Below are 230,686 nucleotides of genomic sequence, written 5' to 3'. Positions count from 1 at the left end.
GACCAGCATGAACGCGACGAAGGCGGCGGACGTGACCATCAGTTGACCCCGTCGAGCTCGGAGAGCTGAAAACCCTTCGGCGGCGTGCGCGGGACCAGCTCGAGATCTTCCAGCAGATTGGCGAGGCCGTGCACGGTCATCGACACCGCGAAGATCGGCAGCGTCAGATAGAGCACCCAGGTCGGCCAGTTCAGGGTCTGAGTGTGTTCTGTGTAAAGGAAGTTGAAGGTTTCGGCCGCGAGCTTGCGCCCGTCGAAGCCGGCGAGCGCCAATCCGATCGGGTCCATCCAGAGCACGCAGGTGATAGTCAGGGCAACGCCGAACACGACGACCATGCCGGTCGAGATCACTTTTGCGATCTTCTGGCGCTGCGGCGAAAGCCGCTCCGTCAGCATGGTGACCGCGAAGTCTAGCCGAAGCCGGGTCATCGCGGACGCGCCGATGAAGGTCAGCCAGACCACGCAATAGACTGCGGATTCATCGATCCAGTAGATCGGGAAACGCGCGTAGCGGGTGACGACGTTCACCAGGATCAGGCCGGTGAGCAGGTACATCAGGCCCATCAGCGCCAGACGCTCGAAGGCGAGCAGGGCGCTCGACATCCGCACGACCGTACGTCGGAGGCTGAGCGCGCGAATGGCCGGCATGGTCTGCTCGATCATGAAGAGGCCTCAACCCCCGAAGATTTGTCGTGCGATTGCCAAATGTATAATTTATACATTTTGGGAGTCAAACGGAGATTGCGGTCAATTCGGCGGCAGGGCGCGCTTTTGCTGGGCACCGGCTTTTGCGGAGTCACGGCTTTTGCCGGGCGTCTCAACATGCAAGAGAGGGACCGCCTCGCTCCGACGAGTCGGCAAGCAGGACGGAAGGTCAGATGAAACAGCCTCTGAAGCATCGCACCCTGTCGGCTGCGATCGTCGATCAGCTCCGCCAGGCGATCCTCGACGGCACCTATCCCGCCGGATCGCAGCTGCGTCAGGATGCGCTTGGGGATGCCTATGGCGTCAGCCGCATCCCGGTGCGCGAGGCGTTGTTCCAGCTCGAGGCCGAAGGGCTGGTGCGGATCGTGCCGCAGAAGGGCGCCATCGTCTCCGAGCTGTCACTGGACGAGATCAACGACGTCTTCGACCTGCGGCGCATCCTGGAGCCACGATTGTTGGCGCAGTCGGCCCCGCGTTTCACTGCTGACGATTTCGAGGGGCTCGACGACATCCACAAGAGTTTCGAGAAGGCGATCAAGGCGAGGAACGTCAGCGAATGGGGGCAGCTCAACGCCGACTTCCACATGGCGCTGTACGTGCACGCGCCGCAGCCGCGCACGCGAGCGATCGTGCTGTCGCTGCTGCAGACCAGCGATCGCTACACCCGCCTGCAGCTCTCCAACACCAAGGCGATGGGCACTGCCGAGAAGGAGCACGCCCAGCTGATCGCGCTCTGCCGCGCGCAGAAGGTGGAGGACGCCTGCCGGTTCCTGGAGCGGCACATCGAGGCCGTGCGCAAGGATCTGCTGCAGGTGGTGGCGAACGCGCCGAAGGCGCGCCGTAAGAGCGAGTAGATTTCGTAGGGCGGGTTAGCTCTGCAGATGCGCGAAGCGGATCTGAAGGGCGTAACCCACCACTATGTGTCTCCGCGGAAGCAGAAGAGGTGGGCTACGCCCAGCGACTGCGCTTCGCGCAGCCGCTGGTCTAACCCACCCTACGGCAGTTGTGGTTTTCGCTACCTGCTCCCGTCCGGCCCCATCACGAGGTCCGGCAGCCAGGTCGAGATCCCCGGCACGAAGCACAGCAGCAGCACCGCGAGCATCATCAAGAGCACGAAGGGCAGCGTGCCCCAGATCACCTCGCGCAGGGGGATATCCGGCGCGACGTTGCGGATGACAAAGATGTTGAGGCCGACGGGCGGATGGATCAGGCCCATCTCCATCACGATGGTCATGACGACGCCGAACCAGATGATGTCGAAATTGGCGGCGCGTAAGGGCGGCAGGATGATCGGGGCCGTCATCAGGATGATCGAGACCGGCGGCAGGAAGAAGCCGAGCACGACGACCATGACGAGGATCGCGAACAGCAGCTCCCAGCGCGGCAGGTGCATCGCGACGATGGATTCGGCGACCGATTGCGAGATGTGCAGATAGCTCATCACGTAGGAATAGAGCAGCGACATGCCGATGATCATCATCAGCATGGTCGATTCCCGGATCGTCGACTTCATGATGGGGGCGAGGTCGCTCGGCCGCCACACGCTGTAGATCGCTGCGATCAGCGCCAGTGCCAGGAGGCCGCCAAGGCCCGCCGTCTCCGACGGCGTGGCGTAGCCGCCGTAGAGGGCGATCATGACGCCGGTCAGCAGCAGCACAAACGGGATCACCCGCGGCAGCACGCTGAAGCGTTCGGCGAGCGTGTACTCGTCGCGGGCGAGGATCGCAGCCTCCGGACCGCCGTTCTTGTAGATCGCCTCCGCCGCGGCATATTCCTGGCGGAAGCGGAACACCGCGTAGAAGCCGAACAGGGTGACCAGCAAGAGGCCTGGCCCGATGCCGGCGAGGAACAGCCGTCCGAGCGACTTTTCGGCTGCGACCGCGAACAGGATCATGGTGATGGACGGCGGCAGCAGGATGCCGAGCGTGCCGCCGGCGGCGATGATCCCTGCGGCAAAGCCGCCGGAATAGCCGCGCTTGCGCATCTCGGGGATGCCGGCCGAACCGATCGCCGAGCAGGTCGCCGGCGAGGAGCCTGCCATTGCCGCGAATAGCGCGCAGGCGAACACGTTGGCGACGCCGAGGCCGCCGGGGACGCGATGCAGCCAGGCGTGCAGTGCCGAGTAGAGATCCTGGCCTGCGCGCGACTTGCCGATCGCGGCGCCCTTCAGGATGAAAAGCGGGATCGACAGCAGCGTGATCGAGGCCATTTCCTCGTAGACGTTCTGCGTCACCGTATCGAGCGAGGCCGATGGCATGTAGATGCCCATGAACACGACCGCGACCGCGCCGAGCGCGAACGCGATCGGCATGCCCGAGAACATGATGACCAGCGTCGCGATGCCGTAGGCGAGGCCGATCCCGAAAACGCTCATGGCCGCCGGCCTCCAGCAAAGGGCAGCGCGAGCTGCACGAGAATCTGGACGCAGAGCAGGCTCATGCCGAGCGCCATCAGTGAATAGGGGATGGCGAGCGGCGGCGACCACATCGAGTTCGAGACCTGGCCGTCGACATAGGCCTCATGTGCCAGCGTCCAGGACTTCCAGGTGAAGAAGGCGCAGAACAGGAACGTCGCGGCGTCGACCAGCCAGAGCCTGACCCGGTTCGCCAGCGGCGAGAGCAGGCCGACAAAGGCCTCGATGCCGATATGGCCGCGGTTCTGTTGCACATAGGCCGCCGTCATGAAGGTGGCGCCGACCAGCAGGAACACGGCGGCCTCGTCCTGCCAGTAATTGGCCGCCTTGAACAGCGCGCGGCTGAGCACGCTGTAGCTGAGGATGGCGCAGGCCGCGACCAGCGCGATCGCGGCGAACACGACGATGATGCTGTTGAGGATGGCGAGACCGCGATCGATCGCCGCCGCAGGGCCTGTGTCTGCGGTAGCGGTTGCGTGGTCGTCACGATCCGGAAGCGGACCGTGGCTCATGCCGCGACGTCGGTGGCGAGCTTGAGCAGGTTCGCGGAGGTCGCGGTCTTGGCGCCGTAATCCTTCCACGCGGTGTCGCGGGCGATGTCGCGCCACTTGCCGACGGTCGCGGCATCGAGCGCCGAGACTTTGGCGCCGGCCTTCTCGTAGACCTTGGCGACCTCGACGTCGTCGTCCTGCGCGCCCTTGCGGCCGAAGGCTTCGAGCTCCTGGCCCACGGTGAGCAGCACGTCCTGCTGGTTCTTCGGCAGCTTGTCGAAGATCGCCTTCGACATCATCAAGGGCTCGAGCATGAACCAGTAGGAGGCGCCTGCGCCCGATGTCAGCGACTTCGCGACCTCTTCGAGGCGGAACGAGATCAGGCTGGTGGAGGAGGTGATGCCGGCATCGCACGCGCCGGTCTGCATCGCCGCGTAGATCTCGTTCGACGGCACCGACAGCACCGAGGCGCCGGCTGTCTGCAGCACCATGTCCATCTCGCGCGAGCCGCCACGCACCTTCATGCCCTTGGCATCCTCGGGCGCGACGATCGGCTTGGAGCGGCTGGCGACGCCGCCGGCCTGCCAGACCCAGGTGAGCAGGATGATGCCCTTGTCGGCGAGGAAATCGGTCAGCGCCTTTCCGACCGGTTCCTTCTTCCAGCGCAGGCCCTGGTCGTAGGTGGTGACGAGGCCCGGCATCAGGCCGATATTGGTCTCGGGCAGCTCGCCGCCGGCATAGGGCATCGGATAGAGCGAGATGTCGAGCGCGCCCTTGCGCATCGCGGAGAACTGCGCGTTGGTCTTGATCAGCGAGGAGTTCGGATAGATCTCGGCGGCGATGTCGCCGTTGCTGCGCTTGCTGACTTCAGCGGCGAACATGCGGCAGAGACGGTCGCGGAAATCACCCTTGTCGATGGTGCCTCCAGGGAATTGATGCGAGATCTTCAGCGTGGTGGCGGCATGCGCGGTGCCGGTGCCGAAGCGCAAGATGGCGGGCGCGGCGACGGCGGTCGCGATCAGATGGCGGCGCGTAATCATGGTGTAATCCCCTTGAACGTTTCTGTTCTTGTTGATGTGATTTGGGTCGGGTCTTGTCAGACCGGCTTCAGGCCCATCCTAGCCGGTCTTTGAGGCGATGTTCTCTCATCTGATAGTTCGAGACCGAATGCCGCGGCAAGTGCCGGTCGTGTTGCGCTGCACACTTGCCATCAACCCTCCGAATGGAGGTCGGATATCGCGGACGTGATTGCGGCGAATGCGCGGCTTGGAAAAATTTCGCGGCGAGGCCGTAACAAGCCCGCACCTCGATCCGTCGAGACCAAATAGCGGCGTCCGTCGCTGACAAACACCATCTCGAAGGGAAGATGATCCATGACCATTCGTACCCGTATCGCGCTCGGCGTCTCGGCTGCCGTTCTCTCGCTTGGCCTCGCGCTGTCGCCGGCCGCTTTTGCCCAGGACAAGATGGGCAAGGACGACGGCATGATGAAGAAGGACACGATGTCCAAGGACGGCATGAAGAAAGATGCCATGTCCAAGGACGACGGCATGAAGAAGGATCACATGTCGAAGGACGGGATGAAGAAAGACGACGGGATGATGAAGAAGAACTGATCTTCTGTCGTCGCCGGCGCGCGTGCGAAAGGCAGACGCGCGCTCGGGAGAGTCCGGGGGCGGTCACATGGACCGCCCCGAATAGATGTCTCCGTTCAATTTCAGTTGAACGTGACCTCTGAACGCCACGTCGTGAACGCTACTTCCGCTTGGCCTTGCGGGCTGCGTAGCGGGCGTCACGCTTGGCCTTCTGCTCGGCCTCGAGCGCGGCTTGCCTTTCGGCGGCTTCCTCAGCCTCACGCGCGATCCGTGCGGCTTCGGCGGCCTTGGCTTCCTCCTCGAGGCGCTTCTGCTCGGCCTTGTCCGCCTCGCGCGCTGCCTTTGCCTCGGCGCGCTTGGCCGCGAGGGCCTCGCGTTCGGCGCGGCGAGCCGCTACCGCCGGATCATCGTGTCCCGGCTGCGACTTGAACTTGTTCAAAAGATTTTTGCGGGCGTCCTGCGCCGCCTTTTGCCGGTCTGCAAAACCGGGTTCCCTGAATCCACTCATCGACGAGCCTTGTCTTCCTCGCTTTCAATCCTACATCAGTGCCTGTTGGTACGTCGGCTGGGCATAGCAGGCGCCACGCGACGCAGAAGCGTGTACATCGGCGCGCGTCGCGAAGCCACCCATAATCGCAGCCGATCAGGTAGACGAAAAATCGCTCCCCCGACGATCTCTCGTAGCCCCGAAAAACTGCCGAATTGTGATGTCCCTCATAGTGGGCGTCCTGACGCAACGCCTAGCGTCCGCCCCAATACGAGACGGAGCACGGGCATGACCATCTTCCGGCTGAGCCTCAAGGCGCTCGCGGTCATCCTCGTGGTGGCGGTGCTGGCGGGTGCCGCATTGCTGTTTGCCCGTCCGCAACCGATCGAGAACGCCGTTCTGGGCGCCGACTGGGAGTGCAGCCAGACCGCTTTCGTGCTCACGACCTGCGCCCCGCGGGCTCGCGAGGCGGCCCCCGCTGTCGAGACCTCGCGCAAGGATGCGATCCGCCAGACCCGGGGCTGAGCCGGAAGGTCCGACCGGGATGTGACGCCTCGCCGCAGAGGTGATAAAGCCGGCTCACCCGTGCGATCAGGTTGTCATGTCGAGCCCCGCGTCCAAGCCCGAACCGGGCGAGAAGCCCAAATCCGCGCCAAGGCCTCAACCCGGCGACAACCGCCGCGGCGCCATTGCCGGCCTGATCATCGCGCTTCTGATCCTCGGCATCGGCTGGTGGCTCGCCCGCGATCTCACCGCGGCCAGCAAGATGCAGGACTGCCTGATGTCGGGGCGGAGCAATTGCAACGTCATCGAGCCGGCCCGCTAGCGGCGCTCCGGCGCGGCCCCTTGGGGCCGAAAAATTGCCGTGATCTTAATCATTTGTAACGGGACTTAGCCGATCAAGCAGGTCAGTTACGTCAGCCGGCATCACCCCGGCGCGAGGCGAATCGTCTATCGCGTGCGGGACACGGCAAGCGAGAAAGTAGGGGGTCAAGCACGCATGAGTGCGTCCAGCCGCAAGAAGATCATCATTCCCTTGGTTTCGGCCATGTCTTTGCTCGCGCTTTCGGCGCAGGCGCAGGAGGCCAGGCCGCCCAGGGACGCGAGCCCGCCACCGGCCGGGCAGGGCGCCGGCGCGCCGCCCCAGACCAATCAGAACATGCGCAAGGGCCCTCCGCCGCAGCAGGCGGCCCGGCCCGCGCAACAGCCCGGCGGCCAGCCGCACGCTGGCGGCCCCGGTCCCGGCCCGCACAATGCCGGCGGCCCGCCGCCCGGCCGCAACTACGCGCGTGGCCCCGCGCCGGAGCGCGACTGGGGCGGACACGCCTATCGCGGCAACCGCGCCTGGGATGGCGGGCGCTGGCGCCACGAGGTCCGCAACGGCCGCTCCGGCTGGTGGTGGGACGTCGGCGGCGTCTGGTATTATTATCCGCAGAGGATGGCCGGTCCGCCCGCCTACATCTCGGATGACTATTACGACGACGTGCCGGTCGCCTATGCGCCGGCGCCGCCTCCGGTCGCCTACGAACCGCCGCCTCCGCCGCCGCCGGCCGATCCCGGCGCAAGCGCGCTGGGTGGCGCCATTGTCGGCGGCGTGCTCGGTGGCCTGATCTCGGGCAACGCCTCGGGTGCAGCCGCGGGCGCCGTGATCGGCGGTGCCACCGGCGCGATCGCCGGCGCAACGGCGGCCTCACGCCCCGGCTACTACGTGGCCCAGGGCAATTGCTACTACCGTTATCCGAACGGGCAGTATGTGCAGGCCGATCCGCGCGCGTGCTACTGAGCTTCTGCGTAAGGATCTGAAACCGAAGAGGCGGGCGAAAGGCCCGCCTCTTTTGTTTTGGTGCGGGTCGATCCAGTTGCGCGCGGATGAGGGCCTATCGTCTCGCGCGTCAGGCTACCAGCCAGTTGAAAAATGCCATCGCGCCCCAGACCAGGCCTGCGATCCAGGCCAGCGTCACGAGACCGATCGTCGCAAGACACGCGATGCCGAACAGGTCGGACCGCTGTCGTTGTGTCGGGACCCTGGCTTCGGCGGTTGCTTCCTGTGTCATGACGGGAAAGACCTCCCACGCCGTCTCGCGCTCCCCTTGGAAGCGCTGAGGTGCTGTTTAGCGCGAGACGCCGTGCGCAGGCTGTGACGCAATTCACAGATCGCTTGGAATGAGGCCGGGCCTCTCTTTCGCTTGCGCCGCGGAGCGTTTGAAACCGCGAGTGCAAATCCCTTGGTGCAACAACCAAAGGGTGTTTCAATCTCTTATAACAACGTCGGTCCTCCGCAATCATACGGACGAAATTGCCACGCACTTGTCCAGATCGAGCGGCTAAAATAGGACTCATGTGCAACAAGTACGACCCGCAGCACGAAGCCGAGGCCGCAATGAAGCGCGCCGCAGCGGCCGAAGGCGCCGACCGGCAACGCCTGATCGAGCTCGCCATCGCCTGGCATCAGCTTGCCCGCGAGCGTCGCGACGATGAGCCGACCGAGTAGCGATCGCGCGCGCAATCAGCGCTACGGCAATTCCCTGTTAACATTTGCGCAGCCCTGATTTTCGAGGTCGCGATTCGTGCTTTGCGAACGAAGCGGAGTCGGACCGTGAACAAACATAAGGCTCCGACGGGGCTTTGGTGTTGTTACGCAGCTTCGCTCTTCGGGACCGCGTCGGCATTGACCGAGAGCTTGACGACATCGCCCTCAACCGCGCCGACATATTTCCTGTCGATGTAGTGGTGGTGGTCCTTGTGACCTTCCGGGCTGTCCTTGCGGGTCAGCTTGATGCGGTTGCCCTCGACGCGGTCGACGGTGCCGACATGCGCGCCGTCCTTGCCGATGATTTTCATGTGTTCCCTGATTTCCGACATGATGTCCTCCTTGCGCGGTCTCAACGGCGCAGGCGGATCTTCGTTGCACGGTAGCGCGCCGCAGTTTGGACCCCACAGGCGCGCCGGACGTTGAAGCAGAGTTGCAGCTGACAAGCCTCGTATGGAGACGATCAAGGCCTATCTGGAGCGCAAGCACAGGGAGATCGGGCTGCTGAATGGCTGCCTGACCAGCCCGCGGCACGTGCCGTGTCCGCGCTCGGTGGACGAGGTCATCAGGACGAAATTCCAGCTGACTGCCGCGTTGCGCGCCGAGCACGCACTGCAGGACTGGAAGGCGACGGAGACATCCTGGTCGGCCACGGCGTCTCCGACCAGCGGTCCATTCACCTTCAGCTACGACTACCAGCGGGCGGATCTGAAGGTGAACGGGCCCTCGTTCTATGAGCGCGAGCCCGGCTGCGGCAGCGAGACGATCTATACCGCCTCCGGGATGGCCGCGATCTCGGCGCTGCTGTTGGCCGCCACCCGGATCTTCGCCAAAGCTGACATCCTGGTCCTGCCGGGCTCCTACGGCGAGACGCTGGAGCTGATCGACCGCTTCGTCCCGGATTTGCGGCTCGTCACCTTGAGGCTGCCGCTGGACGGTGCGTTGGCTGGCGCGGGTGCGCCGCGAATTCTCTTGCTGGATTCCTGCGTCGCCGCCGGCGCGTTCGAAGCGGCGCTGCGCTGCGATGGTTCTGGTCTCGACCTCCTGATCTTCGACACGACATGCTTTGCCGGCCGGTCGGGCCGCATCCGGCGTGTCCTGCGTTGGGCAAGGCGAAGCGGAATCCCCGTGGTGATGGCGCGAAGCCACACCAAGCTCGATTCGCTCGGCGCGGAATACGGCCGGCTCGGCTCCGCGGTGTTCGTCAGTTGGAGCGAGGAGGGCGTCGGGCATTCATTGCCCGAACGCCTCGCGGCGGAGATGCGCGATGCCGTGCGCCTTCTCGGCGGCGCGGCGCTGCCGGCGCATTTTCCGCCCTTCGTGGGCATGGCGGATTATTGGATATCAACGAAGCGGCGTGTCGCAGCCATTTTGCGCAATGGCCGCCATGCGGCCCGACTTTTCTCGCGTGAGCTTGCCTCGCTGTCGGCCGAGCTCCACTTCACCCACGGCCTCTACGTCACGCTCCGCAGCAGGCGCCGCCTCGACGAGGCCGGCGCGCGGCAGGCCGCTGACGCGATGAGCCGCGATCTCGGCCGGGATGGCCTCCCGATTCGCCACGCCGGCAGCTTTGGCTTCGACTTCGCCGCGACGGAATGGTTTCACAATGCGACCACGGATGAGTACAGCGTCCGGGTGGCGGTGCCGGATCTGCCGACCGAGCTGTGGAATGATCTGGCGGCAGCAATCGCGAGGTGGTGGAGGGCGCACCAGTAAGCGGACGGGGAATGATGCGCTGGCCGCCGCGCCTTGGATCAATCGATCGCCAGGCATTGCTCCAGGTGTGGCTTCTCCGAGAGCGGCTTGTCGTGTTGGCCGCGCGACCACGCCTGAACGGCGAAGGCGAGCTCATGCTGGCGCGCCACCGCGTCCGTGATGGACGCCCGCGCCGTCTCGACGCGTTTCACGATCGCGCCGGTATTCACGTCGACGCCCGCATCGATTGCCAAAAATGATATTGCGATCACGGCCACCGCAGAGGCGATGGCCATTCTCGTCCACTCGGATGGTGGCATCGAGGTCCTTATCGGGCGCACGTCGCCCGGCGCATAGATAGGATTGATGCGCCCGGTTCAAAGGCCCGGTGCGGGGTTACCCACGCGTTCGTGAAGAGAAGGAGCGAAAGGTTCTGACGCTCAACTTAGCTGGTTGAGGATGGCGCCAACGTCCAACGGCTACCGAGTCGGGAAAAAGTGGCAATCGCCGAATTAACCTTGGTAAGATGCGAGGGACTGCCACGCCGGTGTTGGGCTCCTGCCCAGCGGACAGGATCAACGAGAAGTCATTTTGGAAGAAGTTTTTGAGGGATCTCGGATAGTGGATAACGAAAACCTTGAGACGCGCGTCGCGCATCTTGAAGGGCAGCTTTATCGGTTGTTAGTTGCCCTCTGCTGCGCGCTCAGCACCATTCTCGTGCTCATCTTCTACAACAGGCACCCGTACTTCAGCGAACAGGACCTCGGCGCCTTGGTAACGCGAGTAGTCGGCACTGCTGCATCAGCTTTCGTGGTGGGATGGCCGATCGTTAGATGGGTTGTCGGCAAGAAGTCCGAATAGACTTTGTGGCGCTTGCGAATTCACGCCGAGGGTGGAGATGCGAATGAAGACCTTCTCCTTATTTCGGAGAAGGATCTGCAACGGGTGTGTAGACGCGTCTGATACGGGTTTTGCAAGAGACGAACGTCCATCATCTTGAAAACACTGGCGATCCCGGCAGGACTCGAACCTGCAACCAGCGGAGTAGAAACCTTTTGGATGCTGAGTCTAATCAACGGCTTAGCCCGACGGTGTTCGTTTGGTGTTGCTTCGACGCTCAAGGATAGAAAATAGCTAGCCCAGAACAGACCGCAGACGCGGCCGCCGCTATGGCTGCGTACGCACTCCAAGATGATTGCTTCTTGAGAGTTTCGTGTAAGTCGATCCGCTGCCCCTTCTTGTCGAGTGAAATCAGATAACCACCTATGAGAGCGCCAACCCCGGCCGTGTCCGCAGGGGCAGGCACAGTTACCGTGGCTGACTTCAGCCAAAGAAGCGCGGCGAGAACGGCCAAGCCCGCTGTCAAGCCCGGCCAGAAATGTGGAATCATTGCTTAGCTCCCAAGAAGGCGTGCCTGTAATGTCTCGGCAGCCCTTTGGTCGGCCTCAGCATCAGCAAACAGGTGCCCGTATCCATCGAACGTTACCTCGATCGAGCTGTGCCCCATCAGGCGCTGGATTTGCTTCGGGTTGTACCCGTTCTCTATCCACAGAGAGGCGCAGGCGTGTCGCAACGAGTGCATGCCGTACGTTCCTGCCACAACCGTCTCGGGTGCGCCAGAGGCGTCCAGAACGGGCTTGCCGGCTTGAGCCACCACCGGGCGAACCTCCGCAATGCCGGCCGCGATCAGGATAGGCTCAAGACCGCGTTCGATCAGGTTTGAATGGCTTTCGACCCTGCCTAGAAAGGCGAGATCCAGAGCCATAACGGGCTCGCCGTTCGCATCCTTCTTGCCGGTGTCGCGCTTGGCCCTATGCCTCCACCGAGCTGGAAGACGAGTGCGAAGACGAGGGCGCTCAGTGCGAGGATGAGGGCAGCGAGCACGACGGCCGCGAGCCCGACGTGGACGATGAACCTAGCCTGTGCGGCGTGACGGTCACGCCCGGAGACGGCGGCCGAGACCTGGAGGCGGACTTGGGGTCGCTTGATCGGCAGATCGATCAGCGGCGAGCCCTGTCCGCGCCGTCCATTTGGTGTGCGACGGACGGCGAATGCGCCTGATCCAGCTTCTAGTCTCGCGGGCCCGAATCAGGCTCGCATGCTGGGCGATCAAGGGCAGCCTGTTGCTCGTCAAGCTCTACGGTGCGTTGATGCCGGAGGAGCATCGATGAAACGGAAGGCCCGCTAGCGTGAGCTGCCGGGCCTTTGCTTAAGAAGCCGCTGGCGGGCTCAGTAATAGCGATAATATCGACGCCGGGGGCCGCGATCGTAGTAGTCGTCGCCGTAGTACCCCTGTCGGCCTTGCTGAAACTGCGGGGGGACCGTTCCGTTTGGGTAGCATTGCCCATCTCGGATATCGACGTCGCTGCCGTGGCCGCAGGGCACCGGATATCTACGATAGCCGTAGCCGCCCCCGCGATAATAGTACTGCCGCGCAGCCTGTTCCTGAGGAGGAAGGTACCCGTTCGGATAGCACATGCCGTCACGGGCGCTCACGTCCCAGCCGTGGCCGCACGGTGGAGGGTGTCTGGGCACGCCATACTGGACCTGCTGCATGGGGGGCTGAAAGTCCATGCTCGGCAAAGCCTGACCCGTGAGTAGCGCGGCGGCAAGCCCAATAACAATCATCTGACAACCTCCATAAGGCGCAGCGTGCTTCAGCGGGTATGAACCCCTCGTGAACGGCAGGGTAGGCTGGCGGGCCTTTCGAGATCGCGAATTGCGGTGGCTTGCCACTCTCGAAATCCGGCTTGACCTCAGCTCCGCGGTTGCCGCACCCCTGACACCCGAAGCGCGGCTCGATGTCGGATAGCCGCATCTCGTCGGGCCAGCGAACGGCCCTCAGCGCGACGTGGTGGCCGCAATGGCAGTAGACCAGGACGCCGCGCTGGCCCATCTTGCGCATCTCTCCGAACGTGGATCTTGAGCGGCCGGCCATCGGCATGCGTAGGTGTATGGCGTCGAGCAGGGCGAGGCATGCCGCTATCAAAGCGTCAGCGAAAGTACCTCGCAAATTATCGATCCGTAGCGACCTGTCGCGGATGTGCTGGCTACTCGATTCCGGGATCGTGCTGCTGCGCCTTGATGACGATGGCCAAGAGGCCGAGCACGACAGCCGCGATCAGCAGCAGGAATCCACCGATGATCCCGAGGCAAACCACGACATGCCTCCGGTGAACATAGCGCGCAACACGGTGTTGCCACCGTGTTGCGTGGAGCAGTTTGTAATGCGGGGTAACGCATTGAATTCACTGCTACGGGATTGCAGCGCCGCGCAACACGAAATTGCCTTCGGAACGAAGCCGATACTGCGCCAAGTGGTTGATTTCGAAGTTGAAACACTGGCGATCCCGGCAGGACTCGAACCTGCAACCCGCGGAGTAGAAATCCGCTACTCTATCCAGTTGAGCTACGGGACCGTGTTGGGCCGGGCCGGTTTGGGCGGCTGGCCGTTCATCTAGCATGCCAATATGAAAAATTGGGTGTTTCGCCAAGCCTGAACCGAACCGTTTTCCTCATTGCCGCGACAAAGCGGAACGGTGGGGTGTCAGGGTGCCGGGTTGAGCGGCAGCGGACTGGACGATGGATCACATCGCCGGGAACGCTGAACAGCTTCCGGGACACGGCCGCCGGACGATTGGCTAGGTGTTGCTGCGCCATCAGGACGGCGTGCGCGGCGGTATCTGGACCGGTCTCCTCTGGGCCTGCCTTTGTCATGGCGAATGCGACGTTTTGCAGCTCTGGTTCCATCGCCTTGAGTCCGTCACCTTTCCACGCATTTCATGCGACAAGCGGCGTTCGTCCGCGATTTCCGGGAGTCCATCCATGATCGGTCTTGTTCGCGCCGTCACAATCTGCGCCGCGCTGGCGCTCGGCCTCAACGCGGCGCAGGCCGCCGACAAGGCCTTCAAACGCGACGATCTCGCCGATTCCGCGATCAAGCTGGAGGCGCAGATCAAGAGCGAGGCGGGGTCGGTCGCCAAGACCAACGCGACGCTGCGCACGGATGCCGACGCCGCCTTCAAGCGCAACGATTACCGTACCGGCCTGTCGGTGCTCGGCCAGATTGCGGCCACCACGCCTGAGGATGCCGGCAACTGGCTGCGGCTCGCCAAGGTGATCTTCCAGATCTGGCCGAAGAACTCGAGCGAGCAGACCTTCCTGCTGGAGCGCGCCTCGACCGCGGCCTACATCGCTTACATGCGCGCCGGCAATCCGGGCGAGGAGGCGGACGCGCTCGCCGTGCTCGGCAAGTCGCTGGCCGAACGCAAGCTGTGGCGGCCGGCGCTGGATTCGCTGCGGCTGTCGCTCGACCTGCGCGAGGTCGCCGACGTCCGCGGGCAATATGAGAAGCTGCGCGACGAGCACGGCTTCCGGCTGCTCGACTACACCGTGGACTCGGATTCGGCGAGCCCGCGCGCCTGCTTCCAGTTCTCGGAGGAGCTCGCCAAGCGCACCGACTTCGCGCCGTTCCTGGCCCTCGCAGGGCAGGACAAGCCGGCGCTGTCGGCGGAGGGCAAGCAGCTCTGCGTCGACGGGCTGAGGCATGGCGAACGCTACAACATCAACTTGCGCGCCGGCCTGCCGTCGACAGTGAAGGAGGGGCTGCCGAAATCGGCCGAGTTCAATATCTATGTGCGCGACCGCAAGCCGTTCGTGCGCTTCACCAGCCGCGCCTATGTGCTGCCCAGGACCGGCCAGCGCGGCATTCCCGTGGTCAGCGTCAACACGCCCGCGGTCAACATCAACGTCTTCCGGATCGGCGACCGCAATTTGATCAACACGGTGGTCGACAGCGATTTCCAGAAGACGCTCACCAAATATCAGCTGAGTGATCTCGGCGATGAGCGCGGCGTCAAGGTCTGGTCGGGCGAGCTTTCGACCGCGATGACGCTGAACCAGGACGTCACCACGGCATTCCCGGTCGACCAGGCGCTCGGCGAGCTCCAGCCCGGGGTCTACGTGATGACCGCGGCGGCCAAGGGCCCGGGCTCGGACGACGAGTACCAGCTGGCCACGCAATGGTTCATCGTCTCTGACCTCGGTGTCAGTGCCTATTCGGGCAATGACGGCATCCACGTCTTCGTCAACTCGCTGGCGTCGACCGATCCGGTCGGCAAGGTCGAGGTCCGGCTGGTCGCCCGCAACAACGAGATCCTGGCGACGCGGAAGACCGATGACAGCGGCCACGTGTTGTTCGAGGCAGGCCTTGCGCGCGGCGAGGGCGGCCTGTCACCGGCGATGCTCACGGTCACGGGCGAGAAGGCGGACTATGCCTTCCTGAGCCTGAAGACGTCGGCCTTCGACCTCTCCGACCGCGGCGTTGCGGGGCGCGCCGTGCCCGCCGGCGCCGATGCCTTCGTCTATGCCGAGCGCGGCGTCTACCGCTCCAGCGAGACCGTCTTCCTCACTGCGCTCTTGCGCGACGGGCAGGGCAATGCCGTGACCGGCGGGCCGATGACGCTGGTGGTCGAGCGCCCCGACGGCGTCGAATACCGCCGTGCTGTGCTGTCCGACCAGGGCGCCGGCGGCCGCACGCTGTCCGTGCCGCTCAACTCGGCCGTTCCGACCGGCACCTGGCGCGTGCGCGCCTTCACCGATCCGAAGGGCGCGTCGGTCGGCGAAACCACCTTCATGGTCGAGGATTACGTTCCTGATCGGATCGAATTCGATTTGTCTGCCAAGGACAAGCTGATCAAAGCTAACGCTCCAGTGGAGCTTAAGGCGGACGGTCATTTCCTTTATGGCGCGCCGGCCTCGGGCCTTGCGCTCGAAGGCGACATGCTGGTCGCGCCTGCGGCCGGACGCCCGGGCTTTGCCGGCTATCAGTTCGGCGTCGCCGACGAGGAGACCACCTCGAACGAGCGCACGCCGCTCGAGAACCTTCCCGAGGCCGATGCCAATGGCGTTGCGACCTTCCCGGTGACGCTGGACAAGCAGCCGGCGTCGACGCGTCCGCAGGAGGCGCAGATCTTCGTGCGCATGGTCGAGACCGGCGGCCGCGCCGTCGAGCGCAAGATCGTGCTGCCGGTCGCGCCCACTGCTGCGCAGATCGGCATCAAGCCGCTGTTCGGCGACAAGAACGTCGCCGAGGGCGACAAGGCCGAGTTCGACGTCGTGTTCGTCTCGCCCGAGGGCCAGACCCTTCGCCGCGATGGCCTGCGCTACGAGCTCCTGAAGATGGAGTCGCGCTACCAGTGGTATCGCCAGAACAATTACTGGGAGTACGAGCCGGTCAAGTCGACCTCGCGCGTCGCCGACGGTGACGTCACCATTGCAGCCGACAAGCCGTCGCGCATCTCGCTCAGCCCGCAGCCCGGCCGTTATCGGCTGGACGTGAAGTCCAACGATGCCGACGGCCCGGTGACCTCGGTGCAGTTCGACGTCGGCTGGTACTCCGACGGCAGCGCCGACACGCCGGACCTGCTGGAAACCTCGATCGACAAGCCGCAATACGCCTCCGGCGACACCATGACGGTGTCGGTCAATGTCCGCAGCGCCGGCAAGCTCACCATCAATGTGCTCGGTGACCGCCTGCTGACGACGCAGACCGTCGACGTCAAGGAAGGCACCGCCCAGGTCAAGCTCCCGGTCGGCAAGGACTGGGGCACCGGCGCCTATGTGGTGGCGACGCTGCGCCGTCCGCTCGATGCGGCGGCCCAGCGCATGCCGGGCCGGGCGATCGGCCTGAAATGGTTCGGCATCGACAAGCAGACCCGCACGCTTGCCGTGAAGCTGACGCCGCCGGCGCTGATCCGCCCCAATGCGATGCTGAAGATCCCGGTCAGGCTCGACGGGCTCAATCCGGGCGAGGACGCCAAGGTGGTGATTGCCGCGGTCGATGTCGGCATCCTCAACCTCACCAATTACAAGCCGCCGGCGCCGGATGACTACTATCTCGGCCAGCGCCGCCTGAGCGCGGAGATCCGCGATCTCTACGGGCAGCTCATCGACGGCATGTCGGGCACGCGCGGCCAGATCAAGTCCGGCGGCGACGCCGGTGCCGCGGAGCTGCAGGGCTCGCCGCCCGCGCAGAAGCCGCTGGCGCTCTATTCGGGCATCGTCACGGTCGCCGCTGACGGCACCGCCGAGGTGAGCTTCGATATTCCGGAGTTCGCCGGCACCGCGCGCGTCATGGCGGTGGCGTGGACCGCCACAAAACTCGGCCGCGCCAATACCGATGTCGTGATCCGCGACCCCGTGGTGCTGACCACGACGCTGCCGCGCTTCCTGCTCAACGGCGACCACGGCACGGTCAACCTCGAGATCGACAATGTCGAGGGCCAGGCCGGCGACTACGTCATCAACGTCAAGACCGGCGGCCCGGTGAAGATGACCGGCAATCCCGCAACCACCGTGAAGCTCGCCGCCAAGCAGCGCAACGCGTTCACGCTCGCGCTCGATGCGACCGCGGCGGGGCAGGCGACGCTCGACGTCGACATCAAGGGGCCGAATGGCCTTGCGCTCGCGCGGCACTACGCGTTCGACGTCAAGGCGGCAACGCAGGTGCTGGCACGGCGCTCGATCCGGACACTGGCGAAGGGCGAGAGCCTGACGCTGACCTCGGACATGTTCTCCGATCTCGTGCCTGGCACCGGCAGCGTCTCGGTCTCGGCCAGCCTGTCGACCGCGCTCGACGCGGCGACGATCCTGAAGGCGCTCGACCGCTATCCCTATGGCTGCTCGGAGCAGATCACGAGCCGTGCCATGCCGCTGCTCTATGTCAACGAGCTCGCGGCCGGCGCGCATCTCGCCATGGATACCGAGGTCGACCAGCGCATCCGCGATGCGATCGAGCGTCTCCTGGCCCGCCAGGGCTCGAACGGTTCGTTCGGCCTGTGGTCGGCGGGCGGCGACGATGCCTGGCTCGATGCGTACGTGACGGACTTCCTCACCCGGGCCCGTGAAAAGGGCTTTGCGGTGCCGGATGTGCTGTTCAAGAACGCGCTCGATCGCATCCGCAACTCGGTCGTCAACGGCAACGAGCCGGAGAAGGACGGTGGCCGCGATCTCGCCTACGGCCTCTACGTGCTTGCCCGCAACGGCGCAGCTCCCATCGGCGATCTCCGCTATCTCGCGGACACCAAGCTGAACAACCTCGCGACCCCGATCGCGAAGTCGCAGCTTGCCGCGGCGCTGGCGCTGGTCGGCGACCGCAATCGCGCCGAACGCGTCTATGGCGCGGCGCTCGACAGTCTCGCCCCGAAGCCGGTGCTGGAGTTCGGCCGCACCGACTATGGCTCGCAGCTGCGCGATGCCGCAGCGCTGGTGTCGCTTGCGAGCGAAGGTAATGCGCCGAAGGCGACGCTGACGCAGGCGGTGTCCCGGGTCGAGACCGCCCGCGGTCTGACGCCTTACACCTCCACGCAGGAGAATGCGTGGCTGGTGCTGGCGGCGCGGGCGCTGGCCAGGGAGAACCTGTCGATCGAGGTCGACGGCCAGCCGGTCAAGACCGCGCTCTACCGCAGCTACAAGGCGGACACGGTGAGCGGCAAGCCGCTGAAGATCACCAACACCGGCGATGCGCCGGTGCAGGCGGTGGTCTCGGTGTCGGGCTCGCCGGTGACGCCGGAGCCGGCGGCATCGAACGGCTTCAAGATCGAGCGCAGCTACTACACGCTCGACGGCAAGCCCGCCGACATCAGCAAGGTCAAGCAGAACCAGCGCTTTGCGGTGGTGCTGAAGATCACCGAGGCCAAGCCCGAATACGGCCACATCATGGTGTCCGACTATCTGCCGGCGGGCCTGGAGATCGACAATCCGAAGCTGGTCTCGTCGGGCGACAGCGGCACGCTGGACTGGATCGAGGACGGCGAGGAGCCTGAAGACACCGAGTTCCGCGACGACCGCTTCACCGCGGCCGTCGACCGGGCCTCGGATTCCAAGTCGGTCTTCACCGTCGCCTATGTCGTCCGCGCGGTCTCGCCGGGTAAATACGTGCTGCCGCAGGCCTATGTCGAGGACATGTACAATCCCTCGCGTTATGGCCGGACGGGCACGGGAACTGTCGAGGTGCGGGCTGCGAAGTGAGTGGTGGCGCGATGAGCGAAGGCGATAACGGCTCTCGTCATTCCGGGGCGGTGCGCAGCACCGAACTACGGCGCGCAATTGCGCGCCTGAGAATCTCGAGGTTCCGGGTCTGGTCCTTCGGACCATCCCGGAACGACGGCAGTGGAGTGCGGGGAAGAGGCTATCGCCTCCTCTCCGCAGTCGCCTTCTCGTTCATCCTCGCCATCACCGGCTTCGTCGCCTGGGTCTACTCTCTCGGTCCGCTCCCGCTCGATGAAGCGCGGCAGGTCTCCACTACCATCGTCGATCGCAACGGCAAGCTGCTGCGTGCCTATGCGATGGCGGACGGGCGCTGGCGGCTGCCGGTCGATGCCAAGACCAATGTCGATCCGACCTATCTGAAACTGCTGTTCGCCTATGAAGACCAGCGCTTCCACGCGCACAACGGTCTCGACCCGCTCGCACTTGGCCGCGCCGCCTTGCAGCTTGGAACGCGTGGCCACATCGTCTCCGGCGGCTCGACCATCACCATGCAGCTGGCGCGGCTGATGGAGCCGCGGCGGCAGCGCTCGCTCTACGCAAAACTGCGGCAGATCGTGCGTGCCATCGAGATCGAGCGCAGCATGAGCAAGGAGCAGATCCTCGATCTCTATCTGGCTCTCGCGCCCTATGGTGGCAATCTCGAAGGCATCCGCGCAGCCTCGATCGCCTATCTCGGCAAGGAGCCGAAGCGGCTGTCGCTGGCGGAAGCCGCATTGCTGGTCGCGCTGCCGCAATCGCCGGAGACGCGCCGGCTCGACCGCTATCCCGAGGCGGCGCGCAAGGCGCGCGATCGCGTGCTCGATCGCATGGTCGAGGAGCATGTGGTCAGCGCCGACGACGCGGCGCAAGCCAAGTCCGTGCCGGTACCGACACTGCGCAAGCCGATGCCGATCCTGGCGCCGCACGCCTCCGACACCGCGCTGTCGACCGTGAAAGACAACCCGGTCATCAAGCTGACGCTGGATGCGACCTTGCAGAAGGTGCTGGAGCCCTTAGCGCGCGACCGCGCCATCGCGCTCGGGCCCAACATCTCGGTCGGCATCATCGTGGTCGACAACGAGAGCGGCGACGTGCTCGCGCGCGTCGGCTCGGCGGATTATTTCGACGAGACCCGGGCAGGGCAGGTCGACATGACCCGCGCCATCCGCTCGCCGGGCTCGACGCTGAAGCCCTTCATCTACGGGCTCGCCTTCGAGGACGGCTTTGTCCATCCCGACAGCCTGATCGACGACCGGCCGGTCCGCTTCGGCTCCTACGCGCCGGAAAATTTCGACATGACCTTCCAGGGCACGGTGCCCGTGAGGAAGGCGCTGCAATTATCGCTGAACGTTCCCGCCATCGTGCTGCTCGACCGCGTCGGATCGAGTCGACTGGCCTCGCGGCTGCGGCAGGCCGGTGGCAATCTCATCTTGCCGAAAGACGAGGCGCCGGGCCTTGCCATGGGCCTCGGCGGCGTCGGCGTGACGCTGCAGGATCTCGCGCAGCTCTATGCCGGCTTCGCCCGGCTCGGAACCACCAAGCCGCTGCGCGAGATCGTCACCACCAAGGACGATCGCGAGCCGATGCGGCTGCTGGATCAGGTCGCCGCCTGGCAGGTCGGCAACGTCCTGCTCGGCACGCCGCCGCCGGAGAACGCGGCCCACAACCGGATCGCCTTCAAGACCGGCACCTCCTACGGCTATCGCGATGCCTGGTCGGTCGGCTTCGACGGCCGCATGACCATTGGCGTCTGGGTCGGCCGGCCCGACGGTGCGCCGGTTCCCGGCCTGGTTGGCCGCGTGGCTGCTGCTCCGATCCTGTTCGACGCCTTCGCCCGGAGCGGCAAGACGCTGACCCCGCTGCCCAAGCCGCCCAAGGGAACCCTGGTCGCCAGCAACGCGAAGTTGCCGTTGCCGCTCAAACGGTTCCGCCCGGTCGGGGAGCTCGTGCGGACCGGGGGCGAGCAGGCGCTGCACATCCAGTTCCCGCTGAACGGCTCGCGGATCGACGTCGATCGCTCGGGGGGGCCCGAGAGCGCCGCCATGCCCGTCAAGGTCGCCGGTGGCGTTCTGCCCATGACCGTGATGGTTAATGGAACCTCACTCGGCGAGATCGACGGCCGACGCCAGCGCCTGATCGATCCGCCCGGCCCGGGCTTTGCACGGCTCACCGTGATCGATGCCACGGGCGCCGCGGACACAGTTGTCATTCGAATTCAGTGACCCTGCCTTAAGCGGTTGTGGCGATGGCGGTTTCAGCGTAAGCGGAACCAATGGCCGAGACCTACCCAAGCCCCCGTTTTGGAGCGCCCCGTGAGCCGAAATCGCCCGTGAATCCGGGTAGCCGGCTCGTGACCATGCTCGATATCGCCACGGCCAGCCACGCCCGCGCGGTCGCTTTCCTGCTGCTGTGCGCACTGCTGCTGTTCCTGCCGGGCTTCTTCACCATCCCGCCCGTCGATCGCGACGAGGCGCGGTTCGCGCAGGCGACCAAGCAGATGGTCGAGAGCGGCGACTATGTCGACATCCGCTTCCAGGAGGACGTCCGCTACAAGAAGCCGGTCGGCATCTACTGGTTGCAATCGGCCGCGGTTGAAGCCGCATCTGCACTCAGGCTGCCGAAGGCCGAATTGCGCATCTGGGTCTACCGGCTGCCGTCGCTAATAGGTGCGATCGGCGCGGTGCTGATGACCTATTGGGCCGCGCTCGGCTTCGTCACGCGGCGCGCCGCGGTGCTCGCGGCGCTGCTGCTGTGCGCCTCCGTGCTGCTCGGCGTCGAGGCGCGGCTCGCCAAGACCGACGCGATGCTGCTGTTCTGCGTCACCGCCGCGATGGGCGCGATGGCGCGGGCCTACCTGTCGTGGCAGCGCGCCGAGGACGAGACCCGTCCGCCCTGGAGCTGGCCCGCGATCTTCTGGACCGCGCTCGCGGTCGGCATCCTGATCAAGGGCCCGCTGATCCTGATGTTCGCTGGGCTCACCATCGTCGCGCTCGCGATCCTGGACCGCGATGCCTCCTGGCTGTGGAAGCTGCGCCCGGTCTGGGGCCTGATGTGGATGCTGGTGCTGGTGCTGCCCTGGTTCGTCGCGATCTTCTGGCGCGCGGGCGAGACCTTCTTCGCCGATTCCGTCGGCGGCGACATGCTCAGCAAGTTAGGGGCGCAGGAATCCCATGGCGCACCGCCCGGGATGTACCTGGCGCTGTTCTGGATCACCTTCTGGCCGGGAGCGCCGCTGGCGGCGATGGCGGCACCCGCGGTTTGGCGAGCCCGGCGCGAGCCCGGCGCGCAATTCCTGCTGGCCTGGCTGATCCCGTCCTGGATCGTGTTCGAGGCGGTGCTGACCAAGCTGCCGCACTACGTGCTGCCGCTGTATCCGGCGATCGCGATCCTCACCGTCGGCGCGCTGGAGCGGCGCGTGCTGTCGCGGTCCTGGCTGATGCGCGGCTCGGCCTGGTGGTTCGCGATTCCGGCGGCGGCCTCGATCATCGCGGTGGTCGGCGCGGTCATGCTGACCCGGCAGCCGGCCTTCGTGGCCTGGCCGTTCATCGCGGCCTCGCTGATCTTCGGCCTGTTCGCCTGGTGGCTCTACGACAACAACCGTGCCGAACGCTCGGTGCTCAACGCGCTGGTTGCGGCCCTGATGCTTGCGGTCGTGGTCTACGGCATCGTGCTGCCGTCGCTGACCCCGTTGTTCCCGAGTATCGAGATCGCGCGCGCGCTTCGCAACGTCAGCTGCGTCGGGCCCAAGGCGGCCGCTGCCGGCTACCACGAGCCGAGCCTGGTGTTCCTGACCGGCACGCAGACGCTGCTCACCGACGGCTCGGGCGCGGCGGACTTCCTGCGGCAGGGCAGCTGCCGCTTCGCGCTGATCGAGCAACGCTCGGAGCGCAGCTTCGTGCAGCGCGCCGAGGCGATCGGGCTGCGCTACAAGGTCGGCGCGCGCATCGACGGCTACAATTTCTCGCAAGGGCGCGCGATCTCGATCTCGATCTTCCGTTCGGAAGGCACCGAATAGGATGTCGGCCCCGACCCATAGCGCGCCGCGCCCGGGCTATCCCGCGCAGTTGCTCACCGTGACGGGGCATGCGCTGGGGCAGCTCGTGCGCTCGCCGTCGCATTCGCGCCGCGCCGAGGCCGCACGTAAGCTGGCGCGACATTCGCTCTGGCTCAGCGCTGTGGGCGCGGCCGCGGTCATCGCGCTGATGCTGGCGTTCGACCTGACCGAGATCCAGTTGATGCCGGCGCGCGGCACGCCAAGCCTGTGGCCGATCCGCATCCTCACCGATTTCGGCAAGGATGAGTATGTGCTCTCGGTGCTGGGCGTCGCGCTGGTGATCGTGGCACTGATCGCCGCGGGACTTCACGGCACTCGACGCACGTTGTTGCTGGGCTTGGGCACGCGGCTGCAATTCCTGTTTCTGTCTGTTGCCTTGTCCGTGTTCGTCGGCGAGATCCTGAAATTTCTCATCGGTCGCGGGCGTCCGTTCGTCGGCGGCAACGCCGATCCGTTCAACTTCATCCCGTTCGAGGGCTCGGGAGCCTATGCCAGCCTGCCGTCGGGCCACGCGATCACAGCGTTCGCACTGGCGTTTGCGGTCTCGGCGTTGTGGCCGCGGCTGCGGGTGTTCATGTTCACTTACGCAATCGTGATCCTGCTGACGCGTCTGGTGCTGCTCGCGCATCACCCCAGCGACGTCACCGCCGGGGCCCTGGTCGGCATCGTCGGTGCCATGACCATCCGCTACTGGTTTGCGGCGCGCCGGCTCGCGTTTGCCATCCGTGCCGACGGCACCATCGTGCCGCTTCCGGGGCCGGTCACAGCGCGCCTCAAAAGGGTTGCCCGCGGAGCGTCCGCCCCATAAAAGCGGCTGCCTGCCGGGGTCGCCGGTTCCCCGAGGGGCCGGCCAATTCCAACCACGAGTCTCGATTTGTCGACGTCCCAGCCATCGGTTTCCATCGTCGTTCCCGTGCGCAACGAAGCCGACAACGTCGCGCCCCTGATCGAGGAGATCACGACGGCGCTCGACGGCCGCTGGGATTACGAGATCATCTACGTCAATGACGGTTCGACGGACACGACCGGCGAGCGGCTCAAGGCCATCATGGCGGAGCGGAGCAATCTGCGTCAGCTCCGCCACGCCAGATCAGGCGGCCAGTCGGCTGCGGTGCGCAGCGGCGTGCGCGCCGCGCGCGGGGGGATCGTGGCAACCCTCGACGGCGACGGGCAGAACAATCCAGCCTTCCTGCCGGACCTGATCGCTGCGGTGGAGAAAGGGGCGGGGCGGGTCGGCCTCGCCGCGGGACAGCGCGTCGGGCGCAAGGACACCGGCTTCAAGAAATTCCAGTCGCGCGTGGCCAACAAGGTCCGCAATGCGATCCTTCAGGACGGCACGCGCGACACCGGCTGCGGGCTGAAGGCGTTCCGCCGCGACGTGTTCCTGATGATGCCCTATTTCGATGGGCTACATCGCTTTCTGCCGGCGCTGGTCCGCCGCGAGGGCTACGACATCGCCTATGTCGACGTGATCGACCGGCCGCGCCGTTCCGGCGTGTCCAATTATGGCTTCTTCGACCGGCTATGGATCGGCATCATGGACCTCGCCGGCGTGTGGTGGCTGATCCGCCGCAAGAAGACGACACCAGATGTGACCGAGGTGAACGCATGATCATTCAATACGGTCAGGCGCTGAGCAACTATCTCTACGACGTCTTCGTCGCCAAGTTCGACTTCTGGCTCGCATTCGGCCTGGTCGCACAGCTGTTCTTCACCGCGCGCTTCCTGGTGCAGTGGATCGCGAGCGAGCGCGCCGGCAACAGCGTGGTGCCGATGGCGTTCTGGTTCTGCTCGATGGGCGGCGGGCTGATGACGCTGGTCTATGGCGTCGTCAAGCGCGAGCCGGTGATCATCCTCGGACAGGCGCTCGCGACCATCATCTATGTCCGCAACATCATGCTGATCGTCAAGAACCGCGGCCGCGCCTCGAAGACACTGGAGCGCTGACCAGGGACCGAGGGCGGCAGGGCATCCAGACTTCCCGATTGGCATGCGCAAGTCACCGATAGTTCTGTTCGTATCGGTTGTTCTGATCGGCCTGGTCTTGCTCGGGCTCGGCCTTGTCGAACTCGGCGGCACCATCGCATTTCTCGCGAGGGCCGAGCAGACCGATGCGCGTTTCGCCGGCGCCGTCGCGCGCAGCGGTGGAAATCATGGCGGGACCTTTCTCTATCCGACGTTTCGATTCACGACGCGCGAGGGGCGCGTAGTGACGTTCACGTCCTCATCTGGATCAACCGGGCAGCCCTATGCGGAGGGCGAGCGGGTCAGGATCGCCTACGATCCCGGGCGGCCCAAGGATGCGCGGCTGCTGTCGTTCCTGACATTGTGGATCGTGCCTAGCCTGCTCTGCGGCGCCGGCCTGCTCCTTGTGGGAGGCGCTGTTCTCGTTCGCGCCGCCCTAGCGCGGCAGCGCCGAGGCCGCGCCTGAGGCGGGCAGGGCGGCCGTCTCCGCCTCGTGCCTGCGATAGGGCTCGCCGGCGGCATCCAGCACGGGATAGGCGACCGAGCAGATATGCGAGTGGATGCGGCGCAGGTCGCGCAGCACGTCGAGATGCAGCGAGGTGGTCTCGATGGTCTCGGGCCGGCCCTCGCGCAGGCGGTCGAGATGGCGCTCGACGGCGGCAAGCTCGGTGTTCTTCAGCGTGGTCTTCTCCACCAGCAGCTTGCGCGCCTCGTTGGCATCGCCCGACATGAACACGCCGAAGGCGATCCGCAACGATTCCATGGTGCGCTTGTGGAAGGCGGCGAGCTCCTCGGCGCCCTCGGCCGAGAACTGGAAGCGGCGCTTGATCTTCTTGGTCGCAAGCTCGCTCAGGCTCTTGTCGATGATGTCGCCGATATGCTCGAGGTTGATGGCGAAGGAGACGATTTCCATCGCGCGCCGTCCCTCGCTCTCGTCGAGGCTGCCGCGCATCAGCTTGGTCACGTAGAGCTTGATGGCCTCGTCGAGACCGTCGACGGCATTGTCCATCTTCGAGACCTGGTCGACCAGCCCGCGGTCGCCCGTCATCATCGCGGTCATCACCTTGCGCAGCATGATTTCGACGAGATCACCCATCCGCAGCACCTCGCGGGCGGCGTCGGCCAGCGCCAGCGACGGCGTCTCCAGCGCGCTCTCGTCGAGATAGCGCGGCCGGGCCGGGTCGGTCTCCTGCACGCGATCGGGGAGAAGGCGGGTCAACAGACGCGACATGGTGTCGAGCAGTCCGATGAAGATGATGGCGGTGCCGGCGTTGAAGGCGATGTGGAAGACCGCCGTCATCTTCGCGAGATCCGGCTGCCAGGCATGCATGTGCGCAGCGATCACGCCCAGGAACGGCAGCACGAGCGCGATCCCGATCACGCGGTTGACGAGATTGCCGACCGGCAGGCGATAGCTCGCGGGATCGTCGCGCCTGGCGCCTTCGAACACGGGATTGATGGCGCTGCCGAGATTGGCGCCCAGCACCAGCGCCAGCGCCGCCTCGGGCGAGATGAACTGCGAATAGGCCAGCGACATGATCAAGAGCACGCTGGCGACGCTCGAATGCACCGCCCAGGTGACGAGCGCGGCGATGACGATGCACAGCACGGGATCGCCCGTGAACGCCGACATCACGACGCGCATGCCGGGTGCGTTCTCCGCCGGGGCCAGCGTGTCGAGCAGGATGTGCAGCGACAGCAGCATCAGGCCGAGGCCGATGCAGACGCGGCCGATGTCCTTGATCCGGGAGCGCGGTCCCGAGCGGAAGGCGACGAGGCCGAGCACGAACAGGACGGGCGCGACGGCGGCGATGTTGAACGACAGCACCTGCACGATCAGCGTCGTGCCGACATTGGCCCCCAGCATGATGGCGAGCGCGGCTGCGAGGCTGACGAGGCCCTCGGCCGCGAACGAAGAGGTGATCAGGGCAGTCGCCGTGCTGCTCTGGAGCAGCGCGGTGAGCGAGAGCCCGGCGGCGAACGCGCTGATGCGGTTGCCGAGCGCCTTGCCGAGCAGCCGCCGCAGGTCGGGACCGAACGCGCGCAGGATTCCGCTGTGGACCATGTGCAGGCCCCACAGCAACAGCGCAACGCCGCCCATCAGATCGAGCAGAACCAACGTTCCCATTCTCCGTGTCCGGATTGGAGTCGATTGGTGAGGCTAGCGCCAAATGCTTGAGGATCAAACCATTTGTTGGCGCGTCGGCGTTAACGTTTGCGCCGGTTGCTCGTTCCCGCGGCGCGATGCCTTGTGAGCAGGCTCACATTGCCGCCTTGAGGGCAGCGAAGCCGCGATCGAGATCGGCCTTGAGGTCGTCGACGCTCTCGAGGCCGATGTGGAGTCGCAGCGTCGGCCCGCCGGGCGCCCACTTGGTCGCGGTGCGATAGTCGCTGCAGTCGAAGGGAATCGCGAGGCTCTCGAAGCCGCCCCAGGAAAAGCCCATGCCGAACAGCTTGAGCGTGTTGAGCATGGTGTCGACCGCCTGCTGCGGCGCCGGCTTCAAGACGATGCTGAACAGGCCCGAGGCGCCGGTGAAGTCGCGCTTCCAGATCGCGTGGCCGGGATCGGTCTCCAATCCGGGATGCAGCACGCGCGCAACCTCGGGACGCCCCGCCAGCCAGCGCGCCATGTCGAGCCCGGAGCGATGGTGCTGCGCGAGCCGCACCGACAACGTGCGCAGGCCGCGCAGCGCCAGGAAGACGTCGTCGGGGCCAGCGCAGACGCCGAGCAGGCGGATGCCTTCGGACACCATCGGCCAGGCCTTGGCATTGGCCGAGATGGTGCCGAACATGATGTCGGAGTGACCGCCGATATATTTGGTGGCGGCCTGCATGCTGATGTCGACACCCTGCTCGAGCGAGCGGTGATAGAGCGGCGTCGCCCAGGTGTTGTCGTCGATGACGAGCGCGCCCTTCGCATGCGCGACCTCGGCGATGGCGCGGATGTCGGGCATTTCGAACGACTGCGAGCCCGGCGCCTCCACCAGCACCGCGCGGGTGTTGGGCTTGAACAGCTTGTCGATGCCGGCGCCGATCAGCGGATCGAAATAGGCGGTCTCGACGCCATAGCGGGTCAGCATGCCGTTGCAGAAATTGCGCGAGGGCCGATAGACGTTGTCGACGACCAGAATGTGGTCGCCGGCCTTCAGCACCGAGAGCAGGGTGGTGGAGATCGCCGCGAGCCCCGACGGCACGATGCCGACGCCGGCGCATTGCGGCCCCTCCAGCGCCATCAGCGTGTCCTGGAACGCCCTGGTCGTCGGGGTGCCGTGGCGGCCATAGGTGAACTCGCCGCGATGGGCGTGCAGGTCCTCGGCGGTCGGATAGAGCACGGTCGAGCCGTGGAACACCGGCGGATTGACGAACCCCTTCTGCGCCTTGGTGTCGCGGCCGGAGGTGACCAGCCGGGTCTCGGCCTGCTGCTGGGAGGGGTGCGAGGAATCCATGCGCCTGCTTTCAAAACCGCGTTTCCGCCGGGGCGCCTTGCGCCGTGGGGGCCGGCCGAAAGGCCGCTGTCGTTAATAACAGAACACAGAAGAGTCCCGTCAACCCCTTGACCCGGCTCGCCAGTCGTTCTGTGATGCGCAGGTGCTATTCAGTCGCCGCATGTTGAGGGGCCTGCCGCGACCTTCGATCCATCGTCTGACCGAACCTGGCGCCACGGCCATCATGGCGGGCGCCTGCGGCGGGGATTAAGGTATGGCCTCCCGGGATCGGCGAGTGTTCGGCAAGGTTTCCCAGCATGACTCTTGCAAGGCTATCCCTGGCAGAGACGATCCTGAGACAACATTCCTGACCTTGAGACGACTTTGAAAGGCCTTCAGCCCATGAAACGCGTAACCCTGGCTCTCACTCTCGCTCTCGCCGCCGGCCTGTCTGCCCAGGCCGCCGATGCGCAAACGCTCAAGACCATCAAGGACCGGGGCACGCTGTCCTGCGGCGTCAGCCAGGGCCTGCCGGGTTTCTCCTCGCCCGACGACAAGGGCAACTGGACCGGCCTCGACGTCGACCTCTGCCGCGCGATCGCGGCCGCCATCTTCAACGACCCGACCAAGGTCAAGTACGTGCCGACCTCGGCCAAGGACCGCTTCACCGCGCTGCAATCCGGCGAAATCGACGTTCTCTCGCGCAACACCACCTGGACCATCTCGCGCGACACCTCGCTCGGCGCCAACTTCACCGGCGTGACCTATTATGACGGGCAGGGCTTCATGGTGAAGAAGTCGCTGAAGGTGAATTCGGCGCTCGAGCTCAACAGCGCTTCCGTCTGCGTGCAGACCGGCACCACGACCGAGCAGAATCTGGCCGACTACTTCAAGGCCAACAACATGAAGTACGAGGTGATCGCGTTCGGCACCAACGACGAAACCGTCAAGGCCTATGAAGCCGGCCGCTGCGACGTCTTCACCACCGACCAGTCGGGCCTCTACGCCAATCGCCTCAAGCTCGCCAATCCCAACGACCACATGGTGCTCCCCGAGATCATTTCGAAGGAGCCGCTCGGCCCGATGGTGCGCCACGGCGACGACCAGTGGTTCGACATCGTGAAATGGACGCTGTTCGCGCTCGTCACCGCCGAAGAGCTCGGCATCACCTCCAAGAACGTCGACGAGAAGGCGAAGCTGGAGAGCCCGGAGCTGAAGCGCGTGCTCGGCAGCGACGGTAATTTCGGCGAACAGCTCGGCCTGACCAAGGACTGGGTGGTGCGGATCGTGAAGGCGACCGGCAATTACGGCGAGGTGTTCGATCGCAACGTCGGCGCCGGCTCGCCGCTCGCCATCAATCGCGGCCTCAACAATCTCTGGAACAAGGGCGGTCTCCAATACGCACCGCCGATCCGCTGATCCTGCTTGATCCGCGGCACGCGGCGATGAGCACCGAGGCTCGAAAACCGCCGGCCCAGATCGCGCTGAAGATCAGGCGCATTCTGGGCGGCAAGGCAGGCTGGAACGGCGTCGCCGTCCAGTTTGCCTTCGCCGCGATCCTGGGCTGGATCGGCTACGAGATCGTCTCCAATGCGCGCGCCAATCTCGAGAACCAGCATATCGCCGCCGGCTTCGGCTTCCTCAGGAACAATGCCGGCTTCGACGTCAACCAGACGCTGATCTCCTATACCGGCTCGGACACGTTCCTGCGCGTGTTCGTGGTCGGGCTTCTCAACACGCTCGTCGTCTCGGTGGTCGGTATCTTCTTCGCCACCGTGATCGGCTTCATCATCGCGCTGTGCCGACTGTCGCCCAACTGGCTGCTGTCGCGCGTCGGCGAGATCTATGTCGAGATCATCCGCAACCTGCCGCTGCTGTTCCAGATCCTGTTCTGGTACCTGGCGGTGCTCGCGGCCCTGCCCAATCCGCGGCAGAGCATTTCGCTGCTGGGCATCGCCTTCATCAGCAATCGCGGCCTCGTCATTCCCCGTCCGATCGGCGAGAGCGGGTTCGAGCCGTTCCTGGCGATGCTGGCCCTCGGCATCGTCGTCTCGCTGGGATTGCGCTTCTACGCCAGGCGCGCGCTGTTTGAGCGGGGGCAGGTGATCCGCATCTGGCCCTCTGTGCTGGCCTTGCTGCTCGGACTTCCGCTGGCCACGATGCTGGTCTTCGGTCTGCCCTTCACCTTCGAGCTGCCGCAGCTCAAGGGGTTCAATTTCGCCGGCGGCTCGCGGATCATCCCGGAATTCGTGGCGCTGACGGTGGCTCTGTCGACCTATACCGCCGCCTTCATCGCCGAGATCGTACGCGCCGGCATCCTGTCGGTCCACAAGGGACAGATGGAGGCGGGGTCTTCGCTCGGCCTCAGCCGCGGTGCCACGCTCCGGCTGATTGTCGTGCCGCAGGCCATGCGCGTTATCGTGCCGCCGCTGACCAACCAGTATCTCAACCTCACCAAGAACTCCTCGCTGGCGGTCGCGATCGGCTATCCTGACCTCGTCTCGGTGTTCGCCGGCACCTCGCTGAGCCAGACCGGGCAGGCGATCGAGATCATTGCGATGACGATGGGCGTCTATCTCCTGATCTCCCTCATCACCAGCGCCGTCATGAGCGTCTACGGTTGGCGCGTCAGCCGGAGCCTTGGCGCATGACCGATATCGCCTCATCCTCCTTCGTCCGGCACGATCTGGTGAACGAGCGTCCCGCGCCGGTGAAGACGACGGGCTTCATCGGCTGGGCGCGGACCCGCCTGTTCAACTCGCCGACCAACATCCTGCTCACGATCCTGGGCGCCTTGCTGCTCTGGTTCACCATCGTTCCCAGCGTCAAGTTCCTGATGGTCGATGCGGTCTGGAGCGGCAAGGACCGCACGGCCTGCCTCACCGAGAACGTCGGTTTCGCGGTGGGCGCCTGCTGGCCCTACATCCAGGCCAAGCTGCCGCAACTGATCTACGGCTTCTATCCCGAGGCCGAGCGCTGGCGGGTCAACCTCACATTCGTCCTGGCGGCGGTCCTGCTGGTGCCGCTGCTCGTTCCGCGCCTGCCGGCGAAGGGCCTCAGCGCCGGCCTGTTCTTCTTCGCGTTTCCGGTCGTCGCATTCTTCCTGCTGCGTGGCGGCGGCATCACCGGCTTCGGCCTGAGCTGGACGGCCGGCGTGCTGCAATTGTTCGACGAGAGCATCATCGGCGCCGGCCAGGTGCTGCTCAATCTCAGCAAGACCTCGGCCATCGCACCCCTGTTGTGGGTCGTCGGCAACCTGATCGTGCTGATTGGCACCGCGATCCACTGGCTGATCTTTCCGTTGACCTGGCTGCGCGACCAGATCCAGGCCTCGGGGCAGGCGGTCTGGACCGATTTCGCCGTCACCACGGTCGTCGTTTCTCTGATCGCCTTCTTTCTCGCAGGCGGCCTGCGGACTGGCTGGCGCGCTCTGGCGTCGAGCTTCGCAACTTTCGTCGCCATCGCGATCGTCATCAAGCTGATGGGGCTCGACCACGGCGGACTGCCGATCGTGTTGACCAATCTGTGGGGCGGGCTGCTGGTGACGCTGGTGGTCTCCGTCACCGGCATCGTCACATCGCTGCCGATCGGCATTGCGCTCGCGCTCGGCCGCCGTTCGACCATTCCGCTGATCCGGATCTTCTCGATCGCCTTCATCGAGTTCTGGCGCGGCGTGCCGCTGATCACCGTGCTGTTCTTCGCCACCTACATGCTGCCGCTGTTCCTGCCCGGCAATTTCACCGTCGACGGCCTTGTCCGCGCGCTGATCGGCATCGCGCTGTTCACCGGCGCGTATCAGGCCGAGAACGTCCGCGGCGGGCTTGCCGCGATCCCGCGCGGGCAGGGCGAGGCCGCAGCGGCGCTGGGACTGTCCTGGTGGAAGACGACCTCGTTGATCGTTCTGCCGCAGGCGCTGCGCCATGTCATTCCGAACCTCGTCAACAGCTTCATCTCGCTGTTCAAGGACACCTCGCTGGTCTCGATCGTGGCACTGTTCGACCTCCTGGGCTCGCTACGCGCCTCGTTCTCTGACCCGAAATGGTCGACGCCATCGACCGCGTTCACCGGCTTTGCCTTTGCCGGGATCATCTATTTCATCTTCTGCTTTGGAATGTCGCGCTACTCGCTGTTCGTCGAGCACCGCCTCAACGCCCACCGCCGCAACTGATCGAGGCCATCATGTCCGACCCCATCGTCAAGATTTCCGGCCTGAACAAATGGTACGGTGAATTCCACGTCCTGCGCGACATCGACCTCGAGGTCAAGAAGGGCGAGCGCATCGTCATCTGCGGGCCCTCCGGCTCCGGCAAGTCCACGCTGATCCGCTGCATCAATGCGCTGGAAGAATTCCAGGAGGGCGAGATCGTCGTCGACGGCATCGAGCTCGGGCCCAATCTCAAACACATCGACGCCGTGCGCCGCGAGGTCGGCATGGTGTTCCAGAGTTTTAATCTGTTCCCGCACCTCACAGTGCTCGACAATTGCACGCTGGCGCCGATCTGGGTGCGCAACATCCCCAAGAGGGACGCCGAGGCGACCGCGATGAAATTCCTGGAGCGGGTCAAGATCCCGCACCAGGCCAACAAGTTTCCGGGCCAGATGTCCGGTGGCCAGCAGCAGCGCGTCGCGATCGCGCGCGCGCTGACCATGAACCCGAAGGTGATGCTGTTCGACGAGCCGACCTCGGCGCTCGACCCCGAGATGGTCAAGGAGGTCCTCGACACCATGGTCGACCTCGCCGAAGAGGGTATGACCATGCTGGTCGTGACCCACGAGATGGGCTTTGCCCGCGAGGTCGCCAACCGTGTGGTGTTCATGGACGCCGGCCAGATCATCGAGGCCAACACCCCGAACGAGTTCTTCGCCAGCCCGCAGCACGCCCGTACAAAGCTGTTCCTGAGCCAGATTCTGCGGTGAGCGCCTGCAGTCCGGCGGCCTCGCCGGTCTGACGGACACACAAGCTTGGCACCATGCGAATCGGCTGGGCTCTTTTCGGACCATCCTCCGGAGAGAAACCTTGCAGAGCAGTCTCGGCGCGCGCGCCTACCAGAACGCGCGATTGCAGAAGAAGTTGAGGAAGCAGGCGGACGCCGTCATGTCCTTCGCCATCGAGGCGCTGGGGCAGGGCAGACGTGACGAGACCGAGAATCTCTGCCGCGAGATCCTGAAAGAGGTTCCGGATCATTTCCACGCCACGCACCTGCTTGGCCTGCTGGCGTTCGACGGCGGGTGGCTTGAGGACGCGCAATTCCTGCTCGAGCGTGCAACCATGCTCGATCCGCGTTCACCCGATGCCCACAGCAATCTCGGCGCCGTGTATTTCGCGCTCGAGAAATTCAAGGACGCCCGCGCATGCCAGGAGAAGGCCCTTGCGCTGAAGCCGAATTGTCCGATCACCCTGACCAATCTCGGCAATACGATGCTGCACCTCGGCGAGGCCAAAGAGGCAATTGCGCTGCATGAGCGCGCGATCAGGCTGAAGCCGGACTATGCCGACGCATTCTGCAACCGCGGCATGGCGGAACTGATGATCGGCCAGTTCGAGCGTGCCGGAAAGAACTTCGAACGGGCCCTATCGTTGCAGCCGCGTCATGCGGAAGCGATTGCCGGCAGGGGTATGGTGAGCCTCGAACTCCGGCACTTCGAGGAGGCGGAAGCCGCGCTCGATACCGCGCTGGCGCTCAAGCCGGGCTCGGCCAGAATTCTGGTGCAGCGCGGACGCCTCTATCTGACTGTGTCCCGGCTGCAGCAGGCGGCAGCGGATTTCGACGCCGCACTGGCGCAATCGCCTCGGAATGAGCTCGCGCTGTGCTGGCGGGCGCAAGTCGACATCATGGTACGGAACACGGCGGGCGCGATGGCGGGCGCCAAAAAGCTGCTCGAAATCAATCCGCAATCCGAGGCGGCCATGTCGCTCCTGGCCTCTTGCTATGCGAACCAGGGAGACATCGCGACGGCGCTCGAGTATCTCGATGCGGCGCTGGCGATCGCGCCCGACTTTCCCGAGGCCATCGGATACAAGATATTCGTGCTGGATTACCTGCAGGAGGCCGATTTCGTGGTCCAGCAGGCGGCGCGAAAATACTGGTGGGATCAGATCGGCGCCAAGCTTCCTCAACGGACCTTGGCGCCGCGCGATCTCGATCCGGACCGACAGATCGTGGTCGGATATGTCGCTTCCGAATTCAGGCAGCACTCGGCGGCTTACTCGCTGATGCCGGTGCTGCGCCATCACGATCGTGCCGCGTTCAAGATCGTCTGCTATTCCTGCTGGCCGCTGCAGGACGAGATGACCGGGAAATTCAAGTCTTGCGCAGACGTCTGGGTCGAGGCCGCGCAGTTCTCGGACGACGAACTGGCCGATCGCATCCAGGCCGACGGAATCGATATTCTGATCGATGTGTCCGGGCATACGACCGGCAGCAGGCTCCATGTGTTCTCGCGGAAGCCGGCCCCCATCCAGGTCACGGGTTTCGGGCACGCCACCGGCACCGGCCTGCAGACCATGGACTACGTGCTCGCGGACCCGACCTTCATTCCGCAATCGGCACGCCATCTGCTGGCCGAAAAGGTCTATGACCTGCCGTGCCTGATCACGATCGATCCCATCCTGGACGTGCCGCCTTCGGAGCTGCCCATGCTCCGCAACGGCTATGTGACTTTCGGCGTGTTCAACCGCATCTTCAAGATCTCGGACGAGGCGATGCGGGTGTGGTCGAAGGTGATGCGCGAGGTGGCGGGATCGAAGATCATCATCAAGAACGGGCTGCTCGACGATCCCTTGTTGCGCGACGGCCTGATCGCGCGGTTCGTGGCACACGGCATTGCCGAGGAGAACGTCATCTGCATGGGCACGACGCCGCGCAACGAGCATTTGCGGGCCTTTGCCAACGTCGACATCTCGCTCGATACGTTTCCGCAAAACGGCGGCATTAGCACCTGGGAATCCCTGTACGCCGGCGTTCCGGTTGTCGCCAAGCTCGGCAACGGCTCGTCATCGCGCGCCGGCGGGTCGATCGTGGCGGCCGTGGGCCTTGACGACTGGGTCGCCGAGGACGAGGAGGGCTATGCCGCGATCGCGATCAAGTATGCCGCCCAGCCTGCGCATCTGGCAAAGCTGCGCGCGGAACTGCCGGCCCAGATCGCCGCTTCGCCCGCCGGCAATGTCGAGATCTACACGCGCAGGGTCGAGGCGGGGTATCGCCAATTCTGGCGCGACTACTGTGCCTCGGCCTCCGAAGGCGGCGAGGTTGCGTAGGCAGATCGACCGCGCCGGATGAGCATACGCGAACACCGGGAAATCACAGAGGCGTTGCCAGTCGAGCCGGCCGGCTGGCCGGGCTTGCGAATCAGCTAGACTCTCCCTGGGCCATCCTCCGGAGAGCAACCTTGCAGAACAGCGGCGCCGGCGCACGCGCATTCCAGAACGCGCGGTTGCAGAAGAAATTGATGAAGCAGGCGGGCGCCGTCACCTCCGCCGCAGCCGCCGCCTATGGCCAGGGAAAATATGCCGAGACGGAGGCGCTCTGCCGTGAGATCCTGAAAGCGCTTCCGGACCATGTCGACGCCATGCACCTGCTCGGGATGTGCGCGCATGACGGCCGGCGCCTTGAGGAGGCGAAGGAGCTGCTCGAGCGCGTGATTGCGCTCGATCCACGTCTGCACGATGCCCACAACAACCTCGCGACCGTGCATTTCGACCTCGGCAATTTCGAGGAGGCGCGGCGGTGCCAGGAGAAGGCGATCGCGCTGAAGCCGAATTTCGCAGTGGCGCTGACCAATCTCGGCAATACGCTGATGCATCTGGGGCAGTACGAACAGGCGCTCGAACTGCACGAGCGCGCAATCAAGCTCAAGCCGGATTACGCCGATGCATTCTGCAATCGCGGCATGGTCGAGATGTTGCTCGGACTGATCGAGCGCGCCAAGCAAAGTTTCGATCGCGCCCTGCTGTTTCAGCCGCGGCACGCCGAGGCGATCGTCGGCAACGGCATGATCAGCATGGAGCTCCGGCATCACGAGGAGGCGGCAGCCAAGTTTGCCATGGCGCTCGCGATCAAGCCGGGCTCGCCCAGGATTCTCGCCCAGCGTGGGCGGCTCAGTTACGAGTTGCAGCGCCTGGAGCCGGCGCTTGCGGATTTCGAGGCCGCGCTTGCGATTTCGCCCAAATTCGAACTGGCTCTCCAGGGCAAGGCACAGGTCTGTCTCGTGATGGGAAGGACCGCGCAGGCGATGGCGGCCGCAACGGCCCTGATCGAGCAGAATCCGCGCTCCGAGCTTGGCTTGGCGCTGATGGGTTTCTGTTATTCGAACCAGGGAGAGATGGACGCCGCGATCGAATATCTCGATCGCGCGCTGGCGATAAAGCCGGCCTACGAGGATGCGATCAGGGGCAAGATCTTCTTGCAGGACTACCTCCCCGAGGCCGATTTCGCGCTCCAGCAGGCAGTGCGACGAGATTGGTGGGACTTGATCGGCTCCAAGCTGCCGCGGCGGACACTGCCAAAGCGGCCGCTCGATCCGGACAAGCAGATTGTGGTCGGCTATGTCGCTGCCGAATTCCGGCAACACTCGGCGGGACTGACCTTGCTGCCGGTGCTGCGCCATCACGATCACGCCAACTTCAAGATCATCTGCTACTACACTTGGCCGGGAGCGGACGAGTACACCGCCATGTTCAAGCAACAGGCGGACGTCTGGGTGGACGCCTGGCAGCTTTCGGACGACGAACTCGCCGATCGCATCGAGGCCGACAATGTCGACATCCTGATCGACGTTTCGGGCCACACGAACACCAACAGGCTGCGGGTTTTCGCGCGGAAGCCGGCTCCGATCCAGGCCACCGGATTCGGACATGCGACGGGCACGGGCATGCAGACCATGGACTATGTGCTCGCGGATCCCGTTTTCATTCCGCCATCGGTCCGGCATCTGTTTCCCGAAAAGATCCACGATCTGCCGTGTCTGATCACGATGGAGCCCGTCTCGGATCTGCAGCCGTCGGAGCTGCCGATGCTGCGCAACGGCTACGTCACCTTTGGCGTGTTCAACCGCATCTACAAGATTTCGGATGATGCGATCCGTGTGTGGTCGCGCCTGATGCGGGAGCTGCCGGGGTCGAGGATCATCCTCAAGAATGGTTTGCTCGACGAACCCTTGTTGCGCGACGGCCTGGTCGCACGCTTCGTGGCGCAAGGCATTGCCGAGGAGAACATCACCTGCCTGGGCTTCACCTCGCGCAACGACCACCTGCTGGCCTTTGCCAATGTCGATATTTCCCTGGATACGTTTCCGCAAAATGGCGGCATCAGCAGCTGGGAATCGCTCTACACGGGTGTTCCCGTGGTGACCAAGCTCGGCAACGGCGCCCCCTCGCGGGCCGGCGCCTCGATCGTGGCTTCTGTCGGTCTCGGCGACTGGGTCGCGGAAGATGACGAGGGCTATATCGAGATCGCCCGGAAATTTGCCTCGCAGCCTGAGCTTCTGGCGAAGTTGCGCGCAGGCCTGCCGGCTCAGATCGCAGCCTCGCCCGCCGGCAATGTCGAGATCTACACGCGTGAGCTCGAAGCGGGTTATCGCAAGTTCTGGCGCGACTATTGTGCTGCGGCCTCGGAAGGCGACGAGCGGGCGTAAACCGGCTGCCCCGGCGCGAACTCGTGGATGCCCGTCCCCGACGTGAGGAGGCCGCTGCCGATCAGACGAACGGCGGCTTGATGTTGCTGCGCTTCTCCAGCCATTCCGGCACTGGAAGATTCTTGGCGCGCATGAAATCCGCGTTGAACAGCTTGGACTGATAGCGGCTGCCGGAATCGCACAGCACGGTGACGATGGTCTTGCCGGGTCCGAGCTGCTTGGCGAGGCGAATTGCGCCCACTATGTTGATGCCGGTGGAGCCGCCGAGGCACAGGCCTTCGTGCAGGAGCAGGTCGTAGATCACCGACACAGCTTCGGCGTCCGGAATCAGGAAGGCATCGTCGACCTTGGCGGTTTCGATCACGGGCGTGACGCGGCCGAGGCCGATACCCTCGGTGATGGAGTCGCCCGGGGTCGATTTGGCCTGGCCGTTCTTGAACAGCTCGTACATCGCAAACCCCTGCGGATCGGCGCAGGCATTGACGATGCCGGGGTGCTTCTCCTTGAGATAACGGCTGGTGCCGGCCAGCGTGCCGCCGGTGCCGACCGAGCAGATGAAGCCGTCGATCTTGCCGCCGGTCTGCTCCCAGATCTCGGGGCCCGTCGACTCGTAATGCGCCTTGGCGTTGTCGAGGTTGTTCCACTGGTCGGCGAACAGCACGCCGTTCGGTTCGGTCTTGCGCAGCTCGTCGGCGAGCCTGCGGCCGACATGTTGGTAATTGTTGGGATTGGCGAAAGGAAGGGCCGGGACCTCGATCAGCTCGGCGCCGCACAGCTTCAGGAAATCCTTCTTCTCCTGGCTTTGGGTCTCCGGGATCACGATCAGCGTGCGGTAGCCGCGGGCGCTGGCGACGACCGCCAGGCCGATGCCGGTGTTGCCGGCGGTCGCTTCCACCACGAGGCCCCCGGGCTTGAGCTCGCCGCGCTTCTCCGCCTCCAGGATCATCCATTTGCCGGCCCGGTCCTTCACCGACTGGCCGGGATTCATGAACTCGGCCTTGCCCAGGATGGTGCAGCCGGTCAATTCCGAGGCGCGCTTGAGCTTGATCAGCGGGGTGTTGCCGATGGCTTCGACAACGTTGGTTCGAATGGTCATGTCGGGGGAAATCACTGGCAAAGGGTTGATCTGGCTGGCCAGAACCTAGTGCCTGGGAGGGCAAAGGGGAAGGCTTTTGCGCTGCGGCGAAAGTGGTGGAAGCGCCCCGCAGAGCGGCGACATTCCCGAGCAAAGAACAGCGCGAATGATGCCGGGATACGGTCTCGGATAGCGGCGGAACGAATATGCCCGATGACCGCAGGGACACGGAAGATATCGGTCGTCGCAAGCACCGCTCACAGCCCATCTCTACCGCGTGCATGCCGGCTTGGCCGCACGTGGTTCCCGGACGAGTTGAATTGCACTTGGGGAAGCATGTGCGAGCGGGGTGTTCGTGCCCGATCCTTGACGGCCTTGTGAGCGCTGCCCGCTGCGTCTTGAGACAGAGCCGAGGCCGCATGCAGCTCGCTGCTGACCGGTGCAGCCGGATCAAGCCGCTCTCGCCTGGGTGTGGCGCCAATATCACATGAAATCTTGGTAAGCTTGAACGTCCTTTCCGGCGCCATGAAAAATCGAGAAGTAACTGCAAGACAGGCATATCTTGCATTTGTTTGGTCGTGATGGGATGGCGCGGGGACTGCCATCTCGCACCTGCGGGACTGTCCCGCTGTTCCGCGCCCGGCTAGTATGAAGCTCAAGGTTCCGCAGAAAGCATCGCCTGTGAACGAGTTGCCAAAAGCCCCCCGACCGTCCGGCCGCGAATCGGTTAATCCGGCTGCGCGGTGGCGGCTCGATCTGCCCGGCGGGGGGTGGATGTGACACAGCATGTTCCGGCGATCGCCGTGCGGCGGTCTTTGGGGTCTGCGTCCCGGACGCGTCGTGCAGCGCGCTGGCTTGCTGTGCTGTGCGTGGCTGCAAGTTCGGGCGCATGCGTGCTGACGCAGGATCTTCCGGATCCCGCGCTCGATGTTCCCACGCAGTACAAATATGCCGGGAAGGGCGATGCGCCGCCGTCGCTGGATTGGTGGCGTGGCTTCCGTTCCTCCGAGCTGACGCAGCTGATGGAGGAGGCGCAGACCGTCAATCTCGATATCGCTGCCGCCGTCGCGCGCATCGTTCAGGCTGACGCCCAGGCGCGGCAGGCCGGCGCGGCGTTGTTGCCGAGTCTGTCGGGGAGCGGATCGGAAACCTATTCGCGCACCTCGGGCTCCTCGTCATCAGGTCTCACCAATGGCGGGCGCGAAGTCGTCAACTATTCGGCCTCGCTGAGCGCGAGCTACCAGCTCGATTTCTGGGGTCAGAACCGCGATGCGCTGCAGACGGCGGAAGAGACCGCGAACGCCAACCGTTTCGATCGTGACGTCGTCGCCCTGACGACGCTCGCCGGCGTCGCCAACGCCTATTTCCAGGTGCTGGCCTCGCAGGACCGCCTGCGTACCGCCCAGAGCAACATCGCCAGCGCGCAGCGCATCCTCGATGCGATCCGCGAGCGCCGCAAGGCCGGCACCGGCACCGACCTCGACGTCGCCCAGCAGGAGAGCGTGCTCGCCAACCAGAAGGCACTGGTGCCGCCACTGCGCCAGACGCTCGACCAGAACGCCAACGCGCTCGCCGTGCTGGTGTCGCGGCCGCCGGAGAGCGTCCGCGTGCTCGGCGGCTCGCTGAACAAGATCGCCATCCCGCGCGTCACGCCCGGCCTGCCGTCGGAGATCCTGACGCAGCGGCCGGACATTCGCCGGCAGGAAGCGCAGCTCGCCTCGGCGACCGCCAATATCGGCAATGCCCGCGCGCAGTTCTTCCCGACCATCCAGCTCACCGGCAATGGCGGCTATCAGAGCTCGGCGCTGGTCTCGCTGTTCCAGCCGCATGCGGCCTTCTTCCAACTCGTCGGCAGCGCCACGCAGCCGATCTTCGACGGCGGCAAGATCCTCGGCAATTTCGAATTCGCCAAGGCGCGGCAGGACGAGTTGCTCCAGACCTACCGCAAGACCATCATCCAGTCGTTTGCCGACGTCGACAACGCGCTGTATTCGATCAAGCAGACCACGATCAAGCTACAATTGCAGCGCGATGTCGTTACCTCGTCGAAGCGCGCCTTCGATCTCGCCGAGCAGCAATTGCGCGCCGGCACGGCCGACATCGTGACCGTGCTGAACGTCCAGCAGACACTATTTCAGGCCGAAGACGCGTTGTGGCAGGCCCAACTCGCACGGCTTCTCGCCATCGTCAGCCTGTATCAGGCGCTCGGCGGCGGCTGGGAGCCGCGAATGGAGAAACCGGTCAATGCTCTTTAAGCCGGACATGAAGCAAGGCGCGAAGGAGGGCACGGCGACCAGGTCGCGCGGCCGCGGCTTCGTCATGACCCTGATCACGCTCGCGATCCTCGGCGGCCTCGGTTATGTCGGCTGGACCGTCATGCACCAGCAGCAGGCGAACAACCGCAACCAGCGGCCCGATCTGCCGGTGCCGGTGCTGGCGGCGACGCCGCGCATCCAGGACGTGCCGGTCTACCTCGACGGCGTCGGCGCGATCCGTGCGCTCAACACCGTGACCGTGCGCTCGCAGGTCGACGGCAAGCTGATCGCGGTCAACTTCACCGAAGGCCAGGACGTCAAGAAGGGTGACGTGCTCGGCGAGATCGATCCCGCGCTCTATCAGGCGACATACGACCAGGCGGTCGCCAAGAAGGCGCAGGACCAGGCCCAGCTCGCCAACCAGCGCATCGACCTCGCGCGCTACGAGCAGCTCGCTGCCTCCAATGCCGGCTCCAAGCAGCAGGCCGATACCCAGCGCGCGCTGGTCGCGCAGACCGAGGCGCTGGTCAAGGCCGACCAGGCCGCGATCGACAATGCCGCGGCAACGCTGAGCTATACCAAGATCGTGGCGCCGCTCTCGGGCCGCGCCGGCCTGCGCCAGGTCGACCAGGGCAACATCATCCACGCCTCCGACACCACGGGCCTCGTGGTGATCACGCAACTGCAGCCGATCGCGGTATGGTTCAGCCTGCCGCAGCAGCAGATCATGCGGGTCAACGCGGCTGCCGCCAAGGGGGCGCTTGCCGTCGACGTGTTCGGCAATGACGGCATCACCGTGATCGACACCGGCAAGCTGACCGGGATCGACAACCAGGTCGACCAGACCACCGGCACGCTCAAGCTCAAGGCCGAATTCCCCAACGCCCACTACCAGCTCTGGCCCGGCCAGTTCGTCAATGTCCGCCTCAAGGTCGAGACCTTGACGCAGGCGCTGGTGGTGCCGACATCGGCGGTGCAGCGCGGTCCTGTCGGAACCTTCAGCTATGTCATCGGCGAGGACAATGTCGTCTCCGCCAAGCCCATGACGGTGACGCAGCAGAACGAGCATGATGCGGTGATCGCCAGCGGCCTGTCGCCGAACGACAAGGTCGTCACCACCGGCTTTGCCAACCTCTCCGACGGCTCCAAGGTGATCGTCGGCCGCGACGACCAGACGCCGTCGGCCGATCTCGCCCCGCGCAAGCGCTCGCGCGGTCCGGATGCTCAGAAGAAGGATGGTCAGAAGGAATCGCAAAAGGACGGACAAGCCAAGGACGGCGAGTTCCGCGCCAAGCGAAACAGCAGCGAAGGCGACCAGAAGGGACAGACCGGTCCGGCACCGGGGCCGGGGGCATCGGGATCTGGAGCCAAGCAGCCATGATCCCGACAACAGCCGCCTAGGCGGCAGGCGTATTCCATGGGAGTCTCCGAACCCTTCATCCGCCGGCCCATCGCGACCTCGCTGCTCGGCATCGCGCTGCTGATCGGCGGGCTGCTCGGCTATTTCGCGCTGCCGGTCTCGGCGCTGCCGCAGGTCGACTTCCCGACCGTGCAGGTGACGACGCAGTTGCCGGGCGCGAGCCCCGACGTGATTGCCTCGCTGATCACCGCGCCGCTGGAGCGGCAGCTCGGCCAGATCCCGTCGCTGTCTGCGATGAATTCGACGAGCTCGTTCGGCGTCAGCCAGATCTCGCTGCAGTTCGACCTCAACCGCGATATCGACGGCGCAACGCAGGACGTGCAGGCCGCGATCAATGCCGCCGCGGGAGTCTTGCCAAAAACCCTGCCTTATCCGCCGACCTACGCCAAGGTGAACCCGGCCGACGCGCCGGTCATGACGCTGGCGCTGCGCTCGGACACGATCTCGCTGCGGGCGATGAGCGACATCGCGGACACGCTATTGGCGCAGCGGCTGAGCCAGATCTCCGGCGTCGGCCGGGTCTCGGTGCTGGGCGGGCTGAAGCCGGCCGTGCGCATCCAGGCGGATCTGGCGCGCCTTGCCGCCTATGGCATCGCCATGGAGGACCTGCGCACCGCGATCTCGAACGCAAATGTCTCCGGCCCGAAGGGCTCGCTCGACGGCGCGCAGCAATCCTACATCATCGCCGCCAACGACCAGATCGCCGCCGCCGAGGCCTACAAGCCGATCATCATCGCCTATCGCAACGGCTCGCCTGTTACGATCGCGGACGTCGCGCAGATCGTCGATGGCCTGGAGAACGACCGCACCGGAGGCTGGTACCAGGGCTCGCCGGCCGTCATCATCGACATCCAGCGCCAGCCCGGCGCCAATGTCATCGACGTCGTCAGCCAAATCCGCGCCGAAATTCCCAAGGTTCAGCGCGCGATTCCGGCCGGCGTGAACCTCACCATCGTGTCCGACCGCACCGTCACCATCCGCGCCTCGGTGCGCGACGTGCAGTTCACGCTGATCCTCAGCGTCGTGCTGGTGACGCTGGTCGTGCTGCTGTTCCTGCGCTCGCTGCGCGCCACGCTGATCGCGGGCGTCGCGCTGCCGCTGTCGCTGATCACCAGCTTCGGCATCATGTATTTCGCCGGCTTCAGCCTCGACAATCTGTCGCTGATGGCGTTGACCATCGGCACCGGTTTCGTCGTCGACGACGCCATCGTCATGATCGAGAACATCGTCCGCCACATGGAGAACGGCGATGGGCCGATGGAAGCTTCGCTCAAGGGCGCCAGCGAAATCGGCTTCACCGTGATCTCGCTGACGGTGTCGCTGATCGCGGTGTTTATCCCGCTGCTGTTCATGTCGGGCCTCGTCGGCCGTATGTTCCGCGAATTCGCGCTGACGCTGACCATCGCGGTCGTGACCTCGGCCGTGGTCTCGCTGACGCTGACGCCGATGATGTGCTCGCGGCTGCTCAAGCACGCACACGAGGAGCTGGCGGTGCCGGGCCTTGCCGCCATCAGCCGCTTCATCGACCGCACCGTCGAGTTCTACCATCGCACCCTGCTTGTGGTCTTGCAGCACCAGCGCCTCACGCTGGTCGTGACCTTCGCGACGCTGATTGCGACCCTCGTTCTCTACGTCGTCGCGCCAAAGGGCTTCCTGCCGCTGCAGGACACCGCCTCGATCACGGCGGTGACGGAGGCGGGGCCCGACGTCTCGTTCGCGGAGATGCAGAAGCGGCAGGCCGAGGCCGCCGACGCCATCAAGGCCGATCCTGACGTGGTTGGCGTGGTCTCGGTGATCGGCGCGGGCTCGGTCAACCCGACCACCAATGTCGGCCGTCTCGTCATGACGCTGAAGCCGCGCGGCGAGCGGCGTGACGATGTCGGCGTGGTCGTGACCCGGCTGAAGGAGCGGGTGGCGGGCATCCCCGGCATGACCGTCTATTTTCAGCCGGTGCAGGACGTCCAGATCTCGACCCAGTCGAGCCGCTCGCAATACCAGTACACGCTGACCGGCACCGATGCGGCGCTGGTCTCGGAATGGGCGCGCAAGCTGGTTGCGGAGATGCGGCGCGATCCCCTGTTCCGCGACGTCTCCTCCGAGGCGCAGGAGGGCGGCCTGCGGGCGCAGCTCGATGTCGACCGCACCCGCGCCGGCCAGCTCGGCGTCAGCCTGCAGGCCATCACCGACACGCTGAACGATGCCTTCGCGCAGCGGCAGATTTCGACCATCTACGGCCAGGCCAACCAGTACCGCGTCGTGCTGGAGGCGCTGCCGATGTACCAGCGCGATCCCTCGATCCTGTCAAAACTCTATCTGCCGGGCGCTGCGAGCACGACCGTCGGCGCGCCGAGCGCCCAGGTGCCGCTCTCGGCCGTGGCGACGCTGAAGCGCACCACGGCGCCGCTCGCGATCTCGCACCAAGCGCAATTCCCGTCGATCTCGCTCAGCTTCAACCTCGCGCCGGGCGCCGCGCTCGGCGATGCGGTCGAAGCCGTCAAGGCGATCGAGACCCGGATCGAGATGCCCAACAGCATCGTCGGGGTCTATGCCGGTGACGCCGCCGAATTCGCCAAGGCGCTTGCGGGACAGCCCTGGCTGCTGCTCGCCGCCGTGATCACGATCTACATCGTGCTGGGCGTGCTCTATGAGAGCTATATCCACCCGATCACGATCCTGTCGACGCTGCCCTCGGCCGGCGTCGGCGCCATCCTGGCGCTGGTGCTGTGCGGGCAGGACCTCTCGGTGATCGGCCTGATCGGCATCATCCTCTTGATGGGCATCGTCAAGAAGAACGCGATCATGATGATCGACTTCGCGCTGGAGGCCGAGCGCGGGCAGGGGATGTCGCCCAACGAAGCCATCGTGCAGGCGTGTCTCTTGCGCTTCCGTCCGATCATGATGACGACGCTGGCGGCGTTGTTCGGCGCGCTGCCGCTCGCAATCGAAAGCGGGACCGGCGCCGAGCTGCGCTTTCCGCTCGGCATCTCCATCATCGGCGGCCTGCTGCTGAGCCAGCTGCTGACGCTCTACACCACGCCCGTGATCTACCTTGCCTTGGACCGCATCAACCGTCGCCTCGAGCAGGCGCTGCCGCCGGCCGAATCCGGCGGCCCGCCGGTCGCGGGCGCAACCGAGGGGATGCAGTGATGGCATCGATCTCGGAGCCCTTCATCCGCCGCCCTGTCGCGACCACGCTGCTCTCGATCGGGTTGTTCCTGCTGGGTGTCGTCGCCTACGAGTTCCTGCCCGTCGCCTCGGTCCCGAACGTCGACTTCCCCGCCATCTTCGTCTCGGCCAGCCGTCCGGGCGCCGATCCCTCCGTGATGGCGGCGACGGTCGCCTCGCCGCTGGAGCGGAGGCTAGGGGAGATCGCCGGCATCAACCAGATCACCTCGACCTCGTCGCTCGGCACGACCAACATCCAGCTCCAGTTCGACATCGGCCGCAACATCGACAAAGCCGCCCGCGATGTGCAGGCGGCGATCAACGCCTCGCTGGTCGACCTGCCGAGCGACCTGCCGACGCTGCCAAAATTCCGGAAGGCGAACACGGCCGGCGCGCCCGTCTTCGTGCTGGCGCTGACCTCGAAGACGCTGTCGGCGAGCGCGATCTACGACGTCGCCGACACGGTGCTGGCGCAGCGCATCTCGCAGGTGCCGGGCGTCGGCGACGTCACCGTCTCCGGCGCCGACCAGCCGGCTGTGCGGGTGCAGCTCAACCCTGTGGCGCTGTCGAATGCCGGCATCGCCACCGACGACGTCCGGACCGCGATCATCAACGCTAATCCGCTCGGCCCCGTCGGCATCTTCAACGGCGAGCGCCAGAGCGAGACGCTGTCGCTGAACAAGCAGATGCGCACGGCGAAAGAGTTCCGCGACATCGTCATCAAGAGCTCGAACGGCAATTTCGTCCGCCTCTCCGACGTCGCCGATATCGAGGATTCCGTCCGCAACGCCCGCTCGATCGCCTGGTTCAACAAGCAGCCGGCGGTACTGATCCAGATCACCAAGCAGGGCGACGCCAACGTCATCGATACCGTCGACCGGGTGAAGGCGCTGATCCCTGAGCTGAAGCAGTGGATTCCGGCCGGCGTCGAGATCTCCACTTTGGTCGATCGCACCGGCACGATCCGCGCCAGCGTGCTGGACATGCAATGGACATTGCTGGCGACGGCCGTCTTGGTGATGGTCGTCGTGTTCGTGTTCCTGCGGCGGCTGACGCCGACGATCGCGGCCGGCATCTCGGTGCCGCTGGCGCTGGCCGGCACCTGCGCCGGCATGTGGGTCGCGGGCTTCTCGATCGACAATCTGTCGCTGATGGCGCTCGCCATCTCCGTCGGCTTCGTGGTCGACGACGCCATCGTCATGATCGAGAACATGTTCCGCAATCTCGAGCACGGCATGCGGCCGTTCCAGGCGGCACAGGAGGGGGCGAAGCAGATCGGCTTCACCGTGGTCTCGATCAGCCTGTCGCTGATTGCGGCCTTCACGCCGCTGATCTTCATGGACGGCATCGTCGGCCGCCTGCTGCGCGAATTCTCACTGACGCTGACCTTCGCGATCCTGGTCTCGACCCTGGTGTCGCTGACGGTCACGCCGATGATCTGCGCGCATTACATCCGGCAGACCACCTCCGGCACCGCGACGCTGTTCGACCGGATCATCGAAGGCTCGCTGTCGCGCATCGTCGCCTTCTACGCGCGAACCTTGCGGACCGTGCTGGAATATCCGTTGCTGACGCTGCTGGTGTTCTTCGCCACCATCGGCCTCACGGTGACGCTCTACATCAAGGTCCCCAAGGGTTATTTCCCGACCGACGATTCCGGCTTCATCATCGGCGCGACGCGCGCCTCGGCCGACATCTCGTTCCAGTCCATGCTCGGCCTGCAGCAGCGGCTCGCCGACATCGTGATGCAGGATCCGGCCGTGGCCGGCATCGGCTCGACCGTCGGCAGCGGAGGCGGGGGGCCGGGGGCGGCGACCTCGAACCGCGGCACCATGTTCATCAGCCTGAAGCCGCCGGAGGAACGCGACCACGTCTCGACGCAGGTCGTGATCGACCGTCTGAGGCGCGCATTGTATCCCGTGCCCGGCATCCGCCTCTTCATGTTCGCCGCCCAGGACGTGCGCGCCGGCGGACGGCAAAGCGATTCCGACTACCAGTACACGCTCTCCTCGACCGATCTCGACCTGTTGCAGAAATGGGCGCCGATCGTGGCCAAACGCATGGAGAGCGTCGAGGGCATCACCGACATCTCCAGCGACCGCGACCCCGGCGGGCTCCAGCTGACATTGTCCATCGACCGCAAGAAGGCCTCTGCGCTCGGCGTCAATGTCCAGGACATCGACAACGCCCTGAACAACGCGTTCTCGCAGCGGCAGATATCGATCATCTACACCCAGCGCAACCAGTACATGACCGTGCTCGAGATCGATCCGAAATTCCAGGTCGATCCCTCCAACCTCGATCGCATCTATGTCGCCGGCGCCAACGACGTGCAGGTGCCGCTGTCGGCCGTGGTGCACGCGACGCGCGGGCTGGCCGCGCTCGCGGTCTACCATTCGCAGTCGTTCCCCTCGACCACTGTGTCTTTCAACCTGCTGCCGGACGTGCCGCTGCAGGCGGCGACGCAAAACATCCAGCGCGCGGTCGAGGAACTGCATATGCCGGAAGGAATCCGCGGCAGCTTTGACGGCAATGCCGGCGATTTCGCCAGGACCAGCGGTCGCCAGCCGCTCTTGATCCTCGGCGCGCTGGTGGCGATGTATATCGTGCTCGGGGTGCTCTATGAGAGCCTTGCCCATCCGCTCACGATCATCTCGACGCTGCCCTCGGCCGGCCTCGGCGCGCTGCTGGCCCTGCAGATCACCAACACGCCGCTGACCGTGATCGCCTTCGTCGGCATCATCCTGTTGATCGGCATCGTCAAGAAGAACGGCATCATGATGGTGGACTTCGCGCTCGATGCCGAACGCCAGCGCGGGCTGTCCTCGGCGGAGGCGATCTTCGAAGCCTGCCAGGCGCGCTTCCGTCCGATCCTGATGACGACGATGGCGGCGCTGTTCGCGGGCATTCCGCTGGTCATCGCAACCGGGCCGGGCACTGAGCTGCGGCGTCCGCTCGGTATCACCATCATCGGCGGCCTGTTCGTCTCCCAAATCCTGACGCTCTACACCACGCCCGTGATCTACCTGCTGATCGATCGCCTGCGGCGCCGGTCCGAGCCGCGTCCAGTCCCTGCGCCGGCGGAATAGGTTGTTGCAGCGCCGCGCGAAGCGTATAGCGGCGACCATGTCGAACCCATCCGAGACCCCGGCCGCCGCGCCCGAGCCGATCCCCGAATGCCCGCACTGCCAGAAGCCGATGCCGTTGTGCATCTGCGACAGCGTCAGGCCCATCGAGAACCGCCTCTCGCTCCTGATCCTGCAGCATCCGCAGGAGCAGGACAGGGCGCTCGGCACCGCCCGGCTGCTGGCCAAGCACTTTGCCGATGCCACAGTGCGGGTCGGCCTGTCCTGGCCGAGCCTGTCCAAGGCGCTGGGGCGGCCGATCGAGAACGCCTCGCATTGGGGCGTGCTCTATCTCGGCTCGGCCCGTGCGGCCGATCTTGAGGCCGAGGGCGAGATCGTGGCGCTCAATCGCAAGGGCGAGGTTGCGGACAACCAGCGCGCACTCCTCGGCAAGCTCGAAGGCGTCGTGCTGCTCGACGGCACCTGGAGTCAGGCCAAGGCCTTGTGGTGGCGCAATCCCTGGATGCTGAAATGCCAGCGCGTGATCCTCAACCCGTCACGCCCATCGCTATACGGACGCTTGCGCAAGGAGCCGCGCCGCGACGGTCTCTCGACCATCGAAGCGGCCGCCACGATGCTGGCCGGTCTCGAGCGGCGCCCCGACATCGCCGAGACCCTGCATGCCAGTTTCGACCGGATGCTGGCCCGCTACCGCGAGGTCCAGGCCGATATGCCGGAACTGGCACCCAAACCCGCACCCAAGAAGGGTCGTCGGCGCGACTTCCGGCGCGGCAAGCGCGCCTGAGTTTGGTCCACACCGGAAGCGGCTATCGCTGCCAAAGTCGGACGAAGGCGGTTGCCTAAGCCATTGATCCCCTATATTGGTCCGCCCTTACGGGGCCACGTGGCGGAGTGGTTACGCAACGGTCTGCAAAACCGTGTACACCAGTTCAATTCTGGTCGTGGCCTCCATCACAACCTTCTGATTTTCCAGCAAAACTTGCTATCGTCGCGAGTTCCATCGAACGCGCGGACGAGGCTTGCCAAGCCTTGACCACCGGGTTTGCCCGGGGATTGGTGGAAACCCGCGATTCAGGCCCTCTGGCATAGACTTCGCATCTGCGAAGGGACGCATCCAAAACCCTGGAGCTGGAGAGCACGTGGGCGACGTCGTTCGATTTGTCCCGAAATCCGAGTTGGAGCGCGCGCGCCTCATCCGCGAGGCCCGCGCGATCTATGACAGCATCTTCCCGCCGGCTGCACCCGACCGGGCGCCGCAGGATGGCGAGGAGCGCGTCAAAACTTGATCGAGGCTGCGCCGGTCGCCGGCGCGCGGTGATGCCGAACCGCCCGCAAGGCGGGCGCATCAGTTCACGGCAAGGCGGGCCTCAGCAGGCCGCGTACCAGCCGTCCGGAAACGGCAGCAGGGGCCAGGCGCCCTCATTGTCGTTGGCGGCCTTGGGTGTTGCGGCGTACGACCAAGAGCGGGGCACGAATTCCTCCTCCGGCGCGGACGCGAAATCTTCAACGATCATAGCGTCCCGGACGGCATCCAGCAGCAAGTTGAATTCGGCTTCGCTCATCACACCCTCGCAGAACGCGGATGGCGCAATGTCGCAAAGCCGGTTTGTTACCCGATTGAGCCGATCGTTCGCATTTTAACGATCCGGCGATCGGGTCCCGTTTGGTTAGCGATTCCTGAAAAAATCCCCGCGGGAACCTAGGCGTCGGTGGCTCGGCGCCAGTGTGAAAGAGATCACATTCTCGGCGATTTATTTCTCCTACCCCTTCGCAACGACCGGCCAACGCGGGCCGGGAGCGGGCGGGCAGAACGGGAGACTTGGTCATGAAGACAAGGTTCTTGCGGTTTGCGGCTGTGAAGAGCCGGGCGCACCGGGCCTCGACCGTCGGGCTGTTCCTGACGCTATTTGCCTCCGCCGCTCACGCGCAGCAGGGAACACCCGAACAGCGCCGGGCCTGCACCCCCGACGTCTACCGGCTCTGCGCCGGCGAGATCCCCAACGTCCGTGCCATCACGGCGTGCCTGCGCCGTAACCGATCAAGCTTGAGCGAGGCTTGCCGCACCGTGTTCGACCAGGCCGGCGGCTGATACATGCCAGCCCTGTGAATTTGTGCGCAGCAAGTGGTCGGTGCTGTCTCGCGAATCCGACATAGTGAGGCTGTGGATATGCTGCGGACAGGCTGTGAAGTGCTGTGGATGACGGCCGCAGATCCGTTCGCCCGACGTCGTATCTGTGCCAGCAGGCGTCATATATCTGTCAAATCGCCTCAACAGATGGTTCCAGAATCGTACTGATTGCTGCGCCATCCAGGCTGATTTGGTTCCGCCGAATTCGGAATCCCGCGTCTGCATCGGCTTGCGACCTGCGAACAGTTTTTGTGCAGCCGCTTGCCCAAATCGCGGGCCGCCTCCATCCAATTTTTTGTACGCCCGCGGACAAGCTTTTCCGTGCGCTCTGCACCTAGGCTGACCTTCGAGTTCAGCAACATGGCCATGGCCATGCCAATTCGAAGGAGCAGCACATGGACAGACGGGATTTGCCCCAGGCGCGGCGGGGGATGGCGCGCACATCGATGCCGTGGCGCAAGGCCGCGCTCGGCGCGGCCGTCGCTTTCGGCCTCGTCGCCGCCGCGCCGCTGAGCGCACAGGCCGCAGCGCCCGCCGCCTGCGCCGCGCTCCAGGAGAAATATCCGGACTGGAAGGGCAAGACGCTCGTCAACGCCATCAACCCGCACACGCCGGGCTATGAGACCATCGATCCCAAGGATCCCAGCAAATATATCGGCTTCGACATCGATCTCGGCGAAGCCATCGGTGAATGCCTCGGCTTCAAGCTGACCTACAAGCCCGTGGTGTTCGCAGCGCTCCTGACCACGCTCGCCGCGGGTCAGGCCGACATCGTGATCTCCGACATCTACGCCACCAAGGAGCGCGCCAAGGCCGCCGACTTCATCACCTACTCGAAGGTGTTCGACGGCGTGCTGGTCGCCAAGGGCAATCCGAAGGGTATCAACGGCATCAACATGTCGATGTGCGGCGCGGCCGCCGCCGAGAACACCGGCTATGTCGAGGTGCCCCTGATCCAGGCGCTGATCCCGGAATGCAAGAAGGCCGGCAAGGCGGAGCCGACCATCCAGCTCTACGACAACAACGCCAACTGCATCCAGGCGATCCTCGCCGGCCGCGCCGACACCTATGTCAACGACGTCAACACGGTCGACAGCGCGGTGAAGGCCTATCCGGACAAGCTGGAGAAGGCGATCGCGGTGACGATCCCGTATTCGGTCGGCATCGCCGTTCCCAAGGACAAGCCGAAATTCCGTGACGCCGTGCTCGCCGCGCTGATCGAGGTGCAGAAGGCCGGCACGCATATGGAGCTTCTGAAGAAGCATGGGCTCGATGTGAACAACTTCAAGGAACCGGACATTCTGACGGCCGACTGATGTCGCTGTTCCTCCATTACCTGAGCATGCCGTATCTGCTCGAGGGCATCGAGCTCACCCTCGAGGTGACTGCCCTCGGGCTCGGCGGCGGATTGATCCTCGGACTGATCCTCGCCAGCATGCAGCTCTCGCGCTTCTGGCCCCTGGCGGCGATCGCCCGGGGCTACACCGTGATCTTCCGCGGCACGCCGCTGATCCTGCAGATGGTGTTCGCCTACGACGCGTTGCCGCATATCGGCATCAAGCTGCCGGCGGTGCTGGCGGCCGGTCTCGCGCTTGCCTGCAACGAGGCTCCGTTCATCGCCGAGATGCTGCGCGCCGGCGTGCTCGGCGTCGATCGCGGGCAGGTGACGGCCGGGCAGGCGCTCGGCATGACGCCGTCAGTGCTGATGCGCAGGGTCATCGCGCCGCAGGCGATCCGCACCATGATCCCGGCCTTCGGCAACGAGGCCGTGAGTGCGCTGAAGAATTCCTCGCTCGCTTCCGTCGTCGCGGTGCAAGAGTTGACGCTGCGCTCGACCCAGCTGGCGTCCTCCACATTCGACTTCTTCTCGATCTTCTTCGCTTCGGGCCTGCTCTACCTCGTGCTGACCGCGACCATCAGCGGCATTCAGCTTTTCGTTGAATGGCTGCTCGATCTCGACCGCGCGAAGGGGCGTGAGCGCAAGCTTGCCGATTATCTACCCTGGCGCCGCGTTGACCTCGTCACCAGGCTCGAACTTGCCGATGCGACCGCGATCGATCCCGAGCCCGCGCAAGCAGAGCTCACGGACACGCCGCCGCTGGCCCTGACCCGCGAGGAACGCGCCCGCCGCACCGCGACGATCGCGCGCAACAACATCGCGGTCGAGGTCAAGGATCTCACCAAGAGCTACGGTCCGCAAAGGGTGCTCGACAGTCTCGATCTCACGGTCCGCGTGGGCGAGGTGGTGGCGCTGCTCGGTCCGAGCGGTTCGGGCAAGAGCACGCTGCTCCGCTGCATCAACCATCTCGAAAACTGGGATGCCGGCACCGTGCGCGTGGGCGGCCGGCGCCTCGGCTTTGGCGAAGACGGCAAGCCGCTGTCGCCGCGCGCCATCGCCAACGAGCGGGCGAGCGTCGGCGTCGGCATGGTGTTCCAGCAGTTCAATTTGTTCGCCCATCTCTCGGCGAAGGAGAACATCGCCGGGCCCCTGCGCTGGGTCCACGGCATGACCCGCATCGACGCCGACTGCCGCGCCACCGAGCTGCTCGACCGCGTCGGGCTGTCGCATCGCGCCGATGCGCTGCCGCGGCATCTCTCCGGCGGCCAGCAGCAGCGCGTCGCCATCGCCCGCGCGCTCGCGCCCAATCCGAGCGTGCTGCTGCTGGATGAGCCGACCTCGGCGCTCGACCCCGAGCTCGTCAACGAGGTGCTGGAGGTGATCCGGCGTCTCGCCATCGACGACGGCCTCACCATGATCATCTCGACGCACCAGATCCGTTTCGCCGACGAGGTCGCCGACCGCGTCGCGTTCCTGAGCGGTGGCGCGATCATCGAGGAGGGGCCGGCGCACGAGGTGCTCTCCAACCCGCGCCATACGCTGACGGCGCGTTTCCTCAGCGTGATGGAAGCCGACAAGACTCCGGAGACGGTGCGATGAGCGCTCTCTCCACCATGTTTAAGACCCCCGAAGAGGCCACCTCATGAAACATGTCACGCTGCCGGTTTCGCCGAAAACCGTCCACTGGGGCTATTTCTCCAAGAAAGTCACCCCGGCGCTGACGCTGCGCTCGGGAGACCGTGCCACCATCGAGACGCTGACGCATCATGCCAATGACGATTACGAGCGCATGATCCAGGGCGATCCCGGCGCCGAGAGCGTGTTCCAGTGGACGCGCGAGCACAAGGCCGTGGCGCGTCGCGGCTCAGGCCCCATCGAAGGCCCCTTCATCCGCGGCGCAGGCGAGGGGATCGGCGTGCATCTTCTCACTGGCCCGGTCGCGATCGAAGGCGCCGAGCCCGGCGACATTCTCGAAGTGCGCATCCTCGATATCAGGCCGCGGCCGAGTTGCAGCGCCTGCCATGCCGGCCGCTGCTTCGGCTCCAACGTCGCCGCCAACTGGGGCTTTCACTACCACGACCTGATCGAGGAGCCGAAGCCGCGCGAGGTCGTCACCATCTTCGAGCTCGACACGTCAGGGGAGCCCTATGCAAAGGCGGTCTACAACTATGTCTGGACGCCGCAGATCGACCCTGACGGCATCGTGCACCCGACCATCGACTATCCCGGCGTCCGCGTCGACCACACCACCATCAGGAAGCGCGAGAACATCCTCTCCAGTGTGAAAGTGCCCGCGCGATTGCACTTCGGCACGATGGGCCTCGCGCCGTCGGAAGCCGATTTCGTCAGCTCGATCCCGCCGGGCTACACCGGCGGCAATATCGACGACTGGCGCATCGGCAAGGGTGCGCGGATGTTCTATCCGGTTGCCGTGCCCGGCGCCTATTTCTCGGTCGGCGATCCCCATGCCGCGCAGGGCGACAGCGAGCTCGGCGGCACCGCGATCGAGACCTCGCTGACCGGCGATTTCGAATTCATCCTGCACAAGAAGGCTGATCTGGCCGGCACCCATCTGGAAGGCCTCGACCATCCCATGCTGGAGACCGACCACGCCTGGTCGTTCTACGGCTTCACCTATCCGAACTACCTCGCAGCGCTCGGCGCCGATGCCCAAACCGAGATTGCCAATCACAGTAGTCTCGACCGTGCGATGCGCGATGCCTTCAGAAAACTCCGCCGGTTCCTGATGACCGTGCATCGCCTCAGCGAGGACGAGGCGATCTCGCTGATGTCGGTCGGCGCCGATTTCGGCGTCACCCAGGTGGTCGATGCCAATTGGGGCGTCCACGGCACGATCCGCAAGAACATCTTCCGGTGCGACTAATGCGTTGAGGCGCGGTCTGTTTTCGGGATGAACAGGTGACAAGCGGAGACCATTTGCGGCCCGTCGCAGCGACGGATGACCGCGTTCGTCTGGCACAGAGGTTGCTTCGATCGACCGCAATCTGGGTCGATCCGATGAGCTTCCGGCCGTTCACGAGCGAGTCCTACGCGCAAGACGACCGTCCCGAAGCCTGGCGGGACGTGCTGGCGGCGGTCGGCCTGCAGCCGGCAGGCGGACATTCCTTCTTCGACGGGCACGCAACCGCCTCGCATCGCCAGGCCGCAGGTGTTGCACTGACGCGCATGGCTGCGGGCGCACAGAGCGTCGCACCTCTCTCGCAAGCCAATGAAGACCTGCCCATCGCGCTGATGCCGGTCGAGGACGGCATGGTGCTGAAAAGTGCCGGCGGTCATCGCATCGTTCCGGTCGGCCATCTCGTGCTGCTGCCGCGCAGCGGTGGCTGGAGCATCGTGTTCCAGCGCGACATGCGCGCCATCGTGCTGTCGGTGACCTCGGAGGCGCTGCACGGACGCCTGTCGGGCAAGCCGAGGCTTGGCGAGCCCCGTGTCGTTCCGCCGGGCGGCTTTGCCGACGTGTTCTCGCGCCTGCTGGACGCGACCGCGCGCACGCTCGATAGTCTGAGCGATGCCGAATGGAATTCGCTCGCGCAGTCGCTGGTCGATCTGCTGCTGACGCTCGCGCATCAACTGGCGGCATCGACGTCCGACGCCGGGTCGAGCGCGACGCAGGCCGCGCTGCTGCATCGGATCTGCCAGACCATCGAGCGCCGGCTCGACGATCCCGACCTCGTGCCGGCGCGTGTCGCGCAGGCCGAGGGGATTTCCGAGCGTTACTTGCAAAAGCTGTTCGAGACGGTCGGCGATAATTTCACCCACTATGTTCGCGAGCGTCGTCTCCAGCGTGCCTGGGCGGATCTCTCCAACCCGGCCGAGGCGCATCGCTCGATCTCGGAGATCGCCTACGCCTATGGCTTTGGCGACTCCGCACATTTCAGCCGCGCCTTCCGTCATCGCTTCGGCCTGCCGCCGCGCGAGTTTCGCCAGCAGGAGGCGGAGCGGGCGACCTCGCAGCATGGCGTCGCGGGCCAGCGCGGCTGGCCACAGGACGCGCTGGCGCAGCTCCGCACACATCAGAGCGTCGAGGCACGCAGCAACGTCGCCTGTGCCGGCGCCGAGGAGCGTACGACCACGGAGTGCAGGCATCATCATCTCCCGGTCGAGGCCAGCCGCGTTCATTGGGGCTATTTCAGCCGCTCGCTGCCGCCGCAAATCGAGATCGCATCGGGCGACACCATCACCATCGAGACTCTGACGCAGCACGCCTCCGATGCCCCCGACATGATGATCGCCGGTGATGCCGCCGCCGAGAGCGTGTTCGGCTGGACACGGGACAAGAAGAACATCGACCGCCGCGGCGCAGGACCGATGGATGCCAGCGTGTTCGGCCGCGGTGCCGGCGAGGGGTTTGGCGTACATATCTGCACTGGGCCCGTCGCCGTGAAGGACGCCCAGCCCGGCGATGTGCTGGAGGTGCGCATCCTCGACATCGTGCCGCGGGCGAGCCGGAGCCCGAACCATGCCGGGCGCGTGTTCGGCTCCTCGGTGGCGGCCTGGTGGGGCTATCACTACAACGAGTTTCTCGGCGGGCCCAAGCCGCGCGAAGCCGTGACCATCTATGAGATCTTTGACGATGCGGACGCGCCGCATGCACGCGCGCTTTATTCCTATCGCTGGGAGCCGCAGACCGATCCGTTTGGCGTGGTGCATGCCACCTACGACTATCCCGGCGTTCCCGTCGCACCCGGGACGATCAAGCGCCGGCACGCCGTGCTCGACGGCATCCGCATTCCCTTGCGGCCGCATTTCGGCGTGATCGCGGTGGCGCCGCGCGAGGTCGATTTCGTCGATTCCGTGCCGCCGTCCTATTTCGGCGGCAATCTCGACAATTGGCGGCTGGGGAAGGGAGCAACGGTCTATCTTCCGGTCTCCGTGCCCGGCGCGCTGTTGTCGGTCGGCGATCCCCACGCCGCGCAAGGCGACGGCGAGCTCAGCGGCACCGCGATCGAGTGCTCGATGACCGGCACTTTTGAGGTGATCCTGCACAAGAAGGCCGATCTCGCCGGCCGGCCCTTCGCCGATCTCTCTTATCCCCTGATCGAAACCGCCACCGATTGGGTGCTGACCGGCTTCAGCCACCCCAATTACCTCGCCGAATTCGGCGCGCAAGGGCAGAGCGAGGTCTATGCCAAATCGTCGCTCGATCTCGCCATGAAGGATGCGTTCCGCAAGATGCGGCGCTTCCTGATGAATACCAAAGGGCTCAGTGAGGACGAGGCGATCGCACTGATGTCGGCCGCCGTCGATTTCGGCGTCACGCAAGTCGTCGACGGCAATTGGGGCGTGCACGCCATTCTCAGCAAGCGCTTGTTCCAGAGCGCGACTTAACGAGGACACATCAAGTGAAATTCCACATGATCAGCGGCGGACCGAAGCCGGTCGCGCCCTTCAGCCACGCCGTCGAGACTGACGGCTTCGTCTTCGTCACCGGCCAGATGCCCGACACGCCGCAGACGCCGGGCGTGCTGCCCAACGGCATCGTCGCGCAGACCCGCGCGGTGATGGAAAACCTGAAGGTCGTTCTGGCGGGCCTCGATCTCGGCCTCGAGCACGTCGTGATGGCGCGCGTCTACCTGACGCGTTTCAAGGAAGACTACACGGCGATGAACGAGACCTATCGCAGCTTCTTCCCACCGGAACGTCTGCCGGCCCGTACCTGTGTCGGTGTCACCGGCCTTGCCTATGACGCGCTGATCGAGATCGATCTGGTGTGCCGGCGGCCATGAGTCAGCTGTCACGTTGATGGAGGCGCGCCACCGGCAGGACGCCCCGGGCGCGAGTTAGGCTCGTCGGGGCACGAGTTGCGGTCAGAATGTCGCAGGGGTGGAGCGTATGCTCCATCTCAGCGGAATGCTATACAACGTAACTACTTTAGATTGTTTTTCAGAATTTGAGCCCGCGCAATGTCGCCGGCGAATGTCATTTCAAGGGGGAGGGGCCAATGCCGACGCCTGACGTCAATAACGGTGCAAATCCGAACATCGTAGCTTTGAATCCTGCGGACGACACTCCGACTCCAATCGTTCCGGCCGGAGAACCCGTTGTTGACCCGCCTCGTGTCGAGGCTCTGACACCGGCAGACGAGGTGGAGAATGAAGAAGAGCCGCCGGCACGAGAAGAGGGCGACCCCGCATCTCACCCCGTCTACTACGAAACTGTCAGCGTGGCCGACGATGATCCGTCACGCCTGAAGTTCAAAAGACCTCCCACCGCGGAAGCACCGCCTCCTGCCGTTCGCGCGATGCGTCGGCAGGTCGAGGATGTCTCTCGGTTGGTCCGTATCCTGTTTCAGGACGACGAGGCGCGGCGCAAACAATTTATCGGTCAGTTGAAGGAGGCCGCGGAATCGGGACTCGTCGGCCCGAATTCGAATGTCGAAATTGGTCTTGAGAATTTGCAAGACGTCAAGGATGGCATTGCCGACGCATATACGGCGATCCGCAGCAAACTATGGCGGGCGAACCTTGTGTTGCTGAGCTCGGCGATCGCTTGTTGTGGAATCGCTTCAGCAGCCTTCCTGCTCTTGGGCGCTCCGTTGCTGTGGCTGGCCACGAGCGGCTGGCCGATGTACACCGCGATAGGTTTAATGATCTTTCTCGGCACGATGGCGGGCCTTTTCCTCGAGTTCATTTTCCGCGTCAACGATGACATCCCCTACGATCAATTGCGAGCGATCAATCCGGGGCGTTGGAAGCCGCTTCATCGTGCGATGAACACGACTATCGTTGCCGCTATCTTCGCGGCAATTTTGGCGGTGAAGATCTTTCAGGTTGGAGTCGGCAGCGTTCTGCTCAACGATTTCGTCACCAAGTCATGGCTCGCCGTCGTGATCGGATTTGTGACCGGATTCGCATTCCCTTATGTCCGCGATCTGGTTCAGCAAGTGCGCCCTGTCAGTAGGACGTAGTCTCGTCGCCCGTATGGAGCCAACGGGTCGGCGCGTAGCGCCCGATGACAGGCTCCGCGAAATCCGGGATGTTCAGAGCTTGCGGCTCGGGCGAAACATGCCGCGACGATGCGGAGGTGTGTCTGCGGTTGAGGTGCGCGTTTGAAGGAGCGGCGCTCCTCCGCACTCCGTCATTGCGAGCCAAGCGAAGCAATCCAGAATCTTTCCGCGGAGGGATGCTGGATTGCTTCGGTCGCAACAGCTCCTCGCAATGACCAGCCGAGAGAGCGGCAGCCTACCAAACGCTCCCCGCATTTCGTCTCAAATTGCAACCCGCGCGTGCAAGAAGTCTTGATCGGCCGTGAGCTAGGGGTGATCGTTCGGCTTGAACGCGGGCCGGGATCGCCGCGACTAATCGACAGAGTGCACAAGGGATCAGTGGAACGTGATCGGACTTCCTCTTCCTAAAGCACCAAAATGGTGCTTTAGTGCTTTCCATGCGCCAGTCGCCCCGAAACGCGCCGTCCGCGCTGCGTTACAGGCTTGCCCCTGACCCGGCCGCCAAGGCCGCCATCGAGGCGACATTCCAGGCCTATGCCCGCATGATGGAGATCCTCGACGAGGTGGCCCGGACCCACAATGTGGGTTCCAACGTCGTCCTGCTCCATGCCCACGCCTATGAGCCGATCCGCAAAGAGACCGCGCTGCCCTCGCGCCTGGTGACGCTGGGCCTGCGCGACCGCACGGAGTATCGCGCCGCGCAAGGGCGCCGCCTGCCGCTCGATGACAAGCTCGCCAAGATCAAGGGGCCTGCCACCATTTCGATTGCGACGGTGCAAGGGCGCTTCAGCGTGCCCTTCGACTACGTCGGCTATGCGGAGGGCTGGGGACAGAGCGTGCCCGCGCATCTCATCCGCACCGACGACGGTTTCGAAGTTCACTACGGCGTCACGCCGAACAGCCTGCCAGAGGAGGAGAACGCTATGGATACCATCGCTGCCGCCCCCGACAACTTCCTGTCCCGGGTCGGGCGCCTGATCGCCGGGATCGCCTATGACGCGATCGAGCAGGCGGAAGGCAAGAACAAGCTCAAGGTGGTCGGACAGGCCATCCGCGAGATCGAGCGTGCCGAAAGCGAGGCGCGCGACGCGCTCGCGGCCGCACGCGCCGAGGAGTACCGCCTCAACGCGCGCCGCACCGAGATCGAGCGCGAGATGACCGATCTCGCGCCCAAGATCGAGGGCGCGATCGCTGATGGCCGCGACGACCTCGCCCGCGCCGGCATCGCCCGGCAGATGGACCTGGAGGCGCAGTTCGAGGTGCTCTCCCGCGCCATCGACGAGAACAACGAGAAGATCGAGCAGTGCGTGACCTCGCTGCGCGCGGTGCTGTCGGCGCTCCAGGATGCCGAGCAGCGCCGCGCCGATCTCGAAAAGAGCGAGGCACATGCCAGCCATCAGGCATCGACGTCGCCCCGGAAGTCCGGCGGCACTTCCGCAGCAGCCAAGGCCCTGCGGGCGGGCAGGGCAGTGGCGCGCGCCACCGGCGTGCCGCAGAGTATCCCGTATTCAAGCGACATCGACGAGCTCAGCGCGCTTCATCGCGACAAGGAGATTGCGGCGAGGCTCGCGCGGTTGAAGTCGCGCTCCTGAGTGCCGTGTCATGAGCGCATTGCTCGAACACGTCATGTCGCCCGAGGTCAGGCCGTTCGCGATCGCGGCGGCCATGATCGTCATCGTCGGCACGCTCGAGGTGATCACGATGCTAGTCGGGGCTTCCTTGAGCGAGATGCTCGGCACCAGCATCGATTTCAGCCACCCCAGCGACAACGGCGTGCTCAACGCCATCTCCTGGATCAATGTCGGCGGCGTGCCGTTGTTGATCTTCCTGTTGCTGGCGCTCGGCGCCTTTTCCATCACCGGCTTCCTGATCCAGGACATTGCGCGGATGGTCGCGGGTCCCTTGCCGGCGACGGTCGCCTCGATCGGGGCCGTCGCGGTGTCGGTACCGCTGGTGCGCGCCGCCAGCGGCGCCATCGCGCGGATCATTCCCAAGGACGAGAGCTATGTCGTCGGCCTCGGCGATCTCGTCGGCCGCGTCGGTGAGGTCGTCGTCGGTCCGCTCGACCAGGGGCCGCCCGGCCGGGTCAGCGTCGCCGACGTCCACGGCAACCGTCACTTTGTCCTGGCGGTCGCAGCACCTTCGTCGTCGCCCCTGCCGCAGGGAACCCTGGTCCTGCTGGTCGATCGCGATGGCACCCGCTTCGTGGCGGTGAAGGCCGAGGATGAACTCAAACCGTCCAAGCCACCTCTAAGCAGCAGCTAAGTCATTCATTGGAGAAAGTCATGTTCGACATCGCAGTCCCGGCCATGATCGGCGTCGCGCTGATCGTCGTCCTGGGGATCGTTTTCACCATTCTCTACAAGCGCGCCACGCGTGACGAGGCGTTCGTGCGCACCGGCCTCGGCGGCAAGAAGGTCGTGCTCGACGGCGGCGCCATGATCCTGCCGATCTTCCACTCCTATGCCAGCGTCAATCTGAAGACGCTGCGCCTGACGGTCGAGCGCAAGGAGCGGGAATCCCTGATCACCAAGGACCGCCTGCGCGTCGACATCGTCGCCGAGTTCTACGTGCGCGTCCGCCCGGACGAGGAGAGCATCGCGCTCGCCAGCCAGACCCTGGGCGCGCTGACCAACGATGCCGAGGCGCTGCGCAACCAGGTCGAGGCGAAATTCGTCGACGGTCTGCGCTCGGTCGCGGCGACCATGAGCATCCTGGAGCTTCAGGAGAAGCGCTCGGACTTCGTCAAGCACGTGCAGTCCACCGTCGAGTCCGACGTGAAGTCGAACGGGCTCGAGCTTGAATCGGTGTCGCTGACCAAGCTCGACCAGACCGACGTCAAATTCTTCAATCCGGAGAATTTCTTCGACGCCGAAGGTCTGACCCAACTCAAGACCGTCACCGAGACCCGCCGGCGCGACCGCAACGCCATCGTGCGCGACAACGAGGTGGCGATCGCGCAAAAGGACCTCGAGGCGCGGCAGCAGACACTCGGGATCGAGCGGACCAAGAAGGAGGCCGAGCTGTCGCAGGAGCGCGACATCGCCAACAAGACCGCCAGCACCCGCGCCGAGGTCGCGACCGCCACGCAGACCGCACGCCTGACCGAGGAGAACGCTCGTATCGACACCGACCGGGCCGTCGCCGAGAAGGAGGCGGGCGCCAAGCAGGTCAAGGAGACCGCGGTCATCGAATCCGATCTCGCCATCAACAAGCGCAAGACCGACGCCCAGCGCGAGATCCAGATCGCCACGCAGGAGAACGAGATCCAGATCGCGGCCAAGAGCAAGGAGACTTCGGAAGCGGTGACCGAGGCCAAGACCGCCGAGGCGCTCGCGGTCTCCGCGGAAGAAAAGGTCGTGACCGCCCGCGCCGTCGAGGTCGCCGACCGCGCCCGTCTCACCCAGGTGCTCGCCGCGCGGACCGAGGCCGAGCGCAAATCGACCGAGCTGATCGTCGCGGCCGAAGCCGAGAAGAAGGCCTCGCTCGATCGCGCCGAAGCCGTGAAGACGCTGGCCACCGCCGAAGCCGAATCCAACAAGATCAAGGCAGTCGGCGTCCGTAATATTGGTGAGGCCGAGGCCGCCGTCATCACCATGAAGAACGAGGCTCAGAACAAGCTCGGCAGCAACGTCATCGATTTCGAGATCGCCAAGAAGCGGATCGAGACCATGCCCTCGGCGCTGGCCGAGATGGTGAAGCCGATCGCCAACCTGAAGGATGTCCGCATCCTGCACACCGGCGGTGCGTTCGGCAGCAATGGGAACGGCGCTGCGGGCGGTGGCGTCGGCTTCGGTGAAGGCCTTGCCGGCGAGCTGCTCAAGGTGCATGCGCTGCGTCCGATGATCGACGAGATCCTGCGTCAGAGCGGCTTTGCGCCGGGCGACGATCCCGTGAAGGCGCTGGTCGGCGCCGTGACGGGCAAGAACAACGGCGCCGCAGTGCCGGCGCCCGTGCCGGAGAAAACAAACAGCGCCGATCTATGAATGCCGGTTCATTGCTGCTGAGAATTCGAAACGATAAGAACAGGCTCGTTGCGCGTCTCGCGTCGCGCAACGCGCCGGAGTGCTGATCGGATCGTGTTGAACCTTCGATCGCACCCCGGCCGAATCTCGGGAGGCAACGTTATTTGTTGCCGCGGCGCCTGCGCCGATCGACGTCAGGCGCTTACAGCCTGTTTCGATCGGGAGAATTTCACATGAAGTATTTTCTGTCCGGACTGATCGCGATCGGTCTTTCGATCGCGGCCACGGCATCGTTCGCCGCCGACGCCCGCAACGTCACCGTCGTCAACGAGACCGGCTATGCCATCAAGTTCCTCGGCTTCAATGCGCCGGACGATGGCCTCGACGAATGGGAGAACGAGCTCGACAAGGTTTTGCAGAACCAGGCGAGCACCTATGTCGAGTTCGACGAGGATGACGAGGGCTGTGTCTGGAACATCCGCGTCGACTGGCAGAACTACGACGAGGCCGTACTCTGGAAGAACGTCAACCTCTGCAAGATCACCGCGCTCCGGCTGCGCTACGACTCCGGGACCAAGACCACATCCTTCGTCGCTGAATAGTTGTTGCCCGACTGAGAGCGTTTTCGAGCGAAGTGGATACCGGTTCGCGTGAAGAAAACGCGTCAAACCAAAAACCTTGAGGCCCGGAGGAGGGGCCGGCGCAGGCCCTTCCCAAAGCGCGTTGCGGAAGATGACGAATTCGTCCTTTGCAAGCGCAACCGGCTTTGTTATACGCACCGCGCGCGGACGACAGTTCGCCCTTTTCCTCGGTAGCTCAGCGGTAGAGCATCCGACTGTTAATCGGATGGTCGCTGGTTCGAATCCAGCCCGGGGAGCCAAATTCCGCCGTAAATTCATAGGCTTGCGAACGATCGCTGATGTGGCGCGCGATGCTGCTCGAGTCGTCCCTCAAGGGTCTGGCGGCCCGATCCACGCAGAATCGCGTTCAAGTAGATGTGTGCGGCATAGCCATCGCAGCCGCCGGGACGGCACCAAATCGACTTAATTCAAATTGAGCTTCGCAGAGCCGGACTCTTACGGAGCTGATTCCCATGCCCGACATCCAGATCGACCGCGCCCAACTGGCTCCCTCGATTCTGCCGGACGTTCCCGAGCTCAGCGACGACGAATGCCTCGCCCGCCTTGCGCGTGCGGTCGAGACCCCCGATTCGGCGCGGCTGGATGAGGTCGCCGCCCTGATCGGCCGCCTCGCGGTGACGATCGAATAATATGTCCTGATCCCTGGTGCGGTGAGTTGCGGCAAGCCTTGGCTGGCTAAAGCCAACGGCCATGTTGCGTTTTCGCCGGGCATGTTCCAAAGATGCCGCCAACTTCCGTCCGCGGCATCGTCCGCATTTCAGGGTCCGCAAATGTCCGGTTTCTCGACCGCGCGCCTCAAAATGGTCGATGGCCAGGTGCGCACCAATGACGTCACCGATCGTCGTATTCTCGATGCCATGCTTACGGTTCCGCGCGAGGCCTTCGTGCCGGCCAGCCGTCAGGCCTTGGCCTATCTCGACCTCGACCTCGATGTGAGCGAGGGGGCCGCCAAGCGGTTCCTGATCAAGCCGCAGCTCACCGGCAAGCTGCTCCAGGCCGCCGAGATCGCCGAGGGTGACAGCGTCCTGGTCGTCGGCTGCGCCACGGGCTATCTCGCCGCGCTGGCGGCCAAGCTGGCGCGTCAGGTCACCGCGACGGAATGCGATTCGGCCCTGGCCGCGAAGGCCAAGGAAGCCTTTGCTGCCCTCGGCCTCGCCAACGTCACCTGCAAGGCCGCTGCCTGCACCGAGGGCGATCCGTCGGCCGCCCCCTATGACGTGATTATCCTCAATGGCGCCGCCGAGGTGACCCCGGAGGAGCTGTTCGGGCAGCTCAAGGAGGGCGGGCGTCTGGTGGGCGTGTCGGCCGAATCGCGGCCGCCGCGGGCGATGATTGTGACCCGTACCCACGGCGAATTCGGCCATCGGGCGCTGTTCGACGCCGCCGCTCCGGTCCTTCCCGGGCTGGAACGGGCCGCCGCCTTCGTCTTCTGACGGCCCAAAGCCCGTTAAAATCCCGTTCTGAATCAGAAGTGTGGCCGGGATGCTGCACGTGAAGAGTTTCCACCGAGAACTACCTTGAGGTAGTTCCGTCGCGGCAATCCGCGTCCTATGTTGCGACGGGGCAACGACTCCACTCGGTAGACGCTAACCCGGCTCGCGGGCACGAGCCGGGCGTTAAAAATGAAACGGAAATTTTGGGATGCATGGGGTGAAGCTCTTCACCGGAGCTGCGGTTTCGGTCCTGCTGCTGGCGCTGGCCGGGCCGACGCCTGCCTTGGCGGACACGATCGAGGCCGCCTTGGTGCGCGCCTATCAGAACAATCCGCAGCTCAACGCGCAGCGCGCCCAGGTGCGCTCGACCGACGAGAACGTGCCGCAGGCCTTGTCCGGCTATCGCCCAAGGGTCGCACTGACCGCCAGCGGCGGCTATCAATATACGGATTTGCAGAGTGGCGTGGGGAGTAGCTCAATCCACGGATCCACCTCACCTCGCAGCGTTGGCGTTACCGCTACGCAGACGCTCTACAATGGCAACCAGACGGCCAACAGAACGCGGGCGGCGGAGAGCCAGGTGTCCGGTGCACGCGAAGCGCTGCGCAGCCTCGATCAAAGCGTGCTGCTCCAGGCCGCCACGACCTACATGGATTATCTGCGCGATGCCGCCACGCTGGAAGTCCAGCGCAGCAACGTGCGCGTGCTCGAGCAGACGCTGAAGCAGACCCGTGACCGCTTCAACGTCGGCGAAGTGACGCGCACCGACGTCGCGCAATCGGAAGCGCAACTGGCGGCCGGCAAGACGCAGGCCCTCACCGCGGAAGCAAATCTCACCACGACGCGGGCGAACTTCCGCCGCATCATCGGCAACGAGCCGACGAACCTCGCACCGGGCTCGCCGGTCGACCGATTCCTGCCGTCAACGCTCGCTTCGGCCGTTGAGCTCGGCCTGATCGAGCATCCCAACGTCACGGCCGCAATGTATGGCATTGACGTCAATTTCTTGCAGGTCAAAGTCGCCGAAGGTGCATTGCTGCCGACGGTTACGATCCAGGCAGCGGCCACGCAGTCCAACGAACAGTCCTTGATTCAGTTGCGCTCGTTCAACGCATCCGCGATCGCGCAGCTCTCGGTGCCGATTTATCAGGGCGGTAGCGAATATTCGCTGATCCGCCAATCCAAGGAAAACCTGGCGCAGCAGCGTCTCAACCTAGAAACCACGCGCGACCAGACTCGTGCGAACGTGGTGCAGTTCTGGGGGACGTTGCAGGCCGGCAAGGCGCAGGTGCAGTCTGCGCAGGCGCAGGTGACGGCGTCCGAGATCGCACTCAACGGTGTGCGCGAGGAAGCCAAGGCCGGTCAGCGCACCACGCTCGACGTGCTCAACGCGCAGCAGGCGCTGGTCAATGCGCGCGTCGCGCTGGTGACCGCGCAGCACGACCGGGTGGTGGCGTCCTATAACGTCCTTGCCGCCGTCGGCCGTCTGGCGCCGCAGGTGCTCGGCCTTGCGACCACGGTCTACGATGCCAGCGTTCACTACCATCAGGTCCGTGACAGCTGGGGCGGCGTGCGTACGCCTGACGGGCGCTGATTCCCGTCGTCATCCGGTCGGCCTCGCGAATAATTGCGGCCGACCGGTGCTTTGCTTGCAATCATCAAAATCCCTGACATAGCCTTGCCAAGAAGATGCGGGTCGATTCGCTCCGCATTCGATGTCGTATGCGTAAAGCTTGAGTGCCGAGGGCAGGGGCGCGCCGCCGCACGTTGAGCCGTGATCTGGGGACAAGTCGGGCTGCCGCGGCGAAAATGTCGGGGGCTCGTTGCGGAACCGGCCAATCCTGTCGTGCTTGGTGTAAAACAACGCATGCGAGGGCGTTGATGATGTGGAGTCGGAGATGACGCAGCCTGCAAAGGTCACAGAACCCTCCATGGAGGAGATTCTGGCCTCGATCCGGCGCATCATTGCCGACGACGAGGCCAAGCCGCCGCCGGCCGAAGCTGCGAAGCCCGAGAAGGCTGCGGCGCCCGCCGCGCCGCCCAAGCCGATGAACGATATTCCGCCATCCAAGGTCGCACCGCCCAAACCTGCCGCCGAGAAGCCCGCGCCACCTCCGGCTGCGAAGCCAGCTCCGGCACCGCCGCCGCCCGCTCCCGCCGCAGATGCGGGTCCGAACAGCCAGGACGATATCGATGCGCTGCTGGCCGGGCTCGACGCGGCCACGCCTGCGCCCGAGGTCCGTGCTCCAGAGCCCGAGCCGGAGCCTGAGCCCGACGTGCTCGAACTGACCGACGAAATGGCGATGGACCCGGCGCCGACACCACCTCCGCCGCCGCCAAGCTTCCGCAAGGTCGAGCCGCGCGACGATCTTGAGTTCGCCGAATCGGCGCCGCCGCGTCCGGCGCCTGCGCCGTCCTACGCGCCGGTGGACTTCGACGCGCCGCCGCTGCCGCCGCAGCAGCCGATCCTGGCGCAATCGACGGTCTCCGCGGTCGAATCCGCTTTCAACTCCCTGGCCCATACGGTCCTCAGCAGCAATGCGCGGACGCTGGAGGATCTGGTCAAGGAAATGCTGCGTCCGATGCTGAAATCCTGGCTCGATGACAACCTTCCGGGCCTGGTTGAACGCATCGTGAAGGCGGAAATCGAGCGTGTCTCGCGCGGCGGCCGCTGAGAGCGCCCGGAGGCCCTCATAAAGCCCGGCTTGTGTGCCATTTCCGGCCTCGGACCGGACCGGAAAGCGCTGTGCCGCCTCGCTTTCCGCTGACTTTTCGTTGACTTGGCCCCCGCGCGCGGCTTTCTAGCAGCCCCATGATCGAGAAAAATTACCAGCCCGCCGATATCGAAGCCCGCATGTCCGTCGTGTGGGAGGACAGCCTTGCCTTCAAGGCCGGCCGCCCCGACCGCCGTGACGCAGTGCCCTTTACCATCGTGATCCCGCCGCCGAACGTGACGGGCTCGCTGCACATGGGCCACGCCCTCAACAACACGCTGCAGGACATCCTGTGCCGGTTCGAGCGCATGCGCGGCCGCGACGTGCTGTGGCAGCCCGGCACCGACCATGCCGGTATCGCCACCCAGATGGTGGTCGAGCGCCAGCTGATGGAGCGCCAGCAGCCCGGCCGCCGCGAGATGGGCCGCGAGAAGTTTCTTGAGCGGGTCTGGCAGTGGAAGGCCGAGAGCGGCGACACCATCATCAACCAGCTCAAGCGGCTCGGCGCTTCGTGCGACTGGTCGCGCGAGCGCTTCACCATGGACGAGGGCCTTTCGAAGGCCGTCATCAAGGTGTTCGTCGAGCTGCACCGCGACGGTCTGATCTACAAGGACAAGCGGTTGGTGAACTGGGACACCAAGCTGCTCACCGCGATCTCCGATCTCGAAGTGCAGCAGACCGAGGTCAAGGGCAACCTCTGGTATCTGCGCTATCCGATCGAGGGCAAGACGTTCAGCCCCGAGGATCCCTCGAGCTTTATCGTCGTCGCCACGACGCGCCCGGAAACGATGCTCGGCGACACCGGCGTTGCCGTGCATCCGGAGGACGAGCGCTACCAGAAGCTGGTCGGCAAGAACGTCGTCCTGCCGCTGGTCGGCCGCAAGATCAAGATTGTCGCTGACGAGTATTCCGATCCCGACAAGGGCTCGGGCGCGGTCAAGGTGACGCCGGCGCACGACTTCAACGATTTCGAGGTCGGCAATCGTCACGGCCTGCGCCGCATCAGCGTGATCGACAAGGAAGGCTGCCTCGATCTCGTCGACAACGAGGATTATCTGCGCGACCTGCCGGAAGGTGCCGCGCAATTCGCCGAGGAGTTCAACAAGGTCGACCGCTTCGCGGCGCGCAAGCGCATCGTCGAGCGGCTGGAATCGTTCGGCTTCGTCGAGCGGATCGAGCCGCACACCCACATGGTGCCGCACGGCGACCGCTCCAACAGCGTGATCGAGCCGTATCTGACCGACCAATGGTACGTTGACGCCAAGACGCTCGCAAAACCCGCGATCGCGGCGGTGCGTTCGGGCGAGACGACCTTCGTGCCGAAGAACTGGGAAAAGACCTATTTCGAGTGGATGGAGAACATCCAGCCCTGGTGCATCTCGCGCCAGCTGTGGTGGGGCCATCAGATCCCGGCCTGGTATGGGCCTGACGGCAAGGTGTTCGTCGCCGAGACCGAGGAGGAGGCAATCAGCCACGCGCTCGGTTATTATGTCGAGCAGGAGGTCATCACGGTCGAGCAGGGCCGCGAGATGGCGCTCGACCGCAACAAGCGCGAGGGCTTCATCACGCGTGACGAGGACGTGCTCGACACCTGGTTCTCCTCGGCACTGTGGCCGTTCTCGACGCTCGGCTGGCCCGACGATACGCCGGAGGTGCAGCGCTACTACCCGACCAACGCGCTGGTCACCGGCTTCGACATCATCTTCTTCTGGGTTGCCCGCATGATGATGATGGGCATGCACTTCATGAAGGAGATTCCGTTCTCGACGATCTACATCCACGCCCTCGTCCGCGACGAGAAGGGCGCCAAGATGTCGAAGTCGAAGGGCAACGTCATCGATCCGCTCAACCTGATCGATGAATATGGCGCGGACGCGCTGCGCTTCACGCTGGCCGCGATGGCGGCGCAGGGCCGCGACATCAAGCTCGCCACCAGCCGCGTCGAAGGCTATCGCAATTTCGCAACCAAGCTCTGGAACGCCTGCCGCTTCGCGGAGATGAACCAGTGCGCGGTGCCCGACGGTTTCGAGCCGGCGAAGACGAAGGAGACGCTGAGCCGCTGGATCGCCCATGAGACCGCGCACACCACGCGCGAGGTGACCGAGGCGGTCGAGGCGTATCGCTTCAACGATGCCGCCGGCGCCATCTATCGGTTCGTCTGGAACGTCTATTGCGACTGGTATGTCGAACTCGCCAAGCCCGTGCTGCTCGGCCCCGATAGCCCCGCCAAGGACGAAACCCGCGCCATGGTGGCCTGGGCGCGCGACGAGATCCTGAAGCTGCTGCACCCCTTCATGCCCTTCATCACCGAGGAGCTGTGGGAGGTGACGGCCAAGCGCGACGGCCTGCTCGCGCTGGCGTCGTGGCCGCTGAAGCCGTCCGAGCCTTCGCCGGAGCAACTCGCGATGCTCGCCGCGGCGGCCGGGCCGACCGATCCGCTGATCTCGCCGGCCCTGGTGTTGCCGATCTTCGACCATGCCGACTTCACCGATCCCAAGGCGGAAGCCGAGATCGGCTGGGTCATCGACCTCGTGACGCAGATCCGTTCCGTGCGCGCCGAGATGAACATTCCGCCGGCGACACTGACCGCACTGGTGCTCGCGGGCGCCTCCGCCGAGACGAAGGAACGCGCGCCGCGCTGGACCGAAATCATCAAGCGCATGGCGCGGCTGTCCGACATCTCCTTCGCCGATCGTGCACCGGATGGTGCCGTTCAGCTGCTTGTGCGCGGCGAAGTGGCCGCGCTGCCGCTGAAGGGCGTGATCGACGTCGCTGCTGAGCGGACGCGCCTCGACAAGGAAATCGGCAAGGCCGACGCCGACATCAAGCGCGCCGAATCCAAGCTGGCGAACGAGAAGTTCGTCGCCAACGCGGCCGAGGAGGTGGTCGAGGAGGAGCGTGAAAAGCGCGAGGCTGCGCTGGCCCGCAAGGCCAAGCTGCTGGAGGCGCTGGAGCGGTTGAAGCAGGCGTCGTAGGGCTACTTCGGAAACGGCTTGCTCAAAAACTTCGAGCCCCTGACGCCGTAGCGCCAGGGTAGCTCGACGGCCTTGGTGATGCCGATCCGGATGCCGGATGCGACCTCCAAATCCTCGGTGCGCGCATGCAGCGCGATCGGCGGTCGGTCCAGGGGCAGCGTGTTGTGCGCGATGGTGATGCCGAGCGCCTCGGTCAGCTTGCCCGGGCCCGAGCACAGCGTGTGCACTTCTTGGAAATGACGGCGACGACGCATCGCGGCGAGGCCATGCGTCGGCTCCAGCGCGCGGATCAGGACGGCGCTGGCCGAGCCTTCCTCCTCGCAGACGAAGTTCACACACCAGTGGATGCCGTAGGAACGGTAGACATAGGCGTAGCCGGGCGGGCCAAACATCACCTGGTTCCGCGGCGTCGGGCCATTGTAGGAATGCGCCGCCGGCTCGGTATGATGATAGGCCTCGACCTCGACAATGATCCCGCCGACGCCGTCGACCAGCATGGTGGCCCCGATTAGGTCGTGGGCGACCTCGCGCACGTTGCGCGCGAAAAAGGCACGCTTGAGGGCCTTTCCAAGCCGGGGTGTGGAAGGTTTCGAGACTGGAGCCATTCGAGGTGAGAATCGCCTGAGAACAGAGCAGGATATTGCCCATATCTGCCATGTTCCCTGAAGTGGTGCGAGCCGGGTTGCGATGCCGGGCCAGACCGACTAGGTAGGACCTGAACAGACCGGATACCCAATGGTCGTTATTGTCGATACCATCTCGAACCCGCTGCGCCCGCGCCACCCTGAAAAGGTGAATCGTCCTGATTCCGCTTCGCCGCCGAAGCCGGACTGGATCCGCGTGCGCGCGCCCAATACCCGCGGCTATGCCGACACCCGCAACATCGTTCGCGCCAACGGCCTGCACACGGTGTGCGAGGAGGCTGGCTGCCCGAACATCGGCGAGTGCTGGGACAAGAAGCACGCGACCTTCATGATCATGGGTGACACCTGCACCCGGGCCTGCGCCTTCTGCAACGTCAAGACCGGCCTGCCCAACGCGCTGGATGCGGCCGAGCCGCAGAACGTCGCCGAGGCCGTGGCCAAGCTGGGCCTCGCTCACGTCGTCATTACCTCGGTCGACCGCGACGACCTCGCCGATGGCGGCGCCGAGCATTTTGCCCAGACCATCCGCGCCATCCGCGCCGCATGCCCCTCGACCACGATCGAGATCCTGACGCCGGACTTCCTCCGCAAGGAAGGCGCGCTGGAGGTCGTCGTTGCGGCGAGGCCCGACGTGTTCAACCACAATCTCGAGACCGTGCCGTCGCGCTATCTCACGGTGCGGCCCGGCGCGCGCTATTTCCACTCGATCCGGCTGTTGCAGCGGGTCAAGGAGCTCGATGCCACCATCTTCACCAAGTCCGGCATCATGGTCGGCCTCGGCGAGGAGCGCCACGAGGTCCAGCAGGTGATGGACGATCTGCGCTCGGCGGACGTCGACTTCCTGACCATCGGGCAATATCTGCAGCCCACCCGCAAGCATCACGCGGTGATGCGCTACGTGCCGCCGGACGAATTCTCGTCCTATGAAAAGATCGCCTACACCAAGGGATTCCTGATGGTGTCGGCGAGTCCGCTCACCCGCTCGTCGCATCATGCCGGCGAGGATTTCGCAAGACTGAAGGCTGCGCGGGCAGCTCACGCCCGCTGACGCACCATGCATCGAGTTTCGAGCAAGCACCGCGTCAACCACAGCGCGTCCGAGATGTTTGATCTGGTCGCCGATGTCGAGCGCTACCCGGAATTCGTGCCGCTGTGCAGCGCGCTCAAGGTCCGACAGCGCATGGCGAAGCCCGACGGCACCGAGGTGCTGGTCGCGGACATGACGGTGTCGTTCAAGCTGGTCAAGGAATCCTTCACCAGCCGCGTGACGCTCGACCGCGCCAATCTGAAGATCCTGGTCGAATATCTGCAAGGTCCGTTCAGGAATCTGGAGAACCGTTGGACGTTCGAGCCCAAAGGCCAGCAAGACGGCAAAGACGTCTGCGACGTCGGCTTCTTCCTCGCCTACGAATTCAAGAGCCGCATGCTGGCGATGCTGATGGGCTCGATGTTCGACGCCGCCTTCGCGCGGTTCTCGACCGCGTTCGAGAAGCGTGCGGACGCGATCTACGGACGACCGAAGCTGGCGCCGACCTGATCAATCCACCGCCTTCACGACATCAGGCGGCTGCGAGGCGTAATATGCCGCGGCCTGCTCGATCTCCTGCGGCGTCATCGCACGCGCGACGTTGCGCATCTGCTGGCTGATGTCGTTGCGGCGGTCGCCTGAGGCGAAGGCCTGCAGCTGCGCCTTCATATAGGCTTCCGACTGGCCTTCGAGCCATGGGCTGCCGGTCTTGTTGTCGAGGCTGCCGTGACAGGAGCCGCAGGGCGCGATCCCGCGCATCGGCGCGCCATAGATGACGATGTTCGGCTTCGGCAGTTGCGGTGTCGGGTGATAGGCGGGCAGCCGCGGCAGGTAGGCGTAGTAGAGCGAGAGATCGGCGATCTCCTGATCGGTCAGATTGACGGCAAACGGCGACATCACGGCATTGGTGCGGGCGCCGGAGCGGAAATCGTGCAGCTCCTTGTAGATCACCGCTGCGTACTGCCCGGCGAGGTTCGGCGAGTCGGCACGGCTGATGCCGGTCGGGCCGTGGCAGATCGCACAGCGCTGCGCCAGCGTGGCGCCGCGACCGATCGCCTCCTGGCTCGGGCGTGACAGCGTGTTCGACGTGAGCACGACCGCAGACAGCCGCTTTGCCTGTTCAGGCACCGCAACGGTCGCCGCGCGCTGCGGCACACCGGCGGCGCTGCAGATCGCATCCCAGACATTGGCGAACTGGACCCAGGGCTGGGCGAAGGGCAGCACGATGAAGCCCACAATCGCCGTCACGATCAGGATCGCGGCGGTGATGCCGACGCCTCGAGTGAAATGCGGATTGCTGAAGGTGAAGAGGTCGCGCGCGCTCATCACTGCGCTCCCACATAGACGGCCGGCACCGACGTGCCCTCGGTCAGCGCCAGCGTCAGGATCGGGTAGCCGTAATTGGTGAGGGTGAGCACGATCATCAGCGCCACCCAGAGGGCGTGGGTGTTGAGCGCAATCGGCACGGTCGCGGGCTGATGCACGGCCAGCGCAAAGCGATAGGGTCCGGCGTCTGCCTGAGGCGCGCGCATGCCGCGGGCGAGGATGACCAGGAACAGGATCCCCGAGGTCAGCAGGATGAAGCCGCCGATCGCGGAGAGCGTGACCGATAGCGCCTGCGGCGCAATCGCGGGATCGCCGAAGTCGAAATAGGCCATGCGCCGCGGCATCCCCAGAATGCCGACCCAGTGCCAGGGAAACGTGGTGACGATCATGCCGACGAACCACAGCCAGAGCTGGGTCCGGATCAGTCGGAGGTCGATCAGCTCGCGTCCGGTCAGATGCGGCCACAGATCATAGGCGATCGCAAAGTACATGATCACGATGGCGCCGCCGAAGATCAGGTGGAAGTGGCCGGTGATCCACTGCGTGTTGTGGATCGACGCATCGAGCTGATAGCTCATGTTGATGAGGCCGCCGGCGCCGCCGAAGCCGAGCATGACGAAGGAGAAGGCCAGCGCCAGCATCATCGGATTGTCCCAGGGCAGGGCCCTGATCCAGCCGAACCGGCCGCGGCCGCCGCGCAGGCGTGCCGCGATCTCGACCGATGCGCAGATCGTGAACACCGTAAGCAGCGTCGGCAGTGCGACCAGCGCGGTGAAAGCCGAATGGATGAACTTGAATCCGGCACCGACCTGCGGATCGGCGAAGGTGTGGTGCATGCCGATCGGCATCGCCACCACCAGGAACAGGATGAAGGAGATCCGCGCCATGGAGTCGGAATAGACCCGGCCGCCGATCGCGCGCGGCACGATGGTGTAATAGGCGATGTAAGTCGGCATCAGCCAGAAATAGACGATGGCGTGCAGCGTCCAGGAGAAGAAGACGCGCGCCAGGCCGGCATCGATGGTGGCCTTCAGGCCCGCCGCCACGGGAATGATCTGGAGCAGCAGCTCGAGCGCGGCGCCGACGGCGGTCCACGCCCACAGATAGGAGCCCGCGACATTGGCGTACATGGCGAGCGGCACGGGCGCGCCGGGATGGGCCTTGCGCCAGACGCGCAGATTGACCGACATCAGCGCGACCCAGATCCAGGAGCCGACCACGACCAGCACGACGCCGAGATAGTAGAAGACGTTGCCGATCAGCGGCGGATAGAAGGTGTAGAGCACCGAGGCGCGCCCCAGCGCGACCGGGATCACCGCCATGATGCTGCCGGCGACGATCAGCCAGAACCCGGCCCAGGCCCAGCGCACGCCGACGAGGCGCTGCTCCAGCGCGGACTCGCTGATGGCATAGCCAAAACCCATCGCGACCAAGGTCGGGAAGACGTAGCCCATCACAGTGCCGTGCGCGGTCAGCGAGCGGTAATAGAGCTCGGGATTGGACAGCCATGTCCCGATCGGGCTGCGGATGAACATCTGCCAGGCACCGAGCGTCAGCGCGATGCCGAACACCGTAAAGGCGAGCCAGAAATGGGCGAGGATGAGCTTCCTATTGACCAACACAGCTCAGCCTCCCGCCGCCCTTCGCACGATCAGCGAATTCGGTCTTGTCGATCACCTTGACCTTGCCCCACATGCCCTCGTGACCGAAGGAGCAGAACTCCTGGCAGGGCATCAGATAGTCGCCGGTCCTCGCAAAGCGCATCAGCTGCTCGGAGATGTAACCCGGTACCAGCATGGTGTTGATATTGGTGCCCTGGATCAGGATGCCGTGCACGACATCGGCGCTGGTGGCGCGCAGCGTGATCGGCGTGTCCACGGGCACCACGATGCAGGCCGGCGTGAAGGAATATTGCTGGCCGATCGCACGCACCGTCACATTGCCGTTGGCCTCCAGCACGCTGCCGAGATTGCTCTCGACGAACTCGCCTGACAGATGAATCCGCGAGGGATCGGTGGTCTCGACGCGCGGCTGCGGCATGGTCGCGCGATGAATGCCGGCGAACGCCGCAAGCAGCGCCATCGCCACGATGATGATCACGGCAATGGTGGCCCAGCGCCGCTCGACGCGGGCGGCGACCTCGGCGCTGGCGCTGCCGTTTCCATGGGTGTCTTCGGCGCTCATTGCAGCGGCCCGCGCGGCAGGAAGACGAACAGGTAGAAGGCAAGCCACATCGCGACGACGCAGGCTGTCGCAATGCCGGCGAGCAGAAGCGCGCCCGAGGGGCCTTGCGCCACGACCTCCTCGACGGCCTGATCGGCGGCGGCTGGGCTGGTCGGCGGATCGGAGTTGATCATGACGTTTCTCAGTTCAGCGGTGCGGAGCGCAGCTCGTTGGCCTCGCGCGCCGAGACCGGCGTGCCGCGATTGCCCCAGGCGGTGCGGATGTAGGAGACAACGGCGGCGACCTCGTTGTCGGACAGGAGGCCCGCGAAAGGCGGCATGCCGTAGGGCATCGGGTTGCCCTTGGTGCCCGGTGGATAACCGCCATTGAGCACCATGCGGATCGGGTTGACCGCCGACTCCATCTCGATCGACTGGTTGTTGGCGAGCGGCGGCCAGTGCGGCGGCTTGCCTTCACCCTGCGTGCCGTGGCAGCTCGCGCAGCTCTTGTCGTAGACGGTCTTGCCGAGGCTGATCAGTAGGCTGCTCTCGGTGGTCGGCAGCGCCGAGCTTGCCGGCGGCGGCGGGGAGGGCTCCGAGATCCCTTTGAGGTACACCGCCATCGCGCGCGTGTCTTCGTCGCTGAGATATTGCAGGCTGTTGTGCACGACCTCGGCCATCGGGCCGTAGACCACGCCCCGTGCCGAAACGCCGGTCTGGAGCAGGTCGGTGATGTCCTTGATGCTCCAGTCGCCGAGTCCCGCCTCGCGGTTGGAAGTGAGGGACGGCGCGTACCAGTTCTGCATCGGGATCAGGCCGCCCTTGAAGGCGTCCGATTGCGAGGTGCCGCCGAGCGCGTTGATCGGCGAATGGCACATGCTGCAATGGCCGAGGCCCTCGACCAGATAGGCGCCGCGATTCCATTCAGCAGACTTGGTCGGGTCGGGCTTGAACTCGCCTTCGCGGAAATACAGCGTGCGCCAGCCGAGGATGAGCTGGCGGTTGTCATAGGGGAAGCGCAGGTCGTGCGGCCTGTTCTTCTGGTTCACCGGCGGGATCGAGCGCAAATATGCGAAGATCGCGTCGCTGTCGGCACGCGTCACCTTGGTGTAGGACGCAAACGGCATCGCCGGATAGATCAGCCCGCCATCGGGGAAACGGCCGCTGTGCATGGTCTTGTAGAAATCGTCGGCGCTCCATTTTCCGATTCCGGTCTCCGGATCGGGCGTGATGTTGGAGGTGTAGAGCGTGCCGAACGGGGTCGGCATGGCGCGGCCGCCGGCGAACAGGCGTCCCTCAGGCGCGGTGTGGCAGGCGGTGCAGTCGCCGGCGCGCGCGAGATATTCGCCGCGCGCGATGATGTCGCTGCTCTTGTCCTGCGCTTGCGCGAGCGTGGTGAGCGCGGCGAGGGCGAGAAGCGTGATCCATGGTCTCGAACCCATCATCCGCCTCGTCAGTTGGGCTGGCTGCCGCAGCCGAACGGCAGCGCGTAGGTGCCTTTCGGCGCGGGGGCCGGGTTGGTGGGGGCGGGACGCGTCGCAAGCCAGGCTGCGACGGCGGTAACATCTGCTTCCGTCAGGTGTCCGGCAACGAGCTGCATGCAGTCAGGCGATTTCGCGGTGCGCGTGCCGTAGCGCCAGGCGCCGAGCTGGGCGCTGACGTAAGCGGCGCGCAGGCCAAGCAGGCCGGGGATGCCGGGCTGCATGCCCGTGAGGCCCGGACCATGGCAACTCACGCAGGCCGGAATGTTGCGGCCGGCATCGCCGCTGGTGGCAAGCAACTCGCCCTGCGCCAAAACTTCCTTGCTGACCTCGCTCGGAGCCGGCTGCGGCAGCGGCGGATGCTCACCGGCAAAATATTCGGCCATCGCCTCCAGGTATGGGTCAGGCAGAAACTCCAGCAGATAATTCATCGGCGGGTATTTGCGCCGGCCGCTGCGGAAGGCGAGGAGCTGGTTGTAGAGATAGCCGGCGGGCTTGCCGGCGAGGCGCGGAAAATAGACGTCGCTCGTGCCTTCGCCCTTGTTGCCGTGACAAGGCGTGCACGCCTCCACCCGCGCCGCCATCGTATCGGGCGGCTGGTTGGCCGTTTGTGCGGCCGCACCATCAAACGCGGCCAAAGTGACGATGACGGCGGCCGAGGCCGCGGTGCGAGCGAACACTTTCGTCGCCCTCCACAAGGCTGGTCCGGTTGATTCCGGATCACAAGGTAGAGCGGCATTATTGCGCCAATATTTTCCTGCGCAAGATCAGGCACGTGTGATGACGTTTGGTCGCGCCTGCACATTTATGATCCCGATCGTTTTCGACAAGAATTGCGTGCTTTTTGAAAAGCAGACATGACGCTGCAATCTCGCGACGTGTTTCGTCCGAGCTTTGCTTCGTCGTATCGCGCTCTCTTGTCAGAGGGCGCAGGGAAGGCCGGGTGCCGGCTGGGCACCCACGGTCCACTGTGCGGAGATTGCGCTAAAGGAAGCTGCACAGCGGCATACAGGTGAAGCCCGAACACACGGCCTTCCCTGCGCGATGGTTTGACGGCTTATGCCGAGCTCTCCCCGGGGAGCGATGCACTATTGCCCCCGTCGCCTTGCAGATGGCTGATGCGCGTGCCCGGTCGGGCCGATGCATCACTGCAAGACTTGGCGCTCAGACCCCGGGCGCCAGGACGACACGGTTTTGCCGTACGCCAGATCACACCGGTCGTGTGCGCGATGGCGCTCGCTCACGGTTGCCCGCCCTGCGATGCCTGTCGCGCCGACGTGACTAGCGTCCACCGCCGCTCACCCCGCATGTCGTGACGATCGCGATACGCCCCTCTGACCGGGATGAGGTGGCGGAACGACTACGCGAAAGCCGAATTTCGGTAAAGTGGAATATTTTTGCGGGCGCGGATTGACCGCCCGCTGGGTGTTTTGCCCGCCGGCAACACAAGGATTGGTAGGGATGGGCGGGCACCCGGCGTGCCCTGCGCACAACCAACAATTCAGACTCGTGCGACCGAAGGTGACAAGTGCAGTTTGTGCCAAAACGCAAAACCGTGACGGAACACCCCTTGCCGCGCGCGGTACACCTGCAAGGGCTGTATTTCATGGGGAATTCAACTAAAGTCTGAGTCGGGCGCTGGGGCTTGTTGGAGTGGGACTGGAGACATGGCGCGCTGGAAGCAATCGTGGAGCGAGGACGACCTGAACCGGCTCAGGAAGCTCGCAGGCACCAAGCCGATCACGACGATCGCGAAAGAGCTCGGACGGACCACGGGAACGGTGCTCGCGAAGGCAATCGAGCAAAAGCTTCCCGTCATCTGTCGGATCGAGCGAACGGCGCAATGACGGGCCGCCGGGGCCGAACGCGGTATTCCCGCCGGGCCAAGTGCCCGGGTTTCACGCTGCTCCCACCTATGCAGTCCAGCGGCAGGCGCTTGAGGATCGGCAAGCCCCGGAAGGGATCATTTTCCGCGACAGCGAGTTCTCAACCGATCGTCCCGGTTGGAGCCGCCATGACCGTCAATTTCGACACGCTGAAAGCGTCGCTCGTCCTGTACGGGCTGAATGCGATCTACGCGATCCTGCTCCTCGCCATCGGCTGGTATCTGTCCGGCGCGATGCAGCGTTGCGTCACGCGCTTGCTGAGCGTTACGCACCGCGTCGATCCGCTGGTGACGTTGTTCGTCGGCAGCCTTGCGCGCTATGGCGTGCTCGCGGTGGTCGGCATCGCCGTGCTGCAGCTGTTCGGCATCCAGACCGCGAGCCTCGTCGCCGTGCTGGGCGCGACGTCACTCGCGATCGGCCTCGCGCTTCAGGGCACGCTGTCCAATCTCGCCGCCGGCGTGATGCTGCTGCTGTTCCGGCCGTTTCACATCGGCGACGACGTCGAAGTCGCCGGCAAGGCGGGCAAGGTGAGGTCGCTGTCGCTGTTCATGACCGAGCTGGTCGCGCCCGACAACACGCAGATCCTGCTGCCGAACGGACAGGTGTGGGGCGCAGCGATCGTCAACCACAGCGTCTATCCCGGCACGGGCGAGGTCAAGGTGGCGTTTCCGGTCCCGGCCGGCGCGGCCAATACGCTGGCCGATCGCATCCTGAAGGAATTGCGTCGCGACTCCCGCATCGACGATCAGGCCCAACCTGCCGTCTCCGTCACCAAGGTTCTCGATGTCGCCAATCCCGCGGCACCGATCCTGGAACTGACGGTCAGCGCGAAGGCGAAGCCGTCCCAAGCCGATGCGGTCAAGCAGTGCGTGCTCGACCATGCGAGCGCGTTGCTTGCGGCGGCGTGAAGCGGTCCATCAGGATCCGGCGCGGCCGTAGCCCGCATGAGCGTAGCGATATGCGGGACTTCTCTGCGAATGTACCGGGTATCGCTGCGCTCACCCGGGCTATGGGGCTTCAGCCCCTGGGAGAGCGCGGCGGCCGGCGCTTCACCGCATGCCGGCGCGGCGAGCGGGTCACGCGCGGGCGCAGGCGGCTTGTGGCGGTGCGCTGCGGCTTGGCGGCGACTTGCGGGCCGCGGGCGAGGTCCATCAGCATGCGCAGCGCCTCGACCACCGAGCGGGCGCGCACGGCGCTGCGGCCGATGGCGCCAAAACGGTGCTCGCGGTGGATGATGCGGCCGTCGCGCGCGGCGGCGGCAAAGTGCACGAGACCGACCGGCTTGCCGGGCGTGGCGCCGCCGGGGCCGGCGATGCCGGTGATGGCGACGGCGAGATCGACATCGGCACGCTCCAGCGCGCCGATCGCCATCGCGGTTGCGGTTTCCTTGCTGACGGCGCCGAAATTCGTCAGCGTACCCGCTTCGACGCCAAGCATCGCGCGCTTGGCCTCATTGGAATAGGTGACGAAGCCGCGGTCGATGACGTCGGAGGAACCGGGGATGTCGGTCAGCGCGCCGGCAACCAGGCCGCCGGTGCAGGACTCCGCGGTCGCGATCGTCAGCTTGCGCATCCGGCACAAATCCAGCAGCGAGCGGGAGAGGGCGCGTGCGTCGCTGCCGCCCATGGCCTTATACGCTCCAGGGAAGACGGATAGTGGCGCTCGCGGTGGCCGCGATGCCTTCCTCGCGGCCGGTAAAGCCGAGCCGCTCGCTGGTGGTCGCCTTCACCGCGACGCGCGAGATGTCGACGCCGGAGATCTCGGCGATGCGCGCGCGCATGGTGTCGCGCAAGGGGCCGATCTTCGGCCGCTCGCAGATCAGCGTCACCTCGAGATTGGCGACGCGGCCGCCGCGCTGGGCGACCCGCTCGATGGCGTATTTCAGGAACTGGTCGGAGGAGGCGCCCTTCCACTTGGCGTCGCTCGGCGGGAAGTGCGAGCCGATGTCGCCGTCGGCGAGCGCGCCGAGGATGGCGTCGACCAGCGCATGCAGGCCGACATCGCCGTCGGAATGCGCCAGGAAACCCTTGCTGTGCGGCACGCGCACGCCGCAGATCATGACATGGTCGCCTTCGCCGAAGGCGTGCACGTCGTAGCCGGTGCCGGTCCTGATGTCGCCGAGCTGGGCAGCCAGGCGCGCTTCCTCGCGCACGAAATCCTCGGGGGTGGTGAGCTTCATATTGGCAACATCGCCTTCAAAGGTTGCAACCGTCAATCCCGCCCATTCGGCAATCGCGGCATCGTCGGTGAAATCGGAGCGCCCGTCCTTCGCGGCGCGACGATGCGCCTCGAGGATGACGTCGAAACGAAAGGATTGCGGCGTCTGCGCGATCCGCAGGCGCGACCGGTCCGGCGTGTCCTCGACATTGCCGCTCGCGCCGGTGACCTTGATGGTGTCGGTGACGGCAACGGTCGGGATCGCAGCGCCGGTGCGGCTCGCCGCCTCGATCGCGCGCGAGATCACGCCTTCCGAGACGAAGGGCCGCGCGGCGTCGTGGATCAGGACGATGTCCGGCTTGTGCTTGGCCAGCGCTTCGAGGCCAGCAAGCACCGAAGCCTGACGGGTGGCGCCGCCATTGGTCGGCGCCTCGTGCTTCAATCCTGCGACCGCTGCCGTGAACATGGCGCTGTCGTCGGGGTTCACCACCGGCTGCACCGCAAATACATCGGCGTGGCGGCTGAAGGCTTCCATGGCGCGATAGATCACAGGCACGCCGCCGATCTCGCGATATTGCTTCGGCGCGCCGGCGCCGGCGCGCAGGCCGCGTCCGGCCGCCACGAGGACGACAGCGGTACGTTGTGATTTCGCCATAGGACTCAAATACTCAGTTGCTAATGAAAGAGCAGGGGGTGATGTGCCGGCATGCCTCTAGCACGGCAGGCCCGCAAAAAAAGGGGGTTTCCCCGGATTGTGGGAAACAGCATTTTGCTGCACTGCACTTGAAAGATCTGCAGAACTGTCTAAACTGTAGGCATGACGCTTGACTGCACAAGAATTGTGCGCAAGATAGGTCATGGCCAGCGCGATGAGGCGCTGCTGAGTTGACGAGACCCCTGTGACAGGCCCGGCAGTATCCGGCTCTAAGCCGTTGAAAATAGGCGATATTGAAGTCGCCACCCCGGTCTTCCTGGCGCCGATGTCGGGGGTGACTGACTCGCCCGTTCGGCGGTTGGTGGCCGAGCTCGGGGCCGGCTTGGTCGTGTCCGAGATGACTGCGAGCGATGAGCTTGCCAACGGCCACCGGATGTCGCGGTTGCGCTGCGAAGCGACGGGAATCGGCCCGCACGTGGTCCAGCTTGCCGGCTGCGAGACGCACTGGATGGCCGAAGGCGCCCGCATCGCGGAAGCCGAGGGCGCCGACATCATCGATATCAACATGGGCTGTCCGGCCCGCCATGTCACCGGTGGCCAGTCCGGCTCGGCCCTGATGCGCGATCTCGACCACGCCGTCAGCCTGATCGATGCGACGATCGCCGCGGTAAAGGTTCCGGTGACGCTGAAGATGCGGCTCGGCTGGGACGACCACAGCCGCAACGCGCCGGAACTGGCGCGGCGCGCCGAAGCCGCCGGCATCAAGCTCGTCACCGTTCATGGCCGTACCCGCTGCCAGTTCTACAAAGGCGAGGCCGATTGGGATGCGATCCGCGCCGTGCGCGAGGCGATCTCTCTCCCGCTCATCGTCAATGGCGACATCACCTCGTACGAGAAGGCGCTTGCCGCGCTCGAGGCCTCCGGCGCCGATGCCGTGATGATCGGCCGCGGCGCGCAGGGCCAGCCCTGGCTGCCGGGCCAGATCGGCCGGCGCCTGAAGGGCGGGGCAGTGGAAGCCACGCCGTCGCTTCAGACGCAGCTGCATTATGTCCGCACCCTCTATGAGGGCGTCTGCGCGCTCTATGGTCTGCGCGTCGGTCTCAGGCATGCGCGCAAGCATCTCGGCTGGGCGCTCGACGTCGCGGCCGATGTGAGCCGCGCGCCGGCCGAGAAGCTGAAATCCTGGCGCCAGAAGATCCTCACCTCCGAGGATCCGCGCCTCGTTCACGGTTCACTGCAAGATGCCTTCGACGACTTCGCATGGAGCGCTGCTGCATGAGCTCAGCCGCTGAACATCGTCGGCCGCTTCCGTCCGACAGCGACGCGATCCTGGATGCGCTTCCCAATCCCGTGCTGATGATCGGGCCGGACGGCAAGATCGTCGGCGCCAACATCGCAACCGAAGCCTTTTTCGAGATCTCAACGCAGTTCCTGAAGCGGCAGTCGTTGAAAGAGCTGGTGCCTTTCGGCAGCCCCTTGCTGGCGCTGATCGACCAGGTGCGCTCCTCGAACTCGCCGGTCAATGAATACAAGGTCGATCTCGGCACGCCGCGCATGGGCGGCGACCGCCAGGTCGACCTGCACGTGGCGCCGCTCACCGAGCGGCCCGGCTACATCGTGGTGATGCTCCAGGAGCGCACCATCGCCGACAAGATGGATCGGCAGCTCACCCATCGCAGCGCGGCGCGCTCGGTGATAGCGCTAGCAGCAATGCTCGCGCATGAGATCAAGAATCCGCTTTCGGGCATTCGCGGCGCGGCGCAGCTGCTGGAGCAGCAGGCCTCGTCCGAGGACCGCATGCTGACGCGGCTGATCTGCGACGAGGCCGACCGCATCGTGACGCTGGTCGACCGCATGGAGGTGTTCGGCGACGAGCGCCCCGTGGTGCGCGGCCCCGTCAACATCCATTCGGTGCTCGATCACGTGAAGCGGCTGGCGCAGTCGGGCTTTGCCCGCAACATCCGTTTCATCGAGGATTACGATCCCTCGCTGCCGCCGGTGCTGGCGAACCAGGATCAGCTGATCCAGGTGTTCCTCAATCTCGTGAAGAATGCCGCCGAAGCCTTGATCGACGTGCCCGACGCCGAGATCCAGCTCACCACCGCGTTCCGCCCCGGCGTGCGCCTGTCAGTCCCCGGTCAAAAATCCCGGGTATCCCTGCCGCTCGAATTCTGCGTGAGGGACAATGGACCTGGCGTGCCCGATGATCTTCTGCCCAACCTGTTCGATCCCTTCGTGACCACCAAGCAGACCGGCTCTGGTCTCGGTTTGGCGCTGGTCGCAAAAATCGTCGGCGATCACGGGGGCATCATCGAATGCGAATCTCAGCCGCGCAAAACCACCTTCCGCGTGCTGATGCCGATGTATTCCACATCGGTGAAACATGCCGATCAAAGCAGTCGCGACGGCTCTGCCGGGAAGTCGTCGTCTGCGTCACAGGGGGCAAAATGAGGATTAACGATGCCCGCAGGTAGCATTCTCGTCGCTGATGACGACACCGCCATCCGCACGGTTCTCAATCAGGCACTTTCCCGCGCCGGCTATGAAGTCAGGCTCACCGGCAACGCCGCAACGCTGTGGCGCTGGGTCAGCCAGGGGGAGGGCGATCTCGTCATCACCGACGTGGTGATGCCAGACGAAAACGCCTTCGACCTGTTGCCGCGGATCAAGAAGATGCGGCCGAATTTGCCCGTCATCGTCATGAGCGCGCAAAACACCTTCATGACGGCGATCCGCGCCTCCGAGCGCGGGGCGTATGAATATCTGCCAAAGCCCTTCGACCTGAAGGAGCTGATCGCCATCGTCGGCCGCGCGCTGGCCGAGCCGAAGGAGCGGGTCTCGACGCCGGACGAGGACGCCGAGATGGAGGCGATCCCGCTGGTCGGCCGCTCGCCGGCGATGCAGGAAATCTACCGCGTGCTGGCGCGTCTGATGCAGACCGACCTCACCGTGATGATCACGGGCGAGTCCGGCACCGGCAAGGAGCTGGTGGCGCGCGCGCTGCACGATTACGGCAAGCGCCGCAACGGCCCGTTCGTCGCCGTCAACATGGCGGCGATCCCGCGCGACCTGATCGAGTCCGAGCTGTTCGGCCATGAACGCGGCGCCTTCACCGGCGCCAACACCCGCGCCTCCGGCCGGTTCGAGCAGGCCGAGGGCGGCACGCTGTTCCTCGACGAGATCGGCGACATGCCGATGGAGGCGCAGACCCGATTGCTGCGCGTCCTGCAGCAGGGCGAATACACCACCGTCGGCGGCCGCACCCCGATCAAGACCGACGTGCGCATCGTCGCGGCCTCGAACAAGGATCTCCGCGTCCTGATCCAGCAGGGCCTGTTCCGCGAGGACCTGTTCTTCCGCCTCAACGTCGTGCCGCTGCGCCTGCCCCCCTTGCGCGAGCGCATCGAGGATCTGCCCGATCTCGTGCGGCACTTCTTCTCGCTGGCCGAGAAGGACGGTCTGCCGCCGAAGAAGCTCGACGCCCTGGCGCTGGAGCGGCTCAAGCAGCACCGCTGGCCCGGCAACGTGCGCGAGCTCGAGAACCTCGCCCGGCGCCTTGCCGCGCTCTATCCGCAGGACGTGATCACGTCCTCCGTCATCGACGGCGAACTGGCGCCGCCCTCGGTCAGTCCGGGCGCCGCGGTCCAGCAGGGTGTCGACAATCTCGGCGGCGCGGTCGAGGCCTATCTGTCCTCGCACTTCCAGGGTTTTCCGAACGGCATGCCGCCGCCGGGCCTCTACCACCGCATCCTCAAGGAGATCGAGGTTCCGCTGCTCACGGCAGCGCTCGCCGCCACCCGCGGCAACCAGATCCGCGCCGCCGATCTGCTCGGCCTCAACCGCAACACGCTGCGGAAGAAGATCCGGGATCTCGATATCCAGGTCTATCGGAGCGGGGGTTAGTTTTCGGACGGTGGCTCAGCTCCCCCTACCACAGCGGAGCTGAGCCTGTCCGGATCGCGCTGGCCGTTGTGGCTGGCGCGGTGAGCAGAAGTCGGAATCGGGCCGAAATGTTCCGTCGGAACCATCGAAATCGGTCATTCGGCCGCAAGACGCGGCGTCGCACTATCTGAACAGGCGCGGCGGCACCGGCACCACGTTGGCCAGTTGCGTCGGCGGCGGCTGCAGGCCGACGCCGTTGACCAGGAGGTCGGCAGCCACGATCAGCAGCAGCACGGCCGAAACCATCGTCGCAAGGAAGAACCTATCCATCCCGGTCAATCCGGAGGCAGGGGAATCCGTTCCCGCCAGCAAGTGCCGATCAGCTTCCCCCTGTGGATTGCGCCATCCGGGCAGCGCCGAAATTACTATAGCCATTACAACGGGTTGCCGAATGCGGGCTTGCCGGATTCGATCGTCCGCGCGCATGTCCTGAACGGCATTCTTCGCGTGCATGCCGCGTGAGAGCGGCGAGCAGGGACTGGTCGTCGCGGCCGCTTGATCTGGATCAAGAATGTCGGGCGGCGGAGGCCGCTACGTCCATCGGGTATCCGCACTCCCGGAAGGACAGCGTCGTCTTGACCCCACTTCGCAAGCTTCTCTCCGCGGAGCAGATCGTCCAGCTCGTGATCCGCCTCGGATTGCTGGCGCTCCTGATCGCATGGACGTTTCTGATCATCCGCCCCTTCGTGCCGATCCTGACCTGGAGCGCGGTGCTAGCGGTCGCGTTCTATCCCGCCTTCAGCTGGCTCGCCAAACGCCTCGGCGGTCGTCCCCGGACGGCGGCGATCATCCTCACGCTGATGATGCTTGGCATCGTTATCGGTCCGGCGGCATGGCTCGGGCTGAGCGCGGCCGAAGGCATCAAGGATCTCGCGAGCCAGATCGGCAGCGGCGATGTCGTGCTCCAGGCGGCACCGGAATGGCTCAAGGACTGGCCCCTGATCGGCCAGCAGCTGTTCGATTTCTGGACGCTGGCCTATACCAACATTCGTGCCGTTCTGCGCGAGGTGGCGCCATATCTGAAACCGCTGGCCGGGGTGATGCTGTCGTTCGCCGGCAGCGCCGGTGTCGGCACGTTGCAGTTCCTGCTGTCGGTGCTTGTCGCCGGCTTCCTGTTCCCGTACGGACCGCAGCTCGTTGGCGCGGTCCGCGGTTTCCTGTTCCGCATCGTGCCGGAGCAGAGCGAGCATTTTCTCGAGCTGGCGGGCGCTACGATCCGGGCGGTGTCGCAAGGCGTGATCGGCGTTGCGATCATCCAGGCGCTGCTCGCCGGCATCGGCCTCAAGCTTGCGGGCATTCCGAGCGCCGGCTTGCTCGCCATCCTCGTTCTGCTGCTGTCGATCGTGCAGATCGGTGCTGCGATCGTCCTCGTGCCCGTGGTGATCTGGATCTGGATGGACAAGGAGGTGACCACGGCGGTGCCTCTGACGATCTTCCTCGTCGTCGTCGGACTGCTCGACAATATCCTCAAGCCATTGGTCATGGGCCGCGGCCTGAGCACGCCGACGCTCGTCATCCTGATCGGGGTCATCGGCGGCACATTGGCGCACGGCATCATCGGCCTCTTCATCGGCCCGATCATCCTGGCGGTCGCCTGGGAACTCGCGGCGGCCTGGATCCAGATCGACCGTTCCGCAGCGCTGCAGGCGCAGGATCAGGCCGAAATTTCCACTGCCGTCCAACGATGACTTCACGCTCGCAGGCGACCTCCGGCGCTGCTGTTGAGCGGCTTCCGTCGCACCGAGATTGGCCCGAAAGGCAAGAAGGTCGGTCCTGATGCTGCTCCAGGTCCTTGTCGGCGCGCTGGTCAGCGCGATCAATATCGGGATGCACGCGCTGGCAACGGTCATTGCCGTATCGATCGCGCGAGCGGCCGGCTTGAGGCAGACCGATAGTCCGCGGCTGCATTTGATGGGCGTGATGGTCGCAACGGCCGCAGCGTTGAGCGTCGCGCACACCGTGGAGGTCCTGGTCTGGGTCTGCACGTATTGGCTCGTCCAGGCGGCGCAGCCGGGGAGCGACCTGCTGTATTTCGCCTTCGTGAACTACACCACGCTCGGCTATGGCGACATCACGCCGGTGCCCCAATGGCGCCTGATCGGGCCGTTGACGGCGATGAACGGCATCCTGCTGTTCGGCTGGTCGGCGGCCATCCTGTTCGAGGTCCTGCGCAAGACGATCGAGCATCTCGAGGCGATCAAACGGCTCCCGAGTCAAGACAATGCTTGAATTGACCGCGTCAAGATGGGTTGCCGATTTCCTGTTCGGCTTCGGCGCGCTGTTTGCGATCATCAACCCGTACGGACTCGCCTTCATCTTCCTGGACAGGACAATCAGCCTGTCTGAGGCTGAGCGTGCCCGTGTCGCGCTGCGCGTCGCAGCCTATGCGTTCGCGGTCCTGCTGGTGTCGCTGTTCCTCGGAAGCCAGATCCTGAATATCTTCGGGGTCACGATTCCCGCGCTGCGAATCGCCGGCGGGCTCGTGGTGGCGGCGGCGGGCTGGTCCATGCTGCATGCGACGCCGACCTCCGCCAGCGCGCACGCGGCCGCGTCGGCCGATGTTGCGACAATCCAGCGCATGGCCTTCTTTCCGCTGACCATCCCGCTCACGACGGGGCCGGGGACGATCGCGACCGCCATCGCGATCGGCATCAGCCGATCGGACAGTCTGGATGGCATGTTCGCATCGTCGATCGTGTCGCTGGTCGTCGCGCTGGCCGTGACCGTCACGATTTACCACGCCTACCGGAAATCCAGCGCCATGGCGCGCCTGTTCGGGCAGGAGGGAACGAGCGTCGTCACGAAGCTGTCGGCGTTCCTGCTGCTCTGCATCGGCGTGCAGATCATCATCACGGGCACTTCGGAGGTCGCGCGGTCCATCCTGGAGGGGGCCTCGCACGCGGTTCGATAGGACCTGGCGCCGCTCAGGGCTGAAGATCGAGGCTCGCGAGCTGCTCTCGGTCCAGGAGCACGATCTGGCGCTGCGTGTTGCCGATGAATCCGAGGATGCCGAGCTCGTGCAGTCGCGAGAGGGCGCGAGAGACGGTTTCCAGCGTCAGGCCGAGATAGTCGGCGATATCGCGCCGCGACATCGGCAGCGCCAGGACACCCGCAGCGGTCAGCCTCTTGTCCATTTCCAGCAGGAAAGCCGCGACCCGTTCCAGCGAGGTCTTGCGGCCGAGCAGCAGCATGTGATCTTCCGCATGCTGCAGATTGTTCGTGGTCATGCTGAGCAGGTTTCTGGCAACCATGGCATCGCTCTCGGCCACGATCTCGAGGCTTTGCCGCCGCACGAGGCGAACCGTGGTGTCGACGATCGCCTCGGTCGTGAAACGATGCTCGTTCCCGTTCTCCAGACCGAAAATGTCGCTGGTCAGGTGAAACGCGCCGATCTGCCTGCGGCCGTCGGACAACAGCTTGTAGCTCCGCACCGCGCCAGACTTGACCTGGTAGACATATTCGGCGGGTTCTTTCTCGCCGTAGATCTCGGCGCCCTTCTTGTAGGAAAACTCGATTAAACTGACGAGCGCATTTGAATCGCTCGTCAAGCCGAGGTCGCGAAGAGAGTTGGGACGCAGCGCGGAATCCGTCGTGACGCGAACGAACATGGGCCAGCTCCTCAGCTTACCGTCGAATTGGCCTTTGAGACAAAATCTCTCGCAGCGGAAATTCGCCGCGCAATCGCACTCCCGCCGAGGTTGATTTACGACTAACGAGGTATTTCAATCCATTGTCCCAAGGGTCAATGTCCCAAGGGACAGCGGGGGGCGTTCGCTGCGCGGACTGAGAAGACCTCGATGGAGACCGGAAAGTATTTTGTTGCGAAGCATATGTTTCGGTTTTTGAACCGTTGGCAACCACGCGGCCACGGTTAAAGATTGCTTTATTGAATTTTACGCGAGGTAAATGGTGCCCGGTCTTGTCCATGTTGTCGATGACGACGCATCGTTCCGGACGGCGATCGAGCGCCGGCTGAAGCTTGCAGGTTATGACGTCGTCACTTACGCATCGGCGCAGGACTTCCTGAACGCAGCGCTAGACGACGAGCAGCCGGGATGCATCCTGCTCGACGTGCGTATACCGGGCTTGAGCGGCCCTGAACTGCAGAACCGCCTGATCGCCTCGGGCTCGACGTTGCCGATCATATTCCTGACGGGGCATGCCGACACGCCGACGACCGTGCAGGCCATCAAGGCGGGAGCGGAAGACTTCCTGACCAAACCTGTGTCGTCAGAGCTGTTGCTCGACGCGATCGCGCGTGCACTGGCAAGGCAGGATGCCGCGCGCAGCCATCGTGGCAGGCTCGAAGCCTTTCGCGCGCACCTTGCGACGCTGACGCAGCGCGAACGGCAGGTGTTCGATCTGATCGTCCGCGGCAGGATCAACAAGCAAATCGCCTACGAGCTCGGGACGACCGAGCGTACCGTGAAAGCGCATCGCCATCAGGTGATGGAGAAGATGCAGGTTCATTCGCTTGCCGAGCTCGTTTCTATCGCGGAGCGGCTTGGAATGCTGGATTCGAATGGCGGTTAGCTATTCCGTCGCTTCGCATCCAGTTCCTGCCGTGTCACTGCCCCAAAGGACAATATGAAGCGCGTTGACGTGGTGCTGCCATGCGCGTGTGGCACGTGATGATTGCAGCCGCCGCGTCAGCATCGTGCCTAGTCCGAAAGGTCGCTTTCCTGCCGATGCGCGAATCAGTCTTCATCGTCGACGACGATCCCTCCATGCGAGTCAGCATGAACAGGCTGCTGCGCGCGCATGGATTCGCCGTCACGCTGTTCGATTCCGCGGCGGCCTTGCTTGATCACGACGATTTCGACAAGGCGATCTGCATCGTCCTCGACATCAATCTCGACGGCAAGTCGGGTGTCGAGTTGCGCCGCAAGCTCGCGGCGGAGGGGGTTACGGCCCCAGTGATCTACATTACCGGCAACGACAGCCCGGTGAACCGTAGTGCCGCGGTTGCGTCGGGCTGCGTCGCCTATCTGACAAAGCCGTTCACGGCGCAATCCCTGATCGATTCCGTCACGCGTGCCGCTGCCGCATAGCACCGAAACGCGAAACGCCGATCACTCCTCGACATACTGCTCGAGCATTTTCGTGGGCGCACCCTTGTGGACCGTGCCGAACTGCGCCAGCGGCACCTGGGTCGTCAGCGCCAGCAGATTCGAATCGACAACCTCGAGCGTCAGCGCCTTCCCGGACTCCATCTCCTTGATGATGCCGGCAGGCGCGACGTCAGCGGCGATGCAGGTATTGGTCAGACACCAGCTATAGGGAACACTGAAGGCGCTGCCCCGATCGATCGACAGCTTGACCGGTTGCTGCAGGTACATGCCGACCGGCACGAAGAGCTGCAGCCGGGCCGTCGGCGTGCCCTCGCGTTCGATCAGGTCGACGCGCACAGCTACCTGGCCGGTCGGGAATGTCCCGCTGATGGTCGTCCGGCACAGCATCGGCGCGCCGCCGGCTTTGAAGCAGAACTTCTGCCAGTCACCGTAGCTGACGTCCTTGACTTCGCGCTGACCGCGCGTTGCCACCTCGGCAGGCTTGTCTGCGCGCGCGGCTTTTGGCGCGGCGATGGCAGGATATGTCGCGGCGCCCAAGACCGCGACGATCAGCAGGCCACAGAGCCGTTTATGGATAGCTGACATGGTTGCGCCTCCAGGGCAGGTCTATTTCTGTGCCTCGAGAAATTTTGCCACTAACGGTGACCAGAGCGGGATCGCATCGGGCGAGCCGATGAAGAAATGCCCCTCATCGCCGAACGGCGGCATCAGGTGATACTCGGCGCGGCCGCCGGCGGCGGTGAACGCCGCATGCATGCGCTTCGAGAGATCGGGCCCGAAGAACGTGTCGTTCTCGATGTAGATCCACAGCATCGGCACCCGCGAGGTGCGGCCGAAATCCGCGGTGGCCTCGACCAGCCTGTCGGGCGCGCAATTGTTGTTGGGCTTGCCGCCGACCCGGCCGCCACGGCCGGCAGCGAAGGTGATGATGGCCTTCACCTGCGGCGGGTTGACGCTCGACAGGGCGATGGAAGCCCAGCCGCCGGCGGACTGCCCGACCACGATCACATCCTTGGGGATGATGCGCTTCTGGGCCGCCAGGTGGTCGATGATCCAGAGATCGACCTGTGCGACCGCAAGGCCGGCATCGCGGAAGTTCGGATTGGTGCATTTGCCGACCTTGGAGAAGAACGGTCCGTAGAGCGCACGCTCGGAAATATCGATGGCGGCTGCGCCATAACCGGTGCCGACGGGCGCCACCACAAGATAGCCGCGCCTGGCGAACCATTTTGCGGCGTCACGGAATTCCACCAGTGGAAAGAAGCTCCGGTCCCTGGGGTTGAGCGAGACGCCGTGGTTCATGATCACCAGCGGGAAGGGTCCGTCGCCGACGGGGCGCACCAGATAGGCGAACATCGGCAGTGGCAGCGACAGCGCCCAGATCTCTTCCTGGATGCGAACTTCGTCCTCGGCGCGGGCCGGCGCCATGAGCCCGGCGAGAAGGAGCAGGACGGTTGCAAGGAGGCGACGGATTGCGGGGAGATCAAAGCACATCCTGGCCTCCTCAACCCGTGAACGTCGCGGCCACCACGATCGGACCGAGCACGGTGAGGACGACATTGCCGACCGCGTAGGGGACGGCGACGCCGAGCACCGGGGTCTGGCTCTCGGCAACGTCGCAGGCACCGGTGACGGCGGCATCGACCGTCATGGCGCCGGCGAGCGCACCGCAGGTCACGACCGGGTTCATGCGCAGCAAATAATAGGCAACGAGCGTTCCGACCGTCATCGGAACCAGCGTGACGACGATGCCCATGCCGACCAGCAGGAGACCCTGCGTCTGGATTGCCGACCAGGCGGCAAGCCCGTTGCCGAGTCCGACGGCCGCGATGAACCCGCCGAGCCCGAGATCGCTGAGCGTTTGCTGTGCGGCCGGCGGCATCGCACCGATACCGGGCTTGCGCGTCCGCAGCCAGCCGCAGACGAGCCCTGCGATCAGCGCGCCACCACCGCCTCCGAGCGTCAGCGCGACAGTGCCGACCTTGAAGCTGGCAAGACCGGCCAGCAGACCGGCGGCGATACCGACCGCAAGGAAGGCGATGTCGGTCCGGTCGCTCGTATTGAGGGCATGTCCCACTTGCGCCGTGGCCCGCGCGATATTGCCGGTGCTGCCGACCAGGGTCATGACGTCACCGATATAGACCCGCGTGTCGGGACCGAGCGGCACCTCCCGGCCCATGCGTGTGAGCGCACGCAGGAAGACACCACGCGCATTGTCACCCAGCCGCTCGACGATCTCGCGGAGCGAGCGGCCGTGCAGGTCGCGGTTCTCGACCAGCACCTCGATCACATTGCCGGGCAGGCTGCGCAGCAGTTCTCCCGCATCGATCTCGGCCCCGAGGATGGGCTTGGCTGAAACGATCGCCGCGGTCGGGCCGGCAATGACGATGTCGTCGCCGGCCTCGAGCACGAGGTCATGCTGCAGCTTGACGTCGGTTCCGCCGCGAACGATCCGTTCCACCACTGTGCGGCTGCCGATCTCGGCCTCGATCGCCGCGACGGTGCGGCCTGCGCCGGCGGACACGCGATAGGCCCGGGCCTGGAATTTGCGATAGGACAGGTTTTCCGTCTTCGGCGGCGCACCACCCGCGAGTTCGGCCTCGAGCTTCTTTGCCTCCGCCTTCAGATCGATGCGCATCAGCCGCGGCGCGACGAACGGCACGAACAGGAGCGTGAGGATGTAGCCGAGCACGTACGTCACGGCATAACCCGCCGCGATGTTGGCTTCCTGCTGCTTCAGCACGTCACTTGGCAGGCCGAGCTGCGCCAGCGCACCCGAGGCCGTGCCGATCACGGAGGATTGGGTCAGCGCACCGGCCGTCAGCCCCGCCGCGGTGCCTGCATCGAGCTTGAAGGCATAGGCGAAGGCGAGCACCAGGACGAGCCCGGTGGCTCCGATCACCAGCGCCAGCACGACCTGCGCCAGGGTTCGAACGCTCAAGGAGGCGAAGAATTCCGGCCCCGAGCGATAGCCGATGGTGAAGACGAACAGGCTGAACAGGATCGCCCTGAGGATCGGCGGGAAGGTGAAGTGCCCGAGTTGTCCGATCAGCACCGCGACGATCAGGATGCAGGCCGTGGTCCCGATCGAGAAGCCGCGGATCCTGATGCGGCCGAGGAGGGTGCCGATCGCCATCGCCAGCAGCAGGAAGATTTCCGGTGCGGTGGTGATGATCCACCTGACGGTATCCATGGTCACATTTCCCCCGGCGTATTGCGGCGGATTTGATTGGGCGCGTCAGAACATTGCTTGATCCAGATCAAGCCTTGCCGAGGGGAAGCCGCGGCCAATGATCTAATGAAGAGTTCGCGACAGCCGCTATCGCCGACATGAGTACTCTGGACGTCGCAGCCGGCGCGATCCGCCGCGATGAGACGGTCGAAATCGTGATGCTGCTCGCTTTCGCCGGCGGATATATCGACGCCTATACCTGGATCATCCACGGCGTGATGGCCAACGCCCAGACTGCCAATGTGATCTTCCTCTGGGTCTACGCGATGGCCGGCGATTGGATGCAGGCATTGCACTTCGTGCCGCCGATCCTGGCCTTCACCGTCGGCATCGTGATCGCGGCCTGGCTGCGCCGCGTGGCCGGCGACCGGGCCGGCGCACTCAGTATCCTCGTCGAGATCGTGTTCTTGATCACGGTCGGCATCCTGCACAACCGGCTCCCGGATCTAGCCGGCACGCTCGGCATTTCCCTGGTCGCGGCGATGCAGGCGGCAATGTTCGTCAAGGTCGAGGGCTCCGTGTGCAGCACGGTGATGATCACCGGCAACATGCGTCAGTCGGTCGAAACCATTTTTGCGGTCGTCTACGGAGGCGCGCCGCTCGGGACACTGCGCAAATCGGTCATCTTCTTTGCGTTGTGCGCGGTGTTCGGCTGCGGCGCGGCTGCCGGCGCCTTCGCCACCAAGGTCTTTCCCGACCTCGCGCTCGGCATTCCCGTGGTTGCGCTGCTGATAGTCCTCTTGCGCTGCGAAGCGACACCACGTGAGGTGATCAGATGAACGCGCCGCCTGACGCAAGCTGGATGCGGTTCTTTCCGCCCGCCGGCTGGCTTGCTGCCTACCGGAGCGAATGGCTGCCCTCCGACGCCGTCGCGGGCATCACGCTCGCCGCTTACGCGATCCCGGTCTCGCTGGCCTATGCGGCGCTCGCCGGCCTGCCGCCGCAGGTCGGCGTCTACGGCTACATGCTCGGCGGCCTCGGCTATGCCTTGCTCGGCTCGTCCAGGCAGCTTGCGATCGGCCCGACCTCGGCGATCTCGCTGATGATCGCCGGCACCGTCGGCGCGCTGGCCGGCGGTGACGCCGTGCGCTATGCGCAGATCGCGAGCCTTGCCGCGTTCGCCGTCGCGGTGCTGTGCTTCATCGCTTGGCTGTTCAAGCTCAGCGTGCTGGTTCGCCTCGTCAGCGACAGCATCCTGGTCGGCTTCAAGGCCGGAGCAGGGCTCACCATCATCATGAGCCAGCTGCCGAGCCTGCTCGGCGTCGCGGGCGGCGGTCACAATTTCTTCGACCGGGCCATCAAGCTGATCGGGCAGCTCGGCCAGATCCATCCGCTGGTGCTGACGATCGGCGCGGTCGCGCTGCTGCTCCTGCTGCTCGGGGAACGGCGGCTGCCGGGCAAGCCGGTCGGCATCACCATCGTGGCGCTGGCGATCCTGGTCGCGACGATGCTCGGCTTTGCGGCGATGGGTGTGCCCGTTACCGGGAAGATACCGGAGGGGCTGCCGGCGGTGGCGATGCCCACGTTCGGCCTGCTGGAGTTCGACGATCTGTTTCCGCTTGCAGCCGGCTGCGTGCTGCTGGCCTACATCGAAGGCGTCTCCGCCGCGCGCAGCTTTGCCGCCAAGCACGGCTATGCGCTCGACGTGCGCCAGGAATTCCTGGGGCTGGGTGCCGCGAACCTGGCTGCGGCCTTCGGCCACGGCTATCCCGTCGCCGGCGGCCTGTCGCAATCCGCCGTCAACGACAGCGCCGGCGCGCGAACACCGCTGGCGCTGGTGATCTGCTCGGTGACCCTTGGGCTCTGCCTACTCTTCTTTACAGGACTATTGACCAATTTGCCCAAGGCGGTGCTCGCAGCCATCGTCTTTGCCGCGGTCTACAAGCTCGTCGATATCGCCGCGCTGAAGCGAATGTGGCAAGTCAGCCGGATCGACTTCCTGGCCGCGTCCATCGCGCTGGTCGCGGTGCTGCTGCTCGGCATTCTCCAGGGCGTGCTGCTGGCGGCGATTGCCTCGATCTTCCTGCTCCTGGCGCGGGCCTCGCGGCCGAACGTGGCGTTTCTCGGCCGGCTGCCGGGCAGCGGCCGCTATTCCGACAGCGCCAGGCATGAGGACGTCGAGCCGCTGGTCGGCGTCATCGCCTTCCGACCCGAAGCCTCGCTACTCTACATCAATGCCGAGACAATCCTCGATGCTGCGCTGGCCGCGCTGCGGGGCTCCGCCGGCATCAGGCTGGTTGCCTGCGACCTTTCGGCATCGCCCTATATCGATCTCGCCGGTGCGCGCATGCTGCATGAGCTGAGCGATGAGCTTGCCGCGCGCCGGATCAGCTTCTGCATTGTCGGCGCGCACGCGCAGCTGCGCGATCTGCTGCGCGCCGAGGGATTGGCGGAAAAGACCGACAGCAGCCAGTGGCTGCGCTCGCTCGACAGCGTCCTTGGCGAAGATCGTGCCGGAACCGTGCAACGCTCCGCCTGACAGGGCGTGCTGCATTGCAAAGAGCATCGGCCGCGGGACGTGCGTCCACCATAACGCGCGACCGTTGACTTGGATCAATGGAGCCTCGGCCTCCGTACTCACGATCCGCCATCACCTTCGCCCACTGGCCGGCACCGATCGGGAGAGAGACATGTCCAAGGACACCAAGCTCGCACAGAAGCGCATCGATCAGTTCTTCTCCGGCCCCGGCGCGCGGGCGGACGACTGGCGTGACCTGGTGGAGGCCGCGAAAGTCTGGGCTCGCGTCGGCAATCGCGCGGCCTATGACGCGGCGCTGGCCGAGCTTTCGGTCACGGAGGAGTATCACGGTTATCCCGGTCTGCAATTGATGGCGGCGCTGCGCGAAGCAGCAGTCGCCGGGGACGGTGCGACATCGTTCGCCCTTGCGACGAGGATTGCCCAGGCGCTGGCGACGCGATCCTTCCGTCAGCATGCCGGCGACTGGAGCGCAAAGGATGACGGCAATGGCGATGCACCCGAGCTGGTGCCGCCGAGCTTCGGCGCGCATACGGCGCGCCGGCCTTATTTCGAGACGCTGATTGTCACTGGCATATCATCCAGCCAATGGCCGGCACTGGCCGCGGAATGGCGCAAGCTGCGGCGGCCTGTCGACGGCTTCATCTATGAGCCCGTCATCGTCGGCAGCCTCGAGGATGCCTTCTGTGCGACGTTGCTCAATCCGAACATCGGCGCCGTCGTCATCAACGAGGGCTTTGGGCTGCGTTCGCGGCACAATGCGCCGGTGCTCCGCTCGATCATGGCCGCGGCCGGCCTCAACGACGAAACCGACGCGTCCGCCCTGCGGCTCGCGCAGATCATCAAGCGCATCAGGCCCGAACTCGACCTTTACATGATCTCGAACCGCGACGTGGAGGAGCTCGCCGGCGATCCCGAGGCCAGCGTCGTCCGCCGCATCTTCTATTCGGTCGAAGAGCTGCTGGAGCTGCATCTATCGATCCTCGAAGGCATCCAGGACCGCTACGACACGCCGTTCTTCGACAATCTCAAGAAATACGCCCAGCGTCCGATCGGCACCTTCCACGCACTGCCGATCGCCCGCGGCAAGTCGATCTTCAAGTCCGACTGGATCCGCGACATGGGCGAGTTCTACGGCCCGAACCTGTTCCTGGCCGAGAGCAGCGCCACCACAGGCGGCCTCGACAGCATGCTGGAGCCAACCGGAAACATCAAGAAGGCGCAGGAGAAGGCGGCGAGGGCGCTCGGCGCCGATCGCGTCTTCTTCGTCACCAACGGCACCTCGACCTCCAACAAGATGGCGGTGCAGGCGCTGCTCGCGCCCGGCGACATCGCGATCGTCGATCGCAACTGCCACAAGTCGCATCACTACGGCATGGTGCTGGCCGGTGCGCAACCGCTCTATGTCGAAGCCTTCCCGATGACGGAATATTCGATGTATGGCGCCGTGCCGCTGAAGACGATCAAGCAGGCGCTCCTGAACGCCAAGGCCGACGGCCGGCTCGACCGCGTCAAAATGGTCGACCTGACCAATTGCACCTTCGACGGCCACATCTACAACACCCGGCGCGTGATGGAGGAATGCCTTGCCATCAAGCCCGACCTGACCTTCCTGTGGGACGAGGCCTGGTTCGGCTTCGCGCGCTTCTCGCCGTTCCTGCGCCGCCGCACGGGCCTCGGCGCCGCCAACGAGATCGAGGCGTGGATGCGCGATCCCAAGTCGGTCGAGGCCTATGAGAAGCAGCAGGCCGAGCTCGGCAAGAACCCATCCGACGAGACGCTGCTCAAAGTCCGGCTGATCCCCGATCCCAGGCAGATCCGGCTGCGCGTCTACCAGACCAACTCGACCCACAAGTCGATGTCGGCGATTCGCCAGGGCTCGATGCTTTCGGTCAAGGACGTCGAATTCCACACGGTCGAGCAGCAGTTCAAGGAGGCGGTGTTCACCCATGCCTCGACCAGTCCGAACCAGCAGCTGATCGCCAGCCTCGATATCTCGCGGCGGCAGATGGAGCTGGAAGGCTATGGCCTCGTCGCCAATGCGATCGAGATCGCGTTCGCCATCCGCCAGGCGGTCAACAACAATCCGCTGATCTCGAAATACTTCCGCATCCTCGGTGCCGACGCCATGGTGCCCGCCCAATACCGCCAGACCGGCTTCACCGACTTTCTCGCCGCCGGCGCGAACTGGGCGAATATCCTCAAGAGCCTGGACGAGGACGAGTTCTGCCTCGACCCGACCCGCATGACGTTGGTCTGCGGGACCGCAGGGTTTGATGGAACTCAGTTCAAGGGCGTTCTGGCCAGCGAGTACAACATCCAGGTCAACAAGACCTCGCGCAATTCGGTGCTGGTCCAGTCCAACATCAACAACACCCGCAGCGACGTCGCGCATCTGATCCGCGTGCTCGCCGAGATCGCGGGCGAGATCGACCGCGGCCTTGCCCAGGGTGGCGCCAATGCCAGGAAGACCTTCGAGGCACGGGTCACGAGCCTGATGAAGGATGTGCCCGATCTGCCGAACTTCTCGCACTTCCACCCGAGCTTCCGCGGCGACGCCGGCGGCAAGACCAACGAAGGTGACATCCGCACCGGCTTCTATGCGGCCTATGACGTCGCCGGCTGCGAGCACATCCGCCTCAACGATGCCGAGATCGACCGGCGGCTGAAGGCCGGGCCCGAGCTGGTCTCGGCCAATTTCGTGATCCCGTATCCGCCGGGCTTCCCGATCATGGTGCCCGGCCAGGTTATCACCCAGGAAACCATCGACTTCATGCGCAAGCTCGATGTGAAGGAGATCCATGGCTACGACGCCAAGGAAGGATTGAAGCTCGTGCGCACGGAAGCCTTGGCGAAACTCGGCCGGCCGAAGCCCGGTGCTCAGCCGAAGCTGAAGGCCGCGTCATAAGGCTTGGAGGGGACGAACATGCAGGCGTTCTTCACGTTTCTGCAGCAGAATCCGTATCTGCTGCTGTTCTTCGTCGTCGGGCTCGCCGTCTATATCGGGCGGGCCAGCATCAAGGGCTATGGCCTCGGCATGGTCGCCGGCGCCATCGTGGTGGGCGCCGGTCTGTCGGTGTGGGCCTCAACCTATGGGGTGAAGCTCGAGCTGAACAATTTTGCCAAGAGCCTGTTCTACTATCTCTTCATGTACGGCGTGGGCCTGCGGGTCGGTCCGTCCTTCCTCAACAGCCTGAAGGGCGACGGCCTGAAATTCTGTCTGCTGGCCGTGGTGTCGAGCGTCATCGGCCTCGCGCTCGTCGTGATCGGCGCCAAGATGTTCTCGCTGCCGCCCGGTGCTGCCGGCGGCATGCTGGCGGGATCGCAGACCATGTCGGCGGCGATCGGTTCGGCCGAGCAGGCCGTCACCTCCGGCGTCGTCAAACTGCCTGATGGGATGAAGCCCGAGGAGGCCTCGGGCATGATCGCGCTGTCCTACGGCATCACCTATATCTGGGGCACCGTCGGCATCATCCTGATCTGCAAATATCTGCCGCGCTGGTGGGGCGTCGATGCCAAGGCCGCCGCCAAGCAGTATGAGACGGAATTCGGCGTCAAGGATCTCGAGGGCGGCGGCCTGACCGGCTATCGCCAGTTCGGCCTGCGTGCCTACCGGCTGGAGAACCCGGCGACGGTCGGCATGAGCATCGCGAAATTCCGCGCGGTCAATCCGGAATACCGGATCGTCAATGTGGGACGGAACGGCGTGCCGCAAGGGGCCGATCCCGAATTCGTGCTGCAGAAAGGCGACGTTGTTGCGCTCGGCGGCTCGACGGAACATCTCACCGAGAAGATGGGCCTGATCGGCCCGGAGGTCGCAGATGCCAAGACGCTCGGCATTCCCATGGACCAGGCGGAGATCCTCATCACCAACAAGGAGATGGTGGGGCGCACCTTTGAGTCCTTCCGCGATACCGCGATCGCCGGCCAGCTGCAGGTCACCAAGGTCGAACGTGGCGGCGTGCAGATTCCGGCCGGTCTCAAGACCAAGCTGGAGCGGATGGACATCGTCTCGGTGGTTGGCCTCAAGTCCGCCGTCAACGAGCTCGGCGAGATGTGGGGGCGCATTGCGCGGTCCAACACCTCGACCGATCTGCTGACGCTCGCCGTCGGCATGATCATCGGCTTCCTGATCGGCAAGATCGAATTCCCGGCATTCGGCGCCAAGATCGGTCTCGGCAATGCCGGCGGCCTCCTGCTGTCGGGCGTGATCGTGTCCTCGGTCGTGTCGCGGCTGCGCTTCTTCGGCAATACGCCGAATGCGGCGCGGAACGTGCTGGAGGATCTCGGCCTCGTCGTCTTCGTGGCCATCGTCGGCGTCAATGCCGGCGCGGGACTTCTGGCACAACTCACCGGCGCGGTTGCCTTGAAGATCTTCCTGGTCGGCTTCATCGCCTGCACGATCCCGCCCTTCATCGTCTGGGCGATCGGCTACCACGTCTTCAAGATCAATCCTGCAGTGCTGATGGGCGGCGTCGCCGGTGCCCGCTCGCATTCAGGACCGTGCCGCGAGGCGGCCGTCGAAATCCAGAGCTCTGTACCCTGGATCGGATTCCCGGTCGGCTATGCCGTCTCGGGCATCCTGCTCACCGTGTTTGGCTACTTCGCCATGATCCTGGCTCAATAGGGGGAAGAAAACGTCATGAGAAAGTTCACCATCGGCGCCGTCCTGATCGCCTCGCTCGCAGCCATTGCCGGCTTCAGCACGCCCTCGCGTGCCGAGACCGGCGACGTTGCGGTGGTCTTCACCAAGGGCGGGTTCGTCGTCGGCGTCGGCGGCGGGGAGGGCGTGCTGCTTCTGAGGGGCAAGAAATACCCCTTCACGGTCTCCGGCATGAGCGTCGGCCTCACCATCGGCGCATCGACCAGCAAGTTCGTGGGCAAGGCCCTCAATCTGAAGGGGCCCGCGTCGATCGAAGGATCCTACGCGGTGGGCGGAGCCGGCGGTGCGGTCGCAGCTGGCGCCGGTGCCGTCCAGTTGCAGAACAGCAATGGCGTGATCCTTCAGCTCACCGGTCCAAGGGTCGGTGCGGAGGTGTCGGCCGCGGTCGGCGGCGTAACGATCCGCCTGAAATAGGCCCAATGGCCTCAAGGCGAACGGGCTGCGTCACCGCAGCCCGTTCGGCTTTTCACGATCGCGCGTTTCAGTATCGCTCTTCGACGAACTTCAGTCCGCGCAGGCTTGCCTGGTCGTTGTAGCGTCCCTTGTGCGACCGCGACGGCAGCTTGATCTTATCGCGCTTGACCTTCTTGTAGGGGATCGTTCTCAGGATGTGCGAGATGACGTTGAGCCGCGCGCGCCGCTTGTCGTCGGAGCGGATCAGTCGCCACGGCGCATGTTTGGTGTCGGTCGCCTCGAACATCATGTCCCGCGCGCGCGAATAATCGTACCAGCGCCCGAACGACTCGGTGTCCATCGGGCTCAGCTTCCACTGCCGCAGCGGATCCTCGATGCGCGCCATGAAGCGGCGTTCCTGCTCCTCCATCCCGACCTCGAGCCAGAGCTTGATCAGGATAATGCCGGCGTCGACGGCGAATTTCTCGACCAGCGGACACAGTTCCAGGAAACGCTTGTGCTCGGCCGGCGAGCAGAAGCCCATGACATATTCGACGCCGGCGCGGTTGTACCAGCTGCGGTCGAAGATCACGATTTCGCCGCCGGCCGGGTATTGCTCGATATAGCGCTGCAGGAACAGCTGGGACTTTTGCCGGTCGGAGGGCGCGGGCAGGGCGCAGACACGAAACACGCGCGGACTGACCTTTTCGGTCAATGCCTTGATGGTGCCGCCCTTGCCGGCGGCATCGCGTCCTTCGAAGATGATGATCACCTTCAGTTTCTGGGCCCTGACCCAGTCCTGGAGATGACACAGCTCGACCTGGAGCTTTTCCAGCTCCTTCTCATAGTCCTTGCGCTTCATCCGCTCGGCAGAATCGTCCTTGGCCATGCCCCGTCCTTCCGCTGCTACGGCGCTACTCGTCGCCCCATGAAATGGTCACGCCGATGTCGCCGGGCACGCCGCCAGGAAATTCGATGATCTGATAGGCGATGCGATAGCCGCGCGGCTTCAGATAGTCGGTCCAGAGCTGAAAGATCTCCTTGGGGATGCCGGTCAGCGTATTCTCCCAGCCCTTTTCCATCTGGTTGATGGCGCGTCCCTTGTCGGTGCAGAGCGTGTTGGGGAAGCGATAGACCATGACCTCGGACATTCCGTTTCGCACCGCACGCTGGATGATCGTCGAGGCGAGTTTGATCTTCTCCTCCTCGGTCTTGCCGGAAGGCTTGCTCAGTCGCTCGATCAGGGCGCGCTTCTCGGCCTCGGCCGCCGCGGCGAGGCGGACATACTCTTCCGCCTTCTCGGCCTCCTTGAGCGCGGCCTCTTTGCGGATCTGCGTGGCATTGGGAATGAGATCGTCGAGGCCGGGCATGGCTGCGGCTCCCTTGGATTGTGCAGTGTGGTTCCGGGGACGCTATGTCCAGCAGCAGGCGTTCCCTTGATTCAAATCAAGCAAATTGGGAAGCAGCCTGAACACAGTGCTTGCCAAGTGCACGTTCGTTGACCGGGAGAGACGTTTGAGCGACCAGCTTCATCCGATGGCCCCGCACCATCTGCCGTTCTATCTCGCGCCGGGAAGCGGCACCGATACGCTGATGGTGGTGATGGGCATATTCCTGATCGGCACCGTGCTCTGGGTCGGCACGCTCTATTGGAAGCTGCACAGCTTGCCGGAACGGATGGCGCACAAGTCGCAGAAGCTGCAGTTCGAGCTCGTCGCCGTGCTCGGCTTGATCTCGCTGTTCACGCACATGCACATCTTCTGGGTCGCGGGCCTCCTGCTCGCTTTGATCGATTTGCCCGACTTCGGCACGCCGTTGCGCAGCATAGCCGGGTCCGTCGAGAAGATTGCCGACGCGACGCCGACAGTCGTCGATGGCGGCGACGTCCCGGCCGAGGCTGCGGCGGCGCCGCATCCGGCAGACAAGCCGGAGCCCGCCAAGAAGGAGCACAGCCATGTTTGAGCTGATGTTTTGCTCGCTGCTGACGATCCTGCCCGACTACCTCTACCGCCGCTACGTCCAGGGCAAGCGCTTCGGCAAGGAGATCACCTTCTTCTCGGTCTGGTACGAGCTGCGCTGGGGCATCACCGGCTGCCTGATGCTGACGGTGTCGCTGATCACGATGATCTTCTACTTCCACCCGTCGACGTCGTCGGCGACGCTGTATTTCCGGACGGTGCCCATCCTTCCCGAAGGCTCGGGCCGTGTTGCCGAGGTCAAGGTCGGCTTCAGCGCGCCGGTCAAGAAGGGCGACGTGCTGTTCACGCTCGACACCTCGAGGCAGCAGGCTGCATTCGAGACGGCCAAGCGAAAAGTTGCGGAGGTCGATGCCGCCATGCAGGCGGCGGAGGCCGACGTGGCCAAGGCCGAGGCGCAGATCGCGGAAGCGAAGGCCAATTACCAGCAGGCCAAGGACGAGCTCGAGGTCAAGAGCGAGCTGCAGCGACGCAACCCCGGAATCGTTCCGCAGCGTGACATCGAGAAGCTCCAGGTCCTCGTCGATCAGCGCCAGGCTGGTGTCGATGCCGCAACCGCCGCCAAGCAATCCGCATCCTTGCAGATATCCACTCTGTTGCCGGCTCAAAAGGCCAGCGCGGCGGCCGCGCTCGACCAGGCCCAGGTTGATCTCGACAAGACTGTCGTCCGTGCCGGCGTTGACGGGCGGGTCGAGCAGTTCTTGGTTCGCTCCGGCGACGTCGTCAACCAGCTGATGCGCCCGGCCGGCGTCCTGATTCCGGAAGAGGCCGGCCGAAAGCTTCTTCAGGCCGGCTTCGGCCAGATCGAGGCGCAGGTGATGAAGACCGGCATGGTGGCGGAGGCGACCTGCATTTCCAAACCGTGGGTGATCATCCCGATGGTGATCACGACCGTGCAGGACTACATCGCAGCCGGACAATTCCGGTCCGGCGAGCAATTGCTGGAAGCGCAGAATGCCGTCCGTCCCGGTACGATCCTCGTCTTCCTCGAGCCGCTCTACAAAGGCGGGCTCGAGGGTGTGACGCCCGGCTCGAGCTGCATCGTCAATGCCTACACCAGCAACCACGAGGAAATCTCCGCCAAGGATACGCCGACCAGCCGGAAGATCGCACTTCACGTCGTGGATGGCGTCGGCCTCGTTCACGCGCTGCTGCTGCGGATCCAGGCTCTGTTGCTGCCGATCCAGACACTCGTGCTGAGCGGCCATTGAAGAGCGAGAGAAGGACGGATCACATGGGTTCACGGAAATTGATCACGCTCGGCGCGACGTTGATCTCGCTGATCGTTGCGGCCGCCAGCGCCGAGGCTCTCGACCTCAACGGCGCCTGGGTCGGCGATGCCGACAATTGCAGCAAGGTGTTCGCGCGCAAGGGCGCGCAGCTCGGTTTCACCGACATGTCGGACGTCTATGGCGGCGGCTTCATCGTCGACGGAGATCAGATCGTCGGAAAATTTGCGCGCTGCCGGATAAAGGCGAGGAAGGACAACGGTCCGAACGTCAACCTGGTTGCGGCCTGCGCGACCGACATCATGCTCTCCAGCATTCAGCTGAGCCTGAAGGAGCTGGATGCAAACAGCATCGTCCGGCTGTTCCCGGGCATGGAGGACATGGAGATCCGCTATTTCCGGTGCCCGGCCTCCTAGCGACGGATTGTGTCTTTGCCGCGGGACTGTCCTGGAACGGCACGCCCATTTCGGCGTCCTCGCGGAGACGCACGCGAGGGCAGGACGACCGCTCACGCCGATCAGCTATGCTTACGGACGCGTCACCACCCGCCGCCGAGGCGTGCTCTCACGGGCTGTCCGTGCGTGACGATTGCCGCTAGAATTGTCGGGAAAGCAGCCACCGGAAGCTGCGGGAATTGGAGCTGAGCGGACGCATGTCCTCTGACCCGGTCAGGTCGTGGCCTGCCGTGCTGTTCTGCCTGGGCTTGTTCGTCGCCGCGTGCATGTCGCCGGACCAGGCAAGTGGCGTCGAGCGAAGCCTGCGCGGCGAGCTCAAGCGCGTGCTGGTGCTGCATTCCTTTGGCCGCGAGTTTCGGCCGTGGAGCGAATACGCACGCGACATCAAGGCCGAGCTCGAGCGGCAATCGCCATGGCCGCTCGACATCCAGGAGCACGCGCTGCTCACCGCGCGGTTCAATAATCCAGGTCCCGAGGCGCCTTTCGTCGAGTATCTGCAATCGCTCTACCAGGGGGCGTTGCCCGATATTGTGTTGACCATTGGTGCGCCTGCCGCCCGGTTTGCGCAGAGATACCGCGCGAGACTGTTTCCCGATACGCCGTTGGTTCTTTCCGCGGTCGAGTACCGGCTGATCGACCGCGCGGATCTCACCGACAATGACGTCGTCGTGGCGATCCGCAACGATTTCACGGCTGCATTCGCCAACATCCTTCAGCTGCTGCCGGACACCAGGGCGGTCGCGATCGTGATCGGTGCCTCGCCGCTCGAGAAGTTCTGGATGGAGGAGGTGAAACGCGAACTGAAGCCTCTGGGCGGGCGGCTGGAGCTGATCTGGTATTCGGACCTGTCATTCGAGGAGATCCTGAAACGGGCTGCAACGCTCCCCCCGCACACGGTGCTGTTCTGGGGTCTGATGTCGGTGGACGCAGCCGGGATCGTCCACGAGAGCGATATCGCCCTGCGCAGCCTGCACGCGGTTGCGAATGCACCGATCTTTTCCTACCAGGACCCGTTCTTCGGGGGCAGTACCGTCGGCGGACCGATGCATTCGGTTGCGGAAACCAGCTCAAGGACGGTCAGCGTCGTGATCCGCGTTCTCGGAGGCACCAAACCTTCGAGCATCACCTATGAGCCGCTCGGCTTTGCGGCGCCGAGATATGATTGGCGGGAATTGCAGCGCTGGGGCATCAGCGAGAGCCGCTTGCCTCCCGGCAGCGAAATCCTGTTTCGCGAACCGAACATCTGGGAGCGCTATCGCTGGCAGATGCTGATGATCTCGGCCGTATTCCTGGTGCAGGCCGGACTGATCAGCGGGCTGCTGCATGAACGTCGCCGCCGCCGGCTCGCCGAAGTGGAATCGCGCCAGCGGCTGGCGGAACTTGCCCACGTGAACCGGTACTCGGCCGTTGGCGAGCTGACGACCTCGATCGCGCATGAATTGAACCAGCCGCTCGGATCCATCCTGACCAACGCCGAGACGGCGGAGCTCATGCTCAGGGCCACTCGGCCCGATATCGACGAGATTCGCCAGATCCTCGCCGACATCAGAAGGGACGACCAGCGGGCGAGCGAGGTGATCCGCAGGCTGCGCAGTGTCCTGAAGAAGACTCCGTTCGAGGTCAGGGATATCGAGCTGAACGACACGGTGCGGGAGGCGATCGGACTGGTGTCCGCCGTCGCCGATGGACGGCGCATCGCGCTGAGCTACATGCCCGCGTTCGCGGATCTGCACGTCAAGGGCGATCCCGTGCAGCTTCAGCAGGTCGTGCTCAACCTGATCATCAATGCGATGGATGCCGTCTCGGACGCAGACACGAAAAAGCGCGAAATCAGCGTGTCGACCATGCGCGCCGGCAATCAGGCCGAGATCAGGATTTCCGACACCGGTCCAGGCATTGCCTCCGCGGATCTCGCAAACGTCTTCAATCCGTTCTTCACGACCAAGCCGCAAGGAATGGGAATGGGACTTGCGATCGTGAAGACCATCATCGAGGCCCATCACGGCACGATCGCCGCCGAGAACCAGGCGTCGGGCGGTGCCCTGTTCACGATCAAGCTGCCGCTCATTCGCTGACGGCGGTGTCTTGATCTCGATCAAGCCTTCAACCCACCAAGGCCGTTTCCTTTCGCGGTTGCGTCATGGCCGGGCTGGGCGCGGGCATGGTGGGGGATAGTGGTTTGATCATGAAGCGCCGCGAGTTCATGGCTCTGCTTGGCGCTACGGCTGCGTTTCCAGTCTCGGCGCGAGGGCAGGAAAGGGCACCGTGGCAGTCGATGCCTTCGGTGGGCGTGTTGACCGGCAATGTTGCGGGCGATTCCGGCGCCCAGATGCGTGTCGATGCGTTCCAGCAGGGGCTGGCCGATCGCGGCTGGATCGCCAACCAGAACTATCGGCTCGAAATACGCTGGCCGGGCCCCAATCCGGCGCGGCAGAAACTCGAGGCGCTCGAGCTCGTCGCCGCCATGCCGGACGTCTTGTTTGCGACCAGCACGGGCACGACCCGGGCACTGCGCGATGCGACCCAGCGAATTCCGATCGTCTTCGTCGGGCTCTCCGATCCGGTCGGGACCGGCCTGGTCGCCAATCTGGCACGACCGACCGGCAACCTGACCGGCTTCTCACTCTACGAGCACTCGATGAGCGGGAAGTGGCTCAGCCTGCTCAAGGACATGGTGCCCGGCATGACTCATGCCGCGGTTCTGTTCAATCCGGACTCGGCACCCTATGCGCCATTCTACATCGAGGCCGCGCACCAGATGGAAAGCCGTCTCGGCATGAAGGTCACTGGTGCGAGCGTTCGGAGCGGAGCCGACATCGCGGGGGTGATCGAGACGGCGGCGCGCAATGGAGCCGGCCTCGTCGTGTTGCCGGATGGCGGCTTCTTCAGCGCACAGAGTGCGATGACGATTCCCTTGCTGGCACAGCGCCGCGTGCCGGCCATTTTCGCGGTCCGCTTCTACGCCGCCAATGGTGGCCTGATGTCGTACGGTGCCGACCTGACCCAGCAGTTTCGCGAAGGTGCCGGCTATGTCGATCGCATCCTGCGAGGCGCGGACATCCGCACGCTACCGGTGCAATTCGCCAGCAAGTTCGAGCTCGTCATCAACATGAAGGCGGCCAATGCGCTTGGGCTGACGGTACCGGGCCGGCTCCTGATGGAGGCCGAGCTGATCGAGTGAATTCATCGCTCTCGCGTTGCAACAGGAACGGCGGCTCCCGGTTTCGTTGATCTCGATCAACAAACGCCCATGCCGCGGCCCCGATCTTCGCGATCGGAAAGTTGGATGGAGGGTGGAATGTCTCGCTGCGGCAAGACCCTGATGGCAATTGCGCTGATGCTGGCGATGCCAGTCGTGGCAATTGCACAGACGGCTGACAAGCCGGCGACGCCGAGCACGCAGGCACAGCCGGCTCCCCCGCCGGCGCCGGCAGCAGAGCTGCTGAAGCCGGAGCAGCTCGAGGCACTGGTCGCACCGATCGCGCTCTATCCTGACGAGCTGCTCGCCAACGTGCTGGCCGCCTCGACCTATCCGCTCGAAGTGGTGCAGGCCGACCGCTGGCTGAAGGAGCACAAGACCTTGAAGGGCGAGGCGCTGAAGACGGAGGTCGACAAGCAGGCCTGGGACGACAGCGTCAAGGCGCTCGCGAGCACCGCCGAAGTTCTTTCCATGATGAGCGACAAGCTCGACTGGACCCAGAAGCTGGGCGACGCCTTTCTCGCCCAGCAGCCCGACGTGATGGATGCGATCCAGCGCCTGCGCAACAAGGCCTATGACAACAAGAAGCTGGTGACCACCAAGCAGCAGAAGGTCAGCGTCCAGTCGCAGGAAGGCAAGCAGGTGGTCGTCATCCAGCAGGCCGATCCCGAGACGGTGTATGTGCCGTACTACGATCCGGCGACGGTCTACGGCACCTGGCCCTATGCGGAATATCCGCCGTATTATTGGGGCTATCCCTCCTATATCGGCGCCGGCGTGGTTGCCGCCGGGCTCGCGTTCGGCACGGCCTGGGCAATCGGACGCTGGGGCAATTACTGGGGCGGCGGCTGCAACTGGGGCAACCGCAACGTCTACGTCAATCATCGCAACACCAACATCAATACCGGCTGGCAGCACAATCCGGCGCATCGCCAGGGCGTGCGCTACAACAACACCAATGTTCAGCAGCGCTTCGGCAACAACAATCTGAAGGCCGGTGCGTCGGACCGGATGGATTTCCGCGGCCGCGACGGCAACCAGGTGCTGCGTCCAAACCAGGGTGCTGGAGACCGCGCAGGCGATCGTGCAGGCGATCGCGGCGGCCCCGGTGATCGCGCCGGCAATCGGGGCGATCGTCCTGGTGCCGGGGATCGTCCCAGCGCAGGAACGCGCGACCGGCCGGGCGGCGGCGATCGGGCCGGTGCGGGCGATCGGGCCAAGGGTGGGGGTGACCGTGCCAAAGGTGGCGGAGATCGTGCCAAGGCTGCGAACCGTGCCGGCGGCGGTGCGGGCAACCGTGGCGGTGGCGGCAATCGCGGCGGCGCGATGAACGTCTCCTCCGGCCGGGCGGCTGCTGCAGCCTCGGCGCGCGGTCGCGCCAGCATGGCGAGCATGCCCCGCGGTGGCGGGGGAGCGAGCTTTGCCGGTCGCGGCGGCGGTGGCGGAATGGCGATGCGCGGTGGCGGAGGTGGCGGCTTCCGTGGTGGAGGCGGAGGTGGGGGGGGCCGCGGTGGCGGCGGTGGTGGCCGGCGCTCGGACATCGCACTGAAGCACGACATCGCGCTGCTCGGCCATCTCGGCAACGGCCTCGGCTATTATCGCTTCAGCTATATCGGCAGCGACAAGGCCTATGTCGGCGTCATGGCGCAGGAGGTCGAGAGCGTGATGCCTAATGCGGTGACCCGCGGCAGCGACGGCTATCTGCGCGTTCATTACGAAAAGCTTGGTCTGAAGTTCCGCACCTACAGCGATTGGCTCGCCGGCGGCGCGAAGATTCCTGCGGAGGTCGCGCCATGAACGGTCTGATGTCGCTTTGTCGCGCGGTCCTGCCGGCAATCATGGTTCTGGCGCTTCTGGGATCGGTGACACAGGCGCAGGAATCCTACAAGACTCCGGAGGACGCGGCCGCGGCGCTGGCCGCAGCCGCCAAGAGCGGTCCGCGCGACCTCCTGAAGGTGCTGGGCAGGGCGGCGGACGACATCGTCTCGTCCGGCGACGAGATCTCCGACGCCGACATCCGCGCGCGGTTCGTCTCGATGTATGACGCCAAACACGCGATCAAGGCCGAGGGCAACAAGAAGGCCACGCTGCTGCTAGGTCCGGACGACTTCCCGTTCCCGATTCCACTGGTCAACACCAAGAACGGGTGGGAGTTCGACACCGACGAGGGCCGCATCGAGGTGCTTCGCCGCCGCATCGGCCGCAACGAGCTCGACGCGATCCAGACCGCGCTCGCCTATGTCGACGCGCAGATCGAATATGCCGACAAGGATCGCGGCGAGGGGGCGGGCGTCTACGCGCAGCGCTTCCTGTCCACGGCCGGCAAGAAGGACGGCCTGTTCTGGCGTGATGATGCCGATCCCAGTCCGCTCGGAGCGCTGGTCGCGGAGGCCACGGCCGAAGGCTATAAGCAAGGCGCTGGCGACGGGCCGGCGCCCTATCACGGCTATTACTTCCATATTCTGAAGGGCCAGGGCCCCAACGCGCCCGGCGGCGCGCTCAACTATGTCGTCAAGGACAAGATGATCGGCGGCTTCGCGCTGATCGCGTGGCCCGCCGAGTATGGCAATTCCGGCGTGATGACCTTTCTGGTCAACCATGCCGGCACCGTCTACCAGAAGGATCTCGGCACACGGACCAGCTTCATCGCGCCGCGCACGACACTGTTCGATCCCGACCAGACGTGGAAGAAAGTCGATGCCGAGAAGCCCTAGGCTGGAACGCGTCCTGCGCGCCGTCGCAATCGGCTTCGCGGCGCTGATGCTCGTCCTGCTTGCGATGCCAGCCACGCCATCCTTCGCACAGGCGAGCGGTGACGTTCGCGTCAAGATCGTCAAGGCCGGCCTTCTGGTCGGCGGCGGCGCGGGCAGCGGCGTGTTGACCTATCGCGGCAGGAACTATCCCTTCAGGATCGCCGGCCTCAGCTTGGGCATCACTGCCGGCGCGAGTGTTGGCCGGTTCGGAGGGCGGGCGTCGGGTATCCGGGACGTCGCTGACTTCGCCGGGACGTACAGTTCCGTCGGCGGCGGGTTCGCTCTGGTCGGCGGCATCAATGGCGTTCAGTTGCGCAACGAAAAGGGCGTGACCCTCGTGCTGCAGGGCCCGAAGGCGGGCCTGGAGCTCGCGGCCAACATCAGCCAGATCACGATTTCGCTGAAGTGAGACAGTCGCGGACCTCGTCGAGCGACCGGCGATCGTCGAATCCCGTCCCGTGCGATTTGGTAAATCGTGGCTAAAAGAAGAAGTTGAATTCGGTAAGGTATTGAGATCGCGTGGCTAATTGACACTGTAGTGTCTCAGCAACAATGTGGTACGAATACATCAGTCGCCGCCCGCCGCGGACCCGTTTTCAGCACCATTGCCGGAATGACCAGCGCAGATACCTCGGCCGCATCCTTTGACACGGCCCCAGCCGAAGAGCCGCGGCGCTGGTCGCCGCGACGCTGGCTGGCGCCCTTTGCCGTGGCGCTGGCACTGCTGTCGGGCCTTTTGACCTTCCTCGTCTTGACCGGCCTGACCCGGATCGATCCGACGCCGGAGGTGGTCCGCTCGTTCTACCTGATCAATGCCGGCACCATCCTGCTGCTGGTCGGAATCATCGTCCGCGAGCTCTGGCAGCTGATCCTGGCGCGGCGCCGGGGCAGGGCAGCGGCGCGCCTCCATGTCCAGATCGTCAGCCTGTTCTCGATCGTGGCCCTGTTGCCGGCGGTGCTGGTCTCCGTCGTCGCCAACGTCACCCTCGAGCGCGGCCTCGACCGGTTGTTCTCGGGGCCGACCAAGGAAGTCATCCAGAACTCGCTGAACATCGCGCGCGCCTACATGCAGGACCACGCGCAGCTGATCCAGGGCGACATTCTCGGCATGGCCAACGACATCGCCCACGCCAGGCCGCTCTACGACCAGGACCGCCGCTCGTTCCGCGAAATGCTGACGGCCAGCGCCAGCTCGCGCAACCTGCCGGGCGCGATGATCATCGACAAGAGCACCAACATCCTGGAATCCGCCGACACCGGCATGCGGCTGGCTTATTCGCCGCCGGCGCCGGACTTTCTCAGCAATGTCAGCGAGAGCCAGCCGGAGATCGCGATCCTTCCGGACGCGAGCTACGTCGCGGCGGTGATCCGCCTGCGCGCCTTCAACGACACCTTCCTCTACGTCGCGCGGCCGCTCGATCCCAACGTGGTCAACCAGCTGAAGCAGACCGAGGTCAGCGTCGCCGAATATGCCCAGATCGAGTCGCGGCGGCTCGGCATCCAGGTCGCTTTCGCCCTGATGTTCGCAGTGATCGCGCTCACCATCCTGATGGCCTCGGTGCTGATCGGGCTGAACTTCGCCAACTCGCTGGTGGCGCCGATCCGGCGGCTGATGAACGCGGCGCATACGGTTTCGACCGGCGACCTGCACGTGAAGGTGCCGGTGCATCAGTCTGAGGGCGACCTCGCCCAGCTCGGTGAGACCTTCAACAAGATGACGCAGGAATTGCGCAGCCAGCGCGACGAGCTCGTCAACGCCAGCGACCTCATCGACAGCCGCCGCCGTTTCATCGAGGCCGTGCTGTCCTCGGCGAGCGCCGGCATCATCGGCGTCGACACATCGGGCAGCGTCGGCATCCTCAACCGCTCCGCCGAGAAGCTGATCGGGCACTCCGAAGCGGAGACGCTGGGCCATCCGCTCTCGGACGTTCTGCCCGAGCTCGACGAGATGATGAAGACCGCGCGGGAAGGGACCCAGCGCCTGGTGCAGGGCCAGATCACGATCACCCGCGACGGGCAGGAACGCAATCTCTCGGTCCGCGTGAGCGCCGAGAAGAACCAGCCGCACGACAGCTACATCATCACCCTCGACGACATCACCGAGCTGGTCTCGGCGCAGCGCACCTCGGCCTGGGGCGACGTGGCGCGCCGCATCGCCCACGAGATCAAGAATCCGCTGACGCCGATCCAGCTCTCCGCCGAGCGCATCCGCCGCAAGTTCGGCAAGACGATCACCGAGGACAAGGACAAGCAGATCTTCGACCAGTGCACCGACACCATCGTGCGCCAGGTCGACGACATCAGGCGCATGGTCGACGAGTTCTCGCGCTTCGCGCGGATGCCCAAGCCCGTGATGGAGGGCGAAGACGTCGCCGACACGGTGCGCCAGGCGGTGTTCCTGATGAAGGTCGCCCATCCCGAAATCGACATCGAGGCCGACTTCAAGCAGGATCCGCTCCGGGCCCAGTTCGACCGCCGGCTGATCTCGCAGGCGGTCACCAACATCGTCAAGAATGCCACCGAGGCGATCGAGCAGGTCCCGCCGGAGGAGCTCGGCAAGGGGCGCATCGACGTCGTGGTGTCGCGCGAGGGCGAGGACGTGCTGATCGACGTCATCGACAACGGCATCGGCCTGCCCAAGGTGGCGCGCTCGCGGCTGCTCGAGCCCTACGTGACGACACGCGCCAAGGGCACCGGCCTTGGCCTTGCGATCGTCGGCCGCGTCCTGGAAGACCATGGCGGGCGCATCGAGCTGAAGGACGCCTCCGATTTCCGCGAAGGCCAGCGCGGCGCCTGGATGCGCATGCGCTTTGCGATCTCCGGCCAGCCTGCGAAGGCACAGGGAGCCGAGCAGGCGCCAGCGCTTGAGCCCACGGCCAGGCCGGACATCAAGGACACGTCCCCGGAATCCATCAAGGAATCCGGCAAAGACTTGGAAACAAAAGAGCCGGCGGACGGAACCAAAGAGCCGGACGAAAAGACCAATGATTCAACGAAAATCGAAGCCTCAACAGGCAGCTGAGCAGACAGGCGCGACCCATGGCTAGTGAAATTCTGATTGTCGATGACGAGGCCGATATTCGGGATCTCGTCGCGGGCATTCTCGAAGACGAGGGGTTCGTCACCAGGACCGCACGCGACAGCGATACGGCGCTCGCCGAGATCGCCAATCGCAGGCCGCATCTGGTGTTCCTCGACATCTGGCTGCAGGGCTCCAAGCTCGACGGCCTGCAGCTGCTGGAGCAGGTCAAGAAGGACAATGCCGACCTGCCGGTCGTGATGATTTCCGGCCACGGCAACATCGAGACCGCCGTCGCCGCGATCAAGCGCGGCGCCTATGACTTCATCGAGAAGCCGTTCAAGGCCGACCGGTTGATCCTGGTCGCAAATCGCGCGCTGGAGAACTCGCGGCTCAAGCGCGAGGTCAAGGAGCTGAAGCAGCTCGCGCCGAGCGCCAGCCAGCTGGTCGGCCGCTCGCCCAGCATGAACCAGCTGCGCCAGACCATCGAGCGCGCGGCCAAGGCCAACAGCCGCATCCTGATCGTCGGTCCCGCCGGCGCCGGCAAGGAGCTGACCGCGCGCACGCTGCATGCGGCCTCGGGCCGCGCCGACGGTCCCTTCGTCGTCATCAACGCCGCCGCGATCACGCCCGAACGGATGGAGCACGAGCTGTTCGGCATCGAGCAGTCCAACGGCGAGCAGCCGCGCAAGCCCGGCGCGCTCGAAGAAGCGCATGGCGGCACGCTGTTCATCGACGAGATCGCGGACATGCCGCGCGAGACCCAGAACAAGATTTTGCGCGTGCTGGTCGAGCAGTCGTTCCAGCGCGTCGGCGGCACCGCCAAGGTGCAGGTCGACGTGCGCATCATCTCCTCGACCGCGCGCAATCTCGAGGAAGAGATCGCCGCCGGCCATTTCCGCGAGGACCTCTATCACCGCCTCTCGGTGGTGCCGATCCGCGTGCCCGCGCTGTCGGAACGGCGCGAGGACATTCCGGAGCTGATCGACTATTTCATGGAGCAGATCTCGGCCGGCAGCGGCCTGCCCAAGCGCCAGATCGGGCAGGACGCGATGGCGGTGCTGCAATCGCATGTCTGGCCCGGCAATGTGCGCCAGCTCCGCAACAATGTTGAGAGGGTCATGATTCTGGCCGCCGGCGGCCCGGAGGTCATCATCACCGCCGACATGTTGCCCCAGGACGTCGGCTCGATGGTGCCGGCGATGCCGACCAGCAACAATGGCGAGCACATCATGGGCCTGCCTCTGCGCGAGGCACGCGAAGTGTTCGAGCGCGACTATTTGATTGCACAGATCAGCCGTTTTTCAGGAAATATTTCTCGTACGGCCGAGTTCGTTGGCATGGAACGGTCGGCGCTGCATCGGAAGCTGAAGGCACTCGGCGTCGGCTGACGCTGCGACGTTGCGGCGGCATCTCGGGAATAGGCAAAGAAAATCATCGATTTCCGTAGTTTTTCGGGGCAATAGGGCGCCGGCTGCCGCGTGAAGCGGCTTGCCTAATAACCCGACCTGTCTTCTAATCGAACCGCTGTTCCTCCGAGGGGGATCTCATGAGGAACGGCAACCGGAAGAGGCCCCGAATTTCACAAAGAGGGCAGCAACCGGCGCAATAAAAAGAAACTCAAAGTGAGAAAAAAACAATGGCGGCAGACCGCGCACAAAACCTACAGGACACCTTCCTTAATCACGTTCGCAAAACCAAGACGCCACTGACGATCTTTCTGGTCAACGGAGTGAAGCTCCAGGGCATCGTGACCTGGTTCGACAATTTCTGTTTGCTGCTTCGTCGCGACGGTCACTCGCAGCTGGTCTACAAGCATGCGATCTCGACCATCATGCCGGGCGCGCCCATCCAGTTGTTCGAAGGCGGCGAGGATCAGCCGGCTTGAGAGTGATCTGATTGGAACCCCGGAATTTCGACGGGGAAGCCGACCGTCCGCGGTCGGCAGGGGCTAAGCAGACGGGGCGGGTGCTTGTCATCGGCCCCTATTTGCGGGTGCGCGCGGGAAGTCCCGACGCGCAATCGGAGAGCCATGTCGTGCGAGATGCCGAGGCGCGGCTCGATGAAGCCGCCGGCCTTGCGCGCGCGATCGACCTCGTCATTGCCGATGCCATCATCGCGCCGATCAGCCAGATCCGGCCCGCCACCTATATCGGCAAGGGCAAGGTCGAGGAGATCGCTGCGCTGGCCAAGAGCCTCGACGTCGAGCTCGTGGTGATGGATTGCGCGCTGGCGCCAATCCAGCAGCGCAATCTCGAGAAGGAACTGCACGCCAAGGTGCTCGACCGCACCGGTCTGATCCTGGAAATCTTCGGCCGCCGCGCCAAGACCAAGGAGGGCTCGCTCCAGGTCGAGCTCGCGCATCTCAACTACCAGCGCTCGCGTCTGGTTCGTTCGTGGACCCATCTGGAGCGCCAGCGCGGCGGTTTCGGATTCATGGGCGGTCCCGGCGAGACCCAGATCGAAGCCGACCGCCGCCTGATCCAGGAGCGCATCACCAAGCTCGAGAGCGAGCTGAAGAAGGTGCAGGCCACGCGTCGCCTGCATCGCGCCGGCCGCCAGCGCGTGCCGTACCGCGTCGTCGCGCTGGTCGGCTACACCAATGCCGGCAAATCGACGCTGTTCAACCGCCTGACCCGCGCCGACGTGCAGGCGGCCGACATGCTGTTCGCAACGCTCGATCCGACCTTGCGCGCACTCAACCTGCCGCATGGCGGCAAGGCGATGCTGTCCGACACCGTCGGGTTCATCTCGAACCTGCCGACGCAGCTCGTCGCCGCCTTCCGCGCCACGCTGGAGGAGGTGCTGGAGGCTGACGTCATCCTGCACGTCCGCGACATCTCGCATGAAGACGCCGAAGCACAGCAGAGCGACGTCGACGCGGTGCTGCGCCAGCTCGGCATCAACCCCGATGACTCAGGCCGCATCATCGAGGTCTGGAACAAGATCGACCGTTACGACCCAGAGCAGCGCGAAGAGCTGTTGAACATTGCCGCACGCAGGCCCGAAGATCATCCGGCGATGCTGGTCTCGGCCGTATCAGGCGAGGGCATCGATGCGCTGCTCGCCGCGATCGAGGAGCGGTTAGCGGCCAAGCGCACCACGCTCGATCTCTCCATCGACGCCGCCGACGGCGCCGGCATCTCCTGGCTGCACCGCAATTCCGAGGTGCTGGCAAAAGAGCTGCACGACGGCCGCTTCGACATGACGGTGCGGGTCGATGAGACCAAGCGGGATATCGTGGTGAACAGGTTCGACGCCGTGCCGCATCTGTCAGCCACATAACATCCGTCGTCCTGGCGAAAGCCAGGACCTATACCGCGTGATCTATCGAGGCCGCGAGATCTGGGTACCGACGAACGTTTAACTCCGAGTCTTCGCCAAACTGCTTTGTGGGGTAATGGGTCCTGGCTTTCGCCAGGACGACGGTGGAGGCGCACGCCCAAGATCACCTCGACAGTTCGAGGCTCATGAACTGGTTGTGCGGGCTCGCCTGATAGTCGGCGAACGGCTCGCAGGATACGAAGCCGGCGCTGCGGTAAAGTGCGACGGCCGGCACGTGCAGCGGCGCCGTGCCAGTCTCCAGGCTGAGACGCGCATAGCCGCGGTTGCGGCCTTCGGCGATGATGTGGCTCAAAAGCGCGCGTCCGGCCCCAGTCCGCCGTGCAGTAGGCGCGGCGCGCATCGACTTCACCTCGCCATGTGTTGCATCCAGCTGCTTCAGGGCGCCGAAGCCTGCCAGCGCGCCGTCCTGCCAGGCGGTCCAGAACGTCACGTCAGGAGCTGACAGGCCGCTCGCGTCCAGCGCTTGCGCGTGCTCGCCCATGACGCTGCGGAGCTCCTCCAGATGATACGCCAGCAACTCGGCGACGTGTGGCGCCCTTGGATCGTCCTGCCTGATGTCCACGGTGAGCCCTCGCGTCACGTCGCGGTCTTCGCGGCATTCCACAGCGCATCCATCTCCGCCAGCGAGGCCTGCTCGAGCGTCCGCCCCTGCGCCTCCAGCGCCCGCTCGATGAACGCAAATCGCCGCTCGAATTTTGCGTTGGTCGCGCGCAGCGCAGCTTCCGGATCGGCATCGACATGGCGGGCGAGGTTGACGAGGGCGAACATCAAATCGCCGGTCTCTTCGGCGATCTCCTGCTTGTCGTTGCGATCGAGCGCGGCCTCGATCTCGTCGGCTTCCTCGCGGATCTTTTGCAGCACCGCGCGCGGGTCATTCCAGTCGAAGCCGACGGTGGAGGCCTTGCGCTGCAGCTCCATGGCGCGCGTCAGCGCCGGTTGGCCGGCCTTGACGCCTGATAGCAGTGACTTGTGCGCCGGTGTCTCCTCCGGCGGCCGGCGCGCGGCACGTTCGGCCTTTTCCTCGGTTTTGATGCGGTCCCAGACTTCCTTGACGTGCGAGGAGGCGAGGTTGCCGTCCTTGTCGGCGAAGACGTGCGGATGGCGCCGGATCATCTTGCGGGTGATGGCCTCGACCACGTCCCCAAATGCAAACGCGTTCTGCTCCTCGGCCATCTGGGCGTGGAACACGACCTGGAGCAGGAGGTCGCCGAGCTCCTCGCGGAGGTCGTCGAGATCGCCCCGGGTGATGGCGTCCACCACCTCATAGGCTTCCTCGATCGTGTAGGGCGCGATCGTCGCAAAATCCTGCTCGAGGTCCCAGGGACAGCCGGTCACCGGCGTGCGCAGCGCCGCCATGATCTCGATCAGGCGGGAAATGTCGCGGGAAGGGGTCATTGCGGGCCGTTCTCCTGGGTCCAAAGCCTTATGCCAAAAGCGGGCTGCCGATCCCAGCGCAAGGCGCCGGAACAGGCCGATTTCCACCGATTGGCTGATACGTTCCGCAGTGCTAAAGCGCGGGCCATGAATGACGCATTTTCCTCCGAAACCGCGCTGGTGCTGTTCTCCGGCGGCCAGGATTCCACCACCTGCCTCGCCTGGGCGCTGAGCCGCTTTGCCCGCGTGGAGACATTGGGGCTCGAGTACGGCCAGCGCCACGCCATCGAACTTGCCTGCCGCGACCGCCTGTTCGACGGCATCAAGGGCCTGCGCGCCGATTGGGCCGCAAAACTCGGCGAGAGCCATACGCTGTCCATCCCGACGCTGGCAGCCGTGTCCGAGACGGCGTTGACCCGCGACGTCGCGATTGCGATGGGGGCCGACGGTTTGCCCAATACCTTCGTGCCGGGCCGCAACCTGGTGTTCCTGACCTTCGCCGCCGCCCTGGCCTACCGGCGCGGCATCACCCACATCGTCGGCGGCATGTGCGAGACGGATTACTCCGGCTATCCGGACTGCCGCGACGAGACCATCCGCGCCATGCAGGCCGCGCTCTCGCTCGGCATGGCGAGGCCCTTCGAGCTGCACACGCCGCTGATGTGGATCAACAAGGCCGCGACGTGGAAGCTGGCGCATGATCTCGGCGGCGACGGGCTGGTCGACCTCATCCGCGAGGAGTCCCACACCTGCTATCTCGGCGAACGCGGCGCGCAGCACGATTGGGGCTATGGGTGCGGGGAGTGCCCGGCGTGCAGCCTGCGGGCGAAGGGGTGGCAGGAGTATGTGGCGGGGAGGTAGGGCCGCCGTCATTGCGAGGAGCGAAGCGACGAAGCAATCCAGAGACCTCTGCGGTGGGATTCTGGATTGCTTCGCTGCGCTCGCAATGACGGGTGTGGCGACAGCTAGCCAAAATCCTCCGGCCTGAGTTCGATCGGCGTGCCATGCGGCGTACGATCCGCCGCGTGGTCCCAGGCGTCGCGGTAGCGGTGCAGCGTTTCCGTCGAGGCGACGCCTTTCCTTGCGACGAGCCCCTCGAGCGTTGCGAGCCAGTGCAGATAGTAGGTCTCGCCCGTGTCAGGATCCCCCGCAGCCTGCGCGCGCTTGATCTCGTCGGCTAGCGCTGCGGCCCATTCCGGCCAGGTGAACACGCCACGCTCGTGCAGGGTCAACGCCATCGCGAACGCATGCGCCTCCCATGGTGCGCGAAACACCGGGCCTTCGTCATCGCGGGGAATGCTCGGAATGGCCGCCGTCGCGGCGGCAGCAGCCGTGCTACTCATCACGCCGGGTCCAGGTAAGGCTCGAACGCGTCGATCGACACTTTCAGCGTCGGATCACCATCCTCGCCCCAGAGATCGCGTCCATCGAACACTACGGTGTAGAGCCATTGCGGATTCTCGCCGAGCTCCATCGCGGCCGTGTCAGGAAACACGTGGCAGCCATGGTTGAGCTCGACCACGCCGACATGCCCACGCACATAGCGCGGCAGCCGCGTGTGCGTCGCCGGATGGATGTTCTTGGTACGCACGCGATCGCCGATGTTGAATTTCGCCGGGGTCGGAGCAGGGCGGGCGAACTTGCCGCGCACCATGATGCGCTCGACCTGGGCGAGATCGAACTTGCCGTGCTTGAGTGCCTTGGCAGGCTGCATCGCGTGGCCGGCAGCAACTTCCTCCCGCGTGAGGTAGCCCTTCTCGATCAACATCTCCTCGAGCCCGAGAAACCATTTCTTGTAGTAGGAGCTCGACAGGTAGACATGCGGCGGCAGCGTCTCGCGATAGAAGCGCGAGGTGTCGATGTTGAAGGCGCCGGCTGCGCCCATCGCGCGCACCATGGCCAGCACGCGCGACTCCCACTCCTCGTGAAACATCGGCTCGTTCGACTCGGGCTCGACCTTGCCGAACCCGTCCATGCCGCCCATGTCGTGCACGCCGTTCACGACGGAGCTCCCGGCGTCCTGGGGAAACCGGTGCCGATCATGGAGTCGCGCGTGACGAGCTCGGCGAGCTGCTCCTCGCTCCAGCCTTCGGTGCCCGCGGGCCGCATCGGCAGCACCAGGAAGCGGGTCTCGGCTGTGGAGTCCCAGACCCGGATCTCCATGTCCTTCGGCAGGCTGACGTCGAAATCGGCGAGCACGCCGCGCGGATCCTTCACCGCGCGCGAGCGATACGGCGCGGCCTTGTACCAGACCGGCGGCAGGCCCAGCATTTCCCAGGGATAGCAGGAGCACAGCGTGCACACGACCATGTTGTGCCGCTCCGGCGTGTTCTCGACCACGACGAGATGATCGCCGACGCGGCTGACATGGCCGAGCGTGCCGATCGCCTTGGAGCCGTCCTCCAGCAACGCCTGCTTGAACGCCGGATCGGTCCAGGCCTTGGCGACGACGCGCGCGCCGTTATGCGGGCCGATCTTGGTCTCGTAGGCCTGGATGATCGCGTCGAGCGCGGCCGGCTCGACATAGCCTTTTTCGGTCAGGATCGTCTCGAGCGCGCGCACGCGCAGCTCGGTTTCGGACAGCTCCGAATGATCGTGATCGTGGTGATGATGGTCGTGATCGTGGCTCATGGCGCGAAGATAGGCGCAATGGTCCCCGCCTGTCGAGTAGCCGTTACCGCGCGACCGGGTCCCATATTCGTGAGGCCGGGTGTAGGGTTAGCGCCGCAGCAAATGCAGATTGGAGATGCCGGTGACGGAGTTCGTGACAATCGAGAAGGGCCTTGGGCCGGAAGGACGGATTGCGGTGGTGCGGTTCGACCGCAATGACGGCATCAATGCGCTGTCGCCGGAAGCGCTGCGCCAGCTCACCGCGGCGGCCCGCAGCTTCGAAGATGACGCGACAACCTCGGTCGTGGTGCTGACGGGCAGCACCAGCGCCTTCAGCGCCGGCTTCGATCTGAAGGACGCCGAGGGACGCTCGCGCAAGGAGATGGATCTCGGCACGCTGCGCCGGCACCTCAAGCTCGGACCGCGTCTGACGCACGCCTGGCAGGAGATGGAGCAGATCACGATCGCGGCGATCGAGGGCTTCTGTGTGGGCGGCGGCGTGGCCCTCGCCGTTGCGCTCGACTTCCGCATCATGGGCCGCGATGCGCATCTGCGCGTGCCCGAGATCGGGCTCGGCATGAACATGAGCTGGCAGAGCATCCCGCGCATGCTGCACCTGATCGGGCCGGCCCGCACCAAGCAGGCGGTGATCCTGGCCGACCAGCGCATCAGCGCGGACGAGGCCTATGAGTGGGGCCTGGTGGAAGAGGTGACCGATCCCGGCCACGCGCTCGATGCCGCCATGGAGCTTGCCCGCAAGGTCGCCGCGCAGCCGCCGCTTTCGGTCGCCATGACCAAGCTGACCGTCAACCGCCTCGCGCATGCGCTGGACGATCTCGCCAGCCACATGGACGTCGACCAGTTTGCGCTCGCAAGCCTCAGCGAGGACCACAAGGAGGGTGTCGAAGCGTTCCTGACGCGCCGCAAACCCCGCTTCAGGGGACGGTAAAACCTGACGTCAGACCATTGATCGCACCGCGGACAATCCGTATACGCCGCGCTGGGACAAAAGCAGCCCGGCCAACGGGCGCACGATGTGACGGCAATCGAGGGGAGGGCTTATGGCCGCTGGTTCGCAGGCGCCTGAGGCAGAAGGATTTCGCTGGAAGCTGATCGCGCCGCTCGTGGTGTGGCTGGCGATCTATCTGTGGCCCGTTCCCACGGGGCTCAATGTCAATCAGTGGCACTATTTTGCCGTTTTCGCGGCCGTCATCACCGGGCTCATCCTGGAATCGATGCCGGTCGGCGCGGTCGGCTTCATCGGCCTGACGGTCGCAGGCGTGGCCGGCTATATCGACCCCGATCCCGGCAAATCGCTGCGCTGGATGCTGGCGGGCTTTGCCGAGAGCACGGTGTGGTTGATCGTCGGCGCCTTCGTGTTCTCGATCGGCTACCGCAAGAGCCAGCTCGGCCGGCGCATCGCGCTGGTGCTGGTGCAGCGGCTCGGCCGCAACACGCTCGGCCTCGGTTATGCGGTCGCGATGTCCGACTTCCTGCTCGCGCCGGCGACGCCCTCCAATACCGCGCGCAGCGGCGGCATCGTCTATCCCATCATCAGCAACATCCCGCGCATCTACGGCTCGGAGCCCGGACCGACCGCAGGCAAGATCGGCACCTACGTGATGTGGACCGCCTTCGCGGCGACCGCGATCACCAGCTCGCTGTTCTTCACCGCGCTCGCGCCCAATGCGGCGGCGCTGGCGATCGCCAAGAAGACCGTCGGCGTCGAGGTGAGCTGGGGCCAGTGGTTCCTGGGCTTCGCGCCGCTCGGCATCCTCCTGATGGTGGTCGTGCCGCTGCTCAGCTATCTGGTGTGCCGTCCCGAGGTGAAGCGCAGCCCGGAAATCTCCGAATGGGCGGCGAACGAGCTCAAGGCGATGGGCCCGATGTCGCGCAACGAGTGGATCATGCTGGCGCTGATCGTGCTCGCGATGTTTCTGTGGATCGCCGGTTCCAGCCCCGACATCCGCGTCCCGGTGCTCGGCTCGAACTTCGTCAACGCCACCACCGTCGTCTTCATCGTGATCTCGCTGATGCTGATCACGGGGGTGATCGAGTTTGCCGACATCGTCAGCGAAAAAAGCGCATGGGAGGTGTTCTTCTATTTCACCTCGCTGCTGACGCTGGCCTCGGGCCTCAACGAGATCGGCTTCATCAAATGGTTCGCGACCGAATACGCAAAACCGCTCGCCGGGCTCTCGCCCTTTACCGCGATGCTCCTCCTGGTCGCGCTGTTCTTCTGGATCCACTATTTCTTCTCGAGCATCACCTCGCATGCCGCCGCCGTGCTGCCGGTGGTGCTGGCGGTCGGCTCCGGCATCGCCGACCTGCCGGTCACGACGCTGGCCATGCTCTGCATGTACTCGCTCGGCCTGATGGGTGTGATCTCGCCTTATGCGACCGGGCCGGCGCCGATGTATTTCGGCAGCGGCTATATCGGGAAGGGGCAGTTCTGGGGCTTTGGGCTGATCTTCGGGCTGCTCTATTTCGCCGGCCTGCTTTTGATTGTGCTGCCCTGGTTGCAGATGCGGTGAGCCGGGCAGGAGGCTGATACCCCCGGCGGAGGAATATTCTTCTCCGGGGAGGGATCGGGAAATCTTCGTCCAACTCCCGCCAAATATCTGAAATTGCAAGAAAGACCGGAAAAGGCGATGGTGCGTGCTGCGGTGCAGCGCGTTCCTTCCGGGCCCTCACCGCTGTTTATCTCCCCGTCGCTCGATGCGACCTGGTTCCATGTGCCGCTGGGGCGCACGGGACAGCGAACTATTGTGCATGAAGGCCGCTTCCATGAATGCCCACCAATCGCTCGCGATCGGACAGCCGATCGAAACGCTTGAAGCGGTTTCGCCCGCTGCGACCGAGCCGGACGCGATGGTCCGTTTCGAAGGCATCTCGAAGACCTATCCGGCCTATCGCGGCAAGCCCGGCGTCAATGCGCTGCAGAATATCGACTTCGCCATTCCGCGCGGTTCCATCACCGGCGTGATCGGCCGCTCCGGCGCCGGCAAGTCGAGCCTGGTGCGCCTGATCAACGGGCTGGAGAAGCCGACCACGGGCCGCGTGATCGTGGACAACAGGGACATCTCGGCGCTTGCAGGCCGCGAGCTGCGGCTGGCGCAGCGCTCGATCGGCATGATCTTCCAGCATTTCAACCTGCTGTCCTCGCGCACCGCGGCCGACAACATCGCGCTGCCGCTCGAGATCGCCGGCTGGGCCAAGGCCGATATCAAGGCCCGCGTGACCGAGCTGCTCGCCCTCGTCGGCATCGCCGACAAGCACGACCGCTATCCGTCGGAACTGTCCGGCGGCCAGAAGCAGCGCGTCGGCATTGCGCGAGCCCTCGCCACGCGGCCGGACGTGCTGCTGTCCGACGAGGCGACCTCCGCGCTCGATCCGCAGACCACCCGCGCGATCCTCGACCTGCTTGCGAACATCAACCGCGAGCTCGGGGTGACCATCGTGCTGATCACCCACGAAATGTCCGTGGTGCGCCAGCTCGCCAAGGAAGTGGTCGTGCTGGATGCCGGCCACGTGGTCGAGAGCGGCCATGTCGCCGACATCTTCACGCACCCGAAGCATCCGATCACGCAATCCTTCCTGGCCGAGGTGATCGGCGACAGCCTGCCGGTCTCGCTGGCGAGCCGGATCGTTTCTGAGCCGTCCGCAGGCGGGCAGGCCGTGATCCGCGTCCAGGTGCGCGGGGCAGGGGCCGGCGACACCGTGGTGGCGCGGCTCGCGCGCGAGCTCGGCCTCGACGTGTCGCTGCTGTCGGCGCGCATCGACGAGATCGGCGGCCAGCATGTGGGTTCGCTGACATTAGGCATTCCGGGCGGCGAGGACGCGGTGACGCGGACGCTCGCCTGGCTCTCTCAATATCAATTCTCGGCGGAGAGTCTCGGCTATGTCGCCTGAACTCATCAATCTCATCATCCAGGCCACGGGCGAGAGCCTGTACATGGTCGGCATCGCGGCGCTGCTGGGCACCGCCTTCGGACTGCCGCTCGGCGTCTTCCTCGCAACCAGCCGGAAGGGCGAGCTGTTCGCGGCGCCCATCGTCAATCGCGTGCTCGGGGCCGTCGTCAATGCGACACGCTCGACGCCCTTCATCATCCTGGTCGTCGCCATCATCCCGTTCACGCGGCTCATTGCGGGGACCTCGATCGGCTCGACCGCGGCGATCGTGCCGCTGACCATCGCCTCGACGCCGTTCATCGCGCGCCTCGTGGAAGCTGCGATCCGCGAGGTCGATGGCGGCCTGATCGAGACGGCGTCCTCGTTCGGGGCATCCCCGATCCAGATCGTGCTCAAGGTGCTGATCCCCGAAGCGCTGCCGGGCCTCTTGCTGGCGCTGACGCTCGCGGTGGTCAGCCTGCTCGGCTACTCCGCCATGGTCGGTGCCGTCGGCGGCGGAGGTCTCGGCGATCTCGGCATCCGCTACGGCTACCAGCGCTTCATGCCGGAGATGATGCTCGCCGTCGTCGTCGTGCTGATCGCGCTGGTGCAGCTGGTCCAGAGCGCGGGCGATTATCTGGCGCGCCGGGTCAACCGCCGGCTTCGGCACCGCTGAACCAACTCTTCTGAAACTGGAGACTTCAATGCGCTTTCTCGCAACCCTTGCGGCTGCAGCCTTGCTTGCGACCTCCGCCCAGGCCGAAACCATCCGCGTCGGCGTCACGGCGGGGCCCCATGCCGAAATCCTCGACATCGTGAAGAAGGTCGGCGCCGAGCGCGGCCTCGACATCAAGGTGGTCGAGTTCACCGATTACGTGATCCCCAACCAGGCGCTGGCGCTGAAGGACCTGGAAGCCAATTCGTTCCAGCACGAGCCCTACCTCAAGAACCAGATCTCCAAGACCGGCTGGAAGATCGTCAAGGTCGCCAACACGATCGGCTCGCCCCAGGGCGTCTATTCGCAGAAATACAAGAAGCTCGCCGATCTGCCGGAGGGAGCGCGCGTCGCCATCGCCAACGATCCCTCCAACGGCGCGCGCGGCCTGATGATCCTGGCGTTGCACGGCGTGATCAAGCTGAAGGATCCGAACAACGTCTCCTCGACCATCGCCGACATCACCGACAACCCGAAGAAGCTGCGCTTCGTCGAGCTCGATGCCGCCCAGCTTCCGCGCGCGCTGCAGGACGTCGACGTCGTCTCGATCAACAACAACTACGCGGTACAGGCCGGCCTCAATCCGGCGACCGATGCGATCGCCCGCGAAAACCCCGATGGACCCTGGGTCAACATCCTCGCTGTGCGCGAGGAGGACAAGGACAAGCCGTGGGTGAAACAGCTGATCGAGGCCTATCACTCCGAGCCCGTGAAGGCGTTTCTGGAGACCCGCTTCAAGGGCACGTACCTGCCGACCTGGTAAGAAGACGCGCGTCAGGCCGCCAGCCTGGCGCGCCGCAGTGTCTCCGAGGGCTTTTCGGAGAAGTGGCGCCTGTAGTCGAGCGAGAACTGGCTGAAGTGCCAGAAGCCGTGCTGCACGGCGATGTCGTAGATAGAGGTCTCGGCGCCGCCGGCGCGCTTGAGATCGCGCCGCACCCGGTTCAGCCGCATCGCGCGCCAGTAATGCATCGGGCTCGTGCCCAAAACCTCCTGGAAGCAATAGCCGAGCTTGCGCGGGCTGGCGCCGACCGCCTTGCAGACCTCCAGCAGCGACAGGGAGCGCTCGCCGCTGCCATGCATCAGCTCGCGGGCGCGATCGACGGTGCGCTTGCGCGCCGCCGAGCTGCGGCCGGGATCGCTCGGCCGCGCTGTCGGCAGCATGTCCATGATCTCGACGAGGAGGGCATCCTCCAGCGCCTGGCGTGCCGCGGGATCGTCGAACTGCTCCGGCGCCGTCGTGATGGTCTCGTGAATGGCGGCGAGATGCGCGCGCAGCCGCGCGACCGGCGCCTCCGCCATCTCGATCACCCGCAACTGGTGCCAGACGCCGCGCGGCAGCGCGATGTCGAGGCGGCCGGCAAGCTCCTCGATCAGCGCCGCGCTGGCGACGACGCCGCGCAGCTCGAACGCCTTCGGCGTGCACATGTCGACCTCGGCGTCGATGCAGGCGATCACCTGGGCACCCGCGACGCTGCTCCCGTTGCAATTGACCTCGCCATCACCGTCCCAGGGCAGGCCGATGCCAAAACTGTCCGCGCCAAGCTGGCCGTATTGGCGGACCTGCTGGCTGGTGATCTCGCGGAAGACTTCGACGCGGGGCAGGGAGAGCTGGGTGAAGCTGCCTCTGAAGGCTCCTGCGCTGATCTGGTCGTAGCTCAGGTGCCAGCGGCCGAGCGAGGCGCAATGATCGTCGACATCCGTGCTGCTCGCCTGAAGCAGGATGGCAGCCGAGTCTTGAATCGGAAGAGTTGCGCTTAAGGCCATGACAATACGTCGGAATTTTCCAGCCATGAGGCCGGCAGGAGCTACGTCAAGACTGGCACGCCCCGCGCCCCTGTCCAGCAAAATATTGCGGGATTTCGATAACACCTGACCGCGCCGCCATGCAGGCTTCCCGCTCAGCCGTTCCGACATCGCAGCCGGAATGGCGCTTCGCGGAGGGATCGAAATGCGACCGACTGACGTCATGCGCGGCAGCCCGCCGGCGCCGGAGGCCCAGGTGACCCGCGCCAACTGGCGTAGCTTTCCCGCGATCCGCTGGGGCTTCACCCACACCCGTGAAGTGCTGCCGACGGCCGAGGTCCGCCGCTCCGCGCATCCGTCACCGATGCTGAGCGCGCCGCGCGAGCTTCAAAAGCTTGGCTTCACCGCGCCGGACGGCAAGCCCACCACGATCGAGGCGACATTGCGCGAGACCTTCGCCGATACGCTGCTCGTCATGCACCGGGGCACCCTGATCCACGAATGGTACGGCGACGGCATGAGCGTAACCACGCCGCATCTGATCTGCTCGATCAGCAAGGCGATCGCGGGCACGCTCGGCGGCATTCTGGCTGCGCGCGGGCTACTCGATCCCGAGGCGAGAGTGGTGCGCTACGTGCCGGAGCTGGAGACGTCCGTCTATGGCGGCTGCACCGTCCGTAACTTGCTCGACATGGCCGTCGCCATCAAGTTCGAGGAGGATTACGAGGACCCCGCCGGCGACGTCGCGCGCTATCGCTTCTCCTCGGGCTGGGATGTGCCGCCGCCGGGCGTCGATCCCAGTCATCAGCGCGCCTATCTCACCACGCTGCGCGGGACGGGCAAGCCGCACGGCAAGGTGTTCCACTACGTCTCGCCCAACACCGAGGTGCTCGGCTGGGTCTATGAGCGCGCCTGCGGCATGCCCTACCACCGCATCCTTTCCGAATATCTCTGGCAGCCCCTGGGCGCAGAGGAGGACGGCTCGCTCACGCTCGACAGCCACGGCATGGGCCGCATCGCCGGCGGCCTCTCGGTCACCGCACGCGACCTCATCCGCTTCGGCGAGATGATCCGCTGCCGCGGCGTGGTCGAGGGGCGGCAGGTGGTGCCCGGCTGGTGGATCGACGACATTCGCGAGAACGGCGATCCCAAGGCCTGGGCCGACGGCGACCTCGCCGAGTTCTTCCCGGGCGCGCGCTACCGCAGCAAATGGTTCACGATCGATCCGTCACGCAACGCGCTCACCGCGATCGGGATTCACGGCCAGCACCTCTATGTCGATCTCGATTCGGATACCGTCATCGTCAAGCTCGCGACGCAGCCCAAGGCGATGGACGTGCCGATCGACCAGCGCTGGTTTGTCGCCTTCAGCGCCATCACTGCGCATCTCGCCTGACTTTTGGACATCGCCATGCTCGACACCGTCAAAGCCCAATCGCCGACGCAGTCCGCGACGCCGCATGCGCTCGATCCGCTGACGGCTGAAGAGATTACCGCAGCCTGCACGCTCGTGCGTGCGGCGGCCACATCGCCCGAAAACTGCCGCTTCCCGACCGTGCGGCTGGAAGAGCCGACCAAACAGGAGCTTGCCGCGGGTGGGGCAGGGCGCCGCGCCTTCGTGCTGACGCTGGACGTGACCACGGGCGAGGCGATCGAGCACGTCGTCGATCTCGCCCGCGGTGAGATCGTCACGCGAAGGACCATCCCGAACCGCGAAGCGCCCTACGGGCAGCCGCCGGTGATGCTGGAAGAGTTCTTCAAGTGCGAGGCCGTGGTGAAGGCCGACCCGGGCTGGCGCGCGGCGATGGTCCGGCGCGGGCTCTCCGACAAAGATATCGATCTGGTCCAGGTCGATCCGTTCTCGTCGGGTTTCTTCGACAAGGAGTTTGAGCGCGGCGCGCGCATCGTGCGGGCCGTCAGCTATTTCCGCGAGCACCTCCAGGACAACGGCTATGCCCATCCGATCGAGGGCGTTGTCGCCGTCGTCGACCTGATCGGCGGCAGGGTGATCGACCTCACCGACGAAGACCCGATCGTGCCGATCCCGCGCAAGAAGCGGAATTACGGCGCGCATGAAGTCCAGAACCCGCGCACCGACATCAAGCCGCTGCATATCGAGCAGCCGCAAGGCGCGAGCTTCAAGGTCGATGGCTGGAAGGTCGACTGGCAAAAATGGAGCTTTCGCGTCGGCTTCACCCCACGCGAGGGCCTGGTGCTGCATCAGCTCGCCTATCAGGACGGCGCGCGCAAGCGCGCGCTGATCCATCGCGCCAGCGTCACCGAGATGGTGGTGCCTTACGCCGATCCGACCGGGAACCATTTCTGGAAATCGGCGTTCGATGCCGGCGAATACGGGCTCGGCATGCTCGCCAATGCGCTGGAGCTCGGCTGCGACTGCCTCGGCAACATCCACTATTTCGACGTGCCGGCCGCCGACAGCAAGGGCGAGCCCTTCGTCATGCAGAACGCTATCTGCATGCATGAAGAAGACTACGGAATTGCCTGGAAACATTACGAATTCCGTAATGGTCTGTTCGAGGTGCGGCGATCGCGGCGTCTGGTGATCTCGTTCTTCGCCACCGTCGGCAATTACGATTACGGCTTCTATTGGTACCTCTACCAGGACGGCACGATCCAGCTCGAGACAAAACTCACCGGCATCATCCAGACCGCCGCCGTGCCATCAGGCGAGAAGTACAAATGGGGCGGCATGGTCGACGACAATCTGGGCGGGCCGACCCACCAGCACTTCTTCAACGTGCGCCTGCACATGGATCTCGACGGCGGCGGCAACACGGTGACGGAGCATGAATTCGTGCCGCGGCCCTGGGGCCATGACAATCCGCACGGCAACGTGTTCGACATCACGACGCGCGTGCTGTCGCGCGAGCGCGATGCGGCGGCGATCGCCAATGGCGAGACCGGCCGTTTCTGGAAGATCAGCAATCCCAACGAGACCAACTCGGTCGGCAATGCGCCGGCCTACAAGCTCGTGGTCAATCCGAGCCCGCTGATGCTGGCGCAGGAGGGCAGCTATGTGCGCAGGCGCGGCGGCTTTGCCACCAGGCACGTCTGGGTCACCGCCTTCGATCCAGCGGAAAAATATGCCAGCGGCGACTATCCCAACGTCCATGCCGGCGGCGACGGCCTGCCGCGCTATGCCGCGCAGAACCGCAGCATCGAGAATGCGGACATCGTGGTGTGGCACTCCTTCGGCCACACCCATGTCTGCAAGCCCGAGGACTTTCCGATCATGCCGGTCGAATATGCCGGCTTCATGCTGAAGCCGACCGGCTTCTTTTCGGCCAATGCGGCGGGCGATATCCCGCCTGATCGTAACAGCCGCAGCGTGCTCGCGGGCGAGGAGAAGGGCGGCGGCAGCTCGTGCTGCAAGAGCTAGGCAGCCGGCGGATAGTAGAGAAACTCGATCATCAGGCAGCCGTCGCGGGTGAAGAACGGTCCATGCTCGACATGGGCCGGCCTCACGGCATAGGTGCCGGCCTCGAGCCGTTGCGTTTCCTGTGCCGCCGTGCCGATCGACAGCGTGCCCGAGATCAGAAACACTTCCTCGCACCAATCGTGTGAAACCGGGTGCTCCACCGACGCACCCGCGGCCCAGCGCGACAGCCGCGTCACGGCGCCCGTTTGCGCCGGGTGATCGAAACGGCCGGACAGGATCTTCTCCTCGACACCGACATAGCCGGGAACGGCCCGCCAGCCGTCCTCGGCCAGCGCGTTGAAAAACTCCCGGTGGTCCTTCATGAACCGACCGAAGCCGGGCTCCGCCATGAACATCATCTCCTGCGCCGACACTGACACAGGGACGACATTACAGCAGGTAAACGGCATTTCCCATTTGGAGCCGCAGGGCAGGAATGTCCCGGAGAGGGGGGCGCCTTCAGCCCGCCGCCAGTTCGGCGTCGCTCGCCGGCACTTCGATCGATGCCGGGCCGGCAACCAGGCTGTCGAGATCGACCAGCAACAGGTCGGCAATGTGCGTGAGCTGGTGCAGTGGGATGCTGATCTCGCCGCGCTCGGCACGCGACACGAACGCGGGCGAGACGCTGATGAGGTTCGCGATCTGCAGCTCGGTATAGCCACGCGCCTCGCGCGCGGCCTTGACCTGCGCGCCGATGTGCTGCCGGTGCAAGGCCTGCTCTTCCTCGGTCATCATGAGCGCCTGCTCGTCCAGGCTTGCCACGCCATCGGCGAACGCGACGCCGAGCAGCCGCCGCTTCTGCCAGGCCACACGACAGGACTTCCGCAGCCCGTCGGCAAAGATCAACGTGGCCTGTTGCGGCAACGACAGCGACCAGTCGAGCTTCAGCCGCGCTCCGGTGCCTGATACGTCTGCGATCGTGCAGGGGATGCTGACGGTGCCCCTGGCGCCGTCAAATTCGATAAGGCCTGTTCTTGCCGTGGATTGCCTGGTCGCAGCGCGCAATTCGCTCATGGACGTCGACCCCTGGATGCCCAGCATGCGCTGGCAAAGAACGTTGCGGCACGGCCTGCAACGCAAATGAAATATCCCGCAACAGATTCTACCCCCGGGGTTCCTCAGGCTCAATCGGGCGCCGGGGCCATGGTAAAGGATTCGTTCTCCGGGCCGGCTTTCGATGTCGCTGGCGGTCGCGCCTCGTCGGTTGACCACGGTCATCTAGAAAGATTCCAAATCCACGCGCCTCTCACCGCGCCTGAGCGCATTCGCCGCACGTGCTGCGCACAGGTCTGGAGAAGTTCTAACCCAGTTCCTATCGCTCTCCGAAATCGCCTGCGTTAGGGCGGGGCAGCAAAAATGATACCGGCGAAGCCGGCAGTGCGTGGGGCTGCTAAGACGTGACTGACTTCCAACTTTCTTCGCGTTTCCAAACGTGCCATCGACAGCTTCAGGTGCTCTTCTTCGGAGCCGTCAGCTCAGTCGCTCTCATCCTTCCCTTTGGTCCCGTGCAGGCGCAGACGCAAATTCCCTCGGTCACCGTTGACGCGCCGGCCCAGCGCGCACGTCCCGCGGCGACCGCCGTATCGCGACGATCGGCATCGACGCGCACCTCCCGCGCCAGCCGTCGCGCTCCCGCGCAGCAAGCCGTGCCGACCCAGTCGGCGTCGAATGGCGCGACGGGTGAACGCGCCGGCGGACCTGTCCGCGGCTTCGTCGCCACGCGCAGCGGCACCGCCACCAAGACCGACACGCCGCTGATCGAGACCCCACAGTCGGTGTCCATCGTCACCACCGACCAGATCAGGAACCAGGGCGCAGTCTCGATCGGCGAGGCCTTGCGCTACACCGCCGGCGTCAGCGGCGACGTCAATGGCGGCTCGGACACCCGCTTCGGCGGCCTCCAGATCCGCGGCTTCGACATGACCATGCCGGGCCTGTACATCGACGGCCTGCGAATCCCATCCAGCAATTACGTGCATTTCAACGGGCTCGATCCCTACGGCGCCGAGCGCCTGGAAGTTCTCAAGGGCCCGTCCTCGGCGATGTATGGCGGCAGCGGCACCGGCGGCCTGCTCAACTACGTGACCAAGCTGCCGACAGCGCAGCAGTTCGGTGAGGTCTCGATCTCCGGCGGCAGCTTCAACCGCTATCAGGGCCAGTTCGACATGGGCGGACCGGCCAACAAGGAAGGCACCGTGCTGTGGCGCCTGACCGGCGTGGTGCGCGACGGCGAGACCCAGGTCGACTTCAGCAAGGACAACCGCGTCTTCATCGCGCCCGCCGTCACCTTCAAGCCGAACGAGGACACCACCCTCACCGTGCTCGCCGCCTATCAGAAGGACCGGGCAGGGTGGGGCCTCCAGTTCCTACCGGCCTCGGGCACGGTATGGCCGAACAACGGCCGCACCATTCCGGTCTCGTTCTTTGCGGGCGTTCCGAGCTTCGACGCCTTCAACACCGAGATCGCAACCGCCGGCTACCAGCTCTCGCACGATTTCACCGACAACATCACGTTCCGGCAGAACCTGCGCTACGCCTACCAGCACAACGAGGAGAAGGTGTTTTACGGCGGTGGCTATACCGACGAGGCCGCGGGGCAGCTCGCGCGCTACGGCAGCTACAGCAACTCCTACATCAACTCTTTTGCGGTGGATAACCAGCTCCAGGGCAAGTTCACGACCGGCATCCTCAGCCACACCACGCTGGTCGGGTTCGACTATCGCAACACCACCTTCCGCGACACCGCCTTCGGCGTCACGACGTCCGCGCCCGAGATCAACGTCTTCAACCCGGTCTACAGCTACGACTATGCCATCGGCGCGAAGAGCGACGATACCGGGGTCAAGCAGTCGCAGGCCGGCCTCTATGCGCAGGATCAGATCAAGCTCGGCCGGTTGTCGTTCCAACTCGGCGGCCGTCAGGACTTCGTGACGACCCAGGTCGACAGCGGAATCGCCAATACGACGGTCACGAAGGACGCCTCGGCCTTCACCGGCCGTGCCGCGGTGATGTACAATTTCGACAACGGCATCGCGCCTTACTTCAGTTACTCGGAATCGTTCCTGCCGGTGCTGGCGACGGGGCCGGGCGGCCAGATGCTCAATCCCGAAACCGGCGTCCAGTACGAGGTCGGCGTCAAGTACCAGCCGCTCGGCTGGAACGCACTGTTCACCTTTGCGGCCTTCGATTTGACGCGTGACAACGTCGTCGTCTACGCGCCGCCGAGCTATTCCGCCGAACAAATCGGCCAGGTCAAATCGCGCGGCATCGAGCTCGAAGGCACGATGTCGCTCGCGGACGGCTGGAACCTGCGTGCGGCCTATGCCTATGTCGATGCAGAGCTCTCGCGGGATCCGGTGAATCTCGGCAAGGCGCCGCCCACCGTGCCGCTCAACCGCGCCTCACTGTGGAGCGACTACACGCTGCAGAACGGGATGCTGGCGGGCGTGCAGTTCGGCGGCGGCATCCGTTATGTCGGCGCGACCTGGGGCGATGACGCCAACACGTTCAAGGTGGGAGCCTCGACCGTGCTGGATGCTCTGCTCGCCTACACGAGGGACAATTGGCGCCTGTCGCTGAACGTCACCAACCTCGCCGACACCCGCTACGTCGCCGCCTGCTACAACCTGTCGGGCTGCTTCTACGCGGAGGGACGCAAGGCCATCGGCAAGCTGACCTATCGGTGGTGAGTTCGAACTGAAGATGGTCCGGCAATGGGGAGCCGGACCTGCTGGATGAGAGAAGACGATGAGAGCAATATTCGGCAAACTGCATCGCTGGGCGGGATTGCTCACGGCCGGATTTCTGTTCTTCTCCGGCATTACAGGTGCGATCATCTCCTGGGACCATGAGATCGACGACGTCCTGAACAGCCATCTATTCGATGTCTCGACCAAGGGCCCGGCCATACCCTCGATCGAGCTCGCCAAGATGATCGAGCAGCGCGACCCACGGGCGCGCGTCGTCTATCTCTTCATGACGCCGGAGGAGGGCCACTCGCTGTGGTTCTTCATCATGCCGCGGATCGATCCGGCGACCGGCAAGCGCTATCCGCTCGACTACAATCAGGTGTTCCTCGACCCCAACACCGGCGTGGAGCTCGGACGCCGCTATTGGGGCGCGGTGTGGCCGGTCACGCGAGAGAACTTCGTCTCGTTCCTCTACAAGCTGCACTACACCATGCATATCCCCGAATTCTGGGGCAGCGACCGCTGGGGCATGCGCGTGCTCGGCATCATCGCCATCATCTGGACCATCGACTGCTTCGTTGGCTTCTATCTGACGCTGCCATCGCGGCGACGCGCCAAGGCGGCGCGCCCGCCCGAGGTCACGCGCCAGCTTGATCGCGGCTTCTGGGCGCGCTGGGCGCCGGCCTGGACCATCAAGACCTCGGGCAGCGCCTACCGGATCAATTTCGACATCCACCGCGCCTTTAGCCTGTGGACCTGGGGTGTGCTGTTCGTCATCGCCTTCACGGCGTTCTCGCTGAACCTCTATTTCGAGGTGTTCTCGCCACTGATGAAGATGGTGTCGAACTACACGCCGACGCCCTATGAGCAGCGGCCCTATCGCGATCTCGACGACCCGATCGAACCCAGGATGACGTTCGCCGAGATCGCCGCCCGCGCGGCCGCCCACGGCAAGGCGCGAGGCTGGACCACCCCGGTCGGCGCGCTCAGCTACGGCCCGGCCCATGGCGTCTACGCCGCCGCCTACTTCCACCCCGGCGACGATCACGGCGCCGGCGGCGTCGGCCCGGCGCAGCTCTATTACGACAGCGAGGACGGCCGTCCGATCGGCGAGCGGCTGCCCTGGGTCGGCACCGCCGCCGACATCTTCGTCCAGGCGCAGTTTCCGCTGCATTCGGGCCGCATTGTCGGGCTGCCTGGCCGCATCCTGATCTCGATCATGGGGCTGGTCGTGGCCGCGCTCTCAGTGACCGGCGTCGTGATCTGGTGGCGCAAGCGCCGCGCCCGTGTCCGCGTGCGCGAGACCGCTGCGCTGCGCCTGAACCGGCAGCTCACGCCGGCGGAGTAGGCGTCCGCGGGCCCGTCGGCGGATGAACCTTCGCGCCCGGCGCCGGCACAAAGACTGGAGGTCGTTCCAGTCTTTCGGATATTGCAATGAGATCGCTCGCCTTGCTCTGCCTGCTCGCCTTCGCGACGCCTGCCCATGCAGCCGCGCCCGAGCAGCACTATCTCGACCTGCGCGACCGCTACATCGCAAAGTTTTCCAAGGCCAAGGAGAACGACGAGACCTTCAAGCAGCATGACGCCGCGCTTGACGAGTTGACGCGTGTCCTGCGTGGCCTGGTCGGTGCGGCCACGATCAAGGGCCTCCCGGCTGACGGCAAGTCGAACGTCGATACCCTGTTCAAGGGCGATTCAGGCTTCGGCCATCTCGATGGACTCGGCTTCGCTTCCGAAGGCGACAAGATGCAGGCCGTGGTGACGACGACCGGGCTGCTCAAGCACTGGTTGGGTGAGCATCGCGAGGATGGCATGCCGCAGGAGATCGGCGCGGCGATCAAGTCGGACCGCTTCTACTATCAGGCCATCCAGGACGCAGCCTTCGCCAAATATGCGGATCTCCCGGTGACTAAGCCCGCATCCGCGAGCGCCGCGGTCGCCGTGCTGGGCGTGCGCGGCAACGGCGATTTGAAGGGCCCGCCGAGCGAAATCGGTGTGGTCGCGATCCAGGGCGAGAAGGTCTTCTTCCTTGCCGCCACCAACGCCGTGAAGACGGCTGAAATCCCGGCCTGTGAGAAGGTCTGGAAGCAGATGATGGCCAGGAAGACCCCGCAGGACGCCATGGCCAAGGAAGACCAGGCCATGGACGCCTACACAAAATGCTTCGCCAAGGAAGCGCCGAGCCAGAGCTGGTTCGCGGCGGCAGTGACGAAGGCGCAGAGCCAGCTGGACCTGCTGCCGCTGCGCTAAGGCGAACGACCGCCCAGCTTCAGAACGGATAATGGCGAGGCCCGGTCTGCACGGTGATCCAGCGCAGCTCGGTGAACTCGTCGATCGCGGCCTTGCCGCCGAAGCGCCCGTAGCCTGACGCCTTGGTGCCGCCGAACGGCATCTGGGGCTCGTCATGCACGGTCGGCGCATTGACGTGGCAGATGCCGGCTTCGATCCGCTTGGCGACGCCGAGGGCGCGCGCGATGTCGCGGCCGAACACGGCGGAGGACAGGCCGTATTCGGTGTCATTGGCAACCCGCACCGCCTCATCCACCCCGCTGACCCGCACGACGGTCACGACCGGCCCAAAGCTTTCCTCGCCATAGATGCGCATCGCCGGGGTGACGTGATCGACGATGGTGGCCGGCATGATCGTGCCGCTGCCGTGGCCGCCTGCCGCAAGCACGGCGCCCTTGGCGACGGCATCGTCGATCAGGCCGCGGACGCGGTCGCAGGCAGCATCACTGATGAGCGAGCCGAGCACGACATTGCCCTTGCCGGGATCGCCGTGAGGCAGGCTCTTGGCCTTGGCCGCGAACTTGGCGATGAAGGCGTCCGCCACCTTGTCGTCGACCACGATCCGTTCCGTCGACATGCAGATCTGACCCTGGTTCATGAAGGCGCCGAAGGCCGCCGCATTCACGGCGGCATCGAGGTCGGCATCGTCGAGGATGACGAGCGGGGCCTTGCCACCGAGCTCCAGCAGCGCGCGCTTGAGATGCTTGGCGCAAGCGAGGGCGATGAGACGGCCGACCCGGGTCGAGCCGGTGAAGTTGACGCGGCGGATGGCGGGATGGGCGATCAGCGCCTCGACCACGGCCTGCGCATCCTCCGGCGCGTTGGTCACGACATTGACGACGCCGTCGCCGAGCCCGGCCTCCGCCAGGCAGCTTCCGATCAGGCGATGCACGCCGGGGCTCATCTCGGAGGCCTTCAGCACCACCGTGTTGCCGCAGGCGAGCGGCATCGCGACCGATCGCACGCCGAGGATGACAGGCGCATTCCACGGCGCAATTCCGAGCACGACGCCGACCGGCTGTCGGAAGGCCATCGCGAGATTGTCGGGCTTGTCGGACGGGATGACCTCGCCCGAGATCTGCGTCGTCATGGCGGCGGCCTCGCGCAGCATGTCTTCGGCGAGGTGCACGTTGAAGCCGGCCCAGCCCGCGGTGGCGCCGGTCTCGGCGACCATCAGCGCGGTGAACTCCGCCGCACGGCGCGCAAGGATGTCGGCGGCCGCGCTGAGCCGCTTGCGGCGCTCGGAGGGGCCGAGCTGCGACCAGGCCGGAAAGGCGGCGGCCGCGGCATCGGCGGCGCGCATCGCATCGTCGATCGAGGCCGCCGCCACGATGGTGGCGACCTCGCCGGAGATCGGATTGCGGCGCTGGAAGGTGCGCTGGTTGCTGGCCGTCTGGGCCTTGCCGCCGATGAGAAGGTCGATTGCGTTCATGGCGCTCTCCATGATGGGCTGGGGGTGATCAATGTGGGGACGATGTGGCGCGCGCCTTGCCGAGATAGGCGCGCTGGATCTCGGGGTCGTTCTTCATTGCGCTCGCTGCTCCGCTGCCGGCGTTGCGGCCGGACTCGATCAGATAGACGCGATCGGCGATGTCGAGGCTGGCGCGCGCATTCTGCTCGACCAGGAGGACGCCGACGCCGCCGGCGCGGATCTGCGCCAGCGCGCGAAACACCTCGCGGCTGAGGAGAGGCGACAGGCCGAGCGAGGGCTCATCGAGCAGGAGCAGCAGCGGGTTCGACATCAGCGCCCGGCCGATCGCCACCATCTGCTGCTCGCCGCCGCTCATGGTGCGGACGGCCTGGGTCATGCGCTCGGCAAGGCGCGGGAACAGCTGCAAGATCTTTGCGAGCCTATCCGCTTCGCCGGCGCGGGCGCGCGCGGGATAGGCGCCGAGCTGCAAATTCTCGGCAACCGTCAGTTCGCCGAAGACGCCGCGTCCCTCAGGTACCAGGGCAATGCCGCGCTCCACGATCAGATGGGCGGGCAGCTCGGCAATGCTCTGTCCCTCGAACCTGATCGTCGCGCCCGGCGCAGGCCTGACCAGCCCGGCGATGCTCTTGAGCAAGGTGGACTTGCCGGCGCCGTTGGCGCCGAGGATCGCGACGATCTCGCCCTGCTTGATGCCGAGCGCAATTTCGGCGAGCGCCTGATGCTTGCCGTAGAAGTGGGAGAGGGCGGCGACCTCAAGCATCGTCACCTCCGAGATAGGCGGCAACGACCTTTGGATCGGTAAGGACATCGTCCGGCGTGCCGCGCGCGATCACGCTGCCGGCGTTCATGACGATGCAATGGCCGCACAGCGCGCGGATCGCATCCATGACATGCTCGACCATGATGATGGTGAGGCCGCGGTCGCGCAGTTTCGCGATCAGGGCGATGCCGGTCTCGAGCTCGCTCGGATTGAGGCCGGCCAGCCATTCGTCGAGCAGCACGAGGCGCGGCTGCAGCGCCAGTGCGCGGGCAAGCTCGAGCCGCTTCTGGTCGATATAGGTCAATTCGCTGGCGGGGGCTTCGTGCATGGTGCCGAGTCCGACCAGATCCAGCAGCTCGCGTCCCGTTGCGTCCGAACCGCTTGACGTCGAGAACAGTCGCGCCGCCGCGACGTTCTCGGCGACGGTCAGGTCCGGCATCACCCGCACCAGCTGGAACGTGCGCGCAAGCCCCAGGCGCGCGATCTGGTGCGCGCGCAGGCCGTTGAGGACGGTGCCGCTGAAGCGGATCGTGCCCGACGAGGGGCGCAGGGCCCCGGACAGCGTATTCAGCAGCGTCGTCTTGCCGGAGCCGTTCGGGCCGATGATGCCGATGATCTCGCCCGGCGCGACGGTGAAGCTGACGTCCTCGACAGCGCGGAGCCCGCTGAACGATTTGCTGACGCCGTCGACCGCGAGCAGCGTTGCATCCGTCTTACGGGCGGATGCGGCGGCGGGATGACCCGCCGGAACGCGCCAGCGGCCCGCCCCGAACAGGCCGATCACGCCGTTCGGCAGCACCATGACAATGAGGACGAAGATGATCCCGAGCACGATGCTGAAATGGTTAGGCAGCGTCGCGGTCAGCACCTCGAACAGCAGCACCAGTGGAACGACGCCGAGCACGGGCCCGAACAGCGAGCCGGCGCCGCCGAGCAAGGCCATGATCACGACCTGGAACGAGATGGTCGGATTGAAGGCGATCGCGGGATCGATATAGGTCCAGCGCGGCGCCATCACCGCGCCGGTCATCGCCATGAAGGTCGCGCTCAGGATGAAGACGCCGAGCTTGATGCGCGTCGCGTCTATGCCGGAATGGCTGGCCGCGGTCTCGTCGGCGCCGATGGCGCGCAAGGCCAGCCCGTAGCGCGAGCGTCCGAGCAGCCAGCCGACCAGGAAGACGATCGCGGTCAAGCCCAGCAGCTGCCAGTAGAGAATGTCCTGCGTCACCGCGCTGAAGAGATAGCGCCCGACCGATTTATGGATGTTGACCTCGTACCAGATCACGAGCTGCCGGATCAGCTCGGCCAGCCCGAAGGAGAAGATCACGAAATAGATGCCTGACAGCCGCAGCGTCGAAAGTCCGGTGATGGCGGCGGTGAGGGCGCCGACGCCGGCCGCGGCCAGCAGCACGACCGGCCAGGGCATGGTCTCACCCAACACCGCGGCCGTGTAGGCGCCGAGGCCGAAGAAGGCGACCGTCGCAAGCGAGATGTAACGGGTCGGGCCTGAGAACATCGCCCACGCGGTCGCAAGGATCGTGAAATAGAGCACGCTGATGCCGAGCGCGAGGTAATAGCCGTTGGCATAAAGCGGATAGGTGACAACAGCCGCAGCCAGCACCGGCGCGGCACACCACAGCAATGCACGCATCGGCCCGGTCACGACGCAGCTCTCCCGAACAGGCCGGTCGGCCTGATCAGCAGCACGCCGAGAAACAGCGCGTAGGTCGCCGCCAGCGTCAGCCCGGGATCGACCAGCCGCGCCACCGCAGTCTCGACCACGCCGAGCAAGAGTCCCGCAACCAGCGCGCCCAAGACGTTGCCGACGCCGCCCATGATGACGACGACCAGCGCCTTCATCGTGAAGACCACGCCCATCGCCGCATTGAAGGTGAGGAACATGCTGACCAGCACGCCGCCGACGGCGACCAGGCCCCCGCCGAAGGCAAACGCCAGCCCCGACAACGCCGCGACGTCGATCCCGACGAGGCGCGCAGCGTTGGCATCGACCGCGATGGCGCGCACGGCGGTGCCGATCCGCGTGCGGGTGAGGGCGAGATAGACGGCGCCGCCGACCACGGCCGCAAACAGCAGCGCGACGAGGCGATTGACCGCAAGCGTCGAGCCCATGATCGTCAGAGGGATGGAGAGATAGCTGTAGCTGTAATACTGGCCGCCGAAGGCGACCAGCATGGCGCCCTGGATCACGAACAGCACGCCGAAGGTCACGAGAATGCTGTCGATCTCCTGCGCGCCCCGGTCCTTGCCCCGCCGCATCAGCCGTTCGAGCAGGAAGCGATAGAGCAGCCAGTTCAGCACCATCGCGATCGGGACAGCCAGCAGCAGGGCGGCCAGCGGACTCAGCCCAAGACCGCTGTAGAGCGAGAACGCGCCGAAGGCGGCCGCGACCAGCGACTCCCCGTAGGACAGGTTCATGATCCGCGCCACGCCGTATTGCAGCGTCAGCCCGAGCGCGATCAGCGCGTACATGCCGCCGAGCACGAGGCCCGGCAGGATGATGTCGACAAGCAGCATGAAACCGCGTCCCCTCGAGCGGACGGCAGGCAGGCCTCGCGGGCGCAAGGCCTGCCAACCAGCCTTACTGCCACTGCGCCTTGGGCACGACCGGCGCACGTGCGCCCGGCAGCGAAGCCGGTGCAAGCGCGTAGAACTCGCCGTTCTGCCACTGGCCGACGCTCCAGACTTCCTGGAGCAGCCCGTCCTTCAGCTTGACCTTGCCGATGATGGTGTCGAACGTGCCCGAGCGGATTTCGGCCGCGACGGCGGCGCGATCGAGCTTGCCGACCTTTTCGATCGCCTGCTGCAGCACCTGGAGGCTGGCATAGGTGATCGAGCTCGCCCAGCGATCGGGCTCCTTGCCGGTCGCGGCCTTATGGCGCGCGAGATAGTCCTTCAGCTGGGGCGAGTCCGCGTTCCAGCCGCCGATCCCCATCACGCCCTCGCTATTCGCAGCGAACTTGCCCTTGTAGAGCGGGAAGGCGGTGCCGACGCCGACGTAGAAGACCTTCGGATTGAACTTCAGCAGCTGCGCCTGCTCGGTCAGCGCGATCGTATCCGGCGGATAGCTGAAGGCGACGAACGCATCCGGGTTCGACGCGATCGCGTCCTTCAGCAGCGGCTGAAGATCCTGCGCCCCCATCGGATAGGTCTTGTCATAGGTGAGCGTAAAGCCGTGCTTCTTGAAGGCTTCGCGGCCGGCGGCGGAGAGTTCGATGCCGAACTGATCGGCGACGCTGACCATCGCGACGTTCGCGCCGATCTTGCCTTCACTCTTCAGCTTGCCGAGCAGGTCCGCCAAGCCCTCCGATATCTGCGCCGACGTGCCGAGCCAGAACGTCGCGTTCGACCAGCGCTTGGCGAGCTCCGGCGCCTTGTCGGTCACCGATGTCACCGCGAGGTGAGGGTAGCCCAGACGGTTCAGCGTCGGACCGACCGCAAGGTTGAGGCCCGTGCTCCAGGGCGGAAGAATGAAGTCGACCTTGTCCTGGTTCGCGAGGCGCTCGATCGCCTTGACGGCTTCCTCCGAGCTGCTGCGGTCGTCATATTCGACCACCTCGATCGGCAGCTTCTTGTCGCCGAGCTTGATGCCGCCGGCGGCATTCACGTCCTTCACCCACAGCTCGTAATTGGGCAGGGTGGTGATGCCGGCGCCGCCAGCATAGGGACCCGTCTTGGAAATGGCATAGCCGATCCGGATCTTCTCCTGCGCATCGGCCGCGGACGTAAAGCTCCCCAGCGCCGTGGCGACAGCCAAAAGGCCAGTGACGCGCAGCAACGTTCGACGGTTCGCCGAATACATGTCGATCCTCCCTCGTGTTTCACTCAAGCGGTTGTTCGCTACGTGTGAGTGGGTCGTTCCTCTTGGTCCCGGCTTCTTTTCGGCGCGGCTTCATGAAGCCGGCCGCGACCAGGACTTGACCTAGCAAGCACCGAGGGGTTTGTTCGCACAATGGACAGATCCGGCGAAAGATTGGACGTTTCTGGTCGCGACGGCCAGGTGCGTCGAGGCGTCGCGGGCACCGGTCCAGCGGCCGCGAGCGGCGCTGCGCCTGTCGGCGCCGAGCTGATCGCCCCGCACTACGTTGCGCGGCGCTGGATGCTCTCGTCCAAAACGGCCCGGCCGTTCATTCATCTGCTCTGCCTGCACGGCGCCTCCACCGCTGAAGTCGGCAAGCCCGGCAAGACGATGACCTTCACCGGCCCGGCCATTGTCTGGCTGCCGGCGGGATCAGCCGAATGGCTCGAGGTGTCGCCCGGCGCGACCGCCGAGCTGCTGCAGCTGCGCGCGGGCGTGTGGCATCGCTATCTGCCGCCGTCGGCCGAGCCTGCCTATCTCGCGCTCGAAGCCGCCGGCGGCATCATGGCGCGGCCGGTCGAGCCCGGTCTCGTGACCACGATGTCCCGGTCGATTGCAGCAATCGGCGCCGAGATCGCATCGCCTGCCCGCAGTGGTGCGGCGTCGATCATGTCGGCCGAGCTGACGCTGTGCGTGCTGCGCTTCTGGCGCCTGTTCGCCGGCGATAGCGACCGCGACGAGGAGGGGAGCAGTACCGAGATCCTGAGCCGCTTCCGCCGGCTGCTAGAGGAGCGCTATCAGCAGCATCTGCGCGTCAGTGACTATGCCAACCTTCTCGGCATGACGCCGGATCGACTGCACGCGCTGTGCAGCCGCGAGCTGAAGCGCTCGCCGAGCGAGCTGATCCAGCAGCGTCTCGTCCAGGAAGCCGCGACCCGGCTCGAGGCCGGCACCGTGGCCGTCAAGCAGATCGCCTTTGCGCTGGGCTTCAAGGACACAGCTTACTTCAGCCGCTTCTTCCGCAAGCACACCGGTGAGGCACCGGGTGTCTGGCGCCGGCGCGTCGCGGCGCGCGTGCGAGCGGGCCGATCCAGGCCGACGCTCAACTTTGCCGACTGGCCGTGAGGGCTTGGCAAGACACCAAATGCATCAGTTTTTGAATGGGTTAGGTATCCAAATGACGACGCCGAGACCGATCTGCGCCGACCACGTTCGCGTGAAGATTTACTCCAATATTCGCTAAGGCTAGCCGGAGTTCCAAGGGCGTGTATGATGCCCTGCGGCATCCGGTCTGGCGCCAGCTGGGGACCGTGCTTGCTGTGCGGGAACGGGCTGGCCTCGACAGCGACCATGAAGACGCAGACCCGCGAACCGAAAGGCGAACGTCATCGATTGACGGTGCTTTTCTCTGACCTCGTCGGGTCCACCGTTTTGGGCAGAGATATGGAGTCGGAGCACCTTTCCGAACTCCTGAGCCAACTGCGGGAGATCTGGCATCGCGCGGTAGCCAGGCACGAAGGTCGCATCATCAGAACGCAAGGTGACGGCGCGCTCGCCGTGTTCGGCTATCCCAGGTCCGGCGAGGATGACGGTCGTCGTGCCGCGGAAGCTGCAATCGATATTCACCAATGGGTCGAGCAGGTGCGCCACGATGGCGTGTCGCCGGCGCTGATGCCGCTTCGCATGCATTCCGGTATCCATGCCGGCACCCTGCTCCTGACGGAAGGGGACATCGAGTCCGGCCGCTATGACCTGATCGGCGACGTCGTGAACACGGCGGCGCACCTGTCGCGCTACGCCGCCCCTGGCCAGATACTCGCCAGCGTTGATGCCCTGGGGCCGAATGCCAATTTCTTCGAGCTCGGCGAACATCTCCAGACGGTGGGTGCGGGATCCGGAATGCCGCCGGCACGGGTGGTGCTGGGACGAAGCACGGCGACGCGCAGATTTGAGGCGACGTCTCGCCGCGGCCTGACGCCCTTCATTGGCCGCGACGAGATATTCAGCTTTCTGACTGGCTTTCTGCGCGAGACCCAGGCGGCCACGCAACGTTGCGCGATCGTCGTCGGCGGTCCCGGGCTCGGAAAGACGCGCCTGCTGGAAGAAGTGCTGCACCAATTCGGCACCGATCAGTTCAGGCTGCTGCGGGGCAATTGCGAGAGTTATGTCGGTGCCGAAGTCCTGCAGCCATTCCTGCAGATGTTGCGCGGCTGCTTGGGAATACGACCGGACGCTTCCATCGCCGAGGCCGAAGAGACGGCCCGCATCGCTCTGCAGCCATGGGCCGCGCAGCTCGGTCCGCGTGCAGAAACGATCCTCGGGCTGGCGTCGACCGGCGCCGATGCACGCGGCGGCCGGATGACCGTCGATGGCGTGGTCGGTGACCTCCTCGGATTCTTTACGGCCCTGGCTGCGCGGGGCGCGCTGGTGCTGGTGATCGACGACTGGCAGTGGTCCGATGACGCGAGCCGGCAGTTGCTGGAGGCACTGCTGCAATTGCCCAATGGGCCGCGCATCATCCTCGCCAGCCGGCCGCGCGACGACGGCACCGAATGGATTTCCAGCGCGCCGCACATGCCGTTGGAGCCGTTTCAGGGGCCGGAAACCGACCTTGCCGTCAGGCGCTGGGTGCCGCAGGCCGATCCCTTCCTGGTGGCCCGCATTCATGCCTATGCCGGCGGGGTGCCGCTGTTCATCGAAGAGCTGTGCCATTCCGTTGCGGCCAACGATCCTAACTCGTTCGAAATGCGCAGCAAGCAGGGATGGATCGCAACGCTGGTCGCCTCGCGCCTGGCGCGCCTGCCGCCGGATCAAGCGAACGTGGTGCGTGCCGCGGCGGTCATCGGAAACACGGTGCCGAACGGCTTGCTGGTTGCGGCCTGCGGCAGCGAGCCCGACCCGACGACGATGCGGGCATTGGCTGACTCGGATTTTCTCTTTGCCGATCCGGCGGGCGGTGTGCTTCGCTTCAAGCATGGCATCACGCGGGACGCGGTGTACGACACGATCGGCCTGCACGAGCGTCAGGCGTTGCACAAGCGTATCGAAACCACCTTGTTGTCGCGATCCGAGCAGGCCGATCGCGAAGACACGCTGGAAGCCCTCGCTTACCACGCGCGCGGCGCAGGTCGTTGGGAAAGCGCGGCCCATTATGCCGAACGCGCCGGCGACAAGGCCATGGCTGCGTTCGCGCTGGACCGTGCCCGTGTCCAGTATCAGGTCGCCATGGAAGCGCTGGATCGCGTGCCGGACCGCTCGCGCGAGCAATCCCTGCGCTGGTGCTTGCTGACCAACAAGTTAGGTATGGTCACGATATTCGACCCGCTATCGCTGACTGACGATGTCACCGTGTTCGAGCGGGCGGTTGCGATTGCGTGCTCGCTCGGCGACACCGTCGCGATGGTCAGTTCATATGAATGGCTCGGCTGGATGTGCTATGCGTTCGGCCGATTTCGCGCTGGTGTGACACACACAAGGACAGCACTGGAGCTCGCGCGCAAGCTCGGTGACCACCGCCTGATTGCCCACATCGAAGCCACGCTGGGCCAGATTCTCGCCGCAAGCTGCCAGTACGACGAAGCCATCGCCTTGATCGACGCTGCCATCTCGACCAAGCAGCAACGCAGCCGGCGGCACGGCGCCATCTCCATCGGCTCAGCCTACGCGCTGTCGTGCAAGGGCGGCGTCCTGGCGGATCGCGGCGATTTCGACGGCGCTCACGAATGTTTCAGCGAAGCCATGGCCCTGGTCGAAGGCTCGACCCACCCGGTCGTCAATTCGGTGCGCAACTGGATCTCGGTCGCGCTGGTCTGGCAAGGCCGCTGGCAGGAGGCGGAGCGATTAGCCGTCGAAGGCGCACGTGTTGCCGAAAACACGCGCAGCCTGCTGCTGTTGGCGGATTGCCGCGCCGCGTCCGGATTTGCCCGCTGGTCCGCGACCGCCGATGCCGATGGGTTGCAGCAATTGCGCAACGCCGCGCAGTGGATGGAAGCGCGAAACTTCCACTTCTACACGTCGGTTCAATACAGCTGGCTGGTCGAGGCCGCCGCGGCCGATGGCGACGTCGACACGGCACGGCGGTACGCCGCTTATGTCCTGGGCCGCGCGCGTGAAGGCGAACGTGTGGGCGAGGCGATGGCCTGCCGCTCGCTTGCGAGGCTTGCAGCCTTGCGCCGGGAGTTTGGACGAAGCCAGCGCTGGTTGCAGCGTGCCGAGATCTCCGCAGGCTGGCGCGGGTCACTGCGCGATGCAGCCCTGAACCTCGCCCTGCGCGGCGAGCTTCTCGCGGGGCAGGGGCAGGGTGAGGCGGCACGCCAGACCATTACGGAAGCCGCCGAGAAACTGCAGGCGCTCGGCATGCACTGGCATGCGGAGCAGGCGAGCCGGCTCGTCATCGGCACGCCCGTCATCCACGCCGGCGATCAGCTCGGTAGCGGTCAGCATTTTGCTGTCTAGCCAAAGCGCAACGCGATCAGGATGAACCGTCATCGCGCTTTGTATGATTGTCTGGGTATGCGCAAATCCATTCCGCGTCATGCGGCTCTAGGGTGAAGGCGGGCTCGGCGGCGCGGGAACCCTTCCGTTCATCGTCAGGCTCATTGGAATGGGGCCGGCGCGCAAGGGTAGCGGCGTCTCCACCAGTGCGCTGAAGAAACCCAGCATCACTGCCAGTGCCGGGTCTGCTCCGGGACATGAATGCGTGGGATGCCCCTCGACCCTGCGGTTGCCGCCGAAGGCGTGATAGATGTCCTGACGACCTTCGGCGAGACTTTGCTGGGTGGCGGAGACCGCGCCGGCGACGATGACGTCTCCCGGCCTGATCTCGACATCTCCGATGGTGTGCGACACGATGGCTGTCCGCCAGATCAGTTCGGGCACCGCGCGGAGTTGCATGGCCGGGATGAAGTCGTCTCTCAGCCGGTTCAGGGCGTCGGTGTAGTTCTCCGCCACCGTGCCGGCATAGCGAGCGCGCAACGCCCACAGCGTCCCTTCACGCAGCCATTCGTTCAATATCCTGCGCAGGTTTCCGTCGACGGTCGGAATGAAGCCCATCATGGCGCCGGCGATCGTACGCGCCACGAAGGGTATGTCGCCGGTGCCCCGCGGCGAGTTGTAAACCGCCTTCGTGACTGGTCCGTTGGTCGGCCCGAACTGCGTCAGGAAACTTTCCATGGCACTGCGCGCAGCCTCGCCATGTGCCGCGCCGACCGCCTCCACTGTCTTGTTCGGATGAGGCTGGAAGATGTAGCGCGAAGGGGAGAGGAAATGGCCGGGATAACCGGGCGCCTCGCCTGGCTTCCAATCCCAGCGATAGCCGACGCGGCGGAAATACCCCCCGTCTTCGCTCAACCCGAACCACTCTTCGCAGAAGGCGGCGAGCAGCGGATCCACCAGTTCGTGCACGTCGACGGTCAGTTCCCAGCTCGCTTCGCCGTCGTCGGCGGCATAACCAATGGTCTGCTTGACCATGAAGCCCAGCACCTTCTGTGTGACCGCGCGCGCCAGCTCGAATGCGGCGGGTTGGTCGAGGGCCATGATCGCAGCGTTGCAGGCTGCGGATTCCTGCTCGTAGACCTTGTCTGGCTGTCCGGCGTCGCGGCCAAGATAGAGGATGCCGAACGACCGCAGCATGCGGGGAAGATAGCCGGTGATGGTCAGCTTGGTGTCGGAATCGGCAAAGACCTTAGAGACCATGTCGCGGTCGGCCACCAAGACCCCGAAGGGCGTGCGGAGCGCGCCGTAATGGCGCTCGCGGATCGCAGCCCAGATCGACGCGTTGACGAAATGCGAGGCTGAATCCGGATCTTCGAGCGCCGTCTTCCACGCGGCCATCGCCGCGGCTTCACCCTGCCGGCTCTCGATCAGGCGCAGACGCGCGATCTCTTTTTCGCCCTCATCCGCGCTCCACGTCACCGCCGGTTTGCGCCCCTGGCTCGCCGCCCATTGCTGCAGATCGGCAAGCGCCTTTTTCGATGGCGCAAAGAAATACGCGCCCCATTCCAGACGTACGAACGGACGCGGTTCGTCGTGGAGCCGGTCCGAGCCATCCAGCGCGACGCGAACGGTCTGGCCGCCATGCTCGAAACGGAAATGTCGAAGCCGGCCGGGTTCGGCGAGGCCGAGGAAAGGATCGCTTTCCCCGGACGAGGATCCCGAACTGTTGCCGCCGGCCAGCCAGCTCTGCACCACCTCGAACTGCTCGCCGAGGCTGGCATTGTAGGCCATGAAAACCAGGCCGCGCTCTGGCTGCGGGGCGGATTTGGCGGCTTGCGGGTCGACGGGCGGACCGTAGGACATGCCGCGCCTGACGATCCGTGGGGGCCGGGCACCGGCATCCGCCTTGGTGATCGAGACGCGCGGATTGGCGCGCCGTATGTGCGCGTGGAACGGGCACAGTTGGGCCTGCTGATCTGCGTCGTAGTTGAAGTCGTTGTAGCCCTGGTCAGGGGGCGGAGTAGGGGTCAGGGGTTGGCCGGCCTGGGGATGGCCCGTCGGCCAGCGTCCCATCATCTTGGCCATCAGCGTCTCGCGCGTCAGGGCAGGTGCGTCCGGTCCGACCGTCTCGGTCGCCTGTCGCGTAGCGCGGGACAGGACGTCCTCGAGCTGCTCAACATCCTGTCGCAGCTTGCGCAGCGCCATGAAGCTGCCGTCGCGGAGCATCGCGTGAGCACGGTTGGTCGCATCGCCGAGCGGCGCCGTCACGTCGGCGAGGTTCGGGTAGCCGCACAAGATCTCGCCGAGATGCACCCGATTGGAATAGATCTCGCCGGCCTGGTCCTCGTACAGCACCGGGTTCGAACTGCCGTCGGCGAAACCAAAATGGTCCTTCATGTTCTCGGAGGACCCAACACGTTGCCGCTGCATCCACTGGATCGAGAGCGGCCTGACGCCTGGATCCACCTCGACCAGGCGGTTCATTTCGGCCATCAACGGTTTTCTCGCATCCGCCGTCGTTTGCGGGTCCTTGTTCGGGTCCTTGGTCAGCAGGCGAAGCTGAAGGACGGCATGGACGGAGCTCATGCTGATGCGCGCCGCAGGATCGTTTTCGCTCAGGTCCGGCGCGTCGATGCCGCGCGCCCAGTTGCTTGCCGGAAGGCGCCAGCGCTGGGGATGATTCCAGCGCACGTCGCCGAGCAGGCCGGCGCGTCTTTCCATGCCCTGCAAAAACTCTTCCGGCAGTGTGCGGACCTCTGCGTCGGTCAATCCGGCGTGACGCAGCCCCTCGACCGTGAATGCGATGTTGGTGACGATCTGCCCCGGGGTGAGCTTGTCAGCTTCGGACGTCACCTGCAGGACGTTGAGAAACGCAGCCAGTGCCGCTGGATTGGCGAACTGCAGCAGCAGAAGGCAGCCGTGATCCGAAGCGGGGTAGGCGGAGAGAATCCCGCCTTGCACGTTGCTGCGATCCTGCAACGGCGGTTGGGGCGGCAGGACGAGCGGCAGGTTTTGCCTTACCGGCGCCACGTCGGGCGGGGTCAGCAACCAGTTCAGCGCCTCTTCATAGCGCCGGCGGGCGCGCTTGACGCCTTCCGCATAGGCGGGGGCGTTGATCATGGTGACGAATTCCGGCAGCAGCTCGTGGGCGGCCCGATGCAGCACCACCCCGTCATGCGTCCCCGGCGGATAGAAGTCGGCCAGATGGTAGAGCCCCGCCAGCGCTAATATGCCGTGGCGAAAGGCAGGTCGGCCGGCCGCTTCGGGGGTGAGCGGTTTGCTGAATCCGGCATTGGTCGGATCGACGCCGCCCTGGAATATCGAGCCTCGCGCAATCTCTTCCGGCGACGGAACCCTGATCCGCGTGACGATCTGATCGGCGCCGGCGCCCGAGGTGCGCCGATAAACCCGCTCCTCCATCCGCAGGAAGCGCGTGTCATCCACGGTCAGGTCGGGGGTGGCATAGAGGAAATAGGCTTCGGTCTGCATGCTCTTGAGCCAGATGCCCCAGTTTTCGTATGTGCTCTCGTGACCGAGCGGATAGTGATCGGTATTGCAGAAGATGAGGTCGAGCAGCCGCGCGGCCTTCTGCCAGATGACGCGGACATAGGCTTCCCAGGAGCCATCGAATGTCGCGGTCAGCAGCACATAGTCCACGGCGTCCACGGAGTCGTCTTCGGGTTCGAGCACGGCGATGCCCACCGAGTGGATGCGTCCGACGCGGTCCACGGAGTCGGACAGCACGCGGGCGAGCTCGTATTCATATGCGTTGGCGCGTCCGCCATTCAGCGCCCGCAACACGTATTTGACGCGCGTCTTGTACGTGGTCGCATCCAGGGACGGCACGAACCCCTTCTTGATCGGAGCCATCACCCTGAAATCCGATGTGCCGGCCATGCTGCCGGTCTTGATGGTCAAATCACGACGCATCTTTTTGCCTCCCTGGCGGTTGGCGGCTGAACCTCGGCGTGTTTCAGCCTGTAATACTGCTTTTGCGTGCTATTCTTCGGAATGCAATTCGAGTCGGAATGTCGAAGGCTTTTGGTCGCAATGGTCACGGGAGCTAGCTTCGGCGTCGGCCACAACCTGCACGGCTGATCGACCGATGACGTCGCTCAACTCTGCCGGTTCCCCATGCTTGCTTCTATGAACTGGCCCACAATTCCCGACCTTTCCTTCGGCGGCGCGCCGAACAGTCCCGCGAGCCCGACAGCCTCTGCCGCATCGGGACTCCTTAGCGGTCCAGGACCAACGAGCGCTGGGGAGGGCGCCTCACCTCGGATCAAGCCGATCTGCGACGCCGCGCTGTCTCGGTCCGGGCCGAGCCTTCCCGGCAATCAATCGCGCGAGTCCAGCCATTGCACGCGCCGCGCCCACGATCCGCTCCGCATGTCGCGATCCAGCTCCGCATGTGGTTGGGCGGCGAGCTGCTGGGACCACCAGCGGGTATGCCTCGACCTGGCGGTCTGGATGGCCGCACGCAGCGCCAGCCGCGCAGACGGGGCAGGTCCTGCGAGCGCCCGGAAGCTCTACGAACACGCAAGGAGGCTGCCGCCGCCCGGATCTGCACCACCATATCCACAATTCGCATAAGGTATATTATGGAATATCTTTATATACAATTGGATCAGATATTTAGACAGAATTCCTGCCACCGCACCTTCGCTTCAGCGTCATTTCCGGCCCGGCGTTCCACCATCGTCCCAGCTATTGACGGCTACTGTGCATGGGGTTGTTTTCGCATTTTTTGTCAGGCCCCATGTGGCGAAAGCCGATATTGCCGTGGCGTTGTCCGGCTGCAATAAGCGAGCTTCGCGAGATCGCAGATGACCTTCTGACGTGACGTCCGTATAGGTTTGCATCTCAGAACAAAAACAATCCTTCCGAGGAAGCAGACCCATGAGCTTTTCCCGACGCACGCTTCTCAAGGCCTCCGCCGCGACCGCGGTCCTGGGCAGCATTGGCGCGCCCCATGTGGCCCGCGCCCAGAGCGCCGAGTTCACCTACAAATATGCCAACAACCTGCCGGACACCCATCCGCTGAACGTGCGCGCCAAGGAGATGGCGGCAGCGATCAAGAGCGAGACCAACGGCAAGTTCGATCTCCAGATCTTCCCGAACAACCAACTCGGCTCCGATACCGACATGCTGAGCCAGATCCGCTCCGGCGGCGTCGAGTTCTTCACTTTGTCGGGCCTGATCCTGTCGACCCTGGTGCCGGCGGCCTCCATCAACGGCATCGGCTTTGCGTTCCCGGACTACGACACTGTCTGGAAGGCCATGGACGGCGACCTCGGCGCCCATGTCCGCGGCGAGATCAAGAAGGCCGGCCTCGAGGTCATGGACAAGATCTGGGACAACGGCTTCCGCCAGACCACATCCTCGACGAGGCCGATCACCGGTCCTGACGATCTCAAGGGCTTCAAGATCCGCGTCCCGGTGTCGCCGCTGTGGACCTCGATGTTCAAGGCGTTCGACGCCGCGCCCGCCTCGATCAATTTCAGCGAGGTCTATTCGGCGCTGCAGACCAAGATCGTCGAGGGCCAGGAGAACCCGCTGGCGATCATCTCGACCGCCAAGCTCTACGAGGTGCAGAAGTACTGCTCGCTGACCAATCACATGTGGGACGGCTTCTGGTTCCTGGCCAACCGCCGCGCCTGGAACGCGTTGCCGGAGGACGTGCGCACCATCGTCGCCAAGAACATCAACGCCGCCGCCGTCAAGGAGCGCGAGGACACCGCCAAGCTCAATGCCAATCTGCAGCAGGAGCTCGCAGGCAAAGGCCTGGCCTTCAACCAGCCCACTGTCGCGCCGTTCCGCGACAAGCTGCGCTCGGCCGGATTCTATGCCGAGTGGAAGGGTAAATATGGCGACCAGGCCTGGGACCTTCTGGAAAAGGCCGTCGGCAAGCTGTCGTAACGCGTTGGGGCCGTCATGGCTCATATCGAGGTCGAGGTGATCGAAGTGGCGGGCGAGGCGGCTGTACAGTCCCCTCGCCGATCCTCTCTGCTGGCCTCGACGGAGCGCGCCCTCGGCCTTCTGGTCGAAATCCCGGCGGCCATTCTGGTGGTCGCCGAGATCGTGATCCTGTTCGCGGGCGTAGTCGCGCGCTACGGCCTGCACCGGCCGCTGATCTGGTCGGACGAGCTCGCCTCGATCCTGTTCCTGTGGCTGGCCATGCTGGGCGCGGCGGTCGCATTCCGCCGCTCCGAGCACATGCGCATGACGGCCGTCGTCGCGAGCGCCGGCCCCGCGATGCGTGCCTATCTCGACGTCGTCGCGACCTGCGCGGCGCTGGCGTTCCTGGCGATGATCGTCTGGCCGTCCTGGGACTACGCCTACGAGGAAAGCTTCATCACCACGCCGGCGCTCCAGATCTCGAACATGTGGCGCGCCGCGGCGCTGCCGGCCGGCATCTGCCTGATGGCGGCGTTCGCGCTGCTCCGGCTGCTGCGCGCCGCCGACTACCGGATGGTGCTTGCGGCCGTGATCTCGGTTGCCGTGGTGGTCGGCCTGTTCTGGCTGGCGCAGCCTTACTTGCGGCCGCTCGGCAATATCAACCTCGTCATCTTCTTCGTCGGCGTCGCCGGCTTCTGCGTCTTTGCCGGCGTTCCCATTGCGTTCGGCTTTGGCCTCGCGATCTTCGGCTATCTGGCGCTGACCACGCGCACGCCGGTGATGGTGCTGGTCGGGCGCATGGACGAGGGCATGAGCCACCTCATCCTGCTCTCGGTGCCGCTGTTCGTGTTCTTAGGGTTGCTGATCGAGATGACCGGCATGGCGCGGGCCATGGTGGCGTTCCTGGCGAGCCTGCTCGGCCATGTCCGCGGCGGCCTGCATTACGTCCTTGTCGGCGCCATGTACCTGGTCTCCGGCATATCCGGCGCCAAGGCTGCCGACATGGCCGCGGTCGCGCCCGTTCTGTTTCCGGAGATGAAGCAGCGCGGCGCCAAGCCCGGCGATCTCGTCGCGCTGCTCGCGGCAACCGGCGCCCAGACCGAGACCATTCCGCCGAGCCTTGTGCTGATCACGATCGGCTCGGTCACCGGCGTCTCGATCGCGGCGCTGTTTACCGGCGGCCTGCTGCCCGGCGTCGTGCTCGCAATCACGCTCTGCATGCTGGTGTGGTGGCGATACCGCCACGAGGACATGAGCCACGTCCGCCGCGCCACGGGGAGCGAGATCGGCAAGACCTTCGTCGTCGCCCTGCCCGCGCTCGCGCTGCCCTTCGTGATCCGCTACGCCGTGGTCGAGGGCATCGCGACAGCGACCGAGGTCTCCACCATCGGCATCGTCTATGGCGCCCTGGTCGGCCTGCTCGTGTACCGCCGCTTCGACTGGCGACGGCTGTTTCCGATGCTGGTCGAGACCGCGGCATTATCCGGCGCCATCCTCCTGATCATCGGCACGGCCACCGGCATGGCCTGGGGCCTGACGCAATCCGGCTTCTCGCGTTCGCTGGCATCCGCCATGACGGGATTGCCGGGCGGGCCTGCGACCTTCATCGCCGTGTCCATCCTGGCCTTCACCATCCTCGGCAGCGTGCTGGAGGGCATTCCGGCGATCGTGCTGTTCGGCCCGCTGCTGTTTCCGATCGCCCGCGCCGTCGGCGTGCACGAGGTGCACTATGCGATGGTGATCATTCTGGCCATGGGTATCGGGCTATTCGCCCCGCCCTTCGGCGTCGGCTATTATGCCGCCTGCGCCATCGGACGCGTCGATCCGGCCGAAGGCATCAGGCCGATCTGGGGCTATCTGCTGGCGCTGCTCGTGGGATTGATCATCGTTGCAATCTTCCCCTGGATCTCGATCGGATTTCTTTGACGCGGTTTAAGGAGGGTGTCGATGAGTGAGCGGCAGAACCCGTACAATATCGGCCTCGACAAGACTCCCGCCAACTACGTGCCGCTGAGCCCGCTGAGTTTCCTCGCGCGGAGCGCGGCGGTCTATCCCGATCACGTCAGCACGGTCTATGAAGGCCGCAGCTTCACCTGGACGCAGACCTACGAGCGCTGCCGGCGCTTTGCGTCGTATCTCGCCGGCAAGGGCATCGGCGTCGGCGATACCGTGGCGGCGATGCTGCCGAACATCCCCGCCATGAACGAGGCGCACTTTGCAGTGCCGATGACCGGCGCCGTGCTCAACGCACTCAACATCCGCCTCGATGCGCCCTCGATCGCGTTTCAGCTCCATCATGGCGGCGCGAAAATCATCCTTGTCGATCCAGAATTTTCCGGCGTGATCACCGATGCGCTGGCGCAGATGAGCGGGCCAAAGCCATTCGTGATCGATGTCGACGATGCCGCCTTCAAGGGCGGCAAGCGCATCGGCGAGATCGAGTACGAGGCCGCCGTCGCGCAAGGCGATCCCGGCTTCGCCGCGATCACGCCGAATGACGAATGGGATGCGATCGCGCTGAGCTACACCTCGGGCACGACGGGCAATCCCAAGGGCGTCGTCACCCATCACCGCGGCGCGTATTTGAACGCCGTCAGCAACATCCTCGCCGGCAATCTCGGCCAGCATCCGGTCTATCTCTGGACGCTGCCGATGTTCCATTGCAACGGCTGGTGCTTCCCCTGGACCATCGCGGCCGCGGCCGGCATCAATGTCTGCCTGCGCAAGGTCGAGCCGACCAAGATCTTCGAGCTGATCAAGCAGCACGGCGTCACCCACATGTGCGGCGCGCCGATCGTCTACAATACGCTGATCAACGCACCCGATGCGCCCAAGGAAACGTCAACCGGCAATGCCGTCCGCCGTGTCGTCGGCCTGATCGCCGGCGCCGCACCGCCGGTGGCGGTGCTGGAAGGTGCGGAAAACATCGGCATCAAGCTGACCCATGTCTACGGCCTGACCGAGGTCTACGGTCCCGCCTCCGTCTGCGCCGAGCAGCCAGGCTGGGACGAGCTTCCCGCGCCCGAGCGCGCAAGCATGAAGCGGCGGCAGGGCGTTCCCTACCCACTCGAGGAAGCCGTCACCGTCATCAATCCGCAGACCATGCAAGAGGTGCCGCGCGACGGCGAGACCATCGGCGAGGTCATGTTCCGCGGCAACATTGTGATGAAGGGCTATTTGAAGAACGAGAAGGCAACGATGGAAGCCTTCGCCGGCGGCTGGTTTCACACCGGCGATCTCGGCGTGCTCGACGAGCACGGCTATGTCATCATCAAGGACCGCTCCAAGGACATCATCATCTCCGGCGGCGAGAACATTTCTTCGGTCGAGGTCGAGGACATCCTCTACAAGCATCCCGCCGTATTGTTCGCCGCCGTGGTCGCCAAGCCCGATCCGAAATGGGGCGAGGTGCCCTGCGCCTTCGTCGAGCTGAAGGACGGCGCCAGCGCGAGCGAAGCCGAGATCATCGCCTTCTGCCGTTCGCATATGAGCGGCTTCAAGACGCCGAAGGCGGTCGTGTTCGGCCCAATCCCAAAGACGTCGACGGGCAAGATCCAGAAATTCCTGCTGCGCAACGAAGTAGGCTCTGCCAAGGCGATCTCGGCTTGATTTGCCAGCCTCGCGGGATTCCCGTGAAACTCCGGACATCGCGGGAAAAGATTTGAAAAACATGCCGCTCCCCCTTTAGGGTTCCATCGCTTTTGGGGTCGCCGAATCTTGAACGGCGCACCGCGCGGTCGGTCGCCGGCGCGGTTGGGGCGCTTCATGCGATTGATCACGCGCGCAGCCGCATCCTTGCGGCTCGCACCGCTATTGATGATTGGATTGTTGTCGGGCACCGCGAATGTTCGCGCCGCCGCGACGACGCCTGCCAGCGCCTCCCCGGCGCCCCAGAGCGTAACTGCCCCAGCTCCGACCCAGACCAGTGCGGCGGCCGTCGTCCCGGCGCCATCGTCACAGATTTCCACGGCAACGAGCGTGAGTGCCGCAGTGACCAGTCCGGCCCCCGCTGCCTCAACCACGTCCGGCAGCGCGGCGAGCGGCAGCGGCACGAGCTCGCCCGCGTCCGCGCCCACGACAGCGACCAGTCAGCAGAGCTCTGTCACAACGCCAATCGCGACCACCCCGACCGTCACCGCAAACGCTGGCGCCAGCGCGGCGCTGGCGGCCGGCGGTCCGCTGGCACTGTCGCAGGCCGAGACCGCGCAGGCGACGTTCCAGGCGATGACACAGTTCACACAGACCCTGCTCGACCCTGCGATCGAAGGTCGTGGATCCGGCGCGACACCCGCCCTGACCGGTCAGGCGCTCGATGCCTATGCGATGGCCCCGTCAGATCGAACGCGCGGCGGGGTTGGACGCGATGTGTATGAAGCCTTCTATGGCAAGATGAGTCCCACCGGCTCGTCCCACACGCCGCGTTGGAACGTCTGGGCCTCGGGGTTCGGCGGCTCGCAAGTCTCGAGCAGCAATGCGGCGCCGGGCTCCAGCTCTTCGAGCCGCATCTTTGCAACCGTGGTCGGCGCTGATTATTCGCTGTCGCCGCAAACGCGACTGGGTTTTGCAATGGCGGGTGGCGGCACCAATTTCAGCGGCAGCAGCGGAAGCGGCCGATCCGACCTGTTCCAGGCCGGCGCGTTTGCCCGCCATGAGTCGGGCGGGCTTATGTCTCGACCGCGCTGGCCTATGGCTGGCAGGCGATGACCAGCGATCACCCGGGCATCGAGCAGCTCAATGCCGCCTTCAATGGCAACGCATATTCTGCCGGCATCGAGAGCGGCTATCGCTTCGCCACACCCTGGCTCGGTGTGACCGCCTATGCCGCAGCCCAATTCATGACCTTCAACCTGCCGACCGTCGCGGCGCAGCCTGCCTCCGCGGCGAATGCGCTCGCCACGGCTTTCGGCAGCGATCGCATCAACGATAGCCGGAGCGAGCTGGGCTTTCGCACCAGCACGTCCCTCGCGATGCGCGACGGCACCGTGAATCTGCGCGCACGTGTGGCCTGGGCGCATGATTTCACTGCTGCAGACACAATGCCGGCTGCTCTTCAGGCGCTGCCAGGACTGGGCTACGTCGCCAGCGGCGCGGCGCTGGCGCCGAATTCGGCGCTCGCCGGCGGCACGATCGAATTGAAATGGCTGAACGGCTGGGCTGCGGCCGCCACCTTCGACGGCGAACTCTCGAGCCAGGTGCGATCTTACACCGGCAAAGCCACCATGCGCTACGCCTGGTAGATATCCCGGCAGTTTCCGCCGCAGCATCCGTCACATTCACCCTGGTTACATCGACGTCGAAGCGCGGAGCGACGCGGATCGTGTATTGCGGCTCATCTCGAAACCGACCGCGCATATTCGAAGATATCGGGACACATCAGGAAAAGATTGGAAAACGTTAGAGACACATTTACGATTCAGCTTCGTCGGATTCGCTGCTGTCAGCTGATTCGCCGCGCGGGCTGCGCGGCCGGCGTCCGGCGCGGTTGGGGCGCTTCATGCGGTTTGTGTCTTGAGCGCAGACGTGCGTGCGCGTCTGGCGCTGCTGCTATTGACGGCCGGATTGCTGCTCCGCGCACGGCGGACGCGCAGACCACGCGCGAGTTCGGCGCGTTCGGGGGCGCCGAGAATTTCGGTCCCCCTGGTCCGACCGCGCCCGGCAACGGTTTCAATAATTTCGGCGGCATGAATGGCCCCATGTTCGGCGGCCCGCCGGCGTCCGGTTTTGGCGGAGCGCCGTTCGGCAACGGCAATGGCGGCGGCATGCCACCGAACTACGGCTGGAACAGCGAGCCGCCGGGACTTGCCGGTACGGCACGGTTCGGCATGCGGCATGCCTTCGGCGGCAGCTCCGACAGCGCTGCGCGCGGCGAGACGGCGCAGGCCACCTTCCTGGCCATGACGCAGTTCACGCTCGCCCTGCTCGATCCCGCCCTCGATGGCCGCCGCATCGGCCCGGCCGAATTGGACGCTGAGCTGGCGGCCTACGCCGATATCGGAAACGACCGGACGCATGGTGGTATCGGACGCGAGGCCTATGGGGCGATCTACGGCAGGCCAGCGCTCGCGGCTCCGCACTGGAGCGTCTGGGCTGCGGGTTTCGGCGGCTCGCAGGTATCGACCGGCGGCGCCGGATCGGCCAGCCGCAGTTTTGGGACCGTGGCCGGAGCCGATTATTCGCTCTCGCCGCAGACACGGATGGGCTTCGCGTTGGCCGGAGGCGGCACCGGCTTCGCCAACAATTTTTCGAGCGGCAGCTCCGATCTGTTTCAGGCCGGCGCGTTCGTCCGGCACAGCGTCGGATCGGCCTATGTTGCCACAGGCCTCGCCTACGGCTGGCAAGCCATCACCAACGATCATCCGGTGACGCCGGCCGGCTCCGGACAGTTCGCCGCCGCGATCAACGCCAACGCTTATTCCGGCCGCGTCGAAGGCGGCTACCGTCTTGCCACGCCCTGGCTCGGCATCACGCCCTATGCGGCGGCGCAGGTCACCACCTTCCGCCTGCCCTCCTCGAGCGGGACGCACCCGCCCGAGGCAGCCAACGCATTTTCGACCGGCCCCGGCAGCGACAGCTTCACCGACAGCCGCACCGAACTCGGCCTGCGCACGAGCGCGCAGCTTGCGTTGCCGGGAACCGTGGTGAGCCTGCGCGGGCGGCTCGCCTGGGCGCATGATTTCAGCGCAGGTCAATCGATCCCGGCGGCGCTCCTGTCCCTGCCTGGTCCGGGCGTTACCGCGAGCGGTGCGGCCTTGGCCCCGAACGCAGCGCTCACCGGCCTTGCGCTCGAGCTGCGCGCCGTGAACGGATGGTCCGCCTCGGCAAGCTTCGACAGCGAAGTGTCGAGCCTGACGCGTGCCTACACGGGCAAGGCCGCGCTGCGTTACGCCTGGTAGGCCGCGTCCGGCGCTCAGCGCGTCTCCAGCCGCAGCCCGTCATAGGCCGGCACCACGCCGGCAGGCAGCGATTGCCTGATCACCTCGTAGTCGACGTCGGCCGTCATATTGGTGATGACCGCGCGCTTCGGCCTAAAGCGTTCGATCCAGGACAGCGCGTCGTTGATGCTGAAATGGCTGACATGGCTGGTGTAGCGCAGGCCGTCGACGATCCACAGGTCGAGATTTTCCAGCGCGCCCCAGCTCTCGCGCGGGATGTCATTGAGGTCCGGCGTGTAGGCGGCATCGCCGATGCGGTAGCCGAGCGCAGGAATGGCGCCGTGCTGCACCAGGAAGGCCGTCATCGTCACGGCGCCACCCTTCCCCAGGATGGTCTGGCTCTCGCCCGCCTCGATCGAATGCCGGGTCAGGATGGGCGGATAGTCGCTGCCCTCCGGCGAGATGAAGCAATAGGAGAACCGCGCCATGATGTCCTTGGCGGTCGACAGGTTGAAGTAGGTCGGAATCCGCCGTCGCATGTGCATCACGACCGAGCGCAGATCGTCCATGCCGTGGGTCTGGTCGGCGTGCTCGTGGGTCAGGAACACCGCGTCGATGTGGTCGACATTGGTCGAGAGCAGTTGCTCCCGCAGATCCGGCGAAGTGTCGATCACGATCCGCGTGGTGCCATGCTCGGATTTCCGTTCGACCAGCAGCGAGCAGCGGCGGCGGCGGTTCTTCGGATTGTTGGGATCGCAGGCGCCCCAACCGAGGGCCGGGCGCGGCACGCCGGCGGAGGAGCCGCAGCCCAGGATCGTCAGCGTCAGCGTCATGCGGCTTCCAGTCTCAAGCTTTCACCTTGGAGAACAGGCGGAAGAAGTTTTCGCTTGTTTGACGTGAGATCTCATCGAATGACACGCCGCGCGTCGCGGCGAGCACTTTGGCGACCTCGACCACATAGGCCGGCTCGTTGCGCTTGCCTCGAAACTTGCCCGGCGCAAGATAGGGCGAGTCTGTTTCAACCAGAATACGGTCAGCCGGCAGCTCGGCCGCAAGCGCACGCAAGGCCTCCGACTTCTTGAAGGTCAGGATGCCCGTGAAGCCGATATAGAGACCCAGCGACACCGCCTTCAGCGCCAGCTCGCGTCCGCCGGTGTAACAATGCAGCACCGCGCGAAACGATCCACGCGCCACCTCCTCTTCCAGGATGCGCGCGCAATCCGCATCGGCCTCGCGGGTGTGGATCACCAGCGGCAAGCCGGTGGCGCGCGCCGCGGCGATATGGGCACGAAAGCCCCTCGCCTGCGCTTCCGGCGAGCCATTGTCGTAGAAATAGTCGAGCCCGGCCTCACCGAGCGCGACGACCTTGGGGTGCTGTGTCAGCGCGACCAGCTCGTCCGGCGTGATGCCGTCTTCCTCATCCGCGTTGTGCGGATGGGTGCCGACCGAGCAGTAGACATCGTCGTAGCGCTCGGCGATGGCGAGAAGCTGGTTGAGCTTCTTCACCCGGGTCGAGATCGTGACCATGCGCGAGAGGCCGGCCGCACGCGCGCGCGACACGATCCCGTCGAGATCTTCCGCAAAGTCCGGAAAATCCAGATGGCAATGACTGTCGACCAGCATCGAACGAACGCCTTATGCTGCCGGCTCGATGTAGCGCGGGAACGCCGGCGTCGGCGCTGGCAGCGTCGAACCGGGCGCGATGCGCTTCGCACCACCGAGCATGGCGAAGTTGCGCTCGCCTTCGGGGATACCGAGGCTGTCGAGCAGCTTGCTAGATGCAGTCGGCATTGCCGGCTGGGCCAGGATCGCGATCTGGCGCACGACCTCGGCGGTGACATAGAGCACCGTCTTCTGCCTGGCCGGGTCGGTCTTGGCGAGCGCCCACGGCGCCTCGCCCGCGAAATAGCGGTTGGCCTCCGCGACCACGGCCCACACGGCGTTGAGCCAGTGATGGATCTGCTGCGTCGCCATCGCCTCACGCGATGCGGCGATCATGCCGTCCGCCATCGCCAGGATCGCCTTGTCGTTGTCGCCGAACTCGCCCGGCTCCGGCAGCACGCCGCCGAGCTGCTTTGCGATCATCGACAGCGAGCGCTGCGCAAGGTTGCCGAGATCGTTGGCGAGGTCGGCATTGATGCGGGCGACGATGGCCTCGTGGTTGTAGTTGCCGTCCTGTCCGAACGGCACCTCGCGCAGGAAGAAATAGCGCATCTGGTCGACGCCGTACTGGTCGGCGAGGTTGAAGGGGTCGACGACGTTGCCGACCGACTTCGACATCTTCTCGCCCCTGTTGAACAGGAAGCCGTGGGCATAGACCCGCTTCGGCACGGGAATGCCGGCCGAGATCAGGAACGCCGGCCAGTACACGGCGTGGAAGCGGATGATGTCCTTGCCGATGATGTGCACATCGGCCGGCCAGTAGCGCCAGTTCCCGTCGCTCTCGTCGGGAAAGCCGATGCCGGTGATGTAGTTGGTGAGCGCGTCGACCCAGACATACATCACGTGCTCCTCGTCGCCGGGCACCTTGACGCCCCAGTCGAACGTGGTGCGCGAGATCGAGAGATCGCGCAGACCGCCCTTGACGAAGCTCACCACCTCGTTGCGGCGCGAGTCCGGGCCGATGAAGTCGGGATTGTCCGTGTACAGCTTCAGGAGCTTGTCCTGATAGGCCGACAGGCGGAAGAAGTAACTCTTCTCCTCGACCCACTCGACCGGCGTGCCCTGCGGACCGAGGCGCACGCCGTCGTCGTTCAGGCGCGTCTCGTCCTCGGCGTAATAGGCTTCATCGCGTACCGAGTACCAGCCGGAATAGGTATCGGCATAGATGTCGCCGTTCGCCTCCATGCGCCGCCAGATCTCCTGGGTCGAGCGATGGTGCTGCTCCTCGGTGGTGCGGATGAAGCGGTCGAACGACACGTTCAGTCGCTCGTCCATCTCCTTGAAGCGGCCAGCATTGCGAGTCGCGAGCGCGGCAGGCGTCAGGCCTTCGTTCTGCGCGGTCTGGACCATCTTCAAGCCGTGCTCGTCGGTGCCGGTCAGGAAGAACACGTCCTTGCCGTCGAGCCGCGCAAAGCGCGCCAGAACGTCGGTGGCGATTGCTTCATATGCGTGGCCGATATGCGGGCTGCCGTTGGGATAGGCGATCGCGGTCGTGATGTAGAAGACGTTGTCGCGCGCGGGGGCGGCGACGGGTGCGGCGGCTTGCGGAGTTGCGACGGGCTTCGGCGCAGGCGGCGCCTTCGGCTTCGACACCTTTGGCTTCGAGACCTTGGGCGTCTCGGCCTTCGGGGGCGCAGCCACAGGAGCCGGCGCGGCGGCAGCGGCAGGCGCAGTCACCTTGACCTTCTTAGCTGCATTCTTCGCCGGAGACTTGGCTGGCTTTCCGGCCGCCTTCTTCACTGCCTTCTTAACGACGACCTGTTTCTTCGCAGCCTTCTTTGCCTTCTTTGCCGTCTTTGCAGCGCTCTTCTTCACGCCCTTCTTGACCGCCTTCTTGGCGGCAGCCTTCCTGGTCTTCTTGACCTTCTTGGCGGCTTTGCGCGCGAGCGCCTTCACGGCCTTCTTTGCGGCTTTCTTGGCAGCCTTCTTTTTGCTGCCCTTGCCCTTAGCTGTTTTCTTAGCTCGCGTTGCCACGATGAATTCCTTTGCCGGCTTCTCAAAAATTTGGAAACGAACCTGCGTTAGGTTGTTTTCTTGAGCACGATCCTCTCGGAAAACCGCTCCACACTTTTCCCGATCGTGCTCTAGCGCGTTGCGTCCGCCAGCCAGCCGAACACCGAGAAAACCAAGGGTTTTCGTTCCAGATTATAGGTTTCGGTGTCGCGCGCGGCGCGGACGATCTTTTCCCATACCTCAGCTAGGCGCGCAAGGCGCGGCAGGTTCTGGTTGGCATTGGCTTCGTCCGCATGCAGACGTTCCGCGATCCAGCGGTCGATGCCGTCGATGAAGGCCGCGAGCGCGACGCGGTCGCTGGTGCCGAGCGAATCGCCGAGCGTGTGCAGTTCGCGCGGATCGACCTGCGGCAGTCGCGCCAGCAGCGCCGCCGTGCGCTGCTGGAGTTTCAGCGCGTCGCCCCCAAGCAGCGTCAGGGCGCGCGCGACACTGCCTTCGGAGGCCTCCGCGGCCTCGCGCAGCGCCAGATCGGTCGGAGCAAGGTCGGCGGCTGCGGCCGCAGCAGCAATCACCTCGTCCGTTCCGAGCGGCCGCAGGCGCAACTTGCGGCAGCGCGACTGGATGGTGGCGAGTACGCGCGCAGGCGCGTGGCTCACCAGAAGAAACAGCGATTGCTGCGGCGGTTCCTCCAGGATCTTCAGCAGTGCGTTGGCCGCATTCGGATTGAGCTCGTCGACGGTGTCAACGATGCAGACGCGCCAGCCTTCCGCCGCAGCGGTCGAGCCGAAGAAGCCGATCGTCTCGCGCGTCTCGTCGACGGTGATCACCGTGCGCATCACACCGCGGTCGTTGGCGGTGCGCTCCAGCGTCAGCAGCCCGCCATGCGAGCCGGCCGCGACCTGCCGCGCCACGCCGTCATCGGGATCGATCGCGAGGCTTTCGGCGCTCTGCACGGCAGGTGAAAGCGGCTGGCCGTGCGCCAGCACGAAACGCGCCATGCGATAGGCCAGTGTCGCCTTGCCGATGCCCTGCGGCCCACCGATCAGCCAGGCGTGCGGAATCCGGCCGCTGCGATAGGCCGTCAGCAGCGCCGTCTCGGCCTCGCGATGGCCGAATAGCATCGATGTCTCGCGCGGATGCGGAATGGCGGTCTCACGCTCGGCCTGACGCGGGCTCATGCTGAGATCACCGAGGCGGTCGTGGGAAGGAGACGCTCGCGTACCGCGGTCCATACGCGTCCTGCGACGGTGTCGGGATCGGAATCGGCGTCGATCAGCACACAGCGCGCGGGCTCTTCCGCGGCGATCTTGCAATAGGCTTCACGCAGGCCCTGATGAAAGCTGAGCTTCTCGCTCTCGAACCGGTCGGGCGTGCCGGCGCCGCGGCGGACGGCGGCACGCTGGAGGCCGATCTCGACCGGCAGGTCGAGGATGACAGTGAGATCCGGCTTGAGATCGCCGATCGTGACCCGCTGCATCGCGTTGATCAGACCGATCGGGACGTTGCCGAGACTGCCCTGATAGGCCCGTGTCGAATCGGCAAAACGGTCGCAGAGCACCCAGGCGCCCTGGTTCAGCGCGGGCTGGATCACGGTGCGGACATGATCGTCGCGCGCGGCGGCAAACAGCAGCGTCTCGGCCTCGGGCCCGAGCAGCTTGCCCATCCCCGACAGCACCAGATGACGCATGATCTCGGCGCCCGGCGATCCCCCCGGCTCGCGCGTGACGAGGATGCGCATCCGTGCCGCCTTGAGGCGGTCGGCAAGCTTCTTGATCTGGGTCGACTTGCCCGTCCCCTCGCCGCCTTCAAAGGTGATGAAGCGTCCGCGTCCGGACGGTCGCTGTACCGCATTGTCACTCATGATCAGAGCTTCTCGGCGCCCGCGCGGAACATGCCGATCACGAGCTCGCTGGCGCCGTCGATCGCGCGCCGCATGGTCGAGCCGGTGCCGATCGCTTCGCCTGCATAGACCGGCGTCTCCACCGCGATGTTGCCGCTGCGCCAGACCCTGACCACGCCGACCTGCTGACCGGCCTCGACCGGCGCCCGCACCGGCCCCTTATACACGACGCGCGCGATCAGCTTGTCGCTGCCGTTCTTGTGAACCATCACCTTCACGGGCGTCTTGGCGACCAGCTTCACCGAACGGCTCTCGCCGCCGAAGACTTTTGCGTATCCGACCGGTTGATCGGCCGCGATCAGGGTGCGGGTCTCGAAATTGCGAAAGCCCCATTCCAGCATCTTCTTGGCTTCGGTGGCGCGATCCTCGGGGTCTTCCAGCCCGTTGACGACGACGATCAGCCGGGTGCCGTTCTGCACCGCCGAGCCGACCATGCCGTAGCCGCCCTCCTTGGTGTAGCCGGTCTTGAGGCCATCGGCGCCTTCCATCGAATTGAGCAGCGGATTGCGGTTGGGCTGGCGGATCTTGTTCCAGGTGTACTCCTTCTCGCCGAACAGTTTGTAGAACTCCGGAAAGTCCAGGATGATGTGCCGGGCGAGGATGCCGAGCTCCCGCACCGTCATCTTGTTGGCGGGGTCGGGCAGACCGTTGGAATTGCCGAAGGTCGACTTCGTCATGCCGAGTTCGCGGGCGCGCTTGGTCATGAAGTCGGCGGCGAAGATCCGCTCGTTTCCGGCCATGCCTTCGGCCAGCGCGATGCAGGCGTCATTGCCGCTCTGGATGATCGCGCCATGCAGGAGATCGTCGACCGAGACCTTGCTGTTGATGGCGGCGAACATGGTCGAGCCGCCGGAGGGCGCGCCGCCCCTGCGCCAGGCATTCTCGCTGATCCGGTACTCGTCGGTCAGCTTCATGTCGCCCTTCTTGATGGCGTTGAACACGACCTCGGCCGTCATCAGCTTCATCATGCTGGACGGCGCGCGCAGCTCGTCGGCGTTCTTCTCGAACAGCACGCTGCCGCTGGAGGCCTCGATCAGGATCGCGGTGGGCGCATCGCCGTCGAAACCGGCGTCTTCCGCCTTCTTGGCGCCCTGGACGCTCTGGTTGGCCGCATAGAGAGTCCCGCCCCAGCCGATCCCCGCCACCAGAACGGCAGCGATCAGCCCGCGCGCCATCGCTCCGGCGGTGAACCGGGTGCGACGGAGCGAAAAAAGACGAAATGCCATGGCGAAGCCCTGAGAGCGGCGTTCTAACAGCTGGAACCGGTGCGAACAACACGAGGCTGGCGCCCGCGCCCGAGTTTGCATGATTCTCGTCACGACCCTATCGTGACACCTTATATTTATCGACCAAACCCCTGAAACAAGGCGGAAAAGCGATGTCCTCCACCCGCATGATCAAGGCCAACGGGATCGACCTGTACATCCGCGAAGCCGGTCAGGGTCCGCTGGTCGTGCTCTGCCACGGCTGGCCGGAACTGTCCTACTCCTGGCGCCACCAGATCCCGGCGTTGGCGGACGCCGGGTTTCACGTCGTCGCCCCCGACATGCGCGGCTACGGCCAGAGCGCGGCGCCGGCCGACGTGAACGCCTACTCGATCTTCGACACCGTCGGTGACGTCGTCGGCCTCGTGCAGGCGCTCGGCGAGAGCAAGGCCATGGTGGTCGGCCACGATTGGGGCGCGCCGGTGGCCTGGCATGCGGCGCTGTTTCGGCCCGACATCTTCACGGCGGTGGCAGGCCTGAGCGTGCCGCCGCCGTTCCGCGGCCGTGGCAAGCCGCTCGACCTGCTGCGCGAGGGCGGCGTGACCAACTTCTACTGGCAGTATTTCCAGGCGCCGGGCGTCGCCGAGGCCGAACTCGAGCGAGACGTTGCTCGCACCATGCGCATCGTGCTCGGCGGACGCGGCCTCGCCGATCCCACTGCCGCCATGTTCGTGCAGGAGGGCAAGGGCTTTCTCGGCCACGCGACCGCCGGAGAGCCGCTGCCCGCCTGGCTCAGCGAGGCTGACCTCGCCTATTTCACCGAGGCCTTCCGCAAGTGCGGCTTCCGCGGCGGGCTGAACTGGTATCGCAACCTCGACCGAAACTGGGAGCTGACGGCGCCCTGGCAGAATGCACAGATCCACCAGCCGTCCCTCTTCATTGCCGGTTCGAAAGACGCCGTCATCACCGGGCTGATCGGGGCCAAGCGCGTCAACGAGCTCGAGCGCGTGCTCCCCAATCTCAAGCGGAAGCTGATCATCGAGGGCGCCGGCCATTGGGTGCAGCAGGAGCGGCCCGAAGAGGTGAATGCGGCGCTGGCAGGCTTCCTGCGCGAGGCGGCGGCGCGCTGAAGCATGATCCGGAAAAGTGCGAAGCGGTTTCGCACTTTAGGCCGCGAGATCCTTCCGCATCGCGACGTGTGCGGCGCCCACTGGTCCGGTGTCGGCAAATCCTTGCCGCTGGTAGAACCGGCGCGCAGCTTGGTTGCCTGCGAGCACCGTGAGCGTCAGCGCCGGGACGCCCTGCCTCCGCGCGCCCGTTCCGAGAGCCTCGACGATCTTCGTCCCGGCACCTCGACCGCAATCGGCCGGCAGCAGCGCAATGTCGATGATGTGCCAGCGCTCGCGCGCGCAATGAAGCAGCAGCCGGCCGATCGCGGCCCTGTCTCGCGTGACGATCAGTGAAATCGCGCCTGGAAATTGCGCGGCGTACCCGGCCATCTGGCTGCGGAACTGTTGCGCAATGATCTGCCTGACGATCGGTCCGGACAAGCCCGTTGCGGTAAATTGGGCTGTCCTCACCTCCTCGAACAGATGCCGGATGAACGGCGCGTCGATCGGGCTATCGGACCGAATCCGCAGAGCCGGATCGTCCGGGGCGATGTCGAGCGAGATTCCGTCGATCATACCGTCACGCAGCGCCGCGCCGTTCAGGAACTGCCGAAGGACGGAAAGATTCCCGCATAGGCGATACACCAGATGATGGCCTGGGTCGGCTGCATGTTGTCGTGGGGGAGCCCCTGCCCGGTCAGCGTGACGGCATTGGCCGCCAAGGTGAGGTTGCCGGGCGGAGCGATGAAGCCATTGAACTGGGGATCGATCGCAACCATGTTCGCCGACGTTCCGGGACCCGGGACGGCGTTCGTTGCGTTGCCAGCGCCGAGTTGCAGGGCGTGCGTGTGGATCGCCATCTCGCCCGAGATCAGGTTGACCGTCGGACTGCCGACGACCTCGCCGATGTCGTAGTTCTGCAATCCCGGACCCTGGCCCTGGCTGATCGCGATCGAACCGTTCAGATTCGGCAGCGCGAAATTGGTCGTGCCATTGCCGCCGTAATAAGTACCGATCAGCGAAAATAGCGGGCTGTAACCCTGAATTGGCATGAGCTGGCCAAAGCATGGCAGCCAGGCATAGTTGAATCCGCTTGTGGCAAACTGAAACGTAAAGGCCTGTATTTCGCCAATATACGGATCTGACATGGTGTCTCCTCGAGACTGAATACGGAGCCGGCGCAGGCTAGCCGGGCGAAGGGAAGATGCCGTCGTTGCAGATGCAGTAGTTGGCAACGACGGTCGGCATCATGTTGTTGTGCCCGATGCTGTTGCCCGCCGGGGTGACGCAGGCGGCCATCGTCGCGTAGGGCGCTGCGTTCGCAACGGGCGCGTAGAGATTGCCCGTTGATGCAGTGGCAAGATGGACCGTCTGTCCGGGCGCAGACGTCTCTCCCGTCCCTGTCGAGGACATCAGGGCATGACTGTGGGTCGGCATTTCGCCTTCGACCAGCGTATGCGTTTCCTCTCCTCCGATCTGGCCCAGCACATAGAACGGGAAGCCTTGCCCCTGTCCCTGTCCGATCGGAACGCGGCCGCGAAGATCGGGAAGATTGAAGGTATTGACGCCATCGCCGCCATAGGTGGTGCCGATCACGGTGTAGAGCGCCTGATATTGCGAAATCGACATCGCCTGACCATTGCACGCGAACCAGCCAGTGGGCACCCGCGGAAAGCCGAACAACCTGATCTCGCCAACAAACGGATCTGACATTGCTTCTGATCCTCTGCCCGGGCGCCCCGATACGATCGGGGAATGCGCCAGTCTTCGAAATTGATGTGAAAAGAATTCGGCCGCGAAAGTGTCGCTGTGCAGCCGCCTAGTTTCGTGTCGGATAAATTCCCTGCGTCGCGATCAGATAGCTGATGGCGAGATAGGGCTGCATGTTGTTGTGCGGCTGGCCTCCGCCTTCGTTCACCAGATTGGTGCCGGACGCCAATGGCGTGTCCCCGCTCCCGGCTGTTCCAAAAATCTTCTTCGGATTATCGGATGGGAGCGTGTTCGTGCCGAAGATGTTGCCGGCAGCCGGAGCACCGCGTCCACTTCCCTGCGTCGCAATCACCTGGATCAGATGGTTGTGAGCGGGCAATTGAGGCGCGGTGAGCGTGACCGACATCGATCCGCCGATCATACCCAGGGGATATTGGCCGCTACCGCCTGACGAGCCGAGGATGGCGCGGCCCCGAAGATCCGGAAGCCCGAAGGTTCGCACGCCGTCACCGCCGTAATACGTGCCGAGCAGCGAGAACAGCGCCTGATTGGTTGGGATGGCTAGCAACGCACCGTTGCATTGCGCCCAGCCTCTGGGAACGATGGCGCCCGCAAAAGGCATGATCTGGCCGATAACTGGCTGGTACGGCATGACCCCTCCCCAAAAAAAGATCAGGCGTCCCGTCGTGTCGCGATGCGACGACGACAGCTTCTAAATTAAAAAATGAACGACAGACGATCTACTCGCCAAGATTGTTAATCAGCTCGCGTCAACAGTCAAGCTCCAGCGCAACCTGAAATACGCCTGTTGTCGTATAGAGTATCTTTACACGATCACGCTTTTGTTGCCGTTGCGCAACGGTTCGCTGGAAAGTTGCGTTACGGGCAAGGCCTTCAACGGTTTGGCCCGCTCACCGCTTGCGTTCTGCACCGCGTCTCAGCCAAATGCACGCAACGATATACGTGAAAATTTACACAATCAGGGATTTCAGGGCGGAACTCTTTGAAAGGGTGCCGCGAAGGGGGGCCGGTGAGTCACGCAATTGCGGTGGCCGTGCCAGAAATAAGCGGGGAATCGGCGGTCTCCGCGCATAACGGCGGAGCCGTCTCGCGGACTCTTTGGCGCGCGGTTCAACGCATCTGCATCGCGGTCGTCCTGATGCTCGGCGCCATGGTCGCGGCGAACGCGGCGTGCAATTTTTCGTCAGCCTCGCCGACCGGCGGCACGATCACGATGACCGGGACCGGGGCCGGCAATGCGGTCGGTCTCTGCGTGAGCGACGATACGGTACGCTGGGGTCTCTACGGCTCCTCGAACGGCACCAATCCGAGCATTGATGCCTTCAACAATTATCCGATGACCGCCGGGGGGTTGAGCCTCACGAACCTGAGCTACACGACAGCCAAGGCCACGTACACGCTGGTCCCCGTCAACAACGGGGTCAACAACCAGCATACCGATGAATACGACATCCAGATCAATACACTTTCCGGATCCGGCACCGATACGATCACCCTCTGGTACACGAGCTCCTGTTCGCAGAGCGTACCTTGTACCTCCGGCGTCCATCTCACCGACACCTCGTTCACGATCACGGTCAATCTGCCCAACCCGCCGACCGTGACTTCGATATCGCCGACAGCCGGCCCAACTACCGGCGGCACAACGGTGATCATCACCGGCACCAATCTCAGCACGACCACTGGCGCCGGCGGCGTGAAGTTCGGCGCCACCAATGCGGCGAGTTACACCGTCAACTCCAATACCCAGATCACGGCGACCTCTCCGGCCGGAGCGGCAGGGACCGTCGACGTCACGGTCACGACGTCAGCGGGAACGTCGGCGACCTCAGCGGCCGACCAGTTTACCTATGTCGCCGCGCCGACGGTCACGTCGATCTCGCCGACGTCGGGTCCGAGCGCAGGCGGCACGACGGTGACGATCACCGGCACCAATTTCTCGGGTGCATCGGCAGTGACCTTCGGTGCGACGGCTGCGACTGGCTTCACCGTCAATTCCGCGACCCAGATCACCGCGACCGCGCCGGCGGGGACCGGCACCGTCGACGTCAGGGTGACGACAACCGGCGGCACATCGGCCACGTCGGCGGCGGACCAGTTCACCTATATCGCCGCCCCCACGGTCACCTCGATCTCACCGACGGCCGGCCCCACAGGCGGCGGCACATCGGTGACGATCACCGGCACCAATTTCACCGGCGTCACGGCCGTAACCTTTGGCGCGACGGCGGCGGCCGGCTTCACGTTCGTCAACGCGACGACGATCACCGCGATCTCGCCTGCGGGGGCGGCCGGAACGGTCGACGTCAGGGTCACAACGCCGGGCGGCACGTCAGCAACCTCGGCAGCTGACCAGTTCACCTATTTCGGCCCACCGAGCGTGACCTCGATCTCGCCGACGTCAGGTCCGCAAACCGGCGGCACGAGCGTGATCATCACCGGCACCAATTTGTCTGGCGCGACGGCGGTGACATTCGGCGCAACGGCGGCAACAGGCTTCACCGTCAATTCCGCGACCCAGATTACCGCGACGTCGCCTGCGGGCAGCGGCACTGTCGACATCACCGTCACGACGCCTGGCGGGACGTCGGCGACCTCGGCCGCCGATCAGTTCACCTATGTCGCTGCACCAACGGTCACCTCGATTTCGCCGACCGCAGGTCCAGGTACCGGCGGCACCACGGTGACCATCACCGGCACCAATTTCACCGGTGCGACCGCGGTGACGTTCGGCGCGACGGCGGCGACGGGCTTCACCGTCAATTCCGCGACCCAGATCACCGCGACCTCGCCGGCCGGGGCCGGCACCGTCGACATCAGGGTGACGACAGCCGGTGGCACCTCGGCGACCTCTGCGCCGGACCAGTTCACCTATGTTGCGACGCCGACCGTCACCTCGATCTCGCCGACCCTCGGCCCGCAGGCTGGCGGCACGACAGTGACCATCACCGGCACGAATTTCACCGGGGCAACCGCCGTGAAATTCGGCGCGGCGGCTGCGACAGGCTTTACGGTCAATTCCGCAACACAGATCACCGCGAGCTCGCCGCCCGGGACCGGCGTCGTCGACGTCAGCGTGACGACCACCGGTGGCACATCCGCAACATCGGCAGCGGACCAGTTCACCTATTTCGGCACACCGACGGTGACGTCGATTTCGCCGACGGGCGGCCCCCTGGCCGGCGGCACGCCGGTGACGATCACCGGGACCAATTTCACCGGTGCGACCGCCGTCAAGTTCGGAGCGACAAATGCGGCGGGTTTCACCGTCAACTCGGCAACGCAGATCACCGTGCCCTCGCCGCCCGGAGCGGGCACCGTAGATCTCACCGTCACGACGCCGGGCGGAACGTCGGCTACCTCCGCCGCGGATCAGTTCACCTACGCCGCCGCTCCGACAGTGACGTCGGTGTCGCCGAATGCAGGCCCGACCACGGGCGGAACGTCGGTCACCATCACGGGCACCGGATTGTCCGGTGCGACCGCCGTCAAGTTCGGCACGACGAATGCGACGGGTTTCACCGTCAACTCGGCGACCTCGATTACGGCGACCTCCCCTGCCGGCGCCGGCACCGTCGATATCACCGTGACGACACCAGGAGGGACATCCGCCACATCCGCGTCGGATCAGTTCAACTACTCGCCGGCGCCCGCCGTCACCTCAATCTCGCCGACATCCGGCCCCGCAGTCGGCAACACGAGCGTGGTGATCACCGGCTCTGGCTTTACCGGCGCCACCGCCGTGAAATTCGGCGCCAACAACGCAACGGGCTTTACCGTGAATTCGGCGACGTCGATCACGGCGACCTCGCCGGCCGGCTCCGGCACGGTGGACGTCACGGTGACCACTGTCGGCGGCACGTCGCCCACCTCGGCCGCTGACCGGTTCACCTATCTGTCCTCGACGACGGCGACCGAGTTGACGTCGTCACAAAATCCGAGCAGCTACGGCCAGTCCGTCACCTTCACCGCCAAGGTAACCAGTCCGGGCGGAACGCCGACCGGAACGGTCACATTCAACGACGGCGGCGCGGCGATCGGGACGTCGACGTTGTCGGCGGGCCTTGCGACTTTCGCGACGACCACGCTTGCCGTCGGCAATCACACGATCACCGCGACCTATAGCGGCTCGCCGGCGTTCAATACCTCGACCTCGCCTGCCCTGACCCAGTCGGTGGATATTCCTGCCGACAGCGCCAGGCTGCGCGCGCTTCAGCTCAACGTCACCAAGGTCGTCGCACAAAGCTCGGGACAGGCGATCTCCGGCGCCATCGACACCGCCATCTCCGAAGGCTTCAGCAACGGCGGACAATACATCACGCCGGGCGGCGGCAGCGTTCGCGTCAACTTCGCCGCCGCGCCCGATGGCGACGATGAGTCGCCGGCCGGCCGTCCTATCGATCCTCAGGGCGCCAATGCCTATGCCGGCGACGGACGCTCCGGCAGAACCGGCCGGGCCGCAGGGGCTTCCCGGATCGACGACGCCTTCGCCGCGATCGATCGGGCGGCGCCGACCAAGGCACCGCCCGCGCGGTTCAAGCCGCAGAAGGACTGGCTCTTCTGGATCGACGTACGGGGCACCGGCATCGACCGCTGGGGCTCGTCCGGCAATATCGGTCAAGGGGCAACCCAGGCCACGCTCTACGGCCAGCAGGTCAACCTGCTCTCCGGGCTGACCTACCGGGCCGCTCCCAATCTTCTGGTTGGCGTCGTCGGCGGCTACGAGAATTTCAGCTACACCGAGACCGACATCAACGGAAAGCTGAAGGGCGACGGCTGGACCGTCGGCGCCTATCTCGGGTGGAAGATCATCCCGACGCTGCGTTACGACGCGGCGGTGACCTATTCCGGCATCGGCTACGACGGCATCTCCGGCACGGCGCAGGGCAATTTCAACGGCAATCGCTGGATGTTCGCGACCGGCTTCACCGGCAGCTACAGCTGGGCCAATTTCAACATCGAGCCGTCGGCCAAGGTGTACGCGCTGTGGGAACGGGAAAACGCCTATGTCGATTCGCTCGGCACCCCGCAGGCCGCCCGGACGTTCTCGAGCGGCCGCGCCTCGGCGGGCAACAGGGTCTCCTACCCCGTGCCCTGGCTCGATAGCGTGCTGCTGCTGCCCTATGCCGGCGTCTATGCCGACTACTACTTCACCCAGGACGATGCCGCCGCAATCATTGCCGCGGGCGGCATCCCACTGGCTTCGACGCCGCTGCTCCAGGGCTGGTCAGCGCGTGTCACGGGCGGTATCGGCGCAAGGCTTGCCGGTGGCGCCACGGTCGGCTTCGGCGCCGAGCTCGGCGGCATCGGCGGCAACACGCAGATCTGGACGTTCACAGGACGCGCACGCATCCCGTTCTGATCGGCCAGGCAATGCCGCAACGCGCCGGTTGGATTTGCTTGCTTAGTAGAGGCCGCGGCCGCTGAGGATGCTGCGGGCTTCGGCGGCGCCGTCCGAGGCATAGCCGGCGGACGGCGCGCTCTCGCTCGCGTAGCGGCCGTCCTCGTCATAGGACACGGCGCGGGCGTTCTGGAGCGCCCGGCCCCGGCTGCGGCTCGAGGCCGACATTTCCGAGGTCGCATTGAGCGAGGCCATGTCGGCCGAGGTATTGCCGAGATTGTAGGGCCGCCCCTCCGGCATCGGAACCTCGCCGCGAATGGCGCCGCGGGTCGATGACGGTAGCTCGGGAACGAAGGGCTTCGCCGAGGCGACACGGACCATCGAGGGCGACGGCGCCGGGATCCCGGTACGCAGGGTGGCCATCAGCTGGCGGTCGTCGGAACCTTCGAGCGGCGCCCGGCCGACATATTCGACGCGGACCTTGGCGACGCCATTTCCTTTGAATTCAAGCAATTCGGCGGCTTTGTTCGAGACGTCGATGAGCCGGTTGCCGTGATAGGGCCCGCGGTCATTGACGCGGACGATCAGCGACTTGCCGTTCGACACGTTGGTCACGCGCGCATAGGACGGCATCGGCAGGGTCGGATGCGCCGCGGTCAGCGAGCCCATGTCGAACACTTCGCCATTGGCGGTCAGGCGGCCGTGGAAATCATCGCCGTACCAGGACGCCATACCCTCGGCGCGGTAGTTGACGTCCTCCTCCGGCACGTAGGTCTTGCCGGCCACCACATAGGGCTTGCCGATGCGGTAGGTGCCGCCGCCCTTCGGGACCGGATCGCCCCAGGCCACGACCCGGGGGCTCGAGGACACGCCGTACTTCGGATCGACGCGGCTGGCGAATTTGCTGGAGGACGCGCAATTGGCGAGCGCGAGGCAGGTCGCGGCCGCCGCAACCCCACGCGCGGCCCGCAAAACCGAATCTGACCGTCGGATCCCCATTCGCCCCAAATACCATTCCGCCGGAGGCGTACCCAACCCGCTTTGGGTGACGAGCGCGCGCTGTCCGGTCCTTTGCTCCGAAGCGGCCCACCACCGCATCGGACGTGGTAACGATAACGCAACCCGAACACGGCGGAAATGGGGAGCCCGCGGCGATCACGCCGGGATGGTAAACGCCACGTTCGTTTGTCCCCGTTGATCTACGGAGCGCAGCCGCCCCGCTCTGTGCCACTCCTGGACATTCTGTTGCGCCAAATCCTCACTCCACCCCCATTGTCACGCCGCTCACTGGAATTCTTTTGACTGTGCAAGGCCGCACGCGTTCTGTCGCATGCAAGGGCGGGATTTGGAATTTAACGATGATCGAGACGGTTTCGGCACTGATGGGTCTGGTAAGCGCGGGGATCTTCCTGGCCCATGCGTTCGAAGGTTACCGGACGAGGGCCTGAAGGCACTCGCGAGGTCGGCAAGCATCACCTCTTTCAAGGCGGCACGTTCGGACAGTTTTTGATAGATCCGACCGAGCATCGAAGACGAGAGCGGCAGGTGTCCCATGCGTAACCATGACCTCGTATCCGATGGCTTCCTGGCATTGACCGCAGGCGGCTTGGTGCTGTTGTGCTCGAGCCTGGTGGCACTGGCCTTCGGCTGAGCACCACCACACCTTTCCTCATCTCTAACCACAACTACACCGCGATGCAGCGTGCCGTCCGTTTCGGATTGCACCGCTCCCTTTTAGTTGATTGAATTTCTGCGTTCGGCGCCTCGACTTATTTCAAGAGGCCATCACCAACGAAGGTGACGCAAATGCTTGCCGAGAAATTTTTTCTGGTTCTGGAATCGCTGATCCGCGGCGACCGCACCTATCCCGACGGAAGCCCCCGCATCATCAGCACCGCCCCGCACGTACCGGTGAAGCTGCCGGGCAAGAAATAACCGGCGCCTGAAGTCACGCGCTCAGCGCAGGCCGAGCAGTGACCGGCGATAGCGACTCTCGCGGGCTTCGCCGAGGCAGACGAAGCTGCCGTCAAAACCCTGGCCGTAGCGCTTCTGGCCCCTGCCGTAGTAGACGCCCTTCCTGAAATCCAGCCAGACCACCTGGTCATGCGGACAATGGCGCTGCGCCTGCGCCTCGTAGCGAAACGGCGTCAGCGGCGTCGCCGACACCTCGCCGGCGCCGGCGCCGAGCATGATCGCCACAACAAGCGCGGTTCTCCCAAGCCCGCCGCCAAAGCCGCTCCGCACCTCACGCCTCCCGATCCGGCCGTCGCACGACGGCCGTGTCCAGGCTAGCACGAAACCGCGCGATCGCCGGAAGCCCCGCCAAGTGCACCGCACGTCTTCCGCCGGCCATCTTGTCGGGGTAGAGAAAAGCGAGATCGTCTCTGCTCGCGAGGATGCTGCCTGAATGTCGGTTGAGCCTGAGCCAAGGACCGAACCCCGCCTGCCCTCGCCGCGCCTTGGCGTGCTGCCGATGATCATCTTCGGCTCGCGCTGGCTGCAACTGCCGCTCTATCTCGGGCTGATCGTGGCGCAATGCGTCTACATCGTGCTGTTCCTGAAGGAGCTCTGGCATCTCTCCTGGCACGCGATCGATCTCACCGAGCAACAGATCATGATGAGCGTGCTGGCGCTGATCGACGTCGTGATGATCTCCAATCTGCTGGTGATGGTCATCGTCGGCGGCTACGAGACGTTCGTCTCGCGCCTCGACCTCCAAGGCCACCCGGACGAGCCGGAATGGCTCGGCCACGTCAATGCCAGCGTGCTGAAGATCAAGCTCGCCATGGCCATCATCGGCATCTCCTCGATCGCGCTGCTGCGCACCTTCATCGAGGCCGGCAATCTCGGCTCGAGCCGCGCCGGCTTCACCGAGACCGGCGTGATGTGGCAGGTGCTGATCCACATCACCTTCATCGTCTCGGCGCTCGGAATTGCCTATGTCGACAAGCTCAGCGATTCCGGAATGCGCAGACACGCCGAGTGAGGCGTTCAATTCGCGATACCCCGTCTGGATCCGGAGTCCCCATGCCCGCTGACGACATCTCCTTCAGGCCGGCGTGCCCTGATGACGCGGAGACCGTGTTCGACATCACCAAGGCCTCGATCGCGGGTCTGTCGCGGGGATGCTATTCACCGGCCCAGATCGAGAACTGGATGGGCGAACGGACGCCCCGGTTCTACGAAGAGCTCATCGCCAAGGGCCGAATGACGGTCTGCGTTCGCAACGAAATCATCGTCGGTTTCGTCGATGCCGAGCCCGGCGAGGTCACCCGATTGTTCGTGCTGCCGGCGGCGGCCGGCTCCGGTGTCGGGCAACGCCTGCTCGACATCGGCGTGGCCCAGGCCCGGCGCGGCCATAGCGGGCCGATCCGCCTTGAAGCCACGATCAACGCCGAAGCCTTCTACCGACGTTACGGCTTCAGAAGCACGGGTCGAGGACAGTTCTCTCACGGCCTCGGCGGCGAGCCCATCGAGATCATCCATATGGAGCTGTGAGCACCACGCCGCGCGGCGCTCACTCCTTTGCTTCGAGTTGCTTCATGGCCTGGTGCAGGCATTCCTGGAGCTTCTGGGCGACCTGCTCACGCGCCACGCCCTTGCCGGCAAGATCGCCCGACACCTTGTCCAGGACCTCGTCGATCGTCCGGCTCTCCAGATGCTCCGTCACCAGCGCCGCCGCATAGCCTGCCGCGGCATCGCCGCTGAGGCCGAGCTGGTTGGCGGCCCAGATTCCAAGCAGCTTGTTGGACCGGGCCGTCACCTTGAACATGAGCTCCTCGTCGTGGGCGAATTTGGCCTCGAAGCCCTGCTCGCGCTTGTCGAACGTGGTCATGGTCAGCTCCATTGCGTTGTCACTGAACGGGATCGGATTGGCTGAAAGCGAACGTCTCCGTATTTCGCGTCACTTGAGGATCATTTGAAGCTTCCGGCGGAAGGCACACGCCGTCAAGCCTGCCGCTTGCGGCAGGCTTGGAGTATTCACCGTAGCCGCCAGCTCCGTGCCAGCCAGATCGGCTACGAGGAGATGTTTACCCTTTGTTAGGCAGACTCAGCGCCGCATGGCCGGGGGACATCGAGAGCTGACGCATGAACAGAGATCTGCGCGAGTTTCGACGGCTTGAACGCCTCTGCCTGGAGCAGGCCGCCCTTTCCACCATGGACCTGACGCGAAGCGGGTTGCTCAAGGTCGCCAACGATTGCCGCATCGCGGCCGAAGCCATCGAGGCACGCTCGCCCCGCGGGGCATTCGCGGAAGCCGTCCAGGCGCTCAAGCTGGCCTTGAGCGTGAAGGGGATGTCCAAGCGGCACTAGGCCGCCGGACGATCGATCCTGCCGATATTGGTGCGCTGCGACCGGACGCGGTCAGCCCTTTGCGGCCGCAGCTTCACGTGCGAGCCGCTCGGCCTTCAGCCGTTCCTTGTTGGCGTAAAACGCCTTCTGCGCCGCTTCGTGATCGCGCATGGCCTTTTCGGCCTCGATCCGGCGAGCCGCATCGCGCGCCTGGCGCTGTTCGGGGGTCAGGGGTTTGCGTCGATAGGACAGGTCTTCAGTCATGGCGAGACAACGCGGAGGTGAGGAATGAGTTCCGCCTGCCGGATCCCGCGTGGGCGCAAGGCGAGCCGAAATGCCCGTTTGTTCAGGCTCTTACCGGCAGAATCCGTCGCGCCGACCGGCCGCCTGCCCGAAGCGGAATTCGGAGCCCTCCGCCCTGCCTCGAGGCCGCTCCAACAAAATGTCGAAAAACAACCCCATGCACAGTAGCCAAGTCGTGCTGCCGCAACGACTTTTCCTCATCCGCGAATGGCCGTTTGACCCGTCGGGCAAAACAGTGGCATTCTGCGACTTTCGGAAAATCCGTCGCCGGAGCCGGCTCCGTCAAACCGGGGCTCACAGCGACGCTGCCAGGGACGAGCGCCGATAACGGTTCGGTGAATGAAACGACTTACCGCCCCGCTCGAAGCATCCCGGAAACATACCATTGCTAATTTTTCCCGGAATTTGAGGGGAGACTGAAGATGATTGCTCTGAAGGTGATTGCGCTGACGCTCGGTGCTGGAATTGCTCTCTGGATGTATTCGGGCGAACTCAGCGCCGACGTGGTGCTAGCCATCGTCGCCTGCTTCGCATGATGAGAAAGATCCGCCGGTGCGGGCCGGCGGGTCTTCCGGGGACCTCATTCGGATCGCCGGCCATATCGTCCGCCGGCACGAGGTGAGCGACGGGCCGCCACAGATCGGGGTCCTCCCCTGGTCAAACGCGTGATCATCACCGGCGCGTGGCGAAGCTACTCAGCAAATCGAACGTCTTTGGTGCGCGGTCTGAGCGCGCGGGATTGCGCGCGAGCTCGATCGCGCGGCCGCCGTGCGGGCCTCAATCTTGTGCAACAGCTTCCTGTTTGGGCACGCGGAAATACACTGCGCAAACTATGCTGCGCCGGTGACCATTTAGCTGAGAGGATTGCAAGCCATGAGAATTGCTGCCGCACTATCGATCGTTTTTCTGAGCGCGTTCAACTTTCCGGCCCAGGCACAGGACCTGCCAGAGCATACTGTCCTGGCCTTCAACCTGCCGAGCTGTCCGAAAGGATGGCAGGAGTACACGCCCGCTGCCGGAGCCTTAGTTGCCGGGGTCGGCAACACGTTCCAGCTTGGCGCAAACGGAGTAAGCCCGAGCTTTACCGTTGCAGAAGCTGGAGGCGGAGCAAGTGCGCCGAAGTCAAAAGTCGCGGGCCTTCTGTTCTGCGAGAGAAACAAGAACCGTCGATAGAAGCGAGACAAATTCCCGCTAACGGGAACATCGCTTCATACTTGAAGTGGGCCGCCGGCTCTTCATCTCGATATAGCCGGCGGCCCGTCGCACCACTTCCAATTGCCCTGCCTCAACAGAAGCGACGGCAATTTTGACGACGCAAGTTATCTCTGCTTGCCCGAAATGCGACGCGGCAATTCAAGACCGATCAGTCCCGAACGACCATGAGCCTCGCCGGTTTTGCTGCGCCCATTGCAAGACGATCGTCCTAGAACGGCAGGACAAGTTTGATTTTGTGAAGTGGCGACCCACGTCGCAACCGGACTAGCGTCTCGCGCGGTCCCCAAGCGGTCTCCATCATGAAAACGGCCCTGCTCTCTCCGGGCAGAGAAAGCAAGGCCGCGCATTCCCAGATTTGCGGCCGATAGGGGCTTCCAAATGGACAACGGCCGCACCGTGGAGCTTACATGATTCGCGGTCGAAACTTTCCGCTTTTTCCCGGAATGCTTGCACCGGCAAGGACTGCGCTCTACGCTTCCTTCTTTAAGGACAGCCGCCATGACCCATGACGTCATCGCGCGTCGTCATGATCTGCAGTGATTTCATCAACAGTGACTTGTAGGGGGAAGCCAATGAGACGATCCGAGTTGCTGCTGTCGCTCGTGCTGGTCGCCGGCCTTTGCGCGCCGACGCCCCTTCTCGCGCAAGACGCCCCTAAGCTGAAGATCACGCCGGTGCAAAAGGAGCCCCTGACCGGCCAGCCTGACAAGGAGGTCGTTGCGCTCATTGTCGAGTGGCCTCCCGGCTCCGGAACGGGGCTTCACACGCATCCTGGTGACGAATACACGACCGTCCTCGAAGGCGAAGTGGTCGGCCGGAAAGAAGGCGCGGAGCCCAAGACCTACGCGGCGGGCCAGTCCTATCACAACGAGCCCGGTGTCGTTCACGAGGCCAACAACAAAGCGGCCTCCCCTGCGAAGACATTCAACGTTTTCGTCGTCGAGAAAGGCAAGCCCATTTCCGAGCCGGTCAAGAAGTAGGATCAAGTTCGCCAACTGCACGTGACGGACATCGCGTCAGCCCACGCAGTGCACAAAGTGGCGCGCTGCCGGATGCCGGGACCGGGCTCGTCAGGAACCTTGCCCACGCACTCGAATTCACAGGCGATGAGGCGTCTGGTTTTTGGACTGGCGGCGCTTTGCGGCACGCTGCTTTTGGCGCTGATCTGGCTTGGCCAGCACGAACGCCAGGCAGCCATCGAGCGATTGGAGAGGTATGAATTCTCGCCTCGCTGAGGCCTGCCTCCGATGATTGTACTCTCGTTTGCGCGCTGGCTGGCGCCGATCGACCTAAGCTGTTGATTTCGTTTATGTCCTGGCGGAAGGGGTGGGATTCGAACCCACGGTACCCTTGCGGGCACGCCGGTTTTCAAGACCGGTGCCTTAAACCACTCGGCCACCCTTCCAAGTCAACAAATTCAACTGCTTAGCGGTCGGCTCTGAGAGAACGAACCGCGAAATTGGCACCCGATTGGCACCTAACCTGCCAGCGCCGCATTGATCGCCGCTGCCGCCTTGCCGTCGTCGTTCCTAAACAAGTGGGCATAGACGCGCAAGGTGATGTCTGGCTTCGCGAGGAAACCGAGCTGGTCGAGAGCAGGTTTAAGGCCCTGGGTGCCAGCAGCAATGCCTTCGACAAACTGCGCGAGAGCGCTCGCAAGATTGGCGCTGACCGGAGGCGCGCTTTCTTGCTATCACCCGCAAGGCCATTCGGATCAGAACGCGATCGTGACGGTCAACGCCTACACCATTGCGACCGATACGGCCTATGACACGACAACGACCAGCCCGATCAATTTTGGGCGCATCCAGACGATTCACAATGTCGGCAAGCAGGGCAAATATGAGTACGCGCCGAGCGCGATTCCGCTAGCCGGCGGCGCCTTCGGCTTTCCAACGACCGGCGCCTATATTGATGCCGTCAAGGAGATCGAGCTCGGCGAGTGCCAGCTGTTTCACGACATCGCGCTGAACACCGGCCAGGTCGAGAATCGCCGCGGCTTCATCACCGACGAGGGCAAGCCGGCGGCGCCGTCAAAGGCCGTGGAATTGATGGGCAAGAAGCCTGACTCTCTGGTGCACGGCTCGAGCAACTGGAAGAAGGCGCGCGACACCGGATCGATCGCTGCCGCTTCCGAGCCTCCGTCTCCGGAAGGCACCCATAGCGGGCGCATCGAGACGTACAAGCCAAACCCCAGCCTGCACGGCGACCAGGGGGAGGATTGAACGCGCTCCGGCCCCAACTCTAACGGTGGATAACGGCTAACAATGTCCGGGCCTTGGACATTGTTAGCCGTTATACTCCAGCATGGGCAAAGGTCTGTCACCACTGCAGCTAGACATTCTCGCGATTCTCGAGGAGTGGCCCTCGTTTGAGGAGTGCACGCCTGGCAGCTTAGCCGCGTGGGCCCTTCCTCGCGATATCATCGCTGCTCTGCGCCGCCCGAAGACCGCAGCAACAAGGGCGGCCGTGTCGAAGGCGCTCGCCCGTCTTCATGCGCGAGGCGCCATCGCGCGCGCGTCTGGAGAACTCGCAAGCGTAGGCCAATCGTTCAGATATGTTCGGATTACCAATATCAGGAACGCAGGCGCCGGAAACGGAGGTCCCTCTATAGTACAGGGGGCGCCGAAACCGAACATGAAAACCGTCCGGAAATAGTTCGCGCCAAAGTCGGCCGGCGGCTTTACTGAAATAGGCTCCAGCAGATCGCGACCACCAATAGCGCCAACATGCAGATAGCAGTCAGGCGGCCTTTCGCGTGAAGGTTCATTGTTTTGGCTTCGGCAGCGCGGCGATGGCGATCAGCATGACGATGGCGCCGGTCAGGGCAACCATGAAGCCGAGCACAGCCCAGCCTGTTACGTCCTTGTATAACTCTGGCCCATGTTCGGCAGTCGTGGCGTAGACGTAGAAAAGTAGCGGCGACAGCACGATGAAAGTACCGGCCCCCCATGCGATGCCGTTTCGGCGCTTCCACCCTTGAGCGAGCCAGCCGGCCCATGCTGCCGCGATCGTTATGAACGCTAGGCTCCAGAGGAAACCAGTCGTGGTATTGTCCATCGAAATGTTGCCCCGACTTGAAAGGCTCAAGTCTCATGCAACCGACAGGCGAGCGCAAGCGGGGGTTTTAAGGGCCGTCCTTAGCCTTCGATTTTAGCCCGATCTCGACCAGCCGACGGATCGCCTCCGCACGCGATGGCTGGTCTTCTTGCCTTCGGCGCCATGCATCAATGGCCTTCAGGAACTCCTCAGACGCTCGCATCTGGAAGGGACGATCCTGAATCTTTCCCGGGGGGCGCCCCATAAATGTATTGACCTTTATAATAAGTGTCATTACATTTATAGCGAGCCGGGACGGCGCTTGCAACACCGTCCTCGGCTCTAACCCACAAATGGGAGTGATCCATGATGCAGGCTAAGCAGATACCTACTACGCGCCGGCAATTTTCCAAGTGGCTGGCGGCGGCAGCTGGCGCGGCCGCCGCGCCTTTGGCGGCTACAAGCGCCCTGGCATCCTCAGACGATGATGGCGCCCTGCTACAGCTCCAGGAGCAGGTCTTTGAGGCTTGGGAGGCGTGGCACGCCCACGATGACGAAATCTACGGGCCCTGCGGGCTGGATAAGCTTCGGAGGGCGGAATACGACCGGCTCTTGGAGCAAGAAAAGGAGCGTGGCAGCTACATCAGCTCCCGAGAGCGCTGGGACGTCGTTTTCCAAAATCCTGAGGTCCAGCGGCTCGATCAGCTCGTGGTTTTGAGCGAGCAGCACTTCGAAAGGATGGCGGCGCTGGTGGAGCAGATGTGGAGCATTCCAGCGAAGACGGAGGCCGGCCGCTCCGCGAAGGTGGAGGTTCTGCTGACCTGCGTCATGGATTGGCGCGACCCCGACGAGGCCATGGACTGGCGCCCCCTGATGGCGCGCCGGCTACTGATCGATCTGGTGGGCGGGAAAGAGGCGGAATCGTTCCGCGAAATATACGCCTAGGCCCCTCACCTCAGCACAGACCGACATGCCCGGGCCCGTCCCGGGCATATTCTTTTGGCACCGCGATTGGCACCCAACGCGAAAACACGGTTGAGTATTGATCGGTACGACCCAGTAGGCGGCACGCTCAAGAAGCAAACAAAAACAAACGACTAAGGACGACTGGGGACGGTAAGGAACGAATAAAACTGTATTTCAAGACCGGTGCCTTAAACCACTCGGCCACCCTTCCGAGACTTGAAATTGCTGAGCTTTTCGTCGCGTCGCAGAGAACGTTTCGTCGCCTCTGCTACGTTTTGCTACCCAAGTCGGCTCGCTTGTTTATGGCGGCGCGCAGGGCGCCGTCAACCGCCGCGGCGGCTTCTCCCTGCATGTTCGGCATCAGATGGCTGTCGGGGAGAATTACGGGTGGTGGCCGTCCGCTGTGGGCTCGCTTTGGAGGGCTTCGATCGCTTTCCGATAATACTCGGCCACCTTGAGAAGACCCTCACGCTCAAGGTCGAAGGAAGCAATGGCCGCATGCTCTCTGCAAGCGCGTTCGAGCCTACGGAACTCCTTTAATTCCCGGTTCAACGACAGCTCCCCCATACCCACGGACCTACAGGCGATGACACGGCAATGTACCAATTGCCGAAAGTTCCCGAAATATCAAATGTCAACCTGCAGGCGAAACTTTGTGCGACGCGGCGGCCGCCCTCATTCTCAAGGAAATCGCTTCGTCAGGCGCGTGTCAGCCTGTTCCCCTAGGCTTGGTGGCACCGTCGACACCGCCCAGGGCGTTGCCGGTTGCGGGGCCCGGCTGGAGTTTCTGCTCCAGGTCCGGGCCCCGTTTGCTTGCGGCCAAAGAAAACGCGGCGCCCCGAGGGAGCGCCGCGCCAAATTCGTTCGTGTCGTGTGGGCGTCAGTAGCCGCAGGAGGCGCAGCCCATCTGCACCGGGGCGTAATAGGAATAACCCGGCGAGACCATTTCGACGCGCTGGCGCGTGGCATATTGCGGCGGGATGCGCTCGTACTGGACGCCCGGCGGGGCGACCATCACGGTCTGCGGCACCATCACGGTGCGGTACTGCGCCGGCGTGCGATGCGCGACGACGGAGCCCGGCGAGACCATGACGGTTTCATCGACGGTGCGATACTGCGGCGGCGCATATTGCTGCTGATAGCAGGTCGTGCAGGGCGGCGGCGTGTAGCAATTGTAGCAGCCGGCAGAGGCTGCGCCCGTCATCGAAATCGCGGCGACGGCAGTCGAGAAAACGACAGCAAGAGTACGAGACATTGTGCGTGGTGCCCCAGTTGCCCGAAATGGATTTGCGAAAGGTCGATCGCAGTATACGCAGCAAAATCCGAACTTGCTGAAGTACGTGGAGGCATCCTTAATGCGAACGGCCGGCTTTCGCCGGCCGTTCAGAACTCGTTGACCATGTGCAACCGCGGCGTTCGCGGTCACGTCCGTGCAAGAGGCGCTCAGTTCGAGCGACGCTTCACCTCGCGCACCGCGCCGCGCGCGGCGCTGGTGGTGAGTGCAGCATAGGCCTGCAGCGCGGTGGAGACGTTGCGCTTGCGGCCCACCGCCTGCCAGGCGGAATCACCCTTCGCCTCTTCCGCTGCGCGGCGGCTCGCAAGCTCCTCGTCGGGGACCTCCAGCGTGATGCTGCGGTTCGGGATGTCGATGGCGATGATGTCGCCGGTACGCACCAGACCGATGTTGCCGCCTTCGGCGGCTTCCGGCGACAGGTGGCCGATCGACAGGCCGGACGAGCCACCGGAGAAGCGTCCGTCGGTGACGAGCGCGCAGGCTTTGCCGAGGCCCATCGATTTCAGGTAGCTGGTCGGATACAGCATCTCCTGCATGCCGGGGCCGCCGCGCGGGCCTTCATAGATGATGACCACGACCTCGCCGGCCACGACCTTGCCGCCCAGAATGCCTTCGACCGCGGCGTCCTGGCTTTCGAACACGCGCGCGGGACCGGAGAATTTCAGGATCGAGGCGTCGACGCCGGCGGTCTTCACGATGCAGCCGTCCTGCGCGAGGTTGCCGTAGAGCACGGCGAGACCACCGTCCTTGCTGAAGGCGTGCTCGATGTTGCGCACGACGCCCTTCTCGCGATCGGCATCGAGCTCGTCGTAGCGGCGCTCCTGGCTGAAGGCGACCTGGGTCGGGATGCCGCCGGGCGAGGCGCGATAGAAGGTGCGCACCGCCTCGCTCTTGGAGCGCTTGATGTCCCAGCGCTCCAGGGCCTCGTTCATGGTCGGTGCATGCACGGTCGAGACCGAGGTATCGATCAGGCCGGCGCGGTCGAGCTCGCCCAGAATGCCCATGATGCCGCCGGCGCGATGCACGTCCTCGACATGCACGTCGGCGACGGAGGGCGCGACTTTGCAGAGCACGGGCACGCGGCGCGACAGCCGGTCGATGTCGCGCATGGTGAACTCCACCTGCCCTTCATGGGCCGCGGCGAGCAGATGCAGCACGGTGTTGGTCGAGCCGCCCATGGCGATGTCGAGCGTCATCGCGTTCTCGAACGCCTTGAAGTTCGCGATGTTGCGCGGCAGCACCGAAGCATCGTCCTGCTCGTAATAGCGGCGGACGAGGTCGACGATGGTGTGGCCGGCCTCGACGAACAGGCGCTTGCGGTCGGCATGGGTTGCGACCACCGAGCCGTTGCCAGGGAGCGCGAGGCCCAGCGCTTCGGTGAGGCAGTTCATGGAATTGGCGGTGAACATGCCCGAGCAGGAGCCGCAGGTCGGGCACGCCGAGCGCTCGATCACCTTGACGTCCTCGTCGCTGACTTTCGAGTCCGCCGCAGCGACCATGGCATCGATGAGGTCGACGGCCTTGGTCTTGCCCTGCAGCTTGACCTTGCCGGCTTCCATCGGCCCGCCCGAGACGAACACGGCGGGGATGTTGAGCCGCAGCGCGGCCATCAGCATGCCGGGCGTGATCTTGTCGCAGTTGGAGATGCAGACGAGGCCGTCGGCGCAATGGGCGTTGGCCATGTACTCGACGCTGTCGGCGATCAACTCGCGCGACGGCAGGCTGTAGAGCATGCCGTCATGGCCCATGGCGATGCCGTCGTCGACCGCGATGGTGTTGAACTCCTTGGCGACGCCGCCGGCCTGCTCGATCTCGCGGGCGACGAGCTGGCCGAGGTCCTTGAGATGGACGTGGCCGGGCACGAACTGGGTGAAGGAGTTGACGACGGCGATGATCGGCTTGCCGAAATCGCTGTCCTTCATGCCGGTCGCGCGCCAGAGGCCGCGGGCGCCCGCCATGTTGCGGCCGTGGGTGGTGGTGCGGGAGCGATAGGCTGGCATGGCGGTTTCCGTCCTCGGGGTTTGACCGGCCGGGCGGGGAAAATGTGGAGCCGCCTCAGGCCTTTCCGGCCGGATAGCGCACGGGCCGGGCCGGCGCAACGGGAACTTGGCCCGGACAGGGCTCCCCTGCTCCCGGCGCGGGCTATTGCAAGGTCGCGTCAGCTCCGGGCAGACGCTGTAGCTAGGGCTTCGGCTTGGGCAGCACAATTCTCCCCTGGGAGGCAATGCCACCCCACTTGGCGGACCAGCCGATTTCCGAGGCCGAGGATGGCTCAATGCCTGTCTGACCTCGGGCGCCCTGCAATGCAAACAGGGCCCCCTGGGGATCAACACATCGCGCGATCCAGCAGCCATCGGGCAATTCAATCGGACCCTGGAGGATCCGGCCACCGCCAGCATTCACATGTTTCGTGGCAGCACCGATGTCGTCGACATTGAAGTAATGCAGCCAGCTCGGCTGCGTCACGCTCGGAAGTTTCGTGAGCATTCCGCCGACCGTCTGCCCACCCGCCGAAAACAGTTGATACCAGGCCGCTGGTTCGCTTTGAGCCTCGGCCTTCTGCCAACCGAATAGTTCGCTGTAGAAATCGAAGATCAGGGTCCGGTCGGCGGCCAGTAACTCATGCCAGCCTACGCGCCCAGGCTCATCCAGCCGGCCCGGTTTTCGTCGGCCATATGGCGGTTCTTTGATCAGCCCGAAAGTCGCCTCCTGCGGATCGGCAACGACTGCTATGCGGCCAATATTGGTGTCGGTCGGAGGCACAAGGATCGTACCTCCAAGACGTCTGATCTGCACGGCGGTCGCGTCGAGGTCGTCGACGGCGACGTATCCCATCCACCGCGGCGTCGCCCCCAATCTGCGCCCCTCTTCCGGGATCTCCATAAGTCCGCCCAGCGGAGCGCCGCCGCTACGAAGCACCGTATAAGGCAGTTCAGGGGTCGATTCATCCTTCACGCCCCAGCCGACGGCCTTACGGTAAAAAGCGCCCGCCGCCGCGACATCCGTGGTCAGGAGCTCATACCAAGCGAAACGCCCTGATCGATCTGCCACGGCGATCTCTCCGTTCAAGATTCGATGCGCTTGCGGCACTGCACCAAGCTGCGCGCACCAACAGCGTGGATCGTTGATGCGTTGTATCAACCGGCCGTGCCGATGCCGTTCAGGAAGATGAATACATCCTGACCGTGCGGCACCGCGCTTTTGTGCGCGAAATTGTTGCTCGCGTGACTTCCTGGGCGTAGGCTTACCGCGGCTGGGACGCTTCTTGCAATGCTCGGAGGTTCGACCATGCGGCAGGCGAAGAAGACTTCTAAAGGGAAGAAGCGAGTAACCAAAGTCGCCGTGCCGGCGTTCGGAGCCGCAGGGTTGACGTTCTCGCTGGCGGGAGGCGCATCGGCGTCGGCGGTGCCGACATCCGACCTGCAACAATTGCCCCACCTGGGAGTCGATCAAGCAATCACGCTCGATGAAGAGGAAATGGCTGACGTCAGCCTGGCCACCTTCCATCTCTTCGACAAGGAAAACGCCGGCAGCCGCGTGCAGCTGGCATGGCGCGGATGCGGCGGTTGCCGCGGCTGCAGAGGCTGTCGGGCTTGCCGTGGTTGCCGATGTGGCGTTGGTTGCCGATGTGCGGGGTGTGCCGTCGGCTGTGCCGTGGTGGGATGCGGCGTATCATGCGCGGGTTGCTGCGCATCGTGGGGCCGTTGCCGCCTGTGCTAGGCCCCGGCGCCTTGCGAATGTCAAATTCACGGGTTGATAGGTCATTGGCCGGCCTCCAGAGAGGGGCCGGCCAATCGCTTGATTTCGCTACGGCGCTTGCATCGGCAACAGGATCAGCGTGCTGACTCAATGACTGCAACTCGCAAGACCCGCGCTGCGCGGCTGACCCGCAAAGACATTCTCCGATTTGCACCGAACTTTACCGCTTACGTACTGCCTCCCGATGCGGTCTGCCTTTATTCCGAGGACCGCAAGTTCTTCCTGCACGGCGAGCTCTACTGTGCCTTGGCCACCGCGATCGGAAAACATGGCAAGGCTTGGCCGGAGATCATCAGCCAGCTTTCGAAGCAGTTTCCGGCCAACAAGATCGAGGAAGCGATCAGGCGGCTCCTCGATCGCCGATATGTCGTTGCGCGGAACCCGAAAGCGTTCGACGGCGCCGTCGGCGGCTTCCTGGCGAGCCTCGGCATCCCTTTGGAGATCGCGGAACAAAATCTCCGCAATAGCCCCGTGCAGGTCGAGTCGATTGACGTCAAGGGCGCCAAGGAGTTGACCGCGGCGTTGAGCAAGCTCGGTGTTCAAATCGCCAAGCGAGCGCCGAAGTTCACGATCACGCTGACGAACGACTATCTCGACAGGCGACTTGCTGAACTGAACCAGGAACGCGTAACCGGCAAGACGCCCTGGTTGCTGGTACAGCCATCCGGCCCGTTTCCGCTGGTCGGGCCCGTGTTCAAACCTGGCGAGAGCGCCTGCTGGACCTGCCTGTTCGATCGCATGATCCGCAACCGGGAGATCAAGGGGTTTCTTGACCGGGGACCGGCGCGTGCGGTCGCCACATCGCCGCTCGTCAGAGAAAGCGTCGGCCAGGCTGGAATCCATTTTGCGGCCGTCGAGATCGCCAAGGCAATCGCCTCGGATTTTCGCACCGATTTGTGCGATCACATCGCAAGCCTCGACCTGACCGGCGCCGCCATCGCCAAGCACTACGTGACGCGACGTCCGCAATGTCCGACCTGCGGCAGCAGGAAGCTGAACAACCCGCGCCGATCTCCGGCCCTGGTCGAAATTGCCGAAGGCAAAAGGCTCGTCATGACCAGCGGTGGATATCGCACCGTGACGTCGCGCGCGACGGTGTCGCGTTTCCGCAAGCATGTGAGCCCACTGACAGGGGTGGTGACCAGGCTCGAACGAATCGACGTCGATCTGCCGATGAACACCAACTACTTCGCCCAGCATAATTTCTCCGCGCCCGCCCACAGCATCGACCAGCTCAGGTCCGGATTGAGCGGCGGCAGCTTTGGCAAGGGCTCGACCGCCGAGCAGGGCGAAGCCAGCGCGCTGATGGAATCGATCGAACGCTATTCGGGCATTTTCCAGGGCGATGAGATCAGGACGACGCGTCGATTTGCCGATTTCGCGCCTGGCGACGCCCTTCTTCCCAACGATGTCCAGCTCTTCAGTGAAACGCAGTTCAAGAACAGATTTCTCCAGCAACCGGACGATTCCCATCCGGTTCCCGAGCCGTTCGATCCTTCGACGAAGACCGAGTGGTCGCCGGTCTCATCGTTGCGCGACAAACGCTTCAAATATCTGCCGACGGGCCTCCTGTACTTCTTTTATGGCGGCTTTCATACGGATTCCAACGGGTGCGCGGCCGGCAACACCCGCGACGAAGCGATTGTCCAGGGCTTCCTCGAACTGATCGAACGCGATGCCTACGCGATCTGGTGGTACAACCGGGTGCAGCGCGCCGAGGTCGACCTCGAGCAGTTCGACGATTTCTATGTCCGCGATCTCCAGTCTCAATTTGCGGAAGCCGGTCGCAAGCTGTGGGTGCTCGATGTCACCACCGATCTCGGCATTCCGACCTACGTGGCAATCATGCACTGGATGCAGAATGGACACGAGCATATCGAGTTCGGTTCCGGCGCGCATTTCGACCGCCGCATAGCCCTGCTGCGCTCCCTCACCGAGCTGACCCAATTCATGTCCGTCAGCATGATGAGCGGTGCGAGCGGCGAGAAGCCGACCCTCGACGGTGTCACACCGTTGCGTCTGGAAGACTACCCGTTCCTGACACCGAGCGATCGCCCTATCGTCCCCCCGGCACCGAGCCTCAAGCTTCACGACAACACGCGGGACCAGGTCATCGCCTGCGTCGAGATCGCCGCCCGTGCAGGCTACGATTTCCTCGTCCTCGACCAGACGCGTCCCGACGTCGAGGTTCCGGTCGTCAGAGTGCTCGTTCCCGGCTTGCGTCATTTTTATCGCCGCTTCGCACCGGGCCGCCTCTACGATGTGCCGGTGAAGCTCGGATTGTTGGACCGGCCGCGACCGGAAAGCGATCTGACTTCATTCCTTCCACACACCTGAAGGCCTGCTTTTCGTGCGCGCTCTCCGGAAAAAGCCGACCAGGAAGATCGCGCCGGACATCGCGGCCCGATTGAGCCAACGCTTCTCCCTCCAGATGCAGCCGGACGGAAACATCGCCGCCTCTCTCGGCGACTATTCCGTCAACCTCGGACAATTCAGCGCGGCTGCGATGGACCGTGCGCGACGTCTGAGCACCGGTCTTCCGCTCGCTTCGTTCGCAGGCAAGAGCAGCCTCGCCAGGGACATCGACGCACTGGTGCATCGCCTGGCCCGGCAGGGGCTTCTGGAATACCGCCTCTCCTCCTCGCATGACGAGCGGGACCTCGTGGTCATCGAGCCCCAAGTCCCCGAATACTGGCCGCGGCGCGCCAAGCTGGGCAGTCGTGACACCATTGTGCTATCGCGCTTTGCCTTTCTTCGCCGGCGCGGCAACGAGTTGGTGCTGGAATCGCCACGCGCCGGCGCGCTGTTCCGGATTGGCGATCCCGCCATTGCCGCCACCCTTGCTGCGCTATCGCAGCCTCAGAAGATCGGCAAGCTCAAGACGAAGGCACCCAACTTCAACCTCCTTCTCCTGGAGCTGCTGGTGGACAGCCAGATTCTGCTCAAGCTCGATGCGAAAGACGGACAAGGCCTGCGAGTGGATGAAGGCGACGGCAATCTCGTTCTCTGGGATTTCCACGATCTGGTGTTTCACACGCGAAGCACAGAGGGTCGGCAAGCCAATCCGGTCGGTGCCGCCTTCACCTACGCGAGCGTCGTTCCGCCGCCGCCCGCGGTGCGTCCGCGCTGGCCCGGCAGCAAGATCGACCTGCGCAAATTCCCCGCCCCGGAGCCGAACTCCCGCTTCCCGAAGCTGTTGCGCGAACGCCATTCAACACGGGATTTCGACGACAAGAATCCGGTCACGCTCGGCGAACTCGCGCAGTTTCTCGACACCACGGCGCGCGTCGTGTCCGAATGGAAGAGCGAGCCGTATTTCGAGGGCGGTCCCGACGTCACCTACAGCACAAGGCCTTATCCGTCGGCGGGCAGCGCTTACGAGCTGGAATTGTACCTAACCGTCGCGAACTGCGACGGGCTTGCGCGCGGACTCTACCACTACGATGCAGGGAGCCACGCGCTAGTCGCAATCAGCGCTTCCCCCCAACAACTCCAGGCGCATTTGGCGGCTGCCCAGTTCGCCATGGACGCGCCGGGTCAGCCACAAATCCTGATCACGATCGCGGCGCGTTTTGGGCGGGTCTCCTGGAAATACAGCTCAATCGCATATTCGTTGATCCTGAAGAATGTCGGCAGCCTGATTCAGACGCTTTACCTGGCGGCGACCGATATGGGCCTCGGCGGCTGCGCCATCGGGACGACCGACATCGATCTGTTCGCGAAAATGACGGAGCTGGAACTACATATCGAGGGCCCGGTCGGTCAATTTGCGCTCGGGCGCGGCAGGACGCCGGAGGTCCAAGGCTAGAAGCGGCGGCAAACCGGCTCGCGGCTCAAACCAGTCGCGCTATTGCAACGTCGGATCGAGCCGATCGCGCAGCCAGTCGCCGATGACGGAGACCGCCAGCGTGGTCACGACGATGGTGGTCGCCGGCGCCAGCATGATCCAGGGCGCCCGGGTCAGGTACTCGCGGCCATAGCCGACCATGTTGCCGAGGCTGGTCATCGGCGGCTGCACGCCGAGGCCGAGGAAGGACAGGCCGGATTCCATCAGGATCACCTCGGGAAAGACCAGCGTGGTCGAGACGATCAGGGTCGAGGCGATGTTAGGCAGGATGTGCCGGAGGTAAATCCGCGACGGCGTCGCCCCTAACTGCCGGACGGCTGCGGCGTAGCCTTGCGCATTGGCGGAGATGGCAAGGCCCCGCGCGATGCGGGCATAGCGCTCCCAGCCGAACAGGCCCATCAGGCCGATCAAGAGCGGCAGCGAATTGCCGAAGAAGGCGAGCACCGCGAGCGCCATGATCAGGAACGGCATGCTGGCCTGGAAGTCGGTCAGCATCAGCACGAGCTGCTCGATCGCCCCGCGGAAATGCGCGGCGAGGAAGCCGAGCGTGGTGCCGACGATGGCCGAGATCGCGGTGGCGCCGAAGGCGATCAGCAGTGAGATGCGGATCGAGACCAGGAGGCGCGACAGCACGTCGCGGCCAAGCTCGTCCGTGCCGAGCCAGTGCGCGACATTGCCGGGCGCGGCGAGCCGGTTGCGCAGGTCGAGCTGGGTGAAGCCGTAAGGCGCGATCTTCTCGGCGAAGGCCGCGATCACCAGCATCGCGACGATCCACGTAATCGCGAGCGCGACGGAGACAGGAATTGCGGGAAGGTTGATGCGGCGGCGCGCGGCCGTATCCTTCAACGTCGCATCCGTCATGCGTGCGCTCCTTTGGCGCGCAGGCGCGGATCGAGGAAGCCGTACAGAAAGTCGACGATCAGGTTCGACGTCACCATGGTCATCGCCACCAGCAGCAGGATGCATTGCACGACCGCGAGGTCGCGGTTGGCAACCGCAACGACGAGCAGGCGCCCTACTCCCGGCCAGGCGAACACGCTCTCGACCACGACCGCACCCGCGATCAGCGTGCCCACCATGAAGCCCAAAATGGTGACGGTCGGGATCGCCGCGTTCGGCAGCGCATGCGAGGTCACCACCTTGCGCCACGGCACGCCCTTGGCCGAAGCCGTGCGGATATAGGGCTGGCCGAGCACCTCCAGCATCGCGCTGCGGGTGAAGCGCGCCAGCACGGCGGCGCCGCCGAGGCTCAGCGTCGTGATCGGCAAAATGGCGTGGCGCCAGCTGTCCTGTCCGCCCGAAGGCAGCCAGCCGAGCTGCACGGCGAAGACGAGTACGAGCAGCAGCGCGAGGACGAAGCTTGGCACAGTGAATCCCGCAACCGCCGTCATCATCACGGCACGATCGATGCCCGAGCCGCGATGCAGCGCGGCGTAGATGCCGGCGGGAACGCCGAGCGCGACCTTGAAGAAGAACGCCGGCAGCGTCAGCGCCAGCGTTGCCGGAATCCGCTCCAGCACGAGCTGGATCGCGGGCCGGCCGTCGCGCATGGAGCGGCCGAGCTCTCCTCGCGCGATCGCGCTGAAGTAGTCGAGATACTGGAACCAGATGGGATCATCGAGGCCCCAGGCCTTCCGGAAGGCGGCGATCACCTCTGGCGGCGCTTCCGGTCCCAAAATCATCAGGGCGGGATCGCCTGACAGCCGCAGCACGACGAAGGCGAAGGTGACGACGAGGACGATCGTGAGCGCGGCGCGTCCGATGCGAATGGCGAAATAGCGTCCCATCAGGCCGCGTCCCGCGTTTCGGCCTGCGGCCCGGTGACGAGATGGCAGGCGACCTGTCTGCCGCCGCCGACCGTCGAGAGCGCCGGCACCTCGCTCGCGCAGCGCGCAATCGCCCGCGGGCAGCGCGGATGGAAGGCGCAGCCTTGCGGACGCGCCGCCGGGTTCGGCGGATCGCCTGCGAGCACGATGCGGCCGGCGCTGCGGCGGCCCGGCGCGGGCGAGGCCGAGACCAGCGCCTGCGTATACGGATGCTCCGGGCGTGCGAACAGATCGTCGGCGTTGCCGATCTCGACGATGCGGCCGAGATACATCACGGCGACGACAGTGCTGATCTGCCTGATAACGCGCAGATCGTGGCTGATGAACAGCAGCGTCAGGCCAAGCTGCGCCTGGAGATCGCAAAGCAGGTTGACCACCTGCGCCTGGATCGAGACGTCGAGCGCGCTGACCGGCTCGTCGCAGACGAGGAAATCGGGTTTTGTGGCCAGCGCCCGCGCCAGCACGATGCGCTGGCGCTGTCCGCCCGAGAGTGCGCCCGGATAGCGCGCACCATGCGCCGGCGTCAGTTCGACCGCGCGCAGCAATTCGCGCACCCGCTCCTCGCGCTCGGCGGGCGTGCCGACGCCGTGAATGTCCAGCGGCTCGCGGATCTGCGTTGCGACCGGCAGGCGCCGGTCCAGCGCCCCCAGCGGGTCCTGGAAGATCATCTGCATCCGCGCCCGCTGCGTGCGCCATGCGTCCGTTCCCGGCGCGGCCATCGGCTTGCCCTCGAACCGCACCTCGCCGCGATCGGGCGGCTCGAGGCCGAGCACGATGCGGCCCGTGGTGGATTTGCCCGAACCGGACTCGCCGACAAGGCCCAGCGTCTCACCTTTGGGAATCGTCAGCGACACGCCGTCGACCGCATGTACGGCCGTAGCTCGCCCGAACATTCCGGAACGCATGCTGTAGCTGCGGGAAATCGCGGAGATTTCGACGAGCGGCGCGCTCATTCGGCGGCGATCCCGAGCAGCGCGCGGCGCGACGCCTCGGCGCGGATACAGGCCACGGTACGGTCGTCGCTGATGAGCGCGAGGCTCGGCGCGGCAAGGCCGCACGGCTCGGCCGCCAGCGCGCAGCGCGGCGCGAAGGCGCAGCCGCTGGGCATGTGCGCGGGATCGGGCACCGTCCCTGATATGGCGGTGAGACGGCGGCGCGGTCCGTCGAGCGGCGGCAGTGCGCCAATCAGGCCCTGCGCATAGGGATGCACGGGATCGGCGAAGAGCTGGTTGCTGGGCGCCTGCTCGACGATGCGGCCGGCATACATCACGGCGACGCGGTCGCAGTTTTCGGCGACGACGCCGAGATCGTGGCTGATCAGCACCATCGCCATGTTCATCTCGCGACGGATGGTGGAGAGCAGCTCCAAAATCTGCGCCTGGATGGTGGCGTCGAGTGCGGTGGTCGGCTCGTCCGCGATCAAGAGGTCCGGATTTCCCGCGAGCGCCATCGCGATCATGATGCGCTGGACCTGGCCGCCGGAGAATTCGTGAGGGTAAGCAGAGAGCCGCCTGCCTGCGTCGGGAATGCCGACGAGGTCGAGCAGCCGCTTCGCTTCGGCCTTCACCGCCTCGCCCTGGAGATCGCGATGCAGCGCCAATGCCTCACAGAGCTGCCTGCGGATGGTCAGCACCGGATTGAGCGCGCTCGCCGGATCCTGGAAGATCATGGCGACCCGCCCGCCCCTGACGCGGTCGAGTTCGGCGGCCGGCGCGCCAAGGAGTTCGCGTCCGTCGAGCCGTACAGAACCCGAGACCTTCGCGTGCCGCGGCAGCAGGCCGAGCGCGGCGAGCCACGTCACCGACTTGCCGGAGCCGGACTCGCCGACGAGGCCGACGGCCTCGCCCTTGCCGAGAGCGAGGTCGACACCACGTAGCACCGGCACGCCATTGAAGGCGACGCTCAGGCCTTCGATTCTGACCAGCGGCGACACCTTCAGGCCTCGAAATTGCCGGCGCGGAAATCCATCGCGAAGGCGGGCGAGGCCTTCCACTTGATCGATTTCGGCTTGGCCGTGAAGGTCGCGTTCTGGTGCAGCACCGTATAGGCGGGATCCTCGCGCTCGGCGATCTCCAGCATGCGGCGGAACGCCTTCTTGCGCGCGGCCCGGTCGGTCGAGGTCTCCAGGAACTCCGAGAGCGTGTTCAGCTCGGCGTTGGTCCATTCGCCGATCTGCTGCTGCTGGCCGTTCGGCCCGTGCTGGGCGACCAGCGAGGAGACCGGATCGTTGAAGGCGGCCGAGTTCGACCAGTCGCGCACGGCGCGCGTGGGCGCACGCTCCATGATCTGCGACCAGTTCTCCTTGGTCTCGATCTGCACGTTGAGGCCGACCGACTTCCACATCTCAACCAGGATCTGCGCGGTCGCGACCTGGTTGGTGTAGTAGTTGTTGAGCAGGCGGTACGGGATCGGATCGCCCTTGTAATTGGCCTGCTTGAGCAGATCCTGCGCGAGCTTCGGATCATAGGCCGGCACGCTCCAGTCGGCGTTGAACATGTCGCCGTAGAACTCCCACTGCAGGCCCTTCGGCACGCGGGTGCGGCCGGCCCACAGGCTGTCGACGATGGCCTGGCGGTCGATCGCATGGGTGAAGGCGCGCCTGACAAGCGGATTGGCGAGCACGGCGTGGTTCTTGTCGAACACGGTCAGGCGGTGATTGAGGATGGTGCCGCCCTGCACTTCGAAGGCGGCGTTCTTCTCGATGCCGGCGATCTGGTCCGGCGGGATGTCGCAGGCGAACTGGTATTCGCCCGAGAGCAGCCCGTTGATGCGGCTCGCGACTTCAGGGACTTCGAGGAAGCGGATGCGCTTGAGCGGCGGACGGCCGCCCCAATATTCGTCATGCGCTTCCAGGGTCAGCGACACGTCGGGCTTGAGCTCGACGACCTTGTACGGACCGGTGGTAACCGGCTTGCGCGCCCAGTCGAGATAGCTCGCGGATTCTTCCCAGGCGCGGCGGTTTGCAATGTCGGAGCCGTAGCGCGACAGCCGGCCCTCGATGGTGACGTCGGGCGTCGCGTTGTAGAAGCGCACGGTGTACTTGTCGACGGCATCGACGCGCACGAGGTCCGGCCAGATGCGGCGGGCAACGGCGGGTACGTCGGGCGGCAGCTCCTTGCCCGGCCGCGGCGTCGGGATCTTCTCGAAGGCCTGGATCGTGGAGCGGCTCTTGGCCTCGGTCTCGCCAAACATGCGCTGACGGCTGAAGGTGAAGACGACGTCTTCGGCCGTGAGTTCGTCGCCGTTGTGGAACTTGACGCCCCGGCGCAGCTTCACCTCGACGGTCTGATCGTCGATGCGGCGCCACTCGGTGGCAAGCCCCGGCACGGCCTCGAGGCTGCCGCGCCAGTTCTTGGAGATCAGGCCTTCCCAGATCGAGGAGAAGAACACGCGCTCGCCGACATTGGACTGCTCGCGCAGCACGTCGAGCACGTTCGAATTGGTCACCTTCTGCACGGCGATCGTCACCGACGGCCGATTGTCGCTCTGCCCGATCGCAAAGCGCGGCAGCAGCAGCGTGCTTGCGGCCGCGCCGCCGGATTTCAGGATGGTGCGACGGGTAAGTTTGCTCATGATGATAAGCCCTGCCCTCCGTGATCTGGTTATTCGGCGAGACCGAGCGCGGCGAGATGCGCTGCGCCCTTGCGGACGTCGTCGTGGTTGCGGAGCTCGAGGATCAGCCGCGGGTTCGAGGTCAGGCGGCCCAGCGCGCGGAACACGGCGACCCACGGGATATTGCCTTCGCCCGGCGCCCAGTGCCGGTCGGCAAAGCCGTCGGTGTCCTGGAGATGGACATGCGTCAGCATGTCGCCGGCGGTCTCGACGTAATAGTCGACCGGCGGCGCGCTGGTGGAGACATGCGCGTAGTTGGCGTGACCGGTATCGAGCGAAACGCGGACCTTGTTGCTTTCGAGCGCCTTGGCGAGGCGCACGCGGTCGCGCGGATCCTTGTCTTCGATGTTCTCGATGACGATCTCGCAGCCGATCGTCTCGGCGCGCGCGATCACTTCGGCGAGCGTCGCCTTGACGCGCTCGACGATGTTGGCGCGGTTATCAGGATAGAGATCGAGATTGTTGTGGTCCCAGGTCGTGAACGGTGAATGGATCACCATCTGCGTCGCACCGAGGAACTCGGCGGCCTCCAGCCCCTGCAGCAGGCGCTTGGTCACAGCCTGGCGGATCATCGGATCGTGGCTGTCGATCTTGAAGCCCCAGAACGGCCCGTGAATGCCGAGCCGGCCGGTATGGCCCGCGAGCATCTGCTTGATCTCGCCGGCCGCGCTACGCCAGTCGCCGTCGAGCAGATCGGCGCGGAAGAAATCCTGGATCTCGAGATCGCGCTGCCGTTCCAGGAGCCAGTCGCGATGCGCGGGGATCGATCTGATCGACAATGCGGCGCCCAACACCGGCTTCGACATGGCTTGCTCCTTCAACCGTCGACGATGACGTGAGCAGCGCTAGACCAGTTCAATGACAGGCCCGTGAAACCAAGGTCCCGCGGCGTCGGGCAGATGTGGACATCCCGCGCATCGCATCGATGTTGTGCAGCACGCTGCCGTCGATGCAGGCACGTGCAGCTTGCCGCAGAAGCAAGCTGAATCGTGTCCGTAGTGATCCGGAATGGAATCCTATTTCGATCTCGCGTACATCGCGCGACATCGATCGGCGGCCAGTTCCAGGGGCATCACCCTCTGATCGCGCACCAAGGGGTTGGGGGACCACATGGGGCGGGGGATCGAAGGCTGGGGCAAGGTGACGAGGTCCGGACTCCTAGGCACTCCGGACCTCGCGCTTTCCATCAGCGCGAGTACGCCAGCATATCCCTGAATCCAGATGTGATTGCCGCGACAAAGCTCGCGCGTCAGCTCACATCGCATCCTTCAGCGTCAGCCGCGCCGTGAACGTCACGCTGACCTTGCCGACCAGCGCCATGCCCTCGACTTCGGCGCCGCCGGGGAAATAGTCGCCGGAAAAGCCGCAGGTGACCTCCCTGCCCCCGAACACAAGCGTCCGGCCGACCGCTTCAGTATGCTGGTTGACGATCATGTCACCGCGCCACTTCCCGTTCCGGAACGTGTAGCTGCCGGTGTAGTAGAAATAGCTGTCGCCGCCCATGATCCGGCCGTCGCAGAGCACGACCACACCCCGCGCCTGCCCGCGCTTGCCCTCGCGCATTTCGATGTCGAAGATGTAGAGGCCGTTGACGACGCTGGCCCCTTCACCCGCTTCTGAGCCTTCCCCGGCCGACATCAGAACGCTCCCAGCAATATCGATCCGCCGCGCCAATCAGTTCGGTACGTTGCGATCGAGATCCTCGAGCCAGGCCGCGGCGCTCGAATCCGACGGCGCGCGCCAGTCGCCGCGCGGCGACAATGAGCCGCCCGCCGACACTTTCGGGCCGTTCGGCATGGCCGAGCGCTTGAACTGGCTGAAGGCGAAGAAGCGGCGCAGGAACACCTCTAACCAGCGCCGGATCTCGGGAAGATCATAGGCCCGGCGCTTGTCGTTTGGGAACGCCGGCGGCCATTCGCCCTTGCCGACGTCCCTCCACGCCTGGAGCGCCATGAAGGCGATCTTGGACGGCCGCATGCCGAAGCGCAGCGTGTAGAACAGGTTGAAATCCTGCAACTCGTAGGGGCCGACGGAAGCTTCCGTGCTCTGCGGCTTCTCGCCGGGCTGCACGGGCACCAGCTCAGGCGAGATTTCGGCCGCGAGGATCGAGCCCAGGGTCCGGTTCACGTCGGCGCTGAACTGTTTCGAGGCGATCACCCAGCGGATCAGATGCTGGATCAGCGTCTTCGGCACGCCGGCGTTGACGTTGTAATGCGCCATCTGGTCGCCGACGCCATAGGTGCACCAGCCCAGCGCGAGCTCGGAGAGATCGCCGGTTCCGATGACGATGCCGCCGTGATGATTGGCGAGGCGGAACAGATAGTCCGTGCGCAGGCCCGCCTGCACGTTCTCGAAGGTGACGTCGTAGACCTTCTCGCCCTTGCCGAAGGGATGGCCGATGTCCTTCAACATCTGCGTCGCCGTGGTGCGGATGTCGAGCTCCTGACTCGTCGTCTGCAACGCCTTCATCAGCGCCAGCGCATTGGTCTTGCTCTCGCTGCCGGTGGCAAAGCCCGGCATGGTGTAGGCAAGGATGTTTTCACGCGGCAGGCCGAGCAGGTCGACCGCCTTGGCGGCGACGATCAGGGCGTGGGTGGAATCAAGACCGCCCGAGACACCGATCACGACGCGCTTGGTGCCGGTCGCGCGCATGCGCTGCACGAGGCCGGCGACCTGGATGTTGTAGGCCTCGTAGCAATCCTGCTCGAGCAGGCTCTCATCGCTGGGCACGAACGGGAAGCGCTCGATCTTGCGCAGGAATCCGATATCGGCGGCCGGCGGCTTCAGGGCGAACGTCACCTTGCGGAAGAACGCCTCGCGCTGGCGGCGGTTGTCGTCGAACGTGCCCATCAGGGCGCGCTCCTGCCGGAGCAGATCGAGGTCGACGTCGGCATAGGTGATCTGGCCGCCCTGGCGGAACCGCTCGCCTTCGGCCAGCAGCACGCCGTTCTCGTAGATCGAGGTCTGGCCGTCCCAGGCCAGATCCGTGGTCGATTCCCCTGCCCCGGCGGCGGAATAGACATAGGCCGCGAGACAGCGCGCGGAGGTCGACTGGCACAGCAGCGCGCGCGAGCGGGCCCGGCCGATCGTGATCGGGCTGCCCGAGAGATTGATCAGCACGCTGGCACCCGCCAGCGCGAGCTCCGAGGCCGGCGTCACCGGGATCCACATGTCCTCGCAGATCTCGACGCCGATGGTCAGGCCCGGGACGTCCTCGGCCGCGAACAGCAGGTCGACGCCGAACGGGGCGTGCAGACCGCCAAAGGAAATGGTCTCGCCGGCGATCCCGGTGCCGGAGGCGAAATGGCGTCCCTCGTAGAATTCGCGGTAAGTCGGCAGGTAGGACTTCGGCACGACGCCAAGGACGTTGCCGCGATGGATGACGACGGCGCAATTGTAGATGCGGTGACCAAAGCGCAGCGGTGCGCCGACGATCAGTACGGTCATCAGCGCGGCGGAGGCCTCGACGATGGTGGCGAGCCCGCGCTCGACCGCATCGAGCAGCGGATCCTGCTTCACCAAATCCTCGATCGCATAACCGGACAGGCACAGCTCGGGAAACACGGCAACCGCCACCGACTGCTCGTGGCAGGCGTTGGCCGCCGCCAGGATCGCCTTCGCATTGGCCGCGGGATCGGCCACATGGGAGGTGGTCACGCAGGCCGCCACGCGCGCAAATCCGTGGGTGTAGATCGAGTGGAAAGTCATCGAGCGCAGTACCTTTAAGTCTTCTCCCGGCGGCCACCGCCGTCAGCTCCGATCATATGTAGCCCATCGATCTGGCCCCGTGCAGGCCATCCACCATCATGCATAACGGATTTGCGTCCCGGCCGGTCCTGCGCCCGGCGACCTCAAGCGCTGCGGGCCAGGACCCCGGACAGATCGTTCCGCAGCCACTCGGCAATCCGGGGCCAGGCATGCAAGTGGGTCCGTGCGCCCATGAACAGGCCGAGATGATTGCTCGGCTCGGAGGCCGCCGCAATGAAGGCCGGCGGTGTACCGACGAGCCCGGCGGTGGCGAGCGCCTGCGTCGCCGGCACCACCTCGTCGTCGAGCCCCGCCAGCAGGAAGATCGGCGCCTTGACGTCCTTGAGACGAACCTTTTGGCCGAGCGCGACGAAGTTGCCGGCGGCAATCCGGTTCTCCCGGAATATCCAGTTGACGATCTCCAGATAATAGGTGCCGGGCAGATCGAGAGGCTCCACATTCCACTGGTCGAAGCGCGCGAGCAGCGCAGCGCCTTCCTCGTCGGAGAGCTCCTTCTGCAAAGCGGCTGCGATATCCTCGCGGCTTGGCGCCTTCGACCAGACGCGCAACATCTCTTTGCCGCTGACATTGCCGCCGCCGCGCGCGACGAGCTGGTCGTAGACCATGCCGGGCGCGTTGCGGGCGAGCCGCGACATCGCCGAGTCGATCGACAGGTCGACCGGCGCGCCTGCCAGCACCAGGCGCCGCACCTTGGCCGGAAAGCGCGCCGCATAGAGCAGCGACAGCCAGCCGCCCTGACACAGACCGACGAGGTCCACCGGCGCGCCGATCTCGTCGATGGCGACGTTGAGATCCGAAAGATAGCTGTCGATCGAGAGATAGCGCATGTCTGATGTCGCCGACCGCCAGTCGGTGAGATAGACCCGGTCGATGCCGCCATTTTGCAGCGACTGCACCACGCTGTGGCCGGGCGCGAAATCGGCGATCAGGGCCCGGTGCAGCGCATAGGGCGCGCAGACCAGCGCCGGCCGGCCGGACCGGTCCGTCGCGCATTCGCGCAGGCGCATGGTTGCAAGCTCCAGCGCCACCGTGCTCGGCGTCGTCCACGGCAGGCTGCTGTCGGCCGGCTCGGCCGGCCCGCGCTCCATCCACCAGAAGCAGGCATCCATGGCGAGCCGCGCCGTTGCAAACGGCCACAGCAGCGGGTCGTCGGGCATGTGATCCGGTCTGCCCGGCTGTTTGCCTGTCTTGTCCACCACGTCTATCTCGCGCTCCTCACAAGAACGCCTCGAAGCTGATGACGGAAATGCCGAGCTCGCCAAAGCTCCGATGGGCCGCAGCCATGGAGCCGTCGAGGTCGATGCCGCGGCAAGCGTCCTCGATCACCGCGACCTCGAACCCCGCCTTGCGGGCATCCTCCGCCGAAAAGCGGACACAGAAGTCCAGCGCTAAACCCGCGACGAACACCGTCTTCAGCTCGCGCTCGCGCAGATAGCCGAGCAGGCCCGTCGGCGTCCTGTGGTCGTTCTCGAACAGCGCCGAATAGGAATCGATGCCACGGCGAAAGCCCTTGCGCACCACCAGGCTCGCCCTTGTGACGTCCAAGCCCTCATGGAATTCGGCGCCGGCCGTGCCCTGCACGCAATGCGACGGCCAGAGCACCTGGGTGCCGTAGCTCAGCTCGATGGTCTGGAACGGCTGCTTGCCCGCATGGTTTTGCGCGAAGGAGACATGATCAGCCGGATGCCAATCCTGGGTCAGCACCACGTTGGTGAATTTTTGGGCGATACGATTGATGGCCGGCACGACTTTCTCGCCGCCGGGCACGGCCAGCGCTCCGCCGGTGCAGAAGTCGTTCTGCACGTCGATCACCAGCAGCACGTCGCGGTCGGCAATCTTCATCGCAAGGCTCCACTCCGTCCGCCCGGCGCCGGGCGCCGAAGGCTCCCACCAATGTCGATCTTCCGGCGCAGCTTCGCAACCACCGACAGCGTGTGGCTGCACCGCTCTGGTGGCCAAACAGTCTGCAGGAATGCAACGGTTTGCCTCTGTCCGTGTTGACTAGGCACAATCAAGCGAGGATTCTCGGACCGTCCGCGCAGTTGCGGATCGGATCAGGAACGGAGGCAGGGGTTCCCGAGGGCCGGCAAGGCCGCGGCAGCCGCAGAGCCATGGGTATCGGCAGGACAGGACAAATTCTTCTCGCCGATATCGGCGGCACCAATGCGCGCTTTGCGCTGAGCCAGAGCGATGGCGACCAGACCGGGCCGATCGACTACGTGAAGGTCGCCGACTTCCCGACCATCCGGGAAGCCATTGCCGATGTGCTGGCACGTAAATCCAGCGGCGAGCCACCCCGACGAGCCGTGCTGGCCGTGGCAGGCCCCGTCACCAACAACCGCTGCGTCATGACCAACAGCCCCTGGGTCATCGACGGCAACGAGCTGCAGCCGGCACTCGGCTTCGACAGCGTCCACGTGCTCAACGATTTCGAGGTTGTGGCCTGGTCGCTGCCGGCCTTGCAGCCGGCCGATCTGATCCCGCTCGGCGGACAAGATGGCTTGCCCGGAGAGCCGCTGCTGGTGGTCGGGCCTGGAACCGGCTTTGGCGTCTCCTGCCTGGTCGAGCGCCATGGCGCGCGCCTGGCCGTCGTCACCGAAGCCGGGCATGCGACGCTGCCGGCCGAGAACGAGCGCGAGGAACGCGTGATCGCCTGCTTGCGCCGCCGCCTCGGCCATGTCTCGATCGAGCGTGGCGCGCTGTCGGGCTCGGGCTTGCAAAGCCTCTACGAAGCGCTGGCGGAGGTCGACGGCGCCCAGGTGCCGCAACGCGATGCCGCTGCCATCACCAAGGCGGCCCTGGACGGCAGTTGTGCGCACAGCCGCGCGACGCTGGAGATGTTTTGCGCCACCCTCGGCTCGGTCGCCGGCAATCTCGCGGTGACCTTCGGCGCTCGCGGCGGCGTCTATATCGCCGGCGGGATCGTCCCGCGCTTTCCCGAATTCCTGGCCGCCTCGGCCTTCCGCGCCCGCTTCGAGGCCAAGGGACGCTTTCAGGATTACTTGCGCAACATCCCGACCCGGCTGGTCACCAGGCCCGATGCGAGCTTCCTCGGCTTGAAGATGTTCGCCGACCACAATCCGGATTGAGGCGGCAGGTCCGTTAACTAATTCACAGCTGATTGCACCCAAAGCGCGGTTCCACGCAGGATCGTGCTTGCCCGATTGTTTCCCATGGGAAACAATCGGGCAAGTGTGTGGCGTTGGTTGCGGGGGGCGTGACATGCGTAAGCAGGACGTTGGATTCGACTATCACCGCTATCACCGCCTGCTGACCGAGGCGGACGACGAGGACAAGCGGCTCGCCTTGATCGAGCTCCTGATCGAGGAGAAGGCGCGAGACCGGCTGGCTGCCCAGCGCGCCTCAGATCGCGCCGCCATGACCGCCCAGACCATCGCCAACGTGTTGAGGAGCGGCCGCAGCTGAGACGTGCGATCCCGGCACGGCACGCGCGTCGGTACGCCCCGGTTGCGATTCCGTTAGGGATCCCTCGCAATCTCACGTCAAACTTTTTGCTCTAGGAGTTCCCTCACCTGATGCAATTCAGGATCAACAAAGGGGGGAATGAACATGAGCATGATTTCGCTCGCCGCGATGCCGGCCGTTGCCGAAACGCGTTTTGCCGACTCTTCGTTCAAGACCATCTGGCTGTTCTGCTGCGCGGGCCTCCTCGCCTCGTTCGGCCTGATGGCGCGCGGCATCGATCTCAGTGCCGGCCTGATCTGAGGCCACGACGGATTTCTTCGTGAAATGGCCGCCCCACCGGCGGCCATTTTCGTTTGCGCTCCCAGCGCGGCGCCTTCGCCGCCGTTCAGCGCGGCGCCTCTGCCGTGGCTTCCGGAAACAACGACTCGATCATGCCCTTGAGCTGGTCGATCGAAATCGGCTTGCGCAGGATCGGCCTGCGGCGGAGCAAGGACGGCAGCAATTCCGGCCCGTAGCCGGTGGCGAACAGGAACGGCTTGCCGCGGCGCTCGATCAGGTCGGCGACGGGATCGACGTAGAGACCCTTGAGATTGATGTCGAGGATGGCGAAATCGTATTGCGCGGTCATCGCAAAGGCGCTGGCGTCCCGGACATTGTCCGCCTCCGCGACGACGCGGTGGCCGAGCTCCACCACCATGTCGGCGATCATCATCCGGATCAACGCCTCGTCTTCGACCAGGAAAACGGAGAGTCCGTCCGCCATATCAACCCCGCAGTCAGCCTCGCGAAGCTAATCATAACCGAATTGCGCAGAGGATTCACAAATTCGTAGCGAGCGCCGTTAATTCAGGCGCCCGCAATCCGATTCAACTTGATCAATCCAGTCCGCGCTCGTGGCTGAGGCGCACCATCTCCTGGATGAAGACCTGCTTCTGCTTGTCATCGAGGCTCGAATAGAGCGGCTCGGCGGCGTCGGCGACATTGCGCTGGTCGGCGGCCCGGTCGATCAGGAATTGCGCCTCGTTGCGCATCTGCTCGATGATGTCGTCGGGCGGATCGCGCTTGGCGCGCGCAACCCGCAGGTTGAGTCGCTCTGCACCATTATGCCCCAAGTAGTGCATGGCGCTGGAGAAGCCGTACCAGTGCTTCTCCTGGTCGGGCGTGAGGTTCAGCTCGGTCTTGATCCGCTCGATATAGGAATCGCTGTTGGCCACGATCTGCTCGGCGGTCTGTTGCGGCGCGCCGGGCTGGGTGAGGACGGTAACGTCCTTGTCTTTGTTGTCCTGCTGAACGTTTGGCGCGTTCTTGGCTTCCTTGCTCGCCTTGGCGCCCTTGCCCGCCTTGGCGTTCTCCTTGGCGCTCTTGGCGTCCTTGTCCTTGCCTGCGCCCTGCTGCTGCTTGGCGTCCTTGCCCGCATCCTTGTTCGCATCCTTGGCGGCCGGCGCCTGGTTGGCATTGTTATTGTTGCCGACGCCAAGCACGCCGGTGAAGACGCCGACCACACCGCCGATCGCGCCGCCGAGCACGCCACCGACCGGGCCGGCCGCCTTGTTCCCGGCCGCCGCCCCTTCCTGGACGCCTTTGACCAATCCTTGAGCGTTCGCAACCGCGGCGACGCCGAGCAACAACGCGAGCAGAGACCCGAGCGCGAGCGAACGTCGCAAGTAATGTCGCGCTGGCGGCGCCGGGTGGATCATTCTCGTCTCCATCGTCGAACTGATTGGTCTCGGTCGGGGTAAGAGCCACCCCGCTGGTTGCAACTCTATCGTTTTCGTCGCTTCGAGGTCCAGACGCAGCCGATTGCTGTCCACGCCCGAAAAGTGTTTCGCGCGAAGCGGTTATGGAGGCTTATTCGGAACTGCGGCGTAATTGCGCACGGATCGTTCCCGACCGGCTTACGAGATGTGTGCGTCGCAAAAAACGAGGGAGCGCGATTCACCTGCGGCGCGCGATGCCAGAGGCACTGCCGCACATTCGGGCACAACGTTAGTTCTAGACGAAGCGCGTTCGGCTTTCTCGACAGACGCGGTCAATCATGATCTGATCGCGCTACCAATTTGGCGCACGGCGCACGATCCGGATCGACGCTGACGGCACCGACAGAAACGACCAACAAGAAACGCCAACAAGAAAATCAAAAGCAAAACTCGGAAGAGTTCAGAGGAAACACCAGAACAATAAAACACCCAAGCGAGGAAACGAGATGTCACGCAAGACACTGACGCGACGTCAATTTGTGGCTGCCACTGCAATGTCCTCCGCGGCGCTGATCACGGCGCCCTACGTCCGGGGCGCCTATGCTGCCGGCAAACTCTCGATCGGCTTCTGGGACCACTGGGTGCCCGGCGCCAACAAGGCCTCGACCGATCTCGTCAATGAATGGGCTGCGAAGGAGAAGGTCGAAGTCTCGATCGACTACATCACCAGCAACAACAAGAAGATCGAGCTGACCGCCGCCGCCGAGGCCCAGGCCAAGTCGGGTCATGACATCCTGCAGATGCCGAGCTGGTGGCCGCAGGCCTATTCCGAGAATCTCGAGCCCCTCAACGACATCATGGAGCCGCTGCTCAAGCAGAATGGCGAAGTGAACGGCACCGTCAAATATCTCGGACAGTCGGGCGGCAAATGGCTCGCGGCGCCCGCGACACCGGGCAGCCAGATCAAGGGCCCCTGCTCTCGCATCGATCTGATGAAGAAGCATGCCGGCATCGACGTACAGGAGATGTATCCAGCCGGCGGCCCGCCCAAGGTCGAAAACTGGACCATGGAGACCTTCCTGAAGGCAGCCGAGGCCTGCCACAAGGCGGGCTTCGCGTTCGGCATCGGTATGGGCGAGACCACCGACAGCGTGGACACCGCCGGCGCGATCTTCCAGTCATTCGGCGCCGAGCTCGTCAATGCCAAGGGCGACATCACGGTGAAGACCGATCAGGTTCGCCAGGCGATGGAGTTCTACAAGAAGCTGATCGCCTTCCTGCCGCCGGACGCACCGTCCTGGGACGACGCCTCCAACAACAAATGGCTGATCTCCGGCCGCGGCGCGATGATCCTCAATCCGCCGAGCGCCTGGGCCGTCGCCAAGCGCGATGCGCCGCAGGTCGCCGAACAGTGCTGGACGCACGGCTTCCCGTCCGGTCCGAAGGGACGGTTCGCACCGTACCTGCCCTACTTCTGGGGCGTCTGGAGCTTCGGCAAGAACAAGGAGGCTGCCAAGAGCCTGCTCGTTCACCTGTCCTCGCCATCGTCGATCGAGAAGTTCGTTGCGGTGAGCGGCGGCTACGACCTGCCGGCCTACGCGAACATGTCCAAGTTCCCGACCTGGGCGGAAGAAGGCCCGCCGAAGGGAACGCTCTTCCACTATCCGGACCCCTACAAGCACCAGACGCTGTCGATCGCCGCGTCGCCCGCGCCGCCCAAGATCGCGCAGCAGATCTACTTCCAGGCGACGCTGACCAAGATGGCGCTGCGTTTTGCGCGGGGCGAGACGATGGAGCAGGCGCTCGCCTGGGCCGAAGGCGAGTGCGAAGGCTTCATGCGGAGCTAGGCCGGGATGCGCCAGGGCGGCTCGCGCCACGCGCGTGAGCCGCCAGGGCTCCGCCCTCCCATCCGCAAGATTTGAGGCCGACCGCTGTGGCCGGCTCCAAGGTTGGACTGCTGACAAGAAGACTGACCCTAAGGATTCTGACATGGCCGATGTCGTCGTTGAGCGAGGTCGCGTCGCCCGTGCGACGGGCGCGCGCAAGGGAAAGAGTCTGCGCAATGCGCTCGGGCGAAAATCGACGGTTGCGTTCTTCCTGACGTTGCCGCTGATCCTCCTGATCGCGATGCTGGTGCTCTATCCCGCCTTCTATTCGCTCTATCTGGCGACGCTGAACAAGGCGATGACGAAATTCGTCGGCCTCGGCAATTTCACCTTCCTGTTCAAGCGCGAGACGTTCTGGATGGTGGTGCAGCAGTCCTGCATCTTTGCGATCACCGCCGTCATCTTCAAGGCGCTGATCGGCTTCATCGTCGCGCATTTCGTCCACAACATTCCCGGCAAGAAGCAGCGCAAATGGCGCGGCATGCTGCTGGTGCCCTGGGTGATTCCGCCGGCGATGAGCACGCTGGCCTGGCTGTGGCTGTTCGATCCGTCCTACAGCGCCTTCAACTACACGCTCTCCTTCTTCGGCGTCGGTCCGATCCCGTGGCTGGGTGACACCTTCTGGGCGCGCTTCTCAGTCATCCTCGTCAACGTCTGGTACGGCGCGCCGTTCTTCCTGATCATGTATCTCGCCGCGCTGAAGTCGGTCCCCGATCAGCTCTATGAGGCCGCCGCGATCGACGGCGCCAATTGGTGGCAGAAGATCTGGCATATCACCTTGCCGATGATGCGCAATATCATCGCGATCACCACCTTGTTCTCGCTGATCGTCACCTTCGCCAACTTCGACATCGTGCGCATCCTGACATCAGGCGGCCCGCTGGATACCACGCATCTGTTCGCCACCTGGGCTTTCCAGGTCGGCATCCAGAGCAGCGACATTCCGCTCGGCGCCTGCGTGTCGCTGTTCATGGTGCCCATCCTCGCCGTCGCAGCGATCTTCATCCTGCGCGATGTCAACAAACGCGGGAACGAAGCCTGATGAGCACGCTCACAATCGACAAGGCCGGACCGTCCCGCAAGGTTAAGTACGGCAGCATGAGCCGGGACCGCACCTGGGCACTGCGCTGGTCCTACTTCTTCCTGGTACTGTTCGCGATCTTCTTCCTGACGCCGCCGATCTACATGCTGATCACCTCGCTCAAGAGCAGCGCGGAGATCTCTGCCGCAACCAATCCCTGGTGGGTGTTCCATCCGACGCTATCGAATTATGCCGAGCTCCTGACCTCTAACCAGTTCCTGCGGTTCTTCTGGAATTCGTCGATGATCTCGATCATCGTCGTGATCGTGACCATGCTGATCAGCATCCCCGCGGCGTTCGCGCTGGCGCGGATGAAGTTCTGGGGCTCGGCGACCTTGGCCACCGGCGTCTTCCTCACCTATCTGATCCCGGACAGCCTCCTGTTCATCCCGCTGTTCAAGATGCTCGGCGTGGTCCAGGAGTACACCGGCATCACGCTGCTGAACCGATGGTACGTGCTGCTGTTCATCTATCCGACGCTGACGGTGCCGTTCTGCACCTGGATCATGATCGGCTATTTCGCCTCGATCCCGAAGGAGCTCGATGAAGCAGCTCTCATCGACGGCGCCTCCTGGCTGCAGACCCTGACGCGGATCTTCATCCCGGTCGCGCTGCCCGGGCTGATCGCCGCGACCATCTTCGCGTTCACGGTGTCCTGGGCGCAGTTCCTCTATCCGCTGGTGTTCACGACGTCCGTCGATCAGCTGGTGCTGCCGGTCGGCATCACCACCACGCTGATCAAGGGCGACGTGTTCAACTGGGGGCAGATCATGACCGGCGCGCTGCTCGGCGCCGCGCCGCCGCTGATCATCTACGCATTCCTGATGGACTACTACATTGCCGGCCTGACCGCCGGTGCGACAAAGGGTTGATGACTCATGGCTGACGTAGCTTTGCGGAAGGTAGTCAAGCGTTACGATGACGTCGAAGCCGTGCGCGGCATCGACCTCGACATCGCCGATCATGAGTTCATCGTCCTGGTCGGCCCCTCGGGCTGCGGCAAGTCGACCACGCTGCGCATGATCGCCGGGCTCGAGGACATCAGCGACGGCGACATCATGATCGGGGGCGACGTCGTCAACGACGTGCCGCCGAAGGACCGCGACATCGCGATGGTGTTCCAGAACTACGCGCTCTACCCGCACATGACGGTCGCCGAGAACATGTCGTTCGGGCTGCGCCTGAAGCACTATCCCAAGGCCGAGATCAAGGCGCGCGTCACGGAAGCCGCCCGCCTCCTCGACATCACCGACCTGATCGACCGCAAGCCGAAGCAGCTCTCCGGCGGCCAGCGCCAGCGCGTCGCGATGGGACGCGCCATCGTGCGCAACCCCAAGGTATTTTTGTTCGACGAGCCGCTGTCCAATCTCGACGCCAAATTGCGCGTGCAGATGCGGATCGAGATCAAGAAGGTGCACCAGAAGGTGCGCACCACCACGGTCTACGTCACCCACGACCAGGTCGAGGCGATGACGCTGGCCGATCGCGTGGTGGTGATGAACAAGGGCCGCATCGAGCAGATCGGCACGCCGAACGAGCTCTACCACAAGCCGGCGACGCGCTTCGTGGCGGGCTTCATCGGCTCGCCCGCGATGAACTTCATCCCGTGCCGGCTCGAGGATGTCGGCGGCACGCTTCAGCTTCGCCTCACCGACCGCATCGCCTTTGCGCTGCCGCCGGCCCGCGCCGCGCGCTACAACGCGCTGCCGCGCACCGACAAGCTGCTGCTCGGGCTCCGTCCCGAGCATCTCACCGAGTCGCATGCGCATCTTGCGCCGGGGGTCGAGACCTTCGACACCGTGCTCGACGTCACCGAGCCGATGGGGATGGAGACCCTGGTCTATTTCGGGCTCGACGGCACGCCGGTCTGCGGCCGCGTCGATCCCAATGCCGGCGCTACGGACGGGGCTCCCATGCGTTTGGCGATGGACCTCAACAACATGCACCTGCTAAACGAAGAGACCGGCGTCGTCTTGTGACGCCGACCTAAGAAACGCAGGCAGGCAGGGGAGCGATGGCGACCAACAAGAAGAAGATTTTCGTTACACAAACTTTGTCGCAAGGGGCACGCGCCCTCCTCACCCAGCGGGACGATATCGAGCTCGTCGAGTTTTCCAACCTGATCTCCGCCAAGGACTTCGAGGCGCTGCTGAAGAGCCATGCGCCGGTCCATGGCGTCGCGCTCGGTGCGACCGCCTTCGGCGAGACCGAGCTCGAGGCCTCAAGAGACATGAAGGTGGTGACCCGCATCGGCGTCGGCTACGACGCCGTGGACGTGCCCGCCCTCTCCCGCCGCAAGGTGCCGCTGATGGTGGCGGGCAGCGCCAACTCGCCCTCGGTCGCCGAAGCGGCGCTGTTCATGATGCTGACGCTGGCCAAGCGCGCGCAGGAGCTGCATGCTTGCGTCAGGGACGGCACATGGGCCGACCGGCTCGGCATGCTGCCGTTCGACCTCTACGGCAAGACCGTGCTCGTCATCGGCTTTGGCCGCATCGGCAGCCGCACCGCCAAGCGCTGTTCGGCGTTCGAGATGAAGGTGCAGGTCTACGATCCCTATAAGCCCGCGGCCGAGATCAAGGCGGCCGGATGCGAGCCGGTCACCGACCTCGACGCCGCACTGCCTCACGCCGACTTCGTCACCATCCACTGCCCGAAGACGGCGGAGACGGTCGGCCTGTTCGACGCAGCCCGGATCGGCCGCATGAAGCCGAAATCCTACCTCATCAACACCGCGCGTGGCGGCATCGTGAAGGAAGCGGCGCTGTACGACGCGCTCACGTCCGGAAAGCTCGCCGGCGCCGGCATCGACGTGTTCGAGGTGGAGCCGCCGCCGGTCAGCAACGCGCTGTTCGCGCTGCCCAACGTCATCATGGCTCCGCACGTCGCCGGCGTCACGGTCGAGGCGGTCCAGCGCATGAGCGAGCAGACCGCGCGCAACATCCTGAGCGCCCTGGACGGCGATCCCATCAGGCAGAATGTGATCAATCAGGACGTGCTGGGCTGAGGCCAAGCGAAGGCGGGCCGCCGATCGGCCCGCCTTCGGGACGCCAGAAAGCGTCCCATTTTGGTGCAGATCGGGCCCCAACTCAGCCTTAATCAAACGCGCCTAATGTTCCCGGCCGCGGCGGCAGTGGGACAGACTTGCCGGCCGCGTCGAGCTGGAGGATGGACCCTTGTCAGAGATCGACCCGACCGACCATGCGCTGGCGACCATCGCCAGCATCCTGGAGAACCCCGAGCCCGTTCTCGTCGTCCGCGACACCGAGACGGCGACCGGTGAAGAGGATTCGGCCGACAGCGAACATTCAGCCACCGCTGACGAGGAGCCGGTCGTCGCCGAGCACGAGCATCCCGTCGTCGAGGAACAGCCGCTGGTGCCGGAGCACACCGATGCCGACGGCTACAGCAAGGTCGGTCCCGGACCGATGGTGGCGATCCGTCTAAAATGGATGGTACATCGCGGCGATGACGGCCTGTACTACGTCCACGAAACCATCGGCGAGCAGTCCGCGCCCGTGGTCAGCGGCCCCATGACGAGCGAGGCCGCCGTGCGTTTCGTCGATGCGCATGAGGAAGAAGCGAACAAGCGCTTCGAGCTGCTCCGCAGCGAGATCGCCGGCCGCAGCTCGCTCGCCGATTACGAGCGCAAGGGCGAAGCCTAAGCGTCACCTCTGGCGAATATCTCCGTCCACTTCGCCCCGTCGGGGAGAGGTGGACATCGAGCCTGCCGCTACTTCCTCCCGAGGAAATCCTTCTTCACGAGCTCGACGCCTGCATGCCGCAACAGGTCGTAGGCCGTCGTGACGTGAAAGAAGAACTGCGGAATGCAGTTGACGAGCAGCAGCGTCCGCCCGGTAAAGGGCAGCTCGGTCCCGTTCTTCAGCCTCCAGACGACCTTTCGTTCCGCAGCCGCGTCGATCTCGGCATGCGGCAGGCTCTCGATGAATTCAAGCGACGTCGCGATCCGCGCCTGTAGGCCGGCCATGTCGTGCTCCAGCGCCGGCAGCGCGACCGGTTCGCGACCTGCCAGCAAGGCCGAGGTGACCGTGGCGTGGCGGCAGGCCTCGCCGACCTGCTGTGCCAGATCGTACATGTTCGGCGCGAGACGCATGCCGAGCAACACCGCCGGATTGAACTTGCGGGCCTCGGCATAGGCCACGCCCTTGTCGAGCAGCGCGGACAGATTGCGCAGATAAGGCACGAAGAGGCCGACCGAGGCCTCGTACATCGAAATCGTCACCCCAAGCTTCCTTTCAATTCTGCCTCGCCAGCGACGGGCATCTGGTCTAAATCCAGGTCGGAGGAGCTGTACAATGACAGCTCGGGCATGGGTGGAAAAGAGATGACCGTTCGAATATCCGTTCGCGTGTTGGCAGCTTTGGCCGTGGCGCTGCTGATGAACCTTTCGGCCCACGCCCAGCAGGCCGCGCCCTCGCGCCTCGACGAGATCATGAAGCGCGGCACGTTGCGCGTCGGCATGACCGGCGACTACAAGCCCTTCACTTATCTCGACAAGGCCACGCAGCAGTTCTCTGGCTTCGACGTCGACATGGCGGAGGCGCTCGGCAAGGCACTCGGCGTCAAGGTCGAGTTCGTGCCGACGGCCTGGCCGAAGCTGATGAAGGATTTCGAGGCCGACCAGTTCGACATCGCCATGGGCGGCGTGTCGGTGACGCTCGACCGGCAGAAGAAGGGCTTCTTCTCGACGCCGATCATGCGCGAGGGCAAGACGCCGATCACGCGCTGCGCCGACGTCGGCAAGTATCAGACGCTTCCTGATATCGACAAGAAGGGCACCCGCGTCATCGTCAATCCCGGCGGCACCAACGAACGCTTCGCACGCGCCAACATCAAGGACGCCGAGATCACGGTCTTCCCCGACAACACCGTGATCTTCGACGAGATCGCCAAGGGCAATGCCGATCTGATGATGACGGACGCCTCCGAGACGCGCTACCAGCAGAAGCAGCATCAAGGCGTGCTCTGCGCGGTGCATCCGGACAAGCCGTTCGACTTCTCCGAGAAGGCCTATTGGCTGCAGCGCGACACGGCGCTGAAGGCCTTCGTCGATCAATGGCTGCACATTTCCATGGAAGACGGCAGCTACAGGAAGATCTACGCCACCTGGTTCGACTAGCGCGTTTTTCGCGCGTTTTGATCGCCGGTCCCGTTCCGATTCCATCGGAACGGCGCGTGAGGCCGCGTCCTCCTGTCGCCTGCCTCTGCCAAACTTTGGACCGGCCCCAGGCCTATTGAACCGGGAACAGCGCGACGACGACTCATACCGAGACAGTGATCTAGATCACGTTTCGGAATGGAGCCGGCGCGTAAGCGTTGGTGCGGGGACCACCTGTTCAGGAGATGCGAAATGAGGAAGCTGTTGGCCACGGCCGCATTCCTTTTGTTGGCGAGCACCGCTGCGCAAGCGCAGTACACCTTCGAATATGGCGGGCGCACCATCCGCATCGATCCGGACCGCGGCACCGTGCAGATTCCCGGCGTGTACGACAACACCGGCCAGGGCAAGGCCAAGAAGGCCAAGAAGAACGAGACGAGCCCAGGCCAGCAGGCGCCGCAGGATGCCAAGGCGGATCCGCAGCCGCCGATTGCACCGGCGCCTCCACCTGCCGCCGCAGCAGCGCCTCCCGCAGCCGTGCAGGCTCCCGCGCCCGTCGTGGCCGCACCGCCTCCCGCGCCGCCTGCACCGCAGCCGGCGACTGCCACGGTCGCACCGGCCGCTCCGGCTGTCGCGCCTCCTCCTGCACCGCCACCAGCCCCCGCTCCCGTCGAGCAGCAGGCCCCCCCCCCCCCCCCCCCCCCCGCCCCCGCCGCCGACCGCTGCGGCTGCCGCGCCGCCGGCGCCACCTCCGCCGCCGGCTCCGGTCCAGTCCGCCGCGGTCGCTCCGGCAGCCGCGCCCACGCGCGATCTCAATTCACCGCTCGGCGTCTGGCTCACCGAGGAGAAGGAAGGCAAGGTCCGCATCGAGCAGTGCGGCAGCAATCTCTGCGGCTATTCGGTCGACAGCAAGTCGAACCAGAACGGCGAGCAGGTTCTGATCAACATGAAGCCCGGCAAGGACCAGAAATGGTCCGGCCGCATCCTCGATCCCAACTCCGGCTCGACCTACGATTCAACGATCGCGATGAAGGGCACCGACCGGCTGCGCGTGCAGGGCTGCGCCTTCGGCGGCATGTTCTGCGGTGGCCAGACCTGGACGCGGGTGAACTGAGTCCGGCTTCAACGCTCTGACCACAACAAGGGGCCCGTGATCCGGGCCCCTTTGCTTTTCCGCGCTGTCAGGATGTGCGCCACCTCACGGAGCCTGCCGCCGGCGTGACGCCTCTCACATCGCCGGTTCCGCGCGCGGTGCCATGGTCCCCTGCATGGTCAACCACAGAGGCGTGCCATGAACGGCATTCGCAAAGGACTCTTCGCCGCCCTTGTCGCCATCACCTTCCCGCTGACGCAGGCCGGCGCTGCGACGAGCACTTTCGACGGCACATGGAATGTCCGCATCTCGTCATCGAGCGAGACCTGCGGCAACGGGGCAACCGTCGCCATCGGCATCAACAACGGCCAGATCGCATCGAGCAGCGCGGCCGTGACGGCGTCGGGCCGCGTGGCCGATGCCGGCAGCATCAACGTCACCTTGAGCAGCGGCATCAAGCGCGCGGTCGGCTTCGGCCGGCTCAGCGGCACCTCGGGCTCCGGCACCTGGCGCGGCACCATGTGCACGGGCACGTGGACGGCGCAGAGGATGTAAGTCGCCGTGTCCCGGCTCGGCGACGCACCGCCTTCAGGCGATGCGTCTTGTCCGGGGCGCGCGGATCAGCCGACCGCCGCGCCGTACTCCGCGTCCGTCACCGGCTCCAGCCAGGTCGAGTAGACGCCGTCGAGCGCTTCCTGCATGGCGATGTGGCACATGCCGTTGGTCGGCGATGCCCCGTGCCAGTGCAGTTCGCCGGGCGGAATCCACACGGTGTCGCCGGGGCGGATCTCGCGGATCGGCCCGCCCTTGGACTGGACGCGGCCAACGCCGGAGATGACGTAAAGCGTCTGCCCGAGCGGATGATGGTGCCAGTTGGTGCGTGCGCCCGGCTCGAACGCGACGCGGGAGCAGTTCAGCCGCGCCGGCGCGGGCGCCATGATGACGGGGTCCTGCCACACGGTGCCGGTGAAGTTTTCCTTGGGCGCGCGGCGGGTCGGCCGCGTACCTGCGACGGTGATCTCCATGGGGGTCCTCGCTTCCGTTACTTCTTGCTGGCGGCGTAGCGCGCCTTGGTCTCGGCGTTCATGGGATAGAGGCCCGGCAGCACCGCGCCGTTGTTCACCTCGTTGACGATCCAGGCTTCCATCCGCTCCTGCTCGACGCCCTCATTGAGCACGTGCTCGAGCATCGCCTGCGGAATCAGCACGCAGCCGTCCTGGTCGGCGACCACGATGTCGTTCGGAAACACGGCAACGCCGCCGCAGCCGATCGGCTCGCCCCAACCGACGAAGGTCAGGCCCGCGACCGACGGCGGCGCGGCATAGCCGTCGCACCACACCGGCAGATTGGTGCCGAGCACGCCCTCGACGTCACGCACCACGCCATCGGTGACCAGCGCAGTGACGCCGCGCTTGACCATGCGCGCGCAGAGGATGTCGCCGAAGATGCCGGCATCGGTGATGCCCATGGCGTCGACCACGGCGATGCAGCCATCCGGCATCGCCTCGATCGCGGTGCGGGTCGAGATCGGCGACGACCAGGATTCCGGCGTCGCCAGATCCTCGCGCGCCGGCACGAAGCGCAGCGTGAAGGCAGGTCCCACAAGGCGCGGCAGGCCCGGGCGCAGCGGACGCGCACCGCGCATCCACACGTTGCGCAGGCCCTTTTTCAGCAGGACCGTGGTGATGGTGGCAGTGGTGATGCCGGCGAGGGTCTTGCGGGCTTCGGGGGATAGCGACATGGACGAGAACGAGCTCCGGATAGGCGGGAAAAGAACGCGCGCATCTTGCGAGCCGCAAGCCTTGCGTCAAGGGCCAAAAGACCCACAAGAATGCAGGGCCGCAGCGCCGTTATGCGACGCGATAACAAGGCTTTATCGAGAACCCCTGCATTAATTTATTGGACTTGCTGGCGCATTTACGCGAAGCAGGGACAAGCGGAACTCAAGGGCGAGCCCGCGTTTCCTGAGAAGCCCGATTTCGACAGCTCTTCGACAGCTCATGGCCGCGACGCTTCCCCCGCCCCGCCTTCTGCCCAGTGGCGACAGTGCCGTCACGGTCGAGTTCAGCCGCACCATCGACGATACCGCCAACCAGCGCGTGCTGGCGCTCGACAAGGCACTCGCAGCGAGCCCGATCGACGGCATCACCGAGACCGTGCCGACCTATCGGTCGCTGCTGGTGCACTACGACCCCGGCAAGATCGGCTTCGACGCGCTCGGCGAAAAGATCCTCCCGATCGCGACCCGGCCGCTGCCGCCGGCCACCAGGGCGCGCCGCTGGCGCATTCCCGTGGCCTATGGCGGCGAGCACGGCATCGACCTCGAGGATGTCGCCAAGGCGCTCAGCACCACGCCTGATGACATCGTCGCCCGGCACGCGGGCGGCGACTACAAGGTCGCCATGATCGGATTCACGCCGGGCTGGTCCTATCTCAGCGGGCTCGACAAATCCCTGCACATGTCGCGGCGGCAGTCGCCGCGGCTGCTAACGCCCGCCGGAACGATCTCGATCGGCGGCATCCAGGCCGGCATCCAGTGCCTGGCCGCCCCAAGCGGCTGGCACCTGCTCGGCCGCACGCCTGTCAGAACCTATCAGCTCCACCGCAATCCGACCTTCCTCACCGAGCCCGGTGACCGCGTGACGTTTTTCGCCATCGACCACAAGACGTTCGAGGACATGGACCGCGCCGCCGAAGCCGGCGAGATCGTCGCCGAGCAGGTGGACGCATGAGCCGGCTCGTCGTCACCAGCATCGGGCCAGCCAGCTCCGTCCAGGACGGCGGACGCCACGGCGCGCAGCGCTACGGCCTGACGGTCAGCGGCGCGATGGATCGTCTGTCGCTCGCGGCGGCAAACACGCTGGTCGGCAATGAGCCGCTCGCGGCTGCTGTCGAGATCGGCCCCTTCGGCGCGACGTTCACCGCGAAGGATGGCGCCGTGCGCGTGGCAATCGCAGGCGCACCGCGCAATGCCGATGTCGCCGGGCGGCCGGTCGCGATGGATACATCGGTGACGCTGAAGGACGGCGAGACGCTGACGCTCGGCTTTGCCCGCGGCGGCGCGTTCACGTATCTCGCGATCGAAGGCGGCATCAAGGGCGAGCTCGTGTTCGGCAGCCTGGCGGTGAATGCCCGCGCCGGCCTCGGCAGCCCCTACCCGCGCCCGCTCCAGGCCGGCGACGAGTTCAGCGTCGATGCCGCGAGCGGTGCGCCAGAGCTGCGCATCGAGCTGCCGAAGCCTGCGACAGGTCCGATCCGCGTGCTGCTGGGGCCGCAGGACGACGAATTCGACGATGCCAACAAGGCGCTGTTCCTGGACAGCGAGTGGAAGATCTCAGCGACCTCCGATCGCATGGGCTACCGGCTCGAAGGCCCCGCGATCAAGCACCTGCACGGCCACAACATCGTCTCCGACGGCACGGTCAACGGCAGCATCCAGGTGCCCGGCAACGGCTCGCCGATCGCGCTGATGATGGACCGCGGCACCTCCGGCGGCTATCCGAAGATCGCGACCGTGATCACGGCCGATGTGGGCCGGCTCGCGCAGACCTCGGCGGGAACAGCGTTCCGCTTCAAGCAGGTCAGCATGGCGGAGGCGCAGGACGAGGCGCGCAAGTTCGCGCAGTTGATCCGCACCCTCCCCGACCGCCTCCGCTCCTCCGACACCGTCGAGCTCAACATCGAGGCGCTCAGCGATGCTAACGTTGCCGGCTACGCGGTGAGCGCGGTCGACGCCGGAACCTGGCAGGTGACGGCGGAACCGTAAGCGGCAGCAAGACCAGAGGCGGAGAGCACCCCATGAAGACGATCGATCTCAATTGCGACCTCGGCGAAGGTTTTGGCGCGTGGGAGATGGGCAACGACGCCGCAATGATCGAGCTGGCGAGCTCGGTCAACGTCGCCTGCGGCTTCCACGCCGGCGACCCCGACATCATGCGCCGGACGGTGGAGCTTGCGAAAGCGCGCGGCGTCTCAGTCGGCGCGCATCCCGGCTATCGCGACCTGCACGGCTTCGGCCGGCACCCGATCGCAGGGCTCAAGGCTTCCGAGATCGAGAACCTCGTCGCCTACCAGATCGGCGCGCTGCAGGCGATCGCAACCGCGGCCGGCCACAAGGTCACGCATGTGAAGGCGCATGGCGCGCTCTCCAACGTCGCCTGCGAGGACGACATGACCGCGAAGGCGATCGCCGCCGGCATTAGGGCGGTCGACCCCAATCTCATCTTCGTCGTGCTCGCCAATTCGAAGCTGGTGAAGGCCGGCGAAGCGGCCAATCTGCCGATGGTGCACGAGGTGTTCGCCGACCGCGCCTATGAGGACGACGGCAACCTCGTCTCGCGCAAGAAGCCCGGCGCCGTGCTGCACGATGCGAAGGCGATCGCGGAGCGCGTGGTGCGCATGGTGCAGGACGGCGCGGTGGTGTCGGTCACCGGCAAGGTGATCAAGATGCGCACGGATACGGTCTGCATCCACGGCGACACGCACGGCGCGGTCGAGATCGCGCGGACCTTGCGTCAGGCGTTGAAGGAAGCGGGGATCGAGGTTGCGCCGTTCAGGCGCGGGGCGTGAGGCACGTTCAGTGCCGTAGGGTGGATTAGCGAAGCGTAATCCACCATGCTTCAGCGAGTGCAGAACGAAGTTGGTGGGTTACGCCTCCGGCTAACCCACCCTACAAAGTCGCTAGAACGGATGCACCGATAGCGTGCCGAACACGATCGCTGCGATCACGGCAAAGGCGCTGTAGAGCGCCAGATGATGGGCGCTCGCCCCGGTGCGCCGCGAGAGCGAGCGCGCGTAGAAGTGCAGTCTGGCTTCCGCCGATAGTTCGCGCATGGTCGATCTCCAACGCCCCATTTGCGGGAGTATGAAGGATCAACCCTGGCGGGAGGCAAGATGGCGGCGGAAATAGCGATGACGGTTCTTAGAAGGAGCCTCGGCGCAGATGCAAATTCTCCCCAGATCCGGGTTCCGAGAATCTTATTCGTTAGGATTCGAGCCAGTTGGAACCGAAGCGATGACGGCTGGATGACAGCTCTCGTAGGGTGGGCAAAGCGAAGCGTGCCCACCACTTAGGGATGGTGGGCACGGCGCGCGAAGGGCGCGCCTTTGCCCACCCTACAGCACCGAGCAAAGTGGCAACGGGTTTCCTCGTCCTGGTCCCGCCGAAGCCTAGTACACGTCAGCCTGGAAGCGGCCGGTCTTCTTGAGGTCGGCGACAAAGCTGACGGCCTCATCGGTCGAACGCGCGCCGAACTGGGCGACGATGTCGACCAGCGCGCGCTCGACGTCCTTGGCCATGCGCTTGGCATCGCCGCAGATGTAGAGATGCGCGCCTTCGGCGAGCCAGGTCCACAGCTCGCGGCCGACCTCGCGCATGCGGTCCTGCACATAAAACTTCTTCTCGCCGTCGCGCGACCAGGCCAGCGACAGCCGGGTCAATTGACCCGAGGTCTTCATCGCATTGAGTTCTTCCTGGTAGAAGAAATCGCAATCGCTGCGCTGATGGCCGAAGAACAGCCAGTTCTTGCCGGCTGCGCCGGTCGCCTTGCGATCGAGCAGGAAGGCGCGGAACGGCGCGATGCCGGTGCCGGGGCCGACCATGATGATGGGCGTCTTCGGATCCTGCGGCAGACCGAAATTGTGCGCCTTCTGCACATAGACCTTGAGCTTCTCGCCCTCATTGATGCGCTCGCCGAGAAAGGTCGAGGCAACGCCGATGCGCTTGCGCTTGCCGATCACGTAGCGCACGGAATCGACCGTCAGCGACAGTTTTCCCGGCGTCGCATTGTGCGAGGACGAGATCGAATAGAGCCGCGGCTGCAGCGGCTCCAGCGCCTCGACGAATGCTTCGGGATGCGGACGCGTGCCGGAAAACTTCTGCAGCGCCGCCATGACGTCGAGGGTCGCGGCATCTCCATCGGGATCCTCGCCCTGCGCCAGCGCCCGCGCCTTCTCGCGCTGCGCGCCGCCGGTGATGAAGGAGATCAGCTCGAACAGCGAGTCCGGCGCCGGCGACAGCGAGACGTCGTCGATCAGCACCTCGCGCAGTGTCTTGCCGTTCACCTTGGTGGTGTGGGAGGCGCCGAGCAGCGCGATGATCTGGTCGACGAGGCCGACGTCGTTGCGCGCGAACACGCCGAAGCTGTCACCCACCACGTAATCGAGCTTGCTCGCGGAGAGATCGAACTCGATGTGATAGGTCTCCTTCTCCGACTTCCCCTTGTTGAGAAGGCGGCGCGACAGGAAGGTCGCTTCCGTCGGATTGTCGCGCGAACGGCCGGGCTCGGCGATGGTCACGGTCACGGCGGGCGCGGCGACCGTGTCCGTCTTCTCGGGGGCTTTCGCCGCGGGCGCCTTGTCGAGCTCCTCGTAGAGCGACTTCAGCATCCGCGCGGTTTCCTTGCCGCCGGGAACGCAGAGATTGAGCCGCGCTTCGCTGCGGCCCGCGATCGCCTCCGAATAATCGTGGCAATTGTAGCCGCACTGGCCGCAATCCTGCTGCGCCATCGCCGCCATCATCTTGCGGCGAACGGGACGGCCCTCGGCGAGCTTCATCCGATCGGCGATCGGCATGGTCTGGTCGTGCCATGGCGCTTCGCCGTCGTCGCCGTCACCGGCCATGACGGCCGCGCCCTGCTCCGCCGACAAGGGCGTTGCCACATCAGGCGACAGCAGTCCGGCAAAGAAGCCGTTCAGCCAGGAGCGCTGCGCGTCGGAGAACGGCGCGCTGGCGGGAATGATGTCGAGTTTCGGCGGAGGCGTGATCTGGTTCATGCGGACACCTGTGCATCGGCAAGCTTGCGCAGCGTTTCGCCGTCGTGGCGGCGCGCAAAGGAGAGGAAGGTTTCGTCGGGCGAGGCGCGATGGGCGAGGTAGGCCTTGAGCAGCGCCTCGACCGTCTTCGGCGCGTCCTCGGCCTTGAGGTCGTGATAGACCTCCTGCCCGACATCAGCGTCGGGGCCGAACCCGCCGCCAGTGAAGAGGTGATAGCCTTCGACCGTGTCCTCCTCATTGACAGGCACGCGTGCCCCGATCAGGCCGATGTCGCTGATGTAATGCTGCGCGCAAGAATGGTGGCAGCCGGTCAGATGGATGTTGACCGGCTTGTCCATGGCGACGCGCGGCTCGCACCAGTCGCCGATCTCGGCCGCATTGCGCTTGGTGTTCGACGCCGCGAAACGGCAGCCGGCATTGCCGGTGCAGGCGATGAGGCCGGCGCGAATGTGCGAGGCTTCGACCGCGAGCCCGATCTGCTTGATCGCGGCAATGGCGAGCTCGACATTCTCGTCGCGCACGCCCGAGATCAAGAGGTTCTGCCAGACCGTCAGGCGAATCTCGCCGTCGCCGAGATCACGCGAAACCTTGGCGAGGCCGCGCATCTGGTCGCAGCTGAGCTTGCCGAGCGTCAGCGAGACGCCGATCCAGTTGAGGCCGTCCTGCTTCTGCTTGTGCACGCCGACATGGGCCATGCGATCCGCGGCGGGCCGTGGCGCGAACGCCTCTTCCGGCACGCGCGTGAACGGCGTCTTCAGCCGCTCCTCGACCAGCTTGAGGAAGCCGTCGTGGCCCATGGCATCGAGCACGTATTTCAGCCGCGCCTTGTTGCGGTTGGTGCGGTCGCCGTGGTCGATGAAGACCCGCACGATGGCGTCCGCAACGGCGGTCGCCTGCTCCGGCTTGACGATGATGCCGGAGTATTTTGCAAAATCCTTGTGGCCGGTGATGCCGCCGAGGCCGAGCCGGAACCAGATGCCGGGCTCGACGCCGAAACCATCCTTCACCTCATACGCCGTGAAGGCGATGTCGTTGGTCTCTTCCAGCACCGCAATCTTGCCGGCACCGTCGAAGGCCACGTTGAACTTGCGCGGCAGACCATAGAGCGAGCGGTCGTTGAGGATGTGGTAGTGCCACTCGCGCGCATAGGGCCGCGTGTCGATGATTTCCTGCGGATCGACGCCGGCGGTCGGGGTCCCCGTCACGTTGCGGATGTTGTCGGCGCCGGAGCCGCGCGAGCACAGGCCGAGATCCTGGATGCCCTCGATCATTCTGATCGCGTGCTTCGGCGGAATCTCGCGCAGCTGCAGATTGGCGCGCGTCGTGACGTGGCTGTAGGGACCGCAGAGCTCGTCGGCGAGATCGGCAAGACCCGACAGCTGCCAGTGCTTCATGATGCCGTTCGGAATACGAAGGCGGCACATGTAGGAGTCCTGCGTCGGCGCGACGTAGAAGATGCCGTAATAGCGCCAGCGGAAATTGTCCGCAGGGCTCGGCGGGGTGTTGTCGAGCGCCTGCTGGCGAAGGCGCGGATAGGCATCGAAGGGATGCTCGTCGCGCTTGAACTTCTCCTGGTCGGCGAGCTTCTTGCCTGCCGCGATGACCTTGTCCTGCGCCTTGATGTGCACGGCATCTGGGCCGGTCGGCTCGGCATTCGCCTTGCCGCCGCCGCCACCAAGGCCGCGGCCGACGCGGCTGATCTGCAAGCCGGTCGTGAAGCCTTCGAGATAGCGTTTCTGCTCGTCGGTAAAGTCGACTGAGACCGTATCGATTTTCATGGTCGGTAACGAAGCTCCTGCGGCCACCTCGGTGGTATCGACGGAAAATTGCGCGACCCGCGGGAAACTCAGCTGGCTCTAGAGCCCGCTTCGCAACCCGACGGTCCAATCAGCTTCGTTGCTGCGGGACTTGGCTCAGCAGGCACCAATGACAAGCTGGCCGCAGTGCAACATACAAGTTGCGTGCCAGCTTTCCTGAAAGAGAAACTCTTGATCTTTCAATGGAATAAAGCCGGCCCCGGAAAATGCCGATCCCGGAACTCACTCGAAATTCGAGCACTCGGCCCAAAATTTAGCCGCTGCCGCCCATTGCTCAAAAACGATGCAGGGGACGAATCAGGCCTTCCAGCGGCCGACCTCGAAGGCCTCGAGGTGCCCCCGGATGTTGTCGGGATCGAAGACGGGTCCAGCGAACGCGCCGAAGGCTGTGGGCGCCTCGGCGGGTGGCTGGCGGCCGACGGCTGCGTCGTAGAGATCCGGCCTGAACACGGCCATGGCGGTCTTGACGCCGTCCGGCGTCAGCGCCGTCTGCCCCCAGCGCACCATCTGGGCGTAGAGCCAGGCGGCCTGCACCGGCTCGGGGCGCCCTGCTCCTTCGCGCCCAACGAGGAGATAGCGGCCGCTTTCGCGGAGCGTGCCATCGGGCGAGATCTTCAGGCGTCCCGTGAGGGTCCGCTGGATGACCTCGGCATCGACGCCGATCCGCTCGGGCTGCGCCAGAATCTGCGCCGCCTCGGTGAGGTTCGCAGGCTGCTCGATGAACTCGGCGCCCTTCACGGCCGCCCGCACCAGGGCCGCGACAACGTCCGGATTCTTGTCGGCCCAGACCTGACGGACCGCCAGCACCTTCTCCGCCGCGCGCACCAGGATATCGGAGACAAAGTGCAGGATGTGCCCGATGCCGAGATCGACCGCGACCGAATTCCAGGGCGCGCCGACGCAGAATGCGTCGACATGGCCGCTCTTGAGGCTCTCGACCATATAGGGCGGCGGCAGCACCACGAGGCGCACGTCCTCGTCGGGATCGACGCCGGCCGCCGCCATCCAGAACCGCAGCTGATAATTGTGGGTCGAGAACGGGAAAGTCATGCCGAAGGTCAGCGGATCGGCACCCGTCTTGCGGCGCTTGGCAACGACCTTCGCCAGCGCCTTCGCGGTGACAAGCGGATCGAAGCGGTCGCCGTCGATTTCCTCCATCAGCGCCGCATGGAGCGTCGGCGACACCGTAATCGCATTGCCGTTGATGCCGAGGTTGAAGGGCGCGGCGATCGGCACCTTAACGTGGCCGAGCCCGAGCGAGGACGCGATCGCGACGGGCGCCAGCAGATGCGCGGCATCGAACAGGCCGATATTGAGCTTGTCGCGCACGTTGGACCAGGACACCTCGCGCACCAGCTCGACGTCGAGCCCTTCGGCGGCGGCGAAACCCTTGTCGACGGCAACGATCAGGGCTGCGGCATCGACCAGCGGGATGAACCCGATGCGGAGCGGTCCAGTCATTTCAGCATCTCCGATGCGGTGATGATCGACTGGGCGATCTCGCCGATTTTCTTCTTCTCGCGCATCGCAGTCGAGCGCAGCAGCACATAGGCCTCGTCCTCGGTGAGGCCCTTCACCTTCATCAGGATGCCCTTGGCGCGCTCGATGATCTTGCGGTCCTCGAGCTGCGACTTGGTGCGCTCGAGCTCCTCCTGGAGTTTCGCGAAGGCGTTGAAACGGGACACGCAAAGATCGAGGATCGGCTTGATACGCTCCTTCTTCAGCCCGTCGACGATGTAGGCCGATACCCCCGCCTCGACCGAGGCCTGGATCGAGGCTGAATCGCTCTGGTCGACGAACATCGCGATCGGCCGCTTCACGGCGCGGCTGACCTGGAACATCGCCTCCAGCACGTCGCGGCTGGGGTTTTCCAGATCGATCAGGATGATGTCGGGGTCCACCGCATAAATACGGGCCAAGAGGCTCTGCATCTCGCGGATATGGACGACCTGGGTGAATCCGGCCTCCCGCAACCCCTCCTCGAGGATCGCAGCCCGGATCGGGCTCTCGTCGACAATCACGATTTTGGGCGACTGTTCGGCGCTCATGGCTCACTCACGGCAGGTGATTCATCCATAGCACGCCGGGGGGCGATGCAAAGGGTTGTAATTATGGGCAATTGGGACTAGCTCAGGCCGGTCAATCAGGCAGATCAGATATGGATCAGACGGCTGCGCCCAAGGTCAGCTTCGTGTCGCTCGGGTGTCCCAAGGCATTGGTGGATTCCGAGCGCATCATCACGCGCCTGCGCGCGGAAGGCTACGAGCTCGCCCGCAAGCATGACGGGGCCGACATCGTCATCGTCAACACCTGCGGCTTCCTCGACAGCGCCAAGCAGGAATCGCTGTCGGCGATCGGCGAGGCCATGGCCGAGAACGGCAAGGTGATCGTGACAGGCTGCATGGGCGCGGAACCCGAGCAGATCGAGCAGGCCTATCCGGGCGTGCTCTCCATCACCGGCCCGCAGCAATATGAGAGCGTGCTCGACGCAGTGCACCGCGCGCTGCCGCCGGCGCACAATCCGCATCTCGACCTGGTGCCGCCGCAGGGCATCAAGCTGACGCCGCGCCACTACGCCTATTTGAAGATCTCCGAGGGCTGCAACAACCGCTGCACCTTCTGCATCATCCCGAAACTGCGCGGCGACCTCGTCTCGCGCCCGGCCAATGACGTGCTGCGCGAGGCCGAGCGCCTGGTCGGCGCCGGCGTCAAGGAGCTCTTGGTGATCTCGCAGGACACCTCGGCTTACGGCGTCGATCTCAAATATGCGGAGAGCCCGTGGAAGGACCGCCAGGTCCGCGCCAAATTCCTCGACCTCGCGCGCGAGCTCGGCGAGCTCGGGGCCTGGGTCCGGCTGCAATATGTCTACCCCTACCCGCATGTCGACGAAGTCATCGCGCTGATGAATGAGGGCAAGGTGCTGCCCTATCTCGACATCCCGTTCCAGCATGCGAGCCCTGAGGTGCTGAAGGCGATGAAGCGCCCGGCGGCGCAGGACAAAACGCTGGCGCGGATCAAGCGCTGGCGCGAGGAATGCCCTGATCTCGCTTTGCGCTCGACCTTCATCGTCGGCTTCCCCGGCGAGACCGATGCCGATTTCGCCTATCTGCTCGACTGGCTCGATGAGGCCGAGATCGATCGTCTCGGCTGCTTCAAATACGAGCCGGTTGCGGGCGCGACGTCGAACGCGATCGAGAATCCCGTGCCGGAAGAGGTCAAGCAGGAGCGCTACAACGCGCTGATGGCGCGCCAACAGAAGATCTCGGCGCGCCGGCTCAAGCGCAAGGTCGGCACGCGCCAGCAGATCATCATCGACGAGGTCGGCCCGACCGTTGCGAAAGGCCGCTCCAAGGCCGATGCGCCGGAGATCGACGGTGCGGTGTACCTCACGAGCCGCCGCCCGTTGCGCGTCGGCGAGATCGTCACCGCCAAGATCGAGCGCGCCGACCAGTACGACCTGCACGGCAGCGTCGCGGGGTTCTGAAGCACTCCGTCATTGCGAGCGTAGCGACGATAGCTCCATCACCGTCATCCTGATGCGCTCGCTCTGCGGCGCAACCGCGTCGTAGAGCGAGCCTCGAAGGACGACGGCCCCCGGCTGCATCGCGGCCGCTCATCCTTCGAGGGTCAGCTTACGATGCTTTCGCATCGCAAGCCTCGCACCTCAGCGACTGTGTTCTTTGTCAAGCGGGTTGCCATGGTTTTCGATCCCTGAGCATGGCGTTGAGGATGG

The 230,686-nt window shown here is 64.9% G+C and carries 198 protein-coding genes, 4 tRNA genes and 2 pseudogenes (1 of these 204 cut by a window edge); 120 read left to right on the top strand and 84 right to left on the bottom strand.

The genetic code is table 11. From position 1 onward, the window contains the following. Together XH79_RS18910 and XH79_RS18905 are read right to left on the bottom strand one after the other, a co-directional pair. A protein-coding gene (locus XH79_RS18910) for a TRAP transporter large permease (protein WP_271582579.1) crosses the window boundary here: on the bottom strand, positions 1-39 show its beginning. It extends 1,227 nt beyond the left edge of the window; only the first 39 of its 1,266 coding nucleotides appear in the window; the start codon lies at positions 37-39; its stop codon lies off the left edge, out of view. Next, positions 39-662, bottom strand: coding sequence for a TRAP transporter small permease (locus tag XH79_RS18905; protein WP_442869957.1), 624 nt, complete (start codon positions 660-662; stop codon positions 39-41). The genes XH79_RS18910 and XH79_RS18905 overlap by 1 nt, the downstream gene beginning before the upstream one ends. Positions 663-877: 215 nt before the next feature. Between XH79_RS18905 and XH79_RS18900 the strand changes: the two genes are divergently transcribed. Beyond that, positions 878-1,558 (top strand): GntR family transcriptional regulator, encoded by a 681-nt coding sequence (locus XH79_RS18900; RefSeq protein ID WP_212336693.1) that lies wholly within the window; start codon positions 878-880, stop codon positions 1,556-1,558. 161 nt (positions 1,559-1,719) lie between these two features. Here the strand turns inward: XH79_RS18900 and XH79_RS18895 are convergent, their stop codons facing one another. Genes XH79_RS18895 through XH79_RS18885 form a run of 3 tightly spaced genes read right to left on the bottom strand, consistent with a single transcriptional unit; the run spans position 1,720 to position 4,648 of the window. Next, positions 1,720-3,078, bottom strand: coding sequence for a TRAP transporter large permease (locus XH79_RS18895; protein ID WP_212336692.1), 1,359 nt, complete (start codon positions 3,076-3,078; stop codon positions 1,720-1,722). Further along, positions 3,075-3,629, bottom strand: coding sequence for a TRAP transporter small permease (locus XH79_RS18890; RefSeq protein ID WP_271582578.1), 555 nt, complete (start codon positions 3,627-3,629; stop codon positions 3,075-3,077). The genes XH79_RS18895 and XH79_RS18890 overlap by 4 nt, the downstream gene beginning before the upstream one ends. Further along, a complete protein-coding gene (locus XH79_RS18885) occupies positions 3,626-4,648 on the bottom strand; it encodes a TRAP transporter substrate-binding protein (protein WP_212336689.1) in 1,023 nt (340 codons plus the stop codon). Before XH79_RS18885 ends, XH79_RS18890 begins: the two co-directional genes overlap by 4 nt. Positions 4,649-4,981: 333 nt before the next feature. Between XH79_RS18885 and XH79_RS18880 the strand changes: the two genes are divergently transcribed. Continuing rightward, positions 4,982-5,224: a pentapeptide MXKDX repeat protein gene (locus XH79_RS18880; RefSeq protein ID WP_130367076.1), complete on the top strand. Its 243-nt coding sequence runs from the start codon at positions 4,982-4,984 to the stop codon at positions 5,222-5,224. A 139-nt stretch (positions 5,225-5,363) separates the two neighbouring features. Here XH79_RS18880 and XH79_RS18875 read toward each other — a convergent pair whose 3' ends face one another. Next, positions 5,364-5,711, bottom strand: coding sequence for a DUF6481 family protein (locus tag XH79_RS18875; protein WP_212336687.1), 348 nt, complete (start codon positions 5,709-5,711; stop codon positions 5,364-5,366). Positions 5,712-5,978: 267 nt separating this feature from the next. Between XH79_RS18875 and XH79_RS18870 the strand changes: the two genes are divergently transcribed. The 3 genes from XH79_RS18870 to XH79_RS18860 all read left to right on the top strand — a co-directional run bounded on the left by XH79_RS18870 (position 5,979) and on the right by XH79_RS18860 (position 7,473). Beyond that, complete coding sequence (locus tag XH79_RS18870) at positions 5,979-6,215, top strand: hypothetical protein (protein ID WP_271582577.1); 237 nt, start codon at positions 5,979-5,981, stop codon at positions 6,213-6,215. Positions 6,216-6,291: 76 nt separating this feature from the next. After that, positions 6,292-6,516: a hypothetical protein gene (locus XH79_RS18865; RefSeq protein ID WP_271582576.1), complete on the top strand. Its 225-nt coding sequence runs from the start codon at positions 6,292-6,294 to the stop codon at positions 6,514-6,516. Between the two features lie 174 nt (positions 6,517-6,690). Next, entirely contained in the window at positions 6,691-7,473 is a 783-nt protein-coding gene (locus XH79_RS18860) for a hypothetical protein (protein ID WP_212336681.1), read from the top strand. 109 nt (positions 7,474-7,582) lie between these two features. Here XH79_RS18860 and XH79_RS18855 read toward each other — a convergent pair whose 3' ends face one another. Beyond that, a complete protein-coding gene (locus tag XH79_RS18855; protein ID WP_212336680.1) occupies positions 7,583-7,744 on the bottom strand; it encodes a hypothetical protein in 162 nt (53 codons plus the stop codon). Positions 7,745-8,028: 284 nt separating this feature from the next. On the opposite strand from XH79_RS18855, the gene XH79_RS18850 reads away from it, so the two are divergent. Then, the gene (locus tag XH79_RS18850) at positions 8,029-8,181 is read left to right on the top strand and encodes a hypothetical protein (RefSeq protein ID WP_018641837.1); all 153 of its coding nucleotides are present in this window, start codon (positions 8,029-8,031) and stop codon (positions 8,179-8,181) included. Positions 8,182-8,324: 143 nt separating this feature from the next. On the opposite strand, the gene XH79_RS18845 is transcribed toward XH79_RS18850, so the two are convergent. Further along, on the bottom strand, positions 8,325-8,552 hold the full coding sequence (locus XH79_RS18845; protein WP_271582575.1) for a DUF2171 domain-containing protein: 228 nt from the start codon (positions 8,550-8,552) through the stop codon (positions 8,325-8,327). A 121-nt stretch (positions 8,553-8,673) separates the two neighbouring features. Between XH79_RS18845 and XH79_RS18840 the strand changes: the two genes are divergently transcribed. After that, positions 8,674-9,936, top strand: coding sequence for a hypothetical protein (locus tag XH79_RS18840; protein WP_271582574.1), 1,263 nt, complete (start codon positions 8,674-8,676; stop codon positions 9,934-9,936). A 38-nt stretch (positions 9,937-9,974) separates the two neighbouring features. Here the strand turns inward: XH79_RS18840 and XH79_RS18835 are convergent, their stop codons facing one another. Beyond that, positions 9,975-10,211 (bottom strand): hypothetical protein, encoded by a 237-nt coding sequence (locus XH79_RS18835; RefSeq protein WP_245003368.1) that lies wholly within the window; start codon positions 10,209-10,211, stop codon positions 9,975-9,977. A gap of 325 nt (positions 10,212-10,536) precedes the next feature. Here XH79_RS18835 and XH79_RS18830 point away from each other — a divergent pair, with 325 nt between their 5' ends. Next, complete coding sequence (locus XH79_RS18830; protein ID WP_212336672.1) at positions 10,537-10,776, top strand: hypothetical protein; 240 nt, start codon at positions 10,537-10,539, stop codon at positions 10,774-10,776. A gap of 532 nt (positions 10,777-11,308) precedes the next feature. On the opposite strand, the gene XH79_RS18825 is transcribed toward XH79_RS18830, so the two are convergent. Together XH79_RS18825 and XH79_RS18815 are read right to left on the bottom strand one after the other, a co-directional pair. Continuing rightward, on the bottom strand, positions 11,309-11,680 hold the full coding sequence (locus XH79_RS18825; protein WP_271582573.1) for a tyrosine-type recombinase/integrase: 372 nt from the start codon (positions 11,678-11,680) through the stop codon (positions 11,309-11,311). Positions 11,681-13,257: 1,577 nt separating this feature from the next. Beyond that, positions 13,258-13,334: transfer RNA gene (locus XH79_RS18815), tRNA-Arg, on the bottom strand. 406 nt (positions 13,335-13,740) lie between these two features. Here XH79_RS18815 and XH79_RS18810 point away from each other — a divergent pair. The 7 genes from XH79_RS18810 (at position 13,741) to XH79_RS18780 (ending at position 25,430) form a co-directional block, all read left to right on the top strand. Further along, on the top strand, positions 13,741-18,945 hold the full coding sequence (locus tag XH79_RS18810; protein ID WP_271582572.1) for an alpha-2-macroglobulin family protein: 5,205 nt from the start codon (positions 13,741-13,743) through the stop codon (positions 18,943-18,945). A gap of 11 nt (positions 18,946-18,956) precedes the next feature. Then, positions 18,957-21,167, top strand: a complete 2,211-nt coding sequence (gene pbpC / locus XH79_RS18805) for a penicillin-binding protein 1C (RefSeq protein ID WP_271582571.1) — start codon at positions 18,957-18,959, stop codon at positions 21,165-21,167. Between the two features lie 50 nt (positions 21,168-21,217). Next, on the top strand, positions 21,218-22,960 hold the full coding sequence (locus XH79_RS18800) for an ArnT family glycosyltransferase (RefSeq protein WP_212336668.1): 1,743 nt from the start codon (positions 21,218-21,220) through the stop codon (positions 22,958-22,960). 1 nt (position 22,961) lies between these two features. Beyond that, complete coding sequence (locus tag XH79_RS18795; protein ID WP_271582570.1) at positions 22,962-23,807, top strand: phosphatase PAP2 family protein; 846 nt, start codon at positions 22,962-22,964, stop codon at positions 23,805-23,807. A 66-nt stretch (positions 23,808-23,873) separates the two neighbouring features. Next, positions 23,874-24,611, top strand: a complete 738-nt coding sequence (locus tag XH79_RS18790; RefSeq protein ID WP_271582569.1) for a glycosyltransferase family 2 protein — start codon at positions 23,874-23,876, stop codon at positions 24,609-24,611. Further along, complete coding sequence (locus XH79_RS18785) at positions 24,608-24,946, top strand: lipid-A-disaccharide synthase N-terminal domain-containing protein (RefSeq protein ID WP_130367048.1); 339 nt, start codon at positions 24,608-24,610, stop codon at positions 24,944-24,946. Before XH79_RS18790 ends, XH79_RS18785 begins: the two co-directional genes overlap by 4 nt. 43 nt (positions 24,947-24,989) lie before the next feature. Next, positions 24,990-25,430, top strand: a complete 441-nt coding sequence (locus XH79_RS18780) for a DUF3592 domain-containing protein (protein WP_271582568.1) — start codon at positions 24,990-24,992, stop codon at positions 25,428-25,430. Here the strand turns inward: XH79_RS18780 and XH79_RS18775 are convergent. Both XH79_RS18775 and metC read right to left on the bottom strand, forming a co-directional pair. Beyond that, on the bottom strand, positions 25,401-27,092 hold the full coding sequence (locus XH79_RS18775) for a Na/Pi cotransporter family protein (RefSeq protein WP_271582567.1): 1,692 nt from the start codon (positions 27,090-27,092) through the stop codon (positions 25,401-25,403). The genes XH79_RS18780 and XH79_RS18775 overlap by 30 nt on opposite strands. A gap of 133 nt (positions 27,093-27,225) precedes the next feature. Continuing rightward, positions 27,226-28,410 carry a cystathionine beta-lyase gene (gene metC / locus XH79_RS18770; protein WP_212336658.1) on the bottom strand — a complete coding sequence of 395 codons (1,185 nt, stop codon included), beginning with the start codon at positions 28,408-28,410 and terminating at the stop codon, positions 27,226-27,228. A 381-nt stretch (positions 28,411-28,791) separates the two neighbouring features. Between metC and XH79_RS18765 the strand changes: the two genes are divergently transcribed. The 6 genes from XH79_RS18765 to XH79_RS18740 all read left to right on the top strand — a co-directional run bounded on the left by XH79_RS18765 (position 28,792) and on the right by XH79_RS18740 (position 38,022). Beyond that, positions 28,792-29,808, top strand: a complete 1,017-nt coding sequence (locus XH79_RS18765) for an amino acid ABC transporter substrate-binding protein (protein WP_212336656.1) — start codon at positions 28,792-28,794, stop codon at positions 29,806-29,808. Positions 29,809-29,834: 26 nt separating this feature from the next. Then, positions 29,835-31,040, top strand: a complete 1,206-nt coding sequence (locus XH79_RS18760) for an amino acid ABC transporter permease (protein ID WP_212336654.1) — start codon at positions 29,835-29,837, stop codon at positions 31,038-31,040. After that, entirely contained in the window at positions 31,037-32,557 is a 1,521-nt protein-coding gene (locus XH79_RS18755) for an amino acid ABC transporter permease (protein ID WP_212336652.1), read from the top strand. The genes XH79_RS18760 and XH79_RS18755 overlap by 4 nt, the downstream gene beginning before the upstream one ends. 11 nt (positions 32,558-32,568) lie before the next feature. Continuing rightward, positions 32,569-33,306: an amino acid ABC transporter ATP-binding protein gene (locus XH79_RS18750; protein ID WP_245003366.1), complete on the top strand. Its 738-nt coding sequence runs from the start codon at positions 32,569-32,571 to the stop codon at positions 33,304-33,306. A gap of 100 nt (positions 33,307-33,406) precedes the next feature. Beyond that, positions 33,407-35,647, top strand: coding sequence for an O-linked N-acetylglucosamine transferase, SPINDLY family protein (locus XH79_RS18745; protein WP_212336651.1), 2,241 nt, complete (start codon positions 33,407-33,409; stop codon positions 35,645-35,647). Between the two features lie 131 nt (positions 35,648-35,778). Beyond that, positions 35,779-38,022 (top strand): O-linked N-acetylglucosamine transferase, SPINDLY family protein, encoded by a 2,244-nt coding sequence (locus XH79_RS18740; RefSeq protein ID WP_271582566.1) that lies wholly within the window; start codon positions 35,779-35,781, stop codon positions 38,020-38,022. A gap of 61 nt (positions 38,023-38,083) precedes the next feature. On the opposite strand, the gene XH79_RS18735 is transcribed toward XH79_RS18740, so the two are convergent. Next, positions 38,084-39,118 (bottom strand): cysteine synthase A, encoded by a 1,035-nt coding sequence (locus XH79_RS18735; RefSeq protein WP_212336647.1) that lies wholly within the window; start codon positions 39,116-39,118, stop codon positions 38,084-38,086. A 749-nt stretch (positions 39,119-39,867) separates the two neighbouring features. Between XH79_RS18735 and XH79_RS18730 the strand changes: the two genes are divergently transcribed. The 7 genes from XH79_RS18730 (at position 39,868) to XH79_RS18700 (ending at position 50,309) form a co-directional block, all read left to right on the top strand. Further along, positions 39,868-41,352 (top strand): efflux transporter outer membrane subunit, encoded by a 1,485-nt coding sequence (locus XH79_RS18730; protein WP_271582565.1) that lies wholly within the window; start codon positions 39,868-39,870, stop codon positions 41,350-41,352. Next, positions 41,342-42,733: an efflux RND transporter periplasmic adaptor subunit gene (locus XH79_RS18725; RefSeq protein WP_271582564.1), complete on the top strand. Its 1,392-nt coding sequence runs from the start codon at positions 41,342-41,344 to the stop codon at positions 42,731-42,733. Before XH79_RS18730 ends, XH79_RS18725 begins: the two co-directional genes overlap by 11 nt. 36 nt (positions 42,734-42,769) lie before the next feature. Next, positions 42,770-45,919 (top strand): efflux RND transporter permease subunit, encoded by a 3,150-nt coding sequence (locus XH79_RS18720; protein WP_271582563.1) that lies wholly within the window; start codon positions 42,770-42,772, stop codon positions 45,917-45,919. Beyond that, positions 45,919-49,026 (top strand): efflux RND transporter permease subunit, encoded by a 3,108-nt coding sequence (locus XH79_RS18715; protein WP_271582562.1) that lies wholly within the window; start codon positions 45,919-45,921, stop codon positions 49,024-49,026. Before XH79_RS18720 ends, XH79_RS18715 begins: the two co-directional genes overlap by 1 nt. A 37-nt stretch (positions 49,027-49,063) precedes the next feature. After that, the gene (locus XH79_RS18710) at positions 49,064-49,807 is read left to right on the top strand and encodes a tRNA-uridine aminocarboxypropyltransferase (RefSeq protein WP_271582561.1); all 744 of its coding nucleotides are present in this window, start codon (positions 49,064-49,066) and stop codon (positions 49,805-49,807) included. A 93-nt stretch (positions 49,808-49,900) separates the two neighbouring features. Next, positions 49,901-49,974, top strand: a tRNA-Cys gene (locus XH79_RS18705). A 188-nt stretch (positions 49,975-50,162) separates the two neighbouring features. Beyond that, positions 50,163-50,309 (top strand): hypothetical protein, encoded by a 147-nt coding sequence (locus XH79_RS18700; RefSeq protein ID WP_212336636.1) that lies wholly within the window; start codon positions 50,163-50,165, stop codon positions 50,307-50,309. An 81-nt stretch (positions 50,310-50,390) separates the two neighbouring features. Here XH79_RS18700 and XH79_RS18695 read toward each other — a convergent pair whose 3' ends face one another. After that, complete coding sequence (locus tag XH79_RS18695) at positions 50,391-50,585, bottom strand: hypothetical protein (RefSeq protein ID WP_212336634.1); 195 nt, start codon at positions 50,583-50,585, stop codon at positions 50,391-50,393. Positions 50,586-50,848: 263 nt separating this feature from the next. Here XH79_RS18695 and XH79_RS18690 point away from each other — a divergent pair, with 263 nt between their 5' ends. From XH79_RS18690 to XH79_RS18610, 17 genes are all read left to right on the top strand, one after another. After that, positions 50,849-51,112, top strand: a complete 264-nt coding sequence (locus XH79_RS18690) for a hypothetical protein (protein WP_271582560.1) — start codon at positions 50,849-50,851, stop codon at positions 51,110-51,112. Between the two features lie 470 nt (positions 51,113-51,582). Next, a complete protein-coding gene (locus tag XH79_RS18685) occupies positions 51,583-52,467 on the top strand; it encodes an ABC transporter substrate-binding protein (protein ID WP_212336630.1) in 885 nt (294 codons plus the stop codon). Further along, the gene (locus XH79_RS18680; protein WP_271582559.1) at positions 52,467-54,089 is read left to right on the top strand and encodes an amino acid ABC transporter permease/ATP-binding protein; all 1,623 of its coding nucleotides are present in this window, start codon (positions 52,467-52,469) and stop codon (positions 54,087-54,089) included. Before XH79_RS18685 ends, XH79_RS18680 begins: the two co-directional genes overlap by 1 nt. Positions 54,090-54,132: 43 nt before the next feature. Beyond that, positions 54,133-55,374 carry an acetamidase/formamidase family protein gene (locus XH79_RS18675; RefSeq protein WP_271582558.1) on the top strand — a complete coding sequence of 414 codons (1,242 nt, stop codon included), beginning with the start codon at positions 54,133-54,135 and terminating at the stop codon, positions 55,372-55,374. 134 nt (positions 55,375-55,508) lie between these two features. Continuing rightward, the gene (locus XH79_RS18670) at positions 55,509-57,839 is read left to right on the top strand and encodes an acetamidase/formamidase family protein (protein ID WP_271582557.1); all 2,331 of its coding nucleotides are present in this window, start codon (positions 55,509-55,511) and stop codon (positions 57,837-57,839) included. Positions 57,840-57,853: 14 nt separating this feature from the next. Beyond that, complete coding sequence (locus tag XH79_RS18665; protein ID WP_271582556.1) at positions 57,854-58,237, top strand: RidA family protein; 384 nt, start codon at positions 57,854-57,856, stop codon at positions 58,235-58,237. 215 nt (positions 58,238-58,452) lie between these two features. Next, complete coding sequence (locus tag XH79_RS18660) at positions 58,453-59,418, top strand: hypothetical protein (protein ID WP_271582555.1); 966 nt, start codon at positions 58,453-58,455, stop codon at positions 59,416-59,418. 467 nt (positions 59,419-59,885) lie between these two features. After that, positions 59,886-61,049 (top strand): PspA/IM30 family protein, encoded by a 1,164-nt coding sequence (locus XH79_RS18655; protein WP_271582554.1) that lies wholly within the window; start codon positions 59,886-59,888, stop codon positions 61,047-61,049. A 10-nt stretch (positions 61,050-61,059) separates the two neighbouring features. Beyond that, positions 61,060-61,722, top strand: coding sequence for an OB-fold-containig protein (locus XH79_RS18650; RefSeq protein ID WP_271582553.1), 663 nt, complete (start codon positions 61,060-61,062; stop codon positions 61,720-61,722). Positions 61,723-61,742: 20 nt separating this feature from the next. Continuing rightward, the gene (locus tag XH79_RS18645) at positions 61,743-63,443 is read left to right on the top strand and encodes a flotillin family protein (protein ID WP_271582552.1); all 1,701 of its coding nucleotides are present in this window, start codon (positions 61,743-61,745) and stop codon (positions 63,441-63,443) included. A 212-nt stretch (positions 63,444-63,655) separates the two neighbouring features. Then, on the top strand, positions 63,656-64,024 hold the full coding sequence (locus XH79_RS18640) for a hypothetical protein (protein ID WP_212336613.1): 369 nt from the start codon (positions 63,656-63,658) through the stop codon (positions 64,022-64,024). Between the two features lie 203 nt (positions 64,025-64,227). Continuing rightward, positions 64,228-64,302 (top strand) — tRNA-Asn (locus tag XH79_RS18635). A 213-nt stretch (positions 64,303-64,515) separates the two neighbouring features. Further along, positions 64,516-64,692, top strand: coding sequence for a hypothetical protein (locus XH79_RS18630; protein ID WP_271582551.1), 177 nt, complete (start codon positions 64,516-64,518; stop codon positions 64,690-64,692). Between the two features lie 141 nt (positions 64,693-64,833). Next, the gene (locus XH79_RS18625; RefSeq protein WP_271582550.1) at positions 64,834-65,496 is read left to right on the top strand and encodes a protein-L-isoaspartate O-methyltransferase family protein; all 663 of its coding nucleotides are present in this window, start codon (positions 64,834-64,836) and stop codon (positions 65,494-65,496) included. Positions 65,497-65,704: 208 nt separating this feature from the next. Next, positions 65,705-67,090, top strand: a complete 1,386-nt coding sequence (locus tag XH79_RS18620) for a TolC family outer membrane protein (RefSeq protein WP_271582549.1) — start codon at positions 65,705-65,707, stop codon at positions 67,088-67,090. 304 nt (positions 67,091-67,394) lie between these two features. After that, positions 67,395-68,171, top strand: coding sequence for a PopZ family protein (locus XH79_RS18615; RefSeq protein WP_271582548.1), 777 nt, complete (start codon positions 67,395-67,397; stop codon positions 68,169-68,171). 137 nt (positions 68,172-68,308) lie between these two features. Continuing rightward, complete coding sequence (locus tag XH79_RS18610) at positions 68,309-71,185, top strand: valine--tRNA ligase (RefSeq protein ID WP_271582547.1); 2,877 nt, start codon at positions 68,309-68,311, stop codon at positions 71,183-71,185. Positions 71,186-71,187: 2 nt separating this feature from the next. Here the strand turns inward: XH79_RS18610 and XH79_RS18605 are convergent, their stop codons facing one another. After that, positions 71,188-71,790, bottom strand: coding sequence for a DNA-3-methyladenine glycosylase (locus XH79_RS18605; protein ID WP_271582546.1), 603 nt, complete (start codon positions 71,788-71,790; stop codon positions 71,188-71,190). Positions 71,791-71,920: 130 nt separating this feature from the next. On the opposite strand from XH79_RS18605, the gene lipA reads away from it, so the two are divergent. Then, positions 71,921-72,877 (top strand): lipoyl synthase, encoded by a 957-nt coding sequence (lipA, locus tag XH79_RS18600; protein ID WP_271582545.1) that lies wholly within the window; start codon positions 71,921-71,923, stop codon positions 72,875-72,877. Positions 72,878-72,883: 6 nt separating this feature from the next. After that, positions 72,884-73,366 (top strand): type II toxin-antitoxin system RatA family toxin, encoded by a 483-nt coding sequence (locus tag XH79_RS18595; protein ID WP_211408008.1) that lies wholly within the window; start codon positions 72,884-72,886, stop codon positions 73,364-73,366. On the opposite strand, the gene XH79_RS18590 is transcribed toward XH79_RS18595, so the two are convergent. Genes XH79_RS18590 through XH79_RS18565 form a run of 6 tightly spaced genes read right to left on the bottom strand, consistent with a single transcriptional unit; the run spans position 73,367 to position 78,505 of the window. Continuing rightward, a complete protein-coding gene (locus XH79_RS18590; RefSeq protein ID WP_271582544.1) occupies positions 73,367-74,182 on the bottom strand; it encodes a c-type cytochrome in 816 nt (271 codons plus the stop codon). It abuts the gene before it with no gap. Further along, positions 74,182-75,804 (bottom strand): b(o/a)3-type cytochrome-c oxidase subunit 1, encoded by a 1,623-nt coding sequence (locus XH79_RS18585; protein ID WP_271582543.1) that lies wholly within the window; start codon positions 75,802-75,804, stop codon positions 74,182-74,184. Before XH79_RS18585 ends, XH79_RS18590 begins: the two co-directional genes overlap by 1 nt. Then, positions 75,791-76,366, bottom strand: a complete 576-nt coding sequence (locus XH79_RS18580; RefSeq protein WP_212336592.1) for a cytochrome C oxidase subunit II — start codon at positions 76,364-76,366, stop codon at positions 75,791-75,793. Before XH79_RS18580 ends, XH79_RS18585 begins: the two co-directional genes overlap by 14 nt. Beyond that, positions 76,363-76,539 (bottom strand): hypothetical protein, encoded by a 177-nt coding sequence (locus tag XH79_RS18575; protein ID WP_198964245.1) that lies wholly within the window; start codon positions 76,537-76,539, stop codon positions 76,363-76,365. Before XH79_RS18575 ends, XH79_RS18580 begins: the two co-directional genes overlap by 4 nt. An 8-nt stretch (positions 76,540-76,547) precedes the next feature. Further along, complete coding sequence (locus XH79_RS18570) at positions 76,548-77,786, bottom strand: cytochrome c (RefSeq protein WP_442869956.1); 1,239 nt, start codon at positions 77,784-77,786, stop codon at positions 76,548-76,550. 11 nt (positions 77,787-77,797) lie between these two features. Further along, positions 77,798-78,505 (bottom strand): c-type cytochrome, encoded by a 708-nt coding sequence (locus tag XH79_RS18565; RefSeq protein WP_271582541.1) that lies wholly within the window; start codon positions 78,503-78,505, stop codon positions 77,798-77,800. Between the two features lie 987 nt (positions 78,506-79,492). Between XH79_RS18565 and XH79_RS18560 the strand changes: the two genes are divergently transcribed. Together XH79_RS18560 and XH79_RS18555 are read left to right on the top strand one after the other, a co-directional pair. Beyond that, positions 79,493-79,672: a hypothetical protein gene (locus XH79_RS18560; protein WP_080138622.1), complete on the top strand. Its 180-nt coding sequence runs from the start codon at positions 79,493-79,495 to the stop codon at positions 79,670-79,672. Between the two features lie 167 nt (positions 79,673-79,839). Next, the gene (locus XH79_RS18555; RefSeq protein WP_271582540.1) at positions 79,840-80,619 is read left to right on the top strand and encodes a mechanosensitive ion channel family protein; all 780 of its coding nucleotides are present in this window, start codon (positions 79,840-79,842) and stop codon (positions 80,617-80,619) included. A gap of 109 nt (positions 80,620-80,728) precedes the next feature. Here the strand turns inward: XH79_RS18555 and XH79_RS18550 are convergent, their stop codons facing one another. Beyond that, positions 80,729-81,337 carry a CinA family protein gene (locus XH79_RS18550; protein WP_212336584.1) on the bottom strand — a complete coding sequence of 203 codons (609 nt, stop codon included), beginning with the start codon at positions 81,335-81,337 and terminating at the stop codon, positions 80,729-80,731. 4 nt (positions 81,338-81,341) lie between these two features. Further along, positions 81,342-82,523, bottom strand: a complete 1,182-nt coding sequence (locus XH79_RS18545; protein ID WP_212336582.1) for a bifunctional 2-C-methyl-D-erythritol 4-phosphate cytidylyltransferase/2-C-methyl-D-erythritol 2,4-cyclodiphosphate synthase — start codon at positions 82,521-82,523, stop codon at positions 81,342-81,344. A gap of 277 nt (positions 82,524-82,800) precedes the next feature. On the opposite strand from XH79_RS18545, the gene dusB reads away from it, so the two are divergent. From dusB to ntrC, 3 genes are read left to right on the top strand one after another with little or no spacing between them, the layout of a single operon-like run. Continuing rightward, entirely contained in the window at positions 82,801-83,802 is a 1,002-nt protein-coding gene (gene dusB / locus XH79_RS18540; RefSeq protein ID WP_212336580.1) for a tRNA dihydrouridine synthase DusB, read from the top strand. After that, positions 83,799-84,974, top strand: a complete 1,176-nt coding sequence (locus tag XH79_RS18535) for a two-component system sensor histidine kinase NtrB (RefSeq protein ID WP_212336578.1) — start codon at positions 83,799-83,801, stop codon at positions 84,972-84,974. The genes dusB and XH79_RS18535 overlap by 4 nt, the downstream gene beginning before the upstream one ends. Positions 84,975-84,983: 9 nt before the next feature. Continuing rightward, the gene (ntrC, locus tag XH79_RS18530; protein ID WP_212336576.1) at positions 84,984-86,426 is read left to right on the top strand and encodes a nitrogen regulation protein NR(I); all 1,443 of its coding nucleotides are present in this window, start codon (positions 84,984-84,986) and stop codon (positions 86,424-86,426) included. A gap of 162 nt (positions 86,427-86,588) precedes the next feature. On the opposite strand, the gene XH79_RS18525 is transcribed toward ntrC, so the two are convergent. Then, a complete protein-coding gene (locus tag XH79_RS18525) occupies positions 86,589-86,735 on the bottom strand; it encodes a hypothetical protein (protein ID WP_212336566.1) in 147 nt (48 codons plus the stop codon). 305 nt (positions 86,736-87,040) lie between these two features. Between XH79_RS18525 and XH79_RS18520 the strand changes: the two genes are divergently transcribed. The 3 genes from XH79_RS18520 to XH79_RS18510 all read left to right on the top strand — a co-directional run bounded on the left by XH79_RS18520 (position 87,041) and on the right by XH79_RS18510 (position 89,376). After that, positions 87,041-88,153 carry an AI-2E family transporter gene (locus XH79_RS18520; protein ID WP_271582539.1) on the top strand — a complete coding sequence of 371 codons (1,113 nt, stop codon included), beginning with the start codon at positions 87,041-87,043 and terminating at the stop codon, positions 88,151-88,153. 88 nt (positions 88,154-88,241) lie between these two features. Further along, complete coding sequence (locus XH79_RS18515) at positions 88,242-88,694, top strand: potassium channel family protein (protein ID WP_212336564.1); 453 nt, start codon at positions 88,242-88,244, stop codon at positions 88,692-88,694. Next, positions 88,687-89,376 carry a MarC family protein gene (locus XH79_RS18510; protein ID WP_271582538.1) on the top strand — a complete coding sequence of 230 codons (690 nt, stop codon included), beginning with the start codon at positions 88,687-88,689 and terminating at the stop codon, positions 89,374-89,376. The genes XH79_RS18515 and XH79_RS18510 overlap by 8 nt, the downstream gene beginning before the upstream one ends. 13 nt (positions 89,377-89,389) lie before the next feature. Here the strand turns inward: XH79_RS18510 and XH79_RS18505 are convergent, their stop codons facing one another. Further along, a complete protein-coding gene (locus XH79_RS18505) occupies positions 89,390-90,073 on the bottom strand; it encodes a helix-turn-helix domain-containing protein (protein WP_212336561.1) in 684 nt (227 codons plus the stop codon). Between the two features lie 301 nt (positions 90,074-90,374). Here XH79_RS18505 and XH79_RS18500 point away from each other — a divergent pair, with 301 nt between their 5' ends. Then, on the top strand, positions 90,375-90,998 hold the full coding sequence (locus tag XH79_RS18500) for a response regulator transcription factor (protein ID WP_212338165.1): 624 nt from the start codon (positions 90,375-90,377) through the stop codon (positions 90,996-90,998). Positions 90,999-91,153: 155 nt separating this feature from the next. After that, entirely contained in the window at positions 91,154-91,516 is a 363-nt protein-coding gene (locus XH79_RS18495) for a response regulator transcription factor (protein ID WP_333938882.1), read from the top strand. Between the two features lie 21 nt (positions 91,517-91,537). Here XH79_RS18495 and XH79_RS18490 read toward each other — a convergent pair whose 3' ends face one another. The 3 genes from XH79_RS18490 to XH79_RS18480 are packed head-to-tail and all read right to left on the bottom strand — an operon-like array spanning position 91,538 to position 94,730. After that, positions 91,538-92,122: an invasion associated locus B family protein gene (locus XH79_RS18490; protein ID WP_271582537.1), complete on the bottom strand. Its 585-nt coding sequence runs from the start codon at positions 92,120-92,122 to the stop codon at positions 91,538-91,540. A gap of 21 nt (positions 92,123-92,143) precedes the next feature. Beyond that, positions 92,144-93,031 (bottom strand): alpha/beta hydrolase family protein, encoded by an 888-nt coding sequence (locus XH79_RS18485; protein WP_271582536.1) that lies wholly within the window; start codon positions 93,029-93,031, stop codon positions 92,144-92,146. 10 nt (positions 93,032-93,041) lie between these two features. Then, positions 93,042-94,730 (bottom strand): aspartate:alanine exchanger family transporter, encoded by a 1,689-nt coding sequence (locus XH79_RS18480; protein WP_271582535.1) that lies wholly within the window; start codon positions 94,728-94,730, stop codon positions 93,042-93,044. 137 nt (positions 94,731-94,867) lie between these two features. Here XH79_RS18480 and XH79_RS18475 point away from each other — a divergent pair, with 137 nt between their 5' ends. The 5 genes from XH79_RS18475 to XH79_RS18455 all read left to right on the top strand — a co-directional run bounded on the left by XH79_RS18475 (position 94,868) and on the right by XH79_RS18455 (position 102,322). Then, positions 94,868-95,548, top strand: a complete 681-nt coding sequence (locus tag XH79_RS18475) for a YoaK family protein (RefSeq protein ID WP_271582534.1) — start codon at positions 94,868-94,870, stop codon at positions 95,546-95,548. After that, positions 95,545-97,248 (top strand): SulP family inorganic anion transporter, encoded by a 1,704-nt coding sequence (locus XH79_RS18470; protein WP_271582533.1) that lies wholly within the window; start codon positions 95,545-95,547, stop codon positions 97,246-97,248. The genes XH79_RS18475 and XH79_RS18470 overlap by 4 nt, the downstream gene beginning before the upstream one ends. 151 nt (positions 97,249-97,399) lie before the next feature. Continuing rightward, positions 97,400-100,153: a beta-eliminating lyase-related protein gene (locus XH79_RS18465; RefSeq protein ID WP_271582532.1), complete on the top strand. Its 2,754-nt coding sequence runs from the start codon at positions 97,400-97,402 to the stop codon at positions 100,151-100,153. 18 nt (positions 100,154-100,171) lie between these two features. Next, on the top strand, positions 100,172-101,872 hold the full coding sequence (locus XH79_RS18460; RefSeq protein WP_212336547.1) for an aspartate:alanine exchanger family transporter: 1,701 nt from the start codon (positions 100,172-100,174) through the stop codon (positions 101,870-101,872). 15 nt (positions 101,873-101,887) lie between these two features. After that, positions 101,888-102,322, top strand: a complete 435-nt coding sequence (locus XH79_RS18455) for a hypothetical protein (RefSeq protein ID WP_271582531.1) — start codon at positions 101,888-101,890, stop codon at positions 102,320-102,322. 67 nt (positions 102,323-102,389) lie between these two features. Here the strand turns inward: XH79_RS18455 and ppk2 are convergent, their stop codons facing one another. Further along, positions 102,390-103,190: a polyphosphate kinase 2 gene (gene ppk2, locus XH79_RS18450; RefSeq protein ID WP_212336543.1), complete on the bottom strand. Its 801-nt coding sequence runs from the start codon at positions 103,188-103,190 to the stop codon at positions 102,390-102,392. Between the two features lie 25 nt (positions 103,191-103,215). After that, positions 103,216-103,671 (bottom strand): hypothetical protein, encoded by a 456-nt coding sequence (locus XH79_RS18445; protein ID WP_212336541.1) that lies wholly within the window; start codon positions 103,669-103,671, stop codon positions 103,216-103,218. A 166-nt stretch (positions 103,672-103,837) separates the two neighbouring features. Here XH79_RS18445 and XH79_RS18440 point away from each other — a divergent pair, with 166 nt between their 5' ends. From XH79_RS18440 to hflX, 12 genes are all read left to right on the top strand, one after another. Next, positions 103,838-104,263 (top strand): hypothetical protein, encoded by a 426-nt coding sequence (locus XH79_RS18440; protein WP_212338159.1) that lies wholly within the window; start codon positions 103,838-103,840, stop codon positions 104,261-104,263. Then, positions 104,256-105,488 (top strand): HlyD family secretion protein, encoded by a 1,233-nt coding sequence (locus XH79_RS18435; protein ID WP_212336539.1) that lies wholly within the window; start codon positions 104,256-104,258, stop codon positions 105,486-105,488. The genes XH79_RS18440 and XH79_RS18435 overlap by 8 nt, the downstream gene beginning before the upstream one ends. A 23-nt stretch (positions 105,489-105,511) precedes the next feature. Then, complete coding sequence (locus XH79_RS18430; RefSeq protein ID WP_271582530.1) at positions 105,512-105,922, top strand: hypothetical protein; 411 nt, start codon at positions 105,512-105,514, stop codon at positions 105,920-105,922. A 236-nt stretch (positions 105,923-106,158) separates the two neighbouring features. Then, positions 106,159-108,036, top strand: a complete 1,878-nt coding sequence (locus XH79_RS18425) for a sensor histidine kinase (protein ID WP_271582529.1) — start codon at positions 106,159-106,161, stop codon at positions 108,034-108,036. Positions 108,037-108,146: 110 nt separating this feature from the next. Further along, positions 108,147-109,142, top strand: a complete 996-nt coding sequence (locus XH79_RS18420) for an ABC transporter substrate-binding protein (protein ID WP_271582528.1) — start codon at positions 108,147-108,149, stop codon at positions 109,140-109,142. A gap of 117 nt (positions 109,143-109,259) precedes the next feature. After that, complete coding sequence (locus XH79_RS18415; protein WP_271582527.1) at positions 109,260-110,957, top strand: DUF3300 domain-containing protein; 1,698 nt, start codon at positions 109,260-109,262, stop codon at positions 110,955-110,957. Then, positions 110,954-111,874, top strand: coding sequence for a DUF2950 domain-containing protein (locus XH79_RS18410; RefSeq protein WP_271582526.1), 921 nt, complete (start codon positions 110,954-110,956; stop codon positions 111,872-111,874). Before XH79_RS18415 ends, XH79_RS18410 begins: the two co-directional genes overlap by 4 nt. Beyond that, positions 111,858-112,322, top strand: coding sequence for a hypothetical protein (locus XH79_RS18405; protein ID WP_212336528.1), 465 nt, complete (start codon positions 111,858-111,860; stop codon positions 112,320-112,322). Before XH79_RS18410 ends, XH79_RS18405 begins: the two co-directional genes overlap by 17 nt. A 204-nt stretch (positions 112,323-112,526) precedes the next feature. Further along, on the top strand, positions 112,527-114,935 hold the full coding sequence (locus XH79_RS18400; protein ID WP_212336526.1) for a sensor histidine kinase NtrY-like: 2,409 nt from the start codon (positions 112,527-112,529) through the stop codon (positions 114,933-114,935). 17 nt (positions 114,936-114,952) lie between these two features. Continuing rightward, complete coding sequence (ntrX, locus tag XH79_RS18395; RefSeq protein ID WP_212336524.1) at positions 114,953-116,323, top strand: nitrogen assimilation response regulator NtrX; 1,371 nt, start codon at positions 114,953-114,955, stop codon at positions 116,321-116,323. A 248-nt stretch (positions 116,324-116,571) separates the two neighbouring features. Continuing rightward, entirely contained in the window at positions 116,572-116,820 is a 249-nt protein-coding gene (hfq, locus tag XH79_RS18390) for an RNA chaperone Hfq (RefSeq protein WP_007591126.1), read from the top strand. Between the two features lie 11 nt (positions 116,821-116,831). Beyond that, positions 116,832-118,217 (top strand): GTPase HflX, encoded by a 1,386-nt coding sequence (gene hflX / locus XH79_RS18385; RefSeq protein WP_212336522.1) that lies wholly within the window; start codon positions 116,832-116,834, stop codon positions 118,215-118,217. A 163-nt stretch (positions 118,218-118,380) separates the two neighbouring features. On the opposite strand, the gene XH79_RS18380 is transcribed toward hflX, so the two are convergent. Continuing rightward, entirely contained in the window at positions 118,381-118,857 is a 477-nt protein-coding gene (locus XH79_RS18380) for a GNAT family N-acetyltransferase (RefSeq protein WP_271582525.1), read from the bottom strand. Continuing rightward, positions 118,854-119,672, bottom strand: coding sequence for a nucleoside triphosphate pyrophosphohydrolase (mazG, locus tag XH79_RS18375; protein ID WP_212336520.1), 819 nt, complete (start codon positions 119,670-119,672; stop codon positions 118,854-118,856). The genes XH79_RS18380 and mazG overlap by 4 nt, the downstream gene beginning before the upstream one ends. A 126-nt stretch (positions 119,673-119,798) precedes the next feature. Between mazG and queC the strand changes: the two genes are divergently transcribed. After that, the gene (gene queC, locus XH79_RS18370; protein WP_271582524.1) at positions 119,799-120,512 is read left to right on the top strand and encodes a 7-cyano-7-deazaguanine synthase QueC; all 714 of its coding nucleotides are present in this window, start codon (positions 119,799-119,801) and stop codon (positions 120,510-120,512) included. Between the two features lie 104 nt (positions 120,513-120,616). Here queC and XH79_RS18365 read toward each other — a convergent pair whose 3' ends face one another. From XH79_RS18365 to nthA, 3 genes are read right to left on the bottom strand one after another with little or no spacing between them, the layout of a single operon-like run. After that, positions 120,617-120,994, bottom strand: coding sequence for a nitrile hydratase accessory protein (locus tag XH79_RS18365; RefSeq protein WP_212336516.1), 378 nt, complete (start codon positions 120,992-120,994; stop codon positions 120,617-120,619). Further along, positions 120,994-121,653 (bottom strand): nitrile hydratase subunit beta, encoded by a 660-nt coding sequence (gene nthB, locus XH79_RS18360; RefSeq protein ID WP_212336514.1) that lies wholly within the window; start codon positions 121,651-121,653, stop codon positions 120,994-120,996. The genes XH79_RS18365 and nthB overlap by 1 nt, the downstream gene beginning before the upstream one ends. After that, on the bottom strand, positions 121,650-122,282 hold the full coding sequence (nthA, locus tag XH79_RS18355; RefSeq protein ID WP_212336512.1) for a nitrile hydratase subunit alpha: 633 nt from the start codon (positions 122,280-122,282) through the stop codon (positions 121,650-121,652). Before nthA ends, nthB begins: the two co-directional genes overlap by 4 nt. Positions 122,283-122,403: 121 nt before the next feature. Here nthA and XH79_RS18350 point away from each other — a divergent pair, with 121 nt between their 5' ends. The 5 genes from XH79_RS18350 (at position 122,404) to XH79_RS18330 (ending at position 127,630) form a co-directional block, all read left to right on the top strand. Further along, complete coding sequence (locus XH79_RS18350) at positions 122,404-123,210, top strand: enoyl-CoA hydratase/isomerase family protein (RefSeq protein WP_212336510.1); 807 nt, start codon at positions 122,404-122,406, stop codon at positions 123,208-123,210. A 112-nt stretch (positions 123,211-123,322) separates the two neighbouring features. After that, the gene (locus XH79_RS18345) at positions 123,323-124,795 is read left to right on the top strand and encodes a DASS family sodium-coupled anion symporter (protein WP_212336508.1); all 1,473 of its coding nucleotides are present in this window, start codon (positions 123,323-123,325) and stop codon (positions 124,793-124,795) included. Between the two features lie 238 nt (positions 124,796-125,033). Next, a complete protein-coding gene (locus tag XH79_RS18340; RefSeq protein WP_271582523.1) occupies positions 125,034-126,173 on the top strand; it encodes a methionine ABC transporter ATP-binding protein in 1,140 nt (379 codons plus the stop codon). Beyond that, positions 126,163-126,828, top strand: a complete 666-nt coding sequence (locus tag XH79_RS18335) for a methionine ABC transporter permease (protein ID WP_212336504.1) — start codon at positions 126,163-126,165, stop codon at positions 126,826-126,828. The genes XH79_RS18340 and XH79_RS18335 overlap by 11 nt, the downstream gene beginning before the upstream one ends. Before the next feature lie 28 nt (positions 126,829-126,856). Continuing rightward, positions 126,857-127,630, top strand: coding sequence for a MetQ/NlpA family ABC transporter substrate-binding protein (locus XH79_RS18330; RefSeq protein WP_212336502.1), 774 nt, complete (start codon positions 126,857-126,859; stop codon positions 127,628-127,630). An 11-nt stretch (positions 127,631-127,641) separates the two neighbouring features. On the opposite strand, the gene XH79_RS18325 is transcribed toward XH79_RS18330, so the two are convergent. Next, positions 127,642-128,631, bottom strand: coding sequence for a helix-turn-helix domain-containing protein (locus XH79_RS18325; RefSeq protein ID WP_271582522.1), 990 nt, complete (start codon positions 128,629-128,631; stop codon positions 127,642-127,644). Between the two features lie 184 nt (positions 128,632-128,815). Between XH79_RS18325 and XH79_RS18320 the strand changes: the two genes are divergently transcribed. Then, positions 128,816-130,006, top strand: a complete 1,191-nt coding sequence (locus tag XH79_RS18320) for a serine hydrolase domain-containing protein (RefSeq protein WP_212336498.1) — start codon at positions 128,816-128,818, stop codon at positions 130,004-130,006. A 15-nt stretch (positions 130,007-130,021) separates the two neighbouring features. Next, positions 130,022-132,010 (top strand): primary-amine oxidase, encoded by a 1,989-nt coding sequence (locus tag XH79_RS18315; RefSeq protein ID WP_271582521.1) that lies wholly within the window; start codon positions 130,022-130,024, stop codon positions 132,008-132,010. On the opposite strand, the gene XH79_RS18310 is transcribed toward XH79_RS18315, so the two are convergent. Together XH79_RS18310 and XH79_RS18305 are read right to left on the bottom strand one after the other, a co-directional pair. Next, the gene (locus XH79_RS18310; RefSeq protein WP_271582520.1) at positions 132,007-132,399 is read right to left on the bottom strand and encodes a cupin domain-containing protein; all 393 of its coding nucleotides are present in this window, start codon (positions 132,397-132,399) and stop codon (positions 132,007-132,009) included. The two genes, XH79_RS18315 and XH79_RS18310, sit on opposite strands and share 4 nt — an antisense overlap. A 109-nt stretch (positions 132,400-132,508) precedes the next feature. Further along, complete coding sequence (locus XH79_RS18305; RefSeq protein WP_271582583.1) at positions 132,509-133,063, bottom strand: helix-turn-helix domain-containing protein; 555 nt, start codon at positions 133,061-133,063, stop codon at positions 132,509-132,511. A 632-nt stretch (positions 133,064-133,695) separates the two neighbouring features. On the opposite strand from XH79_RS18305, the gene XH79_RS18300 reads away from it, so the two are divergent. From XH79_RS18300 to XH79_RS18290, 3 genes are all read left to right on the top strand, one after another. Continuing rightward, positions 133,696-135,738: a TonB-dependent siderophore receptor gene (locus tag XH79_RS18300; protein ID WP_271582519.1), complete on the top strand. Its 2,043-nt coding sequence runs from the start codon at positions 133,696-133,698 to the stop codon at positions 135,736-135,738. A gap of 58 nt (positions 135,739-135,796) precedes the next feature. Then, a complete protein-coding gene (gene fsrB, locus XH79_RS18295; RefSeq protein WP_271582518.1) occupies positions 135,797-137,086 on the top strand; it encodes a siderophore utilization protein FsrB in 1,290 nt (429 codons plus the stop codon). Between the two features lie 86 nt (positions 137,087-137,172). Next, the gene (locus tag XH79_RS18290) at positions 137,173-137,988 is read left to right on the top strand and encodes a hypothetical protein (protein WP_271582517.1); all 816 of its coding nucleotides are present in this window, start codon (positions 137,173-137,175) and stop codon (positions 137,986-137,988) included. Between the two features lie 19 nt (positions 137,989-138,007). On the opposite strand, the gene XH79_RS18285 is transcribed toward XH79_RS18290, so the two are convergent. From XH79_RS18285 to XH79_RS18265, 5 genes are all read right to left on the bottom strand, one after another. Further along, positions 138,008-139,459 (bottom strand): aldehyde dehydrogenase, encoded by a 1,452-nt coding sequence (locus tag XH79_RS18285; protein ID WP_271582516.1) that lies wholly within the window; start codon positions 139,457-139,459, stop codon positions 138,008-138,010. Between the two features lie 28 nt (positions 139,460-139,487). After that, positions 139,488-140,219 (bottom strand): ABC transporter ATP-binding protein, encoded by a 732-nt coding sequence (locus XH79_RS18280; protein WP_271582515.1) that lies wholly within the window; start codon positions 140,217-140,219, stop codon positions 139,488-139,490. Next, complete coding sequence (locus XH79_RS18275; protein WP_271582514.1) at positions 140,212-141,882, bottom strand: branched-chain amino acid ABC transporter ATP-binding protein/permease; 1,671 nt, start codon at positions 141,880-141,882, stop codon at positions 140,212-140,214. Before XH79_RS18275 ends, XH79_RS18280 begins: the two co-directional genes overlap by 8 nt. After that, positions 141,879-142,754 carry a branched-chain amino acid ABC transporter permease gene (locus XH79_RS18270; protein ID WP_271582513.1) on the bottom strand — a complete coding sequence of 292 codons (876 nt, stop codon included), beginning with the start codon at positions 142,752-142,754 and terminating at the stop codon, positions 141,879-141,881. Before XH79_RS18270 ends, XH79_RS18275 begins: the two co-directional genes overlap by 4 nt. Before the next feature lie 64 nt (positions 142,755-142,818). After that, positions 142,819-144,039 carry an amino acid ABC transporter substrate-binding protein gene (locus tag XH79_RS18265; protein WP_271582512.1) on the bottom strand — a complete coding sequence of 407 codons (1,221 nt, stop codon included), beginning with the start codon at positions 144,037-144,039 and terminating at the stop codon, positions 142,819-142,821. A gap of 171 nt (positions 144,040-144,210) precedes the next feature. Between XH79_RS18265 and XH79_RS18260 the strand changes: the two genes are divergently transcribed. Beyond that, positions 144,211-145,161, top strand: coding sequence for a helix-turn-helix domain-containing protein (locus XH79_RS18260; protein ID WP_271582511.1), 951 nt, complete (start codon positions 144,211-144,213; stop codon positions 145,159-145,161). A 225-nt stretch (positions 145,162-145,386) separates the two neighbouring features. Beyond that, on the top strand, positions 145,387-148,491 hold the full coding sequence (locus XH79_RS18255) for an ATP-binding protein (protein ID WP_271582510.1): 3,105 nt from the start codon (positions 145,387-145,389) through the stop codon (positions 148,489-148,491). Positions 148,492-148,578: 87 nt separating this feature from the next. Here the strand turns inward: XH79_RS18255 and XH79_RS18250 are convergent, their stop codons facing one another. Then, positions 148,579-152,400 (bottom strand): Dyp-type peroxidase domain-containing protein, encoded by a 3,822-nt coding sequence (locus XH79_RS18250; protein WP_212336478.1) that lies wholly within the window; start codon positions 152,398-152,400, stop codon positions 148,579-148,581. 969 nt (positions 152,401-153,369) lie between these two features. Between XH79_RS18250 and XH79_RS18245 the strand changes: the two genes are divergently transcribed. The 5 genes and pseudogenes from XH79_RS18245 (at position 153,370) to XH79_RS18220 (ending at position 161,261) form a co-directional block, all read left to right on the top strand. Then, a complete protein-coding gene (locus XH79_RS18245; RefSeq protein ID WP_212336476.1) occupies positions 153,370-154,389 on the top strand; it encodes a TRAP transporter substrate-binding protein in 1,020 nt (339 codons plus the stop codon). Between the two features lie 15 nt (positions 154,390-154,404). Continuing rightward, entirely contained in the window at positions 154,405-156,294 is a 1,890-nt protein-coding gene (locus XH79_RS18240; protein ID WP_271582509.1) for a TRAP transporter large permease, read from the top strand. 21 nt (positions 156,295-156,315) lie between these two features. Continuing rightward, a complete protein-coding gene (locus XH79_RS18235; protein WP_271582508.1) occupies positions 156,316-157,977 on the top strand; it encodes an acyl-CoA synthetase in 1,662 nt (553 codons plus the stop codon). Positions 157,978-158,133: 156 nt separating this feature from the next. After that, a pseudogene (locus XH79_RS43290) lies at positions 158,134-159,605 on the top strand (autotransporter outer membrane beta-barrel domain-containing protein). 456 nt (positions 159,606-160,061) lie between these two features. Further along, the gene (locus tag XH79_RS18220; protein ID WP_271582505.1) at positions 160,062-161,261 is read left to right on the top strand and encodes an autotransporter outer membrane beta-barrel domain-containing protein; all 1,200 of its coding nucleotides are present in this window, start codon (positions 160,062-160,064) and stop codon (positions 161,259-161,261) included. Positions 161,262-161,275: 14 nt separating this feature from the next. On the opposite strand, the gene XH79_RS18215 is transcribed toward XH79_RS18220, so the two are convergent. The 6 genes from XH79_RS18215 to XH79_RS18190 all read right to left on the bottom strand — a co-directional run bounded on the left by XH79_RS18215 (position 161,276) and on the right by XH79_RS18190 (position 167,981). Continuing rightward, complete coding sequence (locus XH79_RS18215; protein ID WP_212336466.1) at positions 161,276-162,073, bottom strand: MBL fold metallo-hydrolase; 798 nt, start codon at positions 162,071-162,073, stop codon at positions 161,276-161,278. A gap of 13 nt (positions 162,074-162,086) precedes the next feature. Beyond that, positions 162,087-162,863 carry a TatD family hydrolase gene (locus XH79_RS18210; protein WP_271582504.1) on the bottom strand — a complete coding sequence of 259 codons (777 nt, stop codon included), beginning with the start codon at positions 162,861-162,863 and terminating at the stop codon, positions 162,087-162,089. A 12-nt stretch (positions 162,864-162,875) separates the two neighbouring features. Beyond that, the gene (metG, locus tag XH79_RS18205) at positions 162,876-164,876 is read right to left on the bottom strand and encodes a methionine--tRNA ligase (RefSeq protein ID WP_271582503.1); all 2,001 of its coding nucleotides are present in this window, start codon (positions 164,874-164,876) and stop codon (positions 162,876-162,878) included. A gap of 110 nt (positions 164,877-164,986) precedes the next feature. After that, a complete protein-coding gene (locus tag XH79_RS18200) occupies positions 164,987-166,033 on the bottom strand; it encodes a DNA polymerase III subunit delta' (protein ID WP_271582502.1) in 1,047 nt (348 codons plus the stop codon). Continuing rightward, a complete protein-coding gene (tmk, locus tag XH79_RS18195) occupies positions 166,030-166,716 on the bottom strand; it encodes a dTMP kinase (RefSeq protein ID WP_271582501.1) in 687 nt (228 codons plus the stop codon). The genes XH79_RS18200 and tmk overlap by 4 nt, the downstream gene beginning before the upstream one ends. A gap of 2 nt (positions 166,717-166,718) precedes the next feature. Then, positions 166,719-167,981: a D-alanyl-D-alanine carboxypeptidase family protein gene (locus tag XH79_RS18190; protein ID WP_271582500.1), complete on the bottom strand. Its 1,263-nt coding sequence runs from the start codon at positions 167,979-167,981 to the stop codon at positions 166,719-166,721. Positions 167,982-168,133: 152 nt separating this feature from the next. On the opposite strand from XH79_RS18190, the gene XH79_RS18185 reads away from it, so the two are divergent. Next, complete coding sequence (locus tag XH79_RS18185; RefSeq protein ID WP_271582499.1) at positions 168,134-169,090, top strand: alpha/beta fold hydrolase; 957 nt, start codon at positions 168,134-168,136, stop codon at positions 169,088-169,090. A 36-nt stretch (positions 169,091-169,126) separates the two neighbouring features. On the opposite strand, the gene XH79_RS18180 is transcribed toward XH79_RS18185, so the two are convergent. The 4 genes from XH79_RS18180 to XH79_RS18165 all read right to left on the bottom strand — a co-directional run bounded on the left by XH79_RS18180 (position 169,127) and on the right by XH79_RS18165 (position 171,431). Beyond that, a complete protein-coding gene (locus tag XH79_RS18180) occupies positions 169,127-169,645 on the bottom strand; it encodes a GNAT family N-acetyltransferase (protein WP_271582498.1) in 519 nt (172 codons plus the stop codon). A 23-nt stretch (positions 169,646-169,668) separates the two neighbouring features. Continuing rightward, positions 169,669-170,217, bottom strand: coding sequence for a phage tail protein (locus XH79_RS18175; protein ID WP_212336450.1), 549 nt, complete (start codon positions 170,215-170,217; stop codon positions 169,669-169,671). Positions 170,218-170,254: 37 nt separating this feature from the next. Then, the gene (locus XH79_RS18170) at positions 170,255-170,782 is read right to left on the bottom strand and encodes a phage tail protein (protein WP_271582497.1); all 528 of its coding nucleotides are present in this window, start codon (positions 170,780-170,782) and stop codon (positions 170,255-170,257) included. Positions 170,783-170,888: 106 nt separating this feature from the next. Continuing rightward, the gene (locus tag XH79_RS18165; protein ID WP_212336446.1) at positions 170,889-171,431 is read right to left on the bottom strand and encodes a phage tail protein; all 543 of its coding nucleotides are present in this window, start codon (positions 171,429-171,431) and stop codon (positions 170,889-170,891) included. A 507-nt stretch (positions 171,432-171,938) separates the two neighbouring features. Between XH79_RS18165 and XH79_RS18160 the strand changes: the two genes are divergently transcribed. Beyond that, on the top strand, positions 171,939-176,162 hold the full coding sequence (locus XH79_RS18160) for a beta strand repeat-containing protein (RefSeq protein WP_271582496.1): 4,224 nt from the start codon (positions 171,939-171,941) through the stop codon (positions 176,160-176,162). Positions 176,163-176,204: 42 nt separating this feature from the next. On the opposite strand, the gene XH79_RS18155 is transcribed toward XH79_RS18160, so the two are convergent. Continuing rightward, complete coding sequence (locus XH79_RS18155) at positions 176,205-177,140, bottom strand: septal ring lytic transglycosylase RlpA family protein (RefSeq protein WP_271582495.1); 936 nt, start codon at positions 177,138-177,140, stop codon at positions 176,205-176,207. An 807-nt stretch (positions 177,141-177,947) separates the two neighbouring features. On the opposite strand from XH79_RS18155, the gene XH79_RS18150 reads away from it, so the two are divergent. After that, positions 177,948-178,076: a hypothetical protein gene (locus XH79_RS18150; RefSeq protein WP_271582494.1), complete on the top strand. Its 129-nt coding sequence runs from the start codon at positions 177,948-177,950 to the stop codon at positions 178,074-178,076. A 21-nt stretch (positions 178,077-178,097) separates the two neighbouring features. Here XH79_RS18150 and XH79_RS18145 read toward each other — a convergent pair whose 3' ends face one another. Then, positions 178,098-178,331, bottom strand: coding sequence for a hypothetical protein (locus tag XH79_RS18145; RefSeq protein WP_271582582.1), 234 nt, complete (start codon positions 178,329-178,331; stop codon positions 178,098-178,100). 217 nt (positions 178,332-178,548) lie between these two features. Here XH79_RS18145 and XH79_RS18140 point away from each other — a divergent pair, with 217 nt between their 5' ends. Together XH79_RS18140 and XH79_RS18135 are read left to right on the top strand one after the other, a co-directional pair. After that, positions 178,549-179,127 (top strand): TIGR00645 family protein, encoded by a 579-nt coding sequence (locus XH79_RS18140; protein WP_018641972.1) that lies wholly within the window; start codon positions 178,549-178,551, stop codon positions 179,125-179,127. 41 nt (positions 179,128-179,168) lie between these two features. Continuing rightward, positions 179,169-179,639, top strand: coding sequence for a GNAT family N-acetyltransferase (locus XH79_RS18135; RefSeq protein WP_271582493.1), 471 nt, complete (start codon positions 179,169-179,171; stop codon positions 179,637-179,639). A 19-nt stretch (positions 179,640-179,658) separates the two neighbouring features. On the opposite strand, the gene XH79_RS18130 is transcribed toward XH79_RS18135, so the two are convergent. Next, positions 179,659-179,976, bottom strand: a complete 318-nt coding sequence (locus XH79_RS18130) for a DUF1476 domain-containing protein (protein ID WP_212336440.1) — start codon at positions 179,974-179,976, stop codon at positions 179,659-179,661. Positions 179,977-180,230: 254 nt separating this feature from the next. Here XH79_RS18130 and XH79_RS18125 point away from each other — a divergent pair, with 254 nt between their 5' ends. Further along, on the top strand, positions 180,231-180,455 hold the full coding sequence (locus XH79_RS18125; protein WP_212336438.1) for a hypothetical protein: 225 nt from the start codon (positions 180,231-180,233) through the stop codon (positions 180,453-180,455). 51 nt (positions 180,456-180,506) lie between these two features. On the opposite strand, the gene XH79_RS18120 is transcribed toward XH79_RS18125, so the two are convergent. Beyond that, the gene (locus XH79_RS18120) at positions 180,507-180,698 is read right to left on the bottom strand and encodes a hypothetical protein (protein ID WP_212336436.1); all 192 of its coding nucleotides are present in this window, start codon (positions 180,696-180,698) and stop codon (positions 180,507-180,509) included. Positions 180,699-181,610: 912 nt separating this feature from the next. On the opposite strand from XH79_RS18120, the gene XH79_RS18115 reads away from it, so the two are divergent. Continuing rightward, positions 181,611-181,910, top strand: a complete 300-nt coding sequence (locus XH79_RS18115) for a hypothetical protein (RefSeq protein WP_212336434.1) — start codon at positions 181,611-181,613, stop codon at positions 181,908-181,910. A gap of 629 nt (positions 181,911-182,539) precedes the next feature. Next, positions 182,540-182,932 carry a cupin domain-containing protein gene (locus tag XH79_RS18110; protein WP_271582492.1) on the top strand — a complete coding sequence of 131 codons (393 nt, stop codon included), beginning with the start codon at positions 182,540-182,542 and terminating at the stop codon, positions 182,930-182,932. Positions 182,933-183,267: 335 nt separating this feature from the next. On the opposite strand, the gene XH79_RS18105 is transcribed toward XH79_RS18110, so the two are convergent. Further along, positions 183,268-183,357, bottom strand: a tRNA-Ser gene (locus XH79_RS18105). Positions 183,358-183,679: 322 nt separating this feature from the next. Here XH79_RS18105 and XH79_RS18100 point away from each other — a divergent pair. Further along, positions 183,680-184,177, top strand: coding sequence for a hypothetical protein (locus XH79_RS18100; RefSeq protein WP_271582491.1), 498 nt, complete (start codon positions 183,680-183,682; stop codon positions 184,175-184,177). A 541-nt stretch (positions 184,178-184,718) separates the two neighbouring features. Here XH79_RS18100 and XH79_RS18095 read toward each other — a convergent pair. Then, entirely contained in the window at positions 184,719-185,012 is a 294-nt protein-coding gene (locus XH79_RS18095) for a hypothetical protein (RefSeq protein WP_271582490.1), read from the bottom strand. 345 nt (positions 185,013-185,357) lie between these two features. On the opposite strand from XH79_RS18095, the gene XH79_RS18090 reads away from it, so the two are divergent. Then, positions 185,358-185,936 (top strand): hypothetical protein, encoded by a 579-nt coding sequence (locus tag XH79_RS18090; RefSeq protein WP_271582489.1) that lies wholly within the window; start codon positions 185,358-185,360, stop codon positions 185,934-185,936. A 901-nt stretch (positions 185,937-186,837) separates the two neighbouring features. Here XH79_RS18090 and XH79_RS18085 read toward each other — a convergent pair. From XH79_RS18085 to XH79_RS18075, 3 genes are all read right to left on the bottom strand, one after another. Then, positions 186,838-187,161, bottom strand: a complete 324-nt coding sequence (locus tag XH79_RS18085) for a hypothetical protein (protein ID WP_212336430.1) — start codon at positions 187,159-187,161, stop codon at positions 186,838-186,840. Between the two features lie 239 nt (positions 187,162-187,400). Further along, complete coding sequence (gene ilvD / locus XH79_RS18080; RefSeq protein WP_271582488.1) at positions 187,401-189,251, bottom strand: dihydroxy-acid dehydratase; 1,851 nt, start codon at positions 189,249-189,251, stop codon at positions 187,401-187,403. A gap of 181 nt (positions 189,252-189,432) precedes the next feature. Next, a complete protein-coding gene (locus tag XH79_RS18075; protein ID WP_271582487.1) occupies positions 189,433-190,302 on the bottom strand; it encodes a VOC family protein in 870 nt (289 codons plus the stop codon). A 798-nt stretch (positions 190,303-191,100) separates the two neighbouring features. Here XH79_RS18075 and XH79_RS18070 point away from each other — a divergent pair. Both XH79_RS18070 and XH79_RS18065 read left to right on the top strand, forming a co-directional pair. Then, positions 191,101-193,347, top strand: coding sequence for a TOMM precursor leader peptide-binding protein (locus tag XH79_RS18070; RefSeq protein ID WP_271582581.1), 2,247 nt, complete (start codon positions 191,101-191,103; stop codon positions 193,345-193,347). A gap of 94 nt (positions 193,348-193,441) precedes the next feature. Then, the gene (locus XH79_RS18065; protein WP_271582580.1) at positions 193,442-194,818 is read left to right on the top strand and encodes a SagB/ThcOx family dehydrogenase; all 1,377 of its coding nucleotides are present in this window, start codon (positions 193,442-193,444) and stop codon (positions 194,816-194,818) included. Positions 194,819-194,857: 39 nt separating this feature from the next. On the opposite strand, the gene XH79_RS18060 is transcribed toward XH79_RS18065, so the two are convergent. From XH79_RS18060 to pncA, 10 genes are all read right to left on the bottom strand, one after another. Beyond that, entirely contained in the window at positions 194,858-195,718 is an 861-nt protein-coding gene (locus XH79_RS18060; protein WP_271582486.1) for an ABC transporter permease, read from the bottom strand. Then, positions 195,715-196,644 carry an ABC transporter permease gene (locus XH79_RS18055; RefSeq protein ID WP_271582485.1) on the bottom strand — a complete coding sequence of 310 codons (930 nt, stop codon included), beginning with the start codon at positions 196,642-196,644 and terminating at the stop codon, positions 195,715-195,717. Before XH79_RS18055 ends, XH79_RS18060 begins: the two co-directional genes overlap by 4 nt. After that, positions 196,644-197,636: an ABC transporter ATP-binding protein gene (locus tag XH79_RS18050; protein WP_271582484.1), complete on the bottom strand. Its 993-nt coding sequence runs from the start codon at positions 197,634-197,636 to the stop codon at positions 196,644-196,646. Before XH79_RS18050 ends, XH79_RS18055 begins: the two co-directional genes overlap by 1 nt. Continuing rightward, positions 197,633-198,616 carry an ABC transporter ATP-binding protein gene (locus XH79_RS18045; RefSeq protein WP_271582483.1) on the bottom strand — a complete coding sequence of 328 codons (984 nt, stop codon included), beginning with the start codon at positions 198,614-198,616 and terminating at the stop codon, positions 197,633-197,635. Before XH79_RS18045 ends, XH79_RS18050 begins: the two co-directional genes overlap by 4 nt. 2 nt (positions 198,617-198,618) lie before the next feature. Continuing rightward, on the bottom strand, positions 198,619-200,256 hold the full coding sequence (locus tag XH79_RS18040; RefSeq protein WP_271582482.1) for an ABC transporter substrate-binding protein: 1,638 nt from the start codon (positions 200,254-200,256) through the stop codon (positions 198,619-198,621). Positions 200,257-200,285: 29 nt separating this feature from the next. After that, on the bottom strand, positions 200,286-201,101 hold the full coding sequence (locus tag XH79_RS18035) for a sugar phosphate isomerase/epimerase family protein (RefSeq protein ID WP_271582481.1): 816 nt from the start codon (positions 201,099-201,101) through the stop codon (positions 200,286-200,288). A 448-nt stretch (positions 201,102-201,549) separates the two neighbouring features. After that, a complete protein-coding gene (locus XH79_RS18030) occupies positions 201,550-201,933 on the bottom strand; it encodes a GrlR family regulatory protein (RefSeq protein ID WP_271582480.1) in 384 nt (127 codons plus the stop codon). Positions 201,934-201,969: 36 nt separating this feature from the next. Continuing rightward, positions 201,970-204,003 carry an NAD(+) synthase gene (locus tag XH79_RS18025; RefSeq protein WP_271582479.1) on the bottom strand — a complete coding sequence of 678 codons (2,034 nt, stop codon included), beginning with the start codon at positions 204,001-204,003 and terminating at the stop codon, positions 201,970-201,972. A 143-nt stretch (positions 204,004-204,146) separates the two neighbouring features. After that, positions 204,147-205,262 (bottom strand): alpha/beta fold hydrolase, encoded by a 1,116-nt coding sequence (locus tag XH79_RS18020; protein WP_271582478.1) that lies wholly within the window; start codon positions 205,260-205,262, stop codon positions 204,147-204,149. Between the two features lie 16 nt (positions 205,263-205,278). Next, positions 205,279-205,905, bottom strand: a complete 627-nt coding sequence (pncA, locus tag XH79_RS18015) for a bifunctional nicotinamidase/pyrazinamidase (RefSeq protein WP_212336409.1) — start codon at positions 205,903-205,905, stop codon at positions 205,279-205,281. 269 nt (positions 205,906-206,174) lie between these two features. Here pncA and glk point away from each other — a divergent pair, with 269 nt between their 5' ends. From glk to XH79_RS18000, 3 genes are all read left to right on the top strand, one after another. Next, positions 206,175-207,152 carry a glucokinase gene (glk, locus tag XH79_RS18010; protein WP_271582477.1) on the top strand — a complete coding sequence of 326 codons (978 nt, stop codon included), beginning with the start codon at positions 206,175-206,177 and terminating at the stop codon, positions 207,150-207,152. 133 nt (positions 207,153-207,285) lie between these two features. Continuing rightward, the gene (locus tag XH79_RS18005; RefSeq protein WP_271582476.1) at positions 207,286-207,489 is read left to right on the top strand and encodes a hypothetical protein; all 204 of its coding nucleotides are present in this window, start codon (positions 207,286-207,288) and stop codon (positions 207,487-207,489) included. Between the two features lie 144 nt (positions 207,490-207,633). Continuing rightward, the gene (locus XH79_RS18000; protein WP_271582475.1) at positions 207,634-207,789 is read left to right on the top strand and encodes a hypothetical protein; all 156 of its coding nucleotides are present in this window, start codon (positions 207,634-207,636) and stop codon (positions 207,787-207,789) included. Positions 207,790-207,874: 85 nt separating this feature from the next. Here XH79_RS18000 and XH79_RS17995 read toward each other — a convergent pair whose 3' ends face one another. Together XH79_RS17995 and XH79_RS17990 are read right to left on the bottom strand one after the other, a co-directional pair. Continuing rightward, positions 207,875-208,252 (bottom strand): response regulator, encoded by a 378-nt coding sequence (locus XH79_RS17995; protein WP_271582474.1) that lies wholly within the window; start codon positions 208,250-208,252, stop codon positions 207,875-207,877. Between the two features lie 112 nt (positions 208,253-208,364). Next, complete coding sequence (locus XH79_RS17990) at positions 208,365-209,186, bottom strand: Spy/CpxP family protein refolding chaperone (RefSeq protein WP_212336399.1); 822 nt, start codon at positions 209,184-209,186, stop codon at positions 208,365-208,367. Positions 209,187-209,692: 506 nt separating this feature from the next. Between XH79_RS17990 and XH79_RS17985 the strand changes: the two genes are divergently transcribed. The 6 genes from XH79_RS17985 (at position 209,693) to XH79_RS17960 (ending at position 215,815) form a co-directional block, all read left to right on the top strand. Continuing rightward, positions 209,693-211,033 (top strand): ABC transporter substrate-binding protein, encoded by a 1,341-nt coding sequence (locus tag XH79_RS17985; protein ID WP_018642027.1) that lies wholly within the window; start codon positions 209,693-209,695, stop codon positions 211,031-211,033. A 142-nt stretch (positions 211,034-211,175) separates the two neighbouring features. Continuing rightward, positions 211,176-212,114, top strand: coding sequence for a carbohydrate ABC transporter permease (locus tag XH79_RS17980; RefSeq protein ID WP_212336397.1), 939 nt, complete (start codon positions 211,176-211,178; stop codon positions 212,112-212,114). Then, on the top strand, positions 212,114-213,025 hold the full coding sequence (locus tag XH79_RS17975; protein WP_271582473.1) for a carbohydrate ABC transporter permease: 912 nt from the start codon (positions 212,114-212,116) through the stop codon (positions 213,023-213,025). The genes XH79_RS17980 and XH79_RS17975 overlap by 1 nt, the downstream gene beginning before the upstream one ends. A 6-nt stretch (positions 213,026-213,031) precedes the next feature. Then, positions 213,032-214,132, top strand: a complete 1,101-nt coding sequence (locus XH79_RS17970; protein WP_212336393.1) for an ABC transporter ATP-binding protein — start codon at positions 213,032-213,034, stop codon at positions 214,130-214,132. A gap of 35 nt (positions 214,133-214,167) precedes the next feature. Continuing rightward, the gene (locus tag XH79_RS17965) at positions 214,168-215,157 is read left to right on the top strand and encodes a hydroxyacid dehydrogenase (RefSeq protein WP_271582472.1); all 990 of its coding nucleotides are present in this window, start codon (positions 214,168-214,170) and stop codon (positions 215,155-215,157) included. A 169-nt stretch (positions 215,158-215,326) separates the two neighbouring features. Then, positions 215,327-215,815, top strand: a complete 489-nt coding sequence (locus XH79_RS17960; protein WP_271582471.1) for a hypothetical protein — start codon at positions 215,327-215,329, stop codon at positions 215,813-215,815. A gap of 68 nt (positions 215,816-215,883) precedes the next feature. Here XH79_RS17960 and XH79_RS17955 read toward each other — a convergent pair whose 3' ends face one another. Continuing rightward, a complete protein-coding gene (locus XH79_RS17955) occupies positions 215,884-216,381 on the bottom strand; it encodes a DUF1993 domain-containing protein (protein WP_212338138.1) in 498 nt (165 codons plus the stop codon). A gap of 114 nt (positions 216,382-216,495) precedes the next feature. Here XH79_RS17955 and XH79_RS17950 point away from each other — a divergent pair, with 114 nt between their 5' ends. The 3 genes and pseudogenes from XH79_RS17950 to XH79_RS17940 all read left to right on the top strand — a co-directional run bounded on the left by XH79_RS17950 (position 216,496) and on the right by XH79_RS17940 (position 218,917). Continuing rightward, entirely contained in the window at positions 216,496-217,290 is a 795-nt protein-coding gene (locus XH79_RS17950; RefSeq protein WP_271582470.1) for a transporter substrate-binding domain-containing protein, read from the top strand. Between the two features lie 231 nt (positions 217,291-217,521). Further along, a pseudogene (locus tag XH79_RS17945) lies at positions 217,522-218,383 on the top strand (DUF2147 domain-containing protein). 177 nt (positions 218,384-218,560) lie between these two features. Next, a complete protein-coding gene (locus XH79_RS17940; protein WP_271582468.1) occupies positions 218,561-218,917 on the top strand; it encodes a hypothetical protein in 357 nt (118 codons plus the stop codon). A gap of 65 nt (positions 218,918-218,982) precedes the next feature. On the opposite strand, the gene XH79_RS17935 is transcribed toward XH79_RS17940, so the two are convergent. Both XH79_RS17935 and XH79_RS17930 read right to left on the bottom strand, forming a co-directional pair. After that, a complete protein-coding gene (locus XH79_RS17935; RefSeq protein WP_027573427.1) occupies positions 218,983-219,387 on the bottom strand; it encodes a (R)-mandelonitrile lyase in 405 nt (134 codons plus the stop codon). 17 nt (positions 219,388-219,404) lie between these two features. Next, the gene (locus tag XH79_RS17930; RefSeq protein ID WP_212302315.1) at positions 219,405-220,103 is read right to left on the bottom strand and encodes a ribonuclease activity regulator RraA; all 699 of its coding nucleotides are present in this window, start codon (positions 220,101-220,103) and stop codon (positions 219,405-219,407) included. A 259-nt stretch (positions 220,104-220,362) separates the two neighbouring features. On the opposite strand from XH79_RS17930, the gene pxpB reads away from it, so the two are divergent. Genes pxpB through XH79_RS17915 form a run of 3 tightly spaced genes read left to right on the top strand, consistent with a single transcriptional unit; the run spans position 220,363 to position 222,931 of the window. Then, a complete protein-coding gene (pxpB, locus tag XH79_RS17925) occupies positions 220,363-221,094 on the top strand; it encodes a 5-oxoprolinase subunit PxpB (RefSeq protein ID WP_212336384.1) in 732 nt (243 codons plus the stop codon). Continuing rightward, positions 221,091-222,128, top strand: coding sequence for a biotin-dependent carboxyltransferase family protein (locus tag XH79_RS17920; RefSeq protein ID WP_271582467.1), 1,038 nt, complete (start codon positions 221,091-221,093; stop codon positions 222,126-222,128). The genes pxpB and XH79_RS17920 overlap by 4 nt, the downstream gene beginning before the upstream one ends. A 32-nt stretch (positions 222,129-222,160) precedes the next feature. Then, positions 222,161-222,931, top strand: coding sequence for a LamB/YcsF family protein (locus XH79_RS17915; protein ID WP_212336380.1), 771 nt, complete (start codon positions 222,161-222,163; stop codon positions 222,929-222,931). A 111-nt stretch (positions 222,932-223,042) separates the two neighbouring features. Here the strand turns inward: XH79_RS17915 and XH79_RS17910 are convergent, their stop codons facing one another. The 5 genes from XH79_RS17910 to XH79_RS17890 form a co-directional block, all read right to left on the bottom strand. Then, on the bottom strand, positions 223,043-223,195 hold the full coding sequence (locus tag XH79_RS17910) for a hypothetical protein (RefSeq protein WP_035666020.1): 153 nt from the start codon (positions 223,193-223,195) through the stop codon (positions 223,043-223,045). Between the two features lie 336 nt (positions 223,196-223,531). Next, complete coding sequence (locus tag XH79_RS17905) at positions 223,532-225,136, bottom strand: sulfite reductase subunit alpha (protein ID WP_271582466.1); 1,605 nt, start codon at positions 225,134-225,136, stop codon at positions 223,532-223,534. Next, positions 225,133-226,914 (bottom strand): NirA family protein, encoded by a 1,782-nt coding sequence (locus tag XH79_RS17900; RefSeq protein ID WP_271582465.1) that lies wholly within the window; start codon positions 226,912-226,914, stop codon positions 225,133-225,135. Before XH79_RS17900 ends, XH79_RS17905 begins: the two co-directional genes overlap by 4 nt. 336 nt (positions 226,915-227,250) lie before the next feature. Continuing rightward, on the bottom strand, positions 227,251-228,414 hold the full coding sequence (locus XH79_RS17895; RefSeq protein ID WP_271582464.1) for a CmpA/NrtA family ABC transporter substrate-binding protein: 1,164 nt from the start codon (positions 228,412-228,414) through the stop codon (positions 227,251-227,253). Continuing rightward, entirely contained in the window at positions 228,411-229,001 is a 591-nt protein-coding gene (locus XH79_RS17890) for an ANTAR domain-containing response regulator (RefSeq protein ID WP_008564898.1), read from the bottom strand. The genes XH79_RS17895 and XH79_RS17890 overlap by 4 nt, the downstream gene beginning before the upstream one ends. Before the next feature lie 110 nt (positions 229,002-229,111). Here XH79_RS17890 and rimO point away from each other — a divergent pair, with 110 nt between their 5' ends. Then, a complete protein-coding gene (gene rimO, locus XH79_RS17885; RefSeq protein WP_212336373.1) occupies positions 229,112-230,437 on the top strand; it encodes a 30S ribosomal protein S12 methylthiotransferase RimO in 1,326 nt (441 codons plus the stop codon). Positions 230,438-230,686 lie beyond the last annotated feature (249 nt).

Origin of the sequence: Bradyrhizobium sp. CCBAU 45389, assembly GCF_028128625.1 — a bacterium.
Taxonomy (GTDB): domain Bacteria; phylum Pseudomonadota; class Alphaproteobacteria; order Rhizobiales; family Xanthobacteraceae; genus Bradyrhizobium; species Bradyrhizobium liaoningense_B.
The sequence above is the reverse complement of the archived record's forward strand: the minus strand, read 5'-3'. Positions and strand labels throughout refer to the sequence as shown.

What these genes read in the sequence shown, in the direction of transcription:
- XH79_RS17985 (WP_018642027.1), top strand. Translation starts at nt 209,693, where the DNA reads ATGTCACGCAAGACACTGACGCGACGTCAATTTGTGGCTGCCACTGCA.
- XH79_RS18255 (WP_271582510.1), top strand. Translation starts at nt 145,387, where the DNA reads ATGAAGACGCAGACCCGCGAACCGAAAGGCGAACGTCATCGATTGACG.
- XH79_RS18555 (WP_271582540.1), top strand. Translation starts at nt 79,840, where the DNA reads ATGACCGTCAATTTCGACACGCTGAAAGCGTCGCTCGTCCTGTACGGG.
- XH79_RS18420 (WP_271582528.1), top strand. Translation starts at nt 108,147, where the DNA reads ATGAAGCGCCGCGAGTTCATGGCTCTGCTTGGCGCTACGGCTGCGTTT.
- XH79_RS18860 (WP_212336681.1), top strand. Translation starts at nt 6,691, where the DNA reads ATGAGTGCGTCCAGCCGCAAGAAGATCATCATTCCCTTGGTTTCGGCC.
- XH79_RS17905 (WP_271582466.1), bottom strand. Translation starts at nt 225,136, where the DNA reads ATGAACCAGATCACGCCTCCGCCGAAACTCGACATCATTCCCGCCAGC.
- XH79_RS18025 (WP_271582479.1), bottom strand. Translation starts at nt 204,003, where the DNA reads ATGACTTTCCACTCGATCTACACCCACGGATTTGCGCGCGTGGCGGCC.
- XH79_RS18625 (WP_271582550.1), top strand. Translation starts at nt 64,834, where the DNA reads ATGTCCGGTTTCTCGACCGCGCGCCTCAAAATGGTCGATGGCCAGGTG.
- XH79_RS18710 (WP_271582561.1), top strand. Translation starts at nt 49,064, where the DNA reads ATGTCGAACCCATCCGAGACCCCGGCCGCCGCGCCCGAGCCGATCCCC.
- XH79_RS18775 (WP_271582567.1), bottom strand. Translation starts at nt 27,092, where the DNA reads ATGGGAACGTTGGTTCTGCTCGATCTGATGGGCGGCGTTGCGCTGTTG.
- XH79_RS18310 (WP_271582520.1), bottom strand. Translation starts at nt 132,399, where the DNA reads ATGGCGGAGCCCGGCTTCGGTCGGTTCATGAAGGACCACCGGGAGTTT.
- ntrC (WP_212336576.1), top strand. Translation starts at nt 84,984, where the DNA reads ATGCCCGCAGGTAGCATTCTCGTCGCTGATGACGACACCGCCATCCGC.
- XH79_RS18855 (WP_212336680.1), bottom strand. Translation starts at nt 7,744, where the DNA reads ATGACACAGGAAGCAACCGCCGAAGCCAGGGTCCCGACACAACGACAG.
- XH79_RS18115 (WP_212336434.1), top strand. Translation starts at nt 181,611, where the DNA reads ATGAGAATTGCTGCCGCACTATCGATCGTTTTTCTGAGCGCGTTCAAC.
- XH79_RS18760 (WP_212336654.1), top strand. Translation starts at nt 29,835, where the DNA reads ATGAGCACCGAGGCTCGAAAACCGCCGGCCCAGATCGCGCTGAAGATC.
- fsrB (WP_271582518.1), top strand. Translation starts at nt 135,797, where the DNA reads ATGAGAGCAATATTCGGCAAACTGCATCGCTGGGCGGGATTGCTCACG.
- XH79_RS18880 (WP_130367076.1), top strand. Translation starts at nt 4,982, where the DNA reads ATGACCATTCGTACCCGTATCGCGCTCGGCGTCTCGGCTGCCGTTCTC.
- XH79_RS18475 (WP_271582534.1), top strand. Translation starts at nt 94,868, where the DNA reads ATGAGTACTCTGGACGTCGCAGCCGGCGCGATCCGCCGCGATGAGACG.
- XH79_RS18850 (WP_018641837.1), top strand. Translation starts at nt 8,029, where the DNA reads ATGTGCAACAAGTACGACCCGCAGCACGAAGCCGAGGCCGCAATGAAG.
- XH79_RS18250 (WP_212336478.1), bottom strand. Translation starts at nt 152,400, where the DNA reads ATGCGTCGTGATTTGACCATCAAGACCGGCAGCATGGCCGGCACATCG.
- XH79_RS18280 (WP_271582515.1), bottom strand. Translation starts at nt 140,219, where the DNA reads ATGCTTGAGGTCGCCGCCCTCTCCCACTTCTACGGCAAGCATCAGGCG.
- XH79_RS18570 (WP_442869956.1), bottom strand. Translation starts at nt 77,786, where the DNA reads ATGGGTTCGAGACCATGGATCACGCTTCTCGCCCTCGCCGCGCTCACC.
- XH79_RS18240 (WP_271582509.1), top strand. Translation starts at nt 154,405, where the DNA reads ATGGCTCATATCGAGGTCGAGGTGATCGAAGTGGCGGGCGAGGCGGCT.
- XH79_RS18480 (WP_271582535.1), bottom strand. Translation starts at nt 94,730, where the DNA reads ATGGATACCGTCAGGTGGATCATCACCACCGCACCGGAAATCTTCCTG.
- XH79_RS18290 (WP_271582517.1), top strand. Translation starts at nt 137,173, where the DNA reads ATGAGATCGCTCGCCTTGCTCTGCCTGCTCGCCTTCGCGACGCCTGCC.
- XH79_RS18670 (WP_271582557.1), top strand. Translation starts at nt 55,509, where the DNA reads ATGAGCTTCCGGCCGTTCACGAGCGAGTCCTACGCGCAAGACGACCGT.
- XH79_RS18055 (WP_271582485.1), bottom strand. Translation starts at nt 196,644, where the DNA reads ATGGGACGCTATTTCGCCATTCGCATCGGACGCGCCGCGCTCACGATC.
- XH79_RS18905 (WP_442869957.1), bottom strand. Translation starts at nt 662, where the DNA reads ATGATCGAGCAGACCATGCCGGCCATTCGCGCGCTCAGCCTCCGACGT.
- XH79_RS17900 (WP_271582465.1), bottom strand. Translation starts at nt 226,914, where the DNA reads ATGAAAATCGATACGGTCTCAGTCGACTTTACCGACGAGCAGAAACGC.
- XH79_RS17890 (WP_008564898.1), bottom strand. Translation starts at nt 229,001, where the DNA reads ATGAGCGCCGAACAGTCGCCCAAAATCGTGATTGTCGACGAGAGCCCG.
- XH79_RS17970 (WP_212336393.1), top strand. Translation starts at nt 213,032, where the DNA reads ATGGCTGACGTAGCTTTGCGGAAGGTAGTCAAGCGTTACGATGACGTC.
- XH79_RS18780 (WP_271582568.1), top strand. Translation starts at nt 24,990, where the DNA reads ATGCGCAAGTCACCGATAGTTCTGTTCGTATCGGTTGTTCTGATCGGC.
- ppk2 (WP_212336543.1), bottom strand. Translation starts at nt 103,190, where the DNA reads ATGGCCAAGGACGATTCTGCCGAGCGGATGAAGCGCAAGGACTATGAG.
- XH79_RS18235 (WP_271582508.1), top strand. Translation starts at nt 156,316, where the DNA reads ATGAGTGAGCGGCAGAACCCGTACAATATCGGCCTCGACAAGACTCCC.
- XH79_RS18825 (WP_271582573.1), bottom strand. Translation starts at nt 11,680, where the DNA reads ATGGCTCTGGATCTCGCCTTTCTAGGCAGGGTCGAAAGCCATTCAAAC.
- XH79_RS18550 (WP_212336584.1), bottom strand. Translation starts at nt 81,337, where the DNA reads ATGGGCGGCAGCGACGCACGCGCCCTCTCCCGCTCGCTGCTGGATTTG.
- rimO (WP_212336373.1), top strand. Translation starts at nt 229,112, where the DNA reads ATGGATCAGACGGCTGCGCCCAAGGTCAGCTTCGTGTCGCTCGGGTGT.
- XH79_RS18525 (WP_212336566.1), bottom strand. Translation starts at nt 86,735, where the DNA reads ATGGATAGGTTCTTCCTTGCGACGATGGTTTCGGCCGTGCTGCTGCTG.
- XH79_RS18900 (WP_212336693.1), top strand. Translation starts at nt 878, where the DNA reads ATGAAACAGCCTCTGAAGCATCGCACCCTGTCGGCTGCGATCGTCGAT.
- XH79_RS18715 (WP_271582562.1), top strand. Translation starts at nt 45,919, where the DNA reads ATGGCATCGATCTCGGAGCCCTTCATCCGCCGCCCTGTCGCGACCACG.
- XH79_RS18630 (WP_271582551.1), top strand. Translation starts at nt 64,516, where the DNA reads ATGCCCGACATCCAGATCGACCGCGCCCAACTGGCTCCCTCGATTCTG.
- XH79_RS17940 (WP_271582468.1), top strand. Translation starts at nt 218,561, where the DNA reads ATGAACGGCATTCGCAAAGGACTCTTCGCCGCCCTTGTCGCCATCACC.
- XH79_RS18610 (WP_271582547.1), top strand. Translation starts at nt 68,309, where the DNA reads ATGATCGAGAAAAATTACCAGCCCGCCGATATCGAAGCCCGCATGTCC.
- XH79_RS18215 (WP_212336466.1), bottom strand. Translation starts at nt 162,073, where the DNA reads ATGACGCTGACGCTGACGATCCTGGGCTGCGGCTCCTCCGCCGGCGTG.
- XH79_RS18455 (WP_271582531.1), top strand. Translation starts at nt 101,888, where the DNA reads ATGAGAAAGTTCACCATCGGCGCCGTCCTGATCGCCTCGCTCGCAGCC.
- XH79_RS18590 (WP_271582544.1), bottom strand. Translation starts at nt 74,182, where the DNA reads ATGAGCGCGCGCGACCTCTTCACCTTCAGCAATCCGCATTTCACTCGA.
- XH79_RS18575 (WP_198964245.1), bottom strand. Translation starts at nt 76,539, where the DNA reads ATGATCAACTCCGATCCGCCGACCAGCCCAGCCGCCGCCGATCAGGCC.
- XH79_RS18725 (WP_271582564.1), top strand. Translation starts at nt 41,342, where the DNA reads ATGCTCTTTAAGCCGGACATGAAGCAAGGCGCGAAGGAGGGCACGGCG.
- XH79_RS18415 (WP_271582527.1), top strand. Translation starts at nt 109,260, where the DNA reads ATGTCTCGCTGCGGCAAGACCCTGATGGCAATTGCGCTGATGCTGGCG.
- XH79_RS18750 (WP_245003366.1), top strand. Translation starts at nt 32,569, where the DNA reads ATGTCCGACCCCATCGTCAAGATTTCCGGCCTGAACAAATGGTACGGT.
- XH79_RS18305 (WP_271582583.1), bottom strand. Translation starts at nt 133,063, where the DNA reads ATGAGCGAATTGCGCGCTGCGACCAGGCAATCCACGGCAAGAACAGGC.
- XH79_RS18185 (WP_271582499.1), top strand. Translation starts at nt 168,134, where the DNA reads ATGTCCTCCACCCGCATGATCAAGGCCAACGGGATCGACCTGTACATC.
- XH79_RS18150 (WP_271582494.1), top strand. Translation starts at nt 177,948, where the DNA reads ATGCTTGCCGAGAAATTTTTTCTGGTTCTGGAATCGCTGATCCGCGGC.
- XH79_RS18060 (WP_271582486.1), bottom strand. Translation starts at nt 195,718, where the DNA reads ATGACGGATGCGACGTTGAAGGATACGGCCGCGCGCCGCCGCATCAAC.
- XH79_RS18325 (WP_271582522.1), bottom strand. Translation starts at nt 128,631, where the DNA reads ATGGCCTTAAGCGCAACTCTTCCGATTCAAGACTCGGCTGCCATCCTG.
- pxpB (WP_212336384.1), top strand. Translation starts at nt 220,363, where the DNA reads ATGGCCGCGACGCTTCCCCCGCCCCGCCTTCTGCCCAGTGGCGACAGT.
- XH79_RS17910 (WP_035666020.1), bottom strand. Translation starts at nt 223,195, where the DNA reads ATGCGCGAACTATCGGCGGAAGCCAGACTGCACTTCTACGCGCGCTCG.
- XH79_RS18145 (WP_271582582.1), bottom strand. Translation starts at nt 178,331, where the DNA reads ATGCTCGGCGCCGGCGCCGGCGAGGTGTCGGCGACGCCGCTGACGCCG.
- XH79_RS17915 (WP_212336380.1), top strand. Translation starts at nt 222,161, where the DNA reads ATGAAGACGATCGATCTCAATTGCGACCTCGGCGAAGGTTTTGGCGCG.
- XH79_RS18535 (WP_212336578.1), top strand. Translation starts at nt 83,799, where the DNA reads ATGAGCTCAGCCGCTGAACATCGTCGGCCGCTTCCGTCCGACAGCGAC.
- XH79_RS18190 (WP_271582500.1), bottom strand. Translation starts at nt 167,981, where the DNA reads ATGGCATTTCGTCTTTTTTCGCTCCGTCGCACCCGGTTCACCGCCGGA.
- XH79_RS18490 (WP_271582537.1), bottom strand. Translation starts at nt 92,122, where the DNA reads ATGTCAGCTATCCATAAACGGCTCTGTGGCCTGCTGATCGTCGCGGTC.
- XH79_RS18650 (WP_271582553.1), top strand. Translation starts at nt 61,060, where the DNA reads ATGAGCGCATTGCTCGAACACGTCATGTCGCCCGAGGTCAGGCCGTTC.
- XH79_RS18270 (WP_271582513.1), bottom strand. Translation starts at nt 142,754, where the DNA reads ATGCTGCTTGTCGACATCATCCTGCCGGGCCTCGTGCTCGGCGGCATG.
- XH79_RS18200 (WP_271582502.1), bottom strand. Translation starts at nt 166,033, where the DNA reads ATGAGCCCGCGTCAGGCCGAGCGTGAGACCGCCATTCCGCATCCGCGC.
- XH79_RS18460 (WP_212336547.1), top strand. Translation starts at nt 100,172, where the DNA reads ATGCAGGCGTTCTTCACGTTTCTGCAGCAGAATCCGTATCTGCTGCTG.
- XH79_RS18285 (WP_271582516.1), bottom strand. Translation starts at nt 139,459, where the DNA reads ATGAACGCAATCGACCTTCTCATCGGCGGCAAGGCCCAGACGGCCAGC.
- XH79_RS18645 (WP_271582552.1), top strand. Translation starts at nt 61,743, where the DNA reads ATGTTCGACATCGCAGTCCCGGCCATGATCGGCGTCGCGCTGATCGTC.
- XH79_RS18680 (WP_271582559.1), top strand. Translation starts at nt 52,467, where the DNA reads ATGTCGCTGTTCCTCCATTACCTGAGCATGCCGTATCTGCTCGAGGGC.
- XH79_RS18765 (WP_212336656.1), top strand. Translation starts at nt 28,792, where the DNA reads ATGAAACGCGTAACCCTGGCTCTCACTCTCGCTCTCGCCGCCGGCCTG.
- XH79_RS18605 (WP_271582546.1), bottom strand. Translation starts at nt 71,790, where the DNA reads ATGGCTCCAGTCTCGAAACCTTCCACACCCCGGCTTGGAAAGGCCCTC.
- XH79_RS18120 (WP_212336436.1), bottom strand. Translation starts at nt 180,698, where the DNA reads ATGACTGAAGACCTGTCCTATCGACGCAAACCCCTGACCCCCGAACAG.
- XH79_RS18620 (WP_271582549.1), top strand. Translation starts at nt 65,705, where the DNA reads ATGCATGGGGTGAAGCTCTTCACCGGAGCTGCGGTTTCGGTCCTGCTG.
- XH79_RS18265 (WP_271582512.1), bottom strand. Translation starts at nt 144,039, where the DNA reads ATGTATTCGGCGAACCGTCGAACGTTGCTGCGCGTCACTGGCCTTTTG.
- XH79_RS18580 (WP_212336592.1), bottom strand. Translation starts at nt 76,366, where the DNA reads ATGAGCGCCGAAGACACCCATGGAAACGGCAGCGCCAGCGCCGAGGTC.
- XH79_RS18135 (WP_271582493.1), top strand. Translation starts at nt 179,169, where the DNA reads ATGCCCGCTGACGACATCTCCTTCAGGCCGGCGTGCCCTGATGACGCG.
- XH79_RS18685 (WP_212336630.1), top strand. Translation starts at nt 51,583, where the DNA reads ATGGCGCGCACATCGATGCCGTGGCGCAAGGCCGCGCTCGGCGCGGCC.
- XH79_RS18400 (WP_212336526.1), top strand. Translation starts at nt 112,527, where the DNA reads ATGACCAGCGCAGATACCTCGGCCGCATCCTTTGACACGGCCCCAGCC.
- lipA (WP_271582545.1), top strand. Translation starts at nt 71,921, where the DNA reads ATGGTCGTTATTGTCGATACCATCTCGAACCCGCTGCGCCCGCGCCAC.
- XH79_RS18345 (WP_212336508.1), top strand. Translation starts at nt 123,323, where the DNA reads ATGGCCGCTGGTTCGCAGGCGCCTGAGGCAGAAGGATTTCGCTGGAAG.
- XH79_RS17975 (WP_271582473.1), top strand. Translation starts at nt 212,114, where the DNA reads ATGAGCACGCTCACAATCGACAAGGCCGGACCGTCCCGCAAGGTTAAG.
- XH79_RS18810 (WP_271582572.1), top strand. Translation starts at nt 13,741, where the DNA reads ATGATCGGTCTTGTTCGCGCCGTCACAATCTGCGCCGCGCTGGCGCTC.
- XH79_RS18320 (WP_212336498.1), top strand. Translation starts at nt 128,816, where the DNA reads ATGCGACCGACTGACGTCATGCGCGGCAGCCCGCCGGCGCCGGAGGCC.
- XH79_RS18445 (WP_212336541.1), bottom strand. Translation starts at nt 103,671, where the DNA reads ATGCCCGGCCTCGACGATCTCATTCCCAATGCCACGCAGATCCGCAAA.
- XH79_RS17895 (WP_271582464.1), bottom strand. Translation starts at nt 228,414, where the DNA reads ATGACTGGACCGCTCCGCATCGGGTTCATCCCGCTGGTCGATGCCGCA.
- XH79_RS18040 (WP_271582482.1), bottom strand. Translation starts at nt 200,256, where the DNA reads ATGAGCAAACTTACCCGTCGCACCATCCTGAAATCCGGCGGCGCGGCC.
- XH79_RS18430 (WP_271582530.1), top strand. Translation starts at nt 105,512, where the DNA reads ATGGGTTCACGGAAATTGATCACGCTCGGCGCGACGTTGATCTCGCTG.
- XH79_RS18090 (WP_271582489.1), top strand. Translation starts at nt 185,358, where the DNA reads ATGATGCAGGCTAAGCAGATACCTACTACGCGCCGGCAATTTTCCAAG.
- XH79_RS18050 (WP_271582484.1), bottom strand. Translation starts at nt 197,636, where the DNA reads ATGAGCGCGCCGCTCGTCGAAATCTCCGCGATTTCCCGCAGCTACAGC.
- XH79_RS18140 (WP_018641972.1), top strand. Translation starts at nt 178,549, where the DNA reads ATGTCGGTTGAGCCTGAGCCAAGGACCGAACCCCGCCTGCCCTCGCCG.
- XH79_RS18095 (WP_271582490.1), bottom strand. Translation starts at nt 185,012, where the DNA reads ATGGACAATACCACGACTGGTTTCCTCTGGAGCCTAGCGTTCATAACG.
- XH79_RS18840 (WP_271582574.1), top strand. Translation starts at nt 8,674, where the DNA reads ATGGAGACGATCAAGGCCTATCTGGAGCGCAAGCACAGGGAGATCGGG.
- XH79_RS18735 (WP_212336647.1), bottom strand. Translation starts at nt 39,118, where the DNA reads ATGACCATTCGAACCAACGTTGTCGAAGCCATCGGCAACACCCCGCTG.
- XH79_RS18865 (WP_271582576.1), top strand. Translation starts at nt 6,292, where the DNA reads ATGTCGAGCCCCGCGTCCAAGCCCGAACCGGGCGAGAAGCCCAAATCC.
- XH79_RS18675 (WP_271582558.1), top strand. Translation starts at nt 54,133, where the DNA reads ATGAAACATGTCACGCTGCCGGTTTCGCCGAAAACCGTCCACTGGGGC.
- XH79_RS18440 (WP_212338159.1), top strand. Translation starts at nt 103,838, where the DNA reads ATGGCCCCGCACCATCTGCCGTTCTATCTCGCGCCGGGAAGCGGCACC.
- XH79_RS18720 (WP_271582563.1), top strand. Translation starts at nt 42,770, where the DNA reads ATGGGAGTCTCCGAACCCTTCATCCGCCGGCCCATCGCGACCTCGCTG.
- XH79_RS18795 (WP_271582570.1), top strand. Translation starts at nt 22,962, where the DNA reads ATGTCGGCCCCGACCCATAGCGCGCCGCGCCCGGGCTATCCCGCGCAG.
- XH79_RS18435 (WP_212336539.1), top strand. Translation starts at nt 104,256, where the DNA reads ATGTTTGAGCTGATGTTTTGCTCGCTGCTGACGATCCTGCCCGACTAC.
- XH79_RS18070 (WP_271582581.1), top strand. Translation starts at nt 191,101, where the DNA reads ATGACTGCAACTCGCAAGACCCGCGCTGCGCGGCTGACCCGCAAAGAC.
- XH79_RS18785 (WP_130367048.1), top strand. Translation starts at nt 24,608, where the DNA reads ATGATCATTCAATACGGTCAGGCGCTGAGCAACTATCTCTACGACGTC.
- XH79_RS18425 (WP_271582529.1), top strand. Translation starts at nt 106,159, where the DNA reads ATGTCCTCTGACCCGGTCAGGTCGTGGCCTGCCGTGCTGTTCTGCCTG.
- XH79_RS18165 (WP_212336446.1), bottom strand. Translation starts at nt 171,431, where the DNA reads ATGCCGTACCAGCCAGTTATCGGCCAGATCATGCCTTTTGCGGGCGCC.
- XH79_RS18365 (WP_212336516.1), bottom strand. Translation starts at nt 120,994, where the DNA reads ATGAGTAGCACGGCTGCTGCCGCCGCGACGGCGGCCATTCCGAGCATT.
- XH79_RS18160 (WP_271582496.1), top strand. Translation starts at nt 171,939, where the DNA reads ATGCTCGGCGCCATGGTCGCGGCGAACGCGGCGTGCAATTTTTCGTCA.
- XH79_RS18695 (WP_212336634.1), bottom strand. Translation starts at nt 50,585, where the DNA reads ATGAGCGAAGCCGAATTCAACTTGCTGCTGGATGCCGTCCGGGACGCT.
- XH79_RS18505 (WP_212336561.1), bottom strand. Translation starts at nt 90,073, where the DNA reads ATGTTCGTTCGCGTCACGACGGATTCCGCGCTGCGTCCCAACTCTCTT.
- XH79_RS18895 (WP_212336692.1), bottom strand. Translation starts at nt 3,078, where the DNA reads ATGAGCGTTTTCGGGATCGGCCTCGCCTACGGCATCGCGACGCTGGTC.
- XH79_RS18035 (WP_271582481.1), bottom strand. Translation starts at nt 201,101, where the DNA reads ATGTCGAAGCCGGTGTTGGGCGCCGCATTGTCGATCAGATCGATCCCC.
- XH79_RS18615 (WP_271582548.1), top strand. Translation starts at nt 67,395, where the DNA reads ATGACGCAGCCTGCAAAGGTCACAGAACCCTCCATGGAGGAGATTCTG.
- XH79_RS18660 (WP_271582555.1), top strand. Translation starts at nt 58,453, where the DNA reads ATGCCGACGCCTGACGTCAATAACGGTGCAAATCCGAACATCGTAGCT.
- XH79_RS18495 (WP_333938882.1), top strand. Translation starts at nt 91,154, where the DNA reads ATGCGCGAATCAGTCTTCATCGTCGACGACGATCCCTCCATGCGAGTC.
- XH79_RS18330 (WP_212336502.1), top strand. Translation starts at nt 126,857, where the DNA reads ATGCGCTTTCTCGCAACCCTTGCGGCTGCAGCCTTGCTTGCGACCTCC.
- XH79_RS18485 (WP_271582536.1), bottom strand. Translation starts at nt 93,031, where the DNA reads ATGTGCTTTGATCTCCCCGCAATCCGTCGCCTCCTTGCAACCGTCCTG.
- XH79_RS18030 (WP_271582480.1), bottom strand. Translation starts at nt 201,933, where the DNA reads ATGTCGGCCGGGGAAGGCTCAGAAGCGGGTGAAGGGGCCAGCGTCGTC.
- XH79_RS18405 (WP_212336528.1), top strand. Translation starts at nt 111,858, where the DNA reads ATGCCGAGAAGCCCTAGGCTGGAACGCGTCCTGCGCGCCGTCGCAATC.
- XH79_RS18690 (WP_271582560.1), top strand. Translation starts at nt 50,849, where the DNA reads ATGAAGACAAGGTTCTTGCGGTTTGCGGCTGTGAAGAGCCGGGCGCAC.
- XH79_RS17950 (WP_271582470.1), top strand. Translation starts at nt 216,496, where the DNA reads ATGACCGTTCGAATATCCGTTCGCGTGTTGGCAGCTTTGGCCGTGGCG.
- XH79_RS17955 (WP_212338138.1), bottom strand. Translation starts at nt 216,381, where the DNA reads ATGTACGAGGCCTCGGTCGGCCTCTTCGTGCCTTATCTGCGCAATCTG.
- XH79_RS18465 (WP_271582532.1), top strand. Translation starts at nt 97,400, where the DNA reads ATGTCCAAGGACACCAAGCTCGCACAGAAGCGCATCGATCAGTTCTTC.
- XH79_RS18640 (WP_212336613.1), top strand. Translation starts at nt 63,656, where the DNA reads ATGAAGTATTTTCTGTCCGGACTGATCGCGATCGGTCTTTCGATCGCG.
- XH79_RS17990 (WP_212336399.1), bottom strand. Translation starts at nt 209,186, where the DNA reads ATGATCCACCCGGCGCCGCCAGCGCGACATTACTTGCGACGTTCGCTC.
- ilvD (WP_271582488.1), bottom strand. Translation starts at nt 189,251, where the DNA reads ATGCCAGCCTATCGCTCCCGCACCACCACCCACGGCCGCAACATGGCG.
- XH79_RS18315 (WP_271582521.1), top strand. Translation starts at nt 130,022, where the DNA reads ATGCTCGACACCGTCAAAGCCCAATCGCCGACGCAGTCCGCGACGCCG.
- XH79_RS18125 (WP_212336438.1), top strand. Translation starts at nt 180,231, where the DNA reads ATGAACAGAGATCTGCGCGAGTTTCGACGGCTTGAACGCCTCTGCCTG.
- XH79_RS18800 (WP_212336668.1), top strand. Translation starts at nt 21,218, where the DNA reads ATGGCCGAGACCTACCCAAGCCCCCGTTTTGGAGCGCCCCGTGAGCCG.
- pbpC (WP_271582571.1), top strand. Translation starts at nt 18,957, where the DNA reads ATGAGCGAAGGCGATAACGGCTCTCGTCATTCCGGGGCGGTGCGCAGC.
- XH79_RS18220 (WP_271582505.1), top strand. Translation starts at nt 160,062, where the DNA reads ATGTTCGGCGGCCCGCCGGCGTCCGGTTTTGGCGGAGCGCCGTTCGGC.
- XH79_RS18155 (WP_271582495.1), bottom strand. Translation starts at nt 177,140, where the DNA reads ATGGGGATCCGACGGTCAGATTCGGTTTTGCGGGCCGCGCGTGGGGTT.
- XH79_RS18510 (WP_271582538.1), top strand. Translation starts at nt 88,687, where the DNA reads ATGCTTGAATTGACCGCGTCAAGATGGGTTGCCGATTTCCTGTTCGGC.
- XH79_RS17995 (WP_271582474.1), bottom strand. Translation starts at nt 208,252, where the DNA reads ATGGCGGACGGACTCTCCGTTTTCCTGGTCGAAGACGAGGCGTTGATC.
- XH79_RS18470 (WP_271582533.1), top strand. Translation starts at nt 95,545, where the DNA reads ATGAACGCGCCGCCTGACGCAAGCTGGATGCGGTTCTTTCCGCCCGCC.
- XH79_RS18875 (WP_212336687.1), bottom strand. Translation starts at nt 5,711, where the DNA reads ATGAGTGGATTCAGGGAACCCGGTTTTGCAGACCGGCAAAAGGCGGCG.
- XH79_RS18515 (WP_212336564.1), top strand. Translation starts at nt 88,242, where the DNA reads ATGCTGCTCCAGGTCCTTGTCGGCGCGCTGGTCAGCGCGATCAATATC.
- XH79_RS18130 (WP_212336440.1), bottom strand. Translation starts at nt 179,976, where the DNA reads ATGACCACGTTCGACAAGCGCGAGCAGGGCTTCGAGGCCAAATTCGCC.
- XH79_RS18170 (WP_271582497.1), bottom strand. Translation starts at nt 170,782, where the DNA reads ATGTCAGATCCGTTTGTTGGCGAGATCAGGTTGTTCGGCTTTCCGCGG.
- XH79_RS18595 (WP_211408008.1), top strand. Translation starts at nt 72,884, where the DNA reads ATGCATCGAGTTTCGAGCAAGCACCGCGTCAACCACAGCGCGTCCGAG.
- nthA (WP_212336512.1), bottom strand. Translation starts at nt 122,282, where the DNA reads ATGAGCCACGATCACGACCATCATCACCACGATCACGATCATTCGGAG.
- XH79_RS17930 (WP_212302315.1), bottom strand. Translation starts at nt 220,103, where the DNA reads ATGTCGCTATCCCCCGAAGCCCGCAAGACCCTCGCCGGCATCACCACT.
- XH79_RS17935 (WP_027573427.1), bottom strand. Translation starts at nt 219,387, where the DNA reads ATGGAGATCACCGTCGCAGGTACGCGGCCGACCCGCCGCGCGCCCAAG.
- XH79_RS18560 (WP_080138622.1), top strand. Translation starts at nt 79,493, where the DNA reads ATGGCGCGCTGGAAGCAATCGTGGAGCGAGGACGACCTGAACCGGCTC.
- XH79_RS18210 (WP_271582504.1), bottom strand. Translation starts at nt 162,863, where the DNA reads ATGCTGGTCGACAGTCATTGCCATCTGGATTTTCCGGACTTTGCGGAA.
- XH79_RS18885 (WP_212336689.1), bottom strand. Translation starts at nt 4,648, where the DNA reads ATGATTACGCGCCGCCATCTGATCGCGACCGCCGTCGCCGCGCCCGCC.
- queC (WP_271582524.1), top strand. Translation starts at nt 119,799, where the DNA reads ATGAATGACGCATTTTCCTCCGAAACCGCGCTGGTGCTGTTCTCCGGC.
- tmk (WP_271582501.1), bottom strand. Translation starts at nt 166,716, where the DNA reads ATGAGTGACAATGCGGTACAGCGACCGTCCGGACGCGGACGCTTCATC.
- XH79_RS18545 (WP_212336582.1), bottom strand. Translation starts at nt 82,523, where the DNA reads ATGGCGAAATCACAACGTACCGCTGTCGTCCTCGTGGCGGCCGGACGC.
- XH79_RS18175 (WP_212336450.1), bottom strand. Translation starts at nt 170,217, where the DNA reads ATGTCAGATCCGTATATTGGCGAAATACAGGCCTTTACGTTTCAGTTT.
- XH79_RS18000 (WP_271582475.1), top strand. Translation starts at nt 207,634, where the DNA reads ATGAGCATGATTTCGCTCGCCGCGATGCCGGCCGTTGCCGAAACGCGT.
- glk (WP_271582477.1), top strand. Translation starts at nt 206,175, where the DNA reads ATGGGTATCGGCAGGACAGGACAAATTCTTCTCGCCGATATCGGCGGC.
- metC (WP_212336658.1), bottom strand. Translation starts at nt 28,410, where the DNA reads ATGGATTCCTCGCACCCCTCCCAGCAGCAGGCCGAGACCCGGCTGGTC.
- XH79_RS18085 (WP_212336430.1), bottom strand. Translation starts at nt 187,161, where the DNA reads ATGACGGGCGCAGCCTCTGCCGGCTGCTACAATTGCTACACGCCGCCG.
- XH79_RS18340 (WP_271582523.1), top strand. Translation starts at nt 125,034, where the DNA reads ATGAAGGCCGCTTCCATGAATGCCCACCAATCGCTCGCGATCGGACAG.
- XH79_RS18005 (WP_271582476.1), top strand. Translation starts at nt 207,286, where the DNA reads ATGCGTAAGCAGGACGTTGGATTCGACTATCACCGCTATCACCGCCTG.
- XH79_RS18410 (WP_271582526.1), top strand. Translation starts at nt 110,954, where the DNA reads ATGAACGGTCTGATGTCGCTTTGTCGCGCGGTCCTGCCGGCAATCATG.
- ntrX (WP_212336524.1), top strand. Translation starts at nt 114,953, where the DNA reads ATGGCTAGTGAAATTCTGATTGTCGATGACGAGGCCGATATTCGGGAT.
- hfq (WP_007591126.1), top strand. Translation starts at nt 116,572, where the DNA reads ATGGCGGCAGACCGCGCACAAAACCTACAGGACACCTTCCTTAATCAC.
- XH79_RS17980 (WP_212336397.1), top strand. Translation starts at nt 211,176, where the DNA reads ATGGCCGATGTCGTCGTTGAGCGAGGTCGCGTCGCCCGTGCGACGGGC.
- XH79_RS18180 (WP_271582498.1), bottom strand. Translation starts at nt 169,645, where the DNA reads ATGATCGACGGAATCTCGCTCGACATCGCCCCGGACGATCCGGCTCTG.
- XH79_RS18755 (WP_212336652.1), top strand. Translation starts at nt 31,037, where the DNA reads ATGACCGATATCGCCTCATCCTCCTTCGTCCGGCACGATCTGGTGAAC.
- XH79_RS18845 (WP_271582575.1), bottom strand. Translation starts at nt 8,552, where the DNA reads ATGTCGGAAATCAGGGAACACATGAAAATCATCGGCAAGGACGGCGCG.
- XH79_RS18890 (WP_271582578.1), bottom strand. Translation starts at nt 3,629, where the DNA reads ATGAGCCACGGTCCGCTTCCGGATCGTGACGACCACGCAACCGCTACC.
- XH79_RS18335 (WP_212336504.1), top strand. Translation starts at nt 126,163, where the DNA reads ATGTCGCCTGAACTCATCAATCTCATCATCCAGGCCACGGGCGAGAGC.
- pncA (WP_212336409.1), bottom strand. Translation starts at nt 205,905, where the DNA reads ATGAAGATTGCCGACCGCGACGTGCTGCTGGTGATCGACGTGCAGAAC.
- XH79_RS18835 (WP_245003368.1), bottom strand. Translation starts at nt 10,211, where the DNA reads ATGGCCATCGCCTCTGCGGTGGCCGTGATCGCAATATCATTTTTGGCA.
- mazG (WP_212336520.1), bottom strand. Translation starts at nt 119,672, where the DNA reads ATGACCCCTTCCCGCGACATTTCCCGCCTGATCGAGATCATGGCGGCG.
- XH79_RS18870 (WP_271582577.1), top strand. Translation starts at nt 5,979, where the DNA reads ATGACCATCTTCCGGCTGAGCCTCAAGGCGCTCGCGGTCATCCTCGTG.
- XH79_RS18245 (WP_212336476.1), top strand. Translation starts at nt 153,370, where the DNA reads ATGAGCTTTTCCCGACGCACGCTTCTCAAGGCCTCCGCCGCGACCGCG.
- XH79_RS18065 (WP_271582580.1), top strand. Translation starts at nt 193,442, where the DNA reads ATGCAGCCGGACGGAAACATCGCCGCCTCTCTCGGCGACTATTCCGTC.
- XH79_RS17965 (WP_271582472.1), top strand. Translation starts at nt 214,168, where the DNA reads ATGGCGACCAACAAGAAGAAGATTTTCGTTACACAAACTTTGTCGCAA.
- XH79_RS17920 (WP_271582467.1), top strand. Translation starts at nt 221,091, where the DNA reads ATGAGCCGGCTCGTCGTCACCAGCATCGGGCCAGCCAGCTCCGTCCAG.